General features: G+C 68.1%; 221 protein-coding genes, 4 tRNA genes and 1 riboswitch (2 of these 226 running past the window's edge). Of the genes, 97 read left to right on the top strand and 128 right to left on the bottom strand.

Annotation, left to right across the window (positions count from 1 at the left end):
- Positions 1-2,074 carry the 3' portion of a serine/threonine-protein kinase gene (locus tag EQ874_RS12490; protein ID WP_129976968.1) on the top strand. It extends 1,409 nt beyond the left edge of the window, so 2,074 of the gene's 3,483 nt are visible here — the last part of the coding sequence; its start codon lies beyond the left edge, outside the window; its stop codon occupies positions 2,072-2,074.
- A complete protein-coding gene (locus EQ874_RS12495; RefSeq protein ID WP_172506085.1) occupies positions 2,071-3,123 on the top strand; it encodes a magnesium transporter CorA family protein in 1,053 nt (350 codons plus the stop codon). Before EQ874_RS12490 ends, EQ874_RS12495 begins: the two co-directional genes overlap by 4 nt.
- 13 nt (positions 3,124-3,136) lie before the next feature.
- Here the strand turns inward: EQ874_RS12495 and EQ874_RS22890 are convergent, their stop codons facing one another.
- Complete coding sequence (locus EQ874_RS22890) at positions 3,137-3,313, bottom strand: hypothetical protein (RefSeq protein ID WP_165369246.1); 177 nt, start codon at positions 3,311-3,313, stop codon at positions 3,137-3,139.
- Positions 3,314-3,432: 119 nt separating this feature from the next.
- Between EQ874_RS22890 and EQ874_RS12500 the strand changes: the two genes are divergently transcribed.
- Positions 3,433-3,630 (top strand): CsbD family protein, encoded by a 198-nt coding sequence (locus EQ874_RS12500; RefSeq protein ID WP_016933004.1) that lies wholly within the window; start codon positions 3,433-3,435, stop codon positions 3,628-3,630.
- Between the two features lie 57 nt (positions 3,631-3,687).
- Here the strand turns inward: EQ874_RS12500 and EQ874_RS12505 are convergent, their stop codons facing one another.
- On the bottom strand, positions 3,688-3,882 hold the full coding sequence (locus EQ874_RS12505) for a hypothetical protein (RefSeq protein ID WP_059381617.1): 195 nt from the start codon (positions 3,880-3,882) through the stop codon (positions 3,688-3,690).
- 220 nt (positions 3,883-4,102) lie between these two features.
- Here EQ874_RS12505 and EQ874_RS22895 point away from each other — a divergent pair, with 220 nt between their 5' ends.
- The 4 genes from EQ874_RS22895 to EQ874_RS12525 all read left to right on the top strand — a co-directional run bounded on the left by EQ874_RS22895 (position 4,103) and on the right by EQ874_RS12525 (position 7,641).
- Positions 4,103-4,249: a hypothetical protein gene (locus EQ874_RS22895; RefSeq protein WP_016933002.1), complete on the top strand. Its 147-nt coding sequence runs from the start codon at positions 4,103-4,105 to the stop codon at positions 4,247-4,249.
- Between the two features lie 715 nt (positions 4,250-4,964).
- Positions 4,965-5,061, top strand: a riboswitch (TPP riboswitch).
- Positions 5,062-5,097: 36 nt separating this feature from the next.
- Positions 5,098-6,111 (top strand): ABC transporter substrate-binding protein, encoded by a 1,014-nt coding sequence (locus tag EQ874_RS12515; protein ID WP_129976969.1) that lies wholly within the window; start codon positions 5,098-5,100, stop codon positions 6,109-6,111.
- Positions 6,089-6,874: an ABC transporter permease gene (locus EQ874_RS12520; RefSeq protein ID WP_064064618.1), complete on the top strand. Its 786-nt coding sequence runs from the start codon at positions 6,089-6,091 to the stop codon at positions 6,872-6,874. Before EQ874_RS12515 ends, EQ874_RS12520 begins: the two co-directional genes overlap by 23 nt.
- Positions 6,871-7,641, top strand: coding sequence for an ABC transporter ATP-binding protein (locus EQ874_RS12525; RefSeq protein WP_026003035.1), 771 nt, complete (start codon positions 6,871-6,873; stop codon positions 7,639-7,641). Before EQ874_RS12520 ends, EQ874_RS12525 begins: the two co-directional genes overlap by 4 nt.
- 166 nt (positions 7,642-7,807) lie before the next feature.
- Here the strand turns inward: EQ874_RS12525 and EQ874_RS12530 are convergent, their stop codons facing one another.
- The 3 genes from EQ874_RS12530 to EQ874_RS12540 form a co-directional block, all read right to left on the bottom strand.
- Positions 7,808-8,854, bottom strand: a complete 1,047-nt coding sequence (locus tag EQ874_RS12530) for a DDE-type integrase/transposase/recombinase (RefSeq protein ID WP_129976970.1) — start codon at positions 8,852-8,854, stop codon at positions 7,808-7,810.
- Positions 8,827-9,282: a hypothetical protein gene (locus EQ874_RS12535; RefSeq protein ID WP_129976971.1), complete on the bottom strand. Its 456-nt coding sequence runs from the start codon at positions 9,280-9,282 to the stop codon at positions 8,827-8,829. Before EQ874_RS12535 ends, EQ874_RS12530 begins: the two co-directional genes overlap by 28 nt.
- A gap of 120 nt (positions 9,283-9,402) precedes the next feature.
- Positions 9,403-9,476, bottom strand: a tRNA-Leu gene (locus tag EQ874_RS12540).
- 235 nt (positions 9,477-9,711) lie between these two features.
- Here EQ874_RS12540 and EQ874_RS12545 point away from each other — a divergent pair.
- Positions 9,712-10,965: a lipase family protein gene (locus tag EQ874_RS12545; RefSeq protein WP_129976972.1), complete on the top strand. Its 1,254-nt coding sequence runs from the start codon at positions 9,712-9,714 to the stop codon at positions 10,963-10,965.
- An 88-nt stretch (positions 10,966-11,053) separates the two neighbouring features.
- Here EQ874_RS12545 and EQ874_RS12550 read toward each other — a convergent pair whose 3' ends face one another.
- From EQ874_RS12550 to EQ874_RS12600, 11 genes are all read right to left on the bottom strand, one after another.
- Positions 11,054-11,257, bottom strand: a complete 204-nt coding sequence (locus EQ874_RS12550) for a cold-shock protein (protein ID WP_016932996.1) — start codon at positions 11,255-11,257, stop codon at positions 11,054-11,056.
- A 228-nt stretch (positions 11,258-11,485) separates the two neighbouring features.
- Positions 11,486-12,430 (bottom strand): Ppx/GppA phosphatase family protein, encoded by a 945-nt coding sequence (locus tag EQ874_RS12555; RefSeq protein WP_129976973.1) that lies wholly within the window; start codon positions 12,428-12,430, stop codon positions 11,486-11,488.
- A complete protein-coding gene (locus EQ874_RS12560) occupies positions 12,427-12,954 on the bottom strand; it encodes a DUF501 domain-containing protein (RefSeq protein WP_064064621.1) in 528 nt (175 codons plus the stop codon). The genes EQ874_RS12555 and EQ874_RS12560 overlap by 4 nt, the downstream gene beginning before the upstream one ends.
- Positions 12,951-13,658: a septum formation initiator family protein gene (locus EQ874_RS12565; RefSeq protein ID WP_064064622.1), complete on the bottom strand. Its 708-nt coding sequence runs from the start codon at positions 13,656-13,658 to the stop codon at positions 12,951-12,953. Before EQ874_RS12565 ends, EQ874_RS12560 begins: the two co-directional genes overlap by 4 nt.
- Before the next feature lie 8 nt (positions 13,659-13,666).
- A complete protein-coding gene (eno, locus tag EQ874_RS12570) occupies positions 13,667-14,953 on the bottom strand; it encodes a phosphopyruvate hydratase (protein ID WP_016934317.1) in 1,287 nt (428 codons plus the stop codon).
- 116 nt (positions 14,954-15,069) lie between these two features.
- On the bottom strand, positions 15,070-15,792 hold the full coding sequence (locus EQ874_RS12575) for a lytic murein transglycosylase (RefSeq protein WP_016934316.1): 723 nt from the start codon (positions 15,790-15,792) through the stop codon (positions 15,070-15,072).
- Positions 15,793-16,057: 265 nt separating this feature from the next.
- Positions 16,058-17,980 carry an EAL domain-containing protein gene (locus tag EQ874_RS12580; protein ID WP_129976974.1) on the bottom strand — a complete coding sequence of 641 codons (1,923 nt, stop codon included), beginning with the start codon at positions 17,978-17,980 and terminating at the stop codon, positions 16,058-16,060.
- Between the two features lie 18 nt (positions 17,981-17,998).
- Complete coding sequence (locus tag EQ874_RS12585; RefSeq protein ID WP_129976975.1) at positions 17,999-20,161, bottom strand: Rv1355c family protein; 2,163 nt, start codon at positions 20,159-20,161, stop codon at positions 17,999-18,001.
- The gene (locus EQ874_RS12590; protein WP_129976976.1) at positions 20,158-20,901 is read right to left on the bottom strand and encodes a hypothetical protein; all 744 of its coding nucleotides are present in this window, start codon (positions 20,899-20,901) and stop codon (positions 20,158-20,160) included. The genes EQ874_RS12585 and EQ874_RS12590 overlap by 4 nt, the downstream gene beginning before the upstream one ends.
- A gap of 69 nt (positions 20,902-20,970) precedes the next feature.
- On the bottom strand, positions 20,971-21,396 hold the full coding sequence (locus EQ874_RS12595; RefSeq protein ID WP_016934842.1) for a hypothetical protein: 426 nt from the start codon (positions 21,394-21,396) through the stop codon (positions 20,971-20,973).
- On the bottom strand, positions 21,396-21,857 hold the full coding sequence (locus EQ874_RS12600; protein ID WP_129976977.1) for a GyrI-like domain-containing protein: 462 nt from the start codon (positions 21,855-21,857) through the stop codon (positions 21,396-21,398). Before EQ874_RS12600 ends, EQ874_RS12595 begins: the two co-directional genes overlap by 1 nt.
- Before the next feature lie 241 nt (positions 21,858-22,098).
- Here EQ874_RS12600 and EQ874_RS12605 point away from each other — a divergent pair, with 241 nt between their 5' ends.
- The 4 genes from EQ874_RS12605 to EQ874_RS12620 are packed head-to-tail and all read left to right on the top strand — an operon-like array spanning position 22,099 to position 25,838.
- Complete coding sequence (locus EQ874_RS12605; RefSeq protein WP_129976978.1) at positions 22,099-23,355, top strand: class I SAM-dependent methyltransferase; 1,257 nt, start codon at positions 22,099-22,101, stop codon at positions 23,353-23,355.
- Positions 23,352-24,146, top strand: a complete 795-nt coding sequence (locus EQ874_RS12610; RefSeq protein ID WP_064064628.1) for a hypothetical protein — start codon at positions 23,352-23,354, stop codon at positions 24,144-24,146. Before EQ874_RS12605 ends, EQ874_RS12610 begins: the two co-directional genes overlap by 4 nt.
- The gene (locus tag EQ874_RS12615; RefSeq protein ID WP_064064712.1) at positions 24,113-24,796 is read left to right on the top strand and encodes a PIG-L family deacetylase; all 684 of its coding nucleotides are present in this window, start codon (positions 24,113-24,115) and stop codon (positions 24,794-24,796) included. The genes EQ874_RS12610 and EQ874_RS12615 overlap by 34 nt, the downstream gene beginning before the upstream one ends.
- A gap of 1 nt (position 24,797) precedes the next feature.
- Positions 24,798-25,838 carry an SDR family oxidoreductase gene (locus EQ874_RS12620; protein WP_064064629.1) on the top strand — a complete coding sequence of 347 codons (1,041 nt, stop codon included), beginning with the start codon at positions 24,798-24,800 and terminating at the stop codon, positions 25,836-25,838.
- Positions 25,839-25,854: 16 nt separating this feature from the next.
- Here EQ874_RS12620 and rfbC read toward each other — a convergent pair whose 3' ends face one another.
- Positions 25,855-26,409, bottom strand: coding sequence for a dTDP-4-dehydrorhamnose 3,5-epimerase (gene rfbC / locus EQ874_RS12625; protein ID WP_129976979.1), 555 nt, complete (start codon positions 26,407-26,409; stop codon positions 25,855-25,857).
- A 62-nt stretch (positions 26,410-26,471) separates the two neighbouring features.
- Here rfbC and EQ874_RS12630 point away from each other — a divergent pair, with 62 nt between their 5' ends.
- Positions 26,472-27,626, top strand: a complete 1,155-nt coding sequence (locus EQ874_RS12630) for a class I SAM-dependent methyltransferase (RefSeq protein WP_242496755.1) — start codon at positions 26,472-26,474, stop codon at positions 27,624-27,626.
- Positions 27,623-29,071, top strand: coding sequence for an exopolysaccharide biosynthesis polyprenyl glycosylphosphotransferase (locus EQ874_RS12635; RefSeq protein ID WP_129976981.1), 1,449 nt, complete (start codon positions 27,623-27,625; stop codon positions 29,069-29,071). The genes EQ874_RS12630 and EQ874_RS12635 overlap by 4 nt, the downstream gene beginning before the upstream one ends.
- A gap of 42 nt (positions 29,072-29,113) precedes the next feature.
- Here the strand turns inward: EQ874_RS12635 and EQ874_RS12640 are convergent, their stop codons facing one another.
- Positions 29,114-29,944, bottom strand: coding sequence for a glycosyltransferase (locus tag EQ874_RS12640; protein ID WP_064255755.1), 831 nt, complete (start codon positions 29,942-29,944; stop codon positions 29,114-29,116).
- 237 nt (positions 29,945-30,181) lie between these two features.
- Here EQ874_RS12640 and EQ874_RS12645 point away from each other — a divergent pair, with 237 nt between their 5' ends.
- The 7 genes from EQ874_RS12645 to EQ874_RS12675 are packed head-to-tail and all read left to right on the top strand — an operon-like array spanning position 30,182 to position 38,836.
- Complete coding sequence (locus tag EQ874_RS12645; protein ID WP_129976982.1) at positions 30,182-31,243, top strand: glycosyltransferase family 4 protein; 1,062 nt, start codon at positions 30,182-30,184, stop codon at positions 31,241-31,243.
- Complete coding sequence (locus EQ874_RS12650) at positions 31,240-32,394, top strand: glycosyltransferase family 4 protein (protein WP_129976983.1); 1,155 nt, start codon at positions 31,240-31,242, stop codon at positions 32,392-32,394. The genes EQ874_RS12645 and EQ874_RS12650 overlap by 4 nt, the downstream gene beginning before the upstream one ends.
- 14 nt (positions 32,395-32,408) lie before the next feature.
- Positions 32,409-33,683 (top strand): oligosaccharide flippase family protein, encoded by a 1,275-nt coding sequence (locus EQ874_RS12655; RefSeq protein ID WP_172506144.1) that lies wholly within the window; start codon positions 32,409-32,411, stop codon positions 33,681-33,683.
- Positions 33,680-34,747, top strand: a complete 1,068-nt coding sequence (locus tag EQ874_RS12660; protein WP_129976984.1) for a glycosyltransferase — start codon at positions 33,680-33,682, stop codon at positions 34,745-34,747. Before EQ874_RS12655 ends, EQ874_RS12660 begins: the two co-directional genes overlap by 4 nt.
- A complete protein-coding gene (locus EQ874_RS12665; protein ID WP_129976985.1) occupies positions 34,744-36,108 on the top strand; it encodes a hypothetical protein in 1,365 nt (454 codons plus the stop codon). The genes EQ874_RS12660 and EQ874_RS12665 overlap by 4 nt, the downstream gene beginning before the upstream one ends.
- Before the next feature lie 16 nt (positions 36,109-36,124).
- A complete protein-coding gene (locus tag EQ874_RS12670) occupies positions 36,125-37,462 on the top strand; it encodes a polysaccharide biosynthesis tyrosine autokinase (RefSeq protein ID WP_064255750.1) in 1,338 nt (445 codons plus the stop codon).
- A gap of 21 nt (positions 37,463-37,483) precedes the next feature.
- On the top strand, positions 37,484-38,836 hold the full coding sequence (locus EQ874_RS12675) for a glycosyl hydrolase family 28-related protein (RefSeq protein WP_064064639.1): 1,353 nt from the start codon (positions 37,484-37,486) through the stop codon (positions 38,834-38,836).
- Positions 38,837-38,854: 18 nt separating this feature from the next.
- On the opposite strand, the gene EQ874_RS12680 is transcribed toward EQ874_RS12675, so the two are convergent.
- Positions 38,855-39,964 (bottom strand): glycosyltransferase, encoded by a 1,110-nt coding sequence (locus tag EQ874_RS12680; RefSeq protein WP_129976986.1) that lies wholly within the window; start codon positions 39,962-39,964, stop codon positions 38,855-38,857.
- Between the two features lie 301 nt (positions 39,965-40,265).
- Here EQ874_RS12680 and EQ874_RS12685 point away from each other — a divergent pair, with 301 nt between their 5' ends.
- Positions 40,266-40,964, top strand: coding sequence for a GNAT family protein (locus EQ874_RS12685; RefSeq protein WP_082920976.1), 699 nt, complete (start codon positions 40,266-40,268; stop codon positions 40,962-40,964).
- Here EQ874_RS12685 and EQ874_RS12690 read toward each other — a convergent pair.
- Entirely contained in the window at positions 40,906-42,261 is a 1,356-nt protein-coding gene (locus tag EQ874_RS12690) for a polysaccharide pyruvyl transferase family protein (protein ID WP_129976987.1), read from the bottom strand. The genes EQ874_RS12685 and EQ874_RS12690 overlap by 59 nt on opposite strands.
- A gap of 255 nt (positions 42,262-42,516) precedes the next feature.
- Between EQ874_RS12690 and EQ874_RS12695 the strand changes: the two genes are divergently transcribed.
- Positions 42,517-43,896, top strand: coding sequence for a glutamate-1-semialdehyde 2,1-aminomutase (locus tag EQ874_RS12695; protein ID WP_064064641.1), 1,380 nt, complete (start codon positions 42,517-42,519; stop codon positions 43,894-43,896).
- Here the strand turns inward: EQ874_RS12695 and EQ874_RS12700 are convergent.
- The 6 genes from EQ874_RS12700 to EQ874_RS12725 all read right to left on the bottom strand — a co-directional run bounded on the left by EQ874_RS12700 (position 43,881) and on the right by EQ874_RS12725 (position 50,567).
- A complete protein-coding gene (locus EQ874_RS12700) occupies positions 43,881-44,537 on the bottom strand; it encodes a MazG family protein (RefSeq protein ID WP_129976988.1) in 657 nt (218 codons plus the stop codon). The genes EQ874_RS12695 and EQ874_RS12700 overlap by 16 nt on opposite strands.
- Positions 44,534-48,187 (bottom strand): transcription-repair coupling factor, encoded by a 3,654-nt coding sequence (gene mfd, locus EQ874_RS12705; protein ID WP_207213540.1) that lies wholly within the window; start codon positions 48,185-48,187, stop codon positions 44,534-44,536. Before mfd ends, EQ874_RS12700 begins: the two co-directional genes overlap by 4 nt.
- Before the next feature lie 63 nt (positions 48,188-48,250).
- Positions 48,251-48,850, bottom strand: coding sequence for a PIN domain-containing protein (locus EQ874_RS12710; RefSeq protein WP_129976989.1), 600 nt, complete (start codon positions 48,848-48,850; stop codon positions 48,251-48,253).
- A gap of 60 nt (positions 48,851-48,910) precedes the next feature.
- Entirely contained in the window at positions 48,911-49,240 is a 330-nt protein-coding gene (locus EQ874_RS12715; protein ID WP_129976990.1) for a helix-turn-helix domain-containing protein, read from the bottom strand.
- Positions 49,237-49,878, bottom strand: coding sequence for a ScbR family autoregulator-binding transcription factor (locus tag EQ874_RS12720; RefSeq protein WP_064064715.1), 642 nt, complete (start codon positions 49,876-49,878; stop codon positions 49,237-49,239). The genes EQ874_RS12715 and EQ874_RS12720 overlap by 4 nt, the downstream gene beginning before the upstream one ends.
- Before the next feature lie 83 nt (positions 49,879-49,961).
- Positions 49,962-50,567: a TetR/AcrR family transcriptional regulator gene (locus tag EQ874_RS12725; RefSeq protein WP_172506143.1), complete on the bottom strand. Its 606-nt coding sequence runs from the start codon at positions 50,565-50,567 to the stop codon at positions 49,962-49,964.
- A gap of 192 nt (positions 50,568-50,759) precedes the next feature.
- Here EQ874_RS12725 and EQ874_RS12730 point away from each other — a divergent pair.
- The 6 genes from EQ874_RS12730 (at position 50,760) to EQ874_RS12755 (ending at position 57,655) form a co-directional block, all read left to right on the top strand.
- Positions 50,760-50,831: transfer RNA gene (locus tag EQ874_RS12730), tRNA-Gln, on the top strand.
- 79 nt (positions 50,832-50,910) lie between these two features.
- Positions 50,911-52,386: a bifunctional UDP-N-acetylglucosamine diphosphorylase/glucosamine-1-phosphate N-acetyltransferase GlmU gene (glmU, locus tag EQ874_RS12735; protein ID WP_129976991.1), complete on the top strand. Its 1,476-nt coding sequence runs from the start codon at positions 50,911-50,913 to the stop codon at positions 52,384-52,386.
- Positions 52,383-53,360: a ribose-phosphate diphosphokinase gene (locus tag EQ874_RS12740; RefSeq protein WP_084421861.1), complete on the top strand. Its 978-nt coding sequence runs from the start codon at positions 52,383-52,385 to the stop codon at positions 53,358-53,360. The genes glmU and EQ874_RS12740 overlap by 4 nt, the downstream gene beginning before the upstream one ends.
- A 32-nt stretch (positions 53,361-53,392) precedes the next feature.
- Positions 53,393-54,022 (top strand): DUF2461 domain-containing protein, encoded by a 630-nt coding sequence (locus tag EQ874_RS12745; protein ID WP_129976992.1) that lies wholly within the window; start codon positions 53,393-53,395, stop codon positions 54,020-54,022.
- A gap of 155 nt (positions 54,023-54,177) precedes the next feature.
- Complete coding sequence (locus EQ874_RS12750; protein ID WP_129976993.1) at positions 54,178-54,858, top strand: hypothetical protein; 681 nt, start codon at positions 54,178-54,180, stop codon at positions 54,856-54,858.
- Between the two features lie 217 nt (positions 54,859-55,075).
- Positions 55,076-57,655 (top strand): LuxR C-terminal-related transcriptional regulator, encoded by a 2,580-nt coding sequence (locus EQ874_RS12755; protein ID WP_129976994.1) that lies wholly within the window; start codon positions 55,076-55,078, stop codon positions 57,653-57,655.
- Here the strand turns inward: EQ874_RS12755 and EQ874_RS12760 are convergent.
- The 5 genes from EQ874_RS12760 to egtA all read right to left on the bottom strand — a co-directional run bounded on the left by EQ874_RS12760 (position 57,624) and on the right by egtA (position 63,128).
- Complete coding sequence (locus tag EQ874_RS12760) at positions 57,624-58,850, bottom strand: MFS transporter (RefSeq protein ID WP_129976995.1); 1,227 nt, start codon at positions 58,848-58,850, stop codon at positions 57,624-57,626. The genes EQ874_RS12755 and EQ874_RS12760 overlap by 32 nt on opposite strands.
- A 64-nt stretch (positions 58,851-58,914) precedes the next feature.
- Entirely contained in the window at positions 58,915-59,871 is a 957-nt protein-coding gene (gene egtD / locus EQ874_RS12765; protein ID WP_088899095.1) for an L-histidine N(alpha)-methyltransferase, read from the bottom strand.
- Positions 59,868-60,617, bottom strand: coding sequence for an ergothioneine biosynthesis protein EgtC (gene egtC, locus EQ874_RS12770; protein ID WP_129976996.1), 750 nt, complete (start codon positions 60,615-60,617; stop codon positions 59,868-59,870). The genes egtD and egtC overlap by 4 nt, the downstream gene beginning before the upstream one ends.
- A complete protein-coding gene (egtB, locus tag EQ874_RS12775; protein ID WP_129976997.1) occupies positions 60,610-61,902 on the bottom strand; it encodes an ergothioneine biosynthesis protein EgtB in 1,293 nt (430 codons plus the stop codon). The genes egtC and egtB overlap by 8 nt, the downstream gene beginning before the upstream one ends.
- The gene (egtA, locus tag EQ874_RS12780; RefSeq protein ID WP_165369247.1) at positions 61,899-63,128 is read right to left on the bottom strand and encodes an ergothioneine biosynthesis glutamate--cysteine ligase EgtA; all 1,230 of its coding nucleotides are present in this window, start codon (positions 63,126-63,128) and stop codon (positions 61,899-61,901) included. Before egtA ends, egtB begins: the two co-directional genes overlap by 4 nt.
- A 154-nt stretch (positions 63,129-63,282) precedes the next feature.
- On the opposite strand from egtA, the gene EQ874_RS12785 reads away from it, so the two are divergent.
- The 3 genes from EQ874_RS12785 (at position 63,283) to pth (ending at position 65,977) form a co-directional block, all read left to right on the top strand.
- On the top strand, positions 63,283-64,461 hold the full coding sequence (locus tag EQ874_RS12785; RefSeq protein ID WP_129976999.1) for an aminotransferase class V-fold PLP-dependent enzyme: 1,179 nt from the start codon (positions 63,283-63,285) through the stop codon (positions 64,459-64,461).
- Positions 64,462-64,702: 241 nt separating this feature from the next.
- Positions 64,703-65,311, top strand: a complete 609-nt coding sequence (locus tag EQ874_RS12790; RefSeq protein WP_129977000.1) for a 50S ribosomal protein L25/general stress protein Ctc — start codon at positions 64,703-64,705, stop codon at positions 65,309-65,311.
- Between the two features lie 93 nt (positions 65,312-65,404).
- Positions 65,405-65,977 (top strand): aminoacyl-tRNA hydrolase, encoded by a 573-nt coding sequence (pth, locus tag EQ874_RS12795; RefSeq protein WP_064064655.1) that lies wholly within the window; start codon positions 65,405-65,407, stop codon positions 65,975-65,977.
- Between the two features lie 9 nt (positions 65,978-65,986).
- Here the strand turns inward: pth and EQ874_RS12800 are convergent, their stop codons facing one another.
- Positions 65,987-67,624 (bottom strand): fatty acyl-AMP ligase, encoded by a 1,638-nt coding sequence (locus EQ874_RS12800; RefSeq protein WP_129977001.1) that lies wholly within the window; start codon positions 67,622-67,624, stop codon positions 65,987-65,989.
- 250 nt (positions 67,625-67,874) lie between these two features.
- Between EQ874_RS12800 and EQ874_RS12805 the strand changes: the two genes are divergently transcribed.
- Both EQ874_RS12805 and EQ874_RS12810 read left to right on the top strand, forming a co-directional pair.
- A complete protein-coding gene (locus tag EQ874_RS12805; RefSeq protein ID WP_207213552.1) occupies positions 67,875-69,539 on the top strand; it encodes a peptide chain release factor 3 in 1,665 nt (554 codons plus the stop codon).
- A gap of 95 nt (positions 69,540-69,634) precedes the next feature.
- Complete coding sequence (locus EQ874_RS12810; RefSeq protein ID WP_026003049.1) at positions 69,635-70,246, top strand: hypothetical protein; 612 nt, start codon at positions 69,635-69,637, stop codon at positions 70,244-70,246.
- Between the two features lie 24 nt (positions 70,247-70,270).
- Here the strand turns inward: EQ874_RS12810 and EQ874_RS12815 are convergent, their stop codons facing one another.
- From EQ874_RS12815 to EQ874_RS12835, 5 genes are all read right to left on the bottom strand, one after another.
- On the bottom strand, positions 70,271-71,311 hold the full coding sequence (locus EQ874_RS12815) for an enoyl-CoA hydratase/isomerase family protein (RefSeq protein ID WP_129977003.1): 1,041 nt from the start codon (positions 71,309-71,311) through the stop codon (positions 70,271-70,273).
- A gap of 17 nt (positions 71,312-71,328) precedes the next feature.
- Entirely contained in the window at positions 71,329-72,000 is a 672-nt protein-coding gene (locus EQ874_RS12820; protein ID WP_129977004.1) for a pyridoxal 5'-phosphate synthase, read from the bottom strand.
- A gap of 33 nt (positions 72,001-72,033) precedes the next feature.
- Complete coding sequence (locus tag EQ874_RS12825) at positions 72,034-72,468, bottom strand: VOC family protein (RefSeq protein ID WP_016933057.1); 435 nt, start codon at positions 72,466-72,468, stop codon at positions 72,034-72,036.
- A 14-nt stretch (positions 72,469-72,482) separates the two neighbouring features.
- Positions 72,483-72,965 carry a nuclear transport factor 2 family protein gene (locus EQ874_RS12830; RefSeq protein WP_016933056.1) on the bottom strand — a complete coding sequence of 161 codons (483 nt, stop codon included), beginning with the start codon at positions 72,963-72,965 and terminating at the stop codon, positions 72,483-72,485.
- 136 nt (positions 72,966-73,101) lie between these two features.
- Positions 73,102-73,710 (bottom strand): TetR/AcrR family transcriptional regulator, encoded by a 609-nt coding sequence (locus tag EQ874_RS12835; protein WP_064064660.1) that lies wholly within the window; start codon positions 73,708-73,710, stop codon positions 73,102-73,104.
- 100 nt (positions 73,711-73,810) lie between these two features.
- Between EQ874_RS12835 and EQ874_RS12840 the strand changes: the two genes are divergently transcribed.
- Genes EQ874_RS12840 through EQ874_RS12850 form a run of 3 tightly spaced genes read left to right on the top strand, consistent with a single transcriptional unit; the run spans position 73,811 to position 77,273 of the window.
- The gene (locus EQ874_RS12840; RefSeq protein ID WP_064064661.1) at positions 73,811-75,325 is read left to right on the top strand and encodes a hypothetical protein; all 1,515 of its coding nucleotides are present in this window, start codon (positions 73,811-73,813) and stop codon (positions 75,323-75,325) included.
- Positions 75,322-76,116 carry an enoyl-CoA hydratase-related protein gene (locus tag EQ874_RS12845; protein WP_129977005.1) on the top strand — a complete coding sequence of 265 codons (795 nt, stop codon included), beginning with the start codon at positions 75,322-75,324 and terminating at the stop codon, positions 76,114-76,116. Before EQ874_RS12840 ends, EQ874_RS12845 begins: the two co-directional genes overlap by 4 nt.
- A gap of 2 nt (positions 76,117-76,118) precedes the next feature.
- On the top strand, positions 76,119-77,273 hold the full coding sequence (locus EQ874_RS12850; protein WP_064064663.1) for an acyl-CoA dehydrogenase family protein: 1,155 nt from the start codon (positions 76,119-76,121) through the stop codon (positions 77,271-77,273).
- Between the two features lie 131 nt (positions 77,274-77,404).
- On the opposite strand, the gene EQ874_RS12855 is transcribed toward EQ874_RS12850, so the two are convergent.
- Together EQ874_RS12855 and EQ874_RS12860 are read right to left on the bottom strand one after the other, a co-directional pair.
- Positions 77,405-79,198, bottom strand: a complete 1,794-nt coding sequence (locus EQ874_RS12855) for an ABC-F family ATP-binding cassette domain-containing protein (protein ID WP_129977006.1) — start codon at positions 79,196-79,198, stop codon at positions 77,405-77,407.
- A 52-nt stretch (positions 79,199-79,250) separates the two neighbouring features.
- Positions 79,251-80,186 (bottom strand): 4-(cytidine 5'-diphospho)-2-C-methyl-D-erythritol kinase, encoded by a 936-nt coding sequence (locus EQ874_RS12860; protein WP_016934062.1) that lies wholly within the window; start codon positions 80,184-80,186, stop codon positions 79,251-79,253.
- A 90-nt stretch (positions 80,187-80,276) separates the two neighbouring features.
- Here EQ874_RS12860 and EQ874_RS12865 point away from each other — a divergent pair, with 90 nt between their 5' ends.
- Positions 80,277-80,543 (top strand): hypothetical protein, encoded by a 267-nt coding sequence (locus EQ874_RS12865; protein WP_016934061.1) that lies wholly within the window; start codon positions 80,277-80,279, stop codon positions 80,541-80,543.
- A 65-nt stretch (positions 80,544-80,608) separates the two neighbouring features.
- On the opposite strand, the gene EQ874_RS12870 is transcribed toward EQ874_RS12865, so the two are convergent.
- From EQ874_RS12870 to EQ874_RS12895, 6 genes are all read right to left on the bottom strand, one after another.
- Positions 80,609-80,815 (bottom strand): cold-shock protein, encoded by a 207-nt coding sequence (locus tag EQ874_RS12870; RefSeq protein ID WP_006553820.1) that lies wholly within the window; start codon positions 80,813-80,815, stop codon positions 80,609-80,611.
- 274 nt (positions 80,816-81,089) lie between these two features.
- Positions 81,090-81,998 (bottom strand): 16S rRNA (adenine(1518)-N(6)/adenine(1519)-N(6))-dimethyltransferase RsmA, encoded by a 909-nt coding sequence (gene rsmA / locus EQ874_RS12875; RefSeq protein ID WP_064064666.1) that lies wholly within the window; start codon positions 81,996-81,998, stop codon positions 81,090-81,092.
- A gap of 53 nt (positions 81,999-82,051) precedes the next feature.
- Positions 82,052-83,179, bottom strand: coding sequence for a resuscitation-promoting factor (locus EQ874_RS12880; RefSeq protein WP_129977007.1), 1,128 nt, complete (start codon positions 83,177-83,179; stop codon positions 82,052-82,054).
- A 390-nt stretch (positions 83,180-83,569) separates the two neighbouring features.
- On the bottom strand, positions 83,570-83,998 hold the full coding sequence (locus tag EQ874_RS12885) for a DoxX family protein (protein ID WP_129977008.1): 429 nt from the start codon (positions 83,996-83,998) through the stop codon (positions 83,570-83,572).
- Between the two features lie 83 nt (positions 83,999-84,081).
- Positions 84,082-85,155 (bottom strand): maleylacetate reductase, encoded by a 1,074-nt coding sequence (locus EQ874_RS12890; protein ID WP_064064669.1) that lies wholly within the window; start codon positions 85,153-85,155, stop codon positions 84,082-84,084.
- A 40-nt stretch (positions 85,156-85,195) separates the two neighbouring features.
- Positions 85,196-86,026, bottom strand: coding sequence for a TatD family hydrolase (locus tag EQ874_RS12895; RefSeq protein ID WP_129977009.1), 831 nt, complete (start codon positions 86,024-86,026; stop codon positions 85,196-85,198).
- A gap of 22 nt (positions 86,027-86,048) precedes the next feature.
- Between EQ874_RS12895 and metG the strand changes: the two genes are divergently transcribed.
- The 5 genes from metG (at position 86,049) to EQ874_RS12920 (ending at position 92,332) form a co-directional block, all read left to right on the top strand.
- Positions 86,049-87,629: a methionine--tRNA ligase gene (gene metG, locus EQ874_RS12900; protein ID WP_129977010.1), complete on the top strand. Its 1,581-nt coding sequence runs from the start codon at positions 86,049-86,051 to the stop codon at positions 87,627-87,629.
- Between the two features lie 99 nt (positions 87,630-87,728).
- Positions 87,729-88,868, top strand: coding sequence for a DUF2786 domain-containing protein (locus EQ874_RS12905; protein WP_129977011.1), 1,140 nt, complete (start codon positions 87,729-87,731; stop codon positions 88,866-88,868).
- Between the two features lie 132 nt (positions 88,869-89,000).
- Complete coding sequence (locus tag EQ874_RS12910; protein ID WP_129977012.1) at positions 89,001-90,152, top strand: FAD-dependent oxidoreductase; 1,152 nt, start codon at positions 89,001-89,003, stop codon at positions 90,150-90,152.
- Positions 90,149-91,030: an RNA polymerase sigma-70 factor gene (locus EQ874_RS12915; RefSeq protein ID WP_129977013.1), complete on the top strand. Its 882-nt coding sequence runs from the start codon at positions 90,149-90,151 to the stop codon at positions 91,028-91,030. Before EQ874_RS12910 ends, EQ874_RS12915 begins: the two co-directional genes overlap by 4 nt.
- Positions 91,031-91,042: 12 nt before the next feature.
- Complete coding sequence (locus EQ874_RS12920; RefSeq protein WP_165369248.1) at positions 91,043-92,332, top strand: aminodeoxychorismate synthase component I; 1,290 nt, start codon at positions 91,043-91,045, stop codon at positions 92,330-92,332.
- Here the strand turns inward: EQ874_RS12920 and EQ874_RS12925 are convergent.
- The 3 genes from EQ874_RS12925 to rsmI all read right to left on the bottom strand — a co-directional run bounded on the left by EQ874_RS12925 (position 92,296) and on the right by rsmI (position 98,987).
- On the bottom strand, positions 92,296-96,270 hold the full coding sequence (locus tag EQ874_RS12925; RefSeq protein WP_129977014.1) for a WD40 repeat domain-containing protein: 3,975 nt from the start codon (positions 96,268-96,270) through the stop codon (positions 92,296-92,298). The two genes, EQ874_RS12920 and EQ874_RS12925, sit on opposite strands and share 37 nt — an antisense overlap.
- A 287-nt stretch (positions 96,271-96,557) precedes the next feature.
- The gene (locus EQ874_RS12930; RefSeq protein ID WP_129977015.1) at positions 96,558-97,961 is read right to left on the bottom strand and encodes a sodium:alanine symporter family protein; all 1,404 of its coding nucleotides are present in this window, start codon (positions 97,959-97,961) and stop codon (positions 96,558-96,560) included.
- A 138-nt stretch (positions 97,962-98,099) separates the two neighbouring features.
- Entirely contained in the window at positions 98,100-98,987 is an 888-nt protein-coding gene (rsmI, locus tag EQ874_RS12935; protein WP_129977016.1) for a 16S rRNA (cytidine(1402)-2'-O)-methyltransferase, read from the bottom strand.
- 23 nt (positions 98,988-99,010) lie between these two features.
- Between rsmI and EQ874_RS12940 the strand changes: the two genes are divergently transcribed.
- Entirely contained in the window at positions 99,011-100,588 is a 1,578-nt protein-coding gene (locus EQ874_RS12940) for a phospholipid carrier-dependent glycosyltransferase (RefSeq protein ID WP_129977017.1), read from the top strand.
- A 31-nt stretch (positions 100,589-100,619) separates the two neighbouring features.
- Here the strand turns inward: EQ874_RS12940 and EQ874_RS12945 are convergent, their stop codons facing one another.
- From EQ874_RS12945 to mscL (EQ874_RS12965), 5 genes are all read right to left on the bottom strand, one after another.
- Positions 100,620-101,423 (bottom strand): hypothetical protein, encoded by an 804-nt coding sequence (locus EQ874_RS12945; RefSeq protein ID WP_129977018.1) that lies wholly within the window; start codon positions 101,421-101,423, stop codon positions 100,620-100,622.
- An 88-nt stretch (positions 101,424-101,511) separates the two neighbouring features.
- On the bottom strand, positions 101,512-101,958 hold the full coding sequence (locus EQ874_RS12950; protein WP_129977019.1) for a hypothetical protein: 447 nt from the start codon (positions 101,956-101,958) through the stop codon (positions 101,512-101,514).
- Positions 101,955-103,556: a BCCT family transporter gene (locus EQ874_RS12955; RefSeq protein ID WP_129977020.1), complete on the bottom strand. Its 1,602-nt coding sequence runs from the start codon at positions 103,554-103,556 to the stop codon at positions 101,955-101,957. Before EQ874_RS12955 ends, EQ874_RS12950 begins: the two co-directional genes overlap by 4 nt.
- A 110-nt stretch (positions 103,557-103,666) precedes the next feature.
- Positions 103,667-104,029 (bottom strand): GntR family transcriptional regulator, encoded by a 363-nt coding sequence (locus tag EQ874_RS12960; protein ID WP_016934368.1) that lies wholly within the window; start codon positions 104,027-104,029, stop codon positions 103,667-103,669.
- A gap of 12 nt (positions 104,030-104,041) precedes the next feature.
- Positions 104,042-104,491 (bottom strand): large conductance mechanosensitive channel protein MscL, encoded by a 450-nt coding sequence (mscL, locus tag EQ874_RS12965; protein ID WP_129977021.1) that lies wholly within the window; start codon positions 104,489-104,491, stop codon positions 104,042-104,044.
- Between the two features lie 148 nt (positions 104,492-104,639).
- Between mscL (EQ874_RS12965) and arsC the strand changes: the two genes are divergently transcribed.
- Entirely contained in the window at positions 104,640-104,987 is a 348-nt protein-coding gene (gene arsC, locus EQ874_RS12970; protein WP_129977022.1) for an arsenate reductase (glutaredoxin), read from the top strand.
- A 19-nt stretch (positions 104,988-105,006) separates the two neighbouring features.
- Here the strand turns inward: arsC and EQ874_RS12975 are convergent, their stop codons facing one another.
- Positions 105,007-106,218: an arginine deiminase gene (locus EQ874_RS12975; RefSeq protein ID WP_064064683.1), complete on the bottom strand. Its 1,212-nt coding sequence runs from the start codon at positions 106,216-106,218 to the stop codon at positions 105,007-105,009.
- Between the two features lie 104 nt (positions 106,219-106,322).
- Between EQ874_RS12975 and EQ874_RS12980 the strand changes: the two genes are divergently transcribed.
- Complete coding sequence (locus EQ874_RS12980) at positions 106,323-106,790, top strand: FABP family protein (protein WP_129977023.1); 468 nt, start codon at positions 106,323-106,325, stop codon at positions 106,788-106,790.
- 45 nt (positions 106,791-106,835) lie between these two features.
- On the opposite strand, the gene EQ874_RS12985 is transcribed toward EQ874_RS12980, so the two are convergent.
- From EQ874_RS12985 to EQ874_RS13010, 7 genes are all read right to left on the bottom strand, one after another.
- Positions 106,836-107,684: an SDR family oxidoreductase gene (locus tag EQ874_RS12985; RefSeq protein WP_129977024.1), complete on the bottom strand. Its 849-nt coding sequence runs from the start codon at positions 107,682-107,684 to the stop codon at positions 106,836-106,838.
- 67 nt (positions 107,685-107,751) lie between these two features.
- Positions 107,752-107,895, bottom strand: coding sequence for a hypothetical protein (locus EQ874_RS22900; protein ID WP_165369243.1), 144 nt, complete (start codon positions 107,893-107,895; stop codon positions 107,752-107,754).
- 99 nt (positions 107,896-107,994) lie between these two features.
- Positions 107,995-108,067: transfer RNA gene (locus EQ874_RS12990), tRNA-Ala, on the bottom strand.
- A 165-nt stretch (positions 108,068-108,232) separates the two neighbouring features.
- Entirely contained in the window at positions 108,233-109,054 is an 822-nt protein-coding gene (gene glpR / locus EQ874_RS12995) for a gephyrin-like molybdotransferase receptor GlpR (protein ID WP_129977025.1), read from the bottom strand.
- A gap of 257 nt (positions 109,055-109,311) precedes the next feature.
- Entirely contained in the window at positions 109,312-109,947 is a 636-nt protein-coding gene (locus EQ874_RS13000) for a GNAT family protein (protein WP_064064686.1), read from the bottom strand.
- Positions 109,947-111,200: a gephyrin-like molybdotransferase Glp gene (gene glp / locus EQ874_RS13005; protein ID WP_064064687.1), complete on the bottom strand. Its 1,254-nt coding sequence runs from the start codon at positions 111,198-111,200 to the stop codon at positions 109,947-109,949. The genes EQ874_RS13000 and glp overlap by 1 nt, the downstream gene beginning before the upstream one ends.
- A gap of 30 nt (positions 111,201-111,230) precedes the next feature.
- Positions 111,231-112,142, bottom strand: coding sequence for a UTP--glucose-1-phosphate uridylyltransferase (locus EQ874_RS13010; RefSeq protein ID WP_129977026.1), 912 nt, complete (start codon positions 112,140-112,142; stop codon positions 111,231-111,233).
- Between the two features lie 61 nt (positions 112,143-112,203).
- Here EQ874_RS13010 and EQ874_RS13015 point away from each other — a divergent pair, with 61 nt between their 5' ends.
- The 4 genes from EQ874_RS13015 (at position 112,204) to mscL (EQ874_RS13030) (ending at position 114,617) form a co-directional block, all read left to right on the top strand.
- Entirely contained in the window at positions 112,204-112,806 is a 603-nt protein-coding gene (locus EQ874_RS13015) for a 5-formyltetrahydrofolate cyclo-ligase (RefSeq protein ID WP_129977027.1), read from the top strand.
- Between the two features lie 84 nt (positions 112,807-112,890).
- Positions 112,891-113,220, top strand: a complete 330-nt coding sequence (locus EQ874_RS13020) for an FmdB family zinc ribbon protein (RefSeq protein WP_129977028.1) — start codon at positions 112,891-112,893, stop codon at positions 113,218-113,220.
- Between the two features lie 105 nt (positions 113,221-113,325).
- A complete protein-coding gene (locus tag EQ874_RS13025) occupies positions 113,326-114,060 on the top strand; it encodes an SAF domain-containing protein (RefSeq protein WP_129977029.1) in 735 nt (244 codons plus the stop codon).
- Between the two features lie 125 nt (positions 114,061-114,185).
- On the top strand, positions 114,186-114,617 hold the full coding sequence (mscL, locus tag EQ874_RS13030; protein ID WP_064064691.1) for a large-conductance mechanosensitive channel protein MscL: 432 nt from the start codon (positions 114,186-114,188) through the stop codon (positions 114,615-114,617).
- Between the two features lie 99 nt (positions 114,618-114,716).
- Here the strand turns inward: mscL (EQ874_RS13030) and EQ874_RS13035 are convergent, their stop codons facing one another.
- The 10 genes from EQ874_RS13035 to EQ874_RS13080 form a co-directional block, all read right to left on the bottom strand.
- The gene (locus tag EQ874_RS13035) at positions 114,717-115,355 is read right to left on the bottom strand and encodes an MspA family porin (RefSeq protein WP_129977030.1); all 639 of its coding nucleotides are present in this window, start codon (positions 115,353-115,355) and stop codon (positions 114,717-114,719) included.
- A 53-nt stretch (positions 115,356-115,408) separates the two neighbouring features.
- Complete coding sequence (locus EQ874_RS13040; protein ID WP_129977031.1) at positions 115,409-116,197, bottom strand: MspA family porin; 789 nt, start codon at positions 116,195-116,197, stop codon at positions 115,409-115,411.
- Between the two features lie 577 nt (positions 116,198-116,774).
- On the bottom strand, positions 116,775-116,981 hold the full coding sequence (locus EQ874_RS13045; protein WP_016932332.1) for a hypothetical protein: 207 nt from the start codon (positions 116,979-116,981) through the stop codon (positions 116,775-116,777).
- Positions 116,982-116,985: 4 nt separating this feature from the next.
- The gene (locus tag EQ874_RS13050; protein ID WP_016932331.1) at positions 116,986-117,483 is read right to left on the bottom strand and encodes a MogA/MoaB family molybdenum cofactor biosynthesis protein; all 498 of its coding nucleotides are present in this window, start codon (positions 117,481-117,483) and stop codon (positions 116,986-116,988) included.
- A gap of 74 nt (positions 117,484-117,557) precedes the next feature.
- Complete coding sequence (locus tag EQ874_RS13055; protein ID WP_207213541.1) at positions 117,558-118,778, bottom strand: trypsin-like peptidase domain-containing protein; 1,221 nt, start codon at positions 118,776-118,778, stop codon at positions 117,558-117,560.
- Positions 118,779-118,947: 169 nt separating this feature from the next.
- Entirely contained in the window at positions 118,948-120,351 is a 1,404-nt protein-coding gene (locus EQ874_RS13060; RefSeq protein WP_129977032.1) for a HAMP domain-containing sensor histidine kinase, read from the bottom strand.
- A gap of 8 nt (positions 120,352-120,359) precedes the next feature.
- On the bottom strand, positions 120,360-121,049 hold the full coding sequence (locus tag EQ874_RS13065; RefSeq protein ID WP_064064721.1) for a response regulator transcription factor: 690 nt from the start codon (positions 121,047-121,049) through the stop codon (positions 120,360-120,362).
- 66 nt (positions 121,050-121,115) lie between these two features.
- Complete coding sequence (gene rpmF / locus EQ874_RS13070) at positions 121,116-121,289, bottom strand: 50S ribosomal protein L32 (protein WP_129977033.1); 174 nt, start codon at positions 121,287-121,289, stop codon at positions 121,116-121,118.
- A 45-nt stretch (positions 121,290-121,334) separates the two neighbouring features.
- Positions 121,335-121,586 carry a type B 50S ribosomal protein L31 gene (locus tag EQ874_RS13075; RefSeq protein ID WP_016932326.1) on the bottom strand — a complete coding sequence of 84 codons (252 nt, stop codon included), beginning with the start codon at positions 121,584-121,586 and terminating at the stop codon, positions 121,335-121,337.
- The gene (locus EQ874_RS13080) at positions 121,583-122,800 is read right to left on the bottom strand and encodes a GTP-binding protein (RefSeq protein WP_129977034.1); all 1,218 of its coding nucleotides are present in this window, start codon (positions 122,798-122,800) and stop codon (positions 121,583-121,585) included. Before EQ874_RS13080 ends, EQ874_RS13075 begins: the two co-directional genes overlap by 4 nt.
- 103 nt (positions 122,801-122,903) lie before the next feature.
- Between EQ874_RS13080 and rpmB the strand changes: the two genes are divergently transcribed.
- From rpmB to EQ874_RS13115, 7 genes are all read left to right on the top strand, one after another.
- On the top strand, positions 122,904-123,140 hold the full coding sequence (rpmB, locus tag EQ874_RS13085; protein ID WP_129977298.1) for a 50S ribosomal protein L28: 237 nt from the start codon (positions 122,904-122,906) through the stop codon (positions 123,138-123,140).
- A complete protein-coding gene (gene rpmG, locus EQ874_RS13090) occupies positions 123,140-123,307 on the top strand; it encodes a 50S ribosomal protein L33 (RefSeq protein WP_064064695.1) in 168 nt (55 codons plus the stop codon). Before rpmB ends, rpmG begins: the two co-directional genes overlap by 1 nt.
- 2 nt (positions 123,308-123,309) lie before the next feature.
- Positions 123,310-123,615: a 30S ribosomal protein S14 gene (gene rpsN / locus EQ874_RS13095; protein WP_129977035.1), complete on the top strand. Its 306-nt coding sequence runs from the start codon at positions 123,310-123,312 to the stop codon at positions 123,613-123,615.
- 10 nt (positions 123,616-123,625) lie between these two features.
- Positions 123,626-123,883 carry a 30S ribosomal protein S18 gene (gene rpsR / locus EQ874_RS13100; protein ID WP_006553776.1) on the top strand — a complete coding sequence of 86 codons (258 nt, stop codon included), beginning with the start codon at positions 123,626-123,628 and terminating at the stop codon, positions 123,881-123,883.
- 204 nt (positions 123,884-124,087) lie between these two features.
- On the top strand, positions 124,088-125,014 hold the full coding sequence (locus tag EQ874_RS13105; protein WP_026002876.1) for an AEC family transporter: 927 nt from the start codon (positions 124,088-124,090) through the stop codon (positions 125,012-125,014).
- 32 nt (positions 125,015-125,046) lie between these two features.
- Complete coding sequence (locus tag EQ874_RS13110; protein WP_129977036.1) at positions 125,047-125,463, top strand: hypothetical protein; 417 nt, start codon at positions 125,047-125,049, stop codon at positions 125,461-125,463.
- Positions 125,464-125,466: 3 nt separating this feature from the next.
- Positions 125,467-126,648, top strand: a complete 1,182-nt coding sequence (locus tag EQ874_RS13115) for an MFS transporter (protein ID WP_129977037.1) — start codon at positions 125,467-125,469, stop codon at positions 126,646-126,648.
- Here EQ874_RS13115 and EQ874_RS13120 read toward each other — a convergent pair.
- Positions 126,645-128,582: a VWA domain-containing protein gene (locus tag EQ874_RS13120; RefSeq protein ID WP_129977038.1), complete on the bottom strand. Its 1,938-nt coding sequence runs from the start codon at positions 128,580-128,582 to the stop codon at positions 126,645-126,647. The two genes, EQ874_RS13115 and EQ874_RS13120, sit on opposite strands and share 4 nt — an antisense overlap.
- Positions 128,579-129,967: an ATP-binding protein gene (locus EQ874_RS13125; protein WP_024103175.1), complete on the bottom strand. Its 1,389-nt coding sequence runs from the start codon at positions 129,965-129,967 to the stop codon at positions 128,579-128,581. Before EQ874_RS13125 ends, EQ874_RS13120 begins: the two co-directional genes overlap by 4 nt.
- Positions 129,968-130,041: 74 nt before the next feature.
- Here EQ874_RS13125 and EQ874_RS13130 point away from each other — a divergent pair, with 74 nt between their 5' ends.
- The 3 genes from EQ874_RS13130 (at position 130,042) to EQ874_RS13140 (ending at position 132,187) form a co-directional block, all read left to right on the top strand.
- A complete protein-coding gene (locus EQ874_RS13130; RefSeq protein ID WP_016932167.1) occupies positions 130,042-130,671 on the top strand; it encodes a DUF4126 domain-containing protein in 630 nt (209 codons plus the stop codon).
- A 12-nt stretch (positions 130,672-130,683) separates the two neighbouring features.
- The gene (locus tag EQ874_RS13135; RefSeq protein ID WP_129977039.1) at positions 130,684-131,649 is read left to right on the top strand and encodes an alpha/beta hydrolase; all 966 of its coding nucleotides are present in this window, start codon (positions 130,684-130,686) and stop codon (positions 131,647-131,649) included.
- Positions 131,650-131,944: 295 nt separating this feature from the next.
- Positions 131,945-132,187 (top strand): hypothetical protein, encoded by a 243-nt coding sequence (locus EQ874_RS13140; RefSeq protein WP_016932169.1) that lies wholly within the window; start codon positions 131,945-131,947, stop codon positions 132,185-132,187.
- A 40-nt stretch (positions 132,188-132,227) separates the two neighbouring features.
- Here EQ874_RS13140 and purH read toward each other — a convergent pair whose 3' ends face one another.
- The 4 genes from purH to EQ874_RS13160 are packed head-to-tail and all read right to left on the bottom strand — an operon-like array spanning position 132,228 to position 137,204.
- A complete protein-coding gene (gene purH, locus EQ874_RS13145) occupies positions 132,228-133,790 on the bottom strand; it encodes a bifunctional phosphoribosylaminoimidazolecarboxamide formyltransferase/IMP cyclohydrolase (protein WP_026002846.1) in 1,563 nt (520 codons plus the stop codon).
- A complete protein-coding gene (gene purN / locus EQ874_RS13150; RefSeq protein WP_174906192.1) occupies positions 133,777-134,424 on the bottom strand; it encodes a phosphoribosylglycinamide formyltransferase in 648 nt (215 codons plus the stop codon). The genes purH and purN overlap by 14 nt, the downstream gene beginning before the upstream one ends.
- Before the next feature lie 55 nt (positions 134,425-134,479).
- The gene (locus tag EQ874_RS13155) at positions 134,480-136,105 is read right to left on the bottom strand and encodes a DUF6350 family protein (protein WP_129977040.1); all 1,626 of its coding nucleotides are present in this window, start codon (positions 136,103-136,105) and stop codon (positions 134,480-134,482) included.
- 49 nt (positions 136,106-136,154) lie between these two features.
- Complete coding sequence (locus EQ874_RS13160; RefSeq protein ID WP_129977041.1) at positions 136,155-137,204, bottom strand: DUF5336 domain-containing protein; 1,050 nt, start codon at positions 137,202-137,204, stop codon at positions 136,155-136,157.
- An 83-nt stretch (positions 137,205-137,287) separates the two neighbouring features.
- On the opposite strand from EQ874_RS13160, the gene EQ874_RS13165 reads away from it, so the two are divergent.
- Complete coding sequence (locus EQ874_RS13165; protein WP_129977042.1) at positions 137,288-137,911, top strand: YigZ family protein; 624 nt, start codon at positions 137,288-137,290, stop codon at positions 137,909-137,911.
- A 62-nt stretch (positions 137,912-137,973) separates the two neighbouring features.
- Here the strand turns inward: EQ874_RS13165 and sucD are convergent, their stop codons facing one another.
- Together sucD and sucC are read right to left on the bottom strand one after the other, a co-directional pair.
- Positions 137,974-138,876, bottom strand: coding sequence for a succinate--CoA ligase subunit alpha (gene sucD / locus EQ874_RS13170; RefSeq protein WP_016932175.1), 903 nt, complete (start codon positions 138,874-138,876; stop codon positions 137,974-137,976).
- 16 nt (positions 138,877-138,892) lie between these two features.
- Positions 138,893-140,062, bottom strand: a complete 1,170-nt coding sequence (gene sucC / locus EQ874_RS13175) for an ADP-forming succinate--CoA ligase subunit beta (protein ID WP_129977043.1) — start codon at positions 140,060-140,062, stop codon at positions 138,893-138,895.
- A gap of 448 nt (positions 140,063-140,510) precedes the next feature.
- Between sucC and EQ874_RS13180 the strand changes: the two genes are divergently transcribed.
- Positions 140,511-141,491 carry a M23 family metallopeptidase gene (locus EQ874_RS13180; RefSeq protein ID WP_129977044.1) on the top strand — a complete coding sequence of 327 codons (981 nt, stop codon included), beginning with the start codon at positions 140,511-140,513 and terminating at the stop codon, positions 141,489-141,491.
- Positions 141,492-141,540: 49 nt separating this feature from the next.
- On the opposite strand, the gene pcrA is transcribed toward EQ874_RS13180, so the two are convergent.
- Positions 141,541-143,919, bottom strand: a complete 2,379-nt coding sequence (pcrA, locus tag EQ874_RS13185) for a DNA helicase PcrA (protein ID WP_129977045.1) — start codon at positions 143,917-143,919, stop codon at positions 141,541-141,543.
- A gap of 234 nt (positions 143,920-144,153) precedes the next feature.
- Here pcrA and EQ874_RS13190 point away from each other — a divergent pair, with 234 nt between their 5' ends.
- A complete protein-coding gene (locus EQ874_RS13190) occupies positions 144,154-144,465 on the top strand; it encodes a chorismate mutase (RefSeq protein WP_016932179.1) in 312 nt (103 codons plus the stop codon).
- Between the two features lie 109 nt (positions 144,466-144,574).
- On the opposite strand, the gene EQ874_RS13195 is transcribed toward EQ874_RS13190, so the two are convergent.
- Complete coding sequence (locus EQ874_RS13195) at positions 144,575-146,026, bottom strand: NAD-dependent succinate-semialdehyde dehydrogenase (protein ID WP_129977046.1); 1,452 nt, start codon at positions 146,024-146,026, stop codon at positions 144,575-144,577.
- 102 nt (positions 146,027-146,128) lie between these two features.
- On the opposite strand from EQ874_RS13195, the gene pgi reads away from it, so the two are divergent.
- A complete protein-coding gene (gene pgi, locus EQ874_RS13200) occupies positions 146,129-147,766 on the top strand; it encodes a glucose-6-phosphate isomerase (protein WP_129977047.1) in 1,638 nt (545 codons plus the stop codon).
- Between the two features lie 10 nt (positions 147,767-147,776).
- On the opposite strand, the gene EQ874_RS13205 is transcribed toward pgi, so the two are convergent.
- From EQ874_RS13205 to EQ874_RS13215, 3 genes are all read right to left on the bottom strand, one after another.
- Positions 147,777-148,568 carry an FAD:protein FMN transferase gene (locus EQ874_RS13205; RefSeq protein WP_016933264.1) on the bottom strand — a complete coding sequence of 264 codons (792 nt, stop codon included), beginning with the start codon at positions 148,566-148,568 and terminating at the stop codon, positions 147,777-147,779.
- 97 nt (positions 148,569-148,665) lie between these two features.
- Positions 148,666-150,288 (bottom strand): acyl-CoA dehydrogenase family protein, encoded by a 1,623-nt coding sequence (locus EQ874_RS13210; RefSeq protein ID WP_129977048.1) that lies wholly within the window; start codon positions 150,286-150,288, stop codon positions 148,666-148,668.
- Positions 150,285-150,932 (bottom strand): TetR/AcrR family transcriptional regulator, encoded by a 648-nt coding sequence (locus EQ874_RS13215; RefSeq protein ID WP_129977049.1) that lies wholly within the window; start codon positions 150,930-150,932, stop codon positions 150,285-150,287. Before EQ874_RS13215 ends, EQ874_RS13210 begins: the two co-directional genes overlap by 4 nt.
- A 59-nt stretch (positions 150,933-150,991) precedes the next feature.
- Between EQ874_RS13215 and EQ874_RS13220 the strand changes: the two genes are divergently transcribed.
- Both EQ874_RS13220 and EQ874_RS13225 read left to right on the top strand, forming a co-directional pair.
- On the top strand, positions 150,992-152,215 hold the full coding sequence (locus tag EQ874_RS13220) for a hypothetical protein (RefSeq protein ID WP_129977050.1): 1,224 nt from the start codon (positions 150,992-150,994) through the stop codon (positions 152,213-152,215).
- A gap of 55 nt (positions 152,216-152,270) precedes the next feature.
- The gene (locus EQ874_RS13225; protein WP_129977051.1) at positions 152,271-153,797 is read left to right on the top strand and encodes a carboxylesterase/lipase family protein; all 1,527 of its coding nucleotides are present in this window, start codon (positions 152,271-152,273) and stop codon (positions 153,795-153,797) included.
- A gap of 6 nt (positions 153,798-153,803) precedes the next feature.
- Here the strand turns inward: EQ874_RS13225 and EQ874_RS13230 are convergent, their stop codons facing one another.
- The 3 genes from EQ874_RS13230 to EQ874_RS13240 are packed head-to-tail and all read right to left on the bottom strand — an operon-like array spanning position 153,804 to position 155,445.
- Positions 153,804-154,130, bottom strand: a complete 327-nt coding sequence (locus EQ874_RS13230) for a cupin domain-containing protein (protein WP_016933259.1) — start codon at positions 154,128-154,130, stop codon at positions 153,804-153,806.
- Positions 154,131-154,165: 35 nt separating this feature from the next.
- The gene (locus EQ874_RS13235; RefSeq protein ID WP_129977052.1) at positions 154,166-154,651 is read right to left on the bottom strand and encodes a dihydrofolate reductase; all 486 of its coding nucleotides are present in this window, start codon (positions 154,649-154,651) and stop codon (positions 154,166-154,168) included.
- On the bottom strand, positions 154,651-155,445 hold the full coding sequence (locus tag EQ874_RS13240; protein ID WP_207213553.1) for a thymidylate synthase: 795 nt from the start codon (positions 155,443-155,445) through the stop codon (positions 154,651-154,653). The genes EQ874_RS13235 and EQ874_RS13240 overlap by 1 nt, the downstream gene beginning before the upstream one ends.
- Positions 155,446-155,524: 79 nt before the next feature.
- Between EQ874_RS13240 and EQ874_RS13245 the strand changes: the two genes are divergently transcribed.
- Positions 155,525-156,391 carry a DNA-formamidopyrimidine glycosylase family protein gene (locus EQ874_RS13245; protein ID WP_129977054.1) on the top strand — a complete coding sequence of 289 codons (867 nt, stop codon included), beginning with the start codon at positions 155,525-155,527 and terminating at the stop codon, positions 156,389-156,391.
- 1 nt (position 156,392) lies between these two features.
- On the top strand, positions 156,393-157,454 hold the full coding sequence (locus tag EQ874_RS13250) for a tellurite resistance/C4-dicarboxylate transporter family protein (protein ID WP_186455325.1): 1,062 nt from the start codon (positions 156,393-156,395) through the stop codon (positions 157,452-157,454).
- Here EQ874_RS13250 and EQ874_RS13255 read toward each other — a convergent pair.
- A complete protein-coding gene (locus EQ874_RS13255) occupies positions 157,423-158,229 on the bottom strand; it encodes a cytochrome c oxidase assembly protein (protein WP_129977056.1) in 807 nt (268 codons plus the stop codon). The genes EQ874_RS13250 and EQ874_RS13255 overlap by 32 nt on opposite strands.
- Positions 158,230-158,238: 9 nt before the next feature.
- Positions 158,239-158,733: a DUF2243 domain-containing protein gene (locus EQ874_RS13260; protein WP_037222805.1), complete on the bottom strand. Its 495-nt coding sequence runs from the start codon at positions 158,731-158,733 to the stop codon at positions 158,239-158,241.
- Positions 158,734-158,815: 82 nt separating this feature from the next.
- Here EQ874_RS13260 and EQ874_RS13265 point away from each other — a divergent pair, with 82 nt between their 5' ends.
- The 3 genes from EQ874_RS13265 (at position 158,816) to EQ874_RS13275 (ending at position 161,728) form a co-directional block, all read left to right on the top strand.
- Entirely contained in the window at positions 158,816-159,364 is a 549-nt protein-coding gene (locus tag EQ874_RS13265) for a hypothetical protein (RefSeq protein ID WP_129977058.1), read from the top strand.
- Between the two features lie 64 nt (positions 159,365-159,428).
- Positions 159,429-160,073, top strand: coding sequence for an alpha/beta family hydrolase (locus tag EQ874_RS13270; protein ID WP_129977059.1), 645 nt, complete (start codon positions 159,429-159,431; stop codon positions 160,071-160,073).
- Positions 160,070-161,728, top strand: coding sequence for a GAF domain-containing protein (locus EQ874_RS13275; RefSeq protein ID WP_016933387.1), 1,659 nt, complete (start codon positions 160,070-160,072; stop codon positions 161,726-161,728). The genes EQ874_RS13270 and EQ874_RS13275 overlap by 4 nt, the downstream gene beginning before the upstream one ends.
- A gap of 26 nt (positions 161,729-161,754) precedes the next feature.
- Here EQ874_RS13275 and EQ874_RS13280 read toward each other — a convergent pair whose 3' ends face one another.
- Positions 161,755-162,402 (bottom strand): response regulator transcription factor, encoded by a 648-nt coding sequence (locus tag EQ874_RS13280; protein WP_129977060.1) that lies wholly within the window; start codon positions 162,400-162,402, stop codon positions 161,755-161,757.
- Positions 162,403-162,551: 149 nt separating this feature from the next.
- Between EQ874_RS13280 and EQ874_RS13285 the strand changes: the two genes are divergently transcribed.
- A complete protein-coding gene (locus tag EQ874_RS13285) occupies positions 162,552-163,508 on the top strand; it encodes a nitroreductase family protein (RefSeq protein ID WP_165369249.1) in 957 nt (318 codons plus the stop codon).
- Between the two features lie 23 nt (positions 163,509-163,531).
- Positions 163,532-163,795 (top strand): hypothetical protein, encoded by a 264-nt coding sequence (locus EQ874_RS13290; RefSeq protein ID WP_129977062.1) that lies wholly within the window; start codon positions 163,532-163,534, stop codon positions 163,793-163,795.
- A gap of 47 nt (positions 163,796-163,842) precedes the next feature.
- On the opposite strand, the gene EQ874_RS13295 is transcribed toward EQ874_RS13290, so the two are convergent.
- The 3 genes from EQ874_RS13295 to EQ874_RS13305 all read right to left on the bottom strand — a co-directional run bounded on the left by EQ874_RS13295 (position 163,843) and on the right by EQ874_RS13305 (position 166,802).
- Positions 163,843-164,754 carry a universal stress protein gene (locus EQ874_RS13295; RefSeq protein WP_129977063.1) on the bottom strand — a complete coding sequence of 304 codons (912 nt, stop codon included), beginning with the start codon at positions 164,752-164,754 and terminating at the stop codon, positions 163,843-163,845.
- A gap of 25 nt (positions 164,755-164,779) precedes the next feature.
- Positions 164,780-165,820 carry an LLM class F420-dependent oxidoreductase gene (locus tag EQ874_RS13300; protein WP_016933393.1) on the bottom strand — a complete coding sequence of 347 codons (1,041 nt, stop codon included), beginning with the start codon at positions 165,818-165,820 and terminating at the stop codon, positions 164,780-164,782.
- Between the two features lie 73 nt (positions 165,821-165,893).
- Positions 165,894-166,802, bottom strand: coding sequence for a universal stress protein (locus EQ874_RS13305; RefSeq protein ID WP_129977064.1), 909 nt, complete (start codon positions 166,800-166,802; stop codon positions 165,894-165,896).
- Positions 166,803-166,948: 146 nt separating this feature from the next.
- Between EQ874_RS13305 and EQ874_RS13310 the strand changes: the two genes are divergently transcribed.
- The 3 genes from EQ874_RS13310 (at position 166,949) to EQ874_RS13320 (ending at position 171,035) form a co-directional block, all read left to right on the top strand.
- A complete protein-coding gene (locus tag EQ874_RS13310; protein WP_016933681.1) occupies positions 166,949-167,392 on the top strand; it encodes an Rrf2 family transcriptional regulator in 444 nt (147 codons plus the stop codon).
- 54 nt (positions 167,393-167,446) lie between these two features.
- Positions 167,447-168,670 carry a globin domain-containing protein gene (locus EQ874_RS13315; protein ID WP_016933682.1) on the top strand — a complete coding sequence of 408 codons (1,224 nt, stop codon included), beginning with the start codon at positions 167,447-167,449 and terminating at the stop codon, positions 168,668-168,670.
- 73 nt (positions 168,671-168,743) lie between these two features.
- Positions 168,744-171,035, top strand: coding sequence for a M28 family peptidase (locus tag EQ874_RS13320; protein ID WP_129977065.1), 2,292 nt, complete (start codon positions 168,744-168,746; stop codon positions 171,033-171,035).
- 6 nt (positions 171,036-171,041) lie between these two features.
- Here the strand turns inward: EQ874_RS13320 and EQ874_RS13325 are convergent, their stop codons facing one another.
- Positions 171,042-172,550: a glutamate-cysteine ligase family protein gene (locus EQ874_RS13325; protein ID WP_026003185.1), complete on the bottom strand. Its 1,509-nt coding sequence runs from the start codon at positions 172,548-172,550 to the stop codon at positions 171,042-171,044.
- Between the two features lie 110 nt (positions 172,551-172,660).
- On the bottom strand, positions 172,661-173,476 hold the full coding sequence (locus EQ874_RS13330) for a M23 family metallopeptidase (protein WP_016933685.1): 816 nt from the start codon (positions 173,474-173,476) through the stop codon (positions 172,661-172,663).
- Between the two features lie 235 nt (positions 173,477-173,711).
- On the opposite strand from EQ874_RS13330, the gene EQ874_RS13335 reads away from it, so the two are divergent.
- Together EQ874_RS13335 and EQ874_RS13340 are read left to right on the top strand one after the other, a co-directional pair.
- A tRNA-Arg gene (locus tag EQ874_RS13335) sits at positions 173,712-173,787 on the top strand.
- 174 nt (positions 173,788-173,961) lie between these two features.
- Positions 173,962-174,777, top strand: coding sequence for a DUF5602 domain-containing protein (locus EQ874_RS13340; protein ID WP_129977066.1), 816 nt, complete (start codon positions 173,962-173,964; stop codon positions 174,775-174,777).
- 19 nt (positions 174,778-174,796) lie between these two features.
- On the opposite strand, the gene EQ874_RS13345 is transcribed toward EQ874_RS13340, so the two are convergent.
- Positions 174,797-175,168, bottom strand: coding sequence for a VOC family protein (locus tag EQ874_RS13345; RefSeq protein WP_242496756.1), 372 nt, complete (start codon positions 175,166-175,168; stop codon positions 174,797-174,799).
- Between the two features lie 99 nt (positions 175,169-175,267).
- Between EQ874_RS13345 and EQ874_RS13350 the strand changes: the two genes are divergently transcribed.
- The 3 genes from EQ874_RS13350 to EQ874_RS13360 all read left to right on the top strand — a co-directional run bounded on the left by EQ874_RS13350 (position 175,268) and on the right by EQ874_RS13360 (position 177,628).
- Complete coding sequence (locus EQ874_RS13350) at positions 175,268-176,251, top strand: WYL domain-containing protein (protein ID WP_129977068.1); 984 nt, start codon at positions 175,268-175,270, stop codon at positions 176,249-176,251.
- Between the two features lie 55 nt (positions 176,252-176,306).
- Positions 176,307-177,080 carry an amidohydrolase family protein gene (locus EQ874_RS13355; protein WP_129977069.1) on the top strand — a complete coding sequence of 258 codons (774 nt, stop codon included), beginning with the start codon at positions 176,307-176,309 and terminating at the stop codon, positions 177,078-177,080.
- A gap of 95 nt (positions 177,081-177,175) precedes the next feature.
- Entirely contained in the window at positions 177,176-177,628 is a 453-nt protein-coding gene (locus EQ874_RS13360; RefSeq protein WP_016933098.1) for a hypothetical protein, read from the top strand.
- A 42-nt stretch (positions 177,629-177,670) separates the two neighbouring features.
- On the opposite strand, the gene EQ874_RS13365 is transcribed toward EQ874_RS13360, so the two are convergent.
- The 7 genes from EQ874_RS13365 to EQ874_RS13390 all read right to left on the bottom strand — a co-directional run bounded on the left by EQ874_RS13365 (position 177,671) and on the right by EQ874_RS13390 (position 184,360).
- Positions 177,671-178,000, bottom strand: coding sequence for a YnfA family protein (locus tag EQ874_RS13365; protein WP_016933097.1), 330 nt, complete (start codon positions 177,998-178,000; stop codon positions 177,671-177,673).
- Between the two features lie 10 nt (positions 178,001-178,010).
- Positions 178,011-178,172, bottom strand: a complete 162-nt coding sequence (locus EQ874_RS22905; protein WP_165369250.1) for a hypothetical protein — start codon at positions 178,170-178,172, stop codon at positions 178,011-178,013.
- A complete protein-coding gene (locus tag EQ874_RS13370; protein WP_016933095.1) occupies positions 178,169-178,441 on the bottom strand; it encodes a LuxR C-terminal-related transcriptional regulator in 273 nt (90 codons plus the stop codon). Before EQ874_RS13370 ends, EQ874_RS22905 begins: the two co-directional genes overlap by 4 nt.
- A gap of 197 nt (positions 178,442-178,638) precedes the next feature.
- The gene (locus EQ874_RS13375; protein WP_129977070.1) at positions 178,639-180,960 is read right to left on the bottom strand and encodes an ATP-dependent DNA ligase; all 2,322 of its coding nucleotides are present in this window, start codon (positions 180,958-180,960) and stop codon (positions 178,639-178,641) included.
- Between the two features lie 446 nt (positions 180,961-181,406).
- Entirely contained in the window at positions 181,407-182,000 is a 594-nt protein-coding gene (locus EQ874_RS13380; RefSeq protein WP_129977071.1) for a helix-turn-helix domain-containing protein, read from the bottom strand.
- Positions 182,001-182,032: 32 nt separating this feature from the next.
- Complete coding sequence (locus EQ874_RS13385; protein WP_016933092.1) at positions 182,033-182,233, bottom strand: cold shock domain-containing protein; 201 nt, start codon at positions 182,231-182,233, stop codon at positions 182,033-182,035.
- 324 nt (positions 182,234-182,557) lie between these two features.
- Positions 182,558-184,360, bottom strand: a complete 1,803-nt coding sequence (locus tag EQ874_RS13390; protein ID WP_129977072.1) for a glycoside hydrolase family 15 protein — start codon at positions 184,358-184,360, stop codon at positions 182,558-182,560.
- Positions 184,361-184,568: 208 nt separating this feature from the next.
- Between EQ874_RS13390 and EQ874_RS13395 the strand changes: the two genes are divergently transcribed.
- Positions 184,569-185,927, top strand: a complete 1,359-nt coding sequence (locus EQ874_RS13395) for an MFS transporter (RefSeq protein ID WP_242496757.1) — start codon at positions 184,569-184,571, stop codon at positions 185,925-185,927.
- A 92-nt stretch (positions 185,928-186,019) separates the two neighbouring features.
- Here the strand turns inward: EQ874_RS13395 and EQ874_RS13400 are convergent, their stop codons facing one another.
- The 3 genes from EQ874_RS13400 to EQ874_RS13410 all read right to left on the bottom strand — a co-directional run bounded on the left by EQ874_RS13400 (position 186,020) and on the right by EQ874_RS13410 (position 187,083).
- Positions 186,020-186,184, bottom strand: coding sequence for a hypothetical protein (locus EQ874_RS13400; RefSeq protein ID WP_242496758.1), 165 nt, complete (start codon positions 186,182-186,184; stop codon positions 186,020-186,022).
- A gap of 126 nt (positions 186,185-186,310) precedes the next feature.
- Entirely contained in the window at positions 186,311-186,601 is a 291-nt protein-coding gene (locus EQ874_RS13405) for an SHOCT domain-containing protein (RefSeq protein ID WP_064064375.1), read from the bottom strand.
- A 32-nt stretch (positions 186,602-186,633) separates the two neighbouring features.
- Entirely contained in the window at positions 186,634-187,083 is a 450-nt protein-coding gene (locus tag EQ874_RS13410) for a DUF6325 family protein (protein ID WP_129977074.1), read from the bottom strand.
- A gap of 197 nt (positions 187,084-187,280) precedes the next feature.
- Between EQ874_RS13410 and EQ874_RS13415 the strand changes: the two genes are divergently transcribed.
- A complete protein-coding gene (locus EQ874_RS13415; protein WP_129977075.1) occupies positions 187,281-188,696 on the top strand; it encodes a hypothetical protein in 1,416 nt (471 codons plus the stop codon).
- Here the strand turns inward: EQ874_RS13415 and EQ874_RS13420 are convergent.
- Genes EQ874_RS13420 through ppk2 form a run of 3 tightly spaced genes read right to left on the bottom strand, consistent with a single transcriptional unit; the run spans position 188,681 to position 194,115 of the window.
- A complete protein-coding gene (locus tag EQ874_RS13420) occupies positions 188,681-190,396 on the bottom strand; it encodes a SulP family inorganic anion transporter (protein WP_129977076.1) in 1,716 nt (571 codons plus the stop codon). The two genes, EQ874_RS13415 and EQ874_RS13420, sit on opposite strands and share 16 nt — an antisense overlap.
- A 9-nt stretch (positions 190,397-190,405) precedes the next feature.
- A complete protein-coding gene (locus tag EQ874_RS13425) occupies positions 190,406-193,186 on the bottom strand; it encodes a cation-transporting P-type ATPase (RefSeq protein ID WP_129977077.1) in 2,781 nt (926 codons plus the stop codon).
- A gap of 29 nt (positions 193,187-193,215) precedes the next feature.
- Complete coding sequence (ppk2, locus tag EQ874_RS13430) at positions 193,216-194,115, bottom strand: polyphosphate kinase 2 (protein ID WP_129977078.1); 900 nt, start codon at positions 194,113-194,115, stop codon at positions 193,216-193,218.
- 199 nt (positions 194,116-194,314) lie between these two features.
- On the opposite strand from ppk2, the gene EQ874_RS13435 reads away from it, so the two are divergent.
- On the top strand, positions 194,315-194,557 hold the full coding sequence (locus tag EQ874_RS13435; RefSeq protein WP_129977079.1) for a hypothetical protein: 243 nt from the start codon (positions 194,315-194,317) through the stop codon (positions 194,555-194,557).
- A gap of 108 nt (positions 194,558-194,665) precedes the next feature.
- Here EQ874_RS13435 and EQ874_RS13440 read toward each other — a convergent pair whose 3' ends face one another.
- Complete coding sequence (locus EQ874_RS13440) at positions 194,666-196,702, bottom strand: phage holin family protein (protein ID WP_129977080.1); 2,037 nt, start codon at positions 196,700-196,702, stop codon at positions 194,666-194,668.
- Positions 196,703-196,738: 36 nt separating this feature from the next.
- Between EQ874_RS13440 and EQ874_RS13445 the strand changes: the two genes are divergently transcribed.
- Positions 196,739-197,545, top strand: coding sequence for an MBL fold metallo-hydrolase (locus EQ874_RS13445; RefSeq protein WP_129977081.1), 807 nt, complete (start codon positions 196,739-196,741; stop codon positions 197,543-197,545).
- Positions 197,546-197,571: 26 nt separating this feature from the next.
- On the opposite strand, the gene EQ874_RS13450 is transcribed toward EQ874_RS13445, so the two are convergent.
- The 10 genes from EQ874_RS13450 to EQ874_RS13495 form a co-directional block, all read right to left on the bottom strand.
- Complete coding sequence (locus EQ874_RS13450) at positions 197,572-198,381, bottom strand: class II glutamine amidotransferase (protein WP_242496759.1); 810 nt, start codon at positions 198,379-198,381, stop codon at positions 197,572-197,574.
- Between the two features lie 87 nt (positions 198,382-198,468).
- Entirely contained in the window at positions 198,469-199,791 is a 1,323-nt protein-coding gene (locus tag EQ874_RS13455) for a diacylglycerol kinase family protein (RefSeq protein WP_129977083.1), read from the bottom strand.
- A gap of 115 nt (positions 199,792-199,906) precedes the next feature.
- A complete protein-coding gene (locus EQ874_RS13460) occupies positions 199,907-200,344 on the bottom strand; it encodes an SRPBCC family protein (protein WP_129977084.1) in 438 nt (145 codons plus the stop codon).
- A gap of 96 nt (positions 200,345-200,440) precedes the next feature.
- A complete protein-coding gene (locus tag EQ874_RS13465) occupies positions 200,441-202,075 on the bottom strand; it encodes a cation acetate symporter (protein ID WP_064064351.1) in 1,635 nt (544 codons plus the stop codon).
- A complete protein-coding gene (locus EQ874_RS13470) occupies positions 202,072-202,437 on the bottom strand; it encodes a DUF485 domain-containing protein (RefSeq protein ID WP_064064350.1) in 366 nt (121 codons plus the stop codon). Before EQ874_RS13470 ends, EQ874_RS13465 begins: the two co-directional genes overlap by 4 nt.
- Positions 202,438-202,561: 124 nt before the next feature.
- Positions 202,562-204,358 carry a cation acetate symporter gene (locus tag EQ874_RS13475; RefSeq protein ID WP_129977085.1) on the bottom strand — a complete coding sequence of 599 codons (1,797 nt, stop codon included), beginning with the start codon at positions 204,356-204,358 and terminating at the stop codon, positions 202,562-202,564.
- Between the two features lie 6 nt (positions 204,359-204,364).
- Complete coding sequence (locus tag EQ874_RS13480) at positions 204,365-204,739, bottom strand: hypothetical protein (protein WP_037224178.1); 375 nt, start codon at positions 204,737-204,739, stop codon at positions 204,365-204,367.
- Positions 204,736-205,518, bottom strand: coding sequence for a LytTR family DNA-binding domain-containing protein (locus EQ874_RS13485; protein ID WP_129977086.1), 783 nt, complete (start codon positions 205,516-205,518; stop codon positions 204,736-204,738). The genes EQ874_RS13480 and EQ874_RS13485 overlap by 4 nt, the downstream gene beginning before the upstream one ends.
- A gap of 31 nt (positions 205,519-205,549) precedes the next feature.
- Entirely contained in the window at positions 205,550-206,764 is a 1,215-nt protein-coding gene (locus EQ874_RS13490; protein ID WP_129977087.1) for a histidine kinase, read from the bottom strand.
- A 55-nt stretch (positions 206,765-206,819) separates the two neighbouring features.
- Positions 206,820-208,463 carry a Na+/H+ antiporter gene (locus EQ874_RS13495; protein WP_129977088.1) on the bottom strand — a complete coding sequence of 548 codons (1,644 nt, stop codon included), beginning with the start codon at positions 208,461-208,463 and terminating at the stop codon, positions 206,820-206,822.
- A 466-nt stretch (positions 208,464-208,929) separates the two neighbouring features.
- Here EQ874_RS13495 and EQ874_RS13500 point away from each other — a divergent pair, with 466 nt between their 5' ends.
- Complete coding sequence (locus EQ874_RS13500) at positions 208,930-209,886, top strand: TIGR03885 family FMN-dependent LLM class oxidoreductase (RefSeq protein ID WP_129977300.1); 957 nt, start codon at positions 208,930-208,932, stop codon at positions 209,884-209,886.
- On the opposite strand, the gene EQ874_RS13505 is transcribed toward EQ874_RS13500, so the two are convergent.
- The 7 genes from EQ874_RS13505 to EQ874_RS13535 all read right to left on the bottom strand — a co-directional run bounded on the left by EQ874_RS13505 (position 209,887) and on the right by EQ874_RS13535 (position 216,531).
- Positions 209,887-210,171: an antitoxin gene (locus tag EQ874_RS13505; protein WP_129977089.1), complete on the bottom strand. Its 285-nt coding sequence runs from the start codon at positions 210,169-210,171 to the stop codon at positions 209,887-209,889.
- Between the two features lie 63 nt (positions 210,172-210,234).
- Entirely contained in the window at positions 210,235-212,712 is a 2,478-nt protein-coding gene (locus tag EQ874_RS13510; RefSeq protein ID WP_242496760.1) for an HAD-IC family P-type ATPase, read from the bottom strand.
- Between the two features lie 52 nt (positions 212,713-212,764).
- On the bottom strand, positions 212,765-213,883 hold the full coding sequence (locus EQ874_RS13515; protein ID WP_129977090.1) for an MBL fold metallo-hydrolase: 1,119 nt from the start codon (positions 213,881-213,883) through the stop codon (positions 212,765-212,767).
- Positions 213,880-214,611 carry an enoyl-CoA hydratase gene (locus tag EQ874_RS13520; RefSeq protein WP_129977091.1) on the bottom strand — a complete coding sequence of 244 codons (732 nt, stop codon included), beginning with the start codon at positions 214,609-214,611 and terminating at the stop codon, positions 213,880-213,882. Before EQ874_RS13520 ends, EQ874_RS13515 begins: the two co-directional genes overlap by 4 nt.
- Positions 214,612-214,734: 123 nt before the next feature.
- On the bottom strand, positions 214,735-215,418 hold the full coding sequence (locus tag EQ874_RS13525) for a DUF2332 family protein (RefSeq protein ID WP_129977092.1): 684 nt from the start codon (positions 215,416-215,418) through the stop codon (positions 214,735-214,737).
- 6 nt (positions 215,419-215,424) lie between these two features.
- On the bottom strand, positions 215,425-215,628 hold the full coding sequence (locus tag EQ874_RS13530; RefSeq protein WP_016933661.1) for a hypothetical protein: 204 nt from the start codon (positions 215,626-215,628) through the stop codon (positions 215,425-215,427).
- Between the two features lie 12 nt (positions 215,629-215,640).
- Entirely contained in the window at positions 215,641-216,531 is an 891-nt protein-coding gene (locus tag EQ874_RS13535; RefSeq protein WP_129977093.1) for an SPFH domain-containing protein, read from the bottom strand.
- Positions 216,532-216,662: 131 nt separating this feature from the next.
- On the opposite strand from EQ874_RS13535, the gene EQ874_RS13540 reads away from it, so the two are divergent.
- The 10 genes from EQ874_RS13540 to EQ874_RS13585 all read left to right on the top strand — a co-directional run bounded on the left by EQ874_RS13540 (position 216,663) and on the right by EQ874_RS13585 (position 226,983).
- Positions 216,663-217,793 carry an NAD(P)-binding domain-containing protein gene (locus EQ874_RS13540; protein WP_129977094.1) on the top strand — a complete coding sequence of 377 codons (1,131 nt, stop codon included), beginning with the start codon at positions 216,663-216,665 and terminating at the stop codon, positions 217,791-217,793.
- A complete protein-coding gene (locus EQ874_RS13545; RefSeq protein WP_129977095.1) occupies positions 217,790-218,863 on the top strand; it encodes a trypsin-like peptidase domain-containing protein in 1,074 nt (357 codons plus the stop codon). The genes EQ874_RS13540 and EQ874_RS13545 overlap by 4 nt, the downstream gene beginning before the upstream one ends.
- A 115-nt stretch (positions 218,864-218,978) precedes the next feature.
- On the top strand, positions 218,979-220,322 hold the full coding sequence (locus EQ874_RS13550) for an MFS transporter (RefSeq protein ID WP_129977096.1): 1,344 nt from the start codon (positions 218,979-218,981) through the stop codon (positions 220,320-220,322).
- A 68-nt stretch (positions 220,323-220,390) separates the two neighbouring features.
- Positions 220,391-222,028 (top strand): ABC-F family ATP-binding cassette domain-containing protein, encoded by a 1,638-nt coding sequence (locus EQ874_RS13555; protein WP_064064758.1) that lies wholly within the window; start codon positions 220,391-220,393, stop codon positions 222,026-222,028.
- Positions 222,029-222,403 (top strand): S4 domain-containing protein, encoded by a 375-nt coding sequence (locus EQ874_RS13560; protein WP_129977097.1) that lies wholly within the window; start codon positions 222,029-222,031, stop codon positions 222,401-222,403.
- A 69-nt stretch (positions 222,404-222,472) separates the two neighbouring features.
- Positions 222,473-222,745 carry a helix-turn-helix transcriptional regulator gene (locus tag EQ874_RS13565; protein ID WP_016934131.1) on the top strand — a complete coding sequence of 91 codons (273 nt, stop codon included), beginning with the start codon at positions 222,473-222,475 and terminating at the stop codon, positions 222,743-222,745.
- Complete coding sequence (locus tag EQ874_RS13570) at positions 222,745-223,281, top strand: hypothetical protein (RefSeq protein WP_129977098.1); 537 nt, start codon at positions 222,745-222,747, stop codon at positions 223,279-223,281. Before EQ874_RS13565 ends, EQ874_RS13570 begins: the two co-directional genes overlap by 1 nt.
- A complete protein-coding gene (locus EQ874_RS13575) occupies positions 223,278-224,168 on the top strand; it encodes an ATP-binding cassette domain-containing protein (RefSeq protein ID WP_129977099.1) in 891 nt (296 codons plus the stop codon). Before EQ874_RS13570 ends, EQ874_RS13575 begins: the two co-directional genes overlap by 4 nt.
- Entirely contained in the window at positions 224,165-225,358 is a 1,194-nt protein-coding gene (locus EQ874_RS13580; RefSeq protein ID WP_129977100.1) for an ABC transporter permease, read from the top strand. The genes EQ874_RS13575 and EQ874_RS13580 overlap by 4 nt, the downstream gene beginning before the upstream one ends.
- Positions 225,359-225,477: 119 nt before the next feature.
- Complete coding sequence (locus EQ874_RS13585) at positions 225,478-226,983, top strand: carboxyl transferase domain-containing protein (protein WP_129977101.1); 1,506 nt, start codon at positions 225,478-225,480, stop codon at positions 226,981-226,983.
- 16 nt (positions 226,984-226,999) lie between these two features.
- Here the strand turns inward: EQ874_RS13585 and EQ874_RS13590 are convergent, their stop codons facing one another.
- Positions 227,000-227,674 carry a GPP34 family phosphoprotein gene (locus EQ874_RS13590; protein WP_129977102.1) on the bottom strand — a complete coding sequence of 225 codons (675 nt, stop codon included), beginning with the start codon at positions 227,672-227,674 and terminating at the stop codon, positions 227,000-227,002.
- Between the two features lie 131 nt (positions 227,675-227,805).
- Here EQ874_RS13590 and EQ874_RS13595 point away from each other — a divergent pair, with 131 nt between their 5' ends.
- Positions 227,806-228,080, top strand: partial view of a propionyl-CoA synthetase gene (locus EQ874_RS13595; protein WP_129977103.1) — the beginning only. 1,618 nt of this gene lie beyond the right edge of the window; 275 of the gene's 1,893 nt are visible here — the first part of the coding sequence; the start codon lies at positions 227,806-227,808; the stop codon falls past the right edge of the window.

Below are 228,080 nucleotides of genomic sequence, written 5' to 3' on the forward strand. Positions count from 1 at the left end.
GGTGAGTTCGCCCGAGACGTGCGCCGCCCTCGACTTCCTGCTCGACAGGGGCTGCCACCACCTGCAACTCGTCGTGACCAGCCGCAACCGTTCCGGCCTTCCGCTGAGCCGCATGCGGGTGCGCGACGAGCTCGTCGAACTCGACTCGACTGCACTGCGTTTCGACGTCGACGAATCCGATTCGTTCCTGCGCGGCGTGAGTGGCATCGACCTCGGGCCGGAGGACGTCCAGGACCTGAACCGAAGCACCGAAGGCTGGGTGGCGGCACTGCAACTCGCGTCGTTGTCGTTGCGCGACAGCGACGATCCGTCATGGATGATCGAGAACATCACGGGACGGCACCACGCGATCGGTGAGTTCCTCGCCGACAACGTGCTCTCGACACTCGAACCCCGGATGTACGAGTTCCTGCTGGCCACGTGCATCACCGAATCCGTCAGCGGCAGCCTTGCCGCAGCGTTGACCGGCGACCCGCGCAGTCAGGCCGTCCTGGAGGAAGCAGAGGAACGCGACCTGTTCCTGCGGCACCTCGACGACGAGCGTGTCTGGTTCCGGTACCACCACATGTTCCTGGACTTCCTCCGGCGACGCCTCGAGCGCGACCATCCGGAGAAGATCGCCGGACTGCACCGCACGGCTGCCGACTGGTTTGCGCGGCATCACATGTTGCGTGAGGCCGTCGACCACGCGATGGAGGCCGGCGATACGGATTTCGCCGTCGATCTGCTCGCCGCCGATGGCATGTATCTGATGGAGCACGGGCACATCGCTCCCCTGCTCGCGCTGATCGACACGTTGCCGCCGCAGGCCGTCGCACGCGAACCGCGGTTGCTGCTGGCGCAGGCGTGGGCGAACAGCGCGTTGCAGCGGCTGAGTCTCGCCCGGAGCGCTCTGGCGACCGTGCGCGACCTCGTGGACTCGGGCGTCACGGCCGGCCAGAATCCCTACGCGTTGCGCCTCGAGGCCGATGCGGTCGAAGCCTCTCTGCTCATGAACTCCGATCGGATCGACGGCATCGACGCGCTCGTCGCTCCATGTCTCGACGATCCGTCGGCCGTGCATCCGTGGGTCGTCTCGGCCGCAGCGGATTTCGCGTCCTACGCCGACATCTTCCGTTTCGACTTCGATTCGGCCGTGCGTCGTCAGGAATGGGCGGCGCCCTTCCATCGCGAGACCCGAGGACCCTTCGCCGCGATCTACGGGCAGTGCCTGTGCGGCATCGCCGTCAACGAACAACTCGACGTCGAGGGCGCGGAGAAGTACTTCCGCACCGCGTTGCGGCGAGCCCGCCGCCACGGCGGCATCCATACGCATTCGGGCCGGCTCGCCGCGGCGATGCTCGGCGAGTTGCTCTACGAACAAGGACGGACCGCCGAAGCCGAGACACTGCTCGACGAGAGCAACCTGTTGGGAATAGACGGCGGGGCAACAGATTTCATGATCGCACGCTTCGCGACTGCAGCACGCATGAAGATGATGCACGGCGATCGGAAATCCGCGACGGCACTGCTGGACGAAGGACTGCGCGCAGCAGCGCTCAACGACCTGCCGCGGCTACGGGCACGCCTCGAGAACGAGCGAGTGCGTCTGGGACTGGGCGCTGTGCCGACCCCGACCCGCACGATGCCCGGTTCCGACCGCCCGAATCCGGACGGCACCGTGGAGATCAGGCTCCAACTCGAGGACGCCACCGCCATCCGGTTGCTCTGCGAGAGCGACGAATCCGGCGCCGCGGAACGCGCGGTCGATTGGGCACAGCTGTGGGTACGCCGCACCGCGGACCTGCGTCCCCGCGCACACCTGCAGGCCATCAGGCTGCTCGTCTGCTGCCTGAACGCCGACGGACGCACGCAGGAGGCCGAACGCACGCTCGCCATGGTGGCTGCGGAGTGCGCGTCGCGCGGGATGGTGCGCTATCTCGTCGACGGCGGCCCACGAGCGACCCGCACTCTCCGGGCGCTCCACCGACGGATGCAGGAGGACCGGTGGCCGGACGATTGGGCACGGGTCGACGCGCAGTTCCTGGAACGCGCGGTACGACTCGCCGAGGACGAAGATCGTCCCGTGGTGTGAACCCCGCAGGATTCGGGGACACTGCCGAGGTGACGGACCGAAACGACAGACCTATCCGGACCCGGCGATGGACCGACGGGAAACTCGTCGACGAGGGCTTTCCCCTCTCCGCGGTGTCGGATCATCTTGCCGACGCCGACGCCCTCGTGTGGGTGGACCTGTGGAACCCCGAGCACGCGGACCTGCTCGAACTCGCCGAGGAATGGAACCTCGACCCGTATGCGGTCGAGGATTCGCTCGCGCAGGGAGAACGGACCAAGGCCACCCGCTACGCCACGCACACCTTCCTCACCGTCTACGCGACACACCTCTCTCCGGATTCCGAGGACGAGGATCAGGCCCACGAGTCCCGGTTGCACACCACCCGCATCTCCGCGTTCGTCCTGCCCCGGGGTGTCGTGACGGTACGGCGCGGCAGCCCGTTCGACATCGACGAGGTGGTGCGCCGGTGGGACGAGAACTCGGACCTGCTCCAGTACGGGCCCGGGGCGCTGGTGCACGGCCTGCTCGACACGGTCGTCGACGGGCAGTTCGAGACCATTCAGGAACTCGACGACGCCGCGGAGGACCTCGAGGACTGCCTCTTCGAGGATCAGGCGTCCACTCGGTACATCCAGCGTCGCGTCTACCGTCTCCGCAAGGAACTCGTGCAACTTCGGCGAGTGGTGCTGCCGATGCGCGAGATCATCAACGCGGTCATGCGCACCCGCGCCGAGAACAACCGTCACCCCGAACTCGACAGCTCGTACAACGACCTGTACGACCACGTGATGCGGGCGGCGGAGTGGACCGAGTCGCTCCGCGAGATGGTGAACACCGTCTTCGAGACGAACCTGTCGCTGCAGGACGCCCGTCTGAACATCGTGATGAAGAAACTGACGGGATGGGCCGCGATCATCGCGGTCCCCACCGCTGTGACCGGTTGGTACGGCATGAACGTGCCCTATCCCGGCTTCGGCGAGTGGTGGGGCATGCTCACCGGAGTCGCGATCATCACGGTGTCGGCGATCGCGTTGTACGTGCTGTTCAAGAAGCGGGACTGGTTGTGATCCCTCGCCGCGCTCAGAGAAGGACGACGAGCAGCACGACGATCACGACGACCACCGCGACGGTGGCGATCACCGCCCCCGCGGATCGACGGTGCTGCACGGGACCGTCGCGGACGAGTTCGGGGTCGGCGTCCGGGGCGTCACCGATCGGGTCGTCGCCCTCGGGCCCGGGGTTGGTGGGATGCGACATCGATCTCCTCCTGGCTGTCTGTCGTCGAAGTCTGACACGGACGAGTACGCCGTGTTCGGTTTCGCTCGGTTCGAGTCGGGTACTCCGTAAGGGCAACGTTCGATGACATAGGAGGACCCATGGCCGACTTCGTCGACAAGGCAAAGCACAAGGCAGAAGAAGCAGGCGGCAAGATCAAGGAGAACACCGGTCAGGCAACCGGTGATCGTGATCTCGAAGCCGAGGGTCGCGGCGACCAGACCTCCAGCGGGTTGAAGCAGGCCGGCGACAAGGTCTCGGATGCCGCCGAGCACGTCAAGGACGCTTTCAAGAAGTAGTCCCCGATACACGCGGTGCCGGTAGTTGCGACTACCGGCACCGCGTGCGTGTGGGCTCTATTTCGAGGTGCCTTCGGTGTCGTCGAAGAAGTGCCAGGTACCGTCCTGTTCGTTCTGCGCCTCCATGCGCCAGCCGAGTTCACTGTTGTCGGCGCGCTGGTCGACGAACCAGGCGTGAGCGTCGTCCGCGCTCTCGATTTCCTTGGTGTCCACGACGTTACCGGTCGGATCGATCACTCTGTAGGTAGCCATGCCGAGTGTCTTCCCACGCAACTCGCCGATCAAACGTCGCGCGAAGCTTCTGGTGTAGGGTGGGAGCATCGTTCGGCTCGCATGGGATGAGCAACCTCGCACCTCGGTGCCCGAAGGTTCCGGACCGGACGTGAGAGTTCCCCGCCGCGTGTACCGCGGCCCCTCTTCTTCGCATTGCCCCACGGCCGGGGTCTCCCCGACCGCACCCGAAAGGACGGCCATGAGCCAGAACAAAGAATTCGACAACCCTCTCTTCCTCGCGCCCACCACTCCGGAAGCCGACGCCGAGATCGAAGCCGTCACCGCTGTCGCCGAGGTGAGCGGCCCGCACGACTACACCTCACTCTTCTCCGCACGCGGCGCCTGATCGCACCTCACCCGGCCGCGTAGTCGGCCGGTGCCTGCGGCACCGGCTCGGGCGGTGTGATTCCGCGCCGGCTCCGCAATCGACGTCACCTCGCTCCCCCCCGATCGGTGCACCGCGTTTCGTCGGGGTGACGACGCCGCTGTGCCCACCTCGTCGTAGTCGAGCCACCGGTGGACGCTTCCCGGATCTGCGAAGACCTCCGGCGACGCCTTGGGTACGTCACCGAACAGACCGGGGAACGCCGTCGAGACCGATCTCCGTCGAAGTCCCGTTCCGCGAAGTAGCCGGCGATGAAACCGCCGAGAGAATGTCCGCCGCACAACACTTTCCGCCTCGGCTGCGCGGGATCGGGAAGTTCGTGGTGCCACAGCTCGTACTGGTCGTGCAGTGTCTGTCCGAGTCCGACCTACGAGAGGCACGCGACGCCGGTGCCGGTCCTGACACCATCGGTGCCGTCAGGGCACTTCCGATCACCGCAGCAGCTTCTACGGCTCCCATCGATGCACGCACCCCCCGCTCGGTTCGTGTGCATCGAACACCGCCGAAGCGGTTCGTACGCCCGAATACCGTCGAGCGGGGTCTGCTCCACGGGAAACAGCGGAAGAAGGGGTCCGTCGGGGTTCACCGACGGACCCTTCGCCATCCTCGCGTCGCGTAGTCGTACGCGGACCGACGCCGCCCCGGAGGTGCGTGTGGGAGCCGCAGTGCTAGGGTCGCCCGTGACACGGGGTGCTCCGCACGAGCGGGGCTGAGATCACACCCGTCGAACCTGATCAGGTAATGCTGACGAAGGGATGTCCCGACATGACCGTGCCTGCCCCCATATCGTTCCGCTCCCGCTCCGCGCAGTGAACGCGCGGCGGACTCTCGCCGGACTGCTCACCCTCGTCGCCGCACTCTCCGCGGTCACCGGGTGCTCGTCCGATTCCGGGAGCGACACCATCCGATTCGCGTTGGACTGGACGCCCAACACCAACCACACCGGCCTGTACGTGGCGCAGCAGGAGGGGCTGTTCACCGATGCAGGCCTCGACGTCGAGATCCTGCCGTACAACAATGCGACGCCCGACACCCTCGTCGACGCCGGGAGCGCCGAGTTCGGGATCTCCACGCACGCCGGCTCCACCATCGCCAGGGCCGCCGGGTCGCGGACCGTCGCGGTCCTCGCACCTCTGCAGCACTGGGCGACGGGAATCGCCGTGCGGGCCGACAATGCCGAGATCACGCGGCCGGCCGATCTCGACGACAAGACCTTCGCGGGCTTCGCGAACCCCGGTGAGGACGAGATGCTCGCCGAGGTGATCCGCAACGACGGCGGCCGCGGGGAGTTCGAGAACGTGACGCTCGGAACGTCCTCGTACGAGGCGGTCTACTCGTCCACCGCGGACTTCACCGTGTCGTACCTGGCATGGGAGGGTCTCGAGGCAGAGCACCGCGGCCTGCCGATGCGGTACTTCCGCTTCACCGACTACGGCTTCCCGGACGCGTATGCGATCGTCGTCGACGGCAACGAGGACTGGATGGCGGAGAACCCGGAGCAGGCCCGCGCTTTCGTGCAGGCTCTGGACCAGGGTTACCGGATCGCGGCCGACGACCCCGATCGCGGGGCACGCGCCCTGATCGACGCGAATCCGGGTGCCTTCCCCGACGAGGAACTCGTCTACGAGAGTCAGCGCATGCTCGCCGCCGAGTACATGCGCGACGCCTCCGGTGCCGTCGGGGTCCTCGACGCCGGGAAATGGTCGGGCTACGCCCGGTTTCTCTACGAGAACGGCCTGCTGTCCGGACCCGACGGCAGCCCGTTGACGACCGAGCCTGATTGGTCGACCTATGTCACCGATGACTATCTCGAAGACCGATAACACGGGCCGCGCACGTCGATTCGTTCCCGCCGTACTCGTCGCCGGGGTGCTGGTCGGGATCTGGCAGACGTACGTCGTGGTGAGCGGTATCCGCCCGCAGGTGTTGCCCTCCCCCGCACGCGTTCTCACGCAGGGGTGGGTGCATCGCGTCGACATCGCCGGGCACGCCTGGTCCACGCTGCAGGTGACCCTCGTCGGGTTCGCCGTGTCACTGGCACTCGCGTGGGCTCTCGCGATCGCGGTGGACTTCTCACCGTGGTTGCGACAGGCCTTCGTGCCGTTGTTCGTGGTGTCGCAGACCCTGCCGATCATCGCGATCGCGCCGTTGATGATCATCTGGTTCGGTTTCGGGTTGTTGCCGAAGATCCTCGTCATCGCGCTGGTGACGTTCTTCCCCGTCGCCATCGGTCTTCTCGAAGGATTCGCGGCGGCCGACCGGGAGGCGGGAGCGTTGCTGCGCAGCATGGGTGCGTCGCGGTGGCAGCAGTTCCGTTACGTGCGCCTGCCCGGCGCACTCCCCCGCTTCTTCACCGCCCTGCGGATCGGCATCACCTACGCGGTGGTCGGTGCGGTCTTCGCCGAATACGTCGGCGCGACATCCGGTCTGGGCATCTACATGAGCGCCCAGAAGAACTCGTTCCGAACCGATCTCGTGCTCGCGGCGGTGGCGGTCACCGCCGTCCTGTCGCTCACGCTGTACGCGCTGACGTACGTCGTCGAACGGCTGGTCGCGCCGTGGGCGCTCACGAAGGATGCGACATGAGTGCAGTGACGGTGGCGTCGGTCCACAAGGCGTACGGCGACCGGGCGGTGATCGACGGCATCGACTGTTCCGTCGCGCCGGGCGAATTCGTGTCCTTCATCGGACCGAGCGGGTGCGGCAAGTCGACACTGTTCTCGATCGTCGCGGGACTCGAACAGCCCGACGCCGGTGAGGTTCTCATCGGCGACTTTCCCGCCGCGCCCGGACGGGTCGCGCTGATGCCGCAGAAGGACCTGCTGTTCCCGTGGCGGACGGTGCTCGACAACTGCACCCTGGGCCTCGAGGTGCAGGGTGTGCGACGATCCGACGCCCGAGCCCGCGCCCGCGAGCTGCTGCCGACCTTCGGCCTGTCCGGCTTCGAGGATGCTGCTCCGCACCAACTGTCGGGTGGCATGCGTCAACGCGCGTCGCTCGCCCGCACCGTGCTGCAAGGGCGCGACGTGCTCTTGCTCGACGAGCCGTTCGGGGCGCTGGATTCGCTCACCCGCACCGAGATGCAGCTGTGGCTGCAGGAGGTGTGGCAGCAGCATCGGTGGACGGTGCTGATGGTGACGCACGATGTGCGCGAGGCGGTGCTGCTGTCCGACCGTGTCGTCGTCCTCGGTCCGCGTCCGACCCGCGTGCAGCACGAGGTGCGCGTGCCCCTGCCCCGGCCGCGAACGTTGGAGACGTGCGTGTCGAGCGAGTTCGTGGCGCTCGAGCACGAACTGATGGAGGTCCTGCATCGTTCACGTCGTGAGGAGGAGCGGAGGATGTCGCCGAGATAGTCGCCCGCCTCGGGGATCTACTGGTCGACACCCTCCACGTGCCCGGCCATGGGCAGCCGCAGGGGAACTTCTCTCCGGCGAGAGGCCGGGTGCGCCCTCGTCGACTTCCGGTTCACACGTCCATCCGCGACGAGAACCGTCAGCCGCTACAGCAATTCGGTAGTTGTCAACCTGTCTGAGACAGATGGGTGATGTTGATTCCGGTCGGTCGAGGTAGTGGTGGTGCCAGCGGCCGGCGCTGGAACCGCTGCGGGTGCCGGGCATGGATCCGGTCGAGTCGGTCCTGCCGGCGGCGGTGATCCTCGACGGCGGTGCCGAGGAACACCGACGCCGGGGTGTGCCGACCCAACCCACTGTGGCGGTGTTCGAGGGCGTACCGGGTCATGAACTCCTCGGTCCACCGCCGGGCATGGTCGATGCTGTCGAACCGTTGCGGACACGCCAGGTCGTACTTGACGGTCTTGAACAACGACTCGGAAAACGGATTGTCGTCACTGACCCGCGGCCGCGAGTACGAGGGCAGCACCTGCTGCTCGTCGAGCGCATCGAGCAGTGCGGCCGACCGCATCGAGGCCCCGTTGTCGGCGCGCAGCGCCGTCGGCGCCCCGAACACGGTGAACGCTTCGGTGAACATGTCCACCGCCGCAGCGGCGGTCTCGGCGTACTCGATGCGCCAGGCCACCGGGAACCGCGAGTACACATCGATCGCCAGATACAGCAGATACCGGTCCTGGGTGCGTGGCCCCTTGAGCACGGTGATGTCCCACGACCACAACGTGCCCACCGCCGGAGCCGGAACGACCGGTTTGCGGCGGCTGATCCCCGATCCCGGGCCGCCGCTGCGGCTGCGGCGCCGGTCCCCGACCAGGTTCTGCGAGTGCGCCACTCGATAGAAACTCGACTGTGAACACTCCACCAACCCCTCATCGAAGGACCGCCAGTACAGTTGGCACACAGACAGATACGTGTTCCTCTCGGCGAGGATCACCTCGACGATGGTGTCCTTCTCGGCCGGTGACAATGCGGTCGGCTGATGCCGGTTCCGCTGCGGGACCGGATCCGACACCGGCCGATAGTGCCGATATCCGCGAACATCCCGGTAGTAGCGGGCCCGGGGGATCCCCAGCAATGCGCAGCCACGCACGATCGACACACCGGCTGCGGCCAACGCGGTGACGGTGTCGGTCAGGACAGTCCTCGGCGTTCGAGCCATTGCGCGTACTCGCGGGCACTCATCAACGACGGCGGGATCTGCGGGTCCTCGTCGGTCGAACTCTTGGTGATCCCCTGCAAGAGCTCGAATGCTTTTCCCAGGATCTCCACGGCGGCGTCGCCCTGGGCGACCTTCTCGCGGAGGCGTTCGTTCTCTTTGCGGAGCTTGGCCAGCTCCGCACGGTCTCGACTGTCCACTCGGCCCCTCGACTTGTCTGCTGCGGTCACCATCGACGCTTCCAAGTCTCCCGAATCCCGGGCGTGGATCCAACGCGTGATGGTGGCGTAGTCGAGGTTGGTCTCGCGCAGCAGGCGGGTCTTGGCACCGACTTCGATGCATTGGTCCCACTGTCGCAGGAACTCGATCTTGTAGGCGAGGGAGAACGCGCGTTTGCCGGTGCGGGTCCGTCCAACAGGGATGTCGATCATTGGTGTGTTCCGATCCCCACGCTGGTTGCCAGGTGTCTCACGAACATCCTGACAACCAGCGAATTGCCGAGGCGGATGGCGAGAACGGTAGCGAGTGGCTCAGGACCGACCTTCGACCGGTGCCCCCAGTCGGACTCGAACCGACACTCGGCGGATTTTAAGTCCGCTGCCTCTGCCAATTGGGCTATAGGGGCGTGGGGATCACAGTAGCGTTCGGGGCTTCCGGCGACCGCGCCGGGTCGCGATCTTCGAACATGTTGTCGTAGTCGAATCCGGGTTGTCGGCGACCTCCTTCACGACTACGGAGGTCGATCCGGCCGGATGTGAACACCCTTCGTTGTCTTGTACCCCGCGAACAGGTAGACATTCTGCGGAAGACGTACAGAACGGACAGCCGGTGGTGGCCCGGCGCGAACAGAAGGACGATGTATGGGTTTCAGGACCGCACGGCCGTCGGCCCGGCGTCTCGGTATCGCGCTCGCCGCCGCAGCGCTCGCAGTTGCTCCGGGCCTGGCGATCGCACCCTCGGCCCTCGCCGAGAGCATCGTCTATCCCGCAGCCCTGCACGACTCCTTCTATGACACCCCGCACGACATCGCCGACCGGCAGCCCGGTGACGTCCTCGCCGCCCGCGTCGTTCCCCCGCCGCTCGGGTTCCCCGGCACCGACGCGATCCAACTGAAGTTCCGCTCGACGAACTCTGCGGGCGCACCGATCTCCGCCGTGACGACGGTGCTGTCACCGCGAGGAGGAGCGCCGGGTCGCCCGCTCGTGTCGTACCAGGCGATCATCAATGCGCTGGGGCTCGAGTGCGCGCCGTCGACCGCGCTGTACGCGACGAACCCGATGCGCGGAATCCGGGAGTCGCCCGGCCTGCTCATCGCCATCCAGCGCGGCTGGTCGCTGGCCGTCCCCGACCATCTCGGACCGAACAGTGCCTACGGTGCAGCGAAGGTCGGTGCGCAGATCACCCTCGACGGCATCCGGGCCGCGCAGCGTCATGCACCGCTGGGACTCGCGGACAGCCCGGTCGGCATCGCCGGTTACTCCGGTGGCGGGATGGCCACGGCGATGGCCGCCGCACTCGCCCCGACCTACGCACCGGAGATCCCCCTCGTCGGCAGCGCCTACGGTGGGGTTCCCATGGACATCGGCGAGATGGCGAAGGGACTCGGCGAATCCGCGCATCCCGCTTTCGGATTGGCGATGGCGGCCGCTCTCGGTCTCGAACGCGAATACCCCGACCGCATGCCCATCAGCGAGCAGCTCAATCCGGCGGGCCGGGAACTGCGCGACCGGATCGCCAATGCGTGCACCAACGAGATCCTGCTCGCCGGTGCCGGCCGAAGCATCGCCGACGTCGCCGACGCCGAGGTGGGCATGGCCCTGCTCGACAGCCCGCCCGTCCGGGAGGTGCTGAACGAGAACAGCATCGAAAAGCTTCCGGCGGTACCGAATGCCCCGGTCTACGAATGGCATTCACCGACCGATGCGCTGATTCCGTTGCATTCCGTCTCCACCACCCTGCGTAGGTACTGCGACGCCGGGGTGCCCGTGCGAACCGAACCGGTTCCGAGCGCCGACCACATCACCGCTGCCGTGATCGGCCTGCCCGGCGCGCTCGACTTCCTCGACGGCCGGTTCGCCGGCACTGCGCCGTCGTCGAATTGCGGGACGATCTGACCGGCCTCCGTACATGCATCAGGCCCGCCTCGAATGACGAGGCGGGCCTGATGATGTCTCGAATCCCCAGTGGGGACGGGAGATCGAATCAGATCACGGTGATTCCGGTGGCCTGGGGACCCTTGGCACCCTGACCGATCTCGAAACGCACGCGCTGGTTCTCGTCGAGGCTGCGGTAGCCGCCCGACTGGATCTCCGAGTAGTGCGCGAACACGTCAGCGCTGCCGTCCTCGGGGGCGATGAAGCCGAATCCCTTGTCGGCGTTGAACCACTTCACGATTCCCTCTGCCATGTCTGTCTCCTTCTGTCGTGTAGTCGAGCTCCGCCGAGTGTTCGGTAGAGCGAGGCCGCCATCACATGCGGTGACTTCCGAAAGGAGAACCAACCGCCCGCAACAAGGATTTGCGAGCGTGGGTAAGACGCGAACAAAAACTTCGACCGAGACACAGTCAACCACACATTCGCCGATTCGGGTGGATCGAGCCCCGGAAGGCGGGGCTGAAGCCACCCGAATCGAAGGCTAGTGGGCGACGGACAGGGCGATGCCGTCGAGGATGTCGTGCTCGCTCACGACCAGTTCGGTGATGCCCGCTCGACGTCCCAGTTCCTCGGCGAGGACGGTGGTGATGATCGAGCCACCGCCGATGACGTCGACGCGGCCGGGATGCATGGGACCGAGCGCCGCGCGCTTCTCGCGAGTCGCGGCGACGAGACCGTCGCAGACCTCGCGCAGGCGGTGGAACGGCACCGACGACAGGTGAATCTTCTCCGAGTCGTACTCGTCGAGTTCGAGAGCGAGCGCGGCGAGGGTGGTCATGGTGCCCGCGACACCCACCCAGGTGTGTGCCTGGTCGACCGGCACCCGCTCGAGTGCTTCGCGAATCTTGCCCTCCGCGACCTCCCGTGCCGCAGCGACCTGCTCGGCGGTCGGCGGGTCGTCGTGGAGGCACCGTTCGGTGAGACGCACGCAGCCTATGTCGGTGGAGTAGGCGGCGTGCACTCCGGCGGCGTCGCCGAGCACGACCTCGGTGGACCCACCTCCGAGGTCGACGACGACGAAAGGTCCACGCGCGGAGTCGAGTTCGCCGACAGCACCGGCGAAGGACAGGCGTGCTTCCTCGTCGCCGGTGATGACCTCGGCCTCGGCGCCGGGAATCACGGCACCGAGCACCTCGCGGGTCATCGCGAAGAAGTCCTCGCGGTTGCTCGCGTCGCGGGTCGCGGAGGTGGCCACCATGCGCACCGCGGCGGCACCGGTCTCGCGGATCAGGTCGGCGTACTCCACCAGCGCGACCCGCGTGCGTTCGATCGCTTCCGGCGCGAGACGACCGGTGGCGTCGACGCCCTGGCCGAGCCGCACGACCTTCATCAGACGGGTGACGTCGGTGAGACCGCCGTCCTCCGCGACGTCGGCGATCAGCAGACGAATGGAGTTGGTGCCGCAGTCGATTCCCGCGACCCTCACTGCTCTTCTCCGCGTAGCTCGGCGTAGGTGGGCCAGTCGGCGGGAATCGCGGTACCGCGCAGACCCGCATCGGCGGCGAGTGCGACGGATTCGTCGCCGAGCGGATTGACACCCGGCCCCGTGGCCAGGGAGTGCGCGATGAGCACGTGCAGGCATTTGACGCGCTCGGGCATGCCGCCGCCGGTGAAGTCGGTGCCGAGCGACTCGATCGCATCGCGCTCGGCCAGGTACGACTCGTGAGCGCGCTGATAGGCCGCGGCCAGCTCCTCGTCGGCACCGAGACGCTCGGTCATCTCCCTCATGACCCCAGCGGATTCCTGCCGGCTCGCCTCGGCCGTGAGGCGCGGGTCGGTGAGGTAGTAGAGCGTCGGGAAGGGCGTGCCATCGGGCAGCTTGGGCGCGGTCTTCACCACTCCGGGCGCACCGTCGGGGCAACGGTAGGCGATGGCCAGGACCCCGCGGGGTTCGCGCCCGAGCTGGGCGGCGACGGCGTCGAGGTCTTCTTGCGTGACTGGATCGGTCACCCGGGGACATCTCCTGGTTCTGGGGGTGCCACAGGCATCTGCTGCGGCACGGGTTCGGGCAGGGGTTCGGGTGCCGGCTCGGATACCGACAACCACAGGTCGCTGTACCAGGCGCCGGTCGTCGGCCGTTCGGGTTCGCGCTCCTCGCGTTCGGGTGGAGCGTCACCCGGAAGCTGCACCTGGTAGGGGGTCTCACCGGGCACGACGAACCGCAGTCGCTCGCGGGCCTGGGCGCGGACCCAGGCCGGGTCCTCCATGCGGGCCTTCTGCTCCTCGAGGGCCGCGATCGCCTGTTCGAGCTGCACGCGTTCGGCCGCGAGCTGTTCGGCTTCGGAGCGCTGGCTCACGTAGGTGCGCAGCGGCACCGCGAGGGTGAGGGCGAGACCGCACACGACGAGGGCGAGCACCACGGCGCGACCGGTGGACAGGCCCAGGACGGTGCGTTCGGTGCGGGGGCGGCGGGAGTCGCGGGGCGCACCGACCCGGGTGGGCCGGGCTCGCCCGGAACCGCCCGGTCGGCCGCGACCGGGCGACGAATGAACGGGGTCCTCGCGGCCGGCAGGCCGGGCACCCGCGTTCTCGGCCGAGTGCTCGGCCGGGGCGGTAGATCCCGCGGGCCGGGCCCGGCCCGGACGCCGGGCGCCGGGCACACCCTCGGTGCGGATACGCCTCGCGCCGGGACGGGATCTACCGCGCTGACTCATGCCGGCGGTCAGCCCTCGACGGAGAACCGCGGGAAGGCGAGCTCGCCGGCGTAGCGAGCGACGTCACCGAGGGACTCCTCGATGCGCAGCAGCTGGTTGTACTTCGCGACACGCTCGGACCGGGCGGGCGCGCCGGTCTTGATCTGTCCGCTGCCGACGGCGACGGCGAGATCGGCGATGATGGTGTCCTCGGTCTCGCCGGACCGGTGGCTCATCATCGTCTTGTAGCCGTTGCGGTGCGCGAGGTCGACGGCGTCGAGGGTCTCGGTGAGGGTGCCGATCTGGTTGACCTTCACGAGCAGCGCGTTCGCGGCGCCACGGACGATGCCGTCCTCGAGGCGCTCCGGGTTGGTGACGAACAGGTCGTCGCCGACGAGCTGGATCTTGTCGCCGATCGCCTCGGTGAGCGCGACCCAGCCCTCCCAGTCGTCCTCGCTGAGCGGATCCTCGATGGAGACCAGCGGGTACTGGCCGAGCAGCTCGGCGTAGAAGGCGCCCATCTCGGCGGCCGTCCGGTTCCGGCCCTCGAAGGCGTAGCCGGTGCCCTCGGTGTAGAACTCGGTGGCCGCGACGTCCAGCGCGAGCGCGACATCGCTGCCCAGCTTCAGGCCGGTCTTGGCGATGGCCTCGCTGATCAGGTCGAGCGCGGCCTTGGTGCCCGCGACGTCGGGGGCGAAGCCGCCCTCGTCGCCGAGGCCGGTGGCCAGGCCCTTGCTCTTGAGCACGGACTTGAGGGAGTGGTAGACCTCGGCACCCCAGCGGAGGGATTCCTTGAAGGTCGGGGCGCCGATCGGCGCGACCATGAACTCCTGGACGTCGACGCCGGTGTCGGCGTGGGCGCCACCGTTGAGGATGTTCATCATCGGAACGGGGAGGATGTGGGCGTTCGGGCCGCCGACGTAGCGGAACAGCTCGAGCCCGGACGACTCCGCGCCGGCCTTCGCGACGGCGAGCGACGCGCCGAGGAGGGCGTTCGCGCCGAGACGGCCCTTGTCGGGGGTGCCGTCGGCGTCGAGGAGCGCCTGGTCGACGGTGCGCTGCTCGGTGGCGTCGAGGCCGATGATGGCCGGGCCGATCTCGGCGAGGACGGCCTCGACGGCCTTCTCGACGCCCTTGCCGAGGTAACGCTCGCCGCCGTCACGCAGCTCCACGGCCTCGTGCTCGCCGGTGGAGGCGCCCGACGGCACTGCAGCGCGGGCGAAACTTCCGTCCTCGAGCAGCACCTCGACCTCGACCGTGGGGTTGCCACGGGAGTCGAGGATTTCGCGGGCTCCTACCTGCTCAATGATGGCCACTGGCTGATTCTCCTTCGATGGACTTTCACGCTGCGGTGTCTGCACGCTGGGGACAGCCTAACGGTCGCGACCTGCGTGTGAGGCACAGGCGCGCCCGAGGCCCGGCGCGGTGCCGTCTACGGCCGCACTCCCACCCCGTAGGCGGCGGCGCGGTCGCGGACGAGCATGAGGTACTCGGTGGACCGGTTGTAGGCCATCAGGGCGTTCGTCCACCCCTCCGCGGTGGTCAGGTCGCCACCGCGATCGCACAGATAGCGGCCCGCAGCCAGGGCCGCGTCGTCGATGTTGTCGGGGTCGGCGATCCCGTCGCCGTTCGCGTCGACTCCCCACCTCTCCCAGGTCTCGGGGATGAACTGCATCGGCCCGACCGCCCGGTCGAGGACCGGGTCCCCGTCGAGTCGGCCCCCGTCGGTGTCGCGGATCTCGGCGTTGCCCCGGGTGCCGTCGAGCGGGACACCCCGGATGGGAGGAGAGACGCTGCCGTCGGGTGCGAGGGACGCGCCGCCGAACCGGCCGTGGCTGCTCTCCACGTTGCCGATCCCGGCGAGGGTCGTCCACGACAGGCCGCAACCCGGCGTGCCGACGGCCAGGACGACCGCCGCGTGCCCGTACGCCTCGAGGGCGGTGACGGGGATGCCCAGCTCCCGCGATTGGGGTTCGGCCCAGTCGGCGAGTTGCGCGGCCGTGCGGCCGGGACCGTTCACATCGATGGGTGGGACGGGGAGGCCGGGCGCCGGGGGGACACCGTCGGGGATCTCGACGGACGGCTGCCGAGGTGAGTGCAGGGCGGACTCGACCGCCACGAAGACGACGGCGATCAGCGCACTGAACAGGACCACCGGCCACAGCCAGCGTCGGGGTTCTCGATCGGACGGCACCCTTCCATCTTCCACACGGGAGAAAGAGCAGGCCGGCGCCGACAGTCCCCCGAAGACCGCCGGCACCGGTCGGGAAGGTGGAGTCCGCGAGGGGACGGACTCCCCCGAAGATTCCCGAGACGCACCGTTGCGCTCAGCACGAGTCGACGAGAACCCTGCGTCGGAGCCGGAGCATCCTGCCGTCAAAAACATACCTTAAGATTTTTTATAGCACAATAACCAACTTTCAGAACGGTTCCCGGCATCGCCGTGCCATGGACCTTCTTGCCCCTACCCCACCTTCCGGACTCCAGGGCAGCCGGATCCTGCCGACACGGAGCATCCCCACGAGTCGATCCGGGGTCGCGGGCCGACTCAGCAAAAATCCTTGAGCGCGCACACAACCCAGATCCAGAAGTTCTCTCACCGCTCCTGTCGACTCGACTCCTTCCGCAACGACTCGAAGTCCGAACGACGAGGCCAGACCCACTATCGAATCGACGATGACCCGATCTTCCTCGCTGTGATCGAGATTCTGCACGAAGCCCCGGTCGATCTTCAGAGTGTCCACGGGGAGGGACTTCAGATGCCCCAGCGAACTGTATCCCGTACCGAAATCGTCGATCGCGACCCGGACTCCGAGCCTCTCGAGCCGTCGCAGGGTGTCCCTCGTCCGTTGGAGGTCACCGACAACGACGTTCTCGGTGATCTCCAAGCACAACTCCGAACCTTCCAGATCGTAGCGTCGAAGGACGGACTTCACCGTCGCATCGAAATCCAGCGACACCAATTGGACCGGTGAAACGTTGACGCTCATGGTGATTCGCAGTCCCGGAATCTCACGTTTCCATCCCGCCAGTTGCGCGCATGCACGCGTGATGACCCATTCGCCGAGTTCGCCGGCAAGATTCGTGGATTCGGCGACCTCGACGAACTCTCCCGGCTGGAGAAGCCCCAGCGGCGAGTGGTTCCACCTCACCAAAGCTTCGACGCCGAGAATCATGCCCGTACGGAGGTCGATCTCCGGCTGATACTCCAAGGTCAGGTGATCATCGTCGATCGATGTCCGCAGGTTCATCTCGATGATGGTGCGCCGGTCCCCTTTCTCGTTCATGTCGTCGGTGAACACGCCGACACCGTTGCCACCCTGGCGCTTGACCACCATCATCGCCTGGTCGGCACGGCTGAGCAGGGTCGCCGAACCTACCTGCCCCGGAGTTCCGAGTGCCACGCCGACACTGACACCTCGGCCGACGGTCTGACCGCCGAGCGCGACGGATGCCCCCACCACCTCCTGCAGCACTTCCGCCCGTTTCGTCGCCTCCGCCGGCGACGAAGGACCGGACAGTACGACCACGAACTCGTCGCCACCGAGCCTGGCGACGAGATCGTCGGACTCACTTCCCTCGGAGAGGCGATCGGCGATACGACAGAGATACGAATCGGCGGCCTTGTGCCCGAGGAAATCGTTCAACGCCTTGAGCCTGTCGAGGTCGAGGAACAACACTCCCACGGGACCGGGAGCGCCGTCCTCCAGCCGTTTGTCGAGATACTCGAACAATGCGCGCCGGCTCGCCAGGCCGGTGAGCGAGTCATGGTAGGCCGCCCGCCGGAGATCCTCCTCTGCACGGATGCGTGCCTGTACCTGAGCGAGCAGCGCCGCGATGAGCGTCAGGGCGTTGACCTCTTCCTCGCTCCACGGCCGCGTCGTCTGTTTCACCAGCCCCAATGTGCCTGTCGTGATCCGGCCGGACACGAGCGGGACCGCCGCCAACGACACACCGGACATCCCGGAGGCGGCGAACACCCGGTCGGCATAACCCTGCGTGTCCTTCCCCGCCTGCAGACCGTTCGTATCGTTCCCCTCGGTCAACAACGGTTCCTTCATGTCCTGGGCTGCGGCCATGACGGGGTCTGCACTGTGGAAGTAGACCACTCCCAAAGGATCCGGATCCGGTACGTGTTCGCGGGGTGGCCACTCCGCCACCAGAATCGTCGCGCCGATGTCATGGTCGTTGTAGCGAAGGAAGCACGTATCGACGCCGAGGAACTCGACCAGATCGCGCAGCACGAGACGGACGACCCGGTCGTGGGATGCAGCATCTGCGGGCATGAGCCGCGCCGCAATCCGGGTGACCAGACTTTCGAGGGTCCTCTTGCCATCGGGCATGATGTCTCCGTCGTCGGGTCACCGCAGGAGAAGTCCGTCGGCGCGCAGGACACGATCGGCGCGACGCCTGCTACGGACCGGGCCCGCAGTCGTCCGACCGATACGCAACAAGAGGGCGATCCCATCGTCCTCGTCCACCTGCAGCATATCGGCGAAGTTCCGCTGCAACACCTGTAGAACGTCGGAATGGTCACGGCTCAATCGCTCGAAGTCGGCTCGCGTATCGGCATACAGGAAGATCGGAGATACGGGCTGAACGGCCAAGCCGACCGCCTGGGCCGCGATCCACACACTCTCGACGGTCGCACCGGCACGGATGTAGTCCGCCCCCGAGCGCCTGTCGGTGAACACTGCGACGAGTCCCGCGCTTCCCAGCACTCGGTCGCGGGTCATCTTCCCGAGACCGCCCCCGAGCCCCCACTCGCCGAGCCGGTCGAGAGCATCGTGCCGCAGTACGACCTCGAGCATGGCCGACTCCGCCGTGTCGAGTCCGAGAGAGACCACCTCGATTCCGCTTTCCGGGTGGGAGTCGCCCGGCCATCGCAGTTCGCCGATCATCTCGGTCCGGAGCGGCCTGTCCAGATACCGCACGCGGTCCGACTCCGACAAGATCTCTGCGATCGCGGCGAGATCGTTGCTGCCTGTGAGGATCCGGATGCGTCCGTCGACGAGATCGGCGGCTGCGTGCATCGCTTCGAGCTCGCCGTGCGTGATCGTGTGATCATCACTGGGGAATCTGTTGGTGGCGCGGGCGAGCATCGGTCCGTAGAACGCCGCGAATTCGTGATCCGAACCGGTTCCCAGCTCCAGCCGGGCGAGCGGAATGCCCGGCCGAGCTTCGTCAGGACCATCGACCACCGTATGCGGACCCAGAATCCCGTGGGCGGCTGCGGCCACTCGAGCATTGTGGAGGGCGGCTCCGAGCGCAACGCAACTGCCTCGGCGATACAGATCCATCAGTACCGGTTCGGGTTCGGTGGCGAGCGCGAAGGTCAGCCGTGTCGGTTCGACGACGATCGTCCACGGCTGCGAATTTCCTCCGGACGGTGCCCGGGTCGCGGCGTCGACGACGGCAGCGACCGAGTCCGACCAGGTGTTCTCGTTCGACTGTGTTGTCTCCGGCTCCGTTGGGACCGGAAACTGTGGCTCGGGCACAGTGAGACGAAGGTCGAGGTCGACTCGGCACCGACCGGAAGTGACGGAACCGCCGAGGACGATCCCGCGCACCGCAGTCGCGACAGTGACGCCACCGAGGCCGACGTCTGCACCGAGTTGCGGCCACGCTTCCAGCGATTCCCCTACCTCGAGAAGTGAGGCTGCAAGCCGTTCGGAGATCTGCTTCGCGTCGAGCAATCTCAGTACGTACGGGACTTTGTCCCGATTCGACAGCGTTCTCAACGTCTCCGGATCGAGGTCGCCGAGCAACCCGTGAAACGGTTGCTGTTCGCCATCGAGATCGAACCGCTCGACGTCGAGCAGCCCACGATCGCTGGTGTGCATCACGACGGGAACTCGTCGTCGTGCCGCGCACGTCCGGATCGACAACTTCACATCGAACGAATCGCACTCGTCGATCACCAGGTCGAGTCCTTCGAAGAAGTCCTCGACCGACTCGGGCGTCACCCCCTCCGTCCACACCTCGACCGGCAGGTAGGGGTCCAGCTCTGCGATGCGCCGCGCGGCGATCACAGCCTTGTTCACCCCGAGGTCCAGGACCGAGGCGGGAATCCTGTTCAGGTTGGACAGTTCCAGGATGTCGTGGTCGGCGAGCCGCAGTACACCGCAGGCACCTTCCAACGCCAAGGTGTACGCCACCGTGTGCCCTACACTCAGTCCGACCACCCCGACGGCGGCGGATCGGAGACGTGCCTGTTCCTCCGCCGTGATCTTGTTGCGGTTACGGTCGAGCCGGAGACGGTCGAACCCGACAGGACCGAGGACCCGGACCGCTACCTCGCGCCAGGGGTAGTAGGCCCACCGAGCGGCTTCGTCGTGGATATATTCGCCTGGCGCGCCGTCGTTGTCGACGCCGGACCCGAGCGCCGCCAGACCCGCGAGCTGTTCGTCGAGTCGATCCTCCAGGGTGATTCCCCGGCCCTGCAGTCGTTCGAACTCGACCATGTCCTCGTCGCAATCCTCCGCCAGGAGAACTGCCTCGAAACGCGGTTCGCGGACGTTCACGGCACCCCCCCGTTCGATTCTCTCCGATCGTCGATCCTCCGATGCGACCGTGAGAGGTTCCACCACCCCGGGATCGTGCGGGAAGACAGGAGTTTCTCGATTTCTCTGCTCCTTCTGGACGCATCGCAACACGCGAGATCCCACAACAACATCCGTGTGCGATAACGGTCATCCGGATACGGAGTGGGAGGAACGTCATCCACGACGCAAGCCTCCGCACGCCGCCACATCCCCAACGCGTTGTCCGCAGCTGTCCCGAGGAGGAACCTGGCGCCGAGCAGTTCCATGAAGTAGGTCGCCGTGCGCGCCACTCCCGCACTCAGTTCGTGACGCCGCGGAACGTCGTCGGCCACCCAACCCGTCTTGGCCTCGACGAGACCATGGGGAATACAAGGCTCGAGGATGCGGGCGATCTCCGCCCGGGCGGCCGGATCCGTCCATTCGACGAACGGATGCGACTCGGTCACGCTCGTATACGGACCGAGAGCGCGTGATCCGCCGTGCACGGTGCCGTCGACAGCGACCGCAACGAAGAACAACGCTGTCGACGTTCCGTCGCGGATCAGGTCGTATTCGAGAGCGACTTCGACGTCGAAACGCCGGTAGGCGTCATATGCACCATCGAGGAACTGCGACCACAAACCCGGTTCACTCTCCGGTGAGGCGGCGACGAAGTGATATCCCGAGTCTTCGTCCCAGAAATGGAGCGTGTGGTGCGCGAACAACGGTTGGGGATCCACGACGACCTTTCCCCCCGGCGTCCCACCGAGCGCCCCCGACACGGATGCGCGCTCGGTGGCCGGGCGTTCTCAGAACACCGAGATGTACAACTCGGGTTCGCCCCGCTCCGGTATGTAGGCCACTTCCTGGTCGTATGTGCGTGAGATGGCGCCTTCTTTCTCCGCCATCTCCACTTGGCGCCAGAGATCCTTGTAGGGATCCGGCGACGGACCGTCGGGCACGAAGCGGGCGGCGTACCGCTCTCCGAGCCGGACCATCGAATCTCCGATCACAAGATCGTCCGGATCATCCAGGCGGTACCCGAAGACCGCGGACCACCCTGCCCGCGGATGGCAGACGAATACGGCGACGAGGTCTCGGATCTTCCGGGAACGCAACCGTTCCAGCGTGAAATCGGTCAAACTGCCCGATTCCCCGAAGACACCCGGTTCGGCGCCTGGGACCACCAGCCCACCCATGAGGCAGGGCCCCACCTTCACGACGGTGAAAGTCATCACTCCTCCCCGCGTCCCGGAACGACGATCGCGACGTACAGGTCGATTCCGAATGCGTGGGGATAGGACTCGAAATCCCCGGTGAAGGCTCGGATGATCCTCCCCTCCGCTTCGGCATCCCATATCTGCCGCCACAGGTCGTCGAAGATATCGGTGAAGCGGCTTCCCACCACCGAGAACTTCGCATAGGTGCCGGCAGAGACACGGGAGATGACGTAGCCGGGGGGTACGTCATCGATCGACTCGCAGCAGAACCCTACTGTCTGTGTGTAGTAGGACCCTATGTCCTCCGCGTGATCGGTGTACGCGGTCGCGAACGGTCCGGACGTGTCTCCGTTGAGCACAGCCGACCACGCGATTTCGAGGTGTGGATCACGAAGTTTGCCGAGGGCTCGCCGCGGACTTCGAACGGGCACACCGGCCACCAGAGTTTCGCGACGTTCCACGATTTGAAACGACATCGGGCAGAACCTCCAAACGCGACTACATCGTCCCCCCCTGCTTCGCGTGCACTGCCCGACACCGGCACATCGAATGGGACGAGTACGAGCCTAAGGGGTGAAACGGATGGTTTCAAAGGTTCTGCAAAACCAACATAAGGTCTTTTTTTAGCTTGTTTCCCTTCTCCAGGTATGGTTTATTTGGGGCATCGATTTCGGGGCTCGAGATCGGACACGCTCTTCCCACCGAGGGGGCACCTGCATGAAGTGCCGTCTGTGCAGTTCGGACCGCCTGACCAGCATCCTGGACCTCGGAGCCACTCCCCCGTGTGAACGATTCCTCACGGCCGAGCAGCTCGACCTCCCGGAATGCACATATCCACTCCACCTGCGCCTGTGCGAGGACTGCCTACTGCTGCAGATACCCGCGTTGATCACGCCGGAGGACACCTTCACCGAGTACGCCTACTTCTCCTCGTTCTCGCAGTCGTGGGTCGATCACGCTCGAAGCTTCGTGCACGACGCACTGGGAAGCGGACGGCTCCGGCCCGACTCGACCCTCGTCGAGGTCGCGAGCAACGACGGTTACCTCCTCCGTCACGCGGTGGACGCCGGCATCCGGTGCCTGGGCATCGAACCGTCGGTCAATGTCGGGGAGGCCGCCAGGGCAGCCGGCGTGCCGACCCACACCGGTTTCCTCGATATCGAACTGGCCGAACATATTCGGACGGAACACGGCCCGGCGGATCTCGTCGTCGCGAACAACGTCTACGCTCACGTACCCGACCTCGTCGGATTCACGCGTGCGCTGCGCCTGCTCATGGCCGAGGACGGCTGGCTCAGCGTCGAGGTCCACCACGCCCTGAACCTGGTGGCACTCGGGCAGTTCGACACGATCTATCACGAGCACTTCCAGTACTACACGGTGCTGTCTGCCGCGCGAGCGCTGGCGTCCGGGGGCCTCCGGATCGTCGACGTGGAACTGCTCGACACCCACGGGGGTTCGATCCGTGTGTGGGCGCGGCCCGAACGGGCAGCACAGGACCCGAGTCCGCGCGTCGCCGAGGTTCTCGAGATCGAAAGGCGCGCAGGGCTACACGATCCCACCGGATATTTCCGGCTCGAACCGCTCGCACGCACCTCACGCCTCGATCTGCTGCGCTTCCTCCTCCAGTGCCGGAACGAAGGCCTCTCGGTCGTCGGCTACGGAGCACCCGGCAAGGGCAACACGCTGCTCAACTACTGTGGCATCCGACCGGATCTCTTGTCCTATACCGTCGATCGGAATCCGTACAAGCACGGACGTTTCACGCCGGGGACGCGGATCCCGATCGAGCCCGTCGAGCGGATCGCCCAGGACCGGCCGGACGTCGTCCTCGCGTTGCCCTGGAACCTCGAGCCCGAACTGACCCGCCAGCTCGCGTATATCGCGGAGTGGAAGGGACGCCTCGTCCTTCCACTCCCCACCATTCACACGACCATCGGCGAACCCGAACTGTCCTGGAGGACAACATCATGAAGGTTGTACTGTTCTGCGGTGGCTACGGCATGCGCATGCGTAACGATCGGAACGACCAGATTCCCAAGCCCATGCAGATGGTAGGCCCCCGGCCGATCCTGTGGCATATCATGCGGTACTACGCGCACTTCGGTCACAAGGAGTTCATCCTGTGCCTGGGGTACGGAGCGTCCGAGATCAAGAATTTCTTCCTCGACTACCACGAGGAGCAATCGAACGATTTCATCCTCCACGACAACACCGTCGACTGCCTCAGCACCGACATCAGCGACTGGCGGATCACTTTCGTCGACACCGGACTCGAGTCGGCGATCGGTGAACGTCTCCGCCGTGTCCGCCGGCACCTCGAGGGAGACGAGTACTTCCTCGCCAACTACGCGGACGTCCTCACCGACGCCCCGCTCGACGAGATGATCGATCGTTACCATCGGTCGGGCGCTACGGCCTCGATGTTGGTCGTACCTCCGCAGTCGTCGTTCCATTGCGTCGACGTAGCGGAGAACGGCGAGATCAAGGAAATCGTTCCTGTGAGCAGGTTCCCCATCTGGGAGAACGGCGGGTACTTCGTTCTGAGCCAGGCGATCTTCGATCTCCTTCCCCCCGGCGGCGATCTGGTGGCCGACGTCTGCGGCGCACTCGCCGGCCAGGGCCGGTTGTACGGCTATCGGCACAGTGGGTTCTGGAAACCGGCGGACACGTTCAAGGAACGTGCGGAACTGGACGACAACTACGCTCGTGGCATCCACCCCTGGACCGTATGGGAGTCGGCCCGCCCGGCGGTGACCCCGTGATCGAGTTGCACACGGGCGACATCCGGGAGATTGCGGTCCTGGGGGCGCACTGTGACGACATCGCGATCGGCCTCGGGGGCACGCTGCTGACCCTCGCCGCCCAGGCACCCGGTTCCGTGCGCGTTCACGCGTTCGTGCTCTCCGGCGAGGATTCGGCACGCGAGATCGAGGAGCGGCACGCGCTGAAGGCGCTCTGTCCCGGAGCCGAGCTCGAGATCACCGTCCTCGACATCCCCGACGGTCGCGCACCCGGCTACTGGGAGGCGATCAAGTTCGCCCTCGAGGCCTTCCGGCACACGTGCACGCCGGACGTGGTTTTCGCACCGCACCGAGGGGACGCCCACCAGGATCATCGACTGCTTGCCGAGTTGGTTCCCACCGTGTTCCGCGACCATCTCATTCTCGGTTACGAAATCATCAAGTGGGAGAACGACACTCCTCGGCCCGCGATCTACCATGCGCTCCCCCGCAAGGTCGCGGAAGAGAAAACACGAATCCTGCTCAAGTACTACCCGTCCCAGATCGAGCACGACTGGTTCGACGAACAGGCGTTCCTCGGCCTGTCCCGGCTTCGCGGCGTGCAGTGCCGGCGCCCACACGCCGAGGCGTTCGTGCTGGAGAAGGCCGTCGTCCATTTCGGAAAGGCGTGACATGCGCGTACTCGTCACCGGCCATCAGGGCTACCTCGGATCGGTCATGGTTCCTGTGCTCCGCTCGTACGGCCACCACGTGACCGGGCTGGACTCCGGCCTGTTCGCCGATTGCCTCCTCGGCCCCGCTCCCGACGATCCACCCACCTTGCGCCTCGACCTGCGCGACGTCGACGTCTCTCAGCTCGCGGGTTTCGACGCGGTAATCCATCTCGCGGCGCTGTCGAACGATCCGCTCGGCTTCCTCGAACCGCGAATCACCTACGAAATCAACCATCAGGCCTCCGTTCGGCTTGCTCGGTGTGCCAAGGCAGCAGGCGTACGCCGGTTCCTCTATGCCTCGACGTGTTCGGTCTACGGTTCGGCCGGCGACGAACTTGTCGACGAGAGCGCCCCTTTGCGCCCTGTCACTCCGTATGCGGAGAGCAAAGTGCGCGTCGAAGACGACGTCGCTGCCTTGGCCGACTCCGGTTTCTCCCCTGTATTCCTGCGCAATGCGACAGCATTCGGGTACTCACCGCGCCTTCGCGCCGACATCGTCCTGAACAACCTTGTCGGATCGGCGTTTCTCACCGGCGAGGTCCGCGTCCTGTCGGACGGAACGCCATGGCGGCCCCTCGTGCACGCACAGGACATCGCTGAGGCTTTCGCCCATGCTCTCGTCGCACCCGCCGACCGGGTCCACTGCTCGGCCTTCAACATCGGCAGTGAGGTCAACAACGTCACGGTCGCTCGAATCGCCCAGGCCGTGGCAGAGATCGTTCCCGGCTCCACAGTCACCGTCACCGGCGAGAGCGGCCCGGACCCGCGGTCCTACCGCGTCGACTTCTCCAGAGTTCGCCACGTCTTCGAAGGGTACGAGGCCAGGTGGACGGTACGCGACGGCGCCGCCGAGTTGTACGACGCTTATCGGAGGTACGGCCTGACCGGCGACGCATTCGCTACGCGCTTCACGCGGCTCGCCCGCCTGAATCGACTCCAGGAGATCGGTGAACTGGACTCGACGATGCGCTTCCAGCGGATCGGAGTCCCGGATGCCTGAAGTACTCGCACACGAATCACAGTGCCGCAAGAAGATCACGCCAACTTCCCGCTGCGGCATCGCGTGCGCTGAGCACGGTGAGCGGCAGCGGCCACGCGATCGCGAGATCCGGGTCGTCATAACGCACCGCGACATCCTCCGCGGGATCGTGCTCCCGATCGATGCGATAACACACATCCGCGGTGTCCGTGAGTACTTGGAATCCGTGGAGGAAACCCGGCGGGACGAACAGGTGCGCGAACTCGACGTCATCGAGCCGAAACACCTGCTGACGACCGAACGTGGGCGAATCGCGACGAACGTCGACAAGCACGTCGTGCACGGCTCCGTGAGCACATCGCACCAGTTTCGCCTCCCCACGGCCGGTGCGGCCGTGCATGCCTCGCACCACCCCTCGTACCGATCGCGACTGGGAATCCTGGAGAAGATCGCACGACCGCACGCCGGTCGGCCCGACCTCCGCGTCGAAGAGCCGTGCGTCGAACGTGCGGGTGAACAGACCCCGATCGTCCCGGAAGGGTTCGGGACGGAACACCCGTACGTCGCACAAGTCGGCGGTGTCGGCACGCATCAGTCGATTGTCGCGCATCGTGTCCCCGGACGATGCCCGAATCGCCTGCGCGAGGTACCGACATGACAGCCTGTCGCGGCTGCGGCGGAACGGGCCTCGAGCGAGTTCTCGATCTCGGCGTGATGCCCGCAGCAGACCATTTCCCTCCGGACCGTACCCCTGTCACCGCCGCCGAGACGTCGCACCCGTTGGCAATGGCCATGTGCAGCGACTGTGGCCTCTCCCAGCTCGTCGACGACGACACCGTCCCGGACGAACCGCGCGGTGTCGAGCCGCAGGCATTGCGCGACCAGGCCGCCGACGCCGTCCGGAAGGTCGCCGATGCCGGTTGGCTCACCGGCGGGACCGTCACCGAGTTCGGTAGTCCGCATGGCGGCACCTGGCTGCCTCTGCTCGCCGATCGGGGCTACGAAATTGTTCCCGCCGGGCAGCGAGCGTCTCTTGCGGTGGACAGCTTCGGGATCATGCACGCCCCGGACCAGAGGGCCGCCTTCCGGCAGCGCGCTGCCGCTCTCACCGCCGACGGCGTTCTGCTGCTTCAGTTCCACACGTTCACAGCGATACTCGCGCACCGGCAGTGGACTGCCCTACGGCACGGTCATTTCGCCTACTACTCGCTGACCACTGCACGGCGCCTTCTCGCCCACGCCGGCCTGCATGTGGCCGACGCGTGGACGTTCGATCTCTACGGTGGCACCGTCCTCGTCGCCGCGACTCCCACCGTGCCCCGGACACTGCCGCTCTCGGTACGACAGATTCTCGACCACGAGAGGGAGGCCGGCATCACCGACCCCACCGCCGCGCGTGCACTGCAGGACACGGCTGACGGCCAGTCCGTCGCGCTGAGAACATTGCTCACAACGATGAATCGTCGCGGATGCAGCGTGTACGCCTACGGTGCCGCATCCCGAGCAGTCTCATTGTTCGCCCGCGCTCGCCTGAACCGGCGTCTCGTCGCAGGCGTCGCGGACGCGTCTCCCGCAAAGCAAGGGCGACGCATGCCGGGTACCGATATTCCGATCATTTCACCGGAACAACTTCTGCGTCGTCGACCCGATCATGTGCTTCTGGCTCTGCCCGACCTGCTGATCGAGGTGCAGGAACACTATCCGGAACTGGAAGGTCGATGGAGCACGCTCGGCGATCTGATGGGGACGAGCACCCTTTCCCCCTCGGGACCTGCACGGATGAGCATCGGATTCGGGAGACCGTCGTGACCACCAACACGCGTCGTGCCCGACAGGTCGCGCCTCTCCGGCCCTCACCGGTCTTCGACGAGGCCACCCTCTCTATTTCCCAGTCGCCTACTCCGACACCACATCCGCGGCGCCATCTCGGCTCACGGATTCGGGCGCACATCACTCTGTCCACACCGATCTCGGATCTCGCCGTCCTTTCGGGGACGCTTGCGCTCACCGGGGCCGACAGGCCACTCCCCACCGCGACGACCCTCGTCCTGCTCATGGCGATGATGGGAGCCTATCGCTCCCACCTGACCCTTTCGGTGCTCGACGATCTGCCCCGGATACTCGCCGCAGTCACCTTGGCCGGGGTGATCACAGCACTCATGTTCCAGCCATATGGTTCGTCTTTCGGAGCCGTCAGGCTGACTGCGCTCGCGTTCACCGCGTCGACGGTGTCCCGAATCGGCGCGTACGCAATGGAACGGCACGTACGACGCAATTCACGACGACGTCGACGGACAGTGATCGTGGGGGGTGGCGACATCGCCGGGATGCTGGCGGAGGAGATAGTCGGCGAACCGGCCTGCGGCCTCGAGTTGGTCGGTCTGCTCGACGACGACCCCAGGCCCGACACCGTGCGCCGGGTCGACGTGCCGGTCCTGCCGTTGAGCGGAAGGCTACGGGAGTTTCTCAGCGCCAACAGGATCGAAACAGCCATTCTCGCCTTCTCGTTCACTCGCGACTGCGATATGTTGAAGATCGTCCGCAAGTGCGACCGTCTCGATTGCGAGATATACCTCGTCCCCCGGCTGTGGGAGATCACGGCGGTGAGCGGCGACATGGAACGCATCGGGGCGATGCCCCTCATGCGGGTGCGCCGAGCGGCTCACCGTTCCCTGAGGTGGAAGATCAAGCTGTGGACGAGTCGGGTCTTCAGCGCCGTCATCCTGGTAGCGCTGACACCACTGCTGGTACTCACCGCGGTGGCGGTGTGGTTCTCGGATCGGTCGGCTCCGATACTGTTTCGACAACGGCGAGTGGGCTTGGACGGACGAGAGTTCGACCTGTTGAAGTTCCGCACGCTGAAACCGTTGGACGAGAACGAATCCGCAACGAACTGGTGTATCGCACAGGATGCCCGGCTCGGTCGCCTCGGCAAGATCCTGCGCGCGACGTCGTTCGACGAACTACCACAGCTGTGGAACATCGTCCGCGGTGACATGACTCTTGTCGGACCGAGACCGGAGCGACCGCACTTCGTTCACCGGTTCGGTGAGACTATTCCGAACTATTCTGCGCGACATCGTGTTCCGTCCGGACTGACCGGATGGGCGGCAGTGAACGGGCTACGTGGCGACACCTCGATCGCTGCTCGCGCCCGCTACGACAATTTCTACATAGAGAACTGGGGATTGTGGTTCGACATCAAGATCCTGTTGCGCACCGTGTCCGCGGTGATCACGATGAAGGGGCGATGATGCACACAGCCGGTTCAGCGCACCGTACCGGTCGCCGAGTGGTCAGCCACGCAGCACCGCGAGCAGCCCACGGGACCGTACCGACACACGTTCCAGCGCTGCGCGCGCCAGACGAGCGTCGCCGGCGATCACGTCTCCGAAGGAAACCAAGTCCGGGTAATCCCTTGCGATTCGGTGATGGAAGCGCATCATGTCCGTCAACTTGCTGAACGACGACGTTCGACTGCACAGGTTGAACGTCGAGTCCCGCCATGCAGCCACCCGTTCCGGCATACCGAAGAACATTCCGAATGTCGCAACGCGAGCGAACAGGTCCACGTCCATGGGGAACACCAGGTCACCACGGAAGCCCCCTACCCGGTCGAAGTGCTCACGACGAAATATCGCGGCCGCCGTGGGACCGAAGTCGGCCGGTCCGCGCCGCACGATTGTGCCGATCAGGGCGCGAGGCGTGTGCAGGCCCTCCAGTCCCGGTATGCCCAAGCCGCTCTCCCGGATCTCGCCGGCCTCGTCGATGACATCGAACCGGGCCGACGTGAGGGCGATCGTGGGGTCGACCATCACCTTCTCCTGCGCCTCGATCGATCCCGGACGGAGCACATCGTCTGCGCACACGATCTTCACGAGCTCGCCGGTGGACAGGGCGACCGCCTTGTTCCAGTTGTCACCGATCGACAGCACCTCGTCGTTACGGACCACCCGGAGGCGCGGGTCGTCGAAGGAACGTGCGATATCTGCGGTACCGTCTCGGGTCGCATTGTCGAGCACCAGGACGTCGAGGTCGGCATCCTGCTCGAGGATCGAATGCAGAGTCGCCTCGAGCGTCCGGGCAGCGTTGTACGCCGGGACACAGATCGAGATCGTGGCGGACATGAGAACCCTCCGTGACGTTCGAGTTCCGTCGCCGGAGGGGTTCCACCACCCGGACGACCGATCGCGGGAAGTACCGACTCGAGCCTGTGTGGGAGAGTACCCGCATTTCGGCAGGGACCGCAGCGCATCCTCACGGGGTCGGCTGCTGGACGAGAACACCGGCACGGAGCAGTCGACGACAGCGGTCGGGCCGTGACTTCCCCCGCCTGCGGTCCCGCCGACGCACTCCGTGTCCATATGACCGGATCCGAGTGGTTCACTGCGGTTCCGGGCGGATTGAACCGGTATTTCACCGATCTCTACCGAACCCTGCGCCGGCGTCCGGACGTCGACGTCTCGGCGGCTGCCTTCGGCAACCCCGAACTCGATGGGCACAGCTGGGGACCCATCGGCGGATCCACCCTTCGTCGTGCCTGGACCGCCTTCCGGGACCACACCGTGTTGCCACGGGAGGCGATCATCGATCGCCACTTCGGCCTCTACGGTCGCCCCGCTCGCGGTCGCCAGGGCCGACATCCACTCGTGGTGCATTTTCACGGCCCCTGGGCAGCCGAGAGCCTGATGGCAGGTTCGGGGAGGACAGCCGCATACTCGAAGTACCTGATCGAGCGGATCCGATACGCGGACGCGGACCGATATGTTGTGCTGTCGAAACACTTTCGGGATGTGCTCACGCATTCGTATCGTGTTCCGGAAGAACGCATCCGGATCGTTCCCCCCGGAGTCGATCTCGATCGTTTCCGAACTTCGGAGGTCCCCGCCTCGTCGGGTGCTGTGCTGTGCGTTCGGCGCCTCGAACGGCGAATGGGTGTGCACCTCCTGCTCCGTGCCTGGCCTGACGTTCTTGCTGCGCATCCCGACGCGCGTCTCGTGATCGTCGGCACCGGCAGCGAGGAAGCGGCGCTGCGCACGCAAGCCGCCGGCTCCGGAGTGGGCAGTTCCGTCACCTTCGAAGGTCACGTCGACGACGTCCGGCTGAGCCGCCTGTACGAAGAGGCGGCGGTGACGGTCGTCCCTTCGGTAGCACTCGAAGGCTTCGGGCTGATCGCGCTCGAATCACTGGCGGCCGGTCGCGTGCCGGTCGTCACGGACTGTGGCGGACTACCCGACGCAGTGCGGGGACTCGATCCGTCACTGATCGTTCCCGCCGGCGATCCCGAAGCGCTGGCAGACCGGATCGCAACGGCTCTCTCGGGGCGGGCGCCGGGGCGGCAGCAGTGCCGTGCGCACGCAGAGACGTTCTCGTGGGGTACGGCGGCAGAACGACACGTCGCGTTGTACAAGGAGCTGACGTCGTGACCAAGATCCTTTTCGTCACCCACACGGCCGCCCCGTCCGGCGCGGAGATCGCCACGGCCCGACTGGCACTCGCGTTGCGGGATCTCGGTATCGACGTCGCCGTAGCGTACGCGCAGGACGGTCCGATGGCCCAGCGGATGCGCGCGGACGGATTCGACACTCGGATCCTGTCCCGCACGTTCGACAGCAGGAATATGACGATCACCGACCCCCGCCTCACCCGATTGTTCGCGGGGGCGTTCCGCTTGGTCCGAGTCGGCTGGGATCTCGGTAACGTCGCTACGAACACCGGGGCCACGGTGCTCATCGCCGAGAGCTCCAAGGCCTTGATCATGGGGGCCGTGGCAGCGTGGCGGGCGAAGCTCCCCCTCGTCTGGCACGTGCACGACCGGGTCTCCACGGAATACTTCGGACGCGTACTCGCTCCGGTCGTACGCATCCTGGGACGAGTCCTCAGCCGGGGCTACATCGCCAACAGCAGATCCACGATGTCTTCGCTCTTCCCCCGCCGGCGCGCCCTCGTGGCATATCCCGGAGTAGACCTCACACCGGCCACCCCTCATCCCGAGCAACACGATCCGGCGGGGACGATCGTCACGGTTGTCGGACGACTCACGCCGTGGAAGGGTCAGGACGTATTCCTGCGGGCCGCGGCGGATACGACGGTGCGGCCCTCGCGCATCTATCTCGTCGGCGGCACCTTCTTCGGTGAAGAGTCCTACCGCGAGCATCTCGAACGACTTTCCGCAGAGCTCGATCTTCCGGTGACCTTCACGGGCCACGTCGAAGACCCCGAAGAATACATGCGACGCGCCGATATCCTCGTGCACTGCTCAGTCCTTGCCGAACCGTTCGGTCAGGTCGTCGTGGAGGGCATGCGGGCCGGATGCGCGGTGATCGCTTCTCGGCCGGGCGGCCCTGCCGAGATCGTCGAGTCGGGCGTGAACGGACTGCTCGTGGACGCCGGCAACCGACGCGCACTCACCGCGGCGTTGGACACGCTCATTCGTGACCGCGAACTTCGCTGTCGCCTCGCTGCTGCCGGCAGGCAGCGGGCCGGATGCTTCGACATCACCGAGTCCGCGCGGGCGGTCGCACGTTTCCTGGGTACGGTCGGTGCGCCCTCCCGCGAGGAGGTGAGCACCTCGTGAGCGAAGAACGCCGGATGACGCGTGCTGTCACTCTCGTACGGGACATCGGATTCGTCAGCTTCGGTAAGTACGGCCAGTATCTCGTCACGGCTGTGACCCTGCCCTTGATCGCCCGCGTCCTCGGTCCCGAGGGTCTGGGCCTGCTGGCGATCGGGATGTCGGCCTACTTCATCGGATCACTGCTCGTCGATCTGGGAATCACTCAATTCCTGGCAGCGAAGGTTCCCACCAGCGATGTCAATCAGATCCGCGGCGACTACCTCGCCATTCGTGTGACGGTGCTCGTCACGCTGGGCGCCGCACTCCTCGCCGGCTCGACGGTCGAAGTCGATCCTCACATCCACATGATCCTGCTCGGTCTGTTCGCGGGCGGCTTCTGGTCGATCTCCGAGGACTGGATCCTCATCGGACAGGGCCGATTCGTGGCCTCCACGCTCTACCAGGGGGTCGGCCGACTCGCCTATCTTGCCTTGTTGTTGCTGGTATTGCCTCGTTATCCGAGCGCATCCGTCGCCATGCTGTGCATGCTCACATCGTCGATCCTCACCGTCGCGCTCACCTGGCGGGATTCGCTCCACAAGTACGGGCGTCCGGCCCGGCCGTGCCGGGTCGTGCCCACCGTGCGCATGGCCGCCCCCGTATTCACGTCTCGCCTCCTGGTGGTCAGTTACGGTCAGGGAGCTGCAGCCATCTACTCTTCCGTGCTCGACGCCGCGTCCCTGGGTTTGTATTCGGCCGGTGACCGACTCGTGCGCGCCGTGCAGTCCATGCTCGATCCGATCGGCTTCGCTCTGCTGCCACGGATGGCGCGCAGCAGTGACGACGAACGATTCTGGCGGCGCGCAGGCCTCGCCATGCTTGTCTGCGTGGGCATCGCTGTCGTCGCGACCGCGGCGCTGTGGGTCGCCGCGCCGCTCATCGTGCGGCTCGTGTTCGGAAGCGAATTCGTTCATGCCGTCCCACTCCTGCGCGTAGAGGCACTCATACTTCCCGCCACGGCTCTGAGTTCGCTCGTCACCACAGCTGTCCTGCCGGTACGCGAAGACACCTCCGGTGTACTGATCGGCTCCATCGTCGGTACCTGCGTCGCTGCTCTTGCGCTCTACGTGGCGTTCCGGACCCACTCCGTGTGGGCGCTCGTCTACGGCACTGTGGCATGCGAGTTCAGCGTTGCGTTGTGGTACCTCCTCCGGACCAGGCATCTCGTGCTGCAGGAGCGGCGTACCCGGCCCTCCGACGAGAACGTCGACGAGATCGGCGTCCCCACCTGCAGGGGAGAGAAACGATGAGGATCCTCTTCGTCGGCGACGACTGGGTGGGTAGCAACGCCCGCTCGCTGGCCGACGGATTCCGTCAGGCGGGGCACGACGTGGTCGTCGTGGACACCACTGCCGTGACCCTACCCACCCGATTCTCGCCACCGTGGTTCTACTCGAAGATGCGCCGGCAACGCGCTCCGTGGGACCTCGGGTCCGTACATCGCCGGATCGAATCGGTTGCTACCGCCCTGTCTCCCGATGTGCTGTTCTGTTTCCGGACAGTGCATCTCGACCAGATCCGATTGCTCGATACGCCTGCCCGTCTGCACGTGCACTACAGCCCCGACGACGCGTCGAACCCGTACAACACGACGCCGGATTATCTTCGGCACGAACACGAGTGGGATCTCGTGGTCACCACCAAACGGCACAACGTCCCGGAACTCGCCACCCGAGGAGCCGCCGTGAAATTCGTACTGAGCGCCTATGATCCCGCCTGGCACCGCCTTTCGGCACGTCGGGACCCACAGCGGTACCTACTCGGTTTCGTCGGCAACTGCCGTCCCGATCGCCGTTCCGCCGTTCTCGCCCTGGCCGGACGTTACGGGGAGAGGATGCTCGTCCATGGCCCCGGTTGGAGACGCGTGCCCGAATTGCGTCACACCCACGCCATGGTGCGTGGCCCGGTGTACGGGGAACATTTCTCCACCGCGATCGCATCGGTGACGGCGAATCTGGTTCTCCTCAACTCCGACAATCGGGACACGCACACCTGCCGCACCTTCGAGGTGCCGGCCGCGGGCGGATTGTTCGTCGGGCAACGCACCGACGAGCATGCCGCCCTTCTCACCGAGGGCCGGGAATGTCTGCTGTTCTCCGCGGTGGACGAGCTGCACGAGATCCTCCGGTGGTGTGACCGTCGTCCTGAGCGTGCGCGAGCCGTCGCCGAGGCCGGACACCGCCGCATCGTGACCGGCAACCATCGGTACGTCGACCGCGCACGCGAGATCGTCGCCGCACTCGAGGGCAGGGACGCGCAGGGATCGTCGACGTCGGGCACGGTCGGATCCGGGACAGGGAAGGGTACGCCGTGAACTCTCCCGACATCCAGCTCGCCCTGGTGAGCACGGCTCTGATCGCGATCGTCGTAGCGGCCGCCTTCATCCCCGGCGTCGCGAGGGTGTTCTTGATCGCGCAGGCCGTATATTGGGCCCTGTCCTACGTCGCACGGCCTCTGGTGCTGTTGACAGTGCAGCCGCAACCGCGATACGCGGACAACATCGCCGATCCGCGCCTCGCTGCGATCGGCTACGACCGCGGCATCTCGGAAGTTCTGCAGCCGGTGGCATTCGGCCTGTGGGTATACGCCGGTGCCGTAGTGGCCTATGCGATCTGGACTCACCGCCGCCCCCGGACCACTCCCTCCCGGCAATCCACTGCCGACTTCGTTCCCACTCTTGCAACCGTGTACGCGATAGGCATCGTCGGGCGCGCTGTCATGTACCTCACGGGATCGACCGGTCAAGCCGGAGACGTTCAGAGCGCCGATCCTGTTCTCGGCTTCGTCGCACAACTCGCCACGGTCGGCGCGATCGGGCTGATCATCTTCATCCGGCCCACGGGCCGAAGAACGACATTCGTCCTGCTCGCTGCGCTGCTCACGATCGAGTTGTTGTGGACGGTGGCAGTCGAGTCGAAGACACCCGTCATGAGTGCCGCCATGGCCGTGGCCGTCCGGTTCGCCTTACACGGCTGGTCCCGTCTGCGAGTCGTGGGCATCGTCCTGATCTCGGCTGTGGGTATCGGCGCGTTCGGGTGGCTGCAGTCGATCAAACAACCCGACTACGTACGAGCAGAGGCGTTGCCACGGGATTCGGCCTATCCTCCGTCGGTACAGCCGTATCTGAGCATCCTGCGGCGATTCGATCTGCTCGAAGCTGCTACGGACAGTTATTACATGGTCATGCGTCCGTGGATGACTCCTCTGGAAGTCGCCCAGCACGGTCTCCAGAGTTTGATTCCCGCACAGCTCCTCGGCGCCGAGAAGCTACGATCCGGGACCGCCTGGGCCGTCGAGGTGCGGGGGTCGTCCATGGATATGAGCCGGATCTCGGTTTCCCTCGCCGACGGAAACATCAACGAGGGATTCGTCATCGCCGGATATCCGGGTGTCGCCGTCGGTGTGCTGTTCACCCTCGGGTTGCTCCTGCTCGGCGTGCGGGCGTTGCAGGCCCGACACATCGTCGTGGTGGCCCTGGGACTGGCGATTACGGCATCCCCGATCCTTTTCGAACGAGGGTTCCTCGGCAGCATGGAGGTGATCGGCAAATCCCTCCAGCTCGTCGTGTTGGTCTGGCTCGTCGACATGACCGTTCGCGAATACCGCAAACGCACCACCTCCACGGCAGCCACGGCTCCGTCAACACACACGTCCAGCGCAGTCGTCGGGGAATGAGAAGAGGGGTGCAACCATGGCATTGAGTGACTACTTGGGAATCGTGCGCCGCAGGTGGCACATCATTCTCGCGACGGCCCTCGCCTGCGCGGCCCTTGCCTGGGCATACACGTCCACAATCCCGACCGTCTACGTGTCGACGACCCGCATGTATGTATCGATGGCGACCGGCACATCGGTCAACGACTCCTATCAGGGCGGCCTCGCAGCGCAACAGCGCATCACGTCGTATCCGTATGTCGCGACGGGGGCCACCGTCGCCGAGCGAGTCGCCGACCGGCTCGGCTCGACCATCTCACCGAGCGAACTGCAGGGCAAGGTGTCGGCGACGTTCCCGCCGGCCACCACCCTGCTCGAGATCTCGGTGACCGACTCCACTCCCGAAACGGCACGTCAGCTTTCCCGTGCCGTTTCGGACGAATTCGCGCAGCTCGTCGCAGAGATGGAAACGACCGTGGTCGGTGCGGCGCCGGCCGCCCGCGTGTCTGTCGTCGATCCGGCCACATTGCCCACCGAACCCATCGGCCCGAACGCGAAACGCAATCTCGCACTCGGCATCATCGCCGGACTCGGCCTCGGCTTCCTGCTCGCCTTCTTCCGGGACAAGCTCGATCCGACGGTCCGCACCCCGGATCAGCTCGCCCGTTCCGCGGGCGTGCCGGTCCTGGGTACGATCTCATCTCACAGCATCGACGCGACGAGAGATGTGGGGCGGCTGCGCGCACACATCACCGCAGCACGCCAGGGCCGGGATCGGCTGGTGGTCATGTTCACGAGTTTCACCGAGGAGTCCGACCCGCGCGTCGCCACGCGGCTCGCCAAGGCATTGGCGGACACGGGCGCTCGGGTCGCTCTGATCGATGCCGACACGTCCGGCGAGGGCGTCACTCGACTTCTCGATATGCAGTCGGTACCCGGAGTCGCCGAATGGCTGCGGGACGAGTACCCGCCACTGACCGAATTTCCCGTCCGGTCGGAGTCGGGGGTTTCGATCGTCCCACTCGGCGCCGCCGACGAGCGCACGTCGGACCTGCTGACAACGGATCGGTTCGCCGGCCTTCTCTCGGCGCTGGAGGATCGCTTCGACTACATTCTCGTGGTCGCCGCTCCGGTGCTCACGGACTCTGCCGCGCTCGATATCTCGACGCATTGCGACGCATCGATCGCCGTGGTTCGACTCGGCACCACGAAAGCGCCCCGGGTGCAAGCCGCTGCGGATGTCTTCGGCGCGTCCGGAGCAAGACTCCTCGGGGCCGTTACGACCGACACGGCACGTACTCGCCGATCCGTTCGAGCCAGAAAGCGCCGGAGTTCCCGGTCGGCAGCGGATCTCGGACTCGCGTATTCCCCCTAGCGTCCCTCCGGGTGGACGAGAATGGCCGATATGGTGTTCAACCGGCGAAAAATGCTCGCCGCGTCGTTCGGCGCCGCGGCAGCACTTCCCCTGGCCTGCTCGCCGCGGGCACCGGTCCCCGATGTCGAACGGGAGGTTCCCGAGGTGTCGAGCGTGTCGCAGCGACGCAACGTCCGTGACTTCGGTGCTGTGGGTGACGGTACGGCAGACGACACCGAAGCAATCGCCCGTGCGGCCTCCGCGGGCGACGGGCCCGCTGTCCTGTACCTCCCGGCCGGCTACTACCGCGTCACCGCCTGGCCCGATCTGCCGGACTTCTCCACGGTGACCGGGGACGGCGGCGACGTCACCATCGTGTTCTACGAAGGGGGCGGACCGCTGATCTCGCTTCGTGATCGGCACCGTGTCCGCTTCGCACGTCTCGGTGTCTATCTGACGGGTCCGGAAGCCGTCGCCGTGTCACTGTCCGGTTCGTTCCGGTGTTCGTTCGATTCGGTGGTCCTGCGAGGAAGCCATCTCAGTGAGAACTTCCCGCTCTACCGCGCCCAGCAGGGCGTGGTCCTGGAAGGGAACACGGGCGGAACCACCTTCGTCGACTGCGACATCAACAATTTCGGAATCGGGATGGTCACCTCGTGTATCCAGAACTATCTGACGGCCTCGAAACTGACGAACAATTACATCGGGGTCCTGGGCACCGGAAACGATCACAACGCCGGGTTGTCCCTGACCGATGTCGAATTCGTGTCCGACAACGATCCGAGGACGACCGACCGGCACATCCGCATCGACGGTGCCGCCAACAACTGGTGGCTGACCAACGTGTGGTTCGAAGGGGCGGACACCGCTCTGTCCGTCGGTGAACGCGGCCGCGGCGGGCCCTCCCAACTGGGCTTGGTCAACTGCAAGATCGCAGCCCGGAGCGTGTGTCTGGATCTGATCTACTGCCGCCAGCCCTATCTCGCCAACGTGCGCTTCGATCCGGACACCGAGGTGTTTCCGACCGAACTGCGCATCGACCCGGAAGGGTGCCCGGAAGGCACCGCGGTCAATCTCGTTTCGAGCGCGTCCACCGACATCGACCTCGCCACTTTCCCCGAGGATTGGAACGTCGTCGGGCGCGGCGTCCTCTCGGGTGGGACCTTCGTAGGGCCCGTGGTGACCCGCGCGGTCGACGACGGAGATCTGTTGCGAGCCGAGAACAGCGACGGCGAAACGCTGTCCGCGATCCTCGCCGACGGATCGTGGCTGTCGGATCGGCCCGGGTCGGGTCCGATCCTCCGGGACGACGACGGACGGTACTGGCGATTGCGGGTCACCACGAAGGGCACGGTGGAAACGGAACCACTCGGTGATCGGCGCCCCGCCGGATGACACCTCCGGTCGACCGTGTCATCTCGTCACCTGATCGACGACATCTCGCATCCGTTCCCGGAACATGCGCCGGGAGAAGGTCTCCGCCTGCGATCGGATCCTCCCGGGATCGTAATTCCTCCCGTCGAAATCCCTCATCGCGGTGGCGAAGTTGTCGACCAGTTCCGCATCGGTGCCGCCGGACACGTGCAGCCCGGTCGATCCGGGTAGAACGGTGTCGAGAGCTCCGCCCGCGCCCAGGGCGATCACCGGTGTGCCGCAGGCCATCGCCTCGACAGGCACGATCCCGAAGTCCTCGAGACCGGGCATCACCACTGCACGACAGCGTCGGTACATGTCGACCAGCTGTCTGTGCGGAACGCGTCCGAGGAAGGCCACCGTCTCCCCTGCGATCTTCCGGCAGTGCTCCGTACTGCGACCGTCACCCACGACCACGAGACGCGTCCCCGCAGTGTTCGCCGCCCGAATCGCCAGGTCCGGCCGCTTGTACGGAACGAGGCGTCCCGCGAGCAGGAAGAAGTCCTCCCGCGGCACACCGCTGTCGGGGGTGAATGCTTCGGTGTCGACCGGTGGGTGGACGACCACGGAGTCGCGGTTCCACCACCGGCGGATGCGGTCGGCGACGGTGGTGGAGTTCGCCACGATACGAGACAACCGGGGCGCGGCAGCAAGTTCGGCACGCCGCGCGGATACGGCGAGCAACCCGAGTGCGACTCCTCCCGGACGACCACCGCCCTCGCCCTCACGCAACGATGCGTCCCATGCCCACCGTGCCGGACTGTGCACATATGCGATCGTCGGTGCCGTCGTGGCGAAGACCGCCTGGCTTGCGAAGGCATGGTGGCTGATGACGACGATATCGGCGCGGTCGAGCTTCATGCTTCGAAAGCTTCTCGCCATCAAGGGAAGAAGAGGGGCGTACGAACGTTCCCCCGACAGGTGGTAGAGCCCGTCGAGCCACGTCGTGTCGATCCGTGTGCGCAGCCGGGACGGGATACCGGACGGTCGGGCGATCGGGACGTGGACCCTCGCCTGCGGCCACTGCACCGCCAGTTGTTCGACGACCTGCTCCGAGCCTGCGATCTCGGTGAACCGTTCGTGGACCAGGGCGACGCGACGCGCGCTCACGGCACTCGACGGTGGGTAGCGGGCGGCAGTGAAATGTCGTTGTCGGGCCGGATCATGTGTCGCCTCTTTCGATTCGGTCCCCGTCCCTTGTACGGACGCTATCACCGGAGGACGCGACCGGACGGATGTTCGGACCGTCGTGCGGCGTTCGTCCCGTTCGGTCCGGTTCCCGTCCGGCCGATTCGGTCGTTCCGACCGAATCCTTCCCGTCCCGGCGAGTACGCTGGATCCACACCCTCCACCGCCGGTGGTCGCCGTTTCATTGTCCGCCCCGTCGGAGTCGCCCAGCAGAGGTGAACGCATGAAGCGTCCCAGGCCGTTCGTGGTGCTCACCACGGCGGGAAGACTGTATACCCGCCCCCTGCGCCACCGGCTCCGGTGCAAGCAGGGTTACAGCCTGTGTGTGCGACTGGGTCCCGTCGAGGTGTCGGGGCATCGCCTCGTCCTCCGGTCACCCCGTCTGTCGGACTGGTCTCGCTGGCAAGCACTCCGGATCCGCGACCGGCGGTTCATCGAACCGTTCTGGACCTCGTCCTCGCTTCCCTGGGAGGAACGCCACAGCGAGCAGGCATGGGTCGACGAGTACCTGCACGCCCGCAGCGAGGCCCGGGCAGGACGTGCCCTGCCCTTGGTCATCGAGGTGGACGGCCTGTTCGCCGGACAGTTCAATCTCGAACATATCGACCGGTGGGCGGGTCTGGCAGAGGCGGGGGTATGGATCGATTCGACCCTCGCCGGCAAGGGTGTCGCCCTGGCCGCCGCCCGGATGCTCGCCGACTACGGGTTCGGTCCCCTCGGGCTGCACCGCATCACCGCACCCGTGTGCGTGGGAAACGTTCCCGCGGCGCACTGTGCCGAGCAGACCGGGATGCGCCGGGAGGGCACCATGGTCGGCTATCTCGATGTGGGCGGCTCCCGGAAGGATCACCACCTCTGGGCCATCACCGCGGAGATGTGGGCGGCGGAGAAGGATCGGATTGCGGATCGCGCCGCGCGCTGACCGGCAGATCCACGAGGTCGCCGATGCGGTCGAAGACCGCCCGGCTCGCGCGGATCTGCCGCTCCGCGCGCGTGAGCAGCTCACTACGCATGTCCGGCGCGTCGGCCCAGACCTTTCCGATCACCGCACGGAGGCGGTCCGGCATTCCGTCCTCGTCCAGCCGGACGGTCTCGATTCCGGTACCGAACATGGAGCTCAATCCGGCGAACTTGTCGTCGTAGTAACGCGACGTCGAGAGCCCTACGACCGAGATCCCTTGCGACAGCGCGAAGACGGCCACGTGGTAGGCACCGGTGACGATCATTCGGCACCGCCCCACCCGGTGCGAGAGTGCCCGTGCTCCGGCGAACCTGCCGAGCGGCGGGATCGTCCCCGAATACTCGGCGAGCAGTGGCATCGTCGACCTTCGGTCCTCTGCGTCGTGTTCGGACACGATCAGCGGGACGAGGTGGGCGGCATGGGCAGCGGCCTTCTCGCGCACCGCACGTCCCACCGCGTCGCTGATCGCGGCACCGACCGGGGAATACTCGGCCACTCGCAGACATACGCCGAGATCCGTACCGAGTTCCGCTCGCCGCGTGGAGTAGCCGAGTTCCACCGCGTCGTCCCCCGTCACCACGACGCGGTCCGCAGGGACGCCCAGGGAGTGCAGCAGTTCCGGTCCGCGCAGGTCTTCGCGGAGCCCGATCAGATCCACTCGCGGCAGAACCTGCGCGGCCCGCTCGAGCAGGTCGGGCGCGGTGAGCGGACCGAACCCCTGTCCCGTCATCGCGGTGGGAATTCCCAGATCTGCGGCCCGCTCGAGCAATGTCAGGGTCCGTTCCGTCTGGAACCGGTCGATGTCGGTCATGTATCCGCCTCCGATCGCAACCACCGCGGAAGCGGTGGCCACTGCATCCGGCACCGTCCGGTCTTCGTCCGCTGTTCCCCTCACACGCCGCACCCGCCGGGTGATTCGGCCGGGCACAGCGACCGCAGCGTCCCAAGCATTCATCGGAGCACCCGCGATCCCGGGGCCCAGCAGGCTTGCCGGCCCCGGCCGTCGGCGTCGGCGCGGCCAACTTCCACCCCGTTGGTAGCAGATCGCGTCGACACGCGGTTCATAGGCTCGCAGCAACGCGGGCGCCGAGGTCAGCACCCCGATTCGGGCGTGCGGCCATCGCTCGGCGAACCGCCGTACGGTCTCGTCGAGAATTGCGAGGTCGCCCTTGTTGTTGAGCCAGTACTCCCCGTTCTCGAGGAGAACGCGAACCTCGCACGAAGCACCGCCGGTCGGAGAGAGGACGCGATTCGTCATGTCGGCACCTTCGGGCACTCGCGAACTTCGAACGGTCGGAGAAATATCTGACTGTCGGACCGAATTGTCCGGTCCGACAAGGAAGGACGATCCGTACCGAACAATACCCGATTCTGTGAGCGCCCGTCTCCCGCGGGCGACGAGCGGAGCGATACGGAGACAGGAAACGTCGAATTCACTCGTTCCCCACGAGGTTCGACAGTGCTGATGACACAATCGGATTCTCGACGATTCTCCGAGCGATGGAGTTCGCTCATGACGCATCCGTCCGACCACCGTGATCGATTCTTCGCTCGATCTGCCGAACTGCAGGCACGCCTCCACGAGCTCGTTCCCGGTGGCGCTCACACCTACGCCCGCGGATCCGATCAATACCCCGAGTTCATCACCCCCGTGCTCGAACGAGGAGCAGGTGCCCGAGTATGGGATGCCGACGGCAACGACTACGTCGAGTACGGCATGGGATTACGCTCGGTCACTCTGGGGCACGGTTATCGACCCGTCGTCGATGCCGTCACCGCCGCCGTGACGAACGGGACCAACTTCACTCGGCCGACGACCCTCGAACTCGCCGCCGCCGAGGACTTCCTCGCCCTCGTACCCGCCGCAGACATGGTGAAGTTCGCGAAGAACGGGTCCGATGCGACCACTGCCGCGGTACGACTGGCACGTGCGGTCACCGGTCGTCGGCACGTCGTGGCATGCGATCAGCCCTTCTTCTCGGTCGACGACTGGTTCATCGGAACGACGGCCATGAAGTCCGGGATCCCGGACGAGACCTGTGAACACACACATCGGTTCCGGTACAACGACCTCGGCTCTCTCGAGCGGGCATTGTCGGCACAGCCGACGGCCTGCGTGATCCTCGAGGCCGCGACGGCCCTCGCCGAACCGGCTCCCGGTTTTCTCGAAGGTGTACGCCGATTGTGCGATCACCACGGTGCGCTGCTGATCTTCGACGAGATGATCACGGGCTTCCGCTGGTCCGAACACGGAGCACAGGGCGTGTACGGCATCCGCCCGGACCTGTCGTGCTGGGGCAAGGCCATGGGTAACGGTTTCCCCGTCGCCGCCCTGGCAGGCCGGCGCGAATTCATGGAGCTCGGTGGTCTGCGCACCGACAGCGACCGTGTGTTCCTCTTGTCGACCACGCACGGACCCGAATCGGGGGGGCTGGCCGCCTTCCGCGCGGTGGTGCGCGCGTACGCCACCGAGGATCCGATCGGACGGATGGAGGCGGCCGGTCGCAGGCTCGCGGATGCGGTGAATGCGGCGGCGTCCGATCTCGGCGTCGAACGGTACGTCCAGGTGCTCGGGCGGCCCTCCTGCCTGATCTTCGTCACTCGCGATCCGGATCTGCAGCCGTCACAGCAGTTCCGCACGCTGTTCCTGCAGGAGATGCTCACGCGCGGAGTGCTCGGTCAATCGTTCGTCATCTCGGCAGCGCACACCGACACCGACGTGGACGAGACCGTCGAGGCAGCGCGCGAGGCCATGTCGGTATACCGCCGAGCCCTGGACGCGGGCGGGGTCGCCGGACTCCTCCGAGGCCGGCCCGTCGCTCCAGCGCTACGCGCCCGCGCGGAGCCGAGGCGCCTCGACGACGCATCCACCGGATTTCACTTCTCCCAGTAACGTTCCCACGCATCGGTATCCAGGGCGCCGTAGGGCACGCCGTCGGCATGGGCCGCTTTCTCTGCCGCCCGCACGGCCGCCACGAAATGCATTGTGGCACTGCGCAGCGCGCTCTCCGCATCACCGTCCCCGGTGACTCGTACCAACCGCAACTCGGCCGGGACGAGATGTGCGGGAAGGCCGGCCCGAGTGGCACGCTCGATCACCTTGTCCGTCAAGGAGAGTGCGGGCTGCGCCATCGCGATCCCGTCGAGACACGACGCCCGGGCCTTCTCCGCCTTCTTCGCGACCTCCCACGCCGCCTCCTGTTCCGCGACGTCGAGCGGGCCGGTGTGCCCGTTGGTCAGGTGCGGGCTCCGTGCGGCCAGCTTGGCGACGAGCGTGGCGGCCACGTCCTCGACGGTGAACTGCCCGTTCGCCTCGGCGATCCGCGAGTGGAACAGCACCTGCAGGAGCAGGTCGCCGAGTTCCTCACGGAGCTCGTCCGGATCGCCCGACTCGACGGCGTCGAGCACCTCGTAGGTCTCCTCGATCAGATAACGGCGCAGGCTCTCGTGGGTCTGGGTGACCTCCCAACCCCCGAACGACCACAGTCTGTCCATCACGGCCGCCGCCTCGACGAGAGCGGTGTAGTCGGTCATGCATTCACCGTGGCCGCGCTGTTCAGGTCCACCATCCCTTGCGGTTTGCCGTCGAGCGCCAGCAGGAAGTCGGCGATGTACTGCAGCAACGCCACGTCCCGCACCCGATCCGATCCGACACCGCCGGTCCGTGGGATCGGCAACTGGACGAGGCCGCTGGTCGCACGGTACTGCGCGCCCGGATACAACCGCTTGAGCCGCATCTGCTTCGAGTCGGGCAGTTCCATCGGCGAGATCCGGATCTGGGTTCCGGTGACGGCGACCTCCTCGAGGCCGTACTCGCGGCACAGCAGCCGGAGCCTGCCGACGGACACGAGCCGCTGAACCTCCTCGGGCAGCGGGCCGTACCGGTCGACGAGTTCGTGGACGACCGTGGCGATCGCCGCATCGTCGTTCGCGGCCGCGAGCTTGCGGTACGCCTCGAGACGCAACCGATCGGACGCGACGTAGTCGGCGGGGATGTGCGCGTCGACGGGAAGGTCGACCCGCACCTCCTTGGGCGCTTCGTCGGTGGTGACGGTCCGGCCGTCTGCTGCTGCCCTGTATGCCTCGACGGCCTCACCGACGAGCCGCACGTACAGGTCGAAGCCGACACCCGCGACGTGACCGGACTGCTCGCCGCCGAGAACGTTTCCGGCACCGCGGATCTCGAGATCCTTCATGGCGACGGCCATACCCGCGCCGAGATCGGAGTTCTGCGAGATCGTGGCGAGCCGGTCGTAGGCCGTCTCCGTCAGCGGCTTCTCCGCCGGGTACAGGAAGTACGCGTAGCCGCGCTCCCGCGAACGCCCGACACGTCCGCGCAACTGGTGCAGCTGCGACAGGCCGAGCGCATCCGCCCGTTCGACGATGAGGGTGTTGGCATTGGAGATGTCGAGACCGGTCTCGACGATCGTGGTGCACACCAGCACGTCGAACTCGCGCTGCCAGAAGCCTTGCACCGTCTTCTCGAGCGTGTCCTCGTTCATCTGCCCGTGCGCCACCGCGACCCGCGCCTCCGGAACGAGGTCGCGAAGCCGTTTGGCGGCCTTGTCGATCGAGCTCACCCGGTTGTGGACGTAGAAGACCTGACCGTCGCGCAACAACTCTCGCCGGATGGCCGCGGCGACCTGCTTGTCGTTGTACGCGCCCACATAGGTGAGGATCGGATGCCGTTCCTCGGGCGGAGTGAGGATGGTCGACATCTCGCGGATCCCGGCCATACTCATCTCGAGGGTGCGAGGGATCGGCGTGGCCGACATCGTGAGCACGTCGACGTGGGTGCGCAGCGCCTTGATGTGTTCCTTGTGCTCGACGCCGAAACGCTGTTCCTCGTCGACGACCACGAGACCGAGGTCCTTCCAGCGGACGCCGGTCTGCAGCAGGCGGTGGGTGCCGACGACGATGTCGACGGTGCCGTCGGCCATGCCCTCGATGATCGCGCGCGACTCGGCCGCGTCGGTGAACCGGCTCAATCCCTTGACCGTCACGGGGAAGGCCGCCATCCGCTCGGTGAAGGTCTGCAGATGCTGCTGCGCGAGCAGAGTCGTGGGGACGAGCACCGCGACCTGCTTGCCGTCCTGCACGGCCTTGAACGCCGCGCGCACGGCGATCTCGGTCTTGCCGTAGCCGACGTCGCCGATCACGACGCGGTCCATCGGTACCGGCTTCTCCATGTCGGCCTTGACCTCGGAGATCACCGTGAGCTGGTCCTGTGTCTCGGTGAAGGGGAAGGCGTCCTCCATCTCCTTCTGCCACGGCGAGTCGGGCGCGAAGGCGTGGCCGGGTGAGGCCTGCCGCGCCGCGTACAACCGCACGAGTTCGCCGGCGATCTCCCGAACCGCCTTGCGGGCCTTGCGTTTGGTGTTGGCCCAGTCGGATCCGCCGAGCTTGCTGACGGACGGCAGTTCGCCACCGACGTAACGGGAGAGCTGGTCGAGTTGTTCCATCGGAACGAACAGTTTGTCGCCGGGCTGGCCGCGCTTGCCGGGTGCGTACTCGATGACGAGGTATTCGCGGCGGGCGCCACCGACGGTCCGTTCGACCATCTCGACGAACTTGCCGATGCCGTGCTGGTCGTGGACGACGAAATCGCCGGCGTTCAGGGCGAGCGGGTCGACCTGGTTGCGGCGCTTGACGGGCGTCTTGCGTCCCTCGGTGACGACGCGGTTGCCGGTGAGGTCGGCTTCGGTGACGACGACCAGGCCCGGCACCACATTGTCGTCGTTGCCGGGAAGCACCACGCCCTCGTGCAGACAGCCGCGCATGACACCGACCTGCCCGCGCACCGGTTCGGAGCCGGGTTCGAGTTTCGCGGCGGGGACCTCGTTCTCCTTCAGCCGCTCGAGGACGCGCTGCCCGGTTCCCGTGCCGGCAACGACGATCACCGCACGCCCACCGGCGGTGACGTGCGCGCGCAGGTTCACGAACAGCATCGACAACAGGTCCTCGGAACCGCGGACTTCGGGTGCCGGCTGTACATCGAGGACGATCTCGCTCTCGGAACCCGAGGCGAGCGGGCTCAGCGTCCACCACGGTGTCCCTGCCGCCTGCGCGGCCTCGCGCACCTGGCGCAGCGATCGGTAGGCCGACTCGCCGAGATCGAGCTTCTTCCCGTCCACTCCGTTGAGATTCGAGGTGTCGAGCGGCACCGCACCACCGAGCGAAGCCGCCGTCCACGACGCCTCGAGGAACTCCTGCCCGGTGCGGGCGAGATCGCTCGCCCGGGTGCGGACCTTCTCCGGATCGCAGATCAGCACGTGCGCGCCGGCGGGCAGAACGTCGGTGAGCAACTGCAGCTCGCCGGACTGCAGCACCGGCAGCAACGCTTCCATGCCCTCGACGGGAATGCCCCCGGCCATCTTGTCGAGCATCTCGACGAGCGCCGCGTCGGCCGGGTTGTCCTGGGCGAGCTGCGCGGCCCGGGCCTTGACCTCCTCGGTGAGCAGCAGTTCGCGGCACGGCGGCGCGATGAGCACCGGCACGTCGACCTCGGTGATCGACCGCTGGTCGGCGACGGAGAAACATCGCAGTTCGGTGACCTCGTCGCCCCAGAATTCGACGCGGACCGGATGGTCGGCGGTCGGGGGGAAGATGTCGAGAATGCCGCCGCGCACCGCGAACTCGCCGCGCTTGCCGACCATGTCGACCCGGGTGTAGGCGAGTTCGACGAGTCGCTCGACGAGCTCCTCGAAGTCGTGTTCGGTGCCGACCCGCAGGGTGACGGGATCGATCTCGCCGAGTCCGGGTGCCATCGGCTGCACCAGCGACCGCACGGTGGCGACCACGACCCCGAGTTCGGGCCCGAGGTCGCGATCATCGGGACGGGCGAGGCGACGCAGGAGGTGCAGGCGACGGCCCACGGTGTCGGCGCTCGGAGACAGGCGCTCGTGCGGCAGGGTCTCCCACGAGGGGAACTGTGCGACCGAGTCGCCGAGCATCTCGGTGAGTTCGGCGGTGAGATCGTCGGCCTCGCGTCCGGTGGCGGTGACCACGAGCAGCGGCGTCTTCTCGGCCAGCGCCGCCGCGACGAACGGCCGGGCGGAGGGCGGTGCGACGATCTCCTGTTCGGCGGAACCGGCGAGATCGCCGATCCTGCTCAGTCGGTGGTCGGCCAGCGCGATCCGCGCCAATCCGGACAGTGGGACAGCGGCCGGGGGCACAGCAGACAAGGAAGGCGCTCCTGAGTGTGGGACGAGAACCTTGTCGAGTCTATTCCGCTGCCCCCTCGTGCGTCACCGCGCCGGGGCGCGAGGAGGATCACCGCGCCGGGGCGCGAGCAGGTCGGCGCTGTTGGCACCGAGCTCACGGGCCGCCCAGCCGGCCAGTCCGGCGAGCAGTTCCTCGTCGCCCGCCTCGCGCCGGGCGTCGTCGGTGAGCCAGCGACGTCGCACCATCCTCAGCAGGGCTGTGCGGGTGCGGGCGGGATCCGCGTCGAGCGCGAAGGTGACGAACGCGTCGGGAGTCCACGCTTCGATGCCCGACCGTTCCAGCGCCCCGGTGAGCTCGGGATCGGCGGTGATCACGGCGTCGGCGTGGCACAGCAATGCCACCGACGTCACGTGCGCTTCCCGCGGGCCCGTCACGTGCGGCACCTCGCGCAGGACGGTGGTGGGCCAGACCACGCGGGCGTCGGGGAAGGCGCGGTCGAGTTCGGCGAAGAGGAAGTCGCGGGCGGGGCGCAACAGCTCCTGCGGGAGCCGACGGTCCACCTCCGCGACGATCCCGTCGCTCCAGAAGGGTTGATACAGGCCCTCTTCGGCCAGGGCGAGCGCCACATCACGCAGCCGGGGACGGGAGAGCACCGTCGCACCGAGTACCACTCGAACCGGCATCGTCACCCTTCGTCGAATCGTGTGCCCGTCCATGCTGTCGTCACGGGTCGCACAGTACTGTCAGAACGGGTCGTACAGGCCCTCGCGACGCGTGAGGTCGGCGAGACCGTCGAGGACCGTCGTGACCACCTCCGCCTGCCGGATCGCGAGTTCGCGGACGTCGGAGCGCGACACGCGCCGGTGCAGGCCGTGGAAGTCTGCGGCGAGCGCGCCCGTGTCCACCAGGTGGGCCACGTAACGGCGGGAACAGCCGAGTACGTCGGCGGCCTGGGCGATCGTCAGCAGGGGCGGCACGACACCGATGGTCACGGCGGTGCCGGGACCGAACCGGTCGAACAGGCGCGCGAGCGCTGCGGGTGCCTCGTCGGCGGAGAACGGACCGAAACTCACGACGGCAGCCGCAGGCGGCGCTCCACGAACTGCCGGAAGTATTCGAGCTTGTTCGCCGGCACCAGCGCGGGCAGGATCATCCGCCACATCGAGCCCGTCCGTTCGGCGAGCCGATCGATCGCCTTGAGGGCGTTCGCCATGATCCGAGCGCCCATCGCCTGCTCGAGGAGCAGCAGGGAGACGGCGTGGACGTCGACGTCCTCGACGAGGTCGCCCTCCTCGGCCGCCCTGGTGGCCAGCTCCTGCAGAGTGCTCTGCCAGGTCTCGTAGGGCCGGTGCTCGGTGCCCTGGTAGTCGCCGATCTCGACGAGCAGACGGAACATCGCCCGCACCACCGGATCGGTCTCGGCCATGTCGACGTGGAGTACGGACAGATCGATCAGTGTCTCGAGAGCCGGGGAGCGGCGGTCCATCTTGGATTCGGCGGCGGCCGCGAAGCGCAGATACCCGGAGTCGATCACTCCGCGCGCCAATTCTTCCTTCGAACCGAAATGGAAGTACAGCGCTCCCTTGGTGACACCGGCCTCCTCGATGATGTCGCCCAGATTCGCGTCCGCGTATCCGTCGCGGACGAATACGGTCGCTGCGCCCTGCAGCACGGATTCGCGCGTCACTTCTGCGCGTACTTGTCGTCCCACCACAGCCTGCCTTCTCACGGGTATCCCTACGATAACGCCGCTTACCCGGAAGTAGAGAGCAGACGCTCCCGAAAACGAGAGGACTATTCGGAAATCGGGGGCTCCCCGAGCTTCGGGTCCGCTTCGAGACCGATCAGGCCGTTCCAGCACAGGTTCACGAGGTGGGCTGCCACATCTTCCTTCGACGGGGTGCGGCGATCGAGCCACCATGTCGCGGTGGTGGCGACCATACCGACGAGCGCCTGGGCATAGAGCGGAGCGAAGTCGGGGTTGAGGCCGCGGCGGGAGAAGTCGCCGGACAGCAGCTCCCCCACCTGCCGCATCGCTTCGTTGAGAAGGCTCGAGTAGGTGCCTTCCTCGGCCGACATCGGCGAGTCGCGCACCAGGATCCGGAAACCGTCGGTGCGTTCCTCGATGTAGGTGAGCAGGGCGAGCGCCGCACGCTCGACGCGGATCCGCGAACGGTTCCGCGTGAGGCTCTCGGTCACCATCGACATCAGGACCGTCATCTCACGGTCCACGACCACCGCGTAGAGACCTTCCTTGCCTCCGAAGTGTTCGTAGACGACGGGCTTGGAGACCTGCGCCCGCTGGGCGATCTCCTCGATGGAGGTGCCCTCGTAACCGCGCTCGGCGAAGAGGGCGCGGCCGATCTCGATGAGCTGTTCCCGACGCTGCGTGCCCGTCATCCGGATCCGCGGAGTGCGCTCGGTCCGCTTCTGCGACGCCTGCGACACATGTCCTCCTTCGGCGGCGGGGCGTACTCGAACGTTCGACAGCCTATCCATTCCCGATCCCGCCACCCCAGGTTCGACGCCGACGCCGTCTCGTGCAAGGATCGGGGGCGCACGTCCGCCGGTTCCGCCGCGGAGGTGTGGCAGTCCGCCGTGGTGTAATCGGCAGCACCTCTGATTTTGGTTCAGATAGTTCAGGTTCGAGTCCTGGCGGCGGAGCGGGAACCGTCCCGGGGAGCCTCAGCGCTTCCCCGGTGCACGCACGGACCGGCGTGCAGAAACGTGTCGAGGGAGCTACATGCAGGTGCAGACCGCGATCGTCGTGCTGGCAGCCGGAGCAGGAACAAGAATGCGGTCGAAGACACCGAAGGTGTTGCACACCCTCGGTGGCCGCACGATGCTCGCCCACTCCCTCTACGCCGCCGTCGCGCTCGAACCCTCCCATCTCGTCACGGTCGTCGGGCATCGCCGCGCGGAGGTCTCCGCCGAGGTGACCGCCGTCGCCGAGAGTCTCGACCGCGAGATCCGGGTGACCGTCCAGGACGATCAGCTCGGCACCGGTCACGCCGTGGAGTGCGGCCTGGGCGCCCTGCCCGACGACTTCGACGGCACGGTGGTCGTCACCGCGGGCGATGTCCCGCTGCTCCGCCCCGACACCCTGCGTGAGTTGCTCGCCGCGCACCTCGACCCCGAGCCGGCCGCGGTAACCGTCCTGACCACCACGGTGTCCGAGCCCACCGGGTACGGCCGCATCGTCCGCACCACCGACGGTGATGTCGCCGGGATCGTCGAGGAGAAGGACGCGTCCACGACGCAGCGCGCGATCCAGGAGATCAACACGGGCGTGTACGCCTTCGACGCGGCCGCGCTGCGGTCGGCCCTGGGCAAGTTGAGCGACGACAATTCGCAGGGCGAGCTGTACCTGACCGACGTCGTGAAGATCGCCCGCGGAGAGGGCCTGGCCGTCCGCGGTGTGCACACCGACGACGCCGTGCAGGTCTCCGGCGTCAACGACCGCGTCCAGCTGGCCGCACTGACCGCCGAACTCAACCGGCGTCTGCTCGAGCACTGGATGCGCGAGGGTGTCACGGTGATCGACCCGGCGTCGACGTGGATCGACGTCGACGTCGTTCTCGGCAGCGACGTCACCATCCATCCCGACGTGCAGTTGCGCGGCCGCACGGTCGTCGCCGACGACGCGGAGATCGGCCCCGGCACGACTCTCACCGATGTGCGGGTCGGCGCCGGCGCCAGCGTCGTGCGCACCCACGGCTCCCACGCGGTGATCGGCGCGGAGGCCACCGTCGGACCGTTCACCTTCCTGCGTCCCGGCACCGAACTCGGCGCGTGCGGCAAGCTCGGCGCCTTCGTCGAGACGAAGAACGCGCAGATCGGGGCGCATTCGAAGGTTCCCCACCTCACCTATGTCGGCGACGCGGAGATCGGCGAGCACTCCAACATCGGAGCGTCGAGCGTGTTCGTCAACTACGACGGGGTGCAGAAGTACCGCACGGTCGTCGGATCGCACGTCCGCACCGGGTCGGACACGATGTTCGTCGCCCCCCTCACGGTGGGCGACGGCGCCTACACGGGCGCCGGAACGGTACTCCGCCGCGACGTTCCTCCGGGGGCGCTGGCGGTGTCGGGTACGCCACAGCGCAATATTGAAGGGTGGGTCCAGCGCAATCGCGCCGGTACCCCCGCTGCCGAGGCAGCATCGAGAGCACAGCAGCAGCACGACCACGATCGGCAGAAGGACGGCCAGAACCAGTGACCAATTGGATCGACAACCAGAAGAACTTGATGCTCTTCTCCGGCCGGGCTCATCCCGAGCTGGCGGAACAGGTCGCGAAGGAACTGGGTGTCCCCCTCACCCCGCAGACGGCACGGGACTTCGCCAACGGTGAGACGTTCGTGCGCTTCGAGGAGTCGGTGCGCGGTTCGGACGCCTTCGTGCTGCAGAGCCACCCGTTCCCGCTGAACCAGTGGGTCATGGAACAGCTCATCATGATCGACGCGCTCAAGCGTGGTTCCGCCAAGCGCATCACCGCGATCCTGCCGTTCTACCCCTACGCCCGTCAGGACAAGAAGCACCGTGGGCGCGAGCCCATCTCCGCTCGCCTGATCGCCGATCTGCTCAAGACCGCCGGCGCCGACCGCATCATCACGGTCGACCTGCACACCGATCAGATCCAGGGCTTCTTCGACGGCCCGGTCGACCATATGCACGCGCAAGGTCAGCTCGCCGAGTACATCCGCGGCAAGTACGGCGTCGAGAACATCGCCGTGGTCTCCCCCGATTCCGGTCGCGTGCGCGTGGCCGAGAAGTGGGCCGACACTCTCGGTGGTGCGCCGCTGGCGTTCATCCACAAGACCCGCGACCCGCTCGTGCCCAACCAGGTCAAGTCGAACCGGGTGGTCGGTGAGGTCGAAGGCCGCACCTGCATCCTCATCGACGACATGATCGACACCGGCGGCACCATCGCCGGCGCGGTGAAGATCCTGAAGGAGGCCGGTGCGGGCGACGTCATCATCGCGGCCACCCACGGCGTGCTCTCCGATCCGGCCGCCGAGCGCCTCGCCGCGTGCGGAGCCAAGGAGGTCATCGTCACCAACACGCTGCCGATCCCGGAGGAGAAGCAGTTCGACTGCCTCACCGTGCTGTCGATCGCCCCGCTGCTCGCGCAGACGATCCGCGAGGTCTTCGAGAACGGCTCGGTGACCTCGCTGTTCAACGGGGTCGCCTGACCTTCGGTTCCACGACGGGGCAGACTGTCCGGGTGTTCACCGGATTTCCCGTCGCGGCCCTCGACTTCTACGACGATCTCGAGGCCGACAACAGCAGAGCATTCTGGGCCGCGCACAAGGCCGTCTACGACGACTGCGTGCGCGGCCCGATGCTTGCCCTGCTCTCGGAACTCGGGGAGGAGTTCGGTGAGGGCAAGGTCTTCCGCCCGTACCGCGACGTACGGTTCAGCAGGGACAAGTTGCCGTACAAGACCCATCAGGGTGGATTCGTCTCCGTCGCGCAGAGCGTCGGCTACTACGTCGAGATCAACGCTGCCGGGTTGCGGGTGTCCGCGGGCCTGTTCCACGGTTCGTCCGAGCAGATCGCCGGCTACCGCACAGCGGTCGATCACGAGCGGCGCGGTCCGGAACTCGGGAGGATCGTGCGCAAGCTCGAACGGTCGGGCTACGAGATCGGGGGCGACCGGCTGAAGTCCCGGCCGCGTGGTGTGGACGCCGATCATCCCCGCATCGAACTCATGCGGCACCGGTCACTGTGGGCCGGTCGCACCGAGATCTCACCTCCCTGGATCGACACTCCGCGCACTCTCGAGGAGGTGCGTTCGGCGTGGCGGGAGTTCCGGCCGTTGGTGCGCTGGCTCACCGCCGCCACCGCAACGTGATCCGGCAGACCGGGTGGTATGGAAATGCTGTGTGGCGCAATGGTTTGAGGACGCGCCGGGACGGGAATGATCTTCGTCACGCCGCGCGAAATCGTCGCAGGTCGGGCGGGACCCCCTCCCCTGCATAACTCCGCTTTCACCTAAAGTGGCACCTCGTGACCGACGCGCAAACTCTCGAAGCCCCTACGGAAAACGCGACAATCCGAACGGTCCGACGATGGTCGCCGGGTGCGTGCGTCTGGTGTGGCGACACCGACTCGGTCGAACTCTTCCGCAACGAACCTCGCTGTGCCACATGCCGTAAGCACGAAGCCGTCATCGACGAGGCCCGCAAGTTCATGGGCATGTACGGTCTGCGGCCCATCGGCGGCACCCTGCAGTCCGACGACGAGGAGGAGCACGAGCACCGCCTCGCCGCTCGCGAGGCCCGCCGTGCCCTCAACGACATCCGTCTCGCCGAGCAGCCCGATCCGGCGCTCGTGCGCAAGGCCCTGCGGCCCCGCGCCACCGCGATCACCGACAGCCATCTCGGTACCTCCGCTCAGGCGTCGACGCGTCCGGCTGCCGCGACCCGGAACTCGTCCTCGCCGGCGTCGAAGCCGGTGAAGTCCGCCGCCCCGGTCCGCACGGACGCGGTGGACGTCGAGGAGATCCAGACCCGTGCCCTCGCCCTGCTCGACCAACTCTCCGCGATCGACGCGCAGCTCACTCTCGTCGCCGAGCAGAGCGGCCTTGCCGCCCGTGCCCGGCGCAGCGACCTGGAGAAGCAGAAGGCGACGATCCTCCGCACCCTCGCCGCACTCGAGAAGGCACGTCTGAGCGCATCCGGCCGCTAGCCGCCGGCCCACGATCGCAGCCCCGCCCGCGCCGACGAGTTCGCTCGACGGTCCGGTGCCGGGGCTGCCGTCGTTAGCGCACCTCACAACTGCTCTCGTTACCGCACCTCACGACAACGGACCAGGTAGTCTGTGATCGACCAAGGCCTGTCGGGGGGCACTGTTCGGGCCTTCCCGCCTGCGCAGATCCGGACCGAAGCCTTCCGAAGGAGTGCGCGTGAGTGTTTCCGACTCCCCTCGCGTCGGTGCACCCGCGTGGCGTTCACTGTCCTCGGCTCTGGCACGCCCCCGTCTGTTCGCGTGCCTCGACCGGTGCTCCACGCTGACGGTGATCGACGCTCCCCCCGGTTTCGGCAAACGCACCCTCGTCGCCGGATGGCTCCACCAGGGCGGCGCACCCGACCACACGGTCGTCTGGGTTCCCGAACTCACCCGCCCCCGCGACGGCGACCTGCCGGAGTGTGTCCTCGACATCCTCGTCGACCATCCGGCCGTCGAGGTCACCACCGACGGCTCGCCGTTCGATCGGGTGGTCCGTGCCCTCCGCGATCTGGGATCACCGTGTCTGCTCGTTCTTGCCTGCGTGCCGGCACCGAACGCGGCCCGGATCCTCCGGGAAACTCTGCGGTTGCTCGATCACTGCCCGAAACTCGATGCGATCGTCTGCCTTCCGGGCAACAACATCGATCTGAGCGAGGTCATCACCCGCGGGATGGAATGCACGTACATCCCGGCCCCCGATCTGCTGTTCACCGTCGGAGAGACCACCCGGCTGCTGAACTCCACCGGAACCGCACGCTCCGACGGCGAATGCGAGGCGGTGTCCCGCGTGCTCGGTGGTGTACCCGCCCTCGTCTCGGCAGCCACGGGACTCGCCCGTAACCGCCCGCAGCGGTTGATCGACAACCGGGGATTGCCGACCACGGCACTGGAATGCCTCGTACGGACCCATGTCGAGGGCCTGCTCGACGACCTCGACGCCGCCGAGTGCGACTTCGCATACTCCGTCGCGGTAGCCCACAGCCTCACCGCCGACGAAGCAGCCGAGCTGACCGGCGTGGCCGACGCCGAAGCCCGGCTGACCGCGCTCGCCGCAGCGGGGCTTCTGATGGATTCCCCTTACCGTGATCCCCGGACCTGGCGCTGGCCCGACGCGGTGCGTTCGTGCGTCCTGGATATCTCCCGCCGGGCACGACCCGGGCACGCCGACGCCCTGCTCGGCGAACTCGCCCGGGCACATCGCGACGCCGGAAATCCCGCCGAAGCGTCGATCTACGCGGTCGAGGCCGGCGACTGGAAGACCGCCGTGACGATCGTCGAGGAGTCCTGGGCGCACATGGTGGAGCGTTCCTTCGACGTTCTCGTCAAGGTGCTCAGACAGATCCCGGATGGGGAACTCGAGGACCACCCCTCGGTACTGGCCGGTCGCGCGCTGTTCACGCAGATGCTCGACGAGCATTCGATCCTGCACGCCTCCCTGTCCACCGACGTCGACGAACTCGTCGAGCTCGGGAGGACGGCCGAAGCCGCCCAGGCCGTGTACGTCGCGACGGTACAGACCCTGACGCTGCGGGTCTCGGGCGAATTCGGTGAAGCCGCGCGACTGACCCTGCTGTTACAACCGCTCGTCGGGTCGATCCTCGAGCATCGACCCGACGACCTCGCCCCCCAGCTTCCGCTGTTGCGCCTGCAGTGGGCGATCACGCTCCAGCTCGCCGGATATCTCACCGAGTCCACCGCCGCCTTCCGGCGCGCCTACCGCGGTGCCTATGCCGCGAACATCGCCTTCGCCGTCCAGAACGCCGCGGGAAGTTCGGCCCTGAACTGGGCGGCCGTCGGCGACCTTCCGCGGGCGCGGGAATGGTTGCACATCGAGAGGCGCGCCGAGCAGACCGAAGGTCGCTGGGGCGAGATGGTCAAGGTGAGCGGCCGAGTGGCCTCCGCGCTCGTTCATCTGGACGCGCTGGATCTCGACGAGGCTGCCGGATATCTCGACACAGTGGGTGTACCCCGCGTCTCGGAAGAACTCTGGGGATTCGTCGCCTATGCGCGTGCCTCCTACGACCTGGCCACGGGTCATGCCTACGACGGGCTCACCGGATTGCACCGGTTGATCGCGTCGCACCACGACCTGTACGGACACGGAGCCTTCTGTCGCAGAATGCTCGGCGCAGCCGAGATCGATCTGCATCTGGCGCTCGGAAACGGCAACCTGGCGCGTGCCCTCGCTGCCGAGCAGTCGGCAGACCATCCGATGTGCGTGGTGGCGGCGGGACGGGCCGAACTGTTCACCCGTCATCCCGAGGCCGCGTTGAAGAAACTCAAGCGCGTCCCGTGGACGGAATGCGGATATCCGCGCGCCCATCTCGAATCGTTGCTCGTAGCCGCCGGCGCCCACCTCGACCTCGGCGACGAGAACGGCGCCGCGAGGAACTGGCGGCGGGCCTGCGCTCTGGCCGAGTCCCTCGGCAACCGCCGTGCGTTCACCACCCTCCCCGGCGATGTCACCGAACATCTGGTTGCCCTGTCGGGTCGTCCGGTTCCGGGCGGGCCCGTCGGGTCGGTCTTCGCCGAGCCCGTGACCCACGTCGAATTGTCCCCGCGAGAGACGGACGTTCTCGAACTGCTGGCACTGGGATCGACCCACGCCGACATCGCGAAGAAGCTGTTCGTCTCGCACAACACGATCAAGACCCAGCTGCGCAGCATCTATCGCAAGCTCGGGGTCCACACCCGGGTGGAGGCGATCGGCCGGGCGCGCGATCTCAGGCTGCTGCCGGTCCGCCGGTCGCTGTAGACGAAGTCGCCCGCATCCGGGCCGCGAGCCGCAGATCGAGCGCCCACACTACGCCCGCGAGCACCGCCAGACCGACGCCGAGCACACACACCGCGGGCCACCCGCCGACCGACCACGCCGCCGTGCCGAGCGCCGATCCCGATGCGGCCCCGACGAAATAGCCCGTCATGTAGACGGAGTTCACGCGGGAGCGAGCGTCGGGATCGAGGGCGTACACGATGTTCTGATTCGTGATCTGCACGAGATTCAACGCGAGGTCGACGACGAGCATCCCCACGACGAACCACACCAGCGAGCTCCCGCCCGCGGCGAGCGCGGCCCACGACGCGACCAGCGTGACCACGCCCACGGCAGTCGTCTGCGGTCCGTACCCGCGGTCGACGAGCCGTCCCGCGACGGTTGCCGCGACCGCACCGGCCGCCCCGGCCAGGCCCACGAGACCGATCTGCAGGTCGTCGAGGCCGAACGGCGGGTCGGACAACAGGAACGCCATCGTCGAGAACAACGCGCCCACCGATGCGAAGCCCAGGCCCCCGAGAATCGTCCGGGTCCGCAGGCGGGGATGCCGGACGATCAACGTCCCGAGCGATCGCAGAGTGCTGCCGTAGCCCTGCCGGACCGCCGGCGGTGTCGCCGGAAGCACCCGCCACAACGCGAGGGCCACGATCACCATGGCCACCGCGCTCACCCGGTAGACCGTCGTCCAGCTGTCGCCGAGTTCGGCGAGGATGCCTGCGACACTCCGGGCCACGAGGATCCCGACGAGCAGGCCGCTCATCACGGTACCGACCGCGCGACCCCTCGATTCCGGCGTCGCGAGGGTCGCTGCGAACGGCACCAGTACCTGCGCGGCCACCGAGAACAGACCGGCGATCGCGGTGCCCACCACGAGCACCCCGATGTTCGGTGCGAAACCGCTCAGCCCCTGACCCGCCGCCGCGGCCAGCATGAGCATCACCACCAGTCGCCGCTGCGGGAACATGTCGCCGAGCGGCACGAGGAACAGCAGGCCGAGAGCGTAGGCGACCTGTGCGACCGTCACAGTGGAAGCGGCGGCCGATCGGGAGGTGTCCAGCGCTTCGGCGATGGAGTCGAGCAGCGGCTGGTTGAAATAGTTGCCGCCCACACACAGACCCGTCGCCACGGCCATGAGCACCAGGACCGGGGTCGTCAGGACGGCACGGGAGGACGTCATGTCCTCCAGCGTCCCGTGTGGGCGCGGCGGAAGTCGAATCGCCTCGTCGGCCGCCTGTCGAGGGCTACTCCCGGGACGCGGCGAGCAGGACGAACCGTCCGTCCGGATCCACCCATTCGTGCCGGACGACGAATCCCGCGTCGGCGAGTTCCTGCGAGATACCGACGAGGCGGAACTTCGCGGAGATCTCGGTCCGGATCTGCTCCCCCTCGGCGAGGGTGATCTGCAGATCGAGGCCCGGGATACTCACGTCCATCGCCTCGGTCGCTTCGAGGCGCATCTCGATCCACTCGTTCTCCGGGTCCCAGACGGCACGATGCACGAACCGGGCGGGATCGAAGTCGGCGCCGAGCCGGGCGTTGAGCACCCGCAGGACGTTCCGGTCGAACTCCGCCGTCACCCCCGCCGCGTCGTCGTAGGCGGCGATCAGGGTGTCGCGGTCGATGACGAGCCCGGCGCCGAGCAGCAACCACTCGCCGGGGTCGAGGATCGCGGCCGTCCCGGCAAGGAACTGTGCGCGCTCGCTCGGGACGAGGTTGCCGATCGTGCCGCCGAGGAACGCGATCGCGCGTTTCCCGCCGGCAGGAAGATGCGCGAGCGAATCGGTGAAATCGCCGACCACCCCGTGCACCGTCAGGTTCGGATACTCCGCCGCCAGTCTGGTGACGGCCGACCGCAACGCCGGTTCGGAGACGTCCTGCGGCACATAGGTGTGGAGATACGGTTCGAGGGCGTCGAGCAGCACGTGCGTCTTCTCCGACGACCCGGAGCCGAGTTCGACGAGCATCTCGGGGCGGGCGGCGTCGGCGAAGTCGGCGGCGTGCTGTCGCAGCAGGGTGAACTCGGTGCGCGTCGGGTAGTACTCGGGCAGCCGCGTGATCTCGTCGAACAGTTCGCTGCCGCGCGCGTCGTACAGCCAGGTCGGTGACAGGTACTTGGGATCGGACGTGAGTCCGCGCCGTGCGTCCTCGCGCAGTTTGGCGTCGAGGTCCTCGGGGCGCAGATGCACGTCGACGATCACGGTGAGCCGACCTCCAGTGGTGAGACGATGAGTTTGCCCGGCATCGCAGCGACGAGATGCCGGTCGGGTACGGGTTTCCAGCGACTGTCGTCGTCGAACGGTTCGGACGCCACGATCGCGGTCTGCTCGTCGACGAACGTCCACAGCGAGTGGTACCAGGCCGTGGCCCAGATCCCGGACTCGTTGCACAGCAACATGTTCAACCGCGAATCCGGCGCGAGTGACAGCACGTCGTGGGTGAGCGAGATCAATGTCGGTTCCGGGTCTGCGCAGCGCAACCGCGACTGCAGCAGGAGCCACAGCGTGGCGGCGTCGGTAGGGGATTCGAGCCGCAGCAGGTCGGCGACGGGCAGCGCGCCGGCGAGGGTGACGAGCGATCCCGGCCAGCCCCGGACGACGCCGTTGAGGCTGAACGCCCACCGGTCGTCGGAGAAGGGTGCGGCCGCCGACCGTTCGACGGGCATCCCCTCGGTGGCCGAGCGGGTCGCGGCGACGATCGTGCGCGAGCGCACCGAGCCGAGCCCTTCACGGAGGAAGGAGTCGGACCAGATCGGCGAGGCCGACCGGTACCGTCCGAAGACGCCCTCCGCACTCCACCACCCGACACCGAATCCGTCGGCGTTGATCGTTCCTCCCCCACGCATGTCGGTGGGTGCCCAGGACTGGCGGAGCAGCGAATTCGTCCCGGTCGACAGCAGTGCGGCGACATTCGTCTCCGGTCCGATGTACGCCAGATGTCTACACATCGCCCGTCCCGTATGCGACGCGCAACCCGGCGAAGATCTGACGGCGGACGGGGAGATCCCAATTGCGGAAGGTTCCGCGGCACGCGACTTCGTCGGTGCCGAACGATCCTCCGCGCAGCACCCGGTGGCCCTCACCGAAGAAGACCTCCGAGTACTCGCGGTACGGGAATGCGCGGAAGCCCGGATACCCGGTGAACGGTGTGGACGTCCACTCCCACACGTCGCCGATCAGCTGGTGCACTCCGAGCGGTGACGCCCCACGCGGATAGGCACCTGCCACGGCCGGACCGAGGTGGCGCTGACCGAGATTGGCGTGTTCGGGACCGGGATCCTCGTCGCCCCACGGGAATCGACGGCTGCGACCGGTGGCCGGATCCCAGCGTGCCGCCTTCTCCCATTCGGCCTCGGTCGGCAGACGCCCGCCGGCCCAGCGGGCGAACGCCTCGGCTTCGTGGAAACACACGTGAACGACGGGTTCGTCCGGATGCAGCGGCACCGCTCTACCGAACACCGTTCTTTTCCAACCTGTTTCGTCGCGACTCCAGAACTGCGGAGCCTCGAGTCCGGCGTCGAGGCGATGCCGCCGGCCCACCTCGCTCCACAGTTCGCGCCGCGCGTAACCGCCGTCGTCGACGAACTCGAGATAACGCCGGTTGGTGACGGGCACCGCGTCGAGTTCGAACTCCGGCACGTCGACGACGTGGGCCGGCCGCTCGTTGTCGAGGGCCCACGGATCGGTGGACGTGCCCATCTCGAATGCACCGGCCGGAATCCGGATCCGCGCGGTGTCGGGAACGCTTCCGGTGCGCCGCGCCTCCGGAGCGTCGAGCAACGGAGAGCCCTGCCGCAGTTGATGGGTCGCGAGCATCGTCTCGCCGTGCTGCTGTTCGTGTTGTGCGACCATCGCGAAGACGAAACCGTCGCGGGTCAGCTCGTCGTCGAAGGCACTGTGCTCGAACACGTCCCAGGTGAGATCGCGGACGGCACGCGCATAGCGACGGGCCTCGTCGGGGTCGAGCAGCGGCAGCTCCGTGCGGGTCGCGCGGGGATGCCGGAACGCGTCGTAGAGATCGTCGATGTCGCCGCGCACGGGTGGCCGCCCGCCCGCGGCCCGCACGAGCCAGAACTCCTCCTGGTTGGCGATGTGCGCCAGATCCCACACGAGTGGGCTCATCAAGGGTGAATGTTGTGCGGTGAGATCGTGTTCCGGCACGGAGGTGAGCGCCTCGGTGCGGGCACGCGCCCGCTCGAGGTGACGCCTGAGCGCAGCACGAGCAGGGGTCACCGCACCTCCTCGCCCGGCGCCAGCCCGCGCAGGCACCGCGCCGCGGCCGCGTCGAGTGCCGCGGTGAACCGCATGTCGCGCGAGGACTCCGCCGCGAGTGAGAGCAGGCTCGCTGCGGCAGCACGCAATTCGAGCGAACGGAGACCGACTCGGGCCGCCTCGGCCCACCGGTCGCGCACCGGGGCGACGATCGCACACGCCTCCGCGGAGACCTCCGGAGCGGAGAGCAGCGCTTCGAGGGCTGCGACGGGCACCTGCCACGAGTCGGCCGGCTGGGCATCGAGGTAACGCACCTCGAGATGGCCGCACGGACGAACGGGCGGGAACAGCGTCGTCATGTGGTAGTCGAGGTCGTCGACGGTGGGCCGGCGACGGATGTCGGCGTCGAGGTCGCCCGCGAGCCACGCCGCGAAGGTCGCGCCGGGCGGTGCGTACCACTCGGGCTGATCCGAGCGCACACAGGTCAGCGGCGCGTCGAGAACCCACGCGGGGTAGTCGCCGGGGTGGGGGACGTGGGTGAGGTCGGGATCGAGTTCGAGCCACGTGCGCATCCGCTGCGACACCCAGTCGCCTTCCGGAGCGCCCCGCAGCCGGGGCGAGCACGCGAAGGCCGCGATCATGGCCGGGGCGATGGCGTGCAGCAGCTCCCAGCGCCGCACGACCTCCACCTCGTCGCGTCCCATGTCGACGGAGATCTGAACCGACGCAGTGCTGTTCATCATCAACCGGCCCATCGGGCCGATGCGGTCGTAACGGAGTTCCATCGCCCCGTAGCGCGGGGTCCGCAGCAGACGATGCGGAGGCCGCACCTCGTCGGCGGCGCGGTCGAGCATGATCACCGACCGGCGGGCGAGCAGCGCCCGGAGCATGCGGAGGTCGGCCGTGAGCCGATCGCACACCTGCCGCGCCGAGGTGCACGGCACGCTGGACAACTCCACCTGGCCACCCGGCTCGACGCTGACCGTGCTGCCCGACGGCAGGGGTCGCGCGGACGACGACGGCGCGACCGTGCGCGGGGCGTGCGGTCCGAGCGCCTCGACGAGGGTCGCGAGTTCGGGACGCGACTCGGTGCCGTCGGCCCGGGCGGTGAGCCACTCGAGCTCGACCCCGATCAGTCTCGGGACTCCCAGCCGGAACGCTTTGTTGCGGACGTGATCCTCGGCGTCCGCACGGGAGCCGAGTACCGTCCGGGCACGGGAGGCCGCGGCATCGACTGCCATCGCCATTCGTCCACCCCCTCGGCCGGTGCGCCAGGTATGCGGTCGAGACTAACCCGCCCGGGGACACGACGCGCGGATAACGCACCGGTACGTGCGCGAACGGACACCAGCGGGCAGGCTCGACCCCGACGATACGGTCGGCAGAAGGAGGTGCGGGTCCGTGCTGGACTTGCAGGCGGCTCGACGCGACACACCGGGATGTTTCGACCGGGTCTTCCTCGACAGCGCGGGATCGTCCCTGCCCCCGACGCCGGTGCTGGACACGATGCTCGCGCACCTGCGCCGTGAGGCCGAGGTCGGCGGGTACGTGGCGGCCGACGAGCGACTCGACGACCTGACCGCCGTGAAGACCTCGCTCGGTCGCCTGTTCGACGTACCGGAGACCTCGATCGCGCTGTCCGACGGTGCCTCGCGGGCGTGGACGTCGTTCTTCTACGCCGTGCCGCTGCGACCGGGCGACCGCATCCTGATCTCGCAGGCCGAGTACGCCGCGAACGCGATCGCCGCGTTGCAGCGCGCGCGGGCCACCGGCGCCACCGTCGAGGTCGTGCCGTCCGATCCGTCCGGTCGCCTCGACGTCGAGGCACTCGAGGGGATGCTCGACGAACGCGTGCGACTCGTGTCCGTCGTCCACGCCCCCACCAACGGCGGACTGGTCAATCCCGTACGGGAGGTCGCCGACGCCGCGCACGCGGTCGGTGCGCTCGTACTGCTCGACGCGTGCCAGTCGGTGGGACAGCTACCGGTGAGCGTGCCCGAACTCGACGTCGACGCGCTGTCGGGCACCGGACGCAAGTGGCTCCGCGGTCCCCGCGGCACCGGCTTCCTCTACGTGCGGCCGCGGCTGGTGACCGAACTCGAACCGGCGGTGCTCGACCTGCACAGCGCTTCGTGGACCTCGCCCGACAGCTACGAGCTCGCGCCGGACGCCGCCCGCTTCGAGATGTGGGAGGCCGGGGTGGCGGCCCGGCTCGGGCTCGGTGCAGCCGTGGACTATCTCCTCGAGCTGGGGGTGGACGCCGTGGCCGAGGCGGTGGTCTATCGCGCCGGGCACGTGCGCGACGGGCTCGCCGGCATCGGCGGCGTGACCGTCACCGACCTCGGTGAGCGGCACAGCGGCATCGTCTCGTTCACCGTGGACGGACGCGACCCGCGGGAGGTCCGCGACGTCCTGGCCGAGCGGTCGGTGACGGTCACGGTCAGCGGTCGCAGTTCGACCCTGCTGGACATGACCGCGCGCGATCTGCATTCGGTGGTGCGGGCGTCACCGCACTATTTCGTCTCCCCCGCCGACGTCGACAGATTCCTCGGCGCGGTGCACGACCTCGTCCGTTCGTGAAGCCGCGCCGGTCGCGCGCTGCTCGGCACCGGGGGTCGACGACAGGGCTGTTTGTCCCGACTCGATGTCGTCCGGTAATGTGGTTCGAGTTGTCTCGGCGAGGGTGAACCGCAATATCGCTGGATCACCGTGATCGACGCGGCTGCGACGGAAGCAATGTGCTCCCCGGTCGCACGTGTCGGATCCGTTCGTTCGAGAACACCCGACCACGAAGTGCCACCAGCGTAGGAGCCGTCACATCATGTCCGACGAGAATCGTCTCGTAGCCAGCGTCCGCACCGAGTTCGGCAAGGGTGCCGCACGCCGCGCCCGTCGCGCCGGCCAGGTCCCCGCCGTCCTCTACGGCCACGGCACCGAGCCACGGCACCTCGGCCTCCCCGACCTCGAGTTCGCGGCCGTGCTGCGTGCCCACGGCACCAACGCCGTCCTCACCCTCGACATCGACGGCGACGAGCAGCTCGCGCTGACCAAGTCGGTCGTCGTCCACCCGATCCGCCGCTACATCGAGCACGCCGATCTGCTGGTCGTGAAGAAGGGCGAGAAGGTCACCGTCGAGGTGCCCGTCGTCCTCCGCGGCGAGCCCGCCTCGGCGACCCTCGTCGTCAACGAGGTCAACACCATCAAGCTCGAGGCCGACGCCCTGAACATCCCCGAGGAGATCGTCGTCTCCATCGAGGGCGCCGCGCCCGGCACCCAGATCCTGGCCGGTGGCGTCGAGCTGCCCGCCGGCTCCACCCTCCAGGACGATCCCGAGCTGCTGCTCGTGAACATCGTCGAGGCTCCCTCCGCCGGTGCCCTCGAGGGCACCGAGGGCGACGCGGCGGCCGAAGAGGCTTCCGAGGAGGCCTGAGCCATCACCGGCTCCCGGTAAGTCACTCGTGCGGCGCGTCATCCCCCGGGATGGCGCGCCGCACGTCGTTCGAATGCACGGAAGGATCTGCACGTGGGCGACGACACCGCGCTCGTGATCGGTCTCGGCAACCCCGGGCCCAAGTACGAGAACACCCGGCACAACATCGGATTCATGGTGGCCGACGTGCTGGCCGGACGCGTCGGCGGCAAGTTCTCCGCGCACAAGCGCAGCAACGCCGACATCGTGCAGGCCCGGCTCGACGGCCGGCAGGTGATCATCGCCGAACCCCGCACCTACATGAATCTGTCCGGTGGGCCGGTCGCCGCCCTGGCGAAGTTCTTCTCGGTCGAGCCCGCGAACGTGATCGTCGTGCACGACGAACTCGACCTGGACTTCGGGACGATCCGGCTCAAGCTCGGCGGTGGCGAGAACGGGCACAACGGCCTGCGGTCGATCTCGTCGGCGCTCGGCACCAAGGACTACCTGCGGGTGCGGATGGGCATCGGTCGCCCGCCCGGCCGGCAGGATCCCGCCGATTTCGTGCTCAAGCCGTTCTCGGCCACCGAACGCAAGGAACTCGACGTGTGGTGCGAGGAAGGGGCCGACGCCGTCGAACTGCTCCTGAAGCTCGGCCTCGAAGGCGCTCAGAACCGCATCCACTGACGGTGCGCGTCAGGCGCGCGTCAGCAGCGCCAGCGACGTACCGCGACGCAGCTTGCCCGAGGAGGTCTTCGGGATACTGCCGGGCCCGAGCACCGCGACGGTGCGGGGCCGCACGCCCACCTCGGCGACCACCGCGTGCACGATGTCGTGTTCGATGCGGCGCACCTCCTCCGGGTGGTCGGAGAGTTTGCTCTCCACCGCCACCGCGAACGATTCGCGCTTGTCCCCCGCGTCGAGCCGGATGGCCACGGCGTTGCCGGGACGCACCCCTTCGACGGTCCCCGCCGCTCGCTCGATGTCGGTGGGATAGATGTTGCGGCCGCCCATGATGATGACGTCCTTCACCCGGCCGCACACCACCACGAGCCCTTCCTCGGTGAAATAGCCCACGTCGCCGGTGTCGAGCCAGCCCTGCGCGTCCTGCGCGGACACGGGTCCGTCCACAGTGAGATAGCCGTGCGTGACGGCCTCGCCGCGCAACTGGATGATGCCCACACCGCGGGGCGGCAGCACCTGCCCGTCGCGGTCGACGATGCGCCCCTCGAGACCGGCCACGAGACGCCCGAGAGTGGGCATACGGCGCGCGTGGGGGCGGGTGCTCGGCACGGCCATCCCACCTGCTTCGAGCAGGTCGGGATCCACCACGTCGAGCACCATCCCCCGCCCCGGATCGGGGACCGACACCGCGAGCGTGGTCTCGGCCATCCCGTAGGACGGGGCGAGGGCGGAGGGTTCGAGACCGAATCGCTCACCGGCGTCCGCGAGCGCCTCCATCGTGTCGGGGTCCACCGGCTCGGCGCCGTTCCACATCCAGCGCATCGACGACAGGTCGAGCGAGCCGTCCGGCGCCTGCGACAACTTCCGGGCCAGCAGCGAGTACGCGAAATTCGGTGCAGCCGTCAGGGTTCCGCGGTACTTGCTGATCAGTTCCGCCCACAGGATCGGCGAGCGGAGGAAATCCAGCGGCGTCACCGACACAACCTCCGCACCCACCTGCATGGGGACGCTGAGGAAGGCCACCATGCCCATGTCGTGGAACAACGGCAGCCAGCTGACCATGACGTCGTCGTCGAGCGAGAACTTGACGCGGTCCATCATCGCCGTCGCGTTGGCGTAGAAGTTGCCGTGCGTGATCCGCACCGCCTTCGGCGAACCGGTGGACCCGGAGGTGAGTTGCTGCAGCACGATGTCCGATTCCGCGGTATCCACGGGATCGACCGGATGTCCTTCCCGCATCCGCTCCACGGTGACGACGGAGATGCCCCGTTCGCGCAGCAGCGACTCCGCGATCTCGAAGGGTGCGCCGAGGACGACGGCGCGTGCGTCGATCATCCGCAGGACCACCTCGGTGTCGCGCGACCACGACTGCAGATCGGTCCGCGGGGTGGGCTGGTGCAGCATCGTCACACTGCCGCCGCGCATCCACACCGCCTGGCAGACCGGGGCGATGTCCACGGGCTGTCCTGCGAGGACGCCCACCGAGTCGCCGGGGCCGATGCCTGCGGCAGCCAGGGCACCGGCCATACGGCGGGCCTGCCGGTGGATCAGTCCCCAGTTCTGTCGCAGCGGCGCATCCGGTTCGCCGGTGACCAGAGCCCCGGAGTCCGATTCCGCCGTCGCATACATCTCCTCGGTGAACCTGCTCACGACCCGCTCCTCGTCCGGTGGTGCACGACCTCGATCAAGATCCGGTAGTTGCACATCAGCGTGCGCCTCCGAGGGGTGGGCGTGGGGCCACCTTCGGGAAACGTGATCGAATCTGGCGGAAATCGACACCGAATCGCCGAGTAACATGAACGAGTCGGCGGCGATAGCGCCCCTACTCCCTGCCCCCTTCGAGAGGTTTTTCCCGTTGAGCACCCCGCACGCTTCGGCCGACAGTCAATCCACCGGCACGATGGAGCCTGCGCAGTCTTCCGGCGCCCCGAAGCCCGCATCCGCGAAGGAGGTCCGTGCCGAAGCCGAGCGCAGACGCACCTTCGCCGTCATCTCGCACCCCGATGCCGGTAAGTCGACGCTCACCGAGGCGCTCGCCCTGCACGCGAAGGTCATCTCCGAGGCCGGTGCGGTCCACGGCAAGGCCGGCCGCAAGTCGACGGTCTCCGATTGGATGGAGATGGAGAAGGCCCGCGGCATCTCCGTCAGTTCCACCGCCCTGCAGTTCAACTACACGCGCTCGGATGTCGCGGGCACCGACGACGAGATCGTCAACGTCGTCAATCTCGTCGACACCCCCGGCCACTCCGACTTCTCGGAGGACACCTATCGGGTCCTCACCGCCGTCGACGCCGCCGTCATGCTCATCGACGCGGCGAAGGGTCTCGAGCCGCAGACCCTGAAGCTGTTCCAAGTGTGTCGCCACCGGGGCATCCCCGTGGTCACCGTCATCAACAAGTGGGACCGCCCCGGCCGGACGCCGCTGGAGTTGCTCGACGAGATCGACGAGCGCATCGGCCTGACGCCGACCCCCCTGTTCTGGCCCGTGGGCATCGCCGGTGACTTCCGCGGCCTGCTGCGTCGCGGCGAGGACGGCGCCCCGGCCGAGTACATCAAGTTCACCCGCACCGCCGGTGGCGCCAAGATCGCACCCGAGGAGCATCTGTCCGCCGACGAGGCGCTCGCTCTCGAGGGCGAGACCTGGGTCGAGGCCGCCGAGGAGTCCGAACTGCTCTCGATCAACGGTCAGGACCACGATCAGGAGATGTTCCTCGCGGGACAGACCTCGCCGGTGATCTTCGCGTCGGCGATGCTCAACTTCGGCGTGCGGCAGATCCTCGACACCCTCGTCACGCTCGCACCGCCGCCGCGGGCCCGCGTCGCCGTCGACGAGACGCCCCGCGAGGTCGACGACCCGTTCAGCGCCGTGGTGTTCAAGGTGCAGGCAGGGATGGACACCGCCCACCGCGACCGGCTCGCGTTCATGCGTGTCGTGTCGGGCGTCTTCGAGCGCGGCATGGTGGTCACGCACGCGCAGACCGGAAAGCCCTTCGCCACCAAGTACGCGCTGACCGTCTTCGGCCGCGAACGCTCCACGGTGGAGAACGCCTATCCCGGCGACGTCGTCGGTCTGGTCAACGCCACCGCGCTGGCGCCGGGCCACACCCTCTACGTCGAGAAGAAGGTGGAGTTCCCGCCGATCCCGTCGTTCGCCCCCGAGCACTTCGCGATCCTGCGGGCCGAGAGCGCCTCGAAGTACAAGCAGTTCCGCAAGGCCGTCGACCAGCTCGACTCCGAGGGTGTCGTGCAGATCCTCCGCAACGACATCCGCGGCGACGCCTCGCCGGTGATGGCGGCCGTGGGCCCGATGCAGTTCGAGGTGGTCGCCGCGCGGATGAAGGCCGAATACAACGTCGATCCGAGGATCGAGAACCTCGGATACACGCTCGCGCGTCGCACCGACGCGGCCTCGGCCGACGAACTGAACCGCCAGCGCGGCATCGAGGTGTTCACCCGGTCGGACGGTGTACTCCTCGCGCTCGTCAGCGACAAGTGGCGGCTGCAGTACATCCTCAAGGAGATGCCGGAACTGACCCTCGAACCGCTCGTCGCCGCGACCGACTGAGCATCCCGGCGATGCCGGGCGGGTAGTGCGTCCAGCGGATTTTACTGATACTTTCCCTTCCGTCGATCCGACGTATTCGGGTGGAATCAGGAGTTGTGTCGATGAACGACGACGTACCGGCCGCAGCCGGCGAGGACCGGCCGTCCGGTAGGACGGCGGATGCGAGCAGACGATCCGGACGCGCGAAGCGCTCGGGGACCTTCGTCTACCCGCTGCCGAGCACTCCCCTCCCGAGCAGTACCCCACTGACGAGTACGCCGGATACCGGAACACACCGCACGAGGGACGCATCGTCGCTCGAAGGTGACCCGGCCGGCGGGGTGGGCGCCGGCAATTCCGAGGAAGGAACGACCCTGGTGAGCAGCACCGGCACGAACGGCTCCGCGAGCGGGCCCGCCACTACCACGACGACGGCCACCGAGAGCCTCGGCACCGTCACCGCGCCGAGCCCGGTCCTGTCGCGGCGCAATTCGATGGGCGTTGCGTCGGTGCGCATCGCCGCGCGACTCGCACAGAACGAACTGACCTCGCGCGACTCGCGCAACACCGGCTCGCACGGCGACCCGATAGCGGACGACGACGAACTGCTCACGCTGCTCGGCGAGTACCTGCTGGCCGGCGGTCTCGAGAAGCCGGAGATCCACGCGACCCTCGGTGGGCAGCCCATCGTCGTCGACCTGCAGGTACCGCAGCGCCGCGCCCGCTAGAGCGAACAGAGCAGCCGGGCGGGCTTATCGGTCGCCGAACAGAGCGGCGATCGCCACCGGGTCCACATCCTCGAGAGCCGCAGGCGACCAGCGCGGATCGCGGGTCTTGTCGACGAGGACGGCGCGCACGCCTTCGGCGAAGTCCGGGGTCGCGGCGACCCGCACGGCCACGTCGAGTTCGCGGGCGAAACACTCCTCGAGGGTGCTCTCCGCACCGCGGCGCATCAGTTCGGCCGTGGCCCACACGCTCGTCGGCGACAACGACCGCAGCGCCGTGCGGGTCTGCTCGGCCCACGTCGCGTCGATGTCGGTGAGAACGTCGAGGCGGCTCACCATATCGAGCACCGTCCCGTCGCCGAATACCATCTCGATGTCGGGGAAGCGTTGCGCCAGTGAGGATTCGGGTGCCGGTTCGACGAATTCGTCGAGGGCGTCGCGCCACCGGCCCGCGCGGATGCGGTCGGTGAAATCGTCGATGCGTGCGCTGGGCACGTAGTGCGTGGCCAGGCCGACGGCCAGCGCGTCGCCGGCATCGATGCGGGCACCGGTGAGCCCGAGATACATCCCCACCGCGTCGCAGCGCGCCGTGGTGCCGCGCAGTCGCGGGAGGAAATGGCTGGACCCGATGTCGGGGACGAACCCGATCGCCGTTTCGGGCATGGCCATGGTGGTCTTCTCGGTGGTGACACGCACCGCGCCGTGCACCGAGATGCCGAGCCCGCCGCCCATCGTGACGCCGTCGAGGACCGCGAGATAAGGCTTGGGGTAGGTGGCGACGAGTTCGTCGAGACGGTACTCGTCGGCGAAGTACTCCCGGACGGTGTCGAAGCGTCCTTCCAGGGCCACCTCGCGCACCGGTTTGACGTCGCCACCGGCACAGAACGCACGGTCGGACGTGCTGGTGACCAGCACTGCCGTGACGGCCGGGTCGTCGCGCCAGGCGAGAAGCGACGAACGGACGTCGCGGATCATCGACCGGTCGAGCGCGTTGAGCGCACCGGGACGGTCGAGTTGCACTTCGCCGACTCCGTTGGCGACGTGTGTGCGGATGAAGGACTCGTTCACGGGCGGGAGCCTACCGGTCACGGATGAAGTTCTTCGGCGGCCCATCGATCCCCCTTCCGCCGGTAGCGATGACGCAGGTGCCGCCGGCCGGGATCCGCCTGCCAGAACTCCACGGTCCCGGCGGCGACGCACCACGCGGTCCAGTGCGGTGAGACGAACTCGGGATCGTGTTCGAGCGCGGTCAGACGTTCCTGCACGAGACGGTCGTACTCGGCGGGATCGGCAAGGACCTCGCTCTGACGGCCCGTGGACGCCACGGCGCGGGCGAAGACCGACCGTTCCCGGAAGTCGCGGGCACACATCTCGGGTGGGCCGACCAGGACGGGCCCACGCACGCGGACCTGCCGGCCGAGTTCACGCCAGTACACGGTGAGCGCGGCGGCCGGCGCCGTATCGAGCTGGCGCCCCTTCGGCGAGCGGTCGTCGCCGGAGAACCACCAGCCGTCGTCGGTGACGTCCTTGATCAGCAGTGTGCGTGCGTCGGGCATCCCGGACGGGTCGACGGTCGACAGGGTCGCGGCGTGCGGCTCGGCGATACCGGCCTCGACGGCGTCGGTGAGCCATCGAAGGAAGGTCTCCTGCGGCGTCGGCGCCGGATCGAACGCCGGCGCGGACGCCGCACGGGCGGGCAACGCCCGGATCCAGCCGCGGGTGTCGGGAAACTCACTGCGACGCGCGATCTCGCTCATCGCCGCATGGTACCGGCGCGGGACGGGGGCGGTTCACTCCCGAGGGGGCGGGAGCTTGCCGGTCAACGGACCGACGAGCATCCAGCGATGCCCGAAGGGGTCGAGCAGGGTGGCGTTGCGATGGCCGTGGGCCTCGTTGATCCACCTCTCGACCGAACCACCGGCCAGCCGGGCGCGGGTGAGCACGGCATCGGTGTCGGCCACCTCGAGCATCAGACTCACCGAGACCGCTCCCTCCTGCGGCGCGGTGAGTCCGAGTTCCGCGAATTCGTCTGCCAGATAGATCATTCCGCTGGGAAATCGGAGCTCGGCGTGGCCCACACGACCGTCGTCCATGACGACCGGCTCGGCGGTCAGTGAGGCCTCGAAGACCCGGGTGTACCACTCGATCGCGTCGTGCGCCCGCGGCACCGTCAGGTAGGGCAACGCACCCGGGCGCGGGAAACCACCGGAGGCTTCGGAGAACATCTCGCCGCGCCTTCTCAGGACGCTTTCGGCTGCTGCAGCATCGCCCACCGGTTGGTGGTCAACCGGACCGACGTGGAGTCGCCCATGCATGTGACCGTCTCCCAGTTCCGCTGATATCCGGTGCGGCTGATCCGCCAGCATCCGTCGTCGTCCAGGCTGTAGCGATCGTGGTAGTAGGCCGAGCCGCGCAACAGCATCCCGTCCTCGGGGATGATCACGGTGTCGGACAACAACCACACCCCGGTGGCGCTGCGGCCGTCGTCGGCGATGTCGATCTCGGGATGGGAGCATGTGTGCTCCGTGATCAGACGTGTGCCCAGCGTGTTCTCGAGGAAACCGATGAAGGCGTCGCGCGAGTCGAAAACGAGATGCTCTCCGTAGACGGCGTGCGCGTCGGGGGTCAGAGTGTTCGCCAGTTCGTCCCAGTCCTTCGTGTCGAGCGCTCGCGCATAACGGTATTTGAGCCGCGTGATCTCCGCTACCGCCTGCACATCCATCGTCGGCCTCCCATTGGGACCCCCCTCTGCGAGTATTCGAATTCCAGGCTAGCCCGGAAGACCTGTGCAGACGGCAGGAATCACACTGTTACCAGGTCTCACTCGGTCGCGATTCGGTCACGGGAGCACTCCTCGGTCACTGCTCCGGACGGCGCAGCGCGCGGATGGTCGCGTCGACGACGAGTTCGGCGTACTCGACATCGATGCCCTGGTCCGGCGTCGTCAACGCGAACAGGGCGTGGCTGAGCACGGTGCCGGTGACCATCTCGAGCAGTAGTGTCGCCGAGGTGTCGGCGGGGAGCTCGCCGCGCTCGACGGCCCGGTGCACGATCGTGCGGGCCGCGAGTACGCGGCTGCGGTTGAGTGTGAGGGTCAGCCGGGCGAGCAGTTCGGGATGGGCGCGGGCGTCGAGTGCCACGCGCAGGCTCACCAGACCGGAGGTGGTCCGGTAGCCGCGCAACAGCTGCCGGGCGAGTTCTACGAGATCCGATCGGAGCGCGCCGGTGTCGATCGGGACGGGCAGCGGGCTACGCGCCTCCAGCGCCTGGACCAGAAGGTCGTCCTTGCTCGACCACCGGCGGTAGAGGGCGGCGCGACCCACCCGCGCACGCCGCCCGACGGCGTCGAGCGTGAAACCACGCCAGCTCGTTTCGGAATACACCTCGAGCACGGCGTCGAACACGCGGTCCTCGAGATCGGCGTCGCGAGGACGGCCGCGGCGCCGCGGGGCGGGTACTTCGGTCACGTCGGGTAAGTGTGCCAGACCACCCCTCGATTTACAGACTGAAAAAGTCCGTATTAAGCTGGCGGCGCCCTCCTCCCCCAGAGCAGACCGAAGGAACACCATGACCGACCCCACCCGGGTTCCCGTCGTGATCGGCGTCGGCGACCTGCGCTCCGGCCGTGCCGGTGCGCCCGCCGACCCGCGTGAACCGCTCGACCTCATCCACGAGGCCACCCTCGCCGCTATCGCCGACACCGGTGCCGATCTCGCGACGCGGATCGACACCATCCACGCGATCAAGACCGCGAGCTGGGACTACGACGACCTGCCGGGTCTGCTCGCCGAACGCCTCGGCGCCGCACCCCGGCGCACCTCGACGAGCCCGATCGGCGGCCACTGGCCGGCGGCCCTGCTCGACCGCATCGGCCACGACATCGCCGCGGGCACCAGCACCGTCGCGCTGCTCGTCGGCGGCGAGGCGCAGGCCTCGGTGACCAACTCGTACAAGGCCGGAACGGATCCGGCCACGCTCGGATGGACCACCGCTCCGGGCGGCCCCACACCGATCGGCAGCGAGGACCTCGGCAGCCCCGCGATGCAGCGCGCCGGCATGATCGTCCCCACGCGGGTCTACCCGCTGTTCGAGAACCGGCTCAGCCACGATCTCGGGCACTCCCGCGAGAAATCGCTCGACTGGTCGGCCACCCTGTACGCCGCCTTCTCGGAGTTCGCCGCCGAGAACCCGGCGTCCTGGAGCCCGGAGCGCCGCACCGCGGACGACATCCGCACCATCGCCGGCAAGAACCGTCTCGTCACCGACCCGTACCCGCTGATGGTCAACGCCATGCCGTTCGTCGACCAGGCCGCGGCCGTGGTCGTCACCTCGCTCGCCGTGGCCCGCGAACTCGGCGTCCCCGACGACCACCTGCTCTACGTGTGGGGCGGAGCCGGCGCGACCGAACCGTCGGACGTGCTGGCGCGCGGCGACTTCGGACGCTCCGCCGCACTCGACGACGCGTTGCGCCGCACCCTGACGGCGACCGACCTGCGCCCCGGCGACTTCGACATCATCGACGCCTACAGCTGCTTCCCCGTGGTGCCGAAACTGCTCGTCGAGCAGCTCGGCCTCCCCCGCGACACCGTCCCGTCGGTGACCGGCGGCCACTCCTTCTTCGGCGGACCGCTCAACAGCTACACGCTGCACTCTGTGGTGTCGGTGGCCGGGCGCCTGCGCCGGGACGGCGAGCTCGCCCTCGTGCACGGCAACGGTGGCTACCTGACCTACCAGCACGTCGTGGTCCTCGGTTGCGCCCCCCACACCGACGGCTACGTCGGCGACCCGGAGCACGTGTTGCTCGAACCGTCCGCACCCGAGGCAGCGACCGACTACAGCGGGGAAGTCCAGATCGTCACGGCCACCGCAGAATTCGGTCGCGACGGCAACCCGTCGGTCGGTTTCCTCGTCGGCCTCACCCCCGACGGCCGGCGCATCTCCGGCCGGACCGACGCCACCGGCGCCGCGGTTCTCGCCGCCGGCGCCGACATCGTCGGCGAGACCGTGCACGTCACCGACAACGGCGGTCACCTGACCGTCACCCGCATCGAGCACCTGTCCCCCGAGGAGCCCCGGTCGTGAGCGAACCCGTCGTTCTCGTCGAGAAGCGCGAGCACGTCCTGCTCGTCACCATCAACCGTCCCGAGGCGGCCAACAGCATCAATGCCGAGGTGCACCGGGCGCTCGGTGAGGCCTGGGAACGCGCCGACTCCGAACGCGGCGTGCGCGTCGTGGTACTCACCGGCGCCGGCGACGCCGTCTTCTGTGGCGGTGCGGATCTCAAGGCACTCGGCACCGAGGGACCGGACGGGGTCACTCCACCCGAGACCGCCCACTGGGGTTTCGCGGGTGTCGTCAAGCACCACATCTCCAAACCCGTCATCGCGGCGGTCAACGGCACCGCGCTCGGCGGCGGCACCGAACTCGCCCTCGCGAGCGATCTCGTCGTCGCCTCCGACACTGCGGAATTCGGGCTGCCCGAGGTGCACCGCGGCCTGATCGCCGGAGCCGGCGGGGTGTTCCGTATCGGCCAGGCGATCCCGCGCGCCGTCGCGATGGAACTGGTCCTGACCGGCAAGCCGATGTCCTCCGCCGACGCCCTGCGCTGGGGACTGGTCAACCGGGTCGTCCCGCAGCCCGAGGTCCTCGACACCGCGCTGGCCCTCGCCGCCGACATCGCTGCCGGCGCCCCGCTCGCCGTGCAGGCGAGCAAGACCGTCGCCCGCGGCATCATCGACGGCAACGTTCCCGCCGAGGACCAGGCATGGGAACTGACCGGCAAGGCGCTCGCGCGCCTGACCACCAGCGCCGACACCCTCGAAGGTGTCATGGCCTTCATGCAGAAGCGCGCACCCGTCTGGAAGGGCGAATAGCGATGACCACCACCGGAGTGATCCGCTGGGACACAGACGAGCAGAAGGCACTGCGTCGGCTCGCGGCCGATTTCACCCGTAAGGAGATCGTCCCCCATCTCGACGAGTGGGAACGCGCCGGTGAGATCCCCCGCGAACTCCACCGCAAGGCCGCCGATGCAGGTCTGCTCGGCGCCTCGGTCGCCGAGGAACACGGCGGCTCGGGCGGCACCGCGCTCGACATGCTCGCGATCCTCGAGGAGATCATCCTCGCCGGCGGTTCCTCGGGGCTGATCTCGGCGCTGTTCAGCCACGGCATCGCGACCCCGCACATCGTCGCGTCGGGCAACGCCGATCTCATCGAGCGTTTCGCGCGACCGGCACTCGAGGGCCGGATGATCGGCTCGCTCGCGATCTCCGAACCGAGCGGCGGGTCCGACGTCGCGAACATCCGGACCACCGCGCGCCGCGAGGGCGACGAATACGTCATCAACGGCGCGAAGCTCTACATCACCTCGGGCACGCGCGCCGACTTCGTCACCACCGCGGTGCGCACGGGCGACGCCGGTGCCGGCGGCATCTCGCTCGTCGTCGTCCCGGCGGACACACCGGGTTTCACGGTTTCCCGCAAGCTCGACAAGATGGGCTGGCTGTGCTCCGACACCGCCGAGCTGTTCTACGACGACGTGCGTGTGCCCGTGAGCAACCTGATCGGCGCCGAGAACTCGGCCTTCGGCCAGATCGCGCAGCAGTTCCAGGGTGAGCGCCTGTCGCTGGCGTTCCAGGCCGTCGCCACCGCTCAGCGGTCCTTCGATCTGACCGTCGAGTGGGTCAAGTCCCGCGAGACCATGGGCCGTCCGCTGTCGAAGCGCCAGGTCGTGCGTCACCGTCTCGCCGAGCTCGCCACCGAGATCACTGCGGCACAGACGTTCTGCCGGTCCGTCGCCGAACGGTGGGTCAACGGCGAGGGCATGCTGCTCGAAACCTCGATGGCGAAGAACAACGCCGTCAAGGTGTGCGACCACGCCGTCATGGAGGCGGTGCAGCTCGCGGGCGGTATCGGCCTGATGCGTGAGAGCGAGGTCGAGCGGCACTTCCGCGACGCTCGCGTTCTCGGCATCGGCGGCGGCACCAACGAGATCATGAACGAGATCATCGGCAAGCTGCTCGGCCTGTAGGTCTCCGCCCGAACTCGGGGAGGAGCCTCGACCTACCGGATGTTCCGGTGACGGACATGAATCCTCCTGATGAGCGTTCCTTCCGACGACGCCCATCCTGTGGCCTCGAGCCGACCCGAGGCCAAGGGAATTCAGTCGAGGTCTTCGACGAGCTCCATCCACTGCTCCTCGGCCGTTTCCTTCTCCGCGACCACCTCACGCAACTGCGCATCGAGCTTCTGGAGACGGTCGGGATCGGTCGCCGCCTCCGCGAGGTCGTGGTGCAGCTTCTCCTCCTTCTCGGTCAGCTTCGCGACGAGACGCTCGAGCCGGGACAGTTCCTTGCGTGCGGCACGTTCCGCGGCACCGTCACGCTTCTTCGGCTGTTCTTCGGCGTCAGCGGATTTCGCGACGGTCGACGCCACCGACGGCACGTCCCCGTCGCCCATGGCTGCGCGCCGGCGCAAGTACTCCTCGATGCCACCGGGAAGATTGGTGAGCCGGCCGTCGCCGAACAGTGCCCACGTCGAATCACAGATGCGTTCGACGAGGTACCGGTCGTGACTGATGACCACGAGGGTTCCCGCCCAGCCGTCGAGCAGGTCCTCGAGCTGCTGGAGGGTGTCGATGTCGAGGTCGTTGGTGGGCTCGTCGAGGAGCAGCACGTTCGGCTCGGCCATGAGCACACGTGTCAGTTGCAGGCGGCGACGCTCACCACCGGACAGGTCGCCGACCGGGGTCCGCTGACGGGCCGGCGTGAAACCGAGCCGTTCGGCGAGCTGGCCGGCGGAGATCTCCTTGTCGCCCAGCGTGATCCGCTCCGCGACCTCCTGGACGGCCTCGAGCACCCGCATGTCGGTGGGCAGGTCGTCGAGCTCCTGCCGCAACCAGCCGATCTCGACGGTCTGCCCCTGGACGCGACGTCCCCGGGCCGGCTCCAGTTCGCCCGCGAGCGTGCGCAGCAGGGTCGTCTTGCCCGAGCCGTTGACGCCGACGAGACCGATCCGCTCGCCCGGACCGAGACGCCAGGTGAGGTCGCGGACCAGTTCGCGTCCGTCCGGGGTGGTGAGGGTGGCGTCCTCGAGTTCGATGACGATGCGGCCGAGGCGGCGCTTCGCGAACGACGCCAGCGCAACCGTGTCACGCGGCGGCGGCACGTTCGCGATCAGCGCCTCGGCGGCCTCGATCCGGTACTTCGGCTTGGACGTGCGGGCGGGGGCACCGCGACGCAGCCACGCGAGCTCTTTGCGGGCGAGGTTGCGGCGGCGCTCCTCCATCGCGTCGGCCTGACGAGAGCGCTCGGCACGCGCGAAGATCCAGTCGTTGTAACCACCCTCGTAACTCTCGACCCGGCCGTTCACCACTTCCCAGGTGCGGGTCGCGACGGTGTCGAGGAACCAGCGGTCGTGGGTGACGACGACGAGGGCGCTGCGCCGCGACAGCAGATGCTCGGCCAGCCACTGCACACCTTCGACGTCGAGATGGTTGGTGGGCTCGTCGAGGACCAGCAGGTCTAGATCGCGGACGAGAGCGGCCGCCAGGGCCACCCGGCGACGCTCACCACCGGACAGGCCGTCGACGACCGCGTCGAGACCGAGATTGTCGATGCCGATACCGGTGAGCACCGAGCGGATGCGTGCATCGCCCGCCCACTCGTGCTCGGCCACGCCGAGCGGGCCGAGGACGACCTCACCGACGGTCGATCCTTCCGGCAACCCGCCGCGCTGGGTCACGACGGCCATGCGGAGACCGCCTACGCGGCTCACGCGGCCCGAGTCGGGTTCCTCGATACCGGCGAGCACCTCGAGCATCGTCGTCTTGCCGCCACCGTTGAGGCCGACCACCCCGATCCGCTCCCCCTCGTTCACGCCGAGGGACACAGAGTCGAGCAGCGGCTTGATGCCGAAGGACTTCGAAACCTGTTCGAGGTTGATCAGATTCGCCACGTGGAGCAACGCCTTCCGAGAATTGCGGGGATGTACTGCGGGAGCAGCGGGATCAGGGGTGGGCGGGATCGGCGGCGTCGACGACGCGGGCGCCGGGCACCGGGCCGGACGCGACCCGCACCGTGCGGCACACACCCGCACCGGCGAGTTCGGCGCTCACGGTGACGGCGGCGTGCTGGTCCTCGACGAGGAACGCGCAGGTCGGGCCGGACCCGGAGACGATGCCTGCCAGAGCGCCGGCCTCGACACCCGCCCGGAGCGTGCGCCGCAACAGGGGGTCGAGCGACAGGGCCGCGGCCTGCAGATCGTTGCCGAGCAGCGGCGCGAGTTCGCGGGCGTCGCCGGAGCCGAGCGCGGAGAGCACCGCGTCGGCGCTGCCGAGCCGGTGGGGTTCGCCCTCCGCGCGCAGACGGTCGAGCTCGTGGAAGACGACGGGAGTGGACAGGCCGCCCTTCGCGAGGGCGAGCACCCAGTGGAAGGTGCCGCGGGTGAGAACGGGGACGAGTCGCTCGCCCCGCCCCGTTCCGATCGCCGTTCCACCGTGCAGGCAGAACGGCACGTCGCTCCCGAGCCGGGCGGCGAGATCCGCGAGATCCTCCCGCGACGCCCCGATCCCCCACAGCGCGTCGAGCGCGACGAGCGTCGCGGCCGCGTCTGCACTGCCCCCGGCCATCCCGCCTGCGACGGGGATGCCCTTGTCGATCGTGATCGCCACGTCGGGGGTGCGTGCGGCCCGCTCCGCCATCATCTCGGCGGCGCGCCAGGCCAGATTCGTCGAGTCGGTGGGTACCGCATCGGCGTTCGCTCCGCGCACCGTCACGCTCAGGGTGTCGGCGGGGACCACCGACACCTCGTCGTACAGGGACAGGGCCTGGAAGACGGTGTGCAGGTCGTGGTAGCCGTCGGGACGGAGGTCGCCCACCGCGAGATGCAGGTTGACCTTGGACGGGACCCGCACTGTCACGGGGGTCGGCACGACGGAAAGCACGAGTACAGAGCTTACTCGGGATACGGAAGCTTCCCGACCGCCGCGGCCACGCTCTACGATCGGGCGACTCGTGAACACTGTGGAGGAAATATGACTCGATCTGTACGCAATGCGGTCGCCGTCTGCGTCATCGCCGCGGCAGCTTCGCTGGGAACCGCCGGCGTCGCCTCGGCCGAACCGGCTCCGCCGCGCGTCTGCTCGCTCGGCGACCTGGTCCTGCGCTCGCTGAATCTCGTGGACTGCGTCAACCCGCCCACCGGCTCCGCCGGAGTGGCGACCGGTTCGGCCGACTCCACAGGATCGTCGACCGGCTCGTCCGGCCTGGGTATCACCGGTTACGGGGCGATGATCGGCTGACCGGACACAACGAATCCGGGCCGGCACCTTCGAGGTGCCGGCCCGGATTCGGAGAGTTATCGGTATCAGCCGATGACGTTCACGCCGGTGGCCTGCGGGCCCTTCTGGCCCTGGCCGATCTCGAAGCTCACGCGCTGGTTCTCCTCGAGGGTGCGGAAGCCGCGGCCCTGGATCTCGGAGAAGTGCACGAAGACGTCAGCGGAGCCGTCCGAGGGAGCGATGAAGCCGAAGCCCTTTTCGCCGTTGAACCACTTCACAGTACCTTCAGCCATGTTGCTGTCCTTCACTTGCAGGCAGAACGGATATAGACGTTCTGTCTCGTCGGGAGTCGGTTTCGGCTCCCGGGTCTGTCACTACACGGCTGAGACGATTCCATCGTGGCTATCGCATCCGCTCGCAACCAGAAATGTGCGAGGGGTAAACCACGAACACACTACCTAACGACCGAGGACAACTTAACCACAGATCGAGTGCGCCCGCCAGGAAGGGTGATCGGGATCACTCGACGGCGGCGAGCTGCCCATCACGACAACGGCGAGCCGCCGATCACTCCACGCCTGCGAGTCGCACGAAGGCTGCGGCGTCGAGCTTCTCCCCGCGCGTCGACGGTTCGATACCGGCAGCCAGCAGGCGCCTCTCGGCTTCCCCGGGCGAACCGGCCCAGCCGCTCAGCGCGGCGCGCAACGTCTTTCGGCGTTGAGCGAAGGCCGCGTCGACGACGGCGAACACGCGGGCGCGCGTCTGCGCGTCGGTCGGCCACGGGGGCTCGGCATAGCGGTCGACGCGCACGAGACCTGATTCCACCTGGGGAACGGGCCAGAAGACAGCACGTCCGACGGCACCCGCCCTGCGGACGTCGCCGAAGAACCGGGCCTTCACGCTGGGCACGCCGTAGATCTTGCCGCCCGGTTCGGCCGCGAGCCGGTCGGCGACCTCGGCCTGCACCATCACCAGAGCTGTTCGGAGAGAGGGGAATTCGGAGAACAGATGCAGCAGAACCGGTACCGCCACGTTGTAGGGCAGGTTCGCGACGAGCGCGGTGGGCGTGACGGGAAGATCCTTCGGCAACACCTTCATCGCGTCCATGTGCACGACGTCGAACCGGTCGGCCAGCTGCGGGGCCCGCTCCTGCACCGTGACGGGAATGCGCTGCGCGAGAACAGGATCGAGCTCGACGGCGATCACGCGGTCGACGACGTCGAGCAGCGCGAGGGTGAGCGAACCCAAGCCCGGCCCGACTTCGAGCACGACGTCGTCGGCACCGACCCCTGCGACGTTGACGATGCGGCGCACCGTGTTCGCGTCGTGCACGAAGTTCTGGCCGAGCTGTTTCGTCGGGCGTACCCCGAACTCCTCCGCGAGTGCGCGGACCTCTGCGGGTCCGAGCAGCGCGGCGAGTCCGCGCGGAGAAGCCGGGGTGGCCCTCGGAGTGGTTTCGGGATCGTCTGCTGACACGTGGTGAACCTAGCGCACTCGGGAGCAGGTCACACCGCGCACACCCGCGCCGGTCAGCGCAGACCGAGCTTGCTGGTGCAGGCCGGCCACGCGCCCCAGCCCTGGGCGGCCTGGACCTTCTCCGCGACGGCGATCTGCTGCTCGCGGGTCGCGAGATCGGCGCGCGGTGCGTACTGGGTACCGCCGAAACCGGCCCACGTCTGCTGCGTGAACTGCAGGCCGCCGTAGAAGCCGTTGCCGGTGTTGATGGCCCAGTTGCCGGTCGCTTCGCACTGGGCGATGGAATCCCAGGTGGACGCGCGCCCCGAGGCCGGCACGGCAGGCTTCGGCTTGGTGCCGACGCGGACCACCACGGGCCGCGGCTCGGCGAGGACCGTCGACGCCGTCTCGGTGCGTCCGACCTCGACACCGTTGACGGTGTGGACGTCGAAGGTCACCGACCGCTCGCCCGGAGCACCCGGGTCGTTCAGCGCGGTCTCCCCCTCGATCATGTTCGGATCGTCCACACGGTTCTCCGGCGGGGCGATCGGCAGGTTCTCGGTCCGCGACTCGGTCCGGTCGCGGGTGACCACGACCTCCATGCCGTCCTCGAGCGGAGCGTCGAGGGCGGGAGTGACGCTGTCGGCCTGCTCGAGCTTCGTTCCCTGGATCTTCAGGAACTCCGCAACCGTCGGCGCGGCGACGCGCACCTCGGCGGCGGGCGCACCGTTGTCGGCGAAGCGCACGGTCCTGGGGTTGACGACCTCGAGATCCGCGCCGTCGAGCGGGAGTCGGTGCGAACGGGACGCGGAGACGTACGCGTCGTCGGAGAGGCGGAACTGGTCGAGTGCCTCGTCGACGGTCAGCGCGGTGGTCCACACCGAGCGCTCCTCCCCGTCGACGGTGAGACGGACCTCGCGGGCCTGACGCAGGACGATGGTGTCGCCGTCGGAGACGGACGAGTCGACGGCCGGGGCCACGACGTCGTTCTCGTCGACGGTGTAGCCGGCGGCGGCCAGGATGTCGCCGACGCTGGAGTTCATGGTGCCGAAGGCACGCTGCTCACCGTCGACGTCGAGGACGACGTCCTTGTGCTGGACCACAGCAGTGGCACCACCGGCACCGAGGGTGACGAAGACAGCGGCGACCACCGAGTAGAACACCGGCGACTTGACGCGATTGATCTTGGTGAAAGGTGACACGATTATTTCCAGACGGACGACGATTGTGATCACAGCACGGTAACGAGACGGCATTGTTATTGCAACTTCATGCCGTCTAACAGCGCAGATAATGATCTCTGTCAGATCACGACGCAGATCACAAATATCGAACCGGTATTACCTTGATCATTTCGGATGTCCGAAATTGCCTCTTTCTGGCGATATTCGGAAGGTGGAATTCCTCTCGAATCGGGCGCCGGAGCACCTGCACCCCGTGACGTGACCGACGGCGCTGCACAATATGTGACGTGCTCCATCCCGGGAGGTCGCGCGGGAGAACGACACGGCACATGCGAAAGCGCGCGCTTCCACACGAAAGGTGCTGCGGACGATCGGGAGCAATCGTCCGCAGCACCTCGAAATCGCAGGTCAGGCCGCGCGCAGCAGCGGAACCTTCCGCGCGAGGACACGATCGACACCGAAGGCTCCCGAGCCGACGGCGGCGAGGAGGAGAGCCCCCGCGCCGAGTGCGGCGACGAGTTCGAAACCACCGTCGCTCGCATAGATCCCGTTCTCGATGTGCACGATGAAGAACGCGCCGAGCATGAGCAGGAACAGCAGGACCCCGAAGAGGGGGACGAGGACGCCGAGGATGAGCGCGAGCCCACCGAGGATTTCGGTCCAGGTGGCGACGAAGGCCGAGATCGCCGGGGCGGGAGCACCCATTCCTTCGAAGCCGGCCTTGGTGCCTTCGTATCCCCACGTGTCGAACTTCTGCAAGCCGTGGACGAGGAAGATGACGCCGATCACGAGCCGGGCGATCAGGATGCCGATGTCGCGGACGAGAGGGGTCTTCATGTCGAGCCTTTCGATTCGGAGGCCGGAGAGCCCCGTTCGGTTGAAGCGACAACTAAAATAGCAACCGATAGTTGTAGCTTCAACTACACTGTTCGTGCCGGTTCGGGACGGGTGCCCGCGAACGCCTCCCCCAGCAACCGCCGCACCCCCACCTCCGTCACCTCTCGCGGATTCGGATACGGCTTCGCGGTCGCCAACCGCGCCGCCTCGTCCAGATCCGCCTCCCGCATCCCCAGCTCCTCGAGACTCGTCGGTCCACCGGCCGCCGCCACGAGGTCGTAGACCCCCGCGGGCGCCGATTCCGTGCCGAGGGCCTGCGCGACGCGGGCCATGACGTGCGGCACCGACGGTTCGTTGTAGGCGAGCGCGTGGGGCAGCACGACGGTGTGTGTGGCGGCATGCGGCAGGTCGAACGAACCGCCCAGGGCGTGACAGAGCTTGTGGTGCAGGCCCATACCCGCCGAAGCCAGACAGGTACCGGCGAGCCACGCCGCGAGCAGCAGATCCGAACGTCCCTCGGGATCCGCCGAATCCGCACCGAGGGCAGGGATACCCCGCGCGATCGCGGCCACCGCTTCGAGCGCGAGGGCGTCGACGATCGGGTTCGCCTGTTCGGAGTACAAGGCTTCGATCGCGTGGGCCATCGCGTTGATCGCGCTGGTCAATGCCAGAGGAATGGGCATGGACATGGTGAAGTCGACGTCGTAGATCACGGTCTCGGGCAGAAGGTCGGGCGACGAACGCGTGGTCTTCACACCGCCCGCGGTCTCGCCGAGAACGGGCGTCACCTCCGACCCGGCATAGGTCGTCGGCAGGATCACCTGGTCGATCCCGGTGCGGCCCGCCAACGCCTTGGCCAGCCCGGTGGTGGAGCCGCCCCCGACCGCGACCACCGCGTCGACATCGTTCTCCGTGACCCGACCGAGGACCCGCTCGGTCACCTCGACCGGCGTGTGCATCACCGCACCGTCGAACCGCGCGACCTGCAGATCGCCGAGTGCCGTCTCGACCAGCTCGGCCTGCGGTCGCACGTGCTCGCCGGCGAGCAGCAGGACCCTCGAACGATCGAGTCGACGCACTTCGTCCGCGACCCGCGAAGCGGTACCGGGGCCGAAGATCACACGTACCGGATGAGAGTTGTAGACGAAGGAACGCATGCCCGTATTCTCACGACGCCCGTGAGAGCACGCGTGCCCTTTACGAAAGTCCGTACACCCGCTCGGCGTTCGCGGTGGTGGCCGCGGCCAGTTCGTCGGCGTCCTCGCCGCGCACCTCGGCGAGCGCGCGCACCGTGTACGGCAGGCAGTACGACTCGTTCGGCGCGCCCCGGAAGGGATGCGGCGTCAGGAACGGCGCATCGGTCTCCACCAGCACCAGCTCGCGGGGCACGAGCGGCGCCGCCTCGCGCAGGGCCTTCGCGTTCTTGAAGCTCACGGTGCCCGAGAAGCTCAACAGGTATCCGGCGTCGACGCACCGGCGGGCCATGTCTGCATCCGACGAGAAGCAGTGGAAGATCACCGTCTCGGGTGCACCCTCGTCGTGCAGGATGCGCAACAGTTCGGCGTCGGCCTCACGGTTGTGGATCATCAGGGTCTTGCGGAGACGCTTCGCGAGGTCGATGTGCCAGCGGAAGCCCTCCTCCTGTTCGGAGGGTTCCGCGCATCCGTCGAGCTTGCCGGGCCAGTAGAGATCGAGGCCGGTCTCCCCCACGGCGACGCACCGGGGGTCGGCGGCGAGTGTCGCGATCTCGGCGCGGGTGGCGTCGTCGAGGCTGTTCGCGCGGGTCGGATGGATGGCGACGGCCGCGTAGACCCGATCGTCCCAGTGCGCGGCCCGCACCGCGAACCGCGCCGCCTCGAGATCGTCGGCGACGGTGACGATGCGTCCGACACCCACCGCGGCGGCACGGTCGACGATCGCGGAGGTCGTCGCGGCGTCCTCGGCACCGCACGCGTCGAGGTGCGTGTGGGCGTCGACGAGCGGACTCAACGGCTGTGGGGCTTCGGGGGCGGGACGGGCTGCGCTCACGACCTATAAACTACTGGCCACCATGACTGCGCCTGATTCCTCCCGCCCGGCTGCCGGCGATCCCACCCGCCCGCCGTTCTACGTCACGACCGCGATCGCGTACCCGAACGGCGCCCCGCACATCGGGCACGCCTACGAGTACATCTCGACCGACGCGATCGCGCGGTTCAAGCGTCTCGACGGCTTCGATGTGCGCTTCCTGACCGGCACCGACGAGCACGGTCTGAAGATGCAGCAGACCGCCGCGAAGGAAGGCATCCCGGTCACCGAACTCGCGTCCCGGAACTCGGACGTCTTCGAGGCCATGGACAAGGCCCTGAACATCTCGTACGACCGGTTCATCCGCACCACGGACGCCGATCACCTCGAGGCGAGCAAGGCGATCTGGCAGCGCATGGTCGACGCAGGCGACATCTACCTCGACACCTACGCGGGGTGGTACTCGGTCCGCGACGAGGCGTTCTACACCGACGGTGAGACCACGCTGCTCGAGGACGGTTCGCGGATCTCCACCGACACCGGCACCCCGGTGGAGTGGACGGAGGAATCCACCTACTTCTTCCGCCTGTCCGCCTACCAGGACAAGCTGCTGAAGCTCTACGAAGACCAGCCCGACTTCATCGCACCGGCGACCCGCCGCAACGAGATCGTCAGCTTCGTCTCCGGTGGCCTGAAGGACCTGTCGATCTCCCGCACGACCTTCGACTGGGGCGTTCCGGTTCCCCACCATCCCGATCACGTCATGTACGTGTGGGTCGACGCACTGACCAACTACCTCACCGGGGCCGGTTTCCCCGACACCGAGGCGGAGTCGTACCGCCGGTACTGGCCGGCCGATCTGCACATCATCGGCAAGGACATCACGCGGTTCCACACCGTGTACTGGCCGGCCTTCCTCATGTCCGCGGGCCTCGAACTGCCCGAGCGGGTCTTCGTCCACGGCTTCCTGTTCAACAAGGGCGAGAAGATGTCGAAGTCGGTCGGCAATGTCGTCGATCCCCTCGAGATGGTGAAGCAGTACGGCCTCGATCAGCTGCGCTTCTTCCTGCTCCGCGAGATCTCCTACGGCCAGGACGGCAGTTACAGCCACGAGGCCATCGTCACCCGCATCAATGCCGATCTGGCCAACGACCTCGGCAACCTCGCACAGCGGTCCCTGACGATGGTCGCGAAGAACCTCGAGGGTACGGTGCCCACGCCGGGCGAGTTCACCGCCGACGACGAGGCCATGCTCGCCCAGGCCGACGCACTGCTGGGGAAGGTGCGCGCCGAGTTCGACGTCCAGGCCCTGCATCTGGGTCTCGAAGCGATCTGGCACGTGCTCGGCGAAACCAACCGTTACTTCTCCGCGCAGCAGCCGTGGGTGCTGCGCAAGACCGATCCCGAGCGGATGGCGACGGTCCTCTACGTCACGCTCGAGGTCGTGCGGATCGTCGGTCTGCTCGTCCAGCCGGTGATGCCGGATTCCGGTGCGAAGATCCTCGACCTGCTCGGTCAGGCACCGGAGGCGCGGGAGTTCGACGCCGTCGCCACCCGTCTGGCTCCCGGCACGGCACTGCCCGCGCCCGCGCCGGTGTTCCCGCGATACATCGACGAGGACTGAGGTCTCACCACACGGTTCCGTCCGGCGACGGAGAACACCGGCCAGCGCGTTCTGCGGCGCCACCGGAACCTGTCGGTGCCGTGCGCCACACTGCGGCGCATGCGCAGCGATAGAACACACGTTCGAAACGGTGGCCTGAACGAGCACGCTCTCCTCTCCGAGTTGGGCGGTGCCTACGAGCGGGGGTGGCAGCCCGCCGACATCCTGCACGTGACGGCCCGTTCGGGCGGCACGTCCGACGTCGCGCTCACCGCGGCCACGATGCTGTTCGATGCGCAGATCCGGCGTGCGGCCGAACGCGCCCCCGTCGAGTGGGTACGGCAGATCGACGAGATCTCCCGACGACACCCGTATCTCGTCCACGCCACGCAAGCCCCGGTACTGGCCGACGGTCTGCGCCGGGCCGCCTCCGACGTCACCCGCTTCGAGATCGAGGGCCTCGCCTTCACCTGGAAGTACCTGCCGTCCTTCGCGATCCTCATGCCGCCGCCCTCACGGTGGCCGTCCGTCCGCTCCGCCGGCACCGCTGTCTCCTCGCCGCCCGACATCCGGATTCTCGAACGCATCCGCGCACTGTTGTCGAAGGCCGAATCCACCGACTTCCCCGACGAGGCGGAAGCGCTCACCGCGAAAGCGCAGGAACTCGTCTCCCGCCATGCAGTGGGTGCCGCACTGCTCGCCGGACCCGGTTCCCGCACCGACCCCGTCGTGGGCCGGCGTATCCACCTCCACAATCCGTACATCCGGGAGAAGGTCCTGCTTCTCACCGCGATCGGCGATGCGAACCGGGTGCGCACGGTGTGGTTCACCCGCGTACAGATCGCGACGATCGTCGGCACCGCGACCGACCTGCAGCAGGCCGAGATGCTGTTCACCTCGCTGCTCGTGCAGGCCGGGCGGGCCGTGCGGGCGACCGGCACGGCGGGCCGGCGAGGATCGTCCGCGACCTCCTTCCGCCGTGCCTTCCTCACCGGCTACGCGCATCGGATCGGCGAACGTCTCCGCGAGGCCGACGTCCGGGCCACCGCCGACGCCGCAGCCGAGGCGCGGGTACCCATCACGACCCTCGCGCCGATCCTCGCCCGTCGGTCCGATGCCGTCGACACCGAGTTCCGGCGACTGTTTCCCGTCACCCGCGACTCGCGTAGCCGCGGTGTCGACGCCGACGGCTTCCACGCCGGTCGCGATGCGGCCGACGCCGCCTCGCTCACCCCCGGGCCCCAGCCCGTCGATCGCTGAGGCCGATCATCCAGGCGGTCGATCACCCGGGTGACGGACATCACAGCATGCTGTGCCCACGTCGTGTCACATCCGCGCCGCGAGCGGTGTCACGTCGGTAGCACCACTTCCGACAGCGAAGGGACGAGAGCGATGACAACGCAATTCCACGTGGTGGTCGTAGGCGCGGGGTACGCCGGGGTGATGGCCGCGAACCGACTCCTGGCCGAACATCCCGAAGTCGCGGTCACGGTGGTGAACCCGCGCGCCGTCTTCGTCGAACGGGTCCGGCTCCACCAGGTGGCGGCCGGATCCGGCACCGCCACGCACGACCTGGCCGATCTCCTGCATCCGCGGGCGACGCTGCATGTCGGTTCGGCCGAACGGATCGAACCGCACGCGGTGGCCCTCGCCGACGGGACGGTCCTGCGGTGCGACGCGGTGGTCCACGCCGTGGGCAGCACATCGGTTCCCGGCGCGATTCCCGAGGCACAGAAAGTGTTCTCCGTCGCCGACCTCGACTCGGCCACAGCTCTCCACGACGCACTCGTGGCCGTGGACGATCACGCGTCCGTCGTCGTGATCGGCGGTGGCCTCACCGGCGTCGAGACCGTCACCGAACTCGCACAGGCACATCCGCGACACTCACTCGCCCTCGTCGGCGATCCGGGCACCGGCCTACCCGAGGACACACGGCGTTACATCCGTCGCCGGCTGGAGGAGCTGGGCGTCCGGCTGCGCTCGGGAGCACGGGTCACCCGCATCGACGAGGAGTCCGTCGAACTCGACGACGGCACCGCGATTCCCGCGACCCTTGTGGTCCGGACGGCAGGCTTCTCCGTCCCCGACCTCGCCCGTCGCAGCGGACTGCCGGTCGACGACGCCGGCCGCCTCCGGGTCCGCGACACCCTTCAGGCGGTCGACGGCACACCGATCGTCGGAGTGGGCGACGCGGTGGTGGTGGAGGGCAACGACCACCTGCGGATGAGCTGCCAGGCAGCGATGCCGCTGGGCAGCCACGGCGCCGACACGGTGTGGCAACTGCTGCAGGGACGCGAACCGGCACCGCTCTCGCTCGGGTTCGTCTCGACCTGCGTCTCGCTGGGCCGCGATCGCGGCGTGGTGCAGTTGTCCGCCCGCGACGACACCCCCTCGAGGTGGGCGGTGCGGGGACGGCTCGCAGCACCGGTGAAGGAAGCCGTCGTTCGTGGGACCATCCGCACCATGCAACTCCAGGCGCGCGGGCGGGCCCTGCCGACCCGGCGCGGACCGGACACGGCCGCACGGGAGAATGCGCACGTATGACCGGCGACGACGTCTTCACCGAACATCGGGGACTGCTGTTCTCGATCGCCTACGAGATCACCGGCAGCGTCGCCGACAGCGAGGACGTCCTGCAGGAGAGCTACCTCCGCTGGGCCCGCGCCGACACCGATGCCGTCGACAACCCGCGGGCCTACGCGGCGCAGATCGTCACGCGGCAGGCGCTGAACTCGCTGCGGTCGGCGCAGCGCCGCCGGGAGGACTACGTCGGGCCGTGGCTGCCCGAACCGATCCTCACCGCTCCCGACGCGGCCCACGAGGTCGAACTCGCCGAGGCGGTGTCCACCGCCATGCTGCTGGTACTGGAGACGTTGACGCCGGTCGAACGTGTGGTCTTCGTGATGCGCGAGGTGTTCGGTTTCGAGTACGGACGCATCGCCGACGCGGTCGACCGCACGGAGAGCGCCGTCCGGCAGATCGCGCACCGTGCCCGCGCGCACGTCCACGCCAAGCAGCGGCGCTTCACCCCGGCGGGCGCCGAGACCGACCGGGTGGTCACCGCCTTCCTTACCGCGGCGACCACCGGCGATCTCGACGGATTGCTGTCACTGCTGGCTCCCGACGTCGTGTACCTCGCCGACGGCGGAGGCAAGGTCGATGCGGCCCGGGTCCCGGTCCTCGGCGCCACGAAGGTCGCCCGACTGTTCCTCGGGCTGGTCCGGCACCCACTGCCCGACATGACCATCGAGCCGGCCGTGCTGAACTCGATGCCGGGCGTCCTCGTCCGTTCGGCAGGGGTCCTCGACATGGTGCTGCACTTCGAGATCGACGAGGGCCTGGTCACCGGGGTCTACGTGGTGCGCAATCCCGACAAGCTCACACATCTCGGGGCTCGTCCCGGCGCCTCCGACCGGCCATGACAAGCTGACGCCATGCGGATGGAACGACTCGGCCGCGGCGGCACCGTCGATCGCGTTCTCGGTGCACTGGCGGAACGCGCCCGGATCCTGGCCGTCCCCGGCCCGGCTGCGCTGTCGGGCGAGTGGTTCGGGGCTGCGGCCGTGCTCGTCCCGTCCGTCTCCGTCGAATCCGTACCACCGGCGGAGGCCTTCTCGCTCTCGCCGGATGCTCCCGTCTCCGGCGGCGACCGGCCACTCATCGGTGGTGGACGCATCGGATACCTCGCCTACCCGGATCGCGTCCCGGACCGCCCCGCGCTGCCCCTGGCCGCCAGCGGGTGGACCGACACCGTCCTTCGCCTCGACGCCGCCGGCTGCTGGTGGTACGAGACCCTCGGCACCGCACCCTGCCCCGACGATCTCGCCTCCGCCGTCCTCGATCCCTCGCCCGTGGCCTCCGGCTGGCACATCGCATGGACGCCGCCCTCCCGCGACGAGCACCGCCGCGGCGTCGAACGGTGCCTCGAGGCGATCCGCGCCGGCGAGGTGTACCAGGCGTGCGTATGCACCCGGTTCACCGGACGGTGGGACGGCGACCCGCTGGCGTTCTTCGCCGACGGAATCTCCCGGACGGCCCCGACACGAGCCGCCTACCTGCAGGGATCCTGGGGCGCAGTGGCGTCGCTGTCGCCCGAACTGTTCGTCTCCCTCCACGACGACACGATGCGGTCGAGCCCGATCAAGGGCACACTCCCCCGCTCCGCCGACCCGGCGCGATTACGGGCCTCTGCCAAGGACGTCGCCGAGAACGTGATGATCGTCGACCTCGTCCGCAACGATCTCGGTCGCGTCGCCGAGACCGGTTCGGTGCGGACCGAGGATCTGCTGACGGTGCGGCCCGCCCCGGGGGTGTGGCACCTGGTGTCCACCGTCGCGGCGGAGCGGCGACCGGGCGTGACGGTCGCCGACATTCTCGACGCGGCGTTCCCGCCCGCCTCCGTCACCGGGTGCCCGAAGATCCGGGCCCGCACGTTGCTCACCCGATGGGAGGGTTCGGCGCGGGGCGTCTACTGCGGAACCGTCGGCATGACGAGTCCGATCGCCGGCACCGAACTGAACGTCGCGATCCGCACGGTCGAGTTCGGTCACGTCGACACCGGCCACGGCGTGTGCGCGCTCGGTGTCGGTGGCGGCATCACCATCGACTCGGATCCCGAGGCCGAATGGCAGGAATGCCTCGACAAGGCTGCGAGCATCCTCACGCTCGGCGACAGCCGGGCCGGCGCTCAGCACACTCCGTTCGGCGGCGCCGGTAACTCGTAGCGGTCGAGCACGTCGTCGAGTCGCACGGAGGTGGAACGGCAGATGCGGGCCACCACGGCGTCGGCATCGAGCCCCCACGTGCGGAGCAGACCGTCGCCGCCGGCGGCGACGATGGTGCCGTCGGGCGCGAAGGTGACCTGCCAGCGTCCCGTCCCGATCTCGGTGACCGGCCCACCGATCTCGTGCATCCCGTCCGGGTCGGCGACGTCCCACAATCGGACCGTCCCGTCGTCGCTCCCGCTGACCGCGCGGGTGCCGTCCGGGGTGATCGACACCGAGTAGACGGTGCCGCGGTGGCCGCTCAACCGGGTGTCGCGGGCGACGAAATCTCCGGACTCGGCGCGGTCCCAGACCACGACGTCGTGATCGTCGCCACCGGTCACCAGGACGTCGCTCGAACCGCCGAAGGCCACGGTGTTCACCCCGGTGGCGTGCCCGTCCGTGACGTTCACCCGTCCCGGGGAGCGCGGATCGGTGACGTCCCACGCGTAGATCTCGCTGTCGGCGCTCGTGACCACCAGGCTCCGGCCGTCGGGACTGACGGCCGCACTGCGCACGAGATTCTTCGGCCCGGTCAGCGGTTCACCCCAGGGCACGGGCTCCGCTGGATCCGCGATGTCCCACAACTGCACCGAGAAGTCGTCGGCGCCGGTCACGAGGGTCGTGCCGTCGGGTCCGAACGCCACGGCGGAGGTGAACCTCGTGGCCAGCGGCACCGGGTCGCCGAACGGCTTCGGTGCCGACGGATCGCGCACGTCCCACAACTGCACGCTGCCCCCGGATGTCGGCGCCGTGGCCAGGATCGTCCCCGAGGGCGAGAGCGCACACACGTAGGCTCCGCCGAGCGGACGCGGCAACGCGATCCCGCCGGCACGGTTCCAGTCGCCGCCCCGGCCGACCCGCCAGAGGGTGACATCGGGGCCGTAGCTGCCGGTCGCGACAAGGGTTCCGGCCCGATCGATCGCGGGCCGGGTCAGCGCACCGTCGGCCACGGCCACGCGGGTCTGCGGCATCGTCCACACCCGGACGTTGGCGTCCTGTCCTCCGGTGACGAGGGTGTTCCCCGTCGGGCTGACCGCGAGCGTGGGCACGCCACCTCCGTGTCCGGTCAGCGGCGGGTCGACCTCGTCGAGCGTGCGCGTGGCGGGGTCGAGGTCCCACAGTTTCGCGGTGCCGTCCCACGAGGCGCTCGCAAGTGTGCGTCCGTCGGGCAGGAAAGCGATGTTCCAGACCCCACCGGTGTGGGCGTTGGTCGGCGCCCCCAGTGGACGGGCCGCGCGTGGATCGGTGGTGTCGAACAGGTGCAGCACACCGTCGTCGCTGCTCGCCGCGAGGACCGTACCGTCTCCGTTGAAGCTCACCGAATGGGCGACGTCGCCGAACCCGGTCAGTGGCTCACCGAGCGACACCGGCCTCGACGGCGTGCTCACGTCCCACAACCGGACGGTGCGGTCGTCGCTGGACGTGGCGAGGATCTGCCCTCCGGGACGGAAGGCGACCGTCCGGACACCGCCGTCGTGCTCGTCGACGAGGGTGACGGGGAAACGGCCCGAACCGGGATCCGCAGTGTCGACGAGTGCCACGCGTCCGTCGTCGTACGGCACGGCGAGCACCCGCCCGGTGGGTGAATACCGCACGTTGTGCACGGCGCCGCCGGCGTAGACCTGCCGGTCGAGCACCACGCGCGGCGCGGCACGATCCGTCACGTCGTAGATCCACACCCCACCGTCACCTGCACCCATCGCGAGGAAACGGCCGTCGGGGCTGAACGAGACGGACGCCATGTACTTCGTCGACAACTGCAGCGGCTCGCCCACCGCCACCGGTTCGTCGCCGTCGAGCGCCCACAATCGGACGGTGCCGTCGTCGCTCGCCGAGGCGAGGGTGGAGCCGTCGGGTGAGACGACGACACCGTAGACCGGTCCGCTGTGCCCGCTCAGCGTGTAGGCGAGGGGCACGGCCTGGCTGGCGATGAGCCGCGAGTACGCGACCGGACTGTCGGGCTGGAGTTCGGCCGCCACCAGCGCGAGATTCGCCGAGGTCGTGGGGTCCTCGTTGCGCAGGGAATCGGACAGCGCGACGATCTGCTGGAACTGGGCGGCGCTCCGCTCCGTTTCGGCCCGGCCCTTCGCGACCCAGGCCAGACCCGTCATCACGAACGCGATGATCGTCGACAACGCCATCGCCGAGATGCCGACGCGGCGTGCGCGTGCCTCACGAGCGATCTGCCGCCGGGAGGCATCGAGGAAGGCCACGGCCGTGGAGCTGAGCGCGACCGGTCCACGACGGTCCTCGGAGGACCCCGCCATGGCGAGATGCGGGTTCTGCTCGCTCACGACATCCATGCGGCCGCGCCGGTAGAGCAGTTCGCGGTTGCGTCCGGATCCGAGCCAGGTCAACGCGTCGGCCTCGATCTGCTGCCGCAGAGCGGCGCCGGCGCGGTCCTGCTGGATCCACGACTTGAGCCGGGGCCACGCGTCGATCACGGCGTCGTGGATGAGTTCGACACACTCGGCGTCGACGACGAGCACCCGCGCCGACACGAAATGGTCGAGCACGCGCTTCGACGCGGCACGATCCTTGCCTCCCACCGCCAGCAGTTCGTTCAACGGGCGCGCGATCTTGACGTCCGTGCCGGTCGTGGTGACGTAGACCAGGTGGACGAGCATCGACCGGGCGCAAGCGCGGTCGGCGTCGTCGGTGAGGTTCTCCCACGCCCGTTCGGCGCCGGCGGCGACGGATCCGCGGACACCGCCGGTCGCGCGATATGCGGCGACGGTGAGCGTGCCGCCGCTGCGCTTGTCCCACAGCGAGTCGAGCAGGTGGGACAGCAGGGGAAGTTCGGTGCCGCTGATCTCGCCGTCGGTCAGACCCGTGAGGTCGTGGAGGATGAGATCGACGAGACCCGGTTCGAGACGGACCCCGACGAGTTTGGCGGGAGCAGTGATCACCTCGACCAGGTCGTCGCGGTCGAGCGGCTGGACGGTCTTGGTGCGCCGCTCCAGAGCCCGGGCGAGCACCGGGGTCGTCACGGCCTGGTCGTAGAAATCCGAGCGCATCGTCGCGACGACGAGGGCCGGAGCGTCACCGTCCGTACCGGTCGACGCGGTCTCGAGGAGGGTGAGGAAGGCACCGCGGAGAGAACTGTCGTTGCACTGGGTGAACAGTTCCTCGATCTGGTCCACGACGATCAGCAGCAACGACGACGAGCTCCGCGATGCCGCGGCACGCAGGGCCGCGTGGACCGCGACGTGGTCGGTGGGGTCGACGACGTCGGCCAGCTCGGGCAGCGCGTCGACGAGTCGTGCCACCGGGTCGGTGCCGGGGGTGAGGACCACTGGGTGACAGTCCGGTGCGGAGCACAACTGCGGAATGATGCCGGCCTGCACCAGCGACGACTTGCCGACGCCGGAGGCACCGGTCACCACGACCGGTCCCTGTCCGTGGGAGGCCGTCACCACATCGACGAGGCTGCGCACGCTCTGCGTCCGTCCGAAGAACAACCGGGCGTCGTTCTGGCGGTAGGACGCGAGTCCCTTGTACGGACGGATCCCGGGCGGCACGGAAACCGCCGCCGACTCCTTGGTGCGCGGAGCGTTCGCCTGACCACGCGCGGCCTTCCACCAACTCTCCCATTGCTTCAGGGAGTACAGACCGGGAGCCGGCGGTTCGGCGTTGAGTTCCCGGGCCGCCCGGATGAGGACCACGAGCACCGGATGCACCGACTCGAAGCCGGCCGGCATCCGGGTGCCGTTGCGCCAGTCGCTGACCCGTTGGACGGAGACACTCCGGTCGCTGCCCACCGCGCGGGCGACGCTCGAGGCATCCGAGACGACCTTCTTGAGGGCGGGACGGCCGGCGGCGGCGAACAGCATCCGCAACTGATCGGCGAAGAACTGACGCTGCGCCGAACCAGCCTTTCCGTCGCTGTCTCCCATCCGTTCCGCGCCCCTCGTACTCCCGTTCTCCGCGCTGAAACATCCGCTGCGGAAAAATTCCTCACCATGCCTGAACAGGGATGATACCGGTTCCGCGCCGGTCGGTATTTTTTGTCTCCCATTCCGGTCCGGAACAGTGGTGACCACGCAAGGTTCGACCTTGCAGCGTGGGGCGGGGGCCTCCACGCCGATAGGGACTGACGAGGGGTAGTTCCGGGTCGGCGTGGAGGCATGCTCCACATACGTTCGGGCCCCGCATCACGCGGGGCCCTTCGCGTATCCCCGGCCTACTTCACGACGTCGGGATCGTCCGTCGCGACGGGGCTGTTCAACAGATACGGATCGCGATCCAGGTACGCCTTCGTCTCCCGGGCGATCAGACCCGACAGCACGAGCAGACCGATCAGATTCGGCAACGCCATGAGGCCGTTCATCACGTCGGAGAAGTTCCAGACCACCTCGAGCTGGGTGGTGGCACCGATGAACACGACGACCACGAAGACCGCGCGGTAGGGCACCACACCGCGGCGACCGACGAGACGCTCGACGCACCGCTCGCCGTAGTACGACCAGCCGAGAATCGTCGAGAAGGCGAAGAAGACGACCGAGATGGCGACGATCCAGTGACCCCATTCCCCACCGAGGCCGTCGGCGAAGGCGGCCGACGTCATCGCGGCGCCCTGCTCACCCGACTGCCAGGCGCCGGTCGTGATGATGACCAGACCGGTGAAGGTGACCACGATGATCGTGTCGATGAAGGTCTGCGTCATGGACACCAGGCCCTGACGGACCGGATGCGTGGTCTGGGCGGCGGCCGCGGCGATCGCGGCGCTGCCCATTCCCGATTCGTTGGAGAAGATGCCGCGGGCCACGCCGTAGCGCAGGGCGATCATGAACACCGAACCGATGAAGCCACCGGTGGCGGCGGTGCCCGTGAACGCATCGGTGAAGATCAGCGCGAAGGCCTCGGGAATCTGCGAGAAGTTGGCGGCGAGGACGACGATGCCGGCGCCCACGTACAGCACGATCATGGCGGGCACGAAACCGGCGGTGACCTTGCCGATGGACTTGATACCGCCGAGCAGGACCGCCGCGGCGAGCACCGTCATCACGAAGCCGCTGAGCCAGGTGGGCACACCGAAGGTGCCGTCGAGCTGGGTCGCGACCGTATTGGCCTGGGTCATGTTGCCGATGCCGAAGCTGGCGAGCACGGCGAACACCGCGAACAGCAGGCTCAGGACGAGACCGAACTTGTTGGGGATGGCGCGGGCGAGGTAGTACTGCGGACCCCCGCTCTGCTCACCCTTGGCGTCGGTGGTGCGGTACTTCACGCCCAGGAAGGCCTCGGAGTACTTGCTGGCCATGCCGACCAGACCGGTGATCCACATCCAGAACAGCGCCCCGGGACCACCGAAGTAGATCGCGGTGGCGACGCCGGCGATGTTGCCCACGCCCACCGTCGCGGCCAGCGCGGTGGTCAGGGCCTGGTATTGGGAGATGTCGCCTTCGGTGGCGCCTTCGTCGTGCCGGGTGATCAGACCCAGCCGCAGCGCGGGCCACAACTTGCGGAACTGGACGCCCCGCAGCCGCACCGTGAGCACCAGGCCCGTACCCAACAGCAGTGGGATGAGCAGATACGGCCCCCACACCACCCCTGCCACCCCGACGAGGAAATCGTTCGCCGAATCCATCCGCGTCCTCCTGATCGTCGCAAGCCCCCGACAGCGTCCGACCGACCGGTGACGTCTGTGCCTGGGACCCGGCAGAGTTTAGGCTTCCGTGGCACGGAGTGTCCTCGGACCCCACGGCGCGTCCGATATGCGTTCTTCTCAGCCGCGACGGGCGCCCAGCACCGCGTCGTACAGTTCGCGCTTCGAGACGGACGCACCGGACGACTTCGCCGCCGACTCGGCGACGACCGCGCAGGCGTCCTTCAGCCGCATCCCGTCCGCGACCATCCGTTCCACCTCGTCGACGAGGTCGACGGGATCGGTGGCGACCGCGACCGCCCCTTCGAGCACCACGGTGATCTCGCCGCGCGCACCGTCGACGGCCCATTCGGCGAGCTCGGCGAGCGTTCCGCGCCGCACTTCCTCGTAGGTCTTGGTGAGTTCGCGGCAGACTGCGGCCCGGCGCGTCCCGCCGAGCACGTCGACGGCGTCGGCCAGGCACGCGGCGAGCCGGTGCGGTGCCTCGAAGAACACCACCGCGCGGGGCTCGTGGACGAGCGCTGCGAACCACGCGCGTCGCTGCCCCGGCTTGCGGGGCGGGAACCCGTCGAAGCAGAACCGCTCCACGGGCAGACCCGACAACGCGAGAGCGGTGGTGACAGCGGACGGGCCGGGCAGACAGGTCACCGGCAGGCCGGCCTCGACGCACGCCGCGACGAGCCGGTAGCCGGGATCGCTCACCGAGGGCATCCCGGCGTCGGTGACGAGCAGAACCGTGCGGCCGTCCTCGATGTCGGTGACGAGGCCCGGCAACCGCGACACCTCGACCTGGTCGTAGAAGCTCACGACCCGTCCGGTGATGGTGACGCCGAGCGCCGCGGCGAGGGCCTTGGTTCGGCGGGTGTCCTCCGCGGCGATCACGTCGGCGGTGCCGAGCGCGTCACGAAAGCGCGTCGAGGCGTCCCCCACGTCGCCCATCGGAGTGGCGGCCAGCACGAGCCGGCCCTCTCCCGGATTCGCGCCCTGGACCGGTTTGGCTGCCTGCATACGGCTCAGCCTACGATCGGGAGGTGACCGTGACGGACCGCAGCCCTTCCGAGGCCCCGGACCGTAGTCCTTCCCAGGCCTCGGACCGCCGCCTTCTCGGTCCCGGCCCGCTCGTACCCGCACCCGATCCGCTACCCGGCGACCGGGTCCGCGGCTGGATCGTCACCGCCTTCGTCACGGCACTCGCCGCGATCACGCGGTTCACGATGCTCAACTACCCCACCGACGCGAAGACACCGGTGTTCGACGAGAAGCACTACGCCCCGCAGGGCTGGCAGGTGCTCACCGGCGGCGGGATCGAGGACAACCCCGGTTACGGGCTCGTCGTGCATCCGCCCGTGGGCAAGCAGCTGATCGCGCTCGGCGAGGCACTGTTCGGATACAGCGCGTGGGGCTGGCGCTTCTCGGCCGCGGTCGCCGGTGTCGTGCTCGTCCTGCTGGTCGTGCGGATCGTGCGGCGGATGACCCGGTCGACGATGCTCGGTGCGATCGCCGGGCTGCTGCTCGTCGTCGACGGCGTGACCTTCGTGTCGTCCCGCCTGGGCATGCTCGACATCTTCCAAGCGGTCTTCGTCGTCGGCGCCTTCGGTTGCCTGATGGTCGACCGCGACGACGTGCGTGCCCGGATCGCCCGGGTCCACGCCGAGGGCCGTGTTCTCGACAGTGTGTGGGGTCCGCGCTTCGGTGTGCGCTGGTGGCGCTTCGGCGCGGGCATTCTGCTCGGCCTGGCGGTCGGCACCAAGTGGTCGGGTCTGTACTTCATCGCGTTCTTCGGCCTGATGTCCGTGGCCTTCGACCTCGCGGCGCGCCGCGCGTACCGGGTGCAGCGCCCCTGGGTGGGGACGGCGCTGCGCGACATCGGTCCCGCGCTCTACGCCCTCGTGCTCGTTCCGCTCGGCGTGTACCTGTCGACCTACTGGGCATGGTTCGCGAGCGAGACCGGCGTCTACCGTCACGCGGTCGGCACGCAGATCGGGCACGACGGGATGTTCTCCTTCGTGCCCGCCGCGCTGCGGTCGCTCTGGTACTACAGCGCGAGCGTCCTCGAGTTCCACTCCGGTCTGACGAACTCGGCCGGCAACCAGCACCCCTGGGAATCGAAGCCGTGGACGTGGCCGATGGGGCTGCGTCCGATGCTGTACTACTTCGCCGACGGCGAGCGGATCGGCGGGTGCGACGCCGAGCAGTGCGTCAAGGCCGTCATGCTGCTGGGAACGCCGGCGTTGTGGTGGGTGTCGCTGCCGGTCCTCGGGTGGGGGCTGTGGCAGGTGCTCGTCCGCCGCGACTGGCGGTGGGCCGCGGTTCTCACCGGCTACGGCGCGGGGATCCTGCCGTGGTTCGCGAACCTCGACCGGCAGATGTACTACTTCTACGCGGTGCCGATGGCGCCGTTCCTCGTGATGGGTGTCGTGCTCGTGCTCGGCGACATCCTCGGTTCGCCGCACGCGTCGAAGGAACGGCGGACGACCGGGTTGCTCGTGGTGTGCCTGTACGTCGGGCTCGTGATCGCGAACTTCGTGTGGTTGTGGCCGATCCTCACGGCTCTGCCGATCACTCTGGAGCACTGGAACGATCAGCTGTGGCTCCCCAGCTGGCGCTGAGCGGAGCCCGTCTCCGGCGCTGAGCGGAGCTTCAGTTCGGTTCGTCGAGGACGGTGTCCTCGGTGGGCAGATCGACCTCGCGCTCTCCGTCGGAGCCGTAGCGGACGCCGTCGAACCGGCGGGCGAACCGCTCGTCGACGACCGTGAGGAAGCCCTTGAGCCGCTCGAGCAGTTCGGACAGGTGGCGGGGCACGAACGGATCGCCGAGCAGGTCGACGGTGGCGACGAGCCGGTCCTCGACGAGCACCACCTTGATGTGCGACCACGTCCGGTTCAGTTCGGTGAGCTCGGTCAGCGCGTGGGTGCGACCGCCGTTCGGCGCGGCTCCGGGGATGTCGTCCTCGGGGATCGCGTGCAACAGCGGCGCCCACAACCTGATGTTGCCGTCGTCGTCGATCATGACGAAGACCACCTGGGAGTCGAGGATCACGACGAAGTCGCCGTCGGCGTCGACCGGCACGGGGCGGCCCAGGGCGTGGGCGAGGGCGTCGCTCACGCGCTCGCGCAGGTCGCCGAGGGCGGACGGTGGGTGGGCCTGCAGGAAGGCAGGATGCGGCACTTCTCCACGACCGCGCAGCACCGACACGATGTGACGGGCGAGCATGTCGGCCTCGGAGACGGGCCGGGTGACCGGCTCGGATCCGGTGACCTCGACGGTGGCACGCCCACCGGAGCCCGCCCGCACCCGCACGCAGGCCGCGGCGCCCGAGGCGGTCTCGGCGCGCAGCTCGAAAGCGTCGGATCCGGTGAGTTCGGAGATGCGCCGGGCGAGCTGCGACGCGTAGCGGGTCCAGTCGCGGTCGAGGGTCTCGTCGAATCTGTCGGTGTCGGTCACGCGCACTCCTCTCGAAGAGCAACTGCCGGGCAGGCGACACCGTACTCGCGGTGGACGACAACTCACCGCAGGCACGCGGCGTCGTGTGTCACCCGTGATGCCGCCCTGCGACCGCCGCCCACACCGCGACCCGCGACCCGCGTTCGAGGATGTCGACGATCGCGAATCCTGCCTGTGCGAGAACGGTGCTCACCGTCATCGAGATCGTCCCGGTGTCCTCCCCCGCCCTTGCCCCGTCGATCACCCACAACCGTCCGTCGTCGGTCAGCATCGGCGCGAGGGCGGCCACGGCCGCGGTGTCCTCGCGGAAGTCGGGGACGTTCACGGCGTAGATGCGGTCGAACGTCTCGCGGCCCACGAACTCGTGGAGCCGCGTCGCGGTCGGTACCACGCGTAGCCGGGCGTCCGGACCGAGGTGTCCGGCGACCACACCGGAGGCCGGTCCGGTGTCGATCGCGAGAACCGACATGCCCGGACGGAGATCGAGGACGTCGAGCAGGAACTCGACGTCCTCGATCCGGGACCGCTCGGTCATTCGACCCTGCGCAGCGTCCGTTTCCTGCGTCCACCCGTGATGAGTGGGTCGCGTTGCAGATCCCGGTACAGCGACACGCACAGGCCGATCATCACGAGGAGGAAGGGGGCGGCGGCGATGATCGTCATCGTCTGCAGGGCGTTGAGGGCTTCCGAGCCGCCGCTCCACAGCAGCAGTGCCGCAACCCCGCCGGTGAGTCCGCCCCAGAAGATCACCACCGTGCGCCGGGGTGCGAGGGTGCCGCGCTGGCTGAGAGTGCCCATGACCATCGAGGCGGAGTCGGCTCCGGAGATGAAGAAGATGGCGATGAGCAGCATCGCGACGACCGTGGCGACACCGGTGAGCGGGAGGTTGCCGAGCATCCCGAACAGCTGCCCTTCGACACTGTCGGCACCGGCGATGTCCAGGCCGTCCAGCTGCTGTCCGATGCCGGCGCCGCCGAAGATCGAGAACCACACGAGACTGACCAGGCTGGGGACGAGGATGACGCCCACGACGAATTCCCGGATGGTGCGGCCGCGGCTGATGCGGGCGAGGAACATGCCCACGAAAGGCGCCCACGAGACCCACCATGCCCAGTAGAAGATCGTCCAGCTCGACAGCCATTCGCCCGCGGCGTCGTTGGATGCGGCCGTGCGGGCCGACATCCGGGCGAACTCGGCGGCGTACGCGCCGAGGGTGGTGGGCACGAGGTTGAGGATGAACACCGTGGGCCCGAGCACGAAGACGAACAGTGCCAGGACGGCGGCGAGGACCATGTTGATGTTCGACAGGTACTGGATGCCCTTGGCCACACCGGTGACTGCGGACGCGATGAACGCGAGAGTGAGCAGCGCGACGATCGCGACCAGCAGCATCACTCCCGCCGACTCGAGCCAGCCGGTGACCTCGAAACCCGATCCGATCTGCAGAGCGCCCAGACCGAGCGACGCCGCGGTACCGAACAGGGTCGCGAACAGGGCGAGGATGTCGATGACCTTGCCGAGCGGACCTTCGGCCCGGCGTCCGAGGAGCGGGATGAACGCCGAGCTGATGAGCTGCTTGCGTCCCTTCCGGAAGGTGCCGTACGCGATGGTCAGACCGACGACGGCGTAGATCGCCCAGGGATGCAGGCTCCAGTGGAACATCGAGGTCGCCATCGCGATACCGGTGCCACCGATGGTGCCGGGTGGCGGTTCGACGAAGTGCGAGAGCGGCTCGGCGACACCGAAGAACATCAGGCCGATACCCATCCCGGCGGCGAACATCATCGCGATCCAGCTGACGGTGCGGAATTCCGGCTTCTCGCCGTCCTTGCCCAGCGGGATCCGCCCGTAGCGGCTCAGCGCGAGCCAGAGCGCGTAGAACACGAACGCGCTCGCCGTGAGGACGAACAACCAGCCGAACTCGACGACGACCCAGTCGAGGATGTTCCCGGTGACGGTCCCGAAGTTCTCGGTGGCGGCCAGGCCCCACACCACGATCGCCGCGACCAGCGCGGCAGAAACTCCGAAGACCACCTTGTCGGTCTGCGGCCGCTGCGTTGCGGACTCGGCTTCTACAGGAGCACCGGCACCCGAGATCTCCTCGGAGCCGGGCCGATCACCAGGCACGTTCATGCGACAAACCTTCCAAGTTTCGGCCGGCTTCGGAGCCGAATCACCGAACCCGAGGTAATAGTCACATTCCGGACGGGGTGTGCACCCTATCCGCGCTGCTCACCGGCCGGTCAGCCTGCGCGCAGTGCGGCCGAGACGAAGTCGAGGATCTCGTCGTCGGACATCCCCAGGGCGCGCACCTCGGCGACGTACTCGTGGGTGGAACGCTGGGCCCGCGTGCGGGTGGGATCGCCCGTGTCGGCGACGAACGTCCCGGCCCGCCCGCGGGCCTCGAGCACCCCCAGCTTCTCGAGTTCGCGATAGGTCTTGGCGACCGTGTTGGGGGCGATGCCGAGCGTGTCGGCGAGGCCCCGCACGGTGGGCAGCTTCGATCCTGCGATCAGCTCACCCTCGTGTACCAGGTCGACGATGCGTCGGCGCAGTTGCTCGAACGGCGGGACGGTCGAGTCGGGATCGATGGTGAGGTCGAGCATTCTCGCAGGTTATCAGCGCTCGATGACCCTCACCGGCGCTTCGGCCGAGGGCGCCTCGGCGGGGGCGTGGTTGTAGCTGCCGGTCTCGAGCAGGTCACGGATCTGGATGAGCAGATCGGTCTCGCTCAGCGGCTCGTCCTCGGGCTCCTTCTCCGGCGCGAAGCGTGCCTTGGCCGCGTTGACCGGCACGATGAGCACGAAGTAGACGACAGCCGCGATGATGAAGAAGTTGATCGCCGCGGAGATGACGGCGCCGAGGTTGACGAAGGTCGCGTCGTTCGACGACAGAAGGCGGAAGCCGAAGCCCATATCGTTGTCGCCGCCCACCGCCGCGACGAGCGGATTCACGATGTGGTCGGTGAACGCCGTGACGATGGACGTGAACGCCGCACCGACGACCACCGCGACAGCGAGTTCGACGACGTTTCCGCGCAGCAGGAAATCCTTGAAACCTTTGAACATCGTGCTCCGTGCCTTTTCTCGAGAACTCACAAAACTTCAGGGCGCGGACATCGTATTGACGCTCTCCGGCACCTTCAACAGGGACGATTCGGGCGACACGGCTGCCGGCCGCAGCGGAGCGAGGGGTCCGTCAGGGCAGAATCGGGCCATGGCAACCACGGCGAAGATCTACCACAATCCGCGCTGCAGCACGTCACGCAACACTTTGGCGCTGCTGGAGGAGAACGGACTCGAACCCACCGTGATCAAGTATCTCGACACTCCGCCCTCTCTCGACGAGCTGCGTGGGCTGCTCGATGCGGCGGGTCTCACACCGAGCGAGGCGATCCGCAAGAAGGAATCGCTCTACAAGGAACTGAACCTGGCCGAAGCGTCCGAGGACGAACTGCTCGAGGCGATGGTCGCGAACCCGATCCTCATCGAGCGTCCGCTCGTCGTCACCGACAAGGGGACCGTGCTCGCCCGTCCCGTCGACAAGGTGCGCGAGATCCTCTGACGAGAACTGCACGCGAGGATCACAGGACCGCGCGCGCGAGCGGACACGACATGCATCGCGGACCGCCGCGGCCGGAACCGAGTTCCGACCCGGCGATCCGCAGCACCTCGACCCCCGAATCCTCGAGCCGGGTGTTCGTCTCGACGTTGCGTTCGTAGGCGACGACGACACCGGGCGCCACGGCGAGGGTGTTGTTCCCGTCGTCCCACTGCTCACGTTCGGCCACAACGGAATCCAGACCGGTGTCGATGACGCGCAGCTTCTCGATTCCCATCGCGTCGGCGGCGGCCTCGAGGAACGGGCGGGGCCCCGAGATCTGCACCGTCCCGTCTTCACGGTGGATGGTGAAGGCCTGCAGGCTGTCCCGGATCGCCGGATACATCACCACCGCGTCGACGTCGACCATCGTGCACACCGTGTCGAGATGCATCGACGCCCGCCGCTGCTCGATCGGAACGGCCAGCACCGTGTGCGCGAGTCCGTCGTCGAAGGCGCTGCGCGCCAATGCTTCCGCACCGGCCGGACTCGTCCTCTCCCCCACCCCGACGGCGACGACACCGGGCGCGAGCAGCAACACGTCGCCGCCCTCGACGGGTGCGGTGTGCGATTCGTACGCGCGTCGCACGTGGAGGAACTGCGGATGGAAGGCGTAGATGAGGTCGGTGAGGCCGGTCTCGCGCCGGCGGGCGGGCAACGCCAGATTGGGGATCGCAACCCGTGATCCGAGCCAGAACGACGAATCGCGCGTGAAGAGCAGGTTCGGCAGCGGCGCGATGGCGAAGTCGGAGCCGTGGTGCATCAACCGCACGAGGGACGGAGCCGCGCCGCCGCCTACCGTGGGCAGTTCGTCGAAGGTCATGCCCGCGATGAGGATCCGGGCGAGTTCGGCAGCGGGCAGGGCACGCAGATGGCCCGTCAGCTCCTCCGCGAGCGCATGACCGAGGCGCTGCGCGTCGACGGCCGACGAGACGCTCTGCACCCGCGCGGCACCACTGGCCTCGAGTGTCTCGGTGAGCAGGTCCGCGAGCAGGAACACCTCGACCCCGCGACTGCGCAGCAGATCGGCGAAGGCGTCGTGCTCCTCCTGGGCGCGCGCCACCCACGGCAGGGCGTCGAAGAGCAGCTGGTCGTTGTTGCGGGGCGTGAGGCGTTCGAGTTCGGCGCCGGGCCGGTGCAGCATCACGGCGCGGAGTTCACCGACTTCGGACTCGACACCCCAGCAATGACTCATATGCTCACGGTATCGCGCAGGACGGCGGCATCCGGGTCAGGCGCGTCGACTACGGCGACAACGATTGCGAAGACCACACCGATCCGAGAACACGAGGAGATTTCATGGCCGACGATCCGCTCGGGTGCCTGGCACCGTTCGCCGGGCGCTGGACCGGAGGTGGCGACGGCCACTATCCCACCATCGACGACTTCGCGTACGACGAGACGATCGAGTTCGCGACGATTCCCGGCAAGCCCTTCCTGATGTACGTCAGCCGTACGCGGCACCGGACGGAGGGACGCCCGCTGCACACCGAGAACGGCTACCTGCGTCGCAGCGGGGACAACGTCGAGCTGCTCGTCTCGCAGCCCACCGGGTTCGTCGAGATTCAGCGGGCCCGGCCCGAGGGCGGCGTCCTGGAGTTCAGCACCCTCACCCTGGAGCGCTCACCCGACGCCAAGCCCGTGCACGAGGTCCGGCGGCGTTTCGAGGTCGACGGCGACGTGCTCGTCTACGACTTCTGGATGGCCCATGCCGACACGCCGCTGACGCACCACCTGCACGCCGAACTGCACCGCGCGTCGGAGTGATGTCGGTGGGTCCGGCCCCGCTGAGCGGGGGCGGACCCACCGACGTCATCTCGTGCCGACCACCCGACGGAAGTAGTCGTTGGCAGCCTGCATGACGAGGTTGTAGGGCGGCGCGAACTTGCGCGCCCACCAGTAGCCGAACCGGGTGTCGAACGACGTGTAGACCATGAAGCGGTTCTTCAGGATGCCGGCGACGATGCGCTCGGCCACCTTCTCGGGGGTCGCGGCGTGGCGGACGAACCGGCGGGTGAGCTTGCGGACCTCCGGGCGGTCGCGGTCGACACCGACGATCTGCACGGAGTCGACGAGCGGTGTACGCACGGCACCCGGTACGACGAGGGACACGCCGATGCCGTCGCGCCGGAGGTCGAACCGCAGCACCTCGGACAGCCCGCGCAGACCGAATTTGCTTGCGCTGTAGGCGGCGTGCCACGGCAGGGCCAGCAGCCCGGCCGCCGAGGAGACGTTGACGACGTGCCCGCCGCGACCGGCCTCGATCATGGCCGGCACGAAGTTCTCGATGACGTGGATCGGCCCCATGAGGTTGACGTCCACCATGAGCTTCCAGTGCTCGTGCCGCAACCGGTCGACGGTTCCCCACACGGACACCCCGGCGACGTTGGCGACGATGTCGAGGGACCCGCACGCCTCGTGCACGTCGCGGGCGAATGCGGTGACGGCGTCGTAGTCGGAGATGTCGAGGGCTGCGGCGTGCAGTACGGTGCCACCGCGCTCACGAATGCTGCGGACGACGTCGTCGAGCGCCTTCTCCTGCAGGTCGGTGAGCACCAGGCGGGCGCCGCGATCGGACGCGGCATGGGCCAGGGCGCGGCCGATCCCGCTGGCAGCGCCGGTCACAAGGAATGTGGTTCCACGCAGGTCGGTGATCGCCATGGCGACACCCTAGCGCCGGCGTGGCGACACGACGCTCCGGCACGCCAGGAAACAACCGGGAGGGAGCTCAGAGTCGCTGCGCCATCTCTTCCTGGTAGTCCCGAACGGTGCGTTCGATCATCTCGACATCGTCGTGGCGACCTTCACTGCGCGCGAGATCGGCGCGCTCGCGCAGTACCCGGATCGCCCGACGCAACTCGTCGTCACTCATCCTGTGGTCCATGCCACACAGTCTGCCGGGTTCTGCGCGGACCCGCCAGCGAATGCCCGGAGACGACGAAAGCCCCGCCGACGGCGAGGCTTTCGGGGGTGGAGCTGAGGGGAATCGAACCCCTGACCTCTTCGATGCGAACGAAGCGCGCTACCAACTGCGCCACAGCCCCGTAGGTTCCGAGGGAACCGACTCGCAAACTCTAGCAAACCACCCCGTTCATCACGAAATCGGTGTGTCGGAGCAGGTGACCAGCGGTTTCGGTGGCCTGCTCCGAAGAGGGGACGGGGCCCGCACCGAATCGGTGCGGGCCCCGCCGGAAGCATCGTGGGGACGATCATTCCCCCACTGCGCGAGGAACGACGTAGTCGCCGGGTTCGTCGTACCCGTCGCTAGCACGGACGTCGTATACGTGGTCGATGCCGTAGTCGTCCTCGTAGCGATCGAGGTGTTCGAACTCCGGGTCCTCGTCGTCGACCTCGAGGACGACGGCTCCCGGGCGGCGCAGACGCTGCGGAACGTAGTGGTGATCTCCGCGGGCTCCGCCTGCGCGGGACCGCTGCAGTCGCGCGAGCCGACGCCGCCGGATCTCCTGTTCGAGACGCACCTGGCGCCGCAGGTAGAAGAGGTAACCGACGAGAGCCACGGCCACGAGACCGGCCGGCCACCACAGGAGCGACGAGACGATCAGCGCGAGCGCCGACGTCATGATCGCGGCGATCAGCAGGCCGAGGACGGCCCGCTGACGGAATTCGTACCGCGCGGCGCTGGCGACCGCATCGGCGTGCGGATCGAATCCGCCGCGGCCCCGCCGTTGCGGGGCGTGCGCGCGGACGGGCTCACGCTCGGGTGCTGCGTCGTCGTGGAGATCGGTCTCGTCCGAGTCGATCTCCGGTCGGTCGTCGAGGTCAGTGTTCATGCGGTCCTCCGCGGGGGTGCGGTGCGTGCGGTCGCGACTCGGACGCCAGTGAGGATCGCTGCGGTGGCCGGCGGCCGGCCCGCGAGGGGCTATCGGCTCGTCGTCTCCGCGGTGCAGAACTCGAGTTGCGAGCGCGGCGTCGGTCGTCTGCCGGATTCGAGGACGCTTCGTGACCAGCATGGGCACCAGGACGAACAACCACACGGCTACGAGCCCGATCCACAGAAGCGAGTTCGGCATCCGGTGGTCCTCCCTCCAGTCGTCGCCCTACCAGCCCGTCGACGCCCACCGACCTACTTGAGGCTAGCGGCATCACCACATTTATCTGTACAGAAACGCCGACTCAGGCGACATCAGAAGTCACTCGAGTCACGCGAAACCATCTGACACTTCATTCACTCTAATCACAGAGATCCCACACCCGCTGGGGATTGTTACTCGAGTTACGAGTAACCTGCGTTACATATCGGACGAACCCGACTCGAGACCCGACGAGATCAGGACCAGCTCGCCCGACCGGCACGGACCAGACGGTCCGAGACCGAGCCGGGAACCTCCTCGACCGTCATCGCGACCAGGAGGTGATCGCGGAATCGGCCCTGGACGTCGAGGTAGCGCTTCAGCAGGCCTTCCTCGCGGAATCCGACGTTGCGCAGTACCGCGCGGCTCGGTTCGTTCTCGGGCCGCACGGTGGCTTCGACGCGGTGCAGTCCGACGGGTCCGAAGCAGTGGTCGAGTCCGAGAGCGACGGCCGCGGTAGCGACACCGAGACCGTTGACCTCCTTCTCCACCCAGTAGCCGATCCAGGCCGAGCGCAACGCCCCGCGCACGATGTTGCCCACCGTCAGCTGCCCGCAGAATCTGCCGTCCAGCTCGATGGCCATCGGCAGCATCAGACCCTTGTGCGCTTCCGACCGCAGACTCCGGTACAGCCCCGGCCACACCGAGATGTGATGGCGCATGTCCCACGGCGCCTCACCGGTCGGCTCCCACGGCTCGAGGTGCGCCCGGTCGCGCTGACGCAGGCGACTCCACGCCGCGGCGTCGCGCAGCCGGACCGATCGAACGGTCACCACGCCCCCGGCCACCCGCAGCGGCCCGAGCTCGGCCGGCCAGCCGGGATGACGGGACATCAACCACGCTGCCCGAGGAACGCCACGTCCACCGGGTCGCCCGTACGGATTTCGGAGACCTCGGGGTCGACGATGACGAGACAGTTCGCCTCGGCGAGGGTGGCGAGCAGATGGGAGGACGAGCCCGCGGCGCCGCCGAGCGCCTGCACGAGATAGTCGCCCGTCGCCTCGTCGCGCATGAGCTGACCGCGCAGGAAACCTTTGCGGCCCGGGATCGAGGTGATCGGCGCGACGGTGCGGGCGGAGACCACCCGGCGCATCGGCTGGCGCCGGCCGAGCGCGATGCGGATCAGCGGCCGGACCATCACCTCGAAGACGACGAGCGCACTCACCGGGTTGGAGGGCAGCAGGAAGGTCGGCACCTCGTCGCGGCCGAGACGCCCGAAACCCTGCACCGATCCGGGGTGCATGGCGATCCGCTCGACGCCCAGATCGCCGAGATCGGACAGCGCCTCGCGGACTTCCTCGAGCGCACCGCCGCCCACGGCACCGGCGATCACGACGATCTCGGCGCGGATCAGCTGGCCCTCGACGACCTCCCGCAGGCGCTTCGGATCGGTACTGGCAATACCGACCCGGTTGACGTCTGCTCCGGCGTCGCGAGCGGCCGCGGCCAACGCGTAGGAGTTCACGTCGTACACCTGCCCCGGTCCGGGGGTGCGGTCGACGTCGACGAGCTCACCGCCGACGGAGATGATCGACAGCCGCGGACGCGGGTGGACGAGCACCTTGTCGCGACCGACCGCGGCGAGCAGACCCACCTGGGCAGCCCCGATGATCGTCCCGGCCCGCACGGCGATGTCGCCGGGCTGGACGTCGTCGCCGGTGCGGCGCACGTACTCGCCCGAACGCACCGGTTCGAGCACCTTGATGCGCGCGGCACCCCCGTCGGTGTTGTCGAGCGGCAGCACCGCGTCGGCGAGCGTCGGCAGCGGCGCACCGGTGTCGACGCGTACCGCCTGCCGGGGCTGGAGCCGGATCGGCTGACGCGAACCCGCGCGCACCTCACCCACGACGGGCAGGGTCACCTCGGCGGTCGCGGACTCGCCGTCGGTGTCGGAGGGAGGCTGGAGGTCGACGCTGCGCACGGCGTAGCCGTCGATTGCCGCCTGGTCGAATCCGGGTAGGGGTCGCTCGGTGACCACTTCCTCCGCACATTGCAGACCCTGCGCCTCGGAGATGGCCACCCGGACCGGCCGGGGTGCGACCGCCGCCGCCGTGACCCTGGCCTGCTGATCCTCAACCGACCGCATACCGCTTCTCGTCCTCCAGCCCGTCCGCAGTCAGCGCTTCAGGCGATCGACGAGCCACTCGCGCAACGAGGGCCCGTACTCTTCCGTGTTCAACGCCGAGTCAACCGCAGCGCGCAGGTAACCCCCGGGATTTCCGAGATCGTGTCGGGTGCCGCGGTGCACCACCACGTGGACGGGGTGTCCCTCGGAGATGAGCAGGGCGATGGCGTCGGTGAGCTGCAGCTCTCCCCCGGCTCCGGGCTCGATGCGTCGCAGCGCGTCGAAGATCTCCCGGTCGAGCAGATAGCGGCCGGCGGCGGCGAAGGTCGACGGTGCGTCCTCGACCGCCGGCTTCTCGACCATGCCGAGCACCTTGAGCACGTCGGGATTGGCGGCATCCGGCACGACCTCGACGTCGAAGACGCCGTAGGCGCTGACCTGATCCTTGGGCACGTCGATCGCGCACAGCACGGAACCGCCGCGCTTGGAGCGCACGCGCTGCATCGTCTCGAGCACGCCGACCGGCAGCACGAGGTCGTCGGGCAACAGCACGGCGATCGCGTCCTCGTCGGGATCGAGCGCCTTCTCCGCGCACGCCACGGCGTGACCGAGGCCGAGCGGCTTCTCCTGGATCACGGACTCGACCTCGAGCAGCCCCTGGGCCTTGCGGACCTTGGCAAGAAGCTCGTACTTGCCCTTCTCCTCGAGCTTGGACTCGAGGACGAGGTCCTCGACGAAGTGCGCGACCACGCCGTCCTTGCCCGGTGCGGTCACGATGAGAAGGCGTTCGGCACCCGACTCGGCAGCTTCGCCCGCCACGAGCTCGATGCCGGGCGTGTCGACCACCGGAAGGAGTTCTTTCGGGACCGTCTTGGTCGCGGGAAGGAACCGCGTCCCCATACCTGCTGCGGGGACAACCGCGGTCTTGAAATGCCGCGTGCCTCCGGTCGTACTGTTCGTCATAGACTCCCACCCTAAACTTCGGCCACCGAGGACGGTGGTTCGGCGATCGTAAGGCGTAGACATGCCCCCACCCCCGAAAGCGGTCTGGCGTGACCGCATTCTTACAGCTCGGCGCGAGCTGGGTGCCGCGAGGCGCAGAATCGACGACACCGCGCTCGCCACGGTGGCCTCGACACTGGCGCCGGCGGGGTCGGTGGTGTGTGCGTACGTGCCGGTGGGTTCGGAGCCCGGATCGATCGCACTTCTCGATGCTCTGACCGAGGCCGGGGTGACGGTGCTCGTGCCGGTGACACGCACCGGCGAACCCCTGTCGTGGGCCCGCTATCTCGGAGAGAAGACGCTGCTGGCGGCCGATTTCGGGCTGCGGGAGCCCGGTGGCGAGATCCTTCCGCCCGAAGCGGTGGGCGAGGCCCACACGGTGCTCGTCCCCGCCCTGGCGGTGGATGCGCGGGGTGTCCGCCTCGGCCGCGGCGCCGGCTTCTACGACCGCACCCTGCACCTGGCCGCGCCCACCGCCGCGATCATCGCCGTGGTGCGCGACGAGGAACTCGTCGACGAGCTCCCCGAAGACCCTCACGACATCCGCATGGGCTGGGCGCTGACACCCGGGAAAGGGCTGGTCCGGCTCGGTAGCGACGACCGTGCGGAACAACACACTCCCTAGCGTCGTTGGCACTGTCGGCGGTAGAGTGCCAAGACTGCCGTACGACGAATGCTGCGGTACGACGAACTGGCGGAGGATCAACCGGTGCCCACCTACTCATATGCCTGCACGGCCTGCGACAACAAGTTCGACATCGTGCAGTCCTTCAGCGACGACTCCCTGACCGAATGCCCGCAGTGCGAAGGCAAGCTGCGCAAGCTGTTCAACTCGGTCGGCATCGTGTTCAAGGGCAGCGGCTTCTACCGCACCGACTCCCGCAGTGGCAGCACCGCGAGCGAATCCGCGTCGACGAGCTCGAGCAGCTCCTCGTCGAGCGACAGCAGTTCGTCGAGCAGCTCGTCGTCGAGCAGCTCGTCGTCGAGCAGCTCGTCGTCGAGCAGCGCCTCTTCGGCACCCGCTGCCGCCGCGAGCTGACCTTCCGGGACTTCTTTGTCCACAGGTGGTCGAGTCATCCACAGACCGCCGCTTCCGAGGACTCATCGGGGCCGACAGGGCGTCGCCACCTTCTAGGTTCGGGGCATGCCCGTCGGCCCCTTCCCGTTCCTCCAGCGTGAGAGCGCGCGTCCGCACCGCTCGAGTCCACACCGTTCCTCTGCGGACACCTCGCTGCAGCCCACCCTGCCCGACCGGTTCGCCGAGCTCCTCCGTCCCGGCTGGTCGCGTCTCGTCCGGGCCCGGCGGATCGCAGCCGGACTGCTCGCCGCGCTGGCAGTGATCCTCGCGGTGCGCGGCGACCCCGACAGCGATCGTGTGGGAGTCGTCGTCGCGGCGAGAGATCTCGCGCCCGGGCACACCCTCACCGCAGACGACGTCGCCCACGTGGATCGCGATCGATCCGCTCTCGTCGCCGGGACGCTGCGCGAGGCCGACGACGCCGTGGGACATATCCTCGCCGGTCCTGTGCCGGCCGGTGAACCGCTCGTCGACACCCGCCTCCTCGGCCCGCGCCTCGCCGCAGCGGCCACCGGATTCCCCGACGCACGTGTGGTGCCCGTCCGGCTCGCCGATGCCGGCGTGAGCGAACTGCTCCGTGAGGGCGACCGCGTCGACGTCCTCACCGTCACCGACAGCGCAGACGGCTCCTTACCCGGTGCCCACGTCCTCGCCCGGGGCGCGGTGGTGGTGCTGGCCGAATCCGGCGGTTCGGCGCGGGATCGGAACGAGAGGGTCGTGCTGGTCGCGCTGGAGCCCGAACCTGCCACGGCGGTCGCGGCGGCGTCGCTCGTCAGCGCTCTGACCGTGACGCTCCACTGAGCATCTGCTCGTTTCCCCAGCGTAATCACCTCGGGGAACCGACCTGGCGGTTTATCGTGTGGACGTCCGTGTGACCCACCTCAGGTGCGCGGCCACAGCGGACAGGCCGCGAGAAGGAGCACATCATGCTGAAGGGCTTCAAGGACTTCATATTGAGGGGCAACGTCCTCGATCTCGCCGTCGCGGTCGTGGTCGGCGCCGCATTCACTGCCATCGTCACGGCCTTCACCCAGTACATCATCGAGCCGCTCATCAGCGCGATCGGCGGCGACAACGAGATGGGCTGGGGCTTCGAGATCGTGAGCGGCAACCCGGAGACCTTCGTCGACATCGGCGCGGTGATCTCCGCGATCATCAACTTCATCATCATCGCCGCCGTGGTCTACTTCGTGCTCATCGTCCCCGCCAATGCCGCGAAGAAGAAGTTCGTCACCGAGCCGGAGGACAAGCAGGCCAGCGCCGAGGACCTGCTCATCCAGATCCGCGACATCCTCGAGGCCCAGGCAGGTCAGGCCGCTCAGGGCGCACACGCCAAGCCGACGCCGCGCGTGGAATGAGCACGTGTGCATCGGGCATGAGAAGACCGGGCCCGCTCGATGATTCGAGCGAGCCCGGTCTTGTCGTGCTGTGTTCGGCGTGAGCCGGACGTCTACGTCCTAGACGGTCCAGGGAGCGCCGTAGGTGGTGACGTTGTCGCCGTTGGCCGTGATGGCGCGAACGAACGGACGGACCTGGACAGCGCCGAGGACGCCGGAGGCCGTGCCGTGGACGTTGGAGAACTGAACGGTCTTGAAGTCACCGTCGAACTCGCCCTCGGCGACGACGAGCTCCTCGATGCCCGGAGCCGGGGTCAGCTCGAGCTCGGCGTAGGCCTGCGGAAGGATGTCGGTGACCTTGGCGGATGCGCCGTCCTTGGCACTCAGTCCGACCTCGAGCTGCGGGGTGGAGTAGGTGACACCGATGGCACCGTCGATGCTGCCGGCCCAGGCGAACTGGTAACCGAACTGGAAGGTCGTGCCCTCGGCGTCGGCCGCGCCCTCACCGATCAGGTTGGCGGTGCCACGGCCGTTGTGGAAGAACTCGCGGTTGAACGGGCTGCCACCGAGAGCCGGGACACCCTGGATGAAGGTGTCCTCCTGCGTCACGACGACCTCGAGGCCGTCGGAGACGATGCGGTTCTGGTCGTTGACCTCGGCCGAGGCGGCACCCGAGGCACCGAGCACCAGGCCGAAGACAGCGGCACCGGCGACGGCGGCGTTACGAGCGGCCTTGAAGCCACGCGACTTGATTCCCATGATTACTCCGTTTGTGGTGGTGGGGACTTCTTGCGGGATGGCGCGGAGCAGGACTAGAGGGTCCAGACCTGGCCGTAGGTGGTGACGTTGTCGCCGTTGTCGGTGATGACACGGACGAACGGACGGAGCGAAACGGGACCGATGACTCCGGTGGCAGCACCGTGCACGTTGGCGATCTGGACTTCCTTGAAATCGCCGTCGAATGCACCCTCAGCGACGATGATCTCTTCGATACCCGGCGCCGGAGTCAACTCGACGCTTGCTGTCACCTGCGGCAGAATGCCCTTGATCGTCGTCGTTCCCGATCGCTTGACCTCAGACCCGGCCTTGTCCTCGGCGAAGACCGGCACTCCGTCGATCTTGCTCTGAACCAGTTTGGGGTTCTCAGGACTCTCGGGTTTATTGGGATCGAAAGCCGGATTCTCCTCCATGACAGGCTTGTACGCAGCAACTTGCGACACCGTCGCTGTAAGGCCAGCGTCCGGGCTGGTCCAGCTGAAACCGACCGAGCCGTCGACCGAAGCGCTCCACGCCACCTGGTAGCCGAACTGGAAGGTCGAACCTTCGAAGTCCGCCGCCTCGGGGCCGACGATGTTCGCGATGCCGCGGCCGTTGTGGAACCATTCGCGGCTCAGCGGGCTGCCGCCGATCGGGGGCACACCGTTGATGAAGGTGTCCTCCTGCGTGACGATGACCTCGTGGCCGTTGGAGACGATCCGGTTCTGGTCGTTGACCTCGGCACCTGCGGCGCCGGCCGATCCGAGAACCAGACCGGCCACAGCAGCTGCTGCCACAGTGGCGTTGCGGGCGGCCCGAAAGCCGCGTCGCGTCTGAATCTTCATGAATGCCTCATCCGTTCTCTGCGTGCCGGGTTGCGCGCCGCGTCCGACAACAAGTGATCGCCCTGTCGCCCGCGGGCCGCTGTCCACAGCGAACACACCGGCGGATCAGCCGCCGGTGTGTCGGTACGTCCATCGTCCGCACGGTTTTGCTTTACCGGTTCGTGACCGAGCCCAGGCCGCTAAGCCTGGGCTCGCCCGGTTTGAACCTGAGAGGGAGATTAGACCGTGACCATTCCTAGAGCAATGGCTAGGTTTCGTAACGCTGCGGTATAGACGGCCCGCTGCTCAGCCGCCGGGTCACCTCCCGAAAATTCTCAAATCGGGCGTTCATTCGCCTCGAATCCGTAACTTCGAATCACAGGTAAGCGAGTACGCCCGATGGCATACCCGCAGGTAGCGGGCATATTATTGCTGCACCCACAGTGCAAGACCGAATGTCTTATGTGACCGGAAACACATACTCGAAATATCGCAGGGGCCACGTGAAGGTGAACAGACCGTTGCGGCGACGTTTCGTTGCGGTCGATAACAAACTGGAATCCGAACCAGTACAACCCGAGCAGAGTGATGCAGATCACTAACCGGAGTGGTGTGGCGGAACTTGCCGGCGCAGCCATTCGTCCGATTCGCCGTTGCGCGGATCGTTCTCACGCCGCTCGTCGCGAGTGGTCTCGGGAAGGACGTCGCCGAAGATGCGCGCCAGCCGTGCCCGGTCGATCCGGACACGGCTCGTCTGCTGCTCACCGGTCACTTCGTCACGCGACGAAGCGCGGTCGTCGGACACGGCGTCATTCCTCCATCCACGACAACTCTTCGATGACGTGCGCGGCGAGAGGCAACAACGTCGCCATCCCGTCACGGATGGCGGGGCGCGACGACGCGAGGTTCACCACGAGCGTCGACCCGGAGACACCCACGAGGCCGCGGGAGAGACCGGCGTCCATCGCACCCGACGCCAGGCCCGACGATCGCAGCGCTTCGGCGATGCCGCGGATCTCGTGGTCGAGCACGTCCTCGGTGGCGTCGGGCGTCACATCGCGCGGGGTGACGCCGGTGCCACCGACGGAGATCACCAGATCGACACCACCGATCACCGCGGTATTGAGCGCATTTCGGATCTCGACCTCGTCGGCCGCGACCGTCACGACACCGTCGACGGCGAAGCCGCCCTCGACGAGAAGCTCCGTGACGAGCGGACCCGCGGAGTCCGGGCTGTCGCCGTGGGAAACGCGATCGTCGACGACGACGACGAGTGCGCGGCCTTTTCTGGGAGCTTCGAGTTCCATGAGGTCCACGGTAGTTTGCGGCTCGAAAGCATGCGGCTCTTGTACCGGAATGTGAGCTATGTCCATGTCGTTCCTCATCGTCCGGCCGAATCCGACGCGGTCACCACGTCGACCGTGGTCTCGTTGCCGTCGGGTGTCTTGTAGGTGATCTTCACTGTGTCCCCCGGCGCGCGGGAGCGGATCGCGGCGATGAGCGAGTCGCCGTCGGTGACGACCCGATCGTCGATCCGGACGATGAGCGCGTCGTCGGGGATTCCGGCCCGGTCGGCCGGACCGTCGGGCACGACCTCCACGACACGCGCACCGTAGGCGTCGTCCCGGGACGGAACCTGGACACCGATGATCGCGTGCGTCGCCTTACCCGTGTCGACGAGTTCCTGCGCGACACGCCGGGCCTGCTCGACGGGGATCGCGAAACCGAGGCCGATCGAACCCGACTGTCCGCCGGCCGTGGCGATCGCGGTGTTGATACCGACGAGACGGCCTTCCATGTCGACCAGCGCACCGCCGGAGTTGCCGGGATTGATCGCCGCGTCGGTCTGGATCGCGTCGATGACCGACGCCTGATTGGCGTTGTCCCCGCTCGTGGACACGGGCCGATTGAGCGCGGACACGATGCCCGCCGTCACGGTGCTCTGCAGTCCGAGCGGTGATCCGACGGCCACAACCTCCTGGCCTACTGCGAGATTCTCCGAACCACCGAGTTCGATGGGAGCGAGATCGGTGCGCCCTTCGGCCCGGATGACAGCGATGTCCGATACCGCATCCGCACCGACGACCGTCGCCGGCGCGGTGGAGCCGTCCGAGAAGAAGACCGTCAGCTGTGCCCCCTGACCTCCACCCGCCACGACGTGGTTGTTGGTGAGGATCAATCCGTCCGAGGACAGGACCACGCCCGACCCTTCACCCGCGCCGGTGCGTCCTGCGACCTCGATCCGCACGACGCTCGGCACGACCTTGTCGGCGACCGCCTGCACGCTGCCCTCGGGCGCCGCGGCGACCGTCTGGGTGTCGGGCCTGGGCGCGTCGAGGGAGTTGACGACCGGAGCGGACGAGTCGCGCACCGACCACGCTCCCACCGCGCCACCGATGCCGCCGCTCACCAGCGCCAACGCGATCGCGCCGACTGCGAGGGCAGAGCGCCCCGGCATCCGGCCGGGCCCCGTGGCCGGCGGCGGAGGTGCCGGCTGCTGGGGAGCCTGCGTGTAGGGACCGGTGTATCCGCCGGGTCCGTACGGATGGGGTTGCGGTTGCGGTTGCGGTGTTCCCGCGCCGCGGGTGGGGTCCTCACTCATTCGTCACTTCACCTTCGTCCGCCGGGGCCACCGGACGCACACGCGGTCGATATCGGCGTGCGGTGGCCGATCGTGCGGGGCGCCTCGGGAGCACCCCGCTCTTCTCCGTCCAGCATGGACCGGAGAGCTGAGAGTCGCCTCAGAGGTACCCGCGAATTCCCTGTCGGATTCAGCCCGCGACGGTGGGCTGCGTCTCTCCGTCGAGACTGGACGTGCCGGGCAGCACGATGCGGATCAGCGCACCGCCACGATCCGAACGGTCCACGACGATGGTCCCACCGTGCTTCATGACGATCTGCCGCACGATGGCCAGTCCCAGACCGGATCCCGGCATCGACCGCGCTGTCGTGGCCCGGTAGAACCGTTCGAACACGAGCTCGCGTTCCTCCTCCGGAATTCCCGGGCCTGCATCGTCGACGGTCAGTTCCATCAGCCCGGTGGCGATCTGCCGCATGTGCACGACGACGTCCTTCCCCGCCGGGCTCCACTTCGCCGCGTTGTCGAGCACGTTGACCACCGCGCGGGTGAGTCCGGCCTGGTCGCCGAAGACGAACCACTGCTCGGTGGTCGCCCGGAACTCGATGTCGGTGCGACGTCGACGCGCGCGTTCGAGACTCCGGTCCACCACCTCGGCGACGTCGACGACCTCGAAGACCGTCTCCGGCGCATCCTCACGCGCCAGGTCGACGAGATCGCCGACGAGCGTCGACAACTCCTCGATCTGGCCGATGACATCGGCTCGCAACTCGGCCATGTCGTCGTCGGGCAGGCTCGGCGCACCGGGACGGCTCGCCGCGATGAGCAGTTCCATGTTGGTCCGCAGCGAGGTCAGCGGCGTCTTCAGTTCGTGACCCGCATCGGCGACCAGCCGGCTCTGCCGCTCCCGCGACTCGGCGAGCGCGCGCAACATCATGTTGAAGCTCTCGGTGAGCCGGGCGAGCTCGTCGTGGCCGGTCACACGGATGGGCCGCAGGTCGTCGGTGCGCGCGACCCGCTCGGCGGCGGCGGTCAGCCGGGCGACGGGACGCAGGCCCGTGCGGCCGACGGTCGCGCCCACGGCCGCGGCGAGCACCACACCGCAGCCCCCGACGATGAACAGCACACTCGCCAGGCGGTTGAGGATCTCGGCGGTGGGACGCAATCGCTGCGCGATCACAACTGTGCTGCCGTCGGGCATGCGCTGGGCCAGTACGCGTTGCTGAGCGACGGTCCGCAGCGACAGGTCACGGTCGCCCTCTGCCACGGCCAGTTCGGGATCGCCGATGGGCACCGACGATCCCGGCGGCACGTACCGGCCGAGATCCGGATAGATCAGGGCGACGCTGATGTCGGAGCTGTAGAGCTGGGCCCCGCCGATGTAGCGCGGGTCGTAGGTGATGAGCGTGCTCGACTCGACGAGGGCGGCGGCGCGCGCCCGCAACTGCGTGTCGACCCCCGAGTACAGCGCCCGCGACACCACCGCGTACGCGGCGATGGACGTGACGGCGACGGCGAGCGCCACCGCCCCGGCCGCGAGGAGCGTGACGCGGGTGCGCAGCGGCACCGAGCGGGTGAGCAGAAGAGGTGGTCGCATCGGGTGGCTCACGGCGGGGTCTCGCGCAGCACGTACCCGACGCCGCGCACCGTGTGGATCAACCGCGGTTCCCCACCCGCTTCGGTCTTGCGTCGCAGATACCCCACGTAGACCTCGAGGGCGTTGCCGGAGGTCGGGAAGTCGTAACCCCACACCTCCTCGAGGATGCGGCTGCGGGTGAGCACCCTTCTCGGGTTCGCCATGAGCATCTCCATCAAGGAGAACTCGGTGCGGGTGAGGCTGATCCGCCGGTCACCGCGGGTGACCTCTCGGGTCGCCGGATCGAGGCTGAGGTCGGCGAAGCGCAGCACTTCGTCGGCGGAGCTGTCGGGGTCGGGGGTGGCGCGACGCAGCAGCGCCCGCAGACGCGCGAGCAGTTCCTCGAGCGCGAACGGTTTCGGCAGGTAGTCGTCGGCGCCCGCGTCGAGACCCGCGACCCGCTCGGAGACGGAGTCGCGGGCGGTGAGCACGAGGATCGGCAGGTCGTCGCCGGTACTGCGCAGCCGGCGGCACACCTCGAGGCCGTCGACGCGCGGCATCATCACATCGAGCACCATCGCATCCGGACGCGACGCCGTGACCTGTTCGAGGGCGTCCTGTCCGTCCGTGGCGAGGTCGACCGTGTATCCGTTGAAGCTCAGGGACCGGCGCAGCGACTCCCGCACCGCACGGTCGTCGTCGACCACCAGAATGCGCATGATCACCATTGTGGCCCGCACCTACTGAGAGCGCGCTGAGAACCCGCGGCGGACGAGTCCTACATCTCAGTGGCCCCTGGGATCGACATCACCGGTGAGGACGGCCCGGACGAGTCTGCGGGGAACCCTCACGGTCACCCCGCCGACGGTGACGGGCACGAGATCGGGGACGTTCGCCGTCCACTGCGATCGGCGATGGCGGGTGTTGGAGCGGGACTTCCTGCGCTTGGGGACTGCCATATCGTCTTCCTTCGGGGTCGGATCGTCTCGGACGCGGGGCCGGATTCAGGGCCGGCGCCGGCCGTACTTGCGTTCGAACTTCTCGACGCGGCCGGCGGTGTCGAGCAGGCGGGCGGCACCCGTCCAGAAGGGATGCGAGTCGCTCGTGACGTCGACGACGATCAGCGGGTAGGTGCGACCGTCGGACCACACCGTCGTGCGTTCGGAGGTCGCGGTGGACCGGGTCAGGAAGGTCGCGCCGGTGTTGGCGTCCTGGAAGACGACGGGGTGATAGTCGGGGTGCAGGCCTGGTTTCATCGGTGTCCTTCTCTCTCGTTGTCACGGCGGTCTGCCGGGAGGTCGTCACAGGGGTCTTCGTGGAACTGCCCGAAGGGGTCGTGCCAGGTGGGCCACAGATCGGGCCGGGCGAACTCGTCGTCCGTCACGACCGCCGCGCGCAGGGTGCGGTCGACGAGTTCCGGGTCCGCGTCGTGGAGGAGGGCGACGATGCTCGTGTCCCGGTCGCCGTAGCGTTCGTCCCAGCGCAGGGATGCCATCGCGCGGCGTTCCTCCGGGACCTCGCGCTGCTGCTCGGGAGTCATCGAGGCGAGCCACGGACCGGCATGAGCGACGCGCAGTCCTTCGCCGGCGGATTCGACGAGCAGCGCGTTGTCGGGTTGCGTGGCGATCCACAGTCGCCCGCGGGCGCGCACGACGCCGTCGAGCAGCACGTCGATCGCGTGGTGGAGACGTTCCGGATGGAAGGGGCGGGTGGCGGAGAATTCGACGAGGCGGATTCCGCAGTCCTCGTCGAGAGGAGGTTGACCGCGCAGGAGCGGCGAGTGTGCCCCGTCGATCGTTCCGCGGCGTGCGGTGTCGGGTATCTCCTGCAGCAGACGCTCGACGTCCGGTTCGGCCGTCCATGCCATCGGCGCGTCCGGGGCGAGCCGGGTGAGCACGGCGTGCAGGCGGGCCTGCTGCCAGCCGTCCGCTCCCGGGAGCACCACCAGAGCATCGGCGAATTCGACCTGCCCGACGACGACCTGCGCCAGGGTGCGGTCGTCGTCGGGACGCTCGTTCAGTTCGTCGTCGCCCGTCGCGTCCTCGAGCCAGGTCGCGGCGTCGAGACAGGTCACGACGCCGTCCACCCGGACGTCGAGGGACGCGGGTCCGTCGACGCGACCGACGATCCCGCTCACCACGACGTGTTCGACGGCCCAGCACAGTGCCTCGGGTTCGAGTTGCGGGTCGAGGTGCAGGACGATCCGGTCGACGGTGCTGTAGTCGCGTAGTCGCCGGAGAAGCGGCAGCAGATCTTCGCGCAGCGTGCACGAGACGCATCCGTGGGCGAGTTCGAGGATCTCGGTGCGCTCGCCTTCGACGGTGAGCACGGTGCGGCGGAGCACGCCCTGGTCGAGACCGGACAGGTCGTGGTGGACGACCGCGGTGCCCGGACGCAGGAGCGACCGCGCGACGTGCGCTGTGCGTCCGCGCCATCCGCAGACGATGACGAGCGGCGTCCTGGTGTCCACATCGGTCCTTTCGGTAACGATTGTCATTAACGAAATCGAAGCGTACAGTCGTCGAAGCACTTTGTCGAAAATGATTGTCGTTACCTACGAGGAAGGAGCCGGCGTGTCGGCCACCTGCCAACTCACCGGACGGCGTCCCGGATTCGGGAAATCCGTATCGCACTCCCACGTCCGCACCAGCCGCCGCTGGAACCCGAACATCCAGAGCAGGACCTATTTCGTGCCCTCACTGGGCCGCCGCATCACGGTGAACCTGTCGGCCAAGGCGATCAAGACCGTCGACCGCGACGGCATCGAGAGCGTCGTCGCACGCTTGCGTGCACGCGGGGAGAAGATCTGATGGCAGCCCGCAACGAGCTCCGGCCCATCGTCAAGCTCCGGTCCACCGGCGGAACCGGCTACACCTACGTCACCCGGAAGAACCGGCGGAACGATCCCGATCGGCTCGTGCTGCGCAAGTACGACCCCGTGCTGCGCGAGCACGTCGACTTCCGTGAGGAGAAGTAGTCGTGGCGAAGAAATCGAAGATCGCACGCAACGAGCAGCGGAAGGTGATCGTGGCCCGGTACGCCGAGCGCCGCGCGGAACTGAAGGACATCGTGCGCAGGCCGTCTTCCTCCCCCGAGGAGCGCCACGAAGCACAGCGGGCACTGCAGCGTCTGCCCCGCGACGCCAGTCCGGTACGATTGCGCAATCGAGACGCTGCGGACGGTCGCCCGCGCGGCCACCTGCGAAAGTTCGGGCTCTCACGAGTGCGTGTACGTGAACTCGCCCACCGCGGGGAACTACCCGGCGTCCACAAGTCGAGCTGGTGAGGAGCGAGATATGGCAGTCAAGCGAGGACCGTCCAAGAAGTCGCGTGCCGTCGAGGGACGCAAGCCCAAGAAGAATCCCCTCTTCGCGGCGAAGATCGAGTACGTCGACTACAAGGACGTCAACCTGCTCCGCACCTTCATCTCCGACCGCGGCAAGATCCGCAGCCGTCGCGTCACGGGCCTGACCCCGCAGCAGCAGCGTCAGGTCGCCGTCGCGGTGAAGAACGCCCGCGAGATGGCTCTGCTCCCCTACGTCAGCAGCAAGTAGGTCGAAGCTTCCGACGCCGCCTCTCCCATCGGGAGGGGCGGCGTCGTCGTGTGTGCAGGTCTTGTCGAAATCAGTAGGGACTTTCGGCGAGAAGTGGGCCAGCGCGTCGGTGCCGCTGAAAGGTTCGTCGAATTCCCCCACGGAGGAAGCACTCCGGGCGCCTGCCGCAGGAATTCATCCACGGGATCCTTAGACTGAGCAACCGTGTCGGGTGTGATCGCGGGCTTCGGTGTCATCTTCGTGATCATCGCCATCGGCTTCACGCTGGGGCGCCTGGGCACCCTCGGACACGACGCCCAGACGGTCCTCAGCCGGCTCGTCTTCTTCGTCGCCACTCCTGCTCTGCTGTTCGACGTACTCGCGACGTCCGACCTGTCGGTGATCTTCTCGCCCAACCTCTACATCGCGGCGGCCACCGCCTTCGCCGTCGCGATCGTGCACTTCGTCGTCGCCAGGCTCCGGCTGCGACGTGCGGTCCCCGAAGCGACCATCGGGGCGCTGTGTGCCGGATACGTCAACTCCGCGAACCTCGGCATCCCGATCGCGGTCTTCGTCCTGGGCGACGCGTCGTTCGTCGCGCCCCTGCTGTTGTTCCAGATCGTGGTGCTCTCCCCCATCGCGTTGACGATGCTCGACCTGTCGACGATGCGTGCCGGGGTCTCGCGCCTCGATACCCTGCTCGCGCCGTTCAAGAACCCCATCGTCCTCGCCGCCGCGGCCGGACTCGCCATCGCGATCAGTGGGTGGACACCGCCGGACGCGCTGCTGCAGCCGTTCCATCTGCTCGGCGGCGCGTCGGTACCCGGTGCGCTGCTCGCGTTCGGATTGTCGCTGCAGGGGGTCCGGGTGCTCGAGAAGGGGACGAGCCCGCGCCGCGACATCGCGCTCGCCTCGGTGCTCAAGATTCTCGTCCAGCCCGTCCTCGCGTACCTGCTGGGGCGATTCGTGGTCGGCCTCGACGGTCACGCACTGTTCGCGGTGGTCGTGGTCGCGGCGCTGCCGACCGCGCAGAACGTGTTCGTCTACGCGAGCGCCTACGGCCGGGGCACGGTGCTCGCCCGCGACGCCGCGCTCGTCACCACCCTCGCTTCCATTCCTGCGATCGGCGTGACCGCCGCCCTGCTGGCGTGATGACCACGCGGCCCAGGAATACCGTGGGAGACATGCGTTCCGTCGTCCGTGTCTGCCGGGGAATCATCGTGCTTGCGATATGCCTGCTCATCGCGGCCTGCGGGTCGAGCGCCCCGGAGGTACCGGCCCTGCCGGAGAAACCGGCTCCGGCAGGGGCGACGGAGTTCTCGCCGCGGCCCGACATCGTCGACGCGCATCCGCTGGCGATCATGTCGTGGTCGCGGGTGAGCGACGACCGGATCGCCCTGCATTTCGAGACGGGCACCCCCGAGTGCTTCGGCGTCGACGCGACCGTCGCCGAAACGGACGACACGGTGACGGTGACGCTGCTCGGCGGCACCCTGCCGGAGATGCAGGACCGCATGTGCGTCATGGTCGCCGTCGTCGGCACCCTCGACGTCCCCTTGCGGTCGCCGCTCGGCGACCGGGTCGTGACGGCCGACGCCTGACGCATGCCGCTCCCTCCGCGTCACTGGCTGCTGTACCTGTGCCTGTCCACCGCTCTGCTGCACGCCGCGTTCCAGTCGATCCGTGTGCTGGTCTCCTACCGGATCCTCGCGCTGGGTGGTGACGCCGCGACCATCGGTGCCGTCACCGCCCTCTACGCGCTCGTCCCCCTGGTGGCGGCGGTACTGATGGGACGCGCCGTGGATCGTGGCCACGCGACCGCCGTCCTCCGTTCGGGCATCGTCGTCACCACGGTCGGCGCCGGGTCGATCGCTCTCAGTTCGGGACTGATCGTGCTGGCCCTCGGCAATATCGTGCTCGGACTCGGACAACTGCTCGTCACGGTGTCCGGGCAGGCGTTCGTGTCGATCCTGTCGCCACCGGGCGAACTGGATCGCGGATTCGCCGGCATCACGTTGGGCGTGTCGGTCGGGCAGGCCGTCGGTGTGCCGGTGGCCGGCGCGATCGCCGCGACCTCCGACGACGGAAACGGATCCGTCGAGACCACGGGTGCATTGCTGGTGATGACGGTGGTCTCGCTGCTCGCTCTGCCGTTGGTACTGGGTCTGCGCGAACCACCCGGATCGGGACGCACCGCGGAGGACGGCGCACCCCAGTCGATCCTGTCGATGCTCGCGACGAAGGGCATGAAGCCGGCGATGCTGTCGAGCCTGGTGGTCCTCGCGTCCGTCGACCTCGTCGTCGCCTATCTCCCGCTGCTCGGTGAGCAGTTCGGGTTCGGTGTGCTCCTGGTGACGATCCTGCTCACCGCCCGCACCGTGGCCTCCATCCTCGCGCGCGCCTTGTTGCCGTGGGCGCTGCGGCACATTCCGCGCACGTGGCTCCTCGTCTCCGCGACCGCGGGCACCGTCGTGCCGGTCGCGCTGATACCGCTCGTGCCGAATCCATGGGTCATCGGCGCGTTGCTCGCCGTGTGCGGAATGTTCTGGGGTGTCGGCCAGCCGCTCACGATGACGTGGGTGGTCGGACTCGTCGCACCGTCCGACCGCGCGTCGGCGCTGGCGGTGCGGTTGACGGGTAATCGTCTCGGGCAGGTCGCGGTGCCCCTTGCCGCCGGGGCCGTCGCCGGGATCGCCGGCGTCGCATCGGTGTTCTGGGTGACCGCGATACTGCTGTCCGTCGCCGCGACCACCACGTGGACGTTCGCGCGTACCTCGAACGACTAGGACCTTCGGCGGGCACGGACGTAGTCGGCGACGACCGCCGCCCCGAGCCCGTCGACGTCGGGCGCGACCACACGCCCCCCGACGCGCCGGGCCAGCACGTCGACGACGCGTGCGAGTCCGGGGTCGCTGCCGAGCCGGAAGATCGTCACCTGGGCACCGAGCCGCGCGACGTGGTCGAGTTCGCGCACCGTCAACCCGAGGGTGCGCGAACTCGGTGGGTAGTCGAAGGCCGCGAAGCCGTCCGCTTCGAGATGGGCGGTGGGTTCACCGTCGGTGACGACGAAGACCACCGGCTGCGCGTGGGGATGACGACGCAGATGACGACCCGCGAGCATCAGGGCATGGTGCAGATTGGTGCCCTGCTCGTACACCCCGTCGAGTCCGGCCAGTTCGGACGCCGACACCACGCGAGCGTGACGGCCGAACGCGATGAGCTGCAGCGCATCCCCACGGAATCGGGTGGACACCAGATGGTTCAGCGCCAGCGCGGTGCGTTTCATCGGCACCCAGCGACCGTCCATGACCATCGAGAACGATGTGTCGACGAGCAGCGCGACCGCCGCCTGCGTCCGCTGTTCGGTCTCGATCACCTCGACGTCCTGCACCGACATCCGCACCGGCAGCCCGGGACTGCGCAGGGTGGCGTTGGTGAGGGTGCGTACGACGTCCCATGGTTCGGTGTCGCCGAACTCCCACACCTTCGACGCGCCCGTCGGTTCACCGAGCACACCCGCCCGGCGCGACTCGCGTTGCCCGGTACGCGACGAGATGCGGTCGACGACGTCGCGCAGCGCCGCCTCGCCGAGACTGCGCATCGCCTTGGGTGACAAGCGCCACTGCCCGTCGGCACCCCGGTCGAAGAAGCCCTGCCGCTGCAGTTCCTTCTCGAGTTCGGCGAGGGTGCGCGCATCGGCCGCGGCCTCCGGTCCGAGGTGACGGGCGAGCGCGTCGAGGTCGATGTCGTCGAGCGACGCCCCGGCGTACTGCTGCGACAGCTGCTCGGCGAGCTGGTCGAGTTCGGACAATTCCTGTAGAGCTGCGGTGGCCTCGCCGAGACCCATGCCCTGTTCGCCGCGCACCCGTTCCGAACCCGTCCAATCCTCCCCGGGGCGTGCGGCACGCAGGTGACCGTCGAGACGGTCGAGCTGGTTCGTCAACGACGGGGACCCGAAGGCCTGCTGTGCGAGAGCGTCGAGTTCGTCGCGCTGTTCGGGGGTGAGCGAGTTGCGCAACCGCTGCGCCGCCGCCGCGCGCTGCGCGAGGGAATCGAGCAGTTCCTCCACGTTCTGCGGATTCTCGGGGAAGAACTCCCCGTGCTCGGCCATGAATTGCTCGAAGTCCTCGTCGGTGTCCTCGCCGCGCGCATGCTTGTCGAGCAGGTCGTTGAGGTCGTTCAGCATGTCGGTGATGCGCTGCCGGTCGGCTTCGGTGGCACCTTCGAGTGCCTGCTTCATCCCGGCGAACCGCTGGTCGAGCATCTCCCGCCCGAGCAGGTCGCGGATCTTCTCGTAGTCCTGCCGGGCCTGCGCGCTGCGCCAGTCGTAGTCGGCGAGTTCCTGCACCGCCTGCGCCGTCGACGGCGGCAGTTCCTCGATCCGCATCTCGGCGAACCGCGCGTCGTCGTCGAGGGCCCGGGCCAGTTCTTTGCGTTCCTCGAGCACGGCGCGATCGAGAAGCTCGCGCACCTCCTGGAGGGTGCCGTCGAGGTTGGTGCGGTCGAGCAGCTGCCGTCGACGCCGATTCGCCTGCGCGGCAAGCTTGTCGAGGCCACGCATACCGTCGTGACCGCGGCGCAGCAACTCCCGCAGGGCGCGCTTCGGTGACGCGCCCGCCATGACGTCGTCGCCGATCGCGGCGAGTGCGTCGCGCAGATCCACCGGCGGGGCGAGCGGATCGCCCCCGGCATACGGACCGTAGCGGGCGGACCTGCTCATCGGGAGTACACCGCCGAGCCGTCGTCGCCGGTGTCCTTGGCGATCCGTCGCGCCAGATACAACCCTTCGAGGGCGAGTTCCACTGCCGCAGCGCGACTTCCGGTGTCGGTGGCACCGAGCCGTTCGGCGACGGCATCGAGCACAGGCAGTTCGGGGAGTTCGTCGAGCAGCACCTTCGCGGTGATCCGCTCGCCGGTGACCACCGGCTCGCCCTGCTCGACGGCGGAGACCAACGGCCCGAGATCGACGCCCGCGAGTCGCGAACGGGCCGTTTCGGCCGTCGCGCGCCGGAGGAGATGATCGAGGATCTCGAATTCCCTTCCTTCCTCGCCGGATTCGAACTCGACCTTGCCTCGGAGCACCTCCACGACGGTGCCGAGATCGACGGGACGCGCGACCGGATCGTCCTCGCCCAGGACCGCACCGCGATGCAGGGCCGCGGCCGAGACGGTCTCGGCGCCGGCGACGGCGAACCGTGCAGAGACACCCGAACGCTGGTCGACGGACGTCGATTCGCGCAGCAGCCGGGTGAACCGCGCCAGGATCTCGAGCAGATAGTCGGGGACGCGGGCCTGCAGATGCGCCTCCTGCTCGATGACGGCGATCTCGTCCTCGAGTCGCGTCGGGTAGTGCGTGCGGATCTCCGCTCCGAAGCGGTCCTTGAGCGGAGTGATGATGCGGCCGCGATTCGTGTAGTCCTCGGGGTTCGCACTCGCCACGAGCAACACGTCGAGGGGCAGGCGCAACGTGTAACCGCGGACCTGGATGTCGCGTTCCTCCATGACGTTGAGCAGCGACACCTGGATGCGTTCGGCCAGGTCGGGTAGTTCGTTGACGGCGACGATGCCGCGGTGCGCGCGGGGCACGAGACCGAAGTGGATCGTCTCCGGATCACCGAGGCTGCGGCCCTCGGCGACCTTCACGGGGTCGACGTCGCCGACGAGGTCGGCGACCGAGGTGTCGGGCGTCGCGAGCTTCTCGGCGTACCGCTCGCTGCGGTGCCGCCACGCGACGGGCAGGTCGTCGCCGAGTTCGGCGGCCCGGCGGATCGACGCCGGGGTGATGGGCTCGTAGGGATGCTCGCCGAGCTCCGAACCCGCGATGACCGGGGTCCATTCGTCGAGCAGCAGCGGCAGGGTACGTAGCAGGCGGGTCTTGCCCTGACCGCGTTCGCCGAGCAGGACCACGTCGTGACCGGCGATGAGGGCGCGTTCGAGCTGCGGGACGACGGTGTCCTCGAAACCGAGGATGCCGGGCCACGGATCGGTACCGTCGCGCAGCGCGGCGAGCAGGTTGTGCCGGATCTCGTCCTTGACGGATCGTTGCACGTGGCCGGAGGCGCGGAGCTCGCCGACCGTGGAGGGGCGCGGTGTGGGTGACGTCACCTCACCCAAGGTACGACCGAACCGTCGTTTCGGCATCCGTGATCCCCCATGGCCCGGCCACCTACACTCGCCGCATGGACACCTGGATCCTGGCGGCCCTGCTCGGGCTGGGACTCGCCGCCGCCACCGGGCTGCGTACCTTCCTGCCACTGCTGCTCCTGTCCGCCGCGGTGCACTTCGAACTCTTCGGTGTCGTCCTCAACGAATCCATGCAGTGGCTCGGGTCCACCTCGGCGCTCGTCGCCCTGGCGATCGCCACCGTCGTGGAGGTCGTCGCCGATCTCGTGCCGCTCGTGGACAACGCCCTGTCCGCCGTCGGCACGGTCACTCGGCCGATCGCGGGTGCACTCGCGGCGTGGGCGGCCTTCGCGAGCCTCGATCCCGCGACGGCGGCGCTCGCCGGCATCGTCATCGGCGCCCCGACCGCCCTGGCGGTGAGCACGGCGCAGACGGGCACGCGGGTCGCGAGCACCGCGACCACAGCGGGTTTCGGTAATCCGGTGCTGTCGATCGTGGAGAGCGTCACCTCGTTCGTCACGTCGCTGATCTCGCTGCTCGCTCCCCTGCTCGTCGTCCCGCTCCTGGCCCTGTTCGGGTGGCTCGGTGTACGGGGTTACCGCCGGGTGCGCCGGGCCCGTGCGACACGCACGAAGCCGACGGCACACCCGGGCGCCCTCGATACGGGTCGACCCGGCGGTTTCTGATAGACACATGACATGTCGGACACCGAGATCACCTTTTCCAGCGGCGACGTCACCCTGCACGGCAGTGTGCGGGTACCCGTCTCCATGAGAGGTCCGGTGCCCGGCGTCCTGCTGCTCGCGGGCAGCGGCCCCACCGACCGTAACGGCGACAGCGCGCTGCTCCCGGGATCGATCGGCACGCTGCGCCACCTCGCCGACGTGCTCGAACGCCACGGTTTCGCGAGCCTGCGGTACGACAAGCTCGGCAGCGGCACGACCGGCCTCGGCCCGTACAGCGTGGAGGACGTCGCCGATCTCGGCTTCTCGACGTTCATCGACGCCGCCTCCGACGCACTCGCTTTTCTCGGCTCCCAGCGCGGAGTCGACGCGCAGCGTCTGTACGTCGTCGGGCACAGCGAAGGCGCGCTCATCGCGCTGTCGCTCGCACAGGACAACGACTCCATCGCCGGCCTGGGCCTGCTCGAACCACTCGCCGTGCGCTTGCTCGACCTGCTGACCGCGCAGATCGACGCGCAGCTCGACGCCGTGGTCGCCGCCGGCCAGCTGCCGATTCAGATCGCCGACGAACTGCGGGTCGCGCTGACGGGGGCGGTCGAGTCGCTGCGCGCCGACGGAACGCTCAGCGACGCCCTGCCCGAGCCGCTGCGCAACGCCGGTCTCGTGCCGACGAACGCGAAGGCGCTCGCCGAAGAGGACTCGCTCGACCCGCGCATGCTCGCCGCGCAGGTCGCCGGCGACCTGCCGGTACTGACGAGCGTCTCCACGAAGGACATCCAGGTGCGGGTCGAGGACGTCGACGCCCTCGACGCGGCCCTCGTGCACACCCGCCTGACGTCGCTGCGGATGACGCACACCAACCACGCGCTCAAGGACATCGGCGACCAGCAGTCCACGGGCGCCGACTACATCGCGGATCTGCCCTACTCGGAGGAGTTCACCTCGGGCTTCGAGGCGTGGCTCGACAAGCTCGAGGACTGATCATCGACGACGACGCGAAATAACAAATGTCCATTCCGCGTTGTTCGTGTATGGTCTTCCGTTAACCCACTGGTTCACACGAGAAAGGTACGGTCCGATGCGATACAAGCAGATGTACGTAGCCGGGTGTTCCGTACCGTTCTCGCACCTTTTCTTCCACTTCGCGGCGGAGCGATCCCGAGAATAGAAGTCGGACGACGACTCGTTCTCGGGCACTCGGGGCACATGGCCCCGGGTGCCCTTTCTTTATCCCCGGCCGCGACCCGTACAAGAGCACCTCGACAGGAGAAACACCATGAAACTGCGAATCGAATCCGGCGGCACCGTGTCGACCGAACTGCCCGACGACCTCACCGGTCACGCCATCACCATCGACCTGAGCCGGGTCGGCGGCACCGAGAGCGGCGCCGCATCGGCGGATCTCATCCGTGAACTGCTCGACCGTGGCGCGGCCAAGCTCGTCATCTCCGACGGCCGCGGCAAGCGCACCGTCGAACCCACCGCACACGACAACGGCACCCACGCGCACGCCGCCTGAGCGACGGTGCGCGCGGGTGCCGCGCGTGGTGTGTTCGAAACTAGTGCGCGAAGTGCCGCGCGCCCGTGAGGTACAGGGTCACGCCCGCCTCGCGAGCAGCCTCGATGACCTCGTTGTCGCGCACCGAGCCGCCCGGCTGCACGATCGCCTTCACTCCGGCCTCGGTGAGCACCTGCAGGCCGTCGGCGAACGGGAAGAAGGCATCCGACGCGGCGACAGACCCGGCGACCCGCTCACCCGCGCGGGTCACGGCGAGACGCGCCGAGTCGACACGGTTGACCTGACCCATACCGACACCGACGGTCGCGCCGCCCGAGGCCAGCAGGATCGCGTTGGACTTCACGGCACGACATGCGCGCCAAGCGAATTCGAGGTCGCGCAGCGTGGCCTCGTCCGCGGCCTCACCGCACGCGAGCTGCCAGTTCGCAGTGGAGTCGCCGTCCGCGGTGAGCACGTCGCGTTCCTGCAGGAGCAGACCACCGGAGATCTGACGGATCTCGACCGGTGCCGACTGCGGCGAATCGGCGCGCAGGATGCGGATGTTCTTCTTGCGGGAGAGCACGTCGACGGCACCGTCGGCGTACGACGGGGCGATGATCACCTCGGTGAAGATCTCGGCGACCTGCTCGGCCATCTCGACGCTCACCTCGCGGTTCGCGGCGATGACGCCGCCGAAGGCCGAGACCGGATCGCACTCGTGCGCGTTGCGGTGCGCGGTGGCGATGTCGTCGGCGATCGCGATGCCACACGGGTTGGCGTGCTTGATGATCGCGACGCACGGCTCGCTGTGGTCGTGCGCGGCGCGCCAGGCGGCGTCGGCGTCCTGGTAGTTGTTGTAGGACATCTCCTTGCCGTGGAACTGTTCGGCCTGCGCGAGCCCCGGCTCGCCGGCCTCGTTCACGTACAGCGCCGCAGCCTGGTGCGGATTCTCGCCGTACCGAAGGACATTCGCGCGGATCCAGGTCGCGCCGGTCCACGCCGGGAACTGCGACTCGTCGTTCTCGGGGGTCGCGTAGCCGCTGTTCATCCAGCTCGCCACCGCCACGTCGTAGGCGGCGGTGTGCTGGAAGGCCTGCGCGGCAAGGCGCTTGCGCTCCTCGAGGGTGAAACCGCCACCCTCGACGGCGGCGAGCACGTCACCGTAGGCAGCCGGGTCGACGACCACCGCGACGGACGGATGGTTCTTCGCCGCGGCACGGACCATCGACGGGCCGCCGATGTCGATCTGCTCGACGCACTCGTCGGGGCTCGCACCCGAGGCGACCGTCTGCGTGAACGGGTAGAGGTTCACGACGACGAGTTCGAACGCCTCGATGCCGAGATCGGCGATCTGGTCGAGGTGGTCCTGCTTGCGGGTGTCGGCGAGGATGCCGGCGTGCACGCGCGGGTGCAGGGTCTTCACCCGGCCTTCGAGGCACTCGGGGAAACCGGTCAATTCCTCGACCTTCGTCACCGGCACGCCTGCGTCGGCGATGGTCTTTGCCGTGGAGCCGGTCGAGACCAGCTCGACTCCTGCCGCGTGGAGCCCTGTCGCCAGCTCCACCAGCCCGCTCTTGTCGTACACGCTGACCAGCGCGCGGCGCACAGTCTTACGTTCGGTCACCGGGGATCACGGCCTTTCGTCCATCGGAAACAACTCCACGGGTGGCGACGGCGGCGACCACCTCGGCAAGCAACCGTCGCTCCACAACCTTGATGCGCTCGTGCAGGGTGTCCTCGTCGTCATCGTCGAGCACCTGCACCGCTTCCTGCGCGAGAATGGGCCCGGTGTCGATGCCTCCGTCGACGAGGTGCACCGTCGAACCGGTGACTTTGACGCCGTAGGCCAAGGCGTCGGCGACGGCGTGCGCGCCGGGGAACGACGGCAGCAGCGCGGGATGCGTGTTGATGATGCGACCGGCGAACCGGTCCAGGAACGCCGGGCCCAGGATCTTCATGAAGCCCGCGGACACCACGAGATCCGGTTCGTGGGCGGCGACCGCGTCGGTCAGCGCTCGGTCCCATGCGGCACGGTCCTCGAAGTCGCGCAGTGCGACGCGGAACGACCGGATCTCCTCGTCGGCCGCGTGCCCTTCCGCAGGGCACTCGCGATCGACACCCACGGCGACGACCGTTGCGGGATATCCGTCTGTCCGAGTGGCCTCGAGCAACGAACGCAGCAGGCTGCCCGTACCCGAGGCGAGGACGACGAGCCGCGCCGGCGCGGTGGGCGGCAGCTGGTCACGCGAGGCAGTCAGGGTCCACTCCTGTGAAGTCGAGGTGGGTCGGCCGATCGACCGGCCGTAGGAGAGCCTAGTCGGCGCCCTTGTCGGCCTTGTTCGCGACCTCCTCGTCGGGCTCGTCCTCCTCGACGATCTCGACGACCTCGGCGTCGATGACGCCCTCCGAGTCCGTATCGGCGGCACCGTCCGAGTCGGGGTCGGTGTCGCTCTCCGAGTCGGGGTCGGTGTCGCTCTCCGAGACCGGCTCGTCGTCCGCCTCGGATGCACTGTCCTCGGCAGTGTCGCCGTCCTCGTCGGCCGCCGTGTTCTCGGCCGCCGTGTCCTCGGTGGCAGGAGCCTCGAGTGCAGGAGTGTCGGCTTCGGACGACTCGAATTCTGCGTCGACGTCATCCGCGTCCGCTGCGTCCGTGTCGGCTGCGTCCGCTGCGCTCTCCGCGGTCTCCTCGTCGACCGCGGCGTCGGCCCGCAGCGCGGCCGCGGCCAGCCGCCCTTCGCGCCACATCAGCAGCTGGGCCGTGATGATGCCGAGCAGCCCCGACCACGCGAAGACGAGGATTCCGGCGAGCCACCAGTTGGCACCGACCACGCCGAAGACTCCGAGTGGGCCACCCGCGACCCAGGTCGCCAGCGCCGTGACGAGTCCGGCTCCCGCTGCGGCGGCGAGTACCGTCCACGCCGCGTCGGCGCTGCCGACCGGAACACCGTCGGCTTTCGCCTGCAGGGTCCGCTGGGCGGCGAAGCGGCCGAGCAGCGCACCGATCGTCGCCGGAACGGCCAGCAGCACCGGCCAGAACGCCGCGGCCGGGCCGGAGGGGACCGCCGCGAGTACCGGCAGGGCCGGGAGGTCACCACCCGTCGCCTCGAACAGGCTCAGGTGGATGTCGCCGAAGTGCACGGTGCTGCCGGCGAGAACGGCGGCGGCTCCGATAACGATGTTGGGCAGATACAGGATCGACATCACCGTCAGACCCAGCACGCCGGTCCAGTGGTCACCGCGCGCCAGCAGTTCGCCGACGACGTTCCACGACCACAGAAGCCCTGCCACGACCGCGACCCCACCGGCCGCGAACATCCCGAGCAGCACCCGCAGCGCCGGACGGAACGCCAGCACGAGCCAGTCGGGCGCCGAGTAGTACCGCACGACCGGCTTCCACACTCGGGACCCGATACCGATGAGCGCCGCGAGGAGGTAGATGCCGGTGACCCATGCCAGGGCGGCTGCGGCGTTCGGTGGCGTCACCGGCAGCACGCTCGCCGCGTCCTGGAGCACGATCAGCGACGCGGCGGTCACCAGGAGCGGACCCGCGAGGGTTGCGACGGTGATGCGGGAGACGTCCTGCCGGTCGAGGGCGTAGCCGCTGTTCTCGACGATCGCGTCGGCCGCCGATGCGCATCCGCGTGCGGCCTGCCAGAGCAGGATCGCCGTGGGCACCAGCGGCAGCACACCGAGCGACGTGCCGTCGATCGTGAGCGTCACCTGGTGCAGCGCGAGCCACGTTCCGGCGATCGCGGCGTAGATGCCGGTGAGGTCGCTGTTGGCGACGACCATCGTCGTCACCACGATCGTGGCCACGACGGCGAGCGTCACCGCCGGAACACGGGCCGCGGTACCGAGCAGGATGCGGAACCGCTCCGGGTCCAGGTGGTCGTCGTCGGGTGGAACGTGCCGGGTCGACCGGCCGAGCGTCGAAGTCATCGGGTCGAGAGTGTCACCGTCGCGGCGATCGTGGTGTCAGGCGCGCCGCTCACCGCTGGTCGTCCGGGGCGCGGAAGGCCTGCGTGGCGTCCTGGTCGCCGGTCGCGGAGGTGCCGGTCTCCTCGCGATGGTCCGTGCCCGTGGTGTGGGTCCCGGACTCGGTCCGGTCGGCCGGGGCGTCGGTGCGATCGGTCGATTCCGGCGTCGCGGGCGACTCCTGCACGGGGTACTGCTGCGTCGGCTGCGCGGCCGTGTACTGCTGTCCACCGGAGTACTGCTGCGCACCCGAATAGGGCTGAGCGCCGTACTGCTGGGCACCGGGATACTGCGCTCCCCCGCCGTACTGCTGGCCACCCGGGAACTGCTGCCCTCCGCCGTACTGCTGCGACCCCGGATACTGTTGCGACCCGCCGTACTGCTGGGCACCGGAGTACTCCCCCGACGACCCCTGTTGCCCCGGATACGCCTGATGCCCCGGATGAGGCGCCTCGAACTGGGACTGCCCCGCGGCGACTCCCGGCTGCTGGGAGCCGTAACCCTGCGGCTGTCCGTAGCCCTGGGGTCCGTATCCCTGGGGCGCACCGAAGCCCTGCTGCTGCGCGGATCCCGGAGCGCCACCCGATCCCGGGTACTGCCCGGCGGCCTGCGGCGATCCGAACGAGCCGCGGCCACCCGACCGCCCGGACACGAGGATGCCGAGACCGAACAGCAACGCCACGAGCGCCAGCGCGAACTGCAGGAAGCCGAGAACGAGGATCGTCACACCACCCCACGCGATTCCGGTGTCCTCGGGTAGGTGGAACAGCTGGAACAGCGACGTGACGAAACCGACGCCCGAGGCCGCGACGGCCACGGCACGCAGATCCTGGCCGGGCAGCAGCGACAGTGCGGCGCTCACACCACCGAAGAGCAGGAAGGCCAGGGGCACGACGGCGAAGCCGAAATCGAAGGAGGTGAGCGCCACCTGGGAGCCGAAGGTGATGTTCACGAACGGGGTGAGGCCGAGCAGGAAGTTCACGGCACCGAGCACGGCCACTGCGAGTGGCAGCAGCAACGGCACCACCTTGCTCTGGGCGGATGCGCCTGCGGGGAATGTCATCGATTCTCCTGCCGTCGGTCGGTGTGTGTCGGTTGCTCGTCCTGCAGTTACCAGCCTAGGGACTACCCGAGAGAATGGGGCCCATGCCGCACACTCTCGCCCCGGGTCCCGATGTCGTGGTCGAGACGGAGGTCAAACACTCGCGCTTTCTTGCCGCGGTTCGCCGTGTCGACACGGCCGACGCCGCGCTCGCCTTCGTCGACGAACAACGCCGACTGTATCCCGATGCCCGACACCACTGCTGGGCGTTCGTGGTGGGCGACGACCGGTCGATGCGCGCGGAGCGGTCGAGCGACGACGGCGAACCGGGCGGCACCGCCGGGATACCGATGCTGCAGGTCCTCCATCACCGGGATCTCGTGAACGTCGCGGTGGTGGTGACCCGGTGGTTCGGTGGGATCAAGCTCGGCGCGGGCGGTCTGGTGCGCGCGTACTCGGGCGCGGTCACCGCGGCGCTGGACGAGACTTCCCTCGTCGAACGCCGGCAGCAGGAGAAGTTCACCCTCGCGATCGATCACGCCGAGGCGGGTCGCGTGGAGGCGGAACTGCGGGGACGGGGGGTCGTGGTGCTCGACGTCGCCTATGCGGACAGGGTGGTCCTCACTGTCGCGGGGCGCGAGCGCGGTGAACTGGAGGGCTGGGTGGCATCGCTGACGTCCGGTGCGGCCGAACTCGAACCCGCGGGTGTCGACTGGATCGACGCCTGAAACGCCCGTGCGCGTTTCCGGTAGCAACAGCTACCTGAAACGCGCACGGGCGGCGAAGCTGCTTACAGCGACTGCAGGATCTCGCGAGCGAGCGCAGCGGTCTCGGACGGCGTCTTGCCGACCTTCACGCCTGCCGCCTCGAGAGCGTCCTTCTTGGCCTGAGCAGTTCCCGAGGAGCCCGAGACGATGGCGCCGGCGTGGCCCATGGTCTTGCCCTCGGGGGCGGTGAAGCCCGCGACGTAGCCGACGACCGGCTTGGTCACGTTGGCCTTGATGTAATCGGCCGCGCGCTCCTCGGCGTCGCCGCCGATCTCGCCGATCATGACGATGACCTTGGTCTCCGGGTCCTTCTCGAACGCCTCGATGGCGTCGATGTGGGTGGTGCCGATGACCGGGTCGCCGCCGATGCCGATGGCGGTGGAGAAGCCGTACTCGCGCAGCTCGTACATCATCTGGTAGGTCAGGGTGCCCGACTTGGACACGAGGCCGACCGGGCCCTTGCCGGCGATGTTCGCCGGGGTGATGCCGACGAGCGCCTCACCCGGGGTGATGATGCCGGGGCAGTTGGGGCCGATGATGCGGGTCTTGTTGCCCTTCTCGACGTTGTAGGCCCACGCGTACGCGGAGTCCTGCACGGGGATGCCCTCGGTGATGACCACGAGCAGCGGGATCTCCGCGTCGATGGCCTCGACGATGGCGTCCTTCGAGAAGGCCGGGGGGACGAACGCGATCGAGACGTCGGCGCCGGTCTCCTTGATGGCCTCGGCGACGGAGCCGAAGACGGGGAGCTCGACCGGGTTGCCGTCCTTGTCGGTGTGCGAGACCGTGGTGCCGGCCTTGCGGGCGTTCACGCCGCCGACGACCTGGGTGCCGGCCTTGAGCATGAGCGCGGTGTGCTTGGTGCCCTCGCCGCCGGTGATGCCCTGGACGATGACCTTGGAATCCTTGGTAAGGAAGATTGCCATTGTTCTGTGTGTCCCTTTACTTCGCTGCGAAGGCGAGTTCGGCCGCCTTGTCGGCAGCCTCGTCCATGGTGGCGACGACGGTGACCAGCGGGTGGTTGGCCTCGTCGAGGATGCGGCGACCCTCGTCGACGTTGTTGCCGTCGAGGCGGACGACCAGCGGCTTGTTGGCCTCGTCGCCGAGGATCTCGAGGGCCTTGACGATGCCGTTCGCGACCGCGTCGCACGCGGTGATGCCACCGAAGACGTTGACGAACACGCTCTTGACCTGAGCGTCGTTCAGGATCACGTCGAGACCGGCAGCCATGACGGCTGCGGACGCGCCGCCGCCGATGTCGAGGAAGTTGGCGGGCTTGACGCCGCCGTGCTTCTCGCCTGCGTAGGCGACGACGTCGAGGGTCGACATGACCAGACCGGCGCCGTTACCGATGATGCCGACCTCGCCGTCGAGCTTGACGTAGTTGAGGTCGTTCTCCTTGGCCTTGAGCTCGAGGGGATCGGTGGCGTCCTTGTCCTCGAACTCGGCGTGGCCGGGCTGACGGAAGTCGGCGTTGGCGTCGAGGGTGACCTTGCCGTCGAGGGCGAGGATCTGGTCGTCCGGGGTGCGGACGAGGGGGTTGACCTCCACGAGGAGAGCGTCTTCCTTGACGAAGACCTCCCACAGCTTCTGGATGGTCACGGCTGCGGCGTCGAGCACCTCGGCGGGCAGGTGACCCTTCTCGGCGATCTCGCGCGCGAAGTCCAGGTCGACACCCTTGACGGCGTCGACGGGCACCTTGGCGAGGCGCTCCGGCTTGGTGGCGGCGACCTCTTCGATCTCCATGCCGCCCTCGACCGAGCACATGGCCAGGTAGGTGCGGTTGGTGCGGTCGAGCAGGAAGGAGATGTAGTACTCCTCCGCGATGTCGCTGGCCTCGGCGACCAGCAGCTTCTTGACGATGTGACCCTTGATGTCGAGGCCGAGGATGTTCTCGGCGTGGGTCTGCGCGTCGTCTGCGGTGGCGGCGTACTTCACGCCACCGGCCTTGCCGCGGCCGCCGACCTTGACCTGGGCCTTGACCATCACCGGCTTGCCGATTTCCTCCGCGATCTCGCGGGCACCGGCGACAGTGTCGGTAACACGGCCGGCCGACGTCGGCACGTCATGCTTGGCGAAGAGTTCCTTCGCCTGATATTCGAAGAGATCCATCTGCTCACCGTCTCGTCTGCGTTCACGCCCGCTCCGGGGTATCGAGCGGGTCGTTTCGGACTCTAGTTTCTCGGCCGGGCCGCGGATCACGCGCGGCAGTCCCATGTGGTACAGGTCACGTGCGCGTCGGTTCCGGGAACGACTTCGCAGTTCCCCTCCCGAAACGTGGCCGACGCCACGATCGAGTGGAGCACTCGGTTCAGAATGACAGGTGGCCACTTGCCCATCGGCACCGGATCCCGCCTGACGGGCGCACAACGAACTCGTGACATGTCGCAGAACAGTGTTCGAGCCCGCATCGGCTGGCCCATGTCCCAATTTGCCCTGGTTTGAACTGTGATGCCACTCACATAACGTCTGCTGGACGAACTACGGCTTGCCACCCCCGCGATCGCTTCGTTACCGTCGCCTGGTCGAAGTAACGATGAGGTCACGAACGGAGGATGGCATGCGCTCTGGCAGTCCGAGTGCCGGCAGCCGAACCCGCCGTCCCGAATCGACCCCCGACGACTGGAATCCCTGGGAAGCCGCCACGCTGGATTTCCGGAACACCGGCCCCGGTCCCGAGGCGACCTACTACTCCGATTCCCACGGCCACGCCGTCCGCGACGACCGCTTCTCGCGCGATCACTCCGAGAGCAGCGACGTCACCGCTCCCGCGTCCCGTGGTGGAGCCCATCGACTTCCCACTCCCCCCACCGCCCTCAAAGGCCGCGCCGCCGTCTTCGCGGTCGCTGCCGGTGCCGTCGTGGCAGCCGGCCAGGCCGCAGCCAACGGCGGTCCGGGGCAGAGCACCGGACACTCCGAGGTCGCTCTCGCCGCCGGTGAAGCAGATTCGTCGGTCATCACCGCCACCGCCGTGCCCCAGGCCGCGCAGTTCGCACCGAGCGCCGACGCCGAGCCGTCGCAGGCTCCGCAGGTGCTCAACATCGCCGATCCGAACGATCTGTCGCAGTTCTCGAATCTCCTGGCCAAGGGTCAGCGGTTCAGCGAGGAACGCGCTGCGCGCGAGGCCGCCGCCCGCCGCCCGCTGTTCGTGCTTCCCGCCGTGGGTTCGTTCACCTCGCACTTCGGTGCCCGCTGGGGCACGCTCCACGCCGGCATCGACATCGCCGGTCCCATCGGCACCCCGATCCTCGCGGTCGCCGACGGGGAGGTCATCGATTCCGGTCCGGCCTCCGGATTCGGCATGTGGATCCGGCTCCTCCACGCCGACGGCACCGTCACCGTGTACGGGCACATCGACCAGTCGCTCGTCAGCGTGGGTCAGCGGGTCATGGCCGGCGACCAGATCGCCACCATGGGCAATCGCGGCTTCTCCACCGGCCCGCACCTGCACTTCGAGGTGCACCTCAACGGCGTCGACAAGATCGACCCGCTTCCGTGGCTCGCCACACGCGGCATCTCGCTCGGCCCCGACCGCGACTGATTGCCGACCGCAGCGGGAGCAGACGGCCGAAAAGCAAGGCCGGAGCGCCCTAGAGCTTCACCATCGGCACACCGCCGACCAGCATCAGCCGCACCTTGCCGGCACTACCGAAATCGATCACGACGGTAGCCGTGGGGCCCGACCCGCGGGTTTCGAGAACCGTTCCCAGACCGTACTTGTCGTGACTGACGCGATCGCCGACGTCGAGCACCAAGTGGTTGTTGCGTCCGCGCGCCGCACCGAAACTCGGGGTGCTCGACGAACCCCGCCCCTCGCCCGCACCGAAGCGTGAACCCGTGCCCGAACCGATCGCCTGCCCGCGTGCAGGTGTGGACTCGAGGCGTCGCCAGTCGATGAGATGTTGCGGAATCTCCTGCAGAAAACGGGATTCCGGATTGGTGAGCGGCTGCCCCCAGGACGAGCGCAATACGGCCCGCGAGAGGTAGAGACGACGCCGGGCCCGGGTGAGACCCACATACGCGAGACGTCGTTCCTCGGACAGCTCGGCCGGATCTCCGAGGGCGCGCATGTGCGGGAACTGGCCGTCCTCCCAGCCGGTGACGAAGACGACCGGGAACTCGAGACCCTTCGCGGTGTGCAGCGTCATCAGCGTGACGACGCCGGCCTCGTTCTCGGGGATCTGGTCGGCGTCGGCGACGAGCGAGACCTTCTCGAGGAACGCTGCGAGTGATCCCGGTTCGGGATCGCCCTCCTCGCGTTCGTCGTCGACGATCCCGGCCGCGTTGCGAACGTCGGCACTGAATTCCCTTGCCACGCTGACAAGTTCGTGAAGGTTGTCGAGACGGGCGCCGTCCTGGGGATCGTCGCTCGCCGACAACTCGGCGCTGTATCCGGTGCGTTCGAGGATCGCATCGACCACATCGCCGATGTCGACCATGTCGTTGCCGTCGGCGTCGCTCGCGACGAGCATCGTCCGCAGGCCGTCCATCATCTCGACGAATCCGGCGATCGCCTTCTGCGCCCGCGTGTTCAGCAGCGCGACCTTGCCGGCAGCGGCGTCGATGAGTGCCTGCCCGAAACTCACACCCAGGCGCTCGGCGTGGACCGCCACACACGCCTCGGCGCGATCACCGATACCGCGACGAGGGGTGTTGAGAATGCGCCGCAGGCTCACCGTGTCGTCCGGATTGTCGAGCACCTTCAGGTACGCGACGACATCGCGCACCTCCTTGCGCTCGTAGAACCGCACCCCGCCGACGACCTTGTAGGGCACTCCGTGCCGGATGAAGACGTCCTCGAACGCACGGGAGGCATTGTTGGTGCGGTAGAACACCGCGATGTCGGAATAGGTGGTGTCGCCGCCGTCGACGAGCCGGTCGATCTCGGCTGCGACGAACCGGGCCTCGTCGTGCTCGTTGTCGGCGACGTAACCGGTGATGAGTTCGCCCTCGCCCGAATCGGTCCACAACCGCTTCTCGCGGCGACCCGTGTTCTTGGAGATCACGGAATTCGCCGCCGACAGGATGTTCTGGGTGGAGCGGTAGTTCTGTTCGAGCAGGATCGTGCGGGCCTGCGGATAGTCGCGCTCGAACTCCTCGATGTTGCGGATCGTGGCGCCGCGGAAGGCGTAGATCGACTGGTCGGCGTCGCCCACCACGCACAATTCGCTCGGGGGAACGGCGGATTCCTCCTCCGGATCGCCCACGAGGGTGCGCACCAGCACGTACTGCGCGTGGTTGGTGTCCTGGTACTCGTCGACGAGCACGTGACGGAACCGGCGCCGGTAGTACTCGGCGACCTGCGGATGTGCCTGCAGCAGCGCCACCGTCTCGCCGATGAGGTCGTCGAAGTCGAAGGCGTTCGCCGTGCGCAGGCGCTGCTGGTAGTGCGCGTAGACCCGCGCGACGACGCGGGTGAGTTCGGTGGCCGCCGAATCGGTCTCCGCCTCGTGCGCGGCCTCGTCGGGCCCGATCAGCTCGTTCTTCAGGTTCGAGATCTGCGTGGACAGCAGCCGCGCGGAGTACTTCTTGCTGTCGAGTTCGAGATCCTTCGCGATCATCGTGAGCAGACGACGGGAGTCGTCGGCGTCGTAGATCGTGAAATTCGAATTCATGCCCGTGAGCAGAGCGGCCTGGGCGCGGAGGATCCGGACACAGCTGGAGTGGAAGGTCGAGACCCACATCGCGTTCGCGCGCGGCCCCACCAGGGCCGCCACCCGCTCGCGCATCTCGGCGGCAGCCTTGTTGGTGAACGTGATGGCGAGCACCTGACCGGGGGCGACGCCGCGCTCGGCCAGCAGATAGGCGATGCGTCGCGTGAGCACGGCCGTCTTGCCGGAGCCGGCACCCGCGACGATGAGCAGCGGGGCTCCTTCGTGCGTGACCGCTTCCCGCTGCTGCGGATTGAGCCCTTCGAGAAGAGCATCGGATCCGGGGCGGGAGTGTGCGAGTGCGACGGGAGTGTTCATCGTTTCACCAAACTACCGGACCGCCCGGACAACGGATCCGGACCGCACCGTCGATCAGGGCGAGTGGCAGGGCCGACAGGGTGAGTGGCAAACTGGGGGCCATGTCTTCTGTCCTTTGCAGGCTCGGATCGAGTTCCGGTTGTCGCTGTCGATTCCCGACGGCCGGCCCGACCCGATACCGGTAACAGCCGCTCCCAGACGGGCGATCCTTCAGAGCAGATGCGAGGAGACGACATGAGCACGCACATCGATTCTTCCCTTTCCGGCGAGCCGGCAGAAGCCGACGACGCCGGAGTGCCCACCGAAGCCGAGATCGAGGAGCTCCGCAAGGAGATCGATCGCCTCGACGCCGAGATCCTGGCTGCGGTCAAGCGGCGCACCGAGGTCTCCCGCATGATCGGGCGTACCCGGATGGCATCCGGCGGTACCCGTCTCGTGCACAGCCGCGAGATGAAGGTCCTCGAGCGGTTCAGCGAACTGGGCCAGGAAGGCCACACCCTGGCGATGCTGCTGCTCCGCCTCGGGCGTGGCCGTCTGGGTCACTGACGGCGGGGCCGTCCCGGTCACTGACGGCGGGGCCGTCCCGGTCACTGACGGCGGGGCCGTCCCGGTCACTGACGGCGGGGCCGTCCCGGTCACTGATTCCCCACCGCTCTCACTGCAGGGCGATGTACTTGGTCTCGAGAAATTCCTCGATGCCTTCGGTGCCGCCCTCGCGTCCCAGCCCGGAATCCTTGATCCCGCCGAACGGTGCCGCGACGTCCGAGACGACACCGCGGTTCACACCCACGATGCCGGTTTCGAGCGCATGCGACACGCGCAGGGCGCGGTCGAGATCGCGCGTGAAGATGTAGGCGGCGAGCCCGTACCGGGTGTCGTTCGCAGCCGCGAGCGCTTCCTCCTCCGTGTCGAAGCCGGTGACGGCCGCGACCGGTCCGAACACCTCTTCCTTCAGGATGCGTGCCTGGTGCGGCACGTCGTCGAGCACGGTGGCGGGATAGAACCATCCCGGACCGTCCGCGGCCTCACCGCCCAGTCGCACCGAGGCACCCGCCGATACCGCGTCCTGCACGAGTTCGATCACGGTCTTCTTCTGCTTCTCGTTGACGAGCGGGCCCAGCGTCGCGTCGGGCTCCGTTCCCGGCCCGAGCTTGTACGACGCCATGCGCTCGGTGAGCTTCGCGACGAACTGCTCGCGCACCGAATTGTGGACGTGGAAACGGTTCGCGGCCGTGCAGGCCTCTCCCCCGTTGCGCAGCTTGGCTGCCACCGCACCCTCGACGGCCGCGTCGAGATCGGCGTCCTCGAAGACGACGAACGGCGCGTTGCCACCCAGTTCGAGCGACGTGCGCAGCAGTGATCGACCGGCCTTCTCGGCGAGCGTGCGCCCCACCTCGGTGGAGCCGGTGAAGGTGAGCTTGCGCAACCGGGGATCCTCGAGGAGCGGACCGGTGACCTCACTCGCGTGCGAGGACGGCAGCACCGACAGGACGCCGGCGGGCAGTCCTGCCTCGTCGAAGAGTTGTGCGAGCAGCTGGATGGTGAGTGGTGTCTCGGAGGCGGGTTTGACGATGATCGTGCAGCCCGCGGCGAGGGCGGGGCCGATCTTGCGGGTGCCCATCGCGAGCGGGAAGTTCCACGGCGTGATGGCCAGGCAGGGGCCGACAGGTTGTCTGGTCACGAGGACACGCCCGGTGCCGGCCGGGGCGGGTGTGTAGCGACCGGAGATGCGGACGGCCTCCTCGGAGAACCACCGCAGGAACTCGGCCCCGTAGGTCACCTCGGACCGGCTCTCCGGCAGTGCCTTACCCATTTCGAGGGTCATGAGCAGCGCGAAGTCGTCGGCGCGGTCGGTGATCTTCTGCCAGACCGCCCGCAGTAGTTCGGCGCGTTCGCGCGGTGGGGTCGCGGCCCACGCCGGACCGGCCGCGACGGCCGCGTCGAGGGCCCGCACGGCATCACCGGGCCCGGCGTCGGCGACACGCGCGAGTTCTTCGCCGGTCGCGGGATCGTGGACTCCGAAAGTGGCTCCGTTCTCGGCCGCAACCCATTCACCGCCGAGGAACAGGTCGGTGGGGACGGACCGAATCAGTTCTGCAGCATCCATATGCCCCATCATGCGCGCCACAGCCGCTCGCTGCCGGGAACCTCGGGATCCCCGCCTTCACACACCGGGCACACCCCCTCGGGGCGCACTACTGTCGACGACATGAGCGACGTAACCGCAACGGCACCGTGGAAAGCTCTGGAAAACCACCGCGACCGGCTCGAATCGGTGTCACTGCGGCAGTTGTTCACCACCGAACCCGACCGGGTCTCGGCGCTGACGATCCCTGCCGGGGATCTGGTGGTCGACTTCAGCAAACAACGCCTCGACACCCCGGTGCTGCACACCCTGCTCGAACTCGCCGAGCAGACGGGTGTGGCCGCCGCCCGCGAGGCGATGCTCGCCGGTGAGCACATCAACAGCACCGAGGACCGGGCGGTGCTGCACACCGCCCTACGGCTGCCGCGGCAGGCATCGCTGATCGTCGACGGAATCGACGTCGTCGCGCAGGTGCATGCCGTGCTCGACCGGATGGGTGAGTTCACCGACCGGATCCGCGACGGACGCTGGCGCGGCGCCACCGGGCAGCGGATCACCACGGTGGTCAACATCGGCATCGGCGGCTCCGATCTCGGCCCGGCGATGGTCACCGGCGCGCTGCGCCGCTTCCACGACGGGCCCGCGGCACGGTTCGTCTCCAACGTCGACCCCGCCGATCTGACCGCCGCGCTGGCCGATCTGGATCCGGCGACGACCGTGTTCGTCGTGGCGTCGAAGACCTTCTCCACCCTCGAAACGCTGTCCAATGCCACCGCCGCCCGCCGCTGGCTCGTCGACGCCCTCGGCGAGGACGCCGTCGCCCAGCATTTCGTGGCGGTGTCGACGCACACGCAGCGGGTACGCGAGTTCGGTATCGACCCGGCGCACATGTTCGAGTTCTGGGACTGGGTGGGGGGCCGCTATTCGGTGGGTTCGGCGATCGGGCTGGCGGTGATGTGCGCGATCGGACGGCAGAAGTTCGGTGAGTTCCTCGCCGGCATGCACGCCATCGACGAGCATTTCGCCACCGCCGAACCGGCGCGCAATGCGCCGTTGCTGGCCGGGGTGATCGGGGTGTGGAACGCCAGTGTCCTCGGCCATCGGTCGCGGGCGGTGGTGCCCTATGCGCAGGATCTGGCGCGGTTGCCGGCCTATCTGCAGCAGTTGACCATGGAATCGAACGGCAAGTCGGTGCGCGCGGACGGCACCGCGGTGCGCTGCCCGACCGGGGAGGTGTTCTGGGGTGAGCCCGGCACGGGCGGTCAGCATGCCTTCTTCCAGTTGTTGCATCAGGGCACCGAGATCGTGCCGGTCGATTTCCTGGGCCTGGCGCGCAGTGGGGACGACCTGCCCGCCCGCGACGGCACCACCTCGATGCAGGTGTTGGTGTTGGCGAACATGTTCGCCCAGGCCAAGGTGTTGGCGTTCGGGCGTGAGGCCGACGAGGTCCGCGCCGAAGGTGTGCCGGAGGCGTTGGTGGCGCACAAGGTGATGCCCGGCGATCGGCCGTCGACGACGATCCTGGCGCCCGAGTTGACGCCGTCGGTGCTCGGGCAGATCATCGCCTTCTACGAGCATCAGACCTTCGTCCAAGGGGTGATCTGGGGGATCGATTCGTTCGATCAGTGGGGGGTCGAACTCGGCAAGACCCAGGCCACCGCCCTGCAGGCGGTGCTCGCCGGCGACGAGACCCCCGACACCGGCGATGCCTCCACCGACCACCTGATCGAGACCTACCGAACCCTGCGCGATCGGGCGTGACCGCTCTCGGTCACGCTGCCTTCGGATCGGACCACGCCGTGGTGGTCCGGACGCGACCGTGGGTGTCGACGAGGCGCGCGGGCAGGTCGTACTGCTCGAGCCACGACACGGCCCCGATCCCCCGCTGCAGCGCCGTCGCCGCAGCCGCATCGGCCCACACCGCGTCGGGAGCGATGACGCTGACCAGACGCCACCGCTCCGGGTCGGCGACATCGCTGGTGTGCGACGCCATCGCCGATCCGGCCGGCAGTTCGACGGACCCGCGATCCGGAAGCGGCACCTGCCATCCCCCGGCCGGGGCGTGACCCGCGGTGGCCATGACATCGCCGATGCGTACGAGCGCCCCGCATTCGAGCAGGCTCGCGACGAGCGCCGCCGAGTAGTCGACGGTGTCGGCCACGGCCGTCGCGCCGAGTTCGAGACTCACCCCGAACGGGGCGAGCACGACGTCTCCCTCGATCTGCACGTCGCGGTAGGTCGGGATGGGATGGATCGGCGGGATGGCACCCGCGTCGACGGAGGCGTCGTCGGAGTCGACCGGAGTGACGGTCCCGCCCGTCATACGGGCCGCCCACAGCGCCGACCGCACCATCGACGCCAGGCGGGGGCTCATCGTGACCGGAGTGCCCTGCGCGAGATTGACGGAATGGATCTCGGCGTCGCCCCGGCGGCTGTCGCTGACCGCCTCGGATTCGGCGACGACGCCGCGCACGATCATGCGGGCACGGTGCAGTGCGTGCGGCTCGGTCACCGCGAGTGCGATCTGCCGACCCCACTCCCACCATTCGTTGCTGCCGACCATGACGGGCTCCACCCGTGTTCGATATCTCGCAGGATGTATTCCAGTATGCCCGCGGCCTACGACGGGTGACAGCGCTGCAAGATCGGGCCCGCCCTCGTCAGACCCGCTCGAGGATCGCGGCGGTGTCCACCCCGGTCGGCAATGTGCCCATCGCAATGCCCCAGTCGTCGTCGAGCCGGCTCCGGCAGAACGCCTCCGCGACCGCGGGGTGCCCGTGCCGGACGAGCTGGGCTCCCTGCAGGACGAGAGCCATCAGTTCCACGACCCGCCGTGCCCGGTATTCCGCGTCCTCGAGGTCGGCGAGCTCCTTGCCGACCCGGGCGATCGCCGAATCGAGCCGGGGATCGGAGCCTTCCGCGAGCCGGACCTCGGTGAAGAACGCCTCGACGGTGTCGGGTTGCCGGGCCATGGCCCGCAGGGCGTCGAGCGCCGCGACGTTTCCGGACCCTTCCCAGATCGACATGAGCGGCGACTCGCGGTACAGCCGCGGCATCCCCGATTCCTCGGCGTAACCGTTGCCGCCGAGACATTCGAGGGCTTCGGCCGTCAGGGCGGGTGCCCGCTTGCACACCCAATACTTGGTGACGGCCAGCGCGATACGGCGCAGCGCAGCTTCCTGCTCGTCCCCCGCGGCGCGGTCGGTGGCCCCGGCCAGACGCATCATCATCGTCGTCGCAGCGTCGGATTCGACGACGAGATCGGACAGGACGTTGCGCATGAGCGGCTGGTCGACGAGCAGCGCGCCGAACGCCTTCCGGTGTCGCGCGTGATGCACCGCGCGCAGCGTCGCGACCCGCATGTTGACCGCCGAGCCGATGACGCAGTCGAGCCGCGTCATGTTCACCATCTCGATGATGGTGTTGATGCCCCGCCCCTCGGGGCCGACGAGCCACCCGATCGCGTTCTCGTACTCGATCTCGGAGGAGGCGTTCGACTTGTTGCCGAGCTTGTCCTTGAGCCGCTGGATACGGATGGCGTTACGGGTGCCGTCGGGCAGGACGCGCGGCAGCAGGAAGCACGACGGTCCGTGCTCGGTCTGCGCCAGCGTGAGGAACAGATCGGACATCGGCGCGGATGTGAACCACTTGTGCCCGACGATCGTGTACGACCCGTCCGCGTTCGGGGTGGCGGTGGTGGTGTTGGCGCGCACGTCGGAACCGCCCTGCTTCTCGGTCATCGACATCCCGGCGATGAGGCCCTGCTTCGAGGAGGGCTCCCTCAGTCCGAAGTCGTAGTGCGGGGCGGCCAGCAGCGGTTCGTAGCGCTCGGCGAGTTCGGCGTTGTGGCGCAGCGCCGGAATCGCGGCGTAGGTCATGGAGATCGGGCACATGTGCCCGGCGTCGGTGTGTCCCCACACGTAGAACTTCGCGGCACGGGCGACATGCGCGCCGGGACGCGGATCGCGCCAGGGCGCGGCGTGCAGGCCGTTCTCGACGGCGACGGTCATCAGGTCGTGCCAGTGCGGATGGAACTCGACCTCGTCGACGCGGTGGCCGTGACGGTCGTGGGTGTGCAGGACGGGCGGGTACTCGTTGGCGAGGCGACCCCAGTCCTGGGCGCGGGGGCTGCCGGCCAGGGCGCCGAGTTCACGGACCTCGTCCTCGGCCCATCTCGCCCCCTCACGGCGCAGCCCTTCGAGCAGGGCCGGATCGTCGGCGGCCCGGTAGGGCTCGAGGTCCGGGGCCTGGTTGAACACCTCATGGGTGGCGGGGAAATTCACGGCTTCACTCCTGACACGATGTCGTTCCGGACGGCAGGGCACCCGGCCGCCCGCAGGGCGAGGACGACGAGATCGGGGACGGTGGATTCGGCCGCGCCGCGAAGGCGACCATCGGCCGCGCCGCGCAGGCGGCCGGTGAGGACCTCACCGACCGCACCGACGAGGGCGGCGGCGGTGAGTTCGGCGTCCTGGCCGGGGAATTCACCGGCCGCGATGCCGTGGTTCACGGCGTTCGCGAAGGCCGCCGCGAAAGCGCGACGCAGCACGAGCCGTTCGGCGTCGACCGCGGCGTCGACCGGTTCGGCGAGCAGTGCGTAGGCGAGGGTGGGATTGCGCAGCGCACGCCGGGAGAACGTCTCGACCACCGCGCTGACCCGGTCGGCACCGGATCCGGCTGCGGCTGCGGCCGTCACGGCCTCGACCTCGCGCCCGCACAGTTCCCGGAAGATGCGCACCATGAGGTCGGACTTGTCGACGTAGTGCCGGTAGACACTGCCGGTGGCGACGCCGGCGCGTTCGGCGACCGCGGAGACGGACAGTCCGCTGTAGCCGCGCTCGCTCAACAATCCCACGGCGGCAGCGGCGATCGCCTCGCGCTGCGCGTCGAGTCGCTCTTGTACTGCGGGTGTCCGCCGGTACGCCACACCAAGAATTGAACCTCGGTTCAGTGCTTCGGTCAACGGTCGGCGCTACGGTCGGACCTGTGAATCGACTCAGCGTCGTGGACGAGATGTTCCTCCACCGCCACAAAGGAACCGGTCTGCCGTCGGTGATGCAGGGCCTGTGGCGCACCGACGAGACCGTCGACGCGACCCTGTTGCTGTCCCTCCACGACGTGCTGTCCGAAGGCCCCCTCGGACGCCGCGTGGTCCGGTCCCGGGTTCCCGGCGCGCGCCCCCGGTTCGAGCCGAACACCCACGTCCATCCGCTGCGCTATCCCGCGACGCCCATTCCCGACGACCAACTCCTCGCCTGGGCCGACGAGCACGCGAACGTGAACGTCGATCCCGAACTCGGTCCCGGCTGGGCCCTCGCCGCGACCCGCCTCGCGAGCGGCGGCACGGCGCTGTCGATCGTGTGCTCACACGTTCTGACGGACGCACGGGGATTCGTCCGCGCGGTCGCCGACGCCCTCGCCGACCGGCCGCGGCGACCGGACCCCGGTCGTCACTCCGACCTGCGCGACGCGATGCAGCTGCTCCGGAAGGTCGGCGGCGGACTGCGCAGCGTGAAGTACACACCCCGCACCGAGAAGGCACCCGCACCACAGACGGTGCGCGCCCGGCCCCGCACCGCGCTGGTCGACGTCGACGCCGCGCAGTGGAAGGCACTCGCAGCAACGGAGGACGGCACTCCGAACGCCCTGCTGCTCGCCGTGTCGGCCGGCGTCGCCCGCCGCGCCCGGATCCCGTTCCCCGTGCGCATCTCCGTTCCCATCGACGACCGGGCAGACGGAACCGTCTCCAACGGTGTGTCGATGGTGGGGATCTCCGTCGACGAGGGCGACACCGTCGCCTCGATCCGCGCCCACGCCGCGCAGGCCTACACGCAGCCGCGGGAAGGGGCACCGCACAACATGCCGGCCGAGATCCTGCAGCTCCTCCCCGACCGGCTCGCCGCCCGCGTCGCGCGGGGCGCCGGCGAGCGCGACCTGTTGTGTTCCAACATCGGCGCCGTGCCCCGCGAACTCACCACCCTGGGGCCGTACCGCACCACCGGGATCGCGATGCGCGCCATGCATCCGGGACTCGACACCCGGCCGGCCCGCACCGCGACCCGGCTGTCGGTCTACGCCTGCCACACCGACGAGCGGTACACGCTGGCGTTCGTGGCTCTCGACAAGGAGCGCTTCCCCGACACCTCGACGCTGCGCACCTACGTCCGGGCCGAGCTCGCGGACCGGGGACTCGAGGCCCACGCCTGGTGACGCCGATCGCGGAGGCGACGGCTGCTGTGACGCCCCGTCACGTACAGTGCAGAGCATGACGGCCGAGACCCACGTCACATTCGCCGACGGGACCGTCCGCGGTTCCCGGCTCGGCGACCTCCTCGCCTGGCGCGGCATCCCGTACGCCGCTCCCCCGGTCGGTCCGCTGCGACTGCGCGCGCCGCAACCGGTCGAGCCCTGGACAGGGGTGCGCGATGCGACGCGGTTCGGCAATGCCGCACCGCAGCGTCCGCGTTATGCCGAGACGGGGCGTCGTGGGGTGCGTGTGCGTCCCGACGAGGACTGTCTGACCCTCAACGTGCTCGCCCCGGCCGGACGGGTCCACGCGCCTCGACCGGTCATGGTGTTCATCCACGGTGGCGCGTTCACCCTCGGCACGAGTGCCCTGTCGGTGTACGGCGGCGAGTCGCTGGTCCGGCGCGGCGACGTGGTCTACGTGTCGGTCAACTACCGCCTCGGAGCGCTCGGCTATCTCGACTTCGGCGCCTTCTCCACCGAATCGACGCGGTTCGATTCCAATCTCGGCCTGCGCGACCAGGTCGCGGCGCTGGAATGGGTGCAGCGCAACATCGCCGCTTTCGGCGGCGACCCCGGAAACGTGACGATCTTCGGCGAGTCCGCGGGCGGCACCTCGGTGACCACCCTGCTGGCGACACCCGCCGCGCGCGGACTGTTCTCCGCCGCGATCGCGCAGAGCCCGGCACCGAATCTCGTGGTCACCGCCGACCGCTCGGCCGAATGGGGCCGGAAGTTCGTCGAACTGCTCGGCGCCGATCCGGATTCGGCGGCCCGGGCGCTCCTCGACGCCTCACCCGTCGAGCTCGGACGGGTGGGCTCCCGGCTCGGGGCACAGGTGCTGCGCGCGACTCCCGGTCTGCATCCCTTCGGCCCGGTGGTCGACGGTGATTTCGTTCCGCTCCAGCCGCTCGAGGCGTACGAGACGGGTGCGGCGCATCCTGTTCCGCTCGTGCTCGGGACGAACGACCGCGAAGGTGCGCTGTTCCCGAAGTTCCTCGACGCGCTGCCGACGAGCCCGCGGCGGATCGACGCGTTGTTCGCCGCGACCGACCCGGAGGCGAAGGATCGCATCACGGCGGTCTATCCGGGATATCCGGACGAGCGTGCCGCGATCGATCTCGGCGGCGACCTCACCTTCTGGTATCCGTCCGTGCAGATCGCGCAGGCACATTCGCGTTTCGCGCCGACCTTCATGTACCGATTCGACCTCGCCCCGCGGCTGTTGCGGTGGATGGGCTTCGACGCGACCCACGCCGTGGAGTTGCTCGCGGTCTTCGACCAGAGCGGCGAACCGCTCGGCCGCGCCCTCACGGCGCTGGGGGGCCGACGCGGTCTGCGTACGGTCTCCGCGGCGATGCAGCGCCAGTGGCTGAACGTGGTCCGGCACGGCGAACCGCTGCCGTCGTGGCCGCGCTACGACGAGAACGACCGTGCGACAGTCATTTTCGACGAGGTCACGCGTGTCGAGCGCGATCCGCGCCGCGACCGGCGACTCGCGTGGGAGGGCTACCGCGGGTACACCGCTCCGGCACCCGTCCGGTGAGCGCCGCTATTTCGCCACGGTGAGCAGGAAGGCGACGTCTTCGATGGCGCTGACGCTGTGCCGCACGGCCGGGATGATGATCAGGTCGCCCGCCGAACCCTTCCACACGTCGTTGCCGGCGACGAGCTGGAGCTGACCCGACAGCACCTGCAGGGTCGCCTCGCCCGGGCTGTCGTGCTCGCCGAGTTCGTGCCCCGCCAGCAACGCGACGACGGTCTGCCGCAGGTGCTTGGTATGCCCACCGAAAACCGTCTGGGAGCTGCGTCCGCTGCTGGACGTCGCTGCGAGTTTGAGCTGCTGCCGTGCCATGGCGGTCAAGGAGAGCTTGTCCATGTACCGCAGTATCGCTCAGATGCCTCCGCGAGAACTCAGCTTCGCGCGTACCGGATCCAGCGGAACCTGATTCCCTTGGTGGACGTCAGCCATTGTCCGGGATCCGCCACCCACTCGGTCCCGATGGGAGGTGCGGTCGCATCTCCTGCGACGTCGAGGTCGACCTCGGTCACGAGCAGCTGCGTCGCGAACGGCATCGCCTGCGCGTAGATCTGGCCCCCACCCATGACGACGACCTCGTCCTCACCGGCGAGTGTCAGGGCGTCCTCGAGGCTCGTCGCGGTCTCGGCGCCCTGGGCCGACCACTCGACGTTGCGGGTGACGACGATGTTCCGCCGTCCCGGAAGCGGCCGGAACCTCGGCGGCAGCGAATCCCAGGTGAGCCGGCCCATGATCACCGGCTTTCCCATCGTCGCGTCCTTGAAGAACGCCATGTCCTCGGGGATGTGCCACGGGATGGTGTTCTCCCGCCCGATCACACCACCACGTGCCTGCGCCCAGACGAGGGTGACATCTCCCATCAGACGGCCACCGGCGCCTTGATCGCCGGGTGGTGCCGGTAGCCGACGACCTCGACGTCCTCGTAGCGGTAGTCGAAGATCGAGTCGCGCGGGTGCAGCTTCAACGTCGGGTAGGGATACGGCTCACGAGTGAGCTGTTCGGTGACCTGCTCGAGGTGGTTGGAGTAGATATGGCAGTCGCCGCCGGTCCAGATGAACTCGCCGGGTTCGAGGCCGGTCTGCTGCGCGACCATGTGAGTGAGCAGCGCGTAGCTGGCGATGTTGAACGGCACACCGAGGAACATGTCGGCGCTGCGCTGGTAGAGCTGGCAGCTGAGTTTGCCGTCGGCCACGTAGAACTGGAAGAAGGCGTGGCACGGCATGAGCGCCATCTTGTCGAGCTCGGCCACGTTCCATGCGGAGACGAGGATGCGACGCGAGTCGGGGTCGGTGCGCAGCGTCTCGAGGACCTGGCCGATCTGGTCGATGTGCTGTCCGTCCGGCGTCGGCCAGGAGCGCCACTGCACGCCGTAGACCGGTCCGAGGTCGCCGTCGGGCGCCGCCCATTCGTCCCAGATGGTCACGCCGTGCTGCCGCAGCCACTCGACGTTGGAGTCGCCGCGCAGGAACCACAGCAGCTCGTAGACGATGGACTTCAGATGCACCTTCTTCGTGGTGATCAGCGGGAAGCCCTCGGACAGATCGAAGCGCATCTGGTGGCCGAACAGGCTCCGCGTGCCGGTTCCGGTACGGTCGGCCTTCTCCGCGCCGGTCTCGAGGATCAGGCGCAGCAGGTCTTCGTAGGGCGTCGACACAGTCACGAGCGCAGTCTATCGGGGGCTCGAAGGTGTCCGTCGCCACCCGCGAACGGCCCGGCGACCGTAGCCTGTTCCCATGCCCGAGCTCCCCGAGGTGGAAGCACTTGCGGTGTTCCTGCGCGAGCACGCGGTCGGCAGCGTCGTCGGACGCATCGACGTCGCGGCGCTGAGCGTGCTGCAGACGGCCGACCCGCCGATCACGGCGCTGCAGGGACGCGACATCACCGGAGCGGCGCGCTTCGGCAAGTTCCTCGCGATCGACTGCTCCGGGCTGCATCTGATCACGCACCTGTCGCGCGGCGGCTGGTTGCGCTGGCTCGACGAACCGTCGCAGACTCCCCCGAAACTCGGTCGCGGTCCGCTCGCCCTCCGCGTGCACCTGTTCGCCCCCGACGCGACGACACCGGCCTTCGATCTCACCGAGGCCGGCACGAAGAAACGCCTCGCGGTCTGGGTCGTCGACGATCCGCAGCAGGTGCCGGGCATCGCCCGCCTCGGCCCAGATGCACTCGCCCTCACCCGCGACGAGTTCGCCGAGCTCCTGACCGACAGCACCTCGCGTCTCAAGACGCTGCTCACCGATCAGAAGGTTCTCGCGGGGATCGGCAACGCCTACTCCGACGAGATCCTGCACGTCGCGCAGCAGTCGCCGTTCGCGGCGGCCGGCAAGCTCACCGACGACGAGGTGACCACGCTGTACCGGACGATGCGGTCGGTGCTCACCGACGCCGTCACCCGCTCGGTCGGGCAGGACGCGGCGCGCCTCAAGGGAGAGAAACGGTCGGGGCTGCGCGTGCACGGGCGTACCGGCGAGCCGTGCCCGGTGTGCGGCGACACCGTCCGCGAGGTCTCCTACACAGACCGCTCGTTCCAGTACTGCCCCACCTGCCAGACCGGAGGGAAGGTCCTCGCCGACCGGCGGATGTCCCGCCTGCTGAAGTAGCGTGCGCGCCGTGCAGGCCCGTCCCCGTCTCCGCGAAGAAGTGCGCACCCTGGCGCCGGGTTACTTCGCCTTCGTCATGGCCGGCGGCATCGTCTCCACCGGCCTCCATCTCCGCGGTTTCCACTTCGCATCGGCCGCGCTGCTGATCGTGTCCGTGATCGGATACGCGACGCTCGTGGCCATGTCGGTGTGGCGGTTCCTCGCGTTCCGCGACGAGGTCCGCGCCGATCTCGCCGATTCCGGGCGGGCGTTCGGCTTCTTCACCTTCGTCGCGGGCAGCAACGTGCTCGGCGTACGGCTGATGATGGACGGCCGGCATTCCACCGCGGCGGTGCTGCTCGCGGGCGCGGCGGCGACCTGGCTGGTACTGGGATATGTCGTCCCGTGGACCGCCGTGCTCGGCACGGCGGAGCGTCCCGTCCTCGCGAAGGCCAACGGGACGTGGTTCATCTGGGTCGTTGCCAGCGAATCGGTGGCCATCGCCGCGGCCACGCTCCAGCCCGTCTACCGCGAACTCGACCGGCTCCTCGCCGCCGTCGCGGTGTTCACCTGGGGTGTGGGCCTGTTCCTGTACGCGGCGGCGGGCATCTTCGTCGCGGCGCGGATGCTGCAGTACCCGCTGCGTCCCACCGACCTGACCGCACCGTACTGGGTGTCGATGGGAGCGTGCTCGATCACCGTCGTGGCGGGCTCACGCATCGTCGAGATGGACGACGCCCCGATGGTGGACGCGACCCGCGGACTGATCGCGGGCCTCGCCGTCGTCATCTGGGCCTTCGCGACGTGGCTGCTGCCGCCTCTCGTCGCGGCCGGTTGGTGGCGTCACCGCGTCCATCGGGTGCCGCTGACCTACGACTCGGCCCTGTGGTCGATCGTCTTCCCGCTCGGCATGTACGCGGTCGCGGGGATGTATCTGGGTCGCGCCGACGATCTGCCGCTGGTCGGGGCGATCGGTGCCGCCGAATTGTGGGTCGCGGTGGCGGCCTGGGTCGTGGTGTTCGCCGCGATGCTGCACCGCATGTGGGTCCGGCTCACGCGGCCGGTCGAGCGCGACCGACCGTGACCGCCCGCGCGCGGGCACGCCCCATCTCGCCGTACCAGCGGACGGCGAGCACGACGGCCAGGGCCACACCGACCGCGTCGCCGCCGTAGTACATCAGCTGGGCCCCCGCCTGCAGATCGGATGCGGCGAACATCGTGCCGGGAGGTGACTGCGCGTACAGCGTCTTCGCCAGCACTGCATGAGCCGCGCCGGCCACGAGCAACACCACCGCGAGATGCGCGAGACCGTACCGGCGGCGGAGCGGATCGAGGCGGCAGATCGCGACGGTGAACAGCATCCCGGCGGCGAAGACGTGCAGGTGGACGACGGTCGCGACGAGCGGGTCGTCGTGCATGGCAGCGAACAGTGGCGTCCGGTAGAGCACCCACAGCCCACCCATGTCCAGCACGGCCGCGACGGCCGGCACCGTCAGCAGATCGGCCGGACGTGAATGCAGCACGGTGAGCAGGCCGGTGCGTGTGCGTCCCCCCGGGACGCTCCTCAACAGCAGCGTCATCGGCCTGCCCAACACGATCAGAAGGGGTCCGACCATGCCGACCAGCAGATGGCCGGTCATGTGGGAGGTGAACGGACCACCGGGCCAGGGCAGCACCGCCGCGGCGGCGACGGCACCGGCGCCCGCGACGACGCTCGCATCGCGCCACCGCGGCCACGCGTCGCCACGCCGGCGGAGCCGCACGGCCGCACCGGTGTACAGCGCGATCCCCACCCCTGCGGCGATCAGGACGACGAGGGCGAGCACACCCGGCCCCGTGTACGTCGGATGGTCGTGCACCGACGGCTCCTATCCGTCCGGGAGCCCGACGGTGCGGACGTTCCGCCGCGCCGACCACCACAGCGCAGCACCGGCGATCAGGAACACGAGAGCCGCTCCGATCCACGCCAGGTCGTAGGGCCACACGTCGACGTCGTACCGGATCTGGTGGATGCGGAGCACCTTGTGGTCGACCAGCCCGTCGAACAACTGGAATCCCCCGGCACCCATGAGCAGGGCCGCCCAGAAGTGCCGTACCGCAAGGGCATGTCTGCGACGCACGTCCGCGAGCAACGCGAATCCCGCTACGAGAACGAGCAACTCGGCAGTGTGCAGCAGGCCGTCGGAGGCGAGACCCACCGCGGGCGTGGAGCGATCGTAGAAGTGGTGCCAGCCGAGGATCTGGTGGAAGACGATCTCGTCGATCGCCGCCATGAGCGCCACACCGAGCAGAGCACCACTGATCGCGGAGTGCCGCACCGACATTCCGTCGCGCGTACCCCCGGGTCGCATCGCGCCGGTCATCGCTTCCTCACCGTGTCGTCCCGGGACCTGTTGTATCGGGATTGCGGATTGTTCCGATCCCGCGAGGGGTACCCGAGCGATCATGCTGAGAAACGCACTGTGGGAAGGCCTGGTCGCCGGTGCCGCCGGGGTCGCGGCCATGACTGTCGGAGAGAAGATCGAACAGGCCGTCACCGGGCGGCCGAACTCGCACGTCCCCGGCCGCGTCCTCGCCCGGTTGACGGGTGCGTCCGAGTCCGACGGGCAGAATTCGACCGCACTGAACTGGGCGATGCACTTCGGTCAGGGCATCGCCCTGGGTGTGGTGCGGTCGGTCATGGCCGAGGTGGGGCTGCGGGGCCCACTCGCATCGACGAAGTTCACCGTCGTGCGGCTGACCAACGACCAGATCCTCGAGAACGCGACCGGTGTCGGCGCACCGCCGCAGACGTGGCCCCGCTCGGAACTGGCCGTCGACGTCCTCCACAAGAGCGTCTACGGCTTCGTCACCGGGGCGGTCGCCGACGCGCTGGCCGCTCGCCGGGGCCCCGGCCCGGGTGGGCGGCACGCCGCGCTCGTCCCCGGCCGCCACTCCGGCATCGGCCCTGTGCCTCGCGGCATGGCAGCGGGACGGCTGCCGCGCGGAGCGTAGGCCACCTGGGGCGGAGCGCGGAGGGGTACGAGAGCGCCGCCGATGCGGCGGTTACCGTATCGGTGTGAGCGTCGAACTGCTGGACACCGGCCCCGTGGCCGGGCACCTGCATCGTCCCGAGGGGAGTCCGCGGGGCGCGGTCGCGCTGACGCACGGGGCAGGCGGCAACTGCGACGCCCGGATCCTGCAACTGATGTGCGCCCGGTTCGCCGACTCCGGCTTCCTCGCCCTGCGCTACGACCTGCCGTTCCGCCGGCGCACACCCAAGGGACCCCCGCAGTCGTCCCGGGCGGCGGAGGACCGTGAGGGTGTCGCCGCCGCGGCCGCTGAGCTGCGCGGACGGGTGTCCGGACCCCTGCTGCTCGGCGGTGTCTCCTACGGCGGCCGGCAGACGTCGATGCTCGCCGCCGACGAACCCGGCATCGCCGACGCGCTCGTCCTGCTGTCCTATCCCCTTCATCCCCCGGGGAAACCGGAGAAGCCGCGCACCGAGCATCTGCCGAGGATCGCGATGCCCACGGTGTTCGTCCACGGCGACCGCGATCCCTTCGGTACCTTCGGCGAACTACGGGAGGCACTCGCTCTCCTGCCCGCGGCCACGACCCTCGTGGAGGTCACCGGGGCCGCACACGACCTGAGCCGCGCGAAGACGGATCCGTCGGAGGCCGCCGTCTCCGCTGCGCTGCACCTGCTGGAAGAGAAGTCATGATCGAACCCACCGACGTCGCCATCGACACGCTGCTCGCCGAGCTCCGCGACCGGCTCGGCGACTCCGTCGATGCCCCGACCACCCTGCGTGGTCTGCTCGAGGCGGTGCTCGTCGTGGGATCGGGTCTCGAACTCGACTCCATGCTCCAGCGCATCGTCTCCGCGGCGACCTCGCTGCTCGACGCCCGGTACGGAGCGCTCGGTGTGCGCGCCGCCGACGGAGGCCTGTCGGAGTTCGTGTACGTCGGGATCGATCCGGCGCAGCGCGAGGTGATGGGTCACCTGCCCGAAGGCCGGGGCATCCTCGGTCTGCTCATCAACGATCCCCGGCCGGTGCGCCTCGGCGACCTGTCGAAGCATTCCGCCTCGATCGGCTTCCCGCCGAACCATCCACCCATGAAGAGCTTCCTCGGAACCCCGATCATGGTGCGCGGCAAGGTCTTCGGAAGTATCTACCTCACCGAGAAGCTGGGCGCGCCCGAGTTCACCGAAGAGGACGAGGTGATCCTCAAGGTACTCGCGATGTCCGCGGGCGTGGCCGTCGAGAACGCCCGCCTGTTCGAGGGCTCCCTCGCCCGCGAGAGATGGCTCACCGCAATGGCATCCATCAACTCCCGGCTGCTGATGGGCGGATCGGTGGACGAGACGCTGTCGATGCTCACCGGCCAGGTCCGCGAACTCGCCCGGTGTGCGGGAGTCTATGTCGTACTCGTCGACGGCCACCACGGCAGCCTGCAGGCCGCAGCACCCGCGCTCCCGTGCGGGAAGGACAAGCGCTTCGACATCACCGGATCACCTGTGCTACAAGCTCTCAAGAGCCGCCAGGTGATGCATCTCGACAGCCTCCCCGGGCTGCCACCGACGGAGCTGGGCGACGACGGACACGCGGTTGTGCTGCCTCTGTCGGCGACGTCGACCGTCACGGGCGTACTCATCGCGACACGTGAGGCCGGCACCGAACCGTGGGACGACGAGGACGTCGCCCGCTTCGAATCCATGGCGAACCTTGCCGCCGTGGCCCTCGAATTCGCCGAACAGCAGCGCAAGAAGCGTCTGCTCGATGTGCTCGCCGACCGCGACCGCATCGCACAGGACCTGCACGACAACGTCATCCAACGTCTGTTCGCCACCGGCATGAGCCTCCAGAGCGCGACCGCGGAAGGTGCGGGCACCGAACGCGCCGTGGAAGTCATCCGTCACGCGATCGAGCAGCTCGACCGGACGGTGCGCGAGATCCGCACCACCATCTTCGATCTGCACACCACCGGCGCGGCGGCATCGAACAGTCTGCGCCGGAGACTGCTGGACGTCGTGGGAGATCTGAGCATCCACTCCGCGGTGGCGCCCAACGTCCAGTTCGTCGGCCCCATCGACACCCTGGTCCCGATGCGCATCCACCCGCACGCCGAGGCCGTCCTCCGTGAAGGGCTGAGCAACGCGCTGCGCCACTCGCAGTCCGACAACATCTCGGTGTCGGTCTCGGTTCAGGACGACTTCCGGATCGAGATCCTCGACGACGGCACAGGCCTTCCCGACACACCTCGACGCAGCGGCCTGGCGAACCTCGAGCGGCGCGCCGTGCAGTGCGGCGGGTCGTGCGAGATCGGTCCGGCCGATCCGCGCGGCACGCGGGTGCTGTGGACCGTCCCGCTCTGACGGGACGAGCTCCGTATCCCTCGCGCCTAGGACGACGGCTTGCCGCGCTCGTTGCGCAGTTCGGTGGCGAGCACCGCCGCCTGGGTGCGTCGCTGCATGCCGAGCTTCGCCAGGAGCCTCGAGACGTAGTTCTTCACGGTCTTCTCCGCGAGGAACAACCGTTCGGCGATCTCCCGGTTGGTCAGGCCCTCACCGATGAGTTCGAAGACGGCGCGCTCCTGCTCCGACAGTTCGGCGAGCGGATCGGCCGTCCGCGACGCCCGGATCCGGTCCATGAGCGCGGCGGTGGCACGGCTGTCCAGCAGCGAGCCGCCTTCTCCGACGGTGCGGATCGCCGAGACGAGGTCGGTTCCGAGGATCTGCTTGAGCACGAACCCGGAGGCGCCTGCCATGATCGCGTCGAAGAGTGCTTCGTCATCGGCGTACGAGGTGAGCATCAGAGCGCGCAGATCCGGCATGCGGGTACGCAGCTCGCGGCACAGTTCGACACCGTTGCCGTCGGGAAGTCGCACGTCGAGCACCACGACGTCGGCGCCGCTGTCGGGTACGCGAGCCAGGGACTCACCCACCGAGGCGGCCTCACCGACGACGGTGAAGTCCGGCACGCTGCTCAGCAGATCCACCAGGCCGCGCCGCACGATTTCGTGATCGTCGACGAGGAACACGCGGGTCATCTCGGGCACCTTTCGTTGGCAGGCTTTCCGGTCATTGTCCCAGCTGTACCGCGATACCCACGTCCGCGGGGCCGTTCGACATCCATATCAGGACCTTCTCCCCCTCCCCCGCGGACGCTGCTCGGGAGACGCTGAACGTAGAGGTGAACATGTGGGACGAACGAGCCGACGAGGAGGATGTCGTGACAGTCGATGCCGGAACCTGGTCGCTCGGTGACACCGAGATCATCGCACGTGCGGTGGTGGAAGCACCCTCCGTGCACGACACGCAACCATGGAATCTGCGCCTGCCCGATCACAGCGCCGAGCTCGAGGAACGCCTCGAATTCGCCGAGCCGGGCCCGGACCCGCTGCGTGTCGACCGGCTGATCTCGTGCGGCGCGGCCCTCACCAACCTCGAACTCGCGATCCGGGTCCTCGGAAACAGATTGCGCACCACTGTGCTGCCCGATCCGCAGCGTCCGGAGCTCGTCGCGCGCATCGAGACGCTCGGACCGGGCACCCCGGCCGGTCGCGACCTGCGGTTGTATGCGGCGATCTCGCACCGGCGCAGCCACCGCACATCGTTCACCGACATCCCGGTGCCGACAGAGACGCTCGCCGACATCATCGCCGTGGCCGGCGAGATCGCAGATGTGGACGTGCGCCTGCTCGCGGACGACGAGGCCGTCGCCCTGGCCCAGGTGCTCGCGTATGCGGCGGAGGCCTGCCGACGTCATCCGCACTATCAGCGCGAGATGTTCTCGTGGACCTCCCACTGGCAGCCGCGCGGCAACTCCGAGGTGGTCACCACGTGGAGTGCGACCCTCGACGGGAAGGGCGCGGCGGGCGAAGCCCTGGTCACGACAGGGATCCCGGACGTCGATGCGCTGGCATCGGCGATCGCGCGCGAGTCGGTGCTGCTGTTCTCCGCACCGTCGACCTCACCGGCCGATCTGATCCGGGTGGGCGCGGCCGTCGAACGGTGCTGGCTGGCGGCGATCGACGCGCGATTGTCGGCATCGGTACTGACGCATCCCCTGCGGGTGGAGGACGCCGGGTCGCGCCTGGCCGAGATGCTCGACCTGACGGTCGTTCCCCTGGTCGTCCTGCGTGTGGGTTTCTGAAGAAACGGGAGAGTGAAGCGACGATGAGTGCACCGACCGAGCAGCCGGTCGACGATCCGACCCGCGAGTTGTTCCGCACGGCCCTGGACATGGCGCAGGCCGCCAAGGCCGGCAACGTCTCGGGCTGGCTGACCGCCCGCTACGAGAGCGGACGCCTCGAGGACGTCGCGTTCCTGCTCTCGCAGATGCTCGGAGTGCTCATCGAGAACGGGGCGGTCAGCCGCGGCGTACACCCGGCCGACGCATGGCGGGAACTGCGCGAAGGTGGCGTCGACGACTTCGGCTGACGCCTCGGTCGGGGGCGTCGACGACTACGGCCGACGCCCCATCCGGATCAGTCCTCGGTCTCGGTCGAACGCACGACGAGGACCGGGCAGTCGGCGGTCTGGATCAGCGCGTTGCTGGTGGACCCGAGCAGCAGTCCCTTGAATCCGCCGCGGCCGCGGGTTCCGACCACGAGAAGCTGTGCCGCTTCGGCATATTCGCTGAGCACCCGCACCGGCCGGTCGCGCGCGACGACACGTTCGACGGCGACGTCCGGATACCGCTCGTGAAAACCGGCGAGGCGCTCGGCGAGCACGACCTCCTCACCGGTCTGGATCCGGCTCCAGTGCGGGTCGTCGGGGACGGCCCCGAGCGACGGTTGCACGCTCACGTCGCTCCACACGTTCACCGCAACGAGCGTCGCACCGCGCGCGGATGCCTCCTCGAACGCGACCTCCACCGCGTCGCGGCACGAGACCGATCCGTCGACACCGACCACGACGGGCCCTTCCGCCGGCGGAGCGCCGTCGAGCGTACGACCCCGCACCACCACGACTGGTGCCTTCGCGTGCGAGACGACCGCCGTGGAGACCGACCCGGCGAGCAGACCCTTCACCTCACCGAGGCCGCGTGAGCCGACGACGAGCCGATCCGCGTGGTCGGCCTCGGCGATGAGCGTGGGAACGACCTTGCCTTCGAGCTGCGCGGTGGTGACCTCGACGTTCCCGTGGCGGTTCTCGTCGATGATCTGCCGGGCGAGCGCGGCCGCGCTGTCGAGGCGGTCGCGAGCGGTTGCCTTCATCTCCTCGTGGAAGCTCTGCGCGAGGTAGGGCTCGGAGTAGTAGAAGGCGGGGATGTGCACGACGGTGACGATGCGCAACGGCAGGCCGCGGATCGCCGCCGCCCGTGCCGCCCAGCTCACCGCGGTGGTGGACGCGTCGGATCCGTCGACGGCCACGACGATCGGCTTGTTCTCGGTCATCGCACGCGGAACCTTTCTCGGTGGGTCAGCCGCAGATCTGCCGCAGCTGCTCGATCAGTCGCACACGCCCGGCGGTGTCGGCCGCGAACGGGGTGACGTTGAGGGTGGTGACCCCGGCTTCCGCGAAGGCCGCGATGCGTTCGCGCACGAAGCCCTCCGGGCCGATCAGGGAGATCGAGCGGAGCAGTTCGAGGGGCACCGCTGCGGCCGCCTCGTCCTTCTTGCCGGCCAGGTACAGCTCCTGGATGGTCTCGGCTTCCTTCGCGTAGCCGTACCGGATGGCGAGGTCGTTGTAGAAGTTCTTGCCCTTGGCGCCCATGCCGCCGACGTACAGCGCGACCATGGGCCGGACCCAGTCGAGCATGTGGTCGACGTCGTCGCCGATGGCGAGCGGGGTCTGCGCGTAGATCTGCAGGTCGCCGAGTGCGGGATCGCGCTTGGCCTTGCCCTTCGCGATCGATTCGCCCCACACGTCGGCGGCCTTCTCCGGGTAGTAGAACAGCGGCTGCCAACCCTCGGCGATCTCGGCGGTCATCTCGACGTTCTTCGGGCCGAGCGACGCGATGATGATCGGGATACGTTCGCGCACAGGCTTGTTGATGATCTTCAGCGGCTTGCCGAGTCCGGTGCCGCGGTCTTCGGGCAGCGGGATCTGGTAGTACTTGCCCTGGTGGTCCACCTTCTCGCGGCGCCACACCTGCCGGCAGATGTCGACGATCTCGCGGGTGCGACCCAGCGGCGCGTTGTAGGGAACGCCGTGGAAACCTTCGATGACCTGAGGGCCCGACGCGCCGATACCGAGCACGAATCGGCCGTCGGAGACGAAGTCCAGACCGGCCGCCGTCATGGCGGTGAGCGTGGGTGTCCGGGTGAACAACTGGAGGATGCCGGAGGCGAGTTCGACCCGGGAGGTCTTCGCCGCCAGATAGCCGAGCTGGCTCACCGCGTCGAACGAATAGGCCTCGGGTACGAACACGATGTCGAGGCCGGCCTTCTCCAGGTCGGCCACCTCCGCCGCGGTCTCCGCGAAACCTCCGCTGTAGTTCAGTCCCATCCCGATGCGCATGCGCCACCTTCGTCCCTGCTGCACACCCCCGTTCGGGGGCGCGATCGTCCACGTGCCCCGCACACTACCGCCGTCAGGAGGTGACCGGTCGCACCACCATCACCGGGCAGCGCGCCTCGCGCATGAGCGCGTTTCCGGTAGAACCGAGCACCATCCCCTTGAAGCCGCCCCTGCCGCGGGTCCCTACCACGACGAGCTGGGCTTTCTCGCTCCAGGACTGCAGATGGGCGCGGGGGCCGTCGACGTAGACCTTCCGGTGGACCGTCACGTCCGGATAGCGCTCGCCGTAGCCCGCGAGACACTCGGACAGCAGGGAGTGCTCGTACTCCTCGAACGCACGGGGATCGAAGTCGAGGGGCGACTCGTCGATCTCCCCGACCTTCAGGTCGCTCCAGACGTGGACGGCGACGAGGTCGACCCTGCGCCAGGATGCCTCCTCGAACGCCAGATCGACCGCCCGGCGGCTCGCGGGGCTGCCGTCCACGCCGACGACGACGGGTCGCTCGTCGGGGACGGGCCCTTCCGGTCCCCGCACCACGACGACCGGGCATTCGGCATGACCGGCGACGGAGACCGGGGTGGAACCGAGGAACGCCTCCCCCAGCTTGGTGCCGCCGGTGGCCCCGAGGACGATCATGCGCGACGTGCGGGACAGTTCGACGAGCCACTTGGCGCTTCCGGTGAGGGCGAGCTCGGCGGTGATCTCGAGGTCCGGCGCCACCGCCTCGGCGGTCTCTGCAGCCTCCTTCAGGAGTGCCTGGGCCTCGGCCTCGCTCCACTCGAAGACCTGCGAGGGGCGGAAGAAGGGAAGTTTCGTCCAGCCCGACGGCGCGAAGTCCACCGCGTGGACGAGGTGCAGTGGGATCTTCCGGCCGGCCGCGGTGGCGGCAGCCCACCTCACCGCGCGCTCGGAGGCCGGGGAACCGTCCGCACCGACGGTCACGTGGTTGTGGTCGCGGGGTGCTTCACCGAGAGGTTTCACATCCGTGAGGCTAGCCGGATCCGGTACGCCCGGATACGGACTTTGGTCATCGTGTCGAGATTCCTTCGGTTGCAATGCATTCCATCGACAGCGATATGCGTCACATAAAATTGTCATCGCGGATGCGAATTTACTAGCGTAGGGCCATGCAACTCACCCGGTTCACCGATCTCGGACTGAGAGTTGTGATGCATCTCGTCGCCGGCCCGGCGGGGAGTATGCCCGGTACCAGAACGATTGCAGACCAGCTCGACTTGTCGTACGCACATACGACGAAGGTCGTCGCCCGGCTCGGCGAGCTCGGAGTGGTCACCACCCGCCGCGGACGCGGCGGAGGCCTGGCCATCACCGAACTCGGCCGCACGGCGAGCCTCGGATGGCTCACCCGAGCCCTCGAAGGTGAAGAAGAAGTCGTCGAGTGCGAAGGAGCGAAGCCGTGCCCCCTGCGTCACGGCTGCAACCTGCGCTCGAAGCTGCGTGCCGCACAGGACGCCTTCTACGCCGCTCTCGACGACGTCACGATCGCCGACCTGGCGACCCCTGACGCCGGCCCTGTCCTGCTCACCCTCGAACCACCCACCGGCCGCTGACCCACGGCGAGGCCGCCGGTGCAGCCCGTCACGACACACACGAGGAGACACACCATGCCGCTCTCACCCGAATCCAAGGACGTCATCGCCGCGACCCTTCCGGCGGTGGGAGCCGCCATCGGCGACATCACCCCGCTGTTCTACAGCAAGATGTTCGCCGCCCACCCCGAACTCGAACGCGACCTGTTCAACCGCGGCAACCAGAAGCAGGGTGAGCAGCAGAAGGCCCTCGCCGGATCCATCGCGGCCTTCGCGACGCTCCAGCTCGATCCCGATCCCGCACGTGTCGAGGCGATCCTGTCCCGCATCGCCCACAAGCACGCCTCGCTCGGCATCAAGCCCGACGAATACTGGATCGTCCACAAGCACCTCTTCGAGGCGATCGTCGAAATCCTCGGAGACGCGGTCACGCCCGAGGTCGCGAAGGCATGGGACGAGCTGTACTGGCTGATGGCCGACACTCTCATCTCGATGGAGGCCGATCTGTACCGGGCCGCGGGTGTCGAGACCGGCGACGTCTGGCGCACCGTCCGCGTCGCCGACCGCGTGCACCAGTCCGCCGACACCGTCTCGTTCGTCCTCACCTCACTCGACGGCTCCCCGCTGCCCACCTTCCGCCCGGGCCAGTACCTCTCGGTCGGCGTCCATCTCCCCGACGGCGCCCGGCAGATCCGTCAGTACAGCCTGTCGAGCGCACCTGCCAAGGGCGACTGGCGGATCACCGTCAAGCGGGTGCTGCAGACCACCGCAACCGACGGCACCGTGCTCCCCGCCGGCGAAGTATCGAACTTCCTGTACAACAACGTCTTCGAAGGCGACGAACTTCAGGTCACCACTCCCTTCGGCGATCTCGTCCTCACCGAGGACGAGACCCCGATCCTGCTGGCGTCGGCCGGCATCGGCTGCACCCCGATGATCGGCATGCTCGATCACCTCGCCGGCGTCGGCGACGAGCGTCCCGTCGCGGTCCTCCACGCCGACCGCTCCGTCGCGAGCCACGCCCACCGCCGCGAACTCGAGACCCTCGCCGAGAAGATTCCTTCGGCCCAGCTGTACCGCTGGTACGAGGATCTCGGCAACCGCGAGCCGCTCGAGACCGTCCGCATCGGACGCGCCGACATCTCGGATCTGCCGCTCGATCCGAAGACCCAGGCCTACCTGTGCGGCCCGCTGCCGTTCATGCTCTCGCTGCGCGAAGCCCTGATCGAGCGCAACGTTCCGGCGGAGAACATCCACTACGAGGTGTTCGGACCCGACAGCTGGGCGCCTGCCTCCTGATCCGGCCGATCCGATCGCGGTGCCCCGGCCGAGTCTGCCGGGGCACCGCTGCAGTCGCGACTAGGCTGCACCCATGGACTCCGCCGCGGTTGTTCGCCACCCGGCCCCGTCCCGCTTCGGCCACGTACTCGCACTGCTCGGCGTACTGGTCGTGGCCGGCCTCGTCGCCCTGGTCCCCGGCTCCGGCGAACCGCTCGGAACCGACGCCCCCGCCGACGTCTTCAGCGCCGCCCGCGCCGGCGAACACATCGACGCGATCGCGACGGCCCCACGTCCGCTCGGCTCGACCGCCCACACCGCTGCCCGCGACCACCTCGTGGGCGTCCTCGACGAACTCGGCTGGACCACCCGCGTCGACTCCGGCGTCGGATGGATGGCACGGCCCGAGGAGGCGACCCAACGCGGTGCCCGCGTGCAGAACATCACGGCGACCCTGGACGGTACCGATCCCACCGGCACCGTCATGCTCGTCGCGCATTACGACACGGTCCGGGGCTCTCCCGGCGCCGGCGACGACGGGATCGGCGTCGGTACGGTCCTGGAGGCCGCACGCGCGATCGACGCCGGACCTCCCCCGCGGAACGACGTCGTCGTGCTGCTCACCGACGGCGAGGAGAACGGCCTGCTCGGCGCCCACCGGTTCGTCGGCACACAGTCCGTGCGAGCGGGACCCGTCGTCGTCCTCAATCACGAGGCCCGCGGGAACGCGGGCACGCCGACCACCTTCCGGATCACCTCTCCCAACGGCGTCCTGATCGACAACCTGGCCGGAGCGCCCGGAGCGCATGCGGATTCCCTCACCGAGCTGATCTTCGAAGCGCTGCCGAACGACACCGATTTCCGTCGTTTCGCCGAGAGCGGCCATCACGCCCTCGACACCGCGATCTCGGCGGGATCGGCGTACTACCACAGCCCTCTCGACACCCCCGACCGTCTCAGCCGGACGTCGCTGCAACACATGGGCGAGACTTCCCTCGCGACCGCCCGCGCACTCGCCGCGTCCGATCTCACGGCCGTCGACGACGGCGGAGCCCAGGTGGTGACCACCGCGCCGTGGGGACTTCTCCACATGCCGCGCTGGGCCGAGATCGTCGGATCGGTCCTCCTCGGCGGTGTCGTGGCGGCGCTCGTCGCCCTGCGCGTGCGCCGCGGTGAGACGTCGGCCTGGCAGGTCGGCACCGCCGTCGCCGTGTCCCTGCTCGCCGCCGCGCTCGCCGCGGGGGCAGCATGGTTGCCGTGGTGGGTCGCGCAGATCCTCGATCCGGGCATGGCCGCACCGGTCGCCGACGAGCCCTACCGGCCCGGCGTCTTCCAGTTCACCGCGGTCGTCGCAGCCCTCGGCGTACTGGTCGTCATCCGATCGTGGTGGGGCCGCGGTCGTCCGGTGGCCGCCCTCACGTGCGGAGCATTCGTGCTCGTCGCGATACTTTCGCTGATCGGTATCCCCTTCCCCGGTGTGCCGCTGACACTGTCGGTGCTCACGTTGCCGTCGGTGCTGGGGCTGCTGGTGGCGCTGTTGCTCCCGCAGCGCGACACGGTGTGGCCGCTCGTCGCGACGACGCTGGGCGCGCTCGGGTCCCTGATCTTCGGTCTGCCCGCCGTGCTGGTGTCGTTCGACGCGGGCCTTCTGTACGGGGCACCGGTGGCCGGTCTGTTCGTCGCATTCGTCTTCGCCGCGGTGCTCCCGCTGTGCGAGCCGCTCCCGGCGACCACGCGGGGGTTCGTGACCTGCGCGACGGGCACCGTGGTGCTCGTCGTGGTGTGCACGCTGCTGGCCGGTCACCTCAACCGGGACGGAGCGACCGATCCCCGGCAGGAATACCTCTGGTACTCGCTCGACGCCGACCGGGGCGCCGCAGTGTGGGGGTCGCCCGACGGTCCGCGCTCCGACTGGAGCCGAGATTTGCTCACCAGCGGTCCCGAACCGCTTCCCGCCGCGTTCCCGTGGCGGGAGGACCGTCCGATGTATCGCGGGCCCGCCCCGGTCGCCGATCTCGAAGCGCCCGAGGTCGAGATCCTCGAGGACACGATCGGCGGGAGCGCGCGGGAGATCCGGCTGCGGCTGACCTCACCGCGGGACGCCCAGGCCGTCGGATTGTGGATCGACAGCACGACGGCCCACGTCCACGGCGCAACGGTGGACGGTTTCCGCGCCGAACCGTCCGACAGATTCGGTTTCCTGTTCTGGGCTCCAGGCCCCGACGGGATCGAGGTGGATCTGACGCTGAGCATGCGCGAGAACCATCTCGGTGTCCGGGTGGTCGATCTCGGTGACGATCTCGGCGTCGTACCCGGATTCGTACCGCCCACCGACCGTGTCATCGTGCAACCGACGGTGGCCGTGACACGGACCTTGCGCTTGTAGGGGATGTCACTCCCACTCGTGAACGGGCGTGCCGGTCCGCATGTTCTGCACGTAGTCCTGCATCATCCCCAGGAGCGCCACGCGCCGATCCTCCCCGGCGGCCTCGCGCCGGGCCACCTGTCGGCGTTGCCATGCCGCACCGGTCTGCCGACTCGAGGCACGCCGTTCGACGATCCCGAGGTAACGATCCCGGACCGCCGACGACAACCCGTAGGCGTCGAGACCCTTGTGCGCGAGCGGCAACAGGCACCGTAGAACGAGTTCGTCGGCGCCGACCCATCCGGTCCGCGGCCAGTACAGCTTCGCGTCGAGCCCGAACTTCGCGCCCAGGACCAGATTGCGTTCCGCGGCGTCGAAGCTGAGGTCGCGCCAGAGCGGCTCGTCGGCATCGGCCAGAGCGCGCAGCGTCCCGTAGTAGAAGGCGGCGTTGGCCATCGTGTCGAGAACGGTCGGACCCGCCGGGAGCACACGGTTCTCGACACGCAGGTGTGGATGGCCGTCGCTGATGTCGTAGACGGGGCGGTTCCACCGGTAGATGGTGCCGTTGTGCATCTGCAGTTCGCGCAGCTCGGGAACCCGGCCGGCGTCGAGTTCGGCCATCGGATCGACGTCCGAGATCTCCGGCAGGAGCGCCGTGAAGTAGCGGGAATTCTCCTCGAACAGGTCGAGGGCGGAGTCGATCCACCGCTCGCCGAACCACACCCGGGGACGGACACCCTGGTTCCGCAGTTCGAGCGGACGTGTATCGGTGGCCTGCGCGAACAGCGGGATCCGACTTTCGTGCCACAGCGCCTTACCGGCGAGGAAGGGTGAGTTCGCCGCGAGCGCGACCTGGGCTCCCGCCAGGCACTGGGCAGCATTCCAATGGGTCGCGAAATCCTCCGGCGCGACCCGCAGATGCAACTGCAGGGACGTGCAGGCAGCTTCAGGGACCACCGAGTTCATATCCGCGCGAAGGGTTTCCACGACATCGCTGCCGGGGAGGGGCACGCCGTCGAGATCGAGTTCGATGTCCTCACCGCGTGCCGCGAAGATCTGGTCGTTGAGCGCTTCGTAGCGGGGATTGGCAGTGATGCGACCCAGTTCGAGATCGTCGAGTTCGAGCGTCGGCAGCATGCCGATCATCACCAACTGCGCGTCGTGCCGGTGCATCCGATCGTCGGCACGGCGCAGCGACGAACGCAGCGAATCCTCGAGTTCGAACGGTTCGTCGCCCGTGAGGCGCCGCGGTTCGACGTTCATCTCGACGTTGAACTGGCCGAGTTCGGTCTGGAAGACCGCATGGTCGTCGATCGCCTGCAGTACCTCGAGGTTCGACATCGCGGGCGACATGTCGTCGCGGACGAGGTTGAACTCGATCTCCATGCCGAGATGAGGTTCGGGCGACGAGTGCACATCGACGAAGACGTCCTCCCGGAGCATCCGCTCGAGCGCCTTCATGCAGTCGCGAACCTTGCTGCGGAACATCCGCCGGTCTTCCCCGGTGAACGAACGAGCAGATATCTCAGCTCCCAATGGAACCCCCGGGTCGGCGTGCAGTCGGTCGAGCCAAGCCTAGCGCGCGACTCTCGGTCGGGTGGGATCGGACGACTCGCCGTCGGGTCGGATCGGACGACCCGGTGAGATCAGACGGCGCGGTATCCGCCCCAGTCGGTGACCACACCGCGATCGCTCAGCCACGCATTGGGGTTGATCTTGGTGCCGGCGGTGTCCCACACCTCGAAGTGCAGGTGCGGGCCGGTGGACCAGCCCTCGTTGCCGACGGTCGCGATCTGCTGGCCGGCGTTGACCCGCTGCCCGGCGGAAACCTGGTAGGTGCTCACGTGACCGTAGACGGCGGTGGTGCCGTCGTCGTTGAGGACGCGGACCCACTGACCGAAGCCGGAAGCCGGCCCGGCGTCGAGAACGGTGCCGTCGGCGGCGGACTTGATGGGCGTGCCGATCGGCGCTGCGATGTCGATGCCGCCGTGGTGCGTACCCCAGCGCGGACCCCAGTCGGAGGTGAGGGTGCCGGAGACGGGCTGGACAGCGGAAGGTGCAGCCGGGTTGAGCTGGTCGAGCCAGCCGGGACCCGAGAACTGATCGAGGAAGTCGGTGACCTCGGCGGGGAGCTCGGGCGCACCCTGCTCGGCCGGGGTGGTGACACCGGGAATCGCCGGGATCTCGACACCCTCGGGCAGCAGACCCGCAGGAAGCTCGAAGGGAAGAGAGGGAGCCTCGGCCTGGACGTGGTCGTGGCCGGGATGCGCGGCTGCAGTACCGGCGCCGATCTGCGAGCCCACGGCGAAGAATGCACCCGTGGCTGCGGCGACGGTGGCGGCCTTGACCGGCGCGGACGTCCCGGTGGGCTCGACACGGTGGCGACCCTTGCCGGAGGACGGCACGCGAATCGGTTCGAGGTCGAATGCTACGTCTTCGCGTGTGCGCTGATGGCGTCCCACAGTGTGTCCCTTGTTTCGTCCCGACTTCGACCGGGTATCCCCCGGCCGTTCCTGGCGACCCAAGGTAACAAAACGATATAGGGAAAGGCCAGAGTTACCTTTCCTTGATCTCAATCGGCGGGAACCTGCAGGTCGTATGCTCCCTCCGGCGAGGCCCGGGAGCGGGCGCTTGGTTACGGCAGCGGCCCGGCGGCTACACTCACAACGCGCAAAGGTCGGCTCCGCCCGGCCGGACGCCTCCGTAGCTCAGGGGATAGAGCACCGCTCTCCTAAAGCGGGTGTCGCAGGTTCGAATCCTGCCGGGGGCACCATCCGACACCACTCGGGTCCCGAGCATCGGGCACCGCCGGTTTCGCGACCTTCCGGGATCACCGCCGACCGCCCGAAGCCCCCGCATCACGGTTCGATCTAGTCCGTCCTCCGCCGTCCGCACGACGGTTAGCATCCAGAACGATGCCGCTGGAGACGGAAATCGAGGACCTCACATGGACATTCGGCCTCGCGCCTCACACCTCGCCGTGATCGTCTCGGCGGCGGTCCTCGGATTGTTCGTCACTCCCGCCCCCGCAGGGGCCGGAGGCGTCTCCGGCCTCGTCGAAGGACCGGCCCATCCGGTCGGCGCGGGCAACGCCCGCACGTACGTCACCGTCGACGAGGAGGGCACGCCGGCCACCATCGGGGTCCGACTCGACACGGGCGCACTCGACGACCTGCCCGCCGCGCTGCTGCCGGTCACCGAGGCCTACGTGCTCGAGTTGCCCGAGGAGGCGGCCGCCACGGCCTTCGACCACGTCACGATCGACTGGAACTCGCACGGCCACGACCCCCAGCACGGCTTCGACGTCCCGCATTTCGACGTCCACTTCTATCTGCTGGACAGGCCGACGGTGGAGTCGATCCATCCCTTCGCTCCCGGCTACATCCCCGCTGCTGCCCGCGTGCCCGACCCGCGCTACCTCCCGAAGGGGTACGCACCGTCCGGAGATCCGCTGACCTCGACGGTCGCAGGTATGGGACTGCACTGGGTGGACACCACCGAGACCGGGCACGATTCCGCTGCGGAACACCACTTCACCGAGACGGTGCTCTACGGCTCGTGGGACGGCCGGCAGGCGTTCATCGAACCCATGATGAGCCGGGAGTGGCTCGCGTCCCGGCCTGCGATCCACGAGCCCCTTCCCCAGCCCGAGGCCTACCAGCGCGCGGGTCTGTACCCCACCACCTACTCCGTGTGGTGGGACGAGGCGTCGCAGACGTACACGGTCGAACTCGGCGGGCTCACGATGCGCGAGGCGTCGTAGATCGGCCGGTCGAGCGGGCTCAGTCCAGCGGGGAGACGCGGATGAGGTTGCCGTCCGGGTCCGACACCACGAATGTCCGCCCGAACACCTCGTCGCGAGGTGCCTCCACGACCGTCACCCCCTTGCCGGCCCACTCGTCGTAGATCGCATCGACGGCGGCTGCCGAGCCCGGCACCATCAGGCCCACCTCCGAGAACCGCGACGCGTTCGCATCCACGGTCTCGGCACGACCCGACCACAGCGCGAACAGCACTTCCGGCGCCACTTCGAAGGAGACGTAGCGCGGGGTCGTCATCTGCGGGGTCATGTCGAACAGGTCGCTGTAGAAGCGGGTCGCACGTTCGACGTCGGTCACGTAGATCAGGAACAGGTTGGGCGACGACACGGTCATCGACATCCCCTTCCGGTAGGCGGTGAAGGCTTCGGGGACTACCGTGGCACCGAAACCCGACAGTTCCTGTCGTGTTTTCGAAAGGAGAGCGAACATTCCGTGAACCGGCCGCAGCGGTTGCTGAGCATGCTGGTCGTCCTGCAGGCCCGCAGACGGGTCACGGCCGCCGAACTCGCGGAGGAATTCGGCGTCTCCGGGCGCACCGTGTTGCGCGATGTGGAAACGCTTGCTGCTGCGGATCTTCCGGTGGTCGCCGAACGCGGTAGGTACGGCGGCATCGTGATGCTCCCCGGTCGGCAGACCGACCTGAACCGGCTCACCGCGTCCGAGGTGGACGTCCTGCGCGCCCTGGGTCTCGACATGGGCCGGGCCCGGCAACTCGGTGTCGACGCCACCGCACGCGACGCCGTCCACAAGCTCACCGCGCGCGGCCGGCGCACGCCGTCCAGCGCACGCGAGAACGACCTGCTGCCGCTGACCGAGGTGGTCACCGTCGACAACCGGGGATGGTTCGCCGCCGAGGACCGGGCCGATGTCGCTGCGCTCACCCGCGACCTGCGACGCGGACGACGACTCGCGATCACCTACCGCTCGAGCGGGCACCGCGACGAACGCGAGATCGTCGTCGATCCGTACGGTGTGCTCTCCCGCGCCGGCCGTTGGTATCTCGTGGCCGACGATCGGGGGCGACCACGACTGTTCGCACTCACCCGCCTGAGTGCGTGGAAAGTGCTCGACCGGCCGCGCCGCCTGTCCCCCGGCCGGACCCTGCCCGCCCTGGCACGCGAACTCGGCGACGCGCTCGAACGACGCGAGGACGTCGTCGTCACCGCCGATCTCGCGACGAGCCGTCTCGACCTCGCACGGCGCATCCTCGGTGCCCGCCTGCGCGGGAGCACCGCAGGGCCGCGACCGGCCGTTTCGCGGATCACGGTGGCCTACGACTCGATCGACGGTGTGCGGCAACTGCTGCAGTTCGGCGAGCACATCGAGATCGTCGGGCCACCCGAGGCACGGGACCTCGTGGCAGGACTGGCCGAGTCGCTCCTCCGCCGTCATACCGCGCATCGTCGCCGCCCGTGAACTCCCGATGATCCGAAACCTGTCCCGGCTGCGGGGCGATTCCTATCGTGGGGAGATGTTCGACGCGCACCTGCACATCATCGATCCGCGCTTCCCCCTCGTCGAGAACGACGGGTATCTACCCGAACCGTTCACCGTCGACGACTATCTCGCGCGGGTCGCGCATCTGGGCGTCACCGGAGGAGCGGTGGTGTCGGCGTCGTTCCAGGCCTTCGATCACAGTTTCCTCCTCGACGCGCTCGACCGGCTCGGTCCGTCCTTCGTGGGTGTCGTGCACCTGCCGGTCACCGCTTCGGACCACGAGATCGTGCGGCTCGACGCGGCGGGCGTGCGGGCGGTGCGATTCAACGTCCGCCGCGGCGGGTCGGCGACCCTCTCCGAACTCGACCGGCTCGCCCGCCGGGTCCACGATCTCGTCGGCTGGCACGCCGAGTTGTACATCGATGCCCGCGATCTGGCCGATGTGCACTCGACGATCGCGGCGCTACCCGCGGTGTCGATCGATCATCTGGGATTGTCGCGGGACGGCCTGCCGTCACTGTTGCGCCTGGTGGACAGTGGTGTCCGCGTGAAGGCCACGGGGTTCGGGCGCGTCGACTTCGCGGTGGCCGACGCGCTGCGGGCCCTCGCCGATGCGAATCCCGCTGCCCTCGTGTTCGGCACCGATCTGCCGTCGACACGGGCACCACGACCGTTCCGGGACACCGACATCGCCCTCGTCGAGGACGTGCTCGGTGACGACCTCGCCGACGCGGTATTGCGCCGCAATGCTTCCGGGCTGTACCGGATCGAGACCGAAACCGCTCCAGGAACTTCGGTGTCTCGATAGACTCACGCTCGTCATCGGTGCGCGGGACGCGCCGCGGTATTCCTCGCCGCGGTCGGCTCCCGGACGTGACGTCCCTTTTTCCGAGGAGCAGCACCATGCCTGCACTGCGAAGTGCACGTCGAATTCTCGCCCTGGCGGCTCCCCTCGCTGCCGCAATCGCATTCACCGGTGCGGCGACCGCTGCACCCCCTCAGCCGCTGGGCACGGCGATCACCATCGGCTGCATCAATCAGGGCAGCCTCGCGTCGTTGACCTCGGTCGCGGCGCAACCCGGACCGGACGCCGGCATTCCCGGCGGACACGTGTTGTTCTCCACGCGGGAAGCGCTGTGGCCGGTCCCGGCAGCAGGCCAGGTCAGCGTCGCATGGCTCAATCGCACCACCGGCCGTACCGGCATCGTCGATCTGGGCGGTGCGTACCCGAACCTGTCGGCGCTGGTCGACACCGGACCGGGTGAAGTCGTGGCCACGGTGTTCGGCTCGGTGAATCTCGGCAGTGGACCGCTGTGCAACTCGACCCCCGCAGCCGGAGGCGTCGTAGTGCCGTGACATCGGGAGAGGCATCCGGCGCCGCCCGCACCGGATGCCCCGTCACCGAGGTGAATACATGATGATGGCGACGCCCACGAGGCAGACGAGCGCGCCCGCGACATCCCATCGATCCGGCCGGAAGCCGTCCATCACCATGCCCCACACCAACGAACCGGCCACGAACACCCCGCCGTACGCGGCGAGGATGCGCCCGAAGTTCGCGTCGGGCTGGAGCGTGGCGACGAAACCGTAAGCGCCGAGCGCGATCACGCCCAGCCCCATCCAGATCCAGCCGCGGTGCTCGCGCACGCCCTGCCACACCAGCCACGCACCACCGATCTCGAACAGGGCGGCAACGGCGAACAGCAGCAACGACTTCAGCACGGTCACACGAGGAACTCTAGTCCTGCGGCACCGCACCCGACTCGGTGCCGCGCACGCGCTCGTCCATGCCGTGATCGTCGAGCATCACCACGTCCACGCCCCGTCGACGCGTGGCATTCGCCGCACTCGTGGCTTCCGTCGTGTGTCCGCCCTGCCCGGTGAGAAGCCGGCGGGTCACAGTTCGTCGATGGAGATCACACCGTCCTGCAGGGCGCGGGCGAGCAGTGCGGTCTTCGTGGTCGCCCTACGTCCGACCCGCGCATACTTCTCGCGAATGCGGACGATGTGGGTGCTGACCGTGGCTGCGGTGACGAACAGGCTCGCAGCCGCCTCTGCCTTGGACTCGCAGAGCAACCAGGCCCGTAGGATCTCGATCTCGCGAGCCGAGAGTGCGGGCTTCTGTGGTGCAGGCTCCTGAGCCGGGGAATGTCCGAGCATCGTCGTCATAGCGCGTCCCTACCGAGATGAATACATGGGATCGAGCCGGGTCCCCCGACGAACACCGTTTCGAGTGGATACAACGTAACGGTTGAAGGCGACAATCACCCATACCGATCTCTTTCTGCCCGACAGAATACGGGCATCGGTACTTCGACCGCTCAACCGATCCGCCGGCCGTCGCGCCCGAGCTCGATACGTCGATGTCAGGAGCCGGCGCCTGCTTCCTCTTCTCGCACCACGCTCGACGCGTCGACGTCGTCGCGCAGACCGCGCCAGCTCGCGTGCCGCACACGGTCTCCTTCCGTCCATCCCCCGAACCGCACTTCCCCCACGAGTTCGGGCCGCAGCCACACCGCATCGCGGCGTTCGGCGGCCGGCACCTCGTTCGCGAACGGGTTCGTACGACTCGTGTGCCCCTTCATGGTCTTCGCCACCGACAGAAGGGTCTCGGCGTCGAAACCGGTCCCCACCTTGCCGACGTAGACGAACTCGCCGTCGTCGTAGACGCCGAGCAACAGGGATCCGAAGGTGGAGGCGCGATTGCCGCGGCCGCGCCGATATCCTCCGAGCACGACGGTCTGGGTGAGCCAGTTCTTGGACTTGATCCACCCCGCTCCGCGTTTGCCCGGCAGGTATACGGAGTCACGGCGCTTCGCGACCACGCCCTCCCAGTTCTTCGCCCGGCTGCGGTCGAGAGCGTCGGGTCCGTCACCCGGGAGCAGATCGGGGACGATCAGTCCGTCCGTCGCGGCGGCGAGCGCCTCGAGGACCCGGCGGCGATCGTCGTAGGTCTTGCGCAGCAGCGAGACCCCGTCGAGATACAGCACATCGAACACGCGGTACTCGTAGTTCACGCCGCGCTGCAGCATCGAGAAACTCGTCACGCCGGAACGGTCCACCGCGACGATCTCCCCGTCGAGCACCGCCCGGTGACCGTCGAGGATCGTCGCGAGTTCGACGAGCTTCGGATAGTCGCCGGTGACATCGCGTCCGGATCTACTGCGGAGCCTCACCGTGCCGTCCTCGATCTCCGCGATCGCGCGGTATCCGTCCCATTTGCCTTCGAACGCCCAGTGTTCGGCGTCGAGATCCGAGACGTCACCGGGGGTCGCGAGCATCGGCGCCAGGTCGTGCGGGAAGACCTTCGACCCCGACGGCCCGCCGTCGGACGAAGGCTCGGGGATCGGCTCCGCCTGGTCTTTCATGCGATGCGCGAGCCACTGGTTCTTCTCGGTGCGGATCAGCGCGTACCGTCCCTCGATCCGCTCGCCGTGGAAACGGACGATCACCTCGTCGTCCCGCCACTTCTCGGTGTCGTAGGTGCCGGTGTCCCACACGGTCATGCTGCCGGCACCGTATTCACCCTTCGGGATCGTCCCGTGGAAGGTCAGGTACTCGATGGGATGATCCTCGGTCCGTACCGCCAGGTTGTTGCGCCCGGAGGTCTCCGGCAGGTTCTTCGGCACCGCCCAGGAGGCCAGAACACCGTCGCGTTCGAGCCGCAGGTCGTAGTGCAGGCGACGCGCATGGTGCTCCTGGATGACGAACCTGTTGCCGGGACCGTCGTCCGGGACGCGGTCGGGCACGGGTTCGGGGGTGTGCGCCGCGTCGCGCTTGCCGCGGTAGGTGTCCAGGGCGTCGCCGCCGGACGCAGTGCCGCCGCCGAGCGGCGGATCCAGTCCGGCGAGCAGGTCCCCGAGCTCGTCGATACGAGCGAGCACGTCGCGGAACTGCAGTTGCGAGAGATCGGGATCGTCGAGTTCGTCCCAGCTACGCGGGGCTGCAACCCACGGCTCGTCGCGACCGCGCAGCGAGTACGGAGCCACCGTCGTCTTGGAACTGTTGTTCTGACTCCAGTCGACGAAGACCTTGCCTTCGCGCGCGGATTTCGCCATCGTCGCGGTCACCAGGCCGGGAAGGGTGGTCTCGAGATTGCGCGCGACCTGCTTCGCCACCTTCGACGCCCCCGCCGAGGACAACACCCGGTCGAGCGGAACGTACAGGTGTATCCCCTTGCTGCCACTGGTCACGGGATAGGCGTCCCACCCGAGTTCTGAGACGGTGTCGCGCACGTGGCGGGCGACCTCCGCGCACTCGGCCAGGCCCACCCCGGGCCCGGGGTCGAGATCGAAGACGATGCGGGTCGCGGGTCCGGCCTTCTCCCCGTCGAAACGCCACTGGTGGACGTGGAGTTCGAGGGCTGCCTGTTGTGCGAGCCAGACCAGTCCGGCGACCGAATCGAACAGCGGGTAGGTGACCCGCCGGTCCTTGTGGTGCAGAGTGCGACGCTCGATCCATGCCGGTGCGTGGTCCGGAAGGTTCTTCTCGAAGAAGGACTGTCCACCGACGCCGTTCGGCCACCGGTTGCGGGTCGTGGCCCGGCCGGCGATGTGGGGCAGCATCGCCTCGGCGATCGCTTCGTAGTACTCGACGACCTCACCCTTCGTCGTCCCGGTGCTCGGATACAGCACCTTGTCGAGGTTGGTCAGGGTGATGCGGTGACCGTCGATCGTCCGGGTCGGCATACTTCGGATTCTGCCAATTCGGGCGCGTCAGGGTGCGGTGTCGAAGAGGATGATCGGGGCGGCACGTCCGTGAACGCCGAAGCTTCGGGCGGACAGATTCGAAGCAGCGTGAGGCACGCTGTACAGCGCCGAAACCCTGTCGCCCGAGCAGGGGAATGGGGCGGCAGGGTCCGGCATCGCCCGAGTGGCCGACATCGGATCCACCCTGCGGCGGTGATCGTCCGTGCAGGGGGTGACGGGCGATCATCGATATCCCGAGAATACGCCGAATGGCCCCGGCCGGGATCGAATGTGCATGTTCGAGGTACTGCCGACGGGGCAGGTGGACGCATCCGACCCCCTGCGCCGGAAGTCTCACGCCCCGTCGGCAGTCTCGACAGCGACGCATTGTTCGCTTCCGGTGCAGTCTATTCGTTTCTCGGAGATTCGTCGGTAATCCGATCGGATCACAACCCTCCCGCGCCGGTCACGCGAGGGGATCGACCGTAGACGGACCGGTATTGCGCCGCGAACCGCCCGGGCGACGAGAAGCCCCAGCGCGCCGCTATCGAGGCCACCGTCTCACGGTTCGGGTCGGCGGTCTGCAGATCACGGTGGGCCCGCTCGAGTCGTACCGAACGCAGGTACCGCACGGGCGTCGTGTGATGGTGGCGCACGAAATCGTATTGCAGGGCGCGCCCTCCGACGCCGGCGGCAGCGGCGATATCGGCCAGTCTGATCGGGCGAGCCGCTTCGGCCTCGATGAAGGCGACGGCCTTCTGCAGGGCCGCAGGCGCGGGTGCGGTGTCCAGCACTTCCCGAATCGAGGACGGCTCATGCGTCCGGCCGGAGACGAGCACCTCCTCCGCCAATTGCACCGCCGGTACGGCGGCACGGCGGGAGGCCCGAAGCAGCGATTCCTTCGCCTGTCCGGCATCGAGGCCGTATCGTTCCATCAGCACGCCCGTCGCCCGTTCGATTGCAGCCCGCGAGGCCCACACCTGCTCCTCGGAGGGAGAAAGGTGGATCTCCCCCACCAGCTCGTTCGCACGTGTGTCCATGATCCGTTCCCACCGTCCGGACGGCCCAGACGTCAGCATACGTGCACGTCGACCGCCTGTCGGCCGAAGATTCCGTAGCCCACGTCGAACCGTACTCGCTGGCCACTTGTCAGAAAGCGGTAACCGCTCCCGTCGATCTGTGAATAATGCACCAGGATTTCGGTGCCGTCGTCGTCACGGATGAATCCGTGTCCCAGACCGGCATCGAACCACAGCACAACTCCGTGCTCCATTGTCGTCCCCTGCCACCGTTCGCGAATTTCCCGACGGAGCAGCGATGCGGAAGCGTATCCCCTGCGCTCCCGGCAGTCCCTCTGCACCTGTCATTGAATCCTGTTCGGGGGGCCGGGGGAAGCGCCCGCGCCGAATCGGTGACATTCGTACCATTTCTTCCGATTCATCTGCGTGCCAACGGGGTTGGTTCGAGTCCGGACTTCCGGAAGTAGAGAGGTGCACCCGATGCCTCCACCGGTGTACCTACACACCGCATGTCTGTCGATGTATACCCAACGGGCACTTGTCATTCGGATCGTCTCGACAATCCGTTCGAGGACGGATCAGGTGACAGACTCCTCCTTCACCACATCGGACCCTCCGGTCCGTTCCGCAGCGGTGATCGCGCAGGCCGCACCGACGAGGGTGAGGTGACTGAAGGCCTGAGGGAAGTTGCCCACCTGTCGCCCTGCCTGCACGTCGTACTCCTCCGCGAGCAACCCGAGATCGTTGGCGAGTCCGAGCAACCGCTCGAACAACGCACGAGCGTCGTCGACGCGGCCGTTGAGGGCCAACGCGCTCACCAACCAGAACGAGCAGGCGAGGAACTGTCCTTCGTCACCGGGAAGTCCGTCATCGGTCTTCGCCGTGGAATAACGCGACACGAAGCCGTCGCGATCGAGTTCGTCCCGGAGCGCATCGAGCGTCGACGTGACCCGATCGTCGGTCGGGGGAAGGAAACCGACGAGCGGGATGAGCAACACGCTGGCATCGAGTTCCGCGGAGCCGTAGTACTGTGTGAACGTACCGCGGACCGGGTCGTATCCCCGTTCACACACCTCGCGGTGGATCTCGTCACGGGTCTGCTTCCACCGTTCGACGGGAGCCTCGAGCCCGAACGTCTCCGCGAGCCGGACCGCCCGATCGAAGACGACCCAGGCCATCACCTTGGACTGTGTGAAATCCCGGCGGGGACCGCGCGTTTCCCAGATCCCGTCGTCGGGATCACGCCAGATCTTCTCCACGTGCTCGATGACGGCCTGCCACCTGGGCCACATGTGCGGTTCGATCCTGCCGATCGCTTCGGCTCCCTTGTACGCGACGCTGAGGACTTCTCCGTACACGTCGAGCTGGAACTGTTCCGCGGCCGCGTTCCCGACCCGGACGGGTGCCGAACCTTCGTAGCCGGGAAGATGTCCCACCTCGAATTCGGTCAGTCGACGTTCTCCTCTGATGCCGTACATGATCTGCACATCGGCCGGATCACCCGTTCCCGCCCGGAGCATGAAATCACGGAAGGACAAGGCCTCACCGGTGTACCCGCCTGCGAGCAGCGCTTCGAGTGCCAGGACCGAGTCGCGCAACCAGCAGTATCGGTAATCCCAATTGCGTACCCCGCCGAGTGCTTCGGGCAGTGAGGTGGTCGGGGCCGCCACGATTGCACCGGTCGTCTCGTCGGTCATCCCTTTGAGGACGATCAGGGACCGCATCACCTCCTCGCGATACGCCCCGCTGTAGGTGCATCGTCCCGTCCAGTCGCGCCACCACTCCACGGTTCGCGCGAGCGCGGATTCGGCGTCCTCGACGACGGGAGCCGGTTCGAAGGATGCGTGCCGGTCCAGGCCGAATCGGTACCGGGCGCTCTCCACGGCGACGAATTCGGATTCGATGCTTCCTGCACGGATTTCCAAGGGCACCGTCGTACACAGATGGAAGGCATCGGGACCGGCCGTCGCAACAGCACCGTCGGCCACGGCCTCCACCCACGGCGTGACGGCAGCGTAATCCGGTCGCAACGACAGGTGCATGCGCATCGGTACCCGGCCCCGCAGACCTTCGACGATGCGGATCAGCCGAGGCGGGCCCCCTCCGCGGCGAGGCATGAAGTCGATCACCCGGACGGCACCGTCCGCCGTCTCGAAATCGGTCTCGAGCACCAGGGTGCCGTCGACGTAGCGGCGGGTGATCTCGACGGGCTCCGTTGCGGGTGCGACGAGCCAGCGTCCGTGTTCCGGGCCGCCGAGCAGAGCCGCGAAGCACGAACCGGAGTCGAACGAGGGCAGGCACAACCAGTCGATCGAGCCGTTGCGCCCGACCAGCGCGGAGGTCTGCAGATCACCGATGAAACCGTAGTCCTCGAGAAGCATGCCGTTACCTCCGCGAGAAATGGAGTCGAGTCCTTCGATAGTCCTCTGTTCCCGGATGCGGGGTCAAGGTCACGGTTTCGACTCGGCACTGCCACTCGAGTACTTCCGCGGGGATCATGACGAGCAGAAGTGCGGCGACATCCTTCGCGACGGAAAGCACGAGATGATCGAGAAGCCGGCATCGGAACCGTCTGCCCCCATACGGCGAATGTTGCTGCCCCTCGCCCTCGCCCAGTTCATCTGCAGCTTCGCAGGTTCGAACATGAACGTGATGATCAACGACATCAGCGTCGACCTGGACACCACGGTGCAGGGCGTCCAGACCGCGATCACCGTGTTCCTTCTGGTCATGGCGGCGTTCATGATTCCGGGCGGGAAGCTGACGGATCGATGGGGCCGCAAGCGATGTTTCGTCGCCGGCCTCGTCCTGTACGGGGCAGGCGCGCTCATGAGTGCGGCAGCACCCGGCCTGGGCATCCTGATCGTGGGCAACTCGATTCTCGAAGGAATCGGCACCGCCCTGCTGATCCCGCCCGTGTACATCCTCACGACAATGCTCTTCACCGACACGAAGTCTCGGGCACGGGCCTTCGGCGTGATCACGGGGATGGGTGGGATAGGCGCCGCAGCAGGCCCGCTGATCGGTGGGTTGATCACCACCGCGATCGACTGGCGGGCGGCCTTCGTGTTCCAGGCTCTGATCGTCGCCGCCATCGTTCTTCTGAGCAGAAGACTCGATGATCCCCTGCCCCCGGACCCGACCACACCGTTCGACGGAATCGGTGCCGTGCTGTCGGCCGCAGGTCTCGTCTGCATGGTCATGGGAATCCTTCAGGCGGACAACGCACTCTCGGTGTCGGCGACACTCATCGGTATCGGAATCCTGCTCGTCGTGGGATTCTTCCTGCACGTACGGAGATTCGAACGGGCCGGCAGAGTGCCGCTGCTGTCGACCCGGTTGTTCCACAATCGCACGTCGAATCTCGCGCTCGTCACCCAGAACATCCAGTGGCTCCTGCTGATGGGCGTCGCGTTCGTCGTCTCGGCATTTCTGCAAGTGGTCCGCGGCTACAACGCGATCGAGACGGGTGTCATCTTCACCGCTGCCACCGCCGGCATCCTCGGCGCCTCCCTGCTGGCGGAACGATTGGCCGACAGGCATTCACAGCGCACACTCATCATGAGCGGGTTCGTCGTCACCCTCGCCGGAATCGTCGTTCTGCTCCTGCTGGTGCGTGCATGGACCAGTGCATGGGCGTTCGCGCCGGGCCTGTTGCTCATCGGTATCGGCCTGGGTGCGATGCTCACACCCTCGGTGAACGTCGTGCAGTCGGCCTTTCCGGAGGAACAGCAGGGCGAGATCTCGGGCCTGTCGCGGTGCGTGTCCAATCTGGGCTCGTCCCTGGGCACCGCGGTGGCAGGTACCGTCCTTGTCGTCGGCCTGGCCACTCCGGATCGTTCGTACGCGCTGGCGATGATCGTCCTGGCGGTCATCGGCCTCGTCGGACTCGCCGCCTCCGCATTCCTTCCCTCGACCACCTCACGCGCTACTTCCACTGCACGCTGACCGCACTGCACCACCGGCGTGCAGATCCGGTGTTTCCATAATGAAACACCTTTACCGCCAACGGATGCGGAAATCGAGGGAACGGTGTTCTTTCACGTCGACGGTGGGCGGCGGGGAGTGCCCGTCGACCAGTATTCCGGTTCGACGTCAGCGACATCGACGTCGTGTCCGAAGAACTGGCGGGCCAGCACACGAGCGCGGTCCTGCACCTCCGCCGAGGTGAGCTCGTCCGCCAGTACCAGCGACAGCCTCGCCACGCACTCGGTCGGCTCGTCGATCCGGTGTACCGTACACCTCCAGTCGCCCATGAGGCTCGTCCCGTCGAACCCGTCGTCGCGTCGGAGCGGGGGCGCGCCCGCCCGACGCGGAGGCCGGATTCGTGCTCAGGATGCGAGGATCCTCGCCTTCTCCCTCTCGAACTCGGCCTCGGTGAGCACGCCCTGCGCCTTCAATTCGGCGAGGTCCTTCAGCGCCGCGATGCGGTCCGTCCCACCCGGAGGCGGACTCGCCGGGGTCGGCGCGGGCTCGGGTGCGTACTGTTCGGGCCGGCCGTACTGTGCTTGTTCCTGCGCGCTCCACCGCGCCCCCTGACGGCGGGAGACCCGATTGGAGACGGCTGTCGCAGTCCCCGCTACGACTGCGGTACGAGCCACCCCACGAAGCAGTCCCGGCATGATGATCTCCTCACGTATCTCGTTCGCTCGAATCACGTTTCGACATCGAGCTTCTCCAGCGAAGCCAGGATGCTCTGCACCGGGATACGCCCGGATGCGACGAGTTCGGCGCCGTTTCGACGCAGGGCTCGCGCCAGCGGAGCAGCCCAGGTGTTCTCGTAGACGAGGACGGCGGCCGAGCAGCCCGGTTCGAGCGCGGCCCCCGCTTCATCGAAGTCGGTGTCGCCGAGCAGGCCCGAGGAGGCCTCCGCGAACAGCGTCACGTCGACCTCTCCTTCGAGTCCGACCTCGGAGATGTCGATCCCGGCCACCGAACCGTCGGTGTCCTTGCGGACGAACGCGAGATCGAGCACCCGGATGATGCCTCGTTCGGCGAGATCGAGCAGCAGCGGTAGAGCAGAGCCGTTCGGCGGTCGGTCGGCGGGGAATTCGATGACGAGATAGTCGACCGGGCCCATCTCGTCGATATCCGGATCGGTCACCTGGAGCCTCGTTTCGATGAAAGATCGTTCGCGGAAGCCGGGAGCCGACTTCCGCCGGTGTCGTCGAGAACAGATCCCCTCTTGTCGAGTATGACCGCCCGGCGGCTGTTTCCGAAGCGAATAGAGTTCATATTTCCTACGGAGAGATCCTCGGCGGCGCATACTGAGTCCGGCCCCGGAAGGGGGGCGATGCAGGGATGACCACGAACACCGACGCGGGCGGTGAAGATCCCCGACCGGGTCGACTGGACGACGACGAACGCGCCGAACTCGACCGGTTGCGCGCGGAGGTCGCCACGCTTCGGGAACGAGAACGAGCCGCTCCCGGGACGAAATCCGTTCGCGAACCACGGCCCCCGAGACACGGATGGCGCTGGGCTGCGGTCGCGCTGCTCACCGTACTGGTCGCGGTTCTGGCCGTCCTGTCGGTGACGGCACGGTTCGTGCGCAGCGAGATCCTCGACACCGACCGGTACGTGACCACCGTCGCCCCTCTGGGTTCGAACCCTGCCATCCAGACACAGATCGCGAACTCCGTCACCGACGAGATCTTCACGCGCGTGGACATCGAAGGCCTGACGACCGACGCACTGGTTGCCCTCACCGATGCCGTTCCGGCCACGGAGAACGCGCCCCGTGTCGACCGCGCGGTGGAGGGACTGGCGCCGGTGATCACGGGGCAGGCGCGGAGCTTCGTCAACCAGACGGTGCTGTCGTTCGTGCAGAGCGACCGATTCGAGGATCTGTGGATCCAGGCCAATCGCGCCGCCCACGATGGCCTGGTCGCGGTGGTGACCGGGAATCTCGGTCCGTCGTCCGTAACGGTCGACGACGCGGGTACGGTGAGCATCTCGCTCGGCACGGTGATCGACAACGTGAAGGCTCGCCTCCTCGACCGTGGTTTCACGTTCGCCGAGAAGATCCCGAGTGTCGACAAACAATTGGTCCTGTTCCGATCACCGGAACTGGTCCGGGCACAACGAGCCGTGAACACCCTCGACAACGTGTCCGATGTACTGCCCTGGATCACGCTCGCCGCTGCTGCCGCCGCAGTCGCGGTCGCGCCGGCGGGACGGCGCCTACGCGCACTCGCGTTCGTCGGCCTCGCGCTGGTCGTAGGCATGTTCGTTCTGGCGGTCGCCCTCATCATCGCTCGATCGCTGTATCTCGACGGTGTTCCACCCGACGTCCTGTCGCCGGATGCGGCTGCCGCCATCATCGATGCCGTGCTGGTACCGCTGCGAACCACTCTCCGGGCGGTCGCGGTCCTCGGGTTGGTGATCGCTCTCGGCGCCTACCTCACCGGTGGTTCGTCCTCCGCCGAGACCGTCCGGCGCGGGTTCGGCCGCAGCCTCGACGCCGTGCAACGATTGCGCCGGCCGCGCCCGCCGAATCCCTTCGAGGCAGCAGCCTTCCGTGCCCGCATCGTGATCCGGTCGGTCATTATCGGAGTGGCCGCACTGCTGGTGATGTTCTGGCGTTACCCCACCGGGCTCGTGGTCGCGCTCATCGTGCTGGGTGCGGTCCTGGCGCTGCTGGTCCTGGAACTGGTGATCAGACCCGCACGCACCGTCGAGGAGCATCCGGCGATCGAGGATCAGCCGACGACCTGATCGCCGCTACGACCGGTCCTGCCGATGAAGGCGTTCACCGCGTCCTCGACGGTCGGGTGGAAGCGAGTCGGGTCGAATTTGTCTCCCACCCCGAATCTGACGAGCCGGTCCTTGATCGGTCCCTTCATCTCGGCGAATACGAGCCGGATTCCGTTACCTTCCAGATAGGTGTCGAGGTCGACGAGTTCGTCGACGGCAGTGGTGTCGAGTCCTGTGATCGGTTCGGCCGCGATGATCACCCACTCGACCGGCACCTCGCTTCCGGCGACCACCGAGCGCACGTACTGATCGAAGATCTCACCGTTGGCGAAGAACAGCGGAGCGTCGAACCGGACGAGCACCAGCCCCGGGATACGGGTCCCGTCGGGATGACGCTCGACGTCGTGAAATCCCGGACGGTCGGCGGTCCGTACGAGTTCGGTGCGGTACGGCTGCCACGCGTGCGCGACCACCGAGACGAAGGACAGACCGATCGCGACGAGGATGCCCTGCAGCACGCCCACCAGAGCGACCCCGAGGAAGGCCGCGGCGGCCAGCCCGAACTCGACCGTGCTCATCCTCCACATCCGGACCATGCCCCGGACGTCGACCAGGGCCGTGGCGGCGACGATCACCACGGCGCCGAGAGTCGCATCGGGCAGGTAGGTGGTCAGACCCGGAGCAACGAGTACGAAGACGAGGACGGCGACCGCGCCGACGACACAGGCGAACTGGGTACGCGCGCCGCTCTGCTCGGCCACCGGCGTCCGCGATCCGCTCGCCGAGATCGGGAACCCCCCGAAGAGTCCCCCGGCGATGTTGGCGACACCCACCGCCTTCATCTCCGTACTCCCGTTCACGTTCTCGCCTCGGCGCGCAGCGAACGTGCGGGAGAGCACCCCGGTGTCGGCGAAGGCGATCAGCGCGATACCGGCCGCCGGTCCGACGAGCCGGGCCACGTCTCCCCATCCGACCCCGCCGAACGACGGGAGCGGGAGCCCCTCGGGCAGCGCACCGACCATTCCGATGTCGTCGGTGAGATCCAGCGCGGCGGAGGTCACGATTGCTCCGACGACCGCGACCAGGACTCCCGGTATCCGCGGCAACCACAATCGGAAACCGACGATGACCGCGAGGGAGACCACCCCGATACCGGCTGCGACCGGGTCGATCCCGCCGCCGGCCACGGCTTCCCCGATCTCCCGGATCTCCCCCAGGAGGCCGGACGCGTCGACCGAGAAGCCGAGCAGTTTCGGCAGTTGCCCGACGATCACGACGAGCGCGATCGCATTCAGGTAACCCAGCCGGATCGGTTTGGACAACAGTTCGGTGACGAAGCCGAGACGGAGGAACCCTCCGACGAGCAGGATCACGCCGACGAGCACACCGAGTATCCCGGCGAAGACCAGCGCGCTCTCCGGGTCGTCGGCGACGGCGAGCGGGAGGACGGCCGCTGCGATGAGCGGCGCGAGCGACGAGTCCGGGCCCAGGACGAGGATCTTCGACGGGCCGACCACGGCATAGGCCAGGAGCGGAACGATGGTCGCATAGAGGCCGGCATAGGCAGGCAGTCCGGCCGCTTCCGCGTATCCCATCCCGGCAGGGATGAGCAGTGCGGTGAGCACGAGGCCGGCAGTGATGTCCGGTCTCAACCACTCGCGACGGTAGGCACGAGCCGTGGCGATTCCGGGAAGCGCCCCCAGGCCCTTGTTCCATGACATGACCCGGCCTCAGTGAGCACGCGCGGGAGCGACCGCCACCGGCGCGGGGATCGACCGGTCCGGTGTGCGTCGGTGACGCCGGATCGCCTTCTCCGCTTCCACGACGACCGGAATGATCACCGACCAGCCGATGCAGACCAGCCATTGAGCACCTGTCAGCGACGTCGTCATGAGAAGGTCCTGCAAAATGCCCGACTCGACGGCGAGCACCGTGACCACCACCGGAATCGACAGGATCCGGAGGGCGCCCACGATCGGCGCGGCGAATCCGGATTCCGGATCGCGTCGCATGGACAATCCGGCGAGAACGGAGCCGAAGGACAACACGACGAAAGCGGTCGTCATCGGTACCGTCGGTTCGGTCGTGCTCATCTCGCCGGGAGCGAGGAGCATGGCCGCGAGTGCGACGGCGAACTGAAGGGTTCCGTAGACCGTCCACTGCACGAAAGCGGCCCTGTTGGCGATGGGTGTCTTCGGGTCGCGGGGCGGCTTGTTCATGAGATCCGGCGAAGGTGGATCGAGCATGATGACGGCGACCGGGAACAGCGTGATGAAGAAGTGCTGGAACAACACCATCAACGGCGTCAGGGCGACGCCGTCGTTGATGTCGAAGATGCTCGCGACGAGGAAGAGCAGGACGAGCGACAACAGCTTCGACATCTGGTACCGGATATAGGACACGATCTTCTCGTAGATGTTGCGACCCAACCGGATCGCAGTGACCAGTGTTCCGAAGTTGTCGTCGGTCAGCACGATTCTCCCGGCCTGTTTCGTCACTTCGCTGCCCGACCCCATCGCAACGCCGATGTCGGCTTTCTTCAGCGCAGCGGCGTCGTTGACAGCGTCTCCGGTCATCGCCACGACCGCTCCACCCTTCTGCATGAGATCGACGAGGCGGAGCTTGTCCTGGGGAGTGACCCGACCGAATACGTGCAGGTTCGGAAGGTCCGCCGCCAGAGCTTCGTCGGACATCGCTCGAAGGTCGGGTCCGCTGACGACCCCTGGTCCGAGACCGAGTTCGGATCCGATCGCGGACGCGGTGATCGCGTGATCACCGGTGATCATGCGGACATCGATACCTGCCGCGTGCGCGGTACGTACCGCCTCGATCGCCTCGGGCCGTAACGGATCGATGATGCCGACCATCCCGACGAAGGTGAGATCCTCGACGAAGGACATCGGGTCGGCCCGTACCGCTTCCTCCTGCCCGTCGACGATGCGAACGGCGAACGCCAGTACCCGCAGCCCTCTCTCGGACAGAGTCCGGTTCGCGGCGACGAGTTCGTCACGGGCCGCGTCGAGCGGAACCGCGTGCCGCCCGGGCCGATAGGCGGTGTCGCACTGTGCCAGAATCACGTCCGGGGCACCTTTGACGAGTTCGACGAAGCGCGTGGCGCCGTCGACCGGAAGGTGATGGAACGTCGCCATGAACTTGTACGCGGAGTCGAACGGCACTTCGGCGACGCGGGGGTACGACCGTCGGGTGAGCGGAGCATCGATGCCGAGCTTGGCGGCGAGCACGACCAGCGCCGCCTCGGTGGGATCTCCGACGACGACGCCGTTGTCGGAGACCGTGGCATCGCTGTCGAGGCACAATCCGTAGGCGAGGAGCGTGAAGTCGGGCAGATCGTCACCGGCGACGCGCGTGATGCGCCCCGCCTTGCTGTAACCCTCACCCTCGACGGTGTACCACCGGGTGTGAAAATACAACGAGCGCACCGTCATCTGGTTCATCGTGAGCGTACCGGTCTTGTCCGAGTTGACCGCGTTCGTCGCACCGAGCGTCTCGACATCGGAGAGATTCTTGACCACGGCCTTCGCCTCGGCGAGCTGTCGGGCACCGAACGCGAGCATCGCCTGGACGAAGGTCGGCAGACCGGTCGGGATCGCCGACACTCCCATGGCGATGCCCAGCAACAGCACCGTGGTCAGATCCTGCCCGCGGATCACACCGATGATCACGATGACGGCAACCGCGGTCCAGGCGATGACTCCGAGCAACCTGGTCAGCGAATCGAGTTCGCGTTGCAACGGCGACTTGCTCGGAGCCACCGCCGACAGCATCGACGCGATCCGGCCCATCTCGGTGTCCATGCCCGTCTCCGTCACCACCATCGTTGCGGTGCCACGAGTGACGGACGTGTTCTGGAACAGCATGTCGAAGCGATCGCCCAGAGGAACGTCACCCATGGGAAGAGTCGTGGGGTCCTTCGGGACGGGTGCGCTTTCTCCTGTGAGTGCTGCTTCCTGGGTTTCGAGCGTCGCCGACGTGATCAAACGTCCGTCCGCGGGCACCAGGTCTCCGGCTTCGAGTTGCACGATGTCGCCCGGAACCAGGTCGGTCGCCTCGATCTCGCTCAGCACTCCGTCGCGGATCGTTCGCGACTGCGGAGTCTGCATTCTCGCGAGGGCATCCACACTCGCACGGGCCTTCAGTTCCTGCCGCGTGCCCAGGACGACATTGAGAGCGACCAGGACGACGACCACGAGGGCGGTGGGGATCTCACCGATCACGATGCTGACGACCGTCACGGCGATCAACATCAGGTTCATCGGATCCCGTACCTGCCGCAGCGCGATCGCCCACATCGAGGGTGCGGGTTCGGAGACGATCGTGTTGGGGCCGAATCGCCGGCGACGCTCGTCCGCCGCGCCCGTCGTGAGACCGGACCGTTCATCGGAGGACAATGCGGTGATCACGTCGGCGCTGTCCGTTGCATACCAGGATGTGTGTTCGCGATCGGGGACGAGGGCGTTCGCTCGGTCCGGACCGGATTCGGTAGTGGCCATCGCCGTTCGTCCTTCCGTACCGGAGATCCTCAATAGAGCGTCGGTATCCAGTGAAGAGGTTGTGCCGGCGCCGTGTACCCGGCAGCGTCCTGTCGCGGCGGCAGGACGAACTCGGGGTGCTCGAGCGGCTCGTAGGGAATCTGGTCGAGCAGGTGACCGATGACGTTGAGCCGGCCACGCTTCTTGTCGTCGTTGTCGACGACATACCAAGGAGCCCAACCGGTGTCGGTCGAGTGGAACATCTCGTCCCGCGCTCGGGAGTAGTCGTACCAACGTCTGTACGATTCCAGGTCCAGGCTCGAGAGTTTCCAGATCTTGCGGGGGTCGTCGATGCGACTCTGCAGCCGCTCCGTCTGCTGTTCCTGGCTCACTTCGAGCCAGTACTTCAGGAGGATGATGCCGGAGTCCACAATCGCGCGTTCGACCGTCGGGATCATCTGGAGGAAATGTCGCGCTTCCTCCTCGGTGCAGAAGTTCATCACTCGTTCGACGCCGGCACGGTTGTACCAACTGCGATCGAAGATGACGACCTCACCTCCGGCCGGCAGGTGGGGTACGTAGCGCTGGATGTACATCTGGGACCGCTCACGCTCCGTGGGAGCGGGCAGTGCGACGACGCGGAACACCCGGGGACTCACTCGTTCCGTGATCGCCTTGATGACACCGCCTTTACCTGCGGTGTCGCGGCCTTCGAACAGGATGCAGATGCGGGCACCGGACGATCTCACCCATTCCTGCACAGCGACGAGTTCGCCGTGCAGTGGGCGGAGCAGGCGGCGGTATTCCTTGTTCTTCATGGGTTCACAGGTCGGCGATGCGCTCTGCTGCGGTGCGCCGGGGGCGTGAAGTGCACCGGAATCGGAACGCGCGGCGAGCGAGTTCTCCGGCGAGCGCTTCCGATGCTTCTTGTGCCCGGTCTTGTGTCCCACAGTTCTCCCTCGGACGTGTACCCATTGTCCGCCTTCGGTCCGGAGTTCGTGGGAGAACGATCGGTTCGGTGCAGTGGAGGCGGAGCCGATCGACACGTGCCTGCAACCTGTCGCGAGCGATGCCGAATCGTGCCCCGAAACGGGCGTCCGATACCGTTTCGTGCCTCGACGGCCCTGGAGGCCGACGTACGATCGGCCGATGAGCGGTGACGACGAGTTCCGTCAGATCCAACAGGTCATCGAACGTCTGATCCTTCGGTATCCGCTTGTTCCTCCGGACGACATCGAACGTGCAGTGAACGGCGTCTACCTCCGATTCGCCACGAGCAGAGTTCGGGACTTCGTTCCGTTGCTCGTCGAGAGGGCGGTGAAGCGCGAACTCGCCGGACATCCGACGCTCGATTCACCTCTCCCGCCTGTGCTTCCGGATCTCGGCGGGTAGGACGTGGGCCGGCACGAGTACGTCGGTCTTCACGACGCCGGGCAGAACCGCTGACCACATCGACGAGAACAACCTCTCCCGAACAGGTTCCATTCGTTCCGAGCCGGGTCACCCGTCCCCGACCGTCGCGTCGTGATCGGTCGTGGCCGTGGACGGTCCCGCCGAGAGATCCCGCCACCCGGCGAGCACCTCGTGCACGTTCTCGGCGCCCTTCAGCGGTTCGGGCGGCGGGGGCAGCACGGCGGGATAGAGGAGGAACGGGGTGCTCTGCGGGCCACCCATACCGCCGTGCGAGCCGACCTGCTCCTCGAACGCCGCAACCTCGTCGGTCTCGGGCCAGTAGGCACCGCCGACCATGATGTCGGCGACGTTGTCGAAGGTGTCGGTGCGCCGGATCTTCGCCAGCGCATCGGGACCCATCACCTCGAGAGGGTTGCGGCCGGTGACCTCACCGGTCGTCACGTCCACCCGGCCGTGGGCTCCGAGCACGACGGATCCGCCAGGGGTGGCGACGAGCAGGAAGCCGATGCCGGGATGCTCCCGGAGAGCAGTGAGAAGCCCCGGGTGCGCGGCCTCGATGGTATCGACGTCGGCGCGGCCGGGCAGATGAGGGAAGTAGATCAGGCCGAGGTTGCCCGAGCCGAGCACGATCGGTTCACCGGCGACGGTGTGCGCCTGCTCGCCGGCCGGTGCGGCGTGCATGCTGGCTGCGGCATACGCGCGTCCTTCCCCTCCGGGCCGGGTCGAGGGCTCCGCCCTGCGCTCGTGCCGGTGACGATCGGCCGACTCGTCCCGTGTGGCCGACCGGATCACCAGTTGTCCCAGGCTCTCTCCGTAGCGTTGAAGAAACGTCGCGCCCTGACTCTGCCCGTGATCGGACAGCACGACGACGCGATAGGACCGGTCGGACTGTTCCGCGACCGCGAGCAGCATCGCGATGATGTCGTCGACCTTCGCGAGCACGGACAGCGTTTCGGGCCGAGAGATCCCGGAGTGGTGCGAGACCTCGTCGTAGCCGATCAGATCGAGGTAGACGACAGTACGTCCCTTGATCAGATCACCGACCACCGCGGCGGCGGTGACGTCGGTGGCGAGTACGGTCGCGAAGGCGCGGACGAAGGGGTACATTCCGCCACGCGGTACCCGTGGCCGGATGTCCTTCCGTTTCTGCCGCAGCGACTGACGAAGTTCCCGTTGCAGTTCCGCGATCATCCGGATGAAGGTGCGCAGCGCACTCGCAGGATCGGCGAAATAGGCGCTGTAGCCGGCGCCCCCACCGAGCCGGGCGCCGCGCATACGACTGACGACCAGTACGTTGTCCTGCGCACCACCGGTGAACAGGTTGCCCCGGCTCGCACCGTCGTGGGCGAGCAGCCCGGGCCGCTCTGCTCGTTCGAGTTCGCGCTGCTCGTTGTCGGCCGGGTTGCTGAACACGGAGATACGCCCGGTGGTCTTGTCGTACCAGCGGAATGCGGGCACGTTGTGGTTGGAGCCGTGCAGCACGCCCAGTTGGGTCGCTCCGGTCTGGCTGCTCCAATCGGTGTGCCACGGCACCAGCCGGTGGGTTTCACGCACCAGCTTCGCCAGGCCGGGCGTGACACCGTCGGCGATCGCCCGCCGCAGTACGTCGTACCCGAGCCCGTCGATCTGGATGCACAGCAACCCCGGAGGCGCACCCACGAGCGTCGCGTTGTGCCGCAATCGGAACCGGTTCCGTCGCACCTGCATCAACCGGTAGGCGGTATCGGAACGGGAGGCGATCGCGCCCGAGACGACGGAAGTGACCAGCGAGACCAGCGCGGCGAGCACGATCGCATCGCCCGGGCGGTCCACCCTGGCGACCGGTACCAGGTACAGCGTCAGCAGCATGATCACACCGCCGGCCACGAAGACTCCGGCGAACAGCAATACCGGGCCGATCCACGACATCAACCGCATCATCACCGGCCACAACACCGCGTTCAGCAGACCGAACACCAGCGCGAGTACCAGCGCGGCAGGCAGCGTCGGTATCGGAGCGAAGCCGGACCGGTCGAGGGTGATGCCGTCGAGGACCCGATCGAGCACGACGAGCACGAGCGCCGACGATCCCCACAGCACGAGGAACTCGACGAGTATCCGCAACAAGCCGCCCACCGTACGCATCGCGGGCCCCTTCCCACGTCTGGAATCGTAAGGTTCATGCGCACGCCGCCGCGTCCGAATGCCCCTGTATCCGGTCTGCGCTGGCTCGGGCATGCCACCACGCTGATCGAGGACCACGGGACGGTCGTCCTGACCGATCCGGTGCTCACCGACCGCGTCGCGCATCTGCACCGCCGCCGGGGACCCACCCCTGCCGGACCGCGTGTGCGCGATCCGGATGCCGTCCTGCTCTCACACCTGCACGCGGACCACACCCACCTGAGGTCGTTGCGGTTGCTCGATACGGACGTTCCGATCGTGGCCCCCTGGGGAGCTGTCGACGGATTGCCGGCACTGCGTCGATTCGCCGACCGGCTGGTGCCGTTGCGTCCCGGCGAGGGAACACGGGTCGGCACGGTCACCGTGCGCGCCGTGCCCGCCCGGCACGATGGCCGCCGTTGGCGTCGTGGACCGGAACTCGCGCCGGCGGTCGGGTACGTCGTCGAAGGAGACCGGCGCACCTATTTCGCCGGCGACACGGATCTGTACCCGGATCTCGCCGACCATGTGGGGCCGGTGGATCTGGCGTTGCTACCGGTCGGAGGTTGGGGGCCCACCCTCGGCGACGGCCACCTCGATCCCGGCCGGGCCGCTGTCGTCGCCCGTCTGGTGCAGGCAGGCCTGGCCGTACCGATCCACTACGGCACGCTGTGGCCGATCGGATTCGGCGCCGTCCGCCCCCGGTTGTTCTTCGAACCCGGCACCGAGTTCGTCCGCCGGGCCGAGTATGCGGGGATCGCCGCCGTGGAGCTGTCCCCGGGTGACTCGATCGACACACCGGGTACCGGCCGGGGTGAACGGTGAAATCGGATCCGGCAGGGAAGAATTCGTCACGACGGGATCGAGTGGACCGGCGAGATCGGTTCGAACGGCCGGAACTCCTGGTCGCTCCCCCGAACGACGCCCGCGCTCGACTCCGGTACCTCCAGCCAGGCCCCTTCGAGATCCCGAAGAGGCTCGGACACCACGAATCGGGTGTCGTCGCCCAGCTTGTACAACACCTCCACTTCGGGATGCTGCGCCCGTACAGCCGTGATGTCGGCCGAGTAGAACAGCGAACGTGTCTTTCGTTCCGTCGAGTACCGGAACACCCAGACACTGTCGCCGTCGGTGGTGGCGATCGTTCCCTGCACGGGGTTCTCGATATCCTGACGGGCGGCGAGATCCTCCACGAAGCCGACGGCCTTCGCCACGCCGGTGAACGGGTCGTCTGCGAGGCCGAAGGTCAGCGCGAGGTAGAACAGCATCTCGGAATCGGTCGATCCCCGGATCCCGTCGTAGAGGCTCGGATCGACGGCCATCGCCAGATCGCGTTTCATCGCGTGGAATCCGTGCACCGCCCCGTTGTGCATCCACAACCTGTTCTCGTACCGGAAGGGATGACAATTGGTGCGCTGCACCGGAGTCCCCGTCGAGGCGCGGACATGCGCGAACATCAACGGCGTCCGGATCTGCGTTGCGATCTCCCGCAGGTTGCTCTCGTTCCACGCAGGTTCGATGCACTTGAACAACGCGGGTCTCGGACCTTCTCCGTACCAGCCGATCCCGAATCCGTCTCCGTTCGTGGTGGTCGCCCCCATCTTGGAATGCAGGCTCTGATCGATCAGGGAGTGGACCGGCCGGAAGAGCACGTCGTCCATCAGGACCGGGTCACCGGTATACACCATCCATCTGCACACACATACATTGAAGTCGCCCGGCCCCCCGTGGGGTGACGTCGTGAGACTTCATTTCGGCCACAATATCTTCCGCAACCCTGCGTAATCGAGGCGTGGAGGCGGCAATCGCACTCCCGGACGGTCGCGGGGAACACGAACGCGTAGCGCTCCGGTGGAGATCGTGCATCGAACGGGTGTCGACAACATCACCGACTCGCCGTCGACTCCGACCGGAACCTCCGGTACGTCCGCATCGACGACCACCTCTGTCGCGGTGCGCTGCAACAGCCCTCGGTCGTGAGTGCGACGGAGCAGGCCGATGGCCTGGCGGGCGTTCGAGACCGAGATCGCGACGACACCGAGCCGCCCACTGTCCAGACGGGCTCGTCGCCCGAGTCCCGCCAGGTCGTCGAAGGTGTAGGGGCCGTTGCTGACCAGGACGGCCTGCGGTCCGTCGACGGTCTCGGTGTCGATTCCCGCCCGCAATGCAGGCCTACCCTGCTCACCGAGCAGATCCGGCAGCATCTGCAGTACCGTCGCCGTCTTGTCGGCGCGGTACTGCGGGCTCCGCACCACCTCCGCGTAGACACCGAAGGACGCGTTGTTGACGAACGGGCGACCGTTGATCCGGCCGAGATCGACGCGCAGTTCGACACCGTCGCCGAGAGCGCCCAGGCCCGCAGCGGGATCGTCCCGGTCCAGCCCGAGATCGAGGGCGAAATGGTTCCGGGTTCCGGCGCTGATCACCACGAACGGAAGTCGATGTTCCGCTGCGACCGCCGCGACCAGGGCCTGGGTTCCGTCGCCACCCGCCACGCCGAGCAGGTCGGCCCCGCGCTCGACTGCCTTCTCCGCCAGTTCGGTGACGTCGAGTTGTTGCGGTCCGCTCAACAACACCACTTCCGCCCCGAGTTCTTCGGCCTTGCGCTGCAGGTCGAAACGGACGACCTTGCCGCCGCCCGAGCGTGGATTCATGACGAAGAAGGGATGCCGAACGGGCACGGCCGGAAATTCCGGCTGCGGAGTCACCCGGGCATGTCGTAGAGCCCGGCGTCCACACCCGACCGCCACGGCCACGAGCAGCACCGATGCGAGGGCGGCCCACAGGTGACCCGCCGCCACGAAGACGACCACCACGACGACCGGCGCAAGCACGGTCACGGCCAGCGCAGCCGCGCGGATCACACCGTGGTGGGTGAGAAACCAGTAGGCTCCGGCAACGGCCAGGGCGCCACCGGCCACCGCGACCAGCAGCAGCGCGACGACGCCGCGCAGACCCGCCTCCGCGAGTGGCACCACGATCGCCGCGATCACGGCGATGCAGCCCGCCCATGCCCACCAGCGCGATTCGGCGACGTTCTCGTCGGTACTCGGGTGATGATCCTCGGACATGGGCGTCGACCTCGCATTCGCGTCGAGTACCGAGCACTCGGGGACGGATCGATCCGCAGCGGGCCGCGGTCGTTCCTACGGGTCTACGCCTTTCCGGAAGAAGTGTCCAGAGGCGTCAGTTCCCGCCGTAGCGGCGCGCGAAGGTGCCGAGCGACGACTGCAGGTCGCCGTGCAGGGCGCGCGCCACCCCCGACCCGATCGGGCCGAACAACGGCGCTCCGCCGAGTTCTATCTTCATGGTCAGCGCCGAACCGTCCCCGCGGGCTGCGACGGCGAGTCGCATGGAGAATTTCGTGCCGCCCTTGCCCGTTCCCTTCAACACCACGTGGTGCGGCGCGTCCAGTTCGACGATGGTCCACGTGACCCGGTTGCGCATGCCCTTGACCGACACCACCGACTGCAGCGTGGTGCCCTCGGACAGGGCATCGGGAAGGTCGCTGCGCCAGCCGTCGTGGATGCTCAGCCACTCACCGAACGACTCCAGACGGGAAGCGTGCTCCCAGGCAGTGTGCGGGTCGAGCGGAAGATCGGTCGACACTTCGAGTTTCGCCATGGTCCGCAACAGTAGACGCTCGGTTCCGGGGACGGAGACCCGAGACACGGCGGTGGCCCGCCCCCGATCGGGAGCGGGCCACCGCGGCACGGAGGGTCAGTGGGAGACGGCCTTCTCCACACCGACACCGGTGAGCGAGCGAACTTCCATCTCCGCCTGCTTGTACCGGTCCTCCTGCTTGCGGCGTCCGACGAAGGTGCCCACGATCCCGAGGACGAACGCGAGCGGGATCGACACGATGCCCGGGTTGGACAACGGGAACCACGAGAAGTCGACCTCCGGGAACATCGCCGACGGGGCACCGGATACCGCCGGGGAGAACACGATGAGGACGAGGCAGCTGATCAGACCACCGTAGATGCTGAACAGGGCGCCGGTCGTGTTGAACTTCCGCCAGAACAGCGAGTACAGCAGCGTGGGCAGATTCGCCGAGGCGGCGACCGCGAAGGCGAGCGCCACGAGGAAGGCGATGTTCTGTCCCATGGCGAGGATGCCGAGGACGATCGACACCAGACCGATCACGACGACCGTGATCCGCGAGACCCGCACCTGCTCGTCCTCCGTGGCGTTGCCACGCTTGATGACGCTGGCGTAGATGTCGTGCGCGAAGGATGCCGAGGCGGTGATGGCCAGGCCGGCGACGACCGCGAGGATCGTCGCGAAGGCGACCGCCGAGATGATCGCGAGGAACAGCGTTCCGCCGAGTTCGAAGGCCAGCAGCGGTGCCGCCGCGTTCTCCTTGCCGGGAGCACCGAGGATCGCGTCGGGGCCGACCATCTTCGCGGCACCGTAACCGAGGACCAGGGTGAACAGGTAGAAGGCACCGATGAGCGCGATGGCCCAGGTGACCGAGCGACGGGCTTCCTTGGCGGTGGGCACGGTGTAGAAGCGCATCAGCACGTGCGGCAGACCCGCGGTACCGAGGACCAGCGCGAGGCCGAGGGAGAGGAAGTCGATCTGCGTCATGTTGCTGATGCCGTACTTGGCACCCGGAGCGAGCACGTCACGCTGCGCGACGGCCTCGTTCGACGAGCTCGACACCATCGCCTGAGCGTCGGCGAGCAGCTGCGAGAAGTTGCCCCGCACCGCGAACAGGACGAGCACGAACATCAGGCCCGCACCGGCGATGAGCAGCACGGCCTTGACCATCTGCACGTAGGTCGTGCCCTTCATACCGCCGATGAGCACGTACACGATCATGAGCACACCGACGACCGCGACGACGATGGCCTGGCCGACCTTGCCCTCGATGTCGAGCAACAGCGCCACGAGTCCGCCGGCGCCGGCCATCTGCGCGAGCAGGTAGAACAGCGACACCGCGAGGGTCGAGAGCGCCGCCGCCATACGCACGGGGCGTTCCTTGAGCCGGAAGCTCAGCACGTCGGCCATCGTGAACCGGCCCGTGTTGCGGAGCAGTTCGGCGACGAGCAGCAGGGCGACGAGCCATGCCACGAGGAAGCCGATCGAGTACAGGAAGCCGTCGTAACCGTAGACGGCGATCGCACCCGCGATACCGAGGAACGACGCGGCCGACAGATAGTCACCTGCGATGGCGAAACCGTTCTGCGGGCCGGAGAACTGGCCGCCGCCGGTGTAGAAGTCGGAAGCCTTCTTCGTCGTGCGGCTGGCCTTGATGACCAGTGCCATCGTGACGACGACGAACGCGACGAAGATGGCGATGTTGAGGATCGGGTTACCGACGTCGGTCCCACCCTGGGCGAGAACGGTCACTGCTGCGGTCCTTCCAGTTCCTCGCGGATCGCCGCGGAACGCGGATCCAGCTCACGGCCGGCGAACTTCACGTACACGGCGGTGATCACGAAGGTCGTGACGAACTGACCCAGACCCAGGATCAGACCGACGTTGATGTTGCCGAGGACCTTCGTCGCCATGAACTCGTCCGCATACGTGGCCAGCAGGACGTACAGGGCGTACCAAGCCAGGAAGAACGCCGTCACCGGGAACACGAAACGGCGCAGGCGGCTGCGCAGTTCCTGGAACTCCGGGCTCTCCTGCATCGTGACGAACTCCTGCGGCGTCGGTATCCGACGCTGCTGGGGTACGCCACTCTCGCTGAGTGGTGCTGTGGTCACTGCCGACTCCTTGGTAGTCGTGTGAAGTGAGGATGATCACAAGATTAATGAGACGGCAGTCACACGAACAGAGACGGGTACGGGTGGAACGACGAGGGGTGCGCTCGTGCGACGAACGGTCGCGTCACCGCGACGAACGGCGCCCCTCCCCGGGTCCCCGCCCCCGGTCGCCGAACGCACCGAGTTCGCGGTCGCGTCCCATGCCGAGCCGCTCGGGGACGTGCATGCGGGAGAACGTCCGGCCCAGGTCACGAGGGATCCGCCGGCGCGTCAGCACACTCACCGTGATCATCGTGAGGAACGCCAGCGGCACACTCAATGCCGCCGGATAGGCGGAGAGCACCGTCGGCCACCCTGCGGCCACCGACGGATCGATCGGCAGCAGCACGGTCGCCAGAGCGGCGGCCCCCGCGACGAGACCACCGACGACCATTCCCGCCGCGGCGCCGATCGCGGTGAGACCGCGCCACCAGATCCCCAGGACCAGCAGCGGACACAGCGTCGACGCGGCGATCGCGAAGACCTGCCCCACCGACCGCGACAGGTCGAGGGAGGTCACCGACAGCGCCAGCACGAGCGGCACCACGCCCGCGAGTACCGCCGCGATCCGGAAGTCGCGCACCCGTCCGCGCAGCACGTCCGTGGACAGCACGCCCGCGACACTGACCAGCAACCCGGAGGACGTCGACAGGAAGGCCGCGATCGCGCCCGAGGCCACGAGGGCGGCGAGCAGCTGCCCACCCCAACCGGACAACACCGATCCGGGCAGCAGCAGCACCGCGGCGTCCGACCGTCCCGTGATGAGCAACTGCGGGACGTACAGGCGCGCGAACACCCCGAGCAGCGTCGGGAACAGATAGAACAGCCCGAGCAACCCGATCACGGCGAAGGACGTCATGCGCGCCGCGCGACCGTCCGGGTTCGTGTAGAAGCGCACCAGCACATGCGGCAGACCCATGGTCCCGAGGAAGGTCGCGAGCATCAGCGAGTAGACCTGGAACAGCGGATGTTCGCTGCTCGCCCCCAATCCGGCCCCCGGAGACGCCCAGCTGTGGTTGTCGGTCGGCGCACCGGCCACCACCGGCACCGGAGACCCCGCGTCGAGGACGAGTTCGGTGCCGGCGCCGAGGACGTGCTCTCCCGGCTCGAGTTCGAAATCACCTGCGACCGATCGGCCGTCGACCTCTCCGGTCACCACGACCGGCAACGGCTCGGCGACCTGCACGACCACGTCGATCGTCACGTCGACGGTCGTGGTCTCCGTGACGGTGGGCGGCACGGGCTCGTCGACGGCCCGGTGGTCGCCGACGAAGTGCAATGTCAGCACCAGCGCCGGCAACGCGACGGCGGTGAGTTTGAGCCAGTACTGGAATGCCTGCACGAACGTGATCGAGCGCATCCCGCCGCCGACGACGTTGGCCACGACGATCACGCCGACCACCGCGACCCCCACCCAGTCGGGGACGCCCAGAAGGATGTTGAGGGTGAGCCCTGCCCCTTGGAACTGCGGGACCAGGTAGAGGATGCAGATGATGGCCACGACCATCATCGACAGGGTGCGCAGCCACTTCTCCCCCAGCCGGAACTCCGCGAAGTCGGGGACGGTGTAGGCACCCGACCGCCGCAGCGGCGCAGCGACGAACAGCAGCAGACCCAGATAGCCCGCCGTGAAACCGACGGGATACCACAGTGCGTCGGCGCCGAACTTCGCGACGAGTCCGGCGACACCGAGAAAGGATGCCGCGGAGAGATATTCACCGGAGATCGCCGCGGCGTTCCAGCGAGGGCCCACACTGCGCGAGGCGACGAGGAAGTCCGAGGTGGTGCGCGCCATCCGCACGCCGTACACGCCGATCGCGACGGTGGCGATCGCCGCGGCGACGAGACCGACGACGGTGGCGACGGGAATCGATCCGCTCACGGGGCGTCAATCGTCGGTGAGGTCGGTGAAATCCTGCTCGTTGCGTTCGGCGAGGCGCAGGTACACCCACGCGATACCGAGCAGGATCGGATAACCGACCACCCCGAGCAACACCCACGGCAGGCGGATGCCCAGCACCGTCATCTCCGCGAGACCGGGAAAGGCGTGGAACAGCACCGGAATCGCGCCGAGCAGGCACACCGTGAACAACGCGACCCGAAGGGCGAGCCCGAGTTGCGCACGGACCAACCCGCGGACCATCGCGTCGCCGACCTCGGTCTGCTGTTGCACCTCCACGCGGGTGCGGACCATGCGCGCTCCGCGCCGCTCGGCGAGAACGACCTTCTGTCGCTGCGGAGGTGGGCCACCGGTGCTGCTCATCGCGACGTCCACGACTGCATGGGCCCGCGGATGAGCCGGTCCTTGAGCTCGCGCGTATGCCGGCGGCTGACCGGTAGTTCGACGGGCGGGGAGTTGCTGTCGCCGCGCAGGCAGACGACGAGGCCCGAACCGACGCTGCGGATACCGGTCACCAGCGGCAGCGCCACCAGATAGGAGCGGTGCACGCGGAGGAAGCCGGCCTCGGCCCAGCGGTTCTCGAGCGTCGATATCGGGATGCGGACCAGGTGCGAACCGGTCGCGGTGTGCAGTCGCGCGTAGTCGCCCTCGGCTTCGACCCAGTGGACCGACGAGCGCGGCACGAGCGTGGTGACGCCGCCGAGCTCGACGGGAATCACGTCGTCGCCCGGACCGGTGTCGGATGTCGTCTGCGCGGCGGGTCGGCTGCGCTCGGCGATCCGCCGGACCGCTTCGGCGAGCCGTTCCTCACGGAGCGGTTTGAGGACGTAGTCGACGGCACCGAGGTCGAATGCCGAGACCGCGCGGTCGTCGTGCGCGGTTACGAACACCACGGCCGGGGAGACCGCGAAATTGCGGAGGATGCCCGCGAGCTCCAGGCCGTCGAGTCCGGGCATGTTGATGTCGAGGAAGACCGCGTCGATGCCGCCGTCGCGCAGCACGCGCAGAGCGGTCGTCGCGTCTCCCGCGGTGTGCACGACGCCGATCTCCTCCTGCGCGCGCAGCAGGTAGGCCAGCTCGTCGAGGGCCGGCGGTTCGTCGTCGACCGCCAGCACGGTCAGGTTGTCTGTGATCTCGTTCACGGCGAGTCCATCGTGCCATGTCGGGTCTTCCTCACGGCCGGATACCCGCCCGGAACTTCGGCACGCGCATGCTGACCCGGGTGCCGGCACCCGGCGCGGTCTCGATGACGAGACCGTAATCGTTGCCGAAGGCGGCACGTAACCGGTCGTCGACGTTGGCGAGACCCACGTGCGCCGACTCCCGGACACCGCTGCCGTGCTCGCTCTCGGCGATCGCGTCGAGCGTCCCCGAGCGCAGCAGTTCCGGATCCATGCCGATGCCGTCGTCCTCGACGCTGATGACACAGTCGGTGCCTTCGTCGGCCGCCGTGATGATGATCGTCCCCGTGCGGGTGTCCTTGCCCGCGATCCCGTGCCGCACGGCGTTCTCGACGAGCGGCTGCAGGGCGAGGAAGGGCAGCGTCACGTTGAGCACCTCGGGCGCGATCTGCAGACGCACCTCGAGGGCATTGCCGAAGCGGGCGCGTTCGAGCGTCAGGTACCGGTCGATGTTGCGCAGTTCCTCGGCGAGCAGGGTGTACTCACCCGCCGCGCGGAACGAGTACCGGGTGAAGTCCGCGAAATCCAGCAACAGTTCGCGGGCCCGATCGGGATCGGTGCGGACGAACGACGCCACCGTGTTGAGCGCGTTGTAGATGAAATGCGGACTGATCTGGGCGCGGAGCGCACGGACCTCGGCACGGTCGAGCCGGGCGCGGGAGGCGTCGAGTTCGGCCAGTTCGATCTGACTGCACGCATAACGCGCCACCTCGGTGATCGCACCGAGCAGCGCCGGGCCGGGTTCGACGGTCGTCACGACTCCGAGCACCCCCGCGACACCCACGTCCTCCACGACGAGCGGCTGCGCGATCAGTGCGCGGGCCGCGAGATCGCCGTTGGTCCGGCGCAGATCGTGGTGACCGACGAGGACACGTCGCTTGTCGGCTGCGGCACGGCCGGCGGCGGCGAGCATCTCGTCCGTCAGCTCCTCGAACGGACCGTCCCATGCGAGCAGTGCGCCGTCCTCGTCCAGCAGTGCCACCGCGCGAGCTTCGGCCAGCAGCATCCGCAGGTGCGGAGCCGCTTCCTTCGCGGACGACGCGTCGAGTCCGGCCCGGAGCGGACGGGCCGCGAGCGACGCCGTGTGCAACGTCGCGTGGACCGCGCGTTCGGCGGGTGTGGTGACCACCCGCCGGGTCCACAGCACCACCGAGATCACGACCAGCACCAGGAGCAGCACCGCCACTGCGAGCTCGATCGCGATCATGCGCCCACGTTACGTCGGATCGGCCGGGCGATCCGGGAACGCCCGGCCTCTCGTCCTACCGTTGTGCACCGCTGTCGCGGCGGCGACGGATACGTTCCTCCACGGCTGCCTCGTCGACATCGAGACTCTCCAGCACGTCGCGAAGGATCTCGTCGTCGAGTTCCCCGCGATCGCGTGCGTCGATGAGCGCCTGGCGCCGCGCCTGCAACGTCGCGCGCCGGATGTCGTCGAACAGCGCGGCCGGTCGCGGTCCCGCATCCTCCGCCGCGTCCTCGGCGGTCTCCGCCTCCTGCCGGGATCGGAGCGACGTGCGTGCCCTGTTCAGCAGTGTCTCGTAGATTTCCGGGTTCACACCGTCGGGGGGGTCCACGGCGAGTTCGCCGAGCACACGGTCGCTCGACTCCGCCGAGATCCGGCGGGCCACCGCCATCTGTTCCTCGGTCCGCAGACGCTCGTAGGGGTCGGTGACGTCGAGCCTGCGGATGAGCCACGGCATGGTCGCTCCCTGGATGACCAGTGTGCCGATGGCGACGACCAGCGCGGAGATCTGGATCATCTCCCGACCGGGGAAATCGGCACCCGACGCGATCACGACGGGCACTCCGCCGGCGGCGGCGAGAGTGACGACTCCCCGCATGCCCGCCCAGGACACCACGACGTGCTCCCGGAAGCGCAGCTGGTCGCGGCCGAGGCGCTCGGATCCGGCGCGGCGCACGAGTGCGCGCCGCCCCCAGTGCAGCAGGCCCCACGCGGGTCGCACGAGCATGACGACGAGCAGGATCGCCACCGCGCCGAGCAACGCGACATGCAGATCGGTGCCGCTGCCGCGGACGTCGTCGAGGACGAACCGGAATTGCAGGCCCATGTAGGCGAAGACGAAGGTCTCGAGCACCACGTCGACGCTCTTCCACACCGCGCGTTCCTGCAACCGCGTGCTCACCGAGACCTCGGTGGCGCGGTGCCCGAGGAACAGTCCGGCGGCGACGACGGCGAGCACTCCCGAGGCGTGGACCTCCTCGGCGGCGAGATAGGCCGCGAACGGAAGAACCAGCCCCAGGACGGTCTCGAGCGGCGAGTCGTACATCCGGGCGCGAATCAGGTGCACGATGTACGCGAGCACCAGACCGACGGCGACCCCACCCGCGACCTCGTAGAGGAAGAACAGGACCGGCGAATCGGCGAGGATGTGCGTTCCCGTGACGGCCGAGATCGCGACGGTGAACAGGGTCAGGGCGGTGGCGTCGTTGACCAGCCCTTCCCCGGTCAGCACCGCGAGGACCCGTTTCGGCAGTCCGAGTCGCTGACCCACGGCGACGGCGCTGACCGCGTCGGTCGGTGCGACGACCGCGCCGAGAGCGAGCGCCGCACCGAAGCTCAGCGCCGTCACCATCGCGGACGCGGTCCACGCCACGACGAACGCCGTGACGAGCACGGTGAAGATTCCGAGCCGCAGGATCGACGGCAGGTACCGACGGAAGGTGGGGACCGAGAACCTCAGGGCCGACGAATACAGCAGCGGTGGCAGAACGACCCCGAGGATGACGTCCGGATGCAGTTCGAGCCGTGGCAGACCGGGCACGAACGATACGAGCGCTCCGACGGTGACGAGCACGAGCGGAGCCTGGAGGTCGCGGCGCGACGCGACGGTGGTCACCGCGATTCCGGCGATGACGACCAGCAGGATCCAGGCTCCGTTCATCGCGGCAGTACCGTGCCAGGCGTCCGGTTCACGGTGTGATCGTGGCACAGGAGCCACTCGCCCGGAGGAACCTGCCGATCGTTTGTCTCGACACGGCACGGGTATGCAACCGAGCGACCGCCGTGTACCCGGCCCTGCGAGGAGTGCGTGTGATCCCAGCCCGCGACGACGACGGTTGTGCGGACCTGCGCACCTGTGCCGCACCGGGCGCGATGAGCCGGGGAGACCTGCCGGCCGGACGAATCGGGTTGCCACACCGCTTGTCCGGGCACCGACCGGCCGGACGCCTCCGTGTTGCCCGGAACCGTGGGCGGATACGACCGGGGGCCGCGCATGCAGGCCACCTGCGACGCCCTGCCCGCCTCGGCAATCTTCCCCGGGGACCGAGTCACCCCGTACTCATGACCGCTGCACTGACACGCATCGAGAAGTACTGATCCCCGATCGACCGGAGGAGCGGACAGTGATGACACTGATAGGTTTCCACGCCTCACACGAACAGGTGTCTCCATCCCGCCTGCTCGAGGACGTCCGGCTCGCGGAAGCAGCCGGTTTCCGGGCGGCCATGTGCTCGGACCACATCGAACCCTGGTCGCACCGGCAGGGACACTCGGGTTTCGCGTGGTCGTGGCTCGGTGCGGCCCTGGCCACCACCGAACTGCGTTTCGGCGTCGTCACCGCGACGGGCTTCCGCTACCATCCCGTCGTCACCGCTCAGGCCACCGCGACTCTGGCATCGATGTTCCCGCACCGTTTCTGGTTCGCGCTCGGCAGCGGTGAGCATTGCAACGAACGCATGTCCGGGACTCCCTGGCCGTCCAAGGAAGAACGTCAGCAGATCCTGGGCGAGAACCTCGACATCGTCCGGCGTCTGCACGCGGGCGAGATCGTCGATCACGACGGCGCTGTGAAGGTCGACCGCGGACGCGTCTGGGACCGACCACCGGTCCCTCCCGAAATCCTGCTCCCCGCACTGACTCCCGAGACGACCCGCCGATTCGCCGACCGGGTCGACGGCCTCGTCACCGTGAACGCCCCGCTCGACGACCTGCGCCGCATCCTCGACGCCTACCGCGACGGCGGCGGAACCGGACGGACCGTGCTGCAGGTGCATCTGAGTTGGGCGAGCACCCGGGATCGGGCCGAGGCGATCGCCCGCGAGCAGTGGTCGACCAACGCCCTACCGCCGGAGTTGATGGCCGATCTCGCGACACCGGAGGAATTCGAGTCGCACGCAGTCGAAGTCGCCGACCACGACCTCCACAACTCCGTCGTGGTCTCCGACGACCCGGCCGAACACGTCGACCGCCTGTGCGAATTCGCCGATCTCGGCTTCGACGAGATCTACCTGCATCACGTCGGCCCGGAGCAGCGTCCGTTCATCGACACCTTCGGTGACGCGGTGCTACCGCACCTGCCGTGATCAGGGCTGACGCGGACCGGGCTGCGCTTCGGGGCCGGGGCCGCCCTCGGGACCCGGTTGCCCGCCCGGCTCCGGCTGCGCTCCCGGAGCGGGATTACCGGTGGTACCCAGATGTTTGCGGGCGGCGTCCTGCGCCTTGTCGACGTGCTGGGCGTACTTCCCGCCGGTACGTCCGTCGACGTGGTCGCCGGCCTTCTCGATGAAACCGTCGGCCTTGTCGGGATTCTTCTCGGCGTAGTCCTTGCCCTTGTTCACAAGGCCCTTCAGCGAATCCATGAAACCCATAGCGCGGTCCTTCCCTCGTGCAGAGTGCCGTGGGTCCGGGCACACCGAACCATGTGCTCCGAGTCAGTGTACGCCCGGGAGCAGATCGTCGGGGGCCGCGAACAGGCGGCGGTGCTCACCGTGCAGACGGCCCGACACCCACCACAGGATCTCGACGAGGACGACTCCGATCAGGCCGCACGTCACCGCGATCGTCGTGTACGCGACGTTCGACGGATCGAGAGCGAAGAACTCCCGCGTGAACGGCACGGAGAACAGGATCACGTATCCGAGTACCGAACCGGCGAGCAAGGCGATCTTCCACCACTGGTACGGGCGGGCCACCACGGCGAGCACCCACAGCGCGATGATCAGCAACGTGATCAGAGCAGACGTCCCGGCCTGGATCTTCTGCTGCTCGGTCTGGTCGGGACCGCCGTAGACGAGCACGTAACAGACGAAGGTCGCCACACCCACGACGACACCGGACGGGATCGCCAATCGCATCACCCGGGAGACGAAGCCCGAGCGCGCCCGCTCGTTGTTCGGGGCCAGCGACAGCAGGAAAGCGGGGATGCCGATGGTGAACCACGCCGCGATCGTCACGTGCCGGGGCAGGAACGGATAGGGCAACGGTTCGAAGTCGAACACCTGGGACAGCACGCCCGACATGCCCACCAGGAAGGCGAGCAGCACCGAGTAGACGGTTTTGGTGAGGAACAGATTGGAGACGCGTTCGATGTTGCCGATCACCCGGCGACCCTCGGCCACCACGTAGGGCAGCGTCGCGAACTTGTTGTCGAGCAGGACTATCTGTGCCACCGCGCGGGTCGCGGGGCTGCCCGATCCCATCGCGACTCCGATGTCGGCGTCCTTGAGGGCGAGGACGTCGTTGACGCCGTCGCCGGTCATGGCGACGGTGTGTCCGCGCGACTGCAGGGCGCCGACCATGGCGCGTTTCTGATCGGGACGGACCCGGCCGAAGGTCGTCGATCCTTCGACGACGTCGGCAAGTTCGTTCTCGGCCTCCGGCAGGGAACGCGCGTCGACGGGAGACGTGCTTCCCGGCAGGCCGAGCGACGAGGCGACCGCGCCGACGGCGATCGCGTTGTCGCCGGAGATGACCTTGACGTCGACATGCTGGCCCGCGAAGTACTCGAGGGTCGGTTTCGCGTCCGGACGCACCCGCTGGTCGAGGACCACGAGTGCGACGGGCGTGACCGTGCCGGGCGCGTCCACCACGTCGACCGGACGGTCGCTGGAGGCGAGCAACAACACCCGCAACCCGCCGGCTCCGAGTTCCTCGGCGCGTCGCGCCGGCTCGCTGCCCGGATCGAGCAGTACGTCGGGAGCACCGAGCAACCAGTTGCCGTGCGTGCCGTAGGACTGCCCGCTCCACTTCTTCGCCGACGAGAACGGTGCCACGGCCGTCGGCTCGCCCCAGCCCGGGGCGGTGGGGAACGCCTCCGCGATCGCGAGGACGCTGGAGTTGGGACGCGGATCGTCGGCCGCGAGCGCAGCGAGGGCGGCGCCGGCCTCGTCGAAGTCGCTCCCGTCGACGACTTCGACGTCGGTCAGGCGCATGCCGTTCTCGGTCAGCGTGCCTGTCTTGTCGGCACACACCACGTCGACGCGCGCGAGCCCTTCGATCGCCGGCAGTTCCTGCACGAGGCACTGCCGGCGTCCGAGGCGGACGACGCCGACCGCGAACGCGATGGACGTCATGAGCACGAGCCCCTCGGGCACCATCGGCACGAGGGCGGCGACCATGCCGCTCAGCGCGGGACCGAGCGACTCGCCGCTGGAGAAGAGCTGGTTGTAGATGATCAGCAGACCCGCGGGAATCATCAGGTAGGTGATGAAACGCAGGATCTTGTTGATGCCCGCGTTCAGTTCCGATTTCACGAGGGTGAACTTGCTCGCCTCTTCCGCGAGTCGCGCCGCGTAGGCGTCGCGGCCTACCTTCGTGGCGCGATAGGAACCGGAGCCGGAGGCGACGAAACTGCCCGACATCACCGTCGACCCGGGCACCTTGTGCACGGCGTCCGCCTCGCCCGTCAGCAGCGATTCGTCCAGCTCGAGTCCCTGGGCCTCGACCACCTCACCGTCGACGACCAGCTGGTCGCCGGGGCCGAGTTCGATGATGTCGTCGAGCACCACTTCGTGCGGAGCGACCTGCGCGGCGGTGCCGCCCCGGCGCACGACAGGCTTCGTCTGACTGACGATGGCGAGCTTGTCCAGGGTGCGCTTGGCGCGGACCTCCTGGATGATGCCGATTCCGCTGTTCGCGATGATCAGCAGACCGAACATACCGTCGATGATCGAACCGGTGGCCAGCACGATCAGCAGCAGCACCCCGAGGATCGCGTTGATCCGGGTGAACACGTTGGCCCGGACGATGTCCTCGACCGATCGGGACGCGCGGTCGGGTACATCGTTGGTGAGGCCACGCGCGACCCGCTCGGCGACCTGCTCGGTGGACAGCCCGGTGGCTGCGTGGTCGGGTGCGAGGGCAGGTGCCTCGCCCGTTCCCACCACCGTCGGGGGCTCTTCTACTGCCATGACGAACCAGATTAGGGTACGAAAGCGAACAACCGGCGTCGTGGCGGGTGGATCAGCTCGACGCAAGCCACCACGGATCGACCGCGACGGGCTTGGATATATCGATCCGTTGCCCCGGCATCGGCACCGCGGTGGTCACCTCCGACTCCCTCGCCGCGGGTAGCAGCCGGGCGACCGGTTCCGACCAGGCGTGGAAGGCGAGATCGAAGGTTCCCCAGTGCACGGGGACGAGCAGACTGTCGCGCCGGTCGACACCTCCGAGGTCGAGGTGCGTGCGCACCGCCTCCTCGGGATTCATGTGCACGTCGGGCCAGCGCTTGTCGTAGGCGCCGACGGGCAGCAGCGTGAGGTCGAACGGGCCGTAGGCTTCACCGACATCCGCGAACCGCGGGGTGTAGCCGCTGTCGCCGCCGAAGAACACCCGGCGCGTCGGTCCGGTGAACACCCACGACGACCACAGGGTGATGTTGCGCTGGAGACCGCGTCCGGAGAAGTGCCGGGCCTCGGTGCACGTGATGCGCAGCCCGTCCACCTCGACGTGCTCGTCCCAGTCGAGTTCGACGATGCGTTCCTCGGCGATCCGCCATCTGCGCAGGTGCGCGCCCACACCGAGCGGCACGACGAAGCGGGCGGTCGGTTGCAGCACGGCGAGACTCTCGACCGTGAACCTGTCGAGATGGTCGTAATGGTCGTGGGAGATCACCACCGCGTCGAGGCGCGGCAGGGTCTGCAACTCGGCCGGCACCGGGTGCAGGCGCGCCGGGCCGACGGTCGGTGACGGCGAGACCCGCTCGCTCCACACCGGGTCGCACAGCACCCGGTAACCGTCGACCTCCACAAGCGCACTCGAGTGCCCGAACCACGTCACGGCGAGCTCCGCCGCGTCGACCGGAGCGAGATAGGGCGACAACGGCACCTCGGCGCGAGGTCTCCCCCGCGATCCGCGAGTGAGCAGGTCCTTCGCGAAACCGCCCGCCTCCTCGGGGCCGAGCACGGACGCCGGATCGGTGTTGTGGAACCTACCGTCCCGGTAACGGGGCGACGCGGCGGCGTAGGGGCGGATGTCGGAGACCGAGGCGCCGAGGGAACCTGGCAGCCCGTTCACGGCGCGTGCGACCCACAGCGTGCCCGCGCCCGCGAGGGCGGCGGAGACCGCAGACCGGATGTTCATCGTCCGCGGAAGATCGGGTCGCGGCGCTCGGCACGAGCGAGCCGGGCTTCCTGGACGTCTTCGCTGAGCCACGCCGCGGCGAGCGCGGCGGTCTGCTCGGGGGTGGCCTCGTCGCGGGTGCCGTCGTCGTTGAGGAACAACTTCATCGCATGCAACGACAGCGGCGCGAGTTTCGCGATCTCGCCCGCCCATGCCTGAGCGTCGGCGAGGTCACCGATGCGGTTGGCGAGTCCGCGCGCGAGCGCTTCTTCGGCGTGGACGGGCTCGGCGGCGAGGAAGACGGAGCGCGCAGGACCTCCGCCGAGGAGCGAGGCGAGTCGCCGGACGGTCCAGCGATCGACCGAGATGCCCAGTCGTGCAGCGGGTACCGCGAAACGCCCGGTGGGAGCCACGACCCGGAGGTCTGCGGCCAGCGTGAGCTGGGTGCCGGCACCGATGGCGGGGCCGTTGACGGCCGCGATCACCGGGATCGGGGCTTCCACGATGGTGCGCAACATCTCGGCGAGGCTGTCGGTGAATCCTTCGGCGTAGACGTCGCCGGAGAGGTCGGCGCCGGCACAGAAGCTCGTGCCCCGTCCGGTGATCACCGTGACCCGCGCGTCGTCGGCCACGGCCTTCTCCACCGCTTCGCGGATCTCCACGCACAACTGCGTGTTGAGCGCGTTCCTGCGCTCCTCGCGTTGCAGTTCCACGGTCACGACGTCGCCGTCGCGGCTGATCCCGATCATGTGCGATCCCCATCCCTTCGTCACCGGACACCCCGCATCATTCCATCAGTTCGAGCGTGCACTGATCGCCTGATCCGATTTCGGTGGGTCCGGCCCCGCCGAGCGGGGGTGGAACCACCGACATCAGTGGAACCAGTCGAGGAGCCGGCCCCGCGACCAGCAGCGCGCCACCGCATCCACGCGTTGCCGAGACCCCCCGTACAGCGCGATGCCGACGATGCTGTGGCCGGAGGCAGGGCGATCGCCGAGTGTCGGGACCGACGGCGCGACGCCCACCCCCTCGGCCGACACCCACGCGACCGTTCGTCCCGCAGCGGCGGCCCGGAGTCGTTGCACGAACAGGGGACGCCGGGCGACGGGGAGACGCGACAGCGCCCAGGTCGTCGTCACGACGGGCAGAGCATCCTCGGGTACGGCCGCGATCGCTTCGGGCAGCAGGTCCACGATGTCGCCGCGGAACCGGAGGGGTGGATCCGCGGCGAACAGAACGTCCTCGCTGTCGGGCCTGTTGCGGGTCACCGCGACGCGCGCGACCACAGGAGGCATCGCCCGGCCCGGGACCGACCCGCCGTGGACGATCGAACAGTTCGCCTGCACAGAAGAATCCGGGTCGCCCAGGAACAGGCCGTCGCTGTAGGTGATGCCCACGCGGTCGACACACAGGTTCAGGGCTGCGGGGCGCCCCACATCGATCAGACCGATCGCGGTCGCTTCCGCGCGGTGGGCAGCCTCGGTGATCGCCGGGTGGAGCACCGCGTAGCGCCCCGTCTCGTCGGTGGCAGTTCTCCCTCGCGCCGTGCCGGCCATGTCTGCTCACTCCTCGTCGTCGGCACGTGGACGGCCGGGCCCGCGCATGCGGCCCACCTCGCGTGGCAGCCGGTCGGCATCGGCGAGGGCGCGCCGGAGCAGGAATTCGATCTGAGCGTTGGTGCTGCGCAACTCGTCGGCAGCCCACCGCGCGAGCGCGTCGTGGACTGCCGGGTCGAGGCGCAGCAACACCTTCTTACGTTCGGGCATGCCGCATGATCCCTACTGGTACAGCGATCCCGTGTTGAGGACGGGCTGAGCACTCTGGTCGCCGCACAATACGACGAGGAGGTTCGAGACCATCGCAGCTTTGCGTTCCTCGTCGAGTTCGACGGTGTGTTCGGCCTCGAGGCGGGCCAGTGCGGTTCCGACCATCGACACGGCACCCTTGACGATCTGCTCGCGGGCGGCGATGACGGCACCGGCCTGCTGGCGTCGCAGCATCGCCTGGGCGATCTCGGGCGCGTAGGCGAGCTGGTTGATGCGGGTCTCGATGACGCGGATACCGGCGGACTGCACGCGGTCGTGGACCTCGGCCGAGAGCTTGGTGGTGATCTCGTCGGCGTTCTGGCGCAGCGACATCACTTCCGGCGCACCGTCGTACGGGTAGGAGCCGGCGATGTGGCGGACCGCGGCCTCGGTCTGGACCGCGACGAACTCCTCGAAGTCGTCGACGTCGAAGACAGCCCGCGCGGTGTCCTCGACCTGCCACACGATCACCGCCGAGATCTCGATGGGGTTGCCGTCGGCGTCGTTGACCTTGGCCTTGCCGGTCTCGTGGTTGCGGATGCGTGTGGAGATCTTGCGCCGAGTGTTGAGCGGGTTCATCCAGCGCAGACCTGGTTCACGCAGGGTGCCGGTGTACGAACTGCCGAGGAGCTGGAGGACGCGCGCCTCGTTCGGTTCGACGAGGACGAGTCCGGCGAGCGACACGAGGGCGAGCACCGCGATCACAGCACCGACGACGATCAGGGGAACCGTCACCTCGACCGCTCCCCAGCCGATCAGCCCGGCGCCGACGGCGACCGCGACCAGAGCGGCGATCAGTACGGGCCAACCGTTGGACGAGGCGCCCGGCCGCTCGGTGGTGACGGACGATTGCACGACATTCATGTTCCTACCTCCCAGAGTCAAAGCGATATAAAAGTGATATCACATTTATTCGGTGGGCGACAGCGTTCGCTCCGCGCAGGGTCCGCGAGCGCGGCATGATGAAGGACAACGATCCGAGAGGGAGGCTCGTGATGGTCGCCGACGAGGCACTCGATGCTGCCGACACGCGCACCGCCGACGCGACACCGGTGGACATCGTCGTCATCGGCGCCGGACAGGCCGGCCTGTCGACCGCCTACTTCCTCACGCGATTCGGAGTCGCACCCGAGACCGGATTCGTCGTCCTCGACCGCTCGTTCGGCCCCGGCGGGGCATGGCAGGACCGCTGGCCGTCGCTCACCCTGAGCACCGTCAACGGCGTCCACGACCTGCCGGGCCTCGCGTTCGCGGACGTCGTCGACACCTCCGCGGGAGAAGTCCCGGCGGCCTCGGCGGTACCGCAGTACTACGCCGCCTACGAGAAGGAGTTCGACCTTCCCGTCCATCGCCCGACCACGGTCCGGGTCGTATGCGACCGCGGCGACCGGATGCGCGTGGAGACCGAGTCGACCGTCTACGCCGCCCGCGGCATCGTCAACGCGACCGGCACGTGGGAGCGGCCCTTCGTCCCGTGGTATCCGGGGGCCGCGCAGTTCACCGGGCGGCAACTGCACACCAAGGACTACCGGACGGCCGACGAGTTCACCGGACAGCACGTACTCGTCGTCGGCGGCGGCATCTCGGCGGTGCAACTCCTCGACGAGATCTCCCGCGTCACCGAGACCACCTGGGTGACACGTCGCGAACCCGCTTGGAGGGACGAACCTTTCACGTCCGCACGGGGTCACGCCGCCGTCGCGCTCGTCGAGGACCGGGTGCGGCGCGGACTGCCACCCGGATCGGTCGTCTCCGTCACCGGGCTCCCCCTCACCCCGGCGCTGCGCGCCGCACGCGAACGCGGTGCACTGGAGCGGTCGCCGATGTTCTCCGAAATCACGGAGACCGGTGTCCGGTGGAGCGACGGCCGAACCCTCGACGTCGACGTCATCCTGTGGTGCACCGGTTTCCGCAGTTCCCTCGACCACCTGGCTCCCCTGTCGTTGCGCAACTCCGGTGGCGGCATCACCATGGCCGGCCGCCTCGCGACCCGGGTCGCGAAGGATCCGCGCATCCACCTCGTCGGGTACGGTCCGTCCGCGTCCACGATCGGTGCGAACCGGGCCGGCCGCGCCGCCGCGCGCGAACTGCTCGACCATCTCACCGGCGAGGTACCGCAGCAGTGAGTGGGCGGGGCGGATCGGTACTGCTGGTCGCCCTCGCGACCACCGCCAGCCTCGTCGCCTCGTCGCCGGCCCTGGTCGACATCGCCCTTCCTCCCCCACCGCCGGCGCCGGCCGCACCTCCACCGACACCGCTGACGGCCGACGAGCTCGTCGCGCGTACCGTGCCGGTCGTCGTGACCATCGATGCGAGCGCGGGCTGGACCGGGATGACGGGCACCGGGATCGTGCTCACCCCCGACGGCACGGTCGTCACGAATCATCATGTGGTGAGCGGAGCCACCGACATCAGCGCGGTGAGCGGTGCCGACGGATCGATCTACGACGCGGAGGTTCTCGGTTACGACCGCGAACGCGATCTCGCCGTCCTGCAGCTCGGCACCGCGAGCGATCTCCCGGCCGCGACGATCGCCGACATCCTGCCGCCGGTGGGTTCCCGCGTCACAGCGTTCGGCAACTCGGAGGGTGGCGGAGTCGTCGTGGCCACCCCCGGCACCATCGTCGAGTTCGACCGCAACGTCGTGGTGCGCGATGCCACGAACGGGTCGCGACACCGTCTCACAGGGATGATCCGCACCGACGCCCCGATCCGCCCGGGCGATTCCGGTGGTCCCCTCGTCGACGACTACGGAACGGTCGTGGGCATCAACACCGCGGGTGCCGTGCAACGGAACACCGACACCTCGCCCGGGACGAGCCCCGAGGCGTATGCCGTGCCCATCGCCGAGGCGATCACGGTCGTCGAGCAGGTGCGCGCAGGCGTGAGCGAAGGATCGGTGCACGTGGGTCCCACGCCGCGGCTGGGCGCGAGCGTCACCACCGCTCGCAAGGACGGGCAGGATCTCGGTGTCGAGGTACTGTGGGTGTCCTACGGCAGTCCCGCCTACCGTGCCGGACTCGATGCCGGCGACGTCGTGGTGTCCTTCGACGGTGAGCCGGTCTCGTCGACCGCCGAACTCGAGCAACGACTGCTGCGGCGGCGTCCCGGCGATGTCGTGTCGATCGAGTGGACCACCGAGGGTGGCGAAAAGCGTTCCACCGAGATCGTTCTCGAATCCGGACCGGCACGCTGACGTCGCCGTTCACGAAAACCGGTTGATTCCCGGGCCGGCCGGCGAAGACACTCGACCTGGAGTCGCCTCGAGGTCGCAAGATCTCATCGGACCGCTCGACGACCGGGGAAAGACGATGAGCAACCACACCGCACCACCGACGCACAGGCGTCCACGCCTGGCGCGCGGGCCCGTGCGGCCGTTTGCCCACCCGCAGTACCGCCTGCTGGTCCTGGCGCTCGCGGCGGGACTGCTGTCCGTGGGTACCTGGCTCATCGCGGTGGTGTGGCAGGTCGTCGACATGGGTGGCGGTCCGGCCGAACTGTCCTCCGTCGCAGTCGGACCAGCGGTCGGCATGCTCCTCGTCGCGCTTGCCGGCGGTGTCCTCGCCGACCGGATTCCCCAGCGCACCCTGCTTCTCACGACGTACATCGCACGTGCGGTGCTGGTGGCGGTGAAGGCGGCACTCGCCGTCGGCGGATCGCTCACCTTCGGGCATCTCACCGTCGTGGGGTTCGCGCTGGGGCTGGCGAACGGCGTCCAGTTCCCGGCCTATTCGGCGTTGCTGCCCTCCATCGTCCCTCCGCAGGACCTGCTCGCTGCCAACGGCGTCGAGGGAGTGCTCCGGCCGACGCTCATGCAGGCGGCCGGCCCGGCGGCGGCGAGTGCTGTCGTGGCCGCCTCGTCCCCCGCAGTCGCGTTGTGCATGGTCGCGCTCCTCGAGGTGGCCGGGGCACTGTGCATTCTCGCGATGCGTCCGACCGCGGTCCGCCGGGCCGGTGCACGGACGGGCGGAGTCAGCGGTTTCCGTTCCGTCGTGGACGATCTCGCGGAAGGCGTGCGGTTCACCGTGCGCACTCCCTGGTTGCTCGGAACGCTCCTCTTCGGATCCGTCGCGGTCCTCTGTGTGCTGGGACCGATCGAGGTGCTCATCCCGTTCGCGATCCGCGAGTCGACCGGGGGTGGGCCATCCCAGCACGCGATGGTGATGGCGGGTTTCGGCGTCGGTGGCGCCGTCGGGTCGACGATCGTGGCGTCGCTCCGGTTGCCGAGACGCTATCTCACCGTCCCGCTCCTGATGTGGGGCCTGGGCTGCGTCCCCCTCGCCGTCATCGGGGTCTCCGGGTCGGTACCGATCATGATCGCCGCGGTGTTCGTCGTCGGCGCGCTGTTCAACGCCGGATCCGTCGTGTGGGGAACGCTGCTGCAACGGCGGGTGCCCGCGCACCTGCTCGGTCGGGTCTCGAGTCTCGACTTCTTCGTCTCGATCGTGTTCATGCCGCTGTCCATGGCCGTGGCCGGGCCGCTGGCCCTCACGGTCGGGCTCGCGCCGACCTTCGCGATCGCCGGGTCGGTGCCGGCCGTCGCCGCGGTGATCGTGATCGTCGCGGCCCGGACGCGGCGCGACGAGATCGACAATCCACTCGACGCCGTCCCGGTGGGCGACGGTGGGATCGTGCCCGCGGAGTGCGGCGGCTGAGGGGCCGCTCGTGGCCGGTACCGACCCGCGCCGGACCTCGGACTCGTCGCACCCGGGATACTCGGTGCGTGAGCGCAACACTTCGTATCAACGGCCTGTCGGCCTCCCGCGGGGAACGTGTCCTGTTCGACGGACTCGATCTCACCGTCGCACCCGGCGATGTGATCGGCCTGGTGGGGGCGAACGGCGCCGGAAAATCGACGCTGCTCACAACCCTCGCGGGGATGGGGGACGCCGACGTGACGGGCTCCGTGATACTCAGCCCGCCCGACGCCACCATCGGCTATCTCGCCCAGGAACCCGAACGGGTGCCGGGCGAGACGATCCTCGGTTTCCTCGCACGTCGCACGGGTGTCGCGGCGGCAGAACACGTCATGAACGCCGCTGCCGAGCGACTCGGCGACTCCGACGAGGACGAGTACACCCCGGCGCTCGAACGGTGGCTGGCGCTCGGCGGGGCCGACCTCGCCGAGCGCGCCGAGAAGGTGATCGACGACCTCGGCCTGGAAGCGGGCCTCGACGCTCCGATGACGGCGCTCTCCGGTGGCCAGGCCGCCCGCGCCGGGCTGGCGGCACTGCTGCTGTCGCGCTACGACGTCCTGCTGCTCGACGAGCCGACGAACGACCTCGATCTGGCCGGGCTCGAACGGCTCGAACGCTTCGTGGACGAGACACGCACGGCGTTGGTGGTCGTCAGCCACGACCGCGAATTCCTCGCGCGCACGGTGACGGGCATCGTCGAACTCGATCCCGTGCAGCAGCAGATCTCGGTGTACGAGGGCGGGTACGAGGCGTATCTCGTCGAGCGTGAGGTGGCGCGCCGGCACGCCCGTGAGCAGTTCGAGGAATACGCAGACACGAAGACCCAGCTCGAGGAACGCGCTCGGATGCAGCGGAACTGGCTCGAGCACGGTGTGCGCAACGCACGTCGCAAGTCCAAGGACAACGACAAGATCGGACGCAAGCACCGCGCGGAGGCCACCGAGAAGCAGGCGGCGAAGGCCCGGCAGACACAGCGGCGCATCGAGCGACTCGACGTCGTCGAGGAGCCGCGCAAGGAATGGGAACTGCGCATGTCCATCGCCGCCGCCCCACGCAGCGGCACAGTGGTCGCGACCCTCGACGATGCCGTCGTCCGGCGGGGCGACTTCGTCCTCGGCCCGATCACCACGCAGGTCGAGTGGGGCGACCGCATCGTCGTCACCGGCCCGAACGGGGCCGGGAAATCCACGTTGCTGCGATTGCTGCTCGGCACCGTCGCACCGGATTCCGGGCGCGCATCGCTGGGGTCGGGTGTGCTGGTCGGCGAGATCGATCAGGCCCGCAGCCTGTTCGAGGGCGACGAACCGCTCGTCGAGGCGTTCGGACGCAACGTGCCCGAGTGGCCGGACGCCGACGTGCGGACCCTGCTGGCGAAGTTCGCCCTCAAGGGGCACCACGTCCTGCGGACGGCGTCGTCGCTGTCGCCGGGCGAACGCACCCGCGCCGGGCTCGCGCTGCTGCAGGCCCGCGGTGTCAATCTGCTGGTGCTGGACGAACCGACCAACCACCTCGATCTGCCGGCGATCGAGCAACTCGAGCAGGCCGTCGACAGTTTCGAGGGCACTCTGCTGCTGATCACGCACGATCGCCGCATGCTGGAGACCACGCGGACCACGCGTCGATGGATGCTCGACGGCGGGACGCTGAGTGAGGAGTTGCTGTAGATGGGTGGAAGCGTGCGGGTGGACAGTTGGACGTGGTCGGTCCGGTTGTTCAAGACCCGGTCCGCCGCGGCGAGTGCGTGCCGCGCCGGGCACGTCCGGGTCGATGGTGCGACGGCCAAACCGTCGACACCGGTGACGCTCGGCGCCGAGGTCCGTGTGCGTGCCCACGGCACGGAGAAGATCGTCGAGGTCACCCAGCTCGTGAACAAGCGGGTGGGCGCACCGATCGCCGCCACCGCCTACATCGATCACAGTCCCCCGCCTCCGCCGAAGGAGATCCTCGCCGCGCTTCCCCGCCGGGACCGCGGAGCGGGTCGCCCGACGAAGAAGGAGCGCCGCGAGCTCGATCGGCTCCGCGGAGTCGACGACGACTGAACAACCCACTGAGCAGGGAGTCGTCTACAGCAGTTGACAAATCGTTGTGTTTTTCTAACACTTTGTTCCATGAGTCCGGTACGCCGTGGGGAAACACTTCCCATCTACAACCGCATCCGCGTCCTGCGCGCGGAGCGTGGCATGAGCCGCGCACAACTGGCCGCGCTCATCGACGTGAACCCGCAGACCGTCGGCGCACTCGAACGCGGCGACCACTATCCGAGTCTCGATCTCGCCTTCCGCATCTGCGACGTGTTCGGACTGCCGGTCGAAGCCGTCTTCTCCCGCACCGAGTTCACGCCGTTGTCGACGGAGCTGTACAAGCCTCGGAAGGAGGCCTGATGACCACCGAATCGCTGCTCGACCGCTACGAGGACTACCGCACCCGCCGGTTCTTGAAGAACGAGGAGATCACCGCGGGATGGATGCCGAACTGGCGCACCCGACGCCGCCGCCGCATCCTCGCCGGCGCGGTCGTGGCATTGATCGCGCTGATGTTCGTCACCGCGATCGCGTCGTACTTCACGATGCGGGCGGCGATCGCCTGGTTGCCGGTCGTGCTGGTCTTCCTGCCCACGTGGACGTGCCTGCAGATCGTGTCGGGACGTCAATCCGACGCTCCGCGTCACGCGCTCGACGAACGTGAGATCGCCGAGCGCAACAGCGCCCGTTCGATCGGCCTGTCCGTGGCGCAGGGGCTGCTGATGCTGCCGATCTTCGCGCTGCTGTGGAGCGCCTCGATCGCATCGATCGACTATCGGGCACTCGCCTACTCGGCAGGCGGATTCGCTCTCGCCTCGATACTGTTCAGCGGTTGCCTGCCCGCTGTTCTGCTCGCCTGGACCCGCCCCGACGACGACCCGGAGGACGTGCTGTGACACTGACGATCGACACTCTCTCGAAACGCTACGGCGACAAGATCGCCCTCGACGGCGTGAGCTTCGAAGTCCGCCCCGGTGAGTTGTTCGGCTTCGTCGGCAGCAACGGAGCGGGCAAGACCACCACCATGCGGATCGCGCTCGGCGTCCTGGCCGCCGACGCCGGCGAGGTCCGCATCGACGGGCGGCCCGTCGACCTCGAGATGCGCCGCAACATCGGGTACATGCCCGAGGAACGCGGCCTGTACCCGAAGATGAAGGTCGGCAAGCAACTGGCCTATCTCGCTCGGCTGCACGGACTCTCGAAAACGGAGGCGACGGAGGCGGTGCAGCGGTGGACCGAGCGGCTCGGCATCGCCGAACGCCTCGGCGACACCGTCGACGCCCTGTCGCTCGGCAACCAGCAGCGCGTGCAGCTCGCCGCCGCCCTCGTGCACGACCCGAAGGTGCTCGTGCTCGACGAGCCGTTCTCCGGACTCGACCCGGTGGCCGTGGACGTCATGAGCGACGTCCTCGTGGAGAAGGCGAAAGAGGGTGTGCCGGTGGTGTTCTCGAGTCACCAGCTCGACCTGGTCCAGCGCCTGTGCGACCGGGTGGGCATCATCGGCGCGGGCAGGATGCGCGCCGTCGGCACCGTCGACGACCTGCGCGCCGGCGGCGACGCGCTTCTCGTCGTCCACGCGCCGCACGCACCCCGCGGCTGGGCGGACGGTCTGCCGGGAGTCACCCACGCCGAGTACGAGGACGAGCGCACCGTGCTCACCGTCACCCCCGGCGCCGACGACCAGCTGATCCTCAAGGCCGCCCTGGCCACCGGCCCCGTCCACGAGTTCTCACTCCGGCGCCCGTCCCTGACCGAGCTGTTCCGAGAGGTGGTGTCCGCATGAGCGCCCCGTTGAGCAACGCCCGAGCGGTCGGTCTCGTCGCGTCGCGCGAGTTCGTCACGCAGGTCCGGAAGAAGAGCTTCCTGATCAGCAACGCGATCATCCTCGTCGCGATCGTCGTCGGCATCGTCGCCACCTCGATCCTGTCCGGCGGCGGCGAGGATCGACCCACCGTCGGAGTCGTGGGTGCACCCGCTCTGCAGACGACGATCGAGTCGCTCGGTGAGACCGTCGGCACCCCGCTCGAGGTCTCCGAGGTTCCGGATGCCGCCACCGCGCGCGACCGGGTGTCCTCCGGCGATCTCGACGTCGCCCTCGTGCCCGGCGACGGTGCGTCCGTCACGGCGATCACCGAATCGGAACTCGACACCGACGTCCGGGCTGTCGTCGAGGCCGCGGTCGTGCAGCAGGCCCAGGTCGCCGCACTGACCGATCGCGGTGTCGATCCCGCTGCGGTCGCGGCCGACGTGGCCGCGGCGACCGTGACCGTCGACGCCCTCGACCCGCCGGATCCCGAACAGGGACAACGCATCATCCTCTCGATCATCGCCGTGGTCCTGCTGTACATGCAGATCCTGATGTTCGGCATGTACGTCGCGATGGGTGTCGTCGAGGAGAAGTCGTCGCGGGTCGTCGAACTGCTGCTGTCGACCCTGCGGCCGCTGCAGTTGCTGTGGGGCAAGATCCTCGGCATCGGCGCGGTGGGGCTCCTGCAGCTCACCGCCTACGGCGCGGTCGGTGTCGGCACCGCACTCGCCACCGGCACCCTCACGATCACCGGCACCGCCCTCGGGGTTCTCGCCGGCACCCTCGGCTGGTTCGTCCTCGGTTTCGCGTTCTTCGCCGTGCTCTACGCGGCGGCGGGGTCGATGGTGTCTCGGCAGGAGGACGTCAACTCCACCTCGGGCCCGCTGGTGTTCCTCATCCTTGCGATGTTCTTCGCGGCCTTCTCGTCGGTCGACGACCCCGAGGCCGGATGGAGCACCACGCTGAGCTGGATCCCGCCGTTCTCGGCGATCCTCATGCCCCTGCGCATCGCCGCGGGTGTTGCCACGCCGGTGCAGATCGTCGGCACCATCGTGCTCATGGTGATCGCCATCGGAGTGCTCAGCGTGATCGCCGCGCGCATCTACCAACGGTCGATCCTGCGCATCGGCCGGACGGTCACGTGGAAGGAAGCGCTCGGCCGATAGCCGATCCCGCTTCGAGGGGGAGAATATGTGCGGTTTCTCGCAAGACGCCGCACATATTCTCCCCCTCGTTCGCGTCGGTATAGGTTGACCTTCGACCGACGAGGACAGGTGGAGGCAACGTGGCCGGTGGCAGGATCTCGGCGCAGGAGTTCATCGACAAGGTGCTCGACCCGGGCAGTTTCGCCTCCTGGGACGTTCCGCCCATCGACGTCGGGGCCGGTGAGAAGTACCTCGCCGATCTGGGCAGGGCCGCCGAGAAGTCGGGCGTCGACGAATCCGTGCTCACCGGTTCGGGCACCGTCCACGGCCGGCGCGTCGCGCTGATCGTGTGCGAATTCTCCTTCCTCGCAGGCTCTATCGGTGTCGCCGCCGCCGAACGTATCGTTGCCGCCGTCGAACGCGCGACGGCCGAGGGACTGCCCCTGCTCGCGTCCCCCACCTCGGGCGGCACCCGCATGCAGGAAGGCACCCTCGCCTTCGTGCAGATGGTGAAGATCGCCGCCGCCGTCGCTGCCCACAAGGCCGCCCATCTCGGCTATCTCGTGTACCTGCGCAATCCGACGACCGGTGGCGTGTTCGCGTCGTGGGGGTCGCTCGGGCACGTCACCGCCGCCGAACCCGGCGCGCTCGTCGGTTTCCTCGGCCCGCGCGTCTACAAGGCGCTCTATCAGGAGGACTTCCCGGAAGACGTGCAGACGGCGGAGAACCTGTACCGCAAGGGCGTGATCGACGGGGTCGTGCCCCTCGGCGGTGTGCGGCAGGTGGTGCACCGGCTGCTGCGCGTGCTGGTCGAGCCGAACCGGCCCGAGGTGGCAGCGAGTCCGGCGATCACCGCCGTCGACGACGTCCCCGACATCCCGGCCTGGCAGTCGGTGATGCTCAGCCGACGTCCCGAACGACCCGGCATCCGGCAATTGCTGCGGCACGCCGCCTCCGCACAGGTACCCCTGTCCGGAACGGGGCAGGGCGAGTCCGACCGCACCGTGCTGCTCTCGCTCGCCCGGTTCCGCGGCGTCTCGTGCGTGATGTTCGGCCAGGACCGCGCGGGACAGTCGCCCGAACGCACGATGGGGCCGGGTGCGCTGCGCGAAGCCCGGCGCGCGATGCGGCTGGCGGACGAACTGCGCCTGCCGCTGGTGCTCGTCATCGACACCCTGGGCGCCTCGCTGTCGAAGGAGGCCGAGGAGCGCGGGCTGGCACCCGAGATCGCCCGCTGCCTCGCCGATCTCGTCACTCTGCCCACCCCGACGGTGTCGGTGCTGCTCGGCCAGGGCACCGGAGGAGGTGCGCTCGCCCTGCTGCCCGCCGACCGGGTGTTGTGCGCGCAGCACGGCTGGCTCGCACCGCTCCCACCCGAAGGTGCCAGCGCCATCGTGCACCGCGACACCACCCACGCCCCGGGGATGGCGCAGGATCAAGGGATCCGCTCCCGCGACCTGCTGCGCAACGGTGTGGTCGACGCGGTCGTCCCCGAGCACCCCGACGCCACCGAGGAACCCGTCTCGTTCGTCAAGCGGGTCGGCGCGGCGGTCGCGCGCGAACTCGCCGTCCTCACCGACGAACCCGCGGAGGAACGGTACCGGCGACGGATCGAGCGGTATCGGAAGCTCGGCGTGCCCTCCTGACCCGGCGCGATCCGGATCAGCTCGAACCCGCCACCGCTCCACCCGCAGCGATGGCCGTCATCATCGCCGCGTTGACCGATGCGACGGCGTCGCGCACCGCCTCGGCCGCCCACTCGCCCTGCGCGATCTCCTTCGCCCGCTTCTTCACCGCCCGCTTGTCGGCGTCCGGGAACACCTTCGGCGCCGCATCCGCCGCCGACAGCAGCGCGATCAGGGCCGCGGTGCGTGGGTCCGGGGTCAGGCCGTCGATCAACGCCGTGCGGATCGGGCCACGGACGCGCTCCTCGTGGCCGGAATCGCTCGCGGGCCACTTCGTCGTCGGAAAGACACCGAGTATCTTCCCCCGCTCCTCCGAGACCGAGCCCTGCTCGACGACCCGTGCGAGAAGCTTCTCCTGGAGGCCCTTCTGCAGCTTCTCGATGGCCACCGTCGGCTTCACCGGCCTGCCCGAGCGGAGCCGTTCGACCGCCTCGGCGAGGATCGGGTCGGCGGGTCGCGCCTCGGTGCGTATCACGATCCGCCCCTTTCTCACCTGTTTCCCCTCGGTGTCGACCGCCACCACGTCGTCGAGGGCGAGTTCGACGAGCACCGCACCCGCGAGAACACGGGGCAACTTCACTCCGTCGACGAGCGGCTTCCCCGATTCGTCGTCGAGCAGCAGGAGCAGAAGGTCTTCCGCTATCGAGGTCATGCGAGTCAGGGTAGGCACTTCGCCCGCTCGTCGCGCGATCGTGTCCGTCCGACGCAGACACGAGGTCGCCCCCACCGCAGGTCCCATAGAGTGGTTCGGTCCACAACTACCGTCGAGGAAGGACACAAGCGATGGGCTCGTACGAGGAGGCGTTCCGCCGGAGCACCGAGGATCCCGAGGGATTCTGGCTCGAGGCCGCCCAGGCGGTCGAGTGGGAGAGCGCGCCGACGCGAGCTCTCGACGACTCGGCGGCACCGTCGTACAGGTGGTTCCCGGACGGCACCCTGAACACCAGCGTCAACGCGCTCGACCGGCACGTGCGCGCGGGGCACGGCGACCGCCCGGCGCTGATCTGGGATTCGGCGATGGTCCCCGCGAAGCGCACCTACACCTACGCAGAGCTGCT

Origin of the sequence: Rhodococcus sp. Q1 (assembly GCF_004153645.1) — a bacterium.
GTDB classification, from domain to species: Bacteria; Actinomycetota; Actinomycetes; order Mycobacteriales; family Mycobacteriaceae; genus Rhodococcus; species Rhodococcus gordoniae.

What these genes read in the sequence shown, in the direction of transcription:
- EQ874_RS13015 (WP_129977027.1), top strand. Translation starts at nt 112,204, where the DNA reads ATGCCCCCACCCCCGAAAGCGGTCTGGCGTGACCGCATTCTTACAGCT.
- EQ874_RS13370 (WP_016933095.1), bottom strand. Translation starts at nt 178,441, where the DNA reads ATGACGACGATGCTCGGACATTCCCCGGCTCAGGAGCCTGCACCACAG.
- EQ874_RS12615 (WP_064064712.1), top strand. Translation starts at nt 24,113, where the DNA reads ATGGGAGTCGGCCCGCCCGGCGGTGACCCCGTGATCGAGTTGCACACG.
- EQ874_RS13035 (WP_129977030.1), bottom strand. Translation starts at nt 115,355, where the DNA reads ATGGGAATCAAGTCGCGTGGCTTCAAGGCCGCTCGTAACGCCGCCGTC.
- EQ874_RS13315 (WP_016933682.1), top strand. Translation starts at nt 167,447, where the DNA reads ATGCCGCTCTCACCCGAATCCAAGGACGTCATCGCCGCGACCCTTCCG.
- rfbC (WP_129976979.1), bottom strand. Translation starts at nt 26,409, where the DNA reads ATGCGTGCCGACACCGCCGACTTGTGCGACGTACGGGTGTTCCGTCCC.
- EQ874_RS12700 (WP_129976988.1), bottom strand. Translation starts at nt 44,537, where the DNA reads ATGACCGACTACACCGCTCTCGTCGAGGCGGCGGCCGTGATGGACAGA.
- EQ874_RS13420 (WP_129977076.1), bottom strand. Translation starts at nt 190,396, where the DNA reads ATGTCATGGAACAAGGGCCTGGGGGCGCTTCCCGGAATCGCCACGGCT.
- EQ874_RS13295 (WP_129977063.1), bottom strand. Translation starts at nt 164,754, where the DNA reads ATGACCGAGAACAAGCCGATCGTCGTGGCCGTCGACGGATCCGACGCG.
- EQ874_RS13360 (WP_016933098.1), top strand. Translation starts at nt 177,176, where the DNA reads ATGCCTGCACTGCGAAGTGCACGTCGAATTCTCGCCCTGGCGGCTCCC.
- EQ874_RS13235 (WP_129977052.1), bottom strand. Translation starts at nt 154,651, where the DNA reads ATGGGAGATGTCACCCTCGTCTGGGCGCAGGCACGTGGTGGTGTGATC.
- EQ874_RS12500 (WP_016933004.1), top strand. Translation starts at nt 3,433, where the DNA reads ATGGCCGACTTCGTCGACAAGGCAAAGCACAAGGCAGAAGAAGCAGGC.
- arsC (WP_129977022.1), top strand. Translation starts at nt 104,640, where the DNA reads ATGGCAACCACGGCGAAGATCTACCACAATCCGCGCTGCAGCACGTCA.
- EQ874_RS13530 (WP_016933661.1), bottom strand. Translation starts at nt 215,628, where the DNA reads ATGCCCGAACGTAAGAAGGTGTTGCTGCGCCTCGACCCGGCAGTCCAC.
- EQ874_RS12840 (WP_064064661.1), top strand. Translation starts at nt 73,811, where the DNA reads ATGACCGACCCCACCCGGGTTCCCGTCGTGATCGGCGTCGGCGACCTG.
- EQ874_RS13155 (WP_129977040.1), bottom strand. Translation starts at nt 136,105, where the DNA reads ATGACTTCGACGCTCGGCCGGTCGACCCGGCACGTTCCACCCGACGAC.
- EQ874_RS13180 (WP_129977044.1), top strand. Translation starts at nt 140,511, where the DNA reads ATGCGCTCTGGCAGTCCGAGTGCCGGCAGCCGAACCCGCCGTCCCGAA.
- EQ874_RS12905 (WP_129977011.1), top strand. Translation starts at nt 87,729, where the DNA reads ATGCGCAGCGATAGAACACACGTTCGAAACGGTGGCCTGAACGAGCAC.
- EQ874_RS13405 (WP_064064375.1), bottom strand. Translation starts at nt 186,601, where the DNA reads ATGCCGGGACTGCTTCGTGGGGTGGCTCGTACCGCAGTCGTAGCGGGG.
- EQ874_RS12660 (WP_129976984.1), top strand. Translation starts at nt 33,680, where the DNA reads ATGAGGATCCTCTTCGTCGGCGACGACTGGGTGGGTAGCAACGCCCGC.
- EQ874_RS13385 (WP_016933092.1), bottom strand. Translation starts at nt 182,233, where the DNA reads ATGGAGCACGGAGTTGTGCTGTGGTTCGATGCCGGTCTGGGACACGGA.
- EQ874_RS13300 (WP_016933393.1), bottom strand. Translation starts at nt 165,820, where the DNA reads ATGCGCATCGGGATGGGACTGAACTACAGCGGAGGTTTCGCGGAGACC.
- EQ874_RS13205 (WP_016933264.1), bottom strand. Translation starts at nt 148,568, where the DNA reads ATGGTCGGCAGCAACGAATGGTGGGAGTGGGGTCGGCAGATCGCACTC.
- pgi (WP_129977047.1), top strand. Translation starts at nt 146,129, where the DNA reads ATGAGCGACGTAACCGCAACGGCACCGTGGAAAGCTCTGGAAAACCAC.
- EQ874_RS13140 (WP_016932169.1), top strand. Translation starts at nt 131,945, where the DNA reads ATGAAACTGCGAATCGAATCCGGCGGCACCGTGTCGACCGAACTGCCC.
- EQ874_RS13135 (WP_129977039.1), top strand. Translation starts at nt 130,684, where the DNA reads ATGTCGGACACCGAGATCACCTTTTCCAGCGGCGACGTCACCCTGCAC.
- egtA (WP_165369247.1), bottom strand. Translation starts at nt 63,128, where the DNA reads ATGGCGATGGCAGTCGATGCCGCGGCCTCCCGTGCCCGGACGGTACTC.
- glpR (WP_129977025.1), bottom strand. Translation starts at nt 109,054, where the DNA reads ATGCCGAACTCGCTTCTGTGGATCGGGCTCGTAGCCGTGTGGTTGTTC.
- EQ874_RS13460 (WP_129977084.1), bottom strand. Translation starts at nt 200,344, where the DNA reads ATGGCGAAACTCGAAGTGTCGACCGATCTTCCGCTCGACCCGCACACT.
- EQ874_RS12580 (WP_129976974.1), bottom strand. Translation starts at nt 17,980, where the DNA reads ATGCCCGATGGCAAGAGGACCCTCGAAAGTCTGGTCACCCGGATTGCG.
- EQ874_RS13425 (WP_129977077.1), bottom strand. Translation starts at nt 193,186, where the DNA reads ATGGCCACTACCGAATCCGGTCCGGACCGAGCGAACGCCCTCGTCCCC.
- rpsR (WP_006553776.1), top strand. Translation starts at nt 123,626, where the DNA reads ATGGCAGTCAAGCGAGGACCGTCCAAGAAGTCGCGTGCCGTCGAGGGA.
- sucC (WP_129977043.1), bottom strand. Translation starts at nt 140,062, where the DNA reads ATGGATCTCTTCGAATATCAGGCGAAGGAACTCTTCGCCAAGCATGAC.
- EQ874_RS13435 (WP_129977079.1), top strand. Translation starts at nt 194,315, where the DNA reads ATGAGCGGTGACGACGAGTTCCGTCAGATCCAACAGGTCATCGAACGT.
- EQ874_RS12920 (WP_165369248.1), top strand. Translation starts at nt 91,043, where the DNA reads ATGCGGATGGAACGACTCGGCCGCGGCGGCACCGTCGATCGCGTTCTC.
- EQ874_RS12640 (WP_064255755.1), bottom strand. Translation starts at nt 29,944, where the DNA reads ATGTCCGCCACGATCTCGATCTGTGTCCCGGCGTACAACGCTGCCCGG.
- EQ874_RS12915 (WP_129977013.1), top strand. Translation starts at nt 90,149, where the DNA reads ATGACCGGCGACGACGTCTTCACCGAACATCGGGGACTGCTGTTCTCG.
- EQ874_RS12685 (WP_082920976.1), top strand. Translation starts at nt 40,266, where the DNA reads ATGAAGCGTCCCAGGCCGTTCGTGGTGCTCACCACGGCGGGAAGACTG.
- EQ874_RS13195 (WP_129977046.1), bottom strand. Translation starts at nt 146,026, where the DNA reads ATGGATGCTGCAGAACTGATTCGGTCCGTCCCCACCGACCTGTTCCTC.
- EQ874_RS13505 (WP_129977089.1), bottom strand. Translation starts at nt 210,171, where the DNA reads ATGGGTTTCATGGATTCGCTGAAGGGCCTTGTGAACAAGGGCAAGGAC.
- EQ874_RS13115 (WP_129977037.1), top strand. Translation starts at nt 125,467, where the DNA reads ATGCCGCTCCCTCCGCGTCACTGGCTGCTGTACCTGTGCCTGTCCACC.
- EQ874_RS13290 (WP_129977062.1), top strand. Translation starts at nt 163,532, where the DNA reads ATGAGTGCACCGACCGAGCAGCCGGTCGACGATCCGACCCGCGAGTTG.
- EQ874_RS12930 (WP_129977015.1), bottom strand. Translation starts at nt 97,961, where the DNA reads ATGGATTCGGCGAACGATTTCCTCGTCGGGGTGGCAGGGGTGGTGTGG.
- EQ874_RS13060 (WP_129977032.1), bottom strand. Translation starts at nt 120,351, where the DNA reads ATGCGACCACCTCTTCTGCTCACCCGCTCGGTGCCGCTGCGCACCCGC.
- EQ874_RS13390 (WP_129977072.1), bottom strand. Translation starts at nt 184,360, where the DNA reads ATGCTTCTCGAGGACTACGGTTTCATCGGTGATCTGCAGACCTCCGCG.
- EQ874_RS12955 (WP_129977020.1), bottom strand. Translation starts at nt 103,556, where the DNA reads ATGAACGTGCCTGGTGATCGGCCCGGCTCCGAGGAGATCTCGGGTGCC.
- EQ874_RS13355 (WP_129977069.1), top strand. Translation starts at nt 176,307, where the DNA reads ATGTTCGACGCGCACCTGCACATCATCGATCCGCGCTTCCCCCTCGTC.
- EQ874_RS12675 (WP_064064639.1), top strand. Translation starts at nt 37,484, where the DNA reads ATGGCCGATATGGTGTTCAACCGGCGAAAAATGCTCGCCGCGTCGTTC.
- EQ874_RS12760 (WP_129976995.1), bottom strand. Translation starts at nt 58,850, where the DNA reads ATGACGTCCTCCCGTGCCGTCCTGACGACCCCGGTCCTGGTGCTCATG.
- EQ874_RS22900 (WP_165369243.1), bottom strand. Translation starts at nt 107,895, where the DNA reads ATGAGTGACGACGAGTTGCGTCGGGCGATCCGGGTACTGCGCGAGCGC.
- EQ874_RS12550 (WP_016932996.1), bottom strand. Translation starts at nt 11,257, where the DNA reads ATGGCAGAGGGAATCGTGAAGTGGTTCAACGCCGACAAGGGATTCGGC.
- EQ874_RS12725 (WP_172506143.1), bottom strand. Translation starts at nt 50,567, where the DNA reads ATGACGGGCACGCAGCGTCGGGAACAGCTCATCGAGATCGGCCGCGCC.
- EQ874_RS13055 (WP_207213541.1), bottom strand. Translation starts at nt 118,778, where the DNA reads ATGAGTGAGGACCCCACCCGCGGCGCGGGAACACCGCAACCGCAACCG.
- EQ874_RS12805 (WP_207213552.1), top strand. Translation starts at nt 67,875, where the DNA reads ATGGAGCCTGCGCAGTCTTCCGGCGCCCCGAAGCCCGCATCCGCGAAG.
- EQ874_RS12790 (WP_129977000.1), top strand. Translation starts at nt 64,703, where the DNA reads ATGTCCGACGAGAATCGTCTCGTAGCCAGCGTCCGCACCGAGTTCGGC.
- EQ874_RS13345 (WP_242496756.1), bottom strand. Translation starts at nt 175,168, where the DNA reads ATGACCGTGTCGTCGCCCAACCTGTTCCTGATCTACGTGACCGACGTC.
- EQ874_RS13375 (WP_129977070.1), bottom strand. Translation starts at nt 180,960, where the DNA reads ATGCCGACCCGGACGATCGACGGTCACCGCATCACCCTGACCAACCTC.
- EQ874_RS13075 (WP_016932326.1), bottom strand. Translation starts at nt 121,586, where the DNA reads ATGAAACCAGGCCTGCACCCCGACTATCACCCCGTCGTCTTCCAGGAC.
- EQ874_RS12505 (WP_059381617.1), bottom strand. Translation starts at nt 3,882, where the DNA reads ATGGCTACCTACAGAGTGATCGATCCGACCGGTAACGTCGTGGACACC.
- EQ874_RS13540 (WP_129977094.1), top strand. Translation starts at nt 216,663, where the DNA reads ATGGTCGCCGACGAGGCACTCGATGCTGCCGACACGCGCACCGCCGAC.
- EQ874_RS12595 (WP_016934842.1), bottom strand. Translation starts at nt 21,396, where the DNA reads ATGACTTTCACCGTCGTGAAGGTGGGGCCCTGCCTCATGGGTGGGCTG.
- EQ874_RS12825 (WP_016933057.1), bottom strand. Translation starts at nt 72,468, where the DNA reads ATGTTCTCCGAAGCCTCCGGTGGTTTCCCGCGCCCGGGTGCGTTGCCC.
- EQ874_RS13535 (WP_129977093.1), bottom strand. Translation starts at nt 216,531, where the DNA reads ATGAATGTCGTGCAATCGTCCGTCACCACCGAGCGGCCGGGCGCCTCG.
- egtC (WP_129976996.1), bottom strand. Translation starts at nt 60,617, where the DNA reads ATGTGTAGACATCTGGCGTACATCGGACCGGAGACGAATGTCGCCGCA.
- EQ874_RS13225 (WP_129977051.1), top strand. Translation starts at nt 152,271, where the DNA reads ATGACGGCCGAGACCCACGTCACATTCGCCGACGGGACCGTCCGCGGT.
- EQ874_RS22890 (WP_165369246.1), bottom strand. Translation starts at nt 3,313, where the DNA reads ATGTCGCATCCCACCAACCCCGGGCCCGAGGGCGACGACCCGATCGGT.
- EQ874_RS13520 (WP_129977091.1), bottom strand. Translation starts at nt 214,611, where the DNA reads ATGATCGGGATCAGCCGCGACGGCGACGTCGTGACCGTGGAACTGCAA.
- EQ874_RS13160 (WP_129977041.1), bottom strand. Translation starts at nt 137,204, where the DNA reads ATGACATTCCCCGCAGGCGCATCCGCCCAGAGCAAGGTGGTGCCGTTG.
- EQ874_RS12605 (WP_129976978.1), top strand. Translation starts at nt 22,099, where the DNA reads ATGAAGTGCCGTCTGTGCAGTTCGGACCGCCTGACCAGCATCCTGGAC.
- rsmI (WP_129977016.1), bottom strand. Translation starts at nt 98,987, where the DNA reads ATGCAGGCAGCCAAACCGGTCCAGGGCGCGAATCCGGGAGAGGGCCGG.
- EQ874_RS12975 (WP_064064683.1), bottom strand. Translation starts at nt 106,218, where the DNA reads ATGAGTCATTGCTGGGGTGTCGAGTCCGAAGTCGGTGAACTCCGCGCC.
- sucD (WP_016932175.1), bottom strand. Translation starts at nt 138,876, where the DNA reads ATGGCAATCTTCCTTACCAAGGATTCCAAGGTCATCGTCCAGGGCATC.
- EQ874_RS13000 (WP_064064686.1), bottom strand. Translation starts at nt 109,947, where the DNA reads ATGTCCCGTCATCCCGGCTGGCCGGCCGAGCTCGGGCCGCTGCGGGTG.
- EQ874_RS12830 (WP_016933056.1), bottom strand. Translation starts at nt 72,965, where the DNA reads ATGGATGTGCAGGCGGTAGCGGAGATCACGCGGCTCAAATACCGTTAT.
- EQ874_RS13415 (WP_129977075.1), top strand. Translation starts at nt 187,281, where the DNA reads ATGACCACGAACACCGACGCGGGCGGTGAAGATCCCCGACCGGGTCGA.
- EQ874_RS13190 (WP_016932179.1), top strand. Translation starts at nt 144,154, where the DNA reads ATGAGCACGCACATCGATTCTTCCCTTTCCGGCGAGCCGGCAGAAGCC.
- EQ874_RS12600 (WP_129976977.1), bottom strand. Translation starts at nt 21,857, where the DNA reads ATGTCGTTTCAAATCGTGGAACGTCGCGAAACTCTGGTGGCCGGTGTG.
- EQ874_RS13500 (WP_129977300.1), top strand. Translation starts at nt 208,930, where the DNA reads ATGACACTGATAGGTTTCCACGCCTCACACGAACAGGTGTCTCCATCC.
- EQ874_RS13025 (WP_129977029.1), top strand. Translation starts at nt 113,326, where the DNA reads ATGCCCGTCGGCCCCTTCCCGTTCCTCCAGCGTGAGAGCGCGCGTCCG.
- EQ874_RS13320 (WP_129977065.1), top strand. Translation starts at nt 168,744, where the DNA reads ATGGACTCCGCCGCGGTTGTTCGCCACCCGGCCCCGTCCCGCTTCGGC.
- EQ874_RS13495 (WP_129977088.1), bottom strand. Translation starts at nt 208,463, where the DNA reads ATGAACGGAGCCTGGATCCTGCTGGTCGTCATCGCCGGAATCGCGGTG.
- EQ874_RS12950 (WP_129977019.1), bottom strand. Translation starts at nt 101,958, where the DNA reads ATGACCGAGCGGTCCCGGATCGAGGACGTCGAGTTCCTGCTCGACGTC.
- EQ874_RS12655 (WP_172506144.1), top strand. Translation starts at nt 32,409, where the DNA reads ATGACGCGTGCTGTCACTCTCGTACGGGACATCGGATTCGTCAGCTTC.
- EQ874_RS12850 (WP_064064663.1), top strand. Translation starts at nt 76,119, where the DNA reads ATGACCACCACCGGAGTGATCCGCTGGGACACAGACGAGCAGAAGGCA.
- EQ874_RS13380 (WP_129977071.1), bottom strand. Translation starts at nt 182,000, where the DNA reads ATGGACACACGTGCGAACGAGCTGGTGGGGGAGATCCACCTTTCTCCC.
- EQ874_RS13010 (WP_129977026.1), bottom strand. Translation starts at nt 112,142, where the DNA reads ATGACGAACAGTACGACCGGAGGCACGCGGCATTTCAAGACCGCGGTT.
- EQ874_RS13260 (WP_037222805.1), bottom strand. Translation starts at nt 158,733, where the DNA reads ATGACCGGCGCGATGCGACCCGGGGGTACGCGCGACGGAATGTCGGTG.
- EQ874_RS12925 (WP_129977014.1), bottom strand. Translation starts at nt 96,270, where the DNA reads ATGGGAGACAGCGACGGAAAGGCTGGTTCGGCGCAGCGTCAGTTCTTC.
- EQ874_RS12520 (WP_064064618.1), top strand. Translation starts at nt 6,089, where the DNA reads ATGACTATCTCGAAGACCGATAACACGGGCCGCGCACGTCGATTCGTT.
- EQ874_RS12695 (WP_064064641.1), top strand. Translation starts at nt 42,517, where the DNA reads ATGACGCATCCGTCCGACCACCGTGATCGATTCTTCGCTCGATCTGCC.
- EQ874_RS12985 (WP_129977024.1), bottom strand. Translation starts at nt 107,684, where the DNA reads ATGGCGATCACCGACCTGCGTGGAACCACATTCCTTGTGACCGGCGCT.
- EQ874_RS12890 (WP_064064669.1), bottom strand. Translation starts at nt 85,155, where the DNA reads ATGCGTTCCTTCGTCTACAACTCTCATCCGGTACGTGTGATCTTCGGC.
- EQ874_RS13455 (WP_129977083.1), bottom strand. Translation starts at nt 199,791, where the DNA reads ATGTCCGAGGATCATCACCCGAGTACCGACGAGAACGTCGCCGAATCG.
- EQ874_RS12870 (WP_006553820.1), bottom strand. Translation starts at nt 80,815, where the DNA reads ATGGCTGAAGGTACTGTGAAGTGGTTCAACGGCGAAAAGGGCTTCGGC.
- EQ874_RS13110 (WP_129977036.1), top strand. Translation starts at nt 125,047, where the DNA reads ATGCGTTCCGTCGTCCGTGTCTGCCGGGGAATCATCGTGCTTGCGATA.
- rpmF (WP_129977033.1), bottom strand. Translation starts at nt 121,289, where the DNA reads ATGGCAGTCCCCAAGCGCAGGAAGTCCCGCTCCAACACCCGCCATCGC.
- EQ874_RS12910 (WP_129977012.1), top strand. Translation starts at nt 89,001, where the DNA reads ATGACAACGCAATTCCACGTGGTGGTCGTAGGCGCGGGGTACGCCGGG.
- EQ874_RS12710 (WP_129976989.1), bottom strand. Translation starts at nt 48,850, where the DNA reads ATGCCGGTTCGAGTGGTACTCGGTGCGACGGTGCTCTCCCGTCCCCGG.
- EQ874_RS12620 (WP_064064629.1), top strand. Translation starts at nt 24,798, where the DNA reads ATGCGCGTACTCGTCACCGGCCATCAGGGCTACCTCGGATCGGTCATG.
- glp (WP_064064687.1), bottom strand. Translation starts at nt 111,200, where the DNA reads ATGCGGTCGGTTGAGGATCAGCAGGCCAGGGTCACGGCGGCGGCGGTC.
- EQ874_RS12630 (WP_242496755.1), top strand. Translation starts at nt 26,472, where the DNA reads ATGACAGCCTGTCGCGGCTGCGGCGGAACGGGCCTCGAGCGAGTTCTC.
- EQ874_RS13050 (WP_016932331.1), bottom strand. Translation starts at nt 117,483, where the DNA reads ATGGAACTCGAAGCTCCCAGAAAAGGCCGCGCACTCGTCGTCGTCGTC.
- EQ874_RS13165 (WP_129977042.1), top strand. Translation starts at nt 137,288, where the DNA reads ATGCCGCACACTCTCGCCCCGGGTCCCGATGTCGTGGTCGAGACGGAG.
- EQ874_RS13490 (WP_129977087.1), bottom strand. Translation starts at nt 206,764, where the DNA reads ATGATCGCGATCGAGCTCGCAGTGGCGGTGCTGCTCCTGGTGCTGGTC.
- EQ874_RS13310 (WP_016933681.1), top strand. Translation starts at nt 166,949, where the DNA reads ATGCAACTCACCCGGTTCACCGATCTCGGACTGAGAGTTGTGATGCAT.
- EQ874_RS12820 (WP_129977004.1), bottom strand. Translation starts at nt 72,000, where the DNA reads ATGAGCGAGATCGCGCGTCGCAGTGAGTTTCCCGACACCCGCGGCTGG.
- EQ874_RS13130 (WP_016932167.1), top strand. Translation starts at nt 130,042, where the DNA reads ATGGACACCTGGATCCTGGCGGCCCTGCTCGGGCTGGGACTCGCCGCC.
- glmU (WP_129976991.1), top strand. Translation starts at nt 50,911, where the DNA reads ATGCAGGTGCAGACCGCGATCGTCGTGCTGGCAGCCGGAGCAGGAACA.
- EQ874_RS13265 (WP_129977058.1), top strand. Translation starts at nt 158,816, where the DNA reads ATGCTGAGAAACGCACTGTGGGAAGGCCTGGTCGCCGGTGCCGCCGGG.
- EQ874_RS13065 (WP_064064721.1), bottom strand. Translation starts at nt 121,049, where the DNA reads ATGCGCATTCTGGTGGTCGACGACGACCGTGCGGTGCGGGAGTCGCTG.
- EQ874_RS13120 (WP_129977038.1), bottom strand. Translation starts at nt 128,582, where the DNA reads ATGAGCAGGTCCGCCCGCTACGGTCCGTATGCCGGGGGCGATCCGCTC.
- EQ874_RS13340 (WP_129977066.1), top strand. Translation starts at nt 173,962, where the DNA reads ATGGACATTCGGCCTCGCGCCTCACACCTCGCCGTGATCGTCTCGGCG.
- EQ874_RS12980 (WP_129977023.1), top strand. Translation starts at nt 106,323, where the DNA reads ATGGCCGACGATCCGCTCGGGTGCCTGGCACCGTTCGCCGGGCGCTGG.
- EQ874_RS13450 (WP_242496759.1), bottom strand. Translation starts at nt 198,381, where the DNA reads ATGGACGACGTGCTCTTCCGGCCGGTCCACTCCCTGATCGATCAGAGC.
- EQ874_RS13565 (WP_016934131.1), top strand. Translation starts at nt 222,473, where the DNA reads ATGAGTCCGGTACGCCGTGGGGAAACACTTCCCATCTACAACCGCATC.
- EQ874_RS13590 (WP_129977102.1), bottom strand. Translation starts at nt 227,674, where the DNA reads ATGACCTCGATAGCGGAAGACCTTCTGCTCCTGCTGCTCGACGACGAA.
- pcrA (WP_129977045.1), bottom strand. Translation starts at nt 143,919, where the DNA reads ATGAACACTCCCGTCGCACTCGCACACTCCCGCCCCGGATCCGATGCT.
- EQ874_RS13230 (WP_016933259.1), bottom strand. Translation starts at nt 154,130, where the DNA reads ATGGACAAGCTCTCCTTGACCGCCATGGCACGGCAGCAGCTCAAACTC.
- EQ874_RS12610 (WP_064064628.1), top strand. Translation starts at nt 23,352, where the DNA reads ATGAAGGTTGTACTGTTCTGCGGTGGCTACGGCATGCGCATGCGTAAC.
- mscL (WP_064064691.1), top strand. Translation starts at nt 114,186, where the DNA reads ATGCTGAAGGGCTTCAAGGACTTCATATTGAGGGGCAACGTCCTCGAT.
- EQ874_RS13245 (WP_129977054.1), top strand. Translation starts at nt 155,525, where the DNA reads ATGCCCGAGCTCCCCGAGGTGGAAGCACTTGCGGTGTTCCTGCGCGAG.
- EQ874_RS12670 (WP_064255750.1), top strand. Translation starts at nt 36,125, where the DNA reads ATGGCATTGAGTGACTACTTGGGAATCGTGCGCCGCAGGTGGCACATC.
- EQ874_RS12865 (WP_016934061.1), top strand. Translation starts at nt 80,277, where the DNA reads ATGACTCGATCTGTACGCAATGCGGTCGCCGTCTGCGTCATCGCCGCG.
- EQ874_RS13560 (WP_129977097.1), top strand. Translation starts at nt 222,029, where the DNA reads ATGGGTGGAAGCGTGCGGGTGGACAGTTGGACGTGGTCGGTCCGGTTG.
- EQ874_RS12545 (WP_129976972.1), top strand. Translation starts at nt 9,712, where the DNA reads ATGGGTTTCAGGACCGCACGGCCGTCGGCCCGGCGTCTCGGTATCGCG.
- EQ874_RS12645 (WP_129976982.1), top strand. Translation starts at nt 30,182, where the DNA reads ATGACCGGATCCGAGTGGTTCACTGCGGTTCCGGGCGGATTGAACCGG.
- EQ874_RS13570 (WP_129977098.1), top strand. Translation starts at nt 222,745, where the DNA reads ATGACCACCGAATCGCTGCTCGACCGCTACGAGGACTACCGCACCCGC.
- EQ874_RS22895 (WP_016933002.1), top strand. Translation starts at nt 4,103, where the DNA reads ATGAGCCAGAACAAAGAATTCGACAACCCTCTCTTCCTCGCGCCCACC.
- EQ874_RS13445 (WP_129977081.1), top strand. Translation starts at nt 196,739, where the DNA reads ATGCGCACGCCGCCGCGTCCGAATGCCCCTGTATCCGGTCTGCGCTGG.
- EQ874_RS13510 (WP_242496760.1), bottom strand. Translation starts at nt 212,712, where the DNA reads ATGGCAGTAGAAGAGCCCCCGACGGTGGTGGGAACGGGCGAGGCACCT.
- EQ874_RS12565 (WP_064064622.1), bottom strand. Translation starts at nt 13,658, where the DNA reads ATGAGTCAGCGCGGTAGATCCCGTCCCGGCGCGAGGCGTATCCGCACC.
- EQ874_RS13280 (WP_129977060.1), bottom strand. Translation starts at nt 162,402, where the DNA reads ATGACCCGCGTGTTCCTCGTCGACGATCACGAAATCGTGCGGCGCGGC.
- EQ874_RS13275 (WP_016933387.1), top strand. Translation starts at nt 160,070, where the DNA reads ATGATCGAACCCACCGACGTCGCCATCGACACGCTGCTCGCCGAGCTC.
- EQ874_RS12960 (WP_016934368.1), bottom strand. Translation starts at nt 104,029, where the DNA reads ATGCTCGACCTCACCATCGATCCCGACTCGACCGTCCCGCCGTTCGAG.
- EQ874_RS12535 (WP_129976971.1), bottom strand. Translation starts at nt 9,282, where the DNA reads ATGATCGACATCCCTGTTGGACGGACCCGCACCGGCAAACGCGCGTTC.
- EQ874_RS13480 (WP_037224178.1), bottom strand. Translation starts at nt 204,739, where the DNA reads ATGAGCAGCACCGGTGGCCCACCTCCGCAGCGACAGAAGGTCGTTCTC.
- EQ874_RS13395 (WP_242496757.1), top strand. Translation starts at nt 184,569, where the DNA reads ATGTTGCTGCCCCTCGCCCTCGCCCAGTTCATCTGCAGCTTCGCAGGT.
- EQ874_RS13285 (WP_165369249.1), top strand. Translation starts at nt 162,552, where the DNA reads ATGTGGGACGAACGAGCCGACGAGGAGGATGTCGTGACAGTCGATGCC.
- EQ874_RS12690 (WP_129976987.1), bottom strand. Translation starts at nt 42,261, where the DNA reads ATGACGAATCGCGTCCTCTCTCCGACCGGCGGTGCTTCGTGCGAGGTT.
- rpmG (WP_064064695.1), top strand. Translation starts at nt 123,140, where the DNA reads ATGGCAGCCCGCAACGAGCTCCGGCCCATCGTCAAGCTCCGGTCCACC.
- EQ874_RS13440 (WP_129977080.1), bottom strand. Translation starts at nt 196,702, where the DNA reads ATGCGTACGGTGGGCGGCTTGTTGCGGATACTCGTCGAGTTCCTCGTG.
- EQ874_RS13515 (WP_129977090.1), bottom strand. Translation starts at nt 213,883, where the DNA reads ATGAACATCCGGTCTGCGGTCTCCGCCGCCCTCGCGGGCGCGGGCACG.
- EQ874_RS12525 (WP_026003035.1), top strand. Translation starts at nt 6,871, where the DNA reads ATGAGTGCAGTGACGGTGGCGTCGGTCCACAAGGCGTACGGCGACCGG.
- metG (WP_129977010.1), top strand. Translation starts at nt 86,049, where the DNA reads ATGACTGCGCCTGATTCCTCCCGCCCGGCTGCCGGCGATCCCACCCGC.
- EQ874_RS13525 (WP_129977092.1), bottom strand. Translation starts at nt 215,418, where the DNA reads ATGGCCGGCACGGCGCGAGGGAGAACTGCCACCGACGAGACGGGGCGC.
- EQ874_RS13550 (WP_129977096.1), top strand. Translation starts at nt 218,979, where the DNA reads ATGAGCAACCACACCGCACCACCGACGCACAGGCGTCCACGCCTGGCG.
- EQ874_RS13580 (WP_129977100.1), top strand. Translation starts at nt 224,165, where the DNA reads ATGAGCGCCCCGTTGAGCAACGCCCGAGCGGTCGGTCTCGTCGCGTCG.
- mscL (WP_129977021.1), bottom strand. Translation starts at nt 104,491, where the DNA reads ATGTTCAAAGGTTTCAAGGATTTCCTGCTGCGCGGAAACGTCGTCGAA.
- EQ874_RS13040 (WP_129977031.1), bottom strand. Translation starts at nt 116,197, where the DNA reads ATGAAGATTCAGACGCGACGCGGCTTTCGGGCCGCCCGCAACGCCACT.
- EQ874_RS12885 (WP_129977008.1), bottom strand. Translation starts at nt 83,998, where the DNA reads ATGAAGACCCCTCTCGTCCGCGACATCGGCATCCTGATCGCCCGGCTC.
- EQ874_RS12530 (WP_129976970.1), bottom strand. Translation starts at nt 8,854, where the DNA reads ATGGCTCGAACGCCGAGGACTGTCCTGACCGACACCGTCACCGCGTTG.